The sequence below is a fragment of the Parasphingorhabdus sp. W113 genome, from assembly GCF_055693205.1.
This window is the reverse complement of record NZ_CM146328.1, coordinates 1314157-1544267: the sequence shown is the minus strand read 5'-3', so window position 1 is coordinate 1544267 and position 230111 is coordinate 1314157. Positions and strand designations below refer to the sequence as shown.

212 protein-coding genes, 2 tRNA genes, 1 other RNA gene and 11 pseudogenes (2 of these 226 only partly in view) are annotated in these 230111 nt (G+C 55.7%); 81 read left to right on the top strand and 145 right to left on the bottom strand.

The window, feature by feature from the left end; all coding sequences use genetic code 11:
• The 9 genes and pseudogenes from uvrC to ACZ1GS_RS07315 all read right to left on the bottom strand — a co-directional run.
• On the bottom strand, window positions 1-335 hold the beginning of the coding sequence (gene uvrC, locus ACZ1GS_RS07355) for an excinuclease ABC subunit UvrC (RefSeq protein WP_472697824.1). Its footprint begins 1582 nt before the window's first position; only the first 335 of its 1917 coding nucleotides appear in the window; it begins with the start codon at window positions 333-335; the stop codon falls past the left edge of the window.
• Between the two features lie 64 nt (window positions 336-399).
• Complete coding sequence (locus tag ACZ1GS_RS07350) at window positions 400-1059, bottom strand: F0F1 ATP synthase subunit B family protein (RefSeq protein WP_472697823.1); 660 nt, start codon at window positions 1057-1059, stop codon at window positions 400-402.
• The gene (locus tag ACZ1GS_RS07345; protein ID WP_472697822.1) at window positions 1052-1546 is read right to left on the bottom strand and encodes a F0F1 ATP synthase subunit B family protein; all 495 of its coding nucleotides are present in this window, start codon (window positions 1544-1546) and stop codon (window positions 1052-1054) included. The genes ACZ1GS_RS07350 and ACZ1GS_RS07345 overlap by 8 nt, the downstream gene beginning before the upstream one ends.
• Before the next feature lie 72 nt (window positions 1547-1618).
• Window positions 1619-1846, bottom strand: a complete 228-nt coding sequence (locus ACZ1GS_RS07340; RefSeq protein WP_108809819.1) for a F0F1 ATP synthase subunit C — start codon at window positions 1844-1846, stop codon at window positions 1619-1621.
• 52 nt (window positions 1847-1898) lie between these two features.
• The gene (locus ACZ1GS_RS07335; RefSeq protein WP_472697821.1) at window positions 1899-2681 is read right to left on the bottom strand and encodes a F0F1 ATP synthase subunit A; all 783 of its coding nucleotides are present in this window, start codon (window positions 2679-2681) and stop codon (window positions 1899-1901) included.
• 34 nt (window positions 2682-2715) lie between these two features.
• Window positions 2716-3012: an AtpZ/AtpI family protein gene (locus ACZ1GS_RS07330; protein ID WP_472697820.1), complete on the bottom strand. Its 297-nt coding sequence runs from the start codon at window positions 3010-3012 to the stop codon at window positions 2716-2718.
• Window positions 3013-3269: 257 nt separating this feature from the next.
• Window positions 3270-3665: a YdbL family probable chaperone protein gene (locus tag ACZ1GS_RS07325; RefSeq protein WP_472697819.1), complete on the bottom strand. Its 396-nt coding sequence runs from the start codon at window positions 3663-3665 to the stop codon at window positions 3270-3272.
• Window positions 3665-3862 (bottom strand): YnbE family lipoprotein, encoded by a 198-nt coding sequence (locus ACZ1GS_RS07320; RefSeq protein ID WP_472697818.1) that lies wholly within the window; start codon window positions 3860-3862, stop codon window positions 3665-3667. Before ACZ1GS_RS07320 ends, ACZ1GS_RS07325 begins: the two co-directional genes overlap by 1 nt.
• A 47-nt stretch (window positions 3863-3909) precedes the next feature.
• Window positions 3910-7096: pseudogene (locus tag ACZ1GS_RS07315) on the bottom strand (intermembrane phospholipid transport protein YdbH family protein).
• A gap of 292 nt (window positions 7097-7388) precedes the next feature.
• Here ACZ1GS_RS07315 and ACZ1GS_RS07310 point away from each other — a divergent pair.
• On the top strand, window positions 7389-7982 hold the full coding sequence (locus tag ACZ1GS_RS07310) for a JAB domain-containing protein (RefSeq protein WP_472697817.1): 594 nt from the start codon (window positions 7389-7391) through the stop codon (window positions 7980-7982).
• Window positions 7983-7990: 8 nt separating this feature from the next.
• Here ACZ1GS_RS07310 and ACZ1GS_RS07305 read toward each other — a convergent pair whose 3' ends face one another.
• Together ACZ1GS_RS07305 and ACZ1GS_RS07300 are read right to left on the bottom strand one after the other, a co-directional pair.
• A complete protein-coding gene (locus tag ACZ1GS_RS07305) occupies window positions 7991-10153 on the bottom strand; it encodes an FAD-dependent oxidoreductase (protein WP_472697816.1) in 2163 nt (720 codons plus the stop codon).
• A 51-nt stretch (window positions 10154-10204) separates the two neighbouring features.
• Complete coding sequence (locus tag ACZ1GS_RS07300) at window positions 10205-11305, bottom strand: 6-phosphofructokinase (RefSeq protein WP_472697815.1); 1101 nt, start codon at window positions 11303-11305, stop codon at window positions 10205-10207.
• A gap of 130 nt (window positions 11306-11435) precedes the next feature.
• On the opposite strand from ACZ1GS_RS07300, the gene purB reads away from it, so the two are divergent.
• The 10 genes from purB to ACZ1GS_RS07250 all read left to right on the top strand — a co-directional run bounded on the left by purB (window position 11436) and on the right by ACZ1GS_RS07250 (window position 20684).
• Window positions 11436-12737: an adenylosuccinate lyase gene (purB, locus tag ACZ1GS_RS07295; protein ID WP_472697814.1), complete on the top strand. Its 1302-nt coding sequence runs from the start codon at window positions 11436-11438 to the stop codon at window positions 12735-12737.
• A gap of 88 nt (window positions 12738-12825) precedes the next feature.
• Window positions 12826-13104, top strand: coding sequence for a LapA family protein (locus ACZ1GS_RS07290; RefSeq protein ID WP_472697813.1), 279 nt, complete (start codon window positions 12826-12828; stop codon window positions 13102-13104).
• A gap of 168 nt (window positions 13105-13272) precedes the next feature.
• The gene (pyrF, locus tag ACZ1GS_RS07285; RefSeq protein ID WP_472697812.1) at window positions 13273-13947 is read left to right on the top strand and encodes an orotidine-5'-phosphate decarboxylase; all 675 of its coding nucleotides are present in this window, start codon (window positions 13273-13275) and stop codon (window positions 13945-13947) included.
• 116 nt (window positions 13948-14063) lie between these two features.
• On the top strand, window positions 14064-14831 hold the full coding sequence (locus tag ACZ1GS_RS07280) for a hypothetical protein (protein WP_472697811.1): 768 nt from the start codon (window positions 14064-14066) through the stop codon (window positions 14829-14831).
• A gap of 233 nt (window positions 14832-15064) precedes the next feature.
• A complete protein-coding gene (gene aqpZ, locus ACZ1GS_RS07275) occupies window positions 15065-15796 on the top strand; it encodes an aquaporin Z (protein WP_472697810.1) in 732 nt (243 codons plus the stop codon).
• Complete coding sequence (locus ACZ1GS_RS07270) at window positions 15786-16421, top strand: phosphoribosylanthranilate isomerase (RefSeq protein WP_472697809.1); 636 nt, start codon at window positions 15786-15788, stop codon at window positions 16419-16421. The genes aqpZ and ACZ1GS_RS07270 overlap by 11 nt, the downstream gene beginning before the upstream one ends.
• Window positions 16422-16432: 11 nt before the next feature.
• Window positions 16433-17674: a tryptophan synthase subunit beta gene (gene trpB, locus ACZ1GS_RS07265; RefSeq protein WP_472697808.1), complete on the top strand. Its 1242-nt coding sequence runs from the start codon at window positions 16433-16435 to the stop codon at window positions 17672-17674.
• The gene (trpA, locus tag ACZ1GS_RS07260) at window positions 17671-18462 is read left to right on the top strand and encodes a tryptophan synthase subunit alpha (protein ID WP_472697807.1); all 792 of its coding nucleotides are present in this window, start codon (window positions 17671-17673) and stop codon (window positions 18460-18462) included. Before trpB ends, trpA begins: the two co-directional genes overlap by 4 nt.
• Before the next feature lie 28 nt (window positions 18463-18490).
• Entirely contained in the window at window positions 18491-19345 is an 855-nt protein-coding gene (accD, locus tag ACZ1GS_RS07255) for an acetyl-CoA carboxylase, carboxyltransferase subunit beta (protein ID WP_472697806.1), read from the top strand.
• A 16-nt stretch (window positions 19346-19361) separates the two neighbouring features.
• Window positions 19362-20684 carry a bifunctional folylpolyglutamate synthase/dihydrofolate synthase gene (locus ACZ1GS_RS07250; RefSeq protein ID WP_472697805.1) on the top strand — a complete coding sequence of 441 codons (1323 nt, stop codon included), beginning with the start codon at window positions 19362-19364 and terminating at the stop codon, window positions 20682-20684.
• 3 nt (window positions 20685-20687) lie between these two features.
• Here ACZ1GS_RS07250 and ACZ1GS_RS07245 read toward each other — a convergent pair whose 3' ends face one another.
• From ACZ1GS_RS07245 to ACZ1GS_RS07235, 3 genes and pseudogenes are all read right to left on the bottom strand, one after another.
• Window positions 20688-21428 (bottom strand): tetratricopeptide repeat protein, encoded by a 741-nt coding sequence (locus ACZ1GS_RS07245; protein ID WP_472697804.1) that lies wholly within the window; start codon window positions 21426-21428, stop codon window positions 20688-20690.
• Window positions 21429-21446: 18 nt separating this feature from the next.
• Window positions 21447-22756 (bottom strand): annotated as a pseudogene (locus tag ACZ1GS_RS07240) (AmpG family muropeptide MFS transporter).
• Window positions 22757-22852: 96 nt separating this feature from the next.
• Window positions 22853-23668, bottom strand: coding sequence for a DUF1223 domain-containing protein (locus ACZ1GS_RS07235; RefSeq protein WP_472697803.1), 816 nt, complete (start codon window positions 23666-23668; stop codon window positions 22853-22855).
• Window positions 23669-23765: 97 nt separating this feature from the next.
• On the opposite strand from ACZ1GS_RS07235, the gene ACZ1GS_RS07230 reads away from it, so the two are divergent.
• Window positions 23766-24590, top strand: coding sequence for a pseudouridine synthase (locus ACZ1GS_RS07230; RefSeq protein WP_472697802.1), 825 nt, complete (start codon window positions 23766-23768; stop codon window positions 24588-24590).
• A gap of 49 nt (window positions 24591-24639) precedes the next feature.
• A complete protein-coding gene (rsmD, locus tag ACZ1GS_RS07225) occupies window positions 24640-25194 on the top strand; it encodes a 16S rRNA (guanine(966)-N(2))-methyltransferase RsmD (RefSeq protein ID WP_472697801.1) in 555 nt (184 codons plus the stop codon).
• A 13-nt stretch (window positions 25195-25207) separates the two neighbouring features.
• Here the strand turns inward: rsmD and ACZ1GS_RS07220 are convergent, their stop codons facing one another.
• Complete coding sequence (locus ACZ1GS_RS07220) at window positions 25208-25603, bottom strand: cupredoxin domain-containing protein (protein WP_472697800.1); 396 nt, start codon at window positions 25601-25603, stop codon at window positions 25208-25210.
• A 174-nt stretch (window positions 25604-25777) separates the two neighbouring features.
• Window positions 25778-25903 carry a hypothetical protein gene (locus tag ACZ1GS_RS07215; protein WP_472697799.1) on the bottom strand — a complete coding sequence of 42 codons (126 nt, stop codon included), beginning with the start codon at window positions 25901-25903 and terminating at the stop codon, window positions 25778-25780.
• Window positions 25904-26007: 104 nt separating this feature from the next.
• Here ACZ1GS_RS07215 and ACZ1GS_RS07210 point away from each other — a divergent pair, with 104 nt between their 5' ends.
• From ACZ1GS_RS07210 to ACZ1GS_RS07200, 3 genes are all read left to right on the top strand, one after another.
• Window positions 26008-28326 (top strand): ATP-dependent helicase, encoded by a 2319-nt coding sequence (locus ACZ1GS_RS07210; protein WP_472697798.1) that lies wholly within the window; start codon window positions 26008-26010, stop codon window positions 28324-28326.
• Between the two features lie 87 nt (window positions 28327-28413).
• Complete coding sequence (locus tag ACZ1GS_RS07205) at window positions 28414-29121, top strand: DUF3592 domain-containing protein (RefSeq protein WP_472697797.1); 708 nt, start codon at window positions 28414-28416, stop codon at window positions 29119-29121.
• 377 nt (window positions 29122-29498) lie between these two features.
• Window positions 29499-32429 (top strand): TonB-dependent receptor plug domain-containing protein, encoded by a 2931-nt coding sequence (locus ACZ1GS_RS07200; protein ID WP_472697796.1) that lies wholly within the window; start codon window positions 29499-29501, stop codon window positions 32427-32429.
• Between the two features lie 124 nt (window positions 32430-32553).
• Here ACZ1GS_RS07200 and ACZ1GS_RS07195 read toward each other — a convergent pair whose 3' ends face one another.
• The 5 genes from ACZ1GS_RS07195 to ACZ1GS_RS07175 all read right to left on the bottom strand — a co-directional run bounded on the left by ACZ1GS_RS07195 (window position 32554) and on the right by ACZ1GS_RS07175 (window position 36844).
• Window positions 32554-33861, bottom strand: coding sequence for an HD-GYP domain-containing protein (locus ACZ1GS_RS07195; protein WP_472697795.1), 1308 nt, complete (start codon window positions 33859-33861; stop codon window positions 32554-32556).
• Between the two features lie 101 nt (window positions 33862-33962).
• Window positions 33963-34736, bottom strand: a complete 774-nt coding sequence (locus ACZ1GS_RS07190) for an SDR family oxidoreductase (protein WP_472697794.1) — start codon at window positions 34734-34736, stop codon at window positions 33963-33965.
• Window positions 34737-34831: 95 nt separating this feature from the next.
• Window positions 34832-35197 carry a hypothetical protein gene (locus tag ACZ1GS_RS07185; protein WP_472697793.1) on the bottom strand — a complete coding sequence of 122 codons (366 nt, stop codon included), beginning with the start codon at window positions 35195-35197 and terminating at the stop codon, window positions 34832-34834.
• A gap of 128 nt (window positions 35198-35325) precedes the next feature.
• Complete coding sequence (locus ACZ1GS_RS07180; RefSeq protein WP_472697792.1) at window positions 35326-35994, bottom strand: PEPxxWA-CTERM sorting domain-containing protein; 669 nt, start codon at window positions 35992-35994, stop codon at window positions 35326-35328.
• Window positions 35995-36100: 106 nt separating this feature from the next.
• On the bottom strand, window positions 36101-36844 hold the full coding sequence (locus ACZ1GS_RS07175) for a L,D-transpeptidase family protein (protein ID WP_472697791.1): 744 nt from the start codon (window positions 36842-36844) through the stop codon (window positions 36101-36103).
• Window positions 36845-37146: 302 nt separating this feature from the next.
• Here ACZ1GS_RS07175 and ACZ1GS_RS07170 point away from each other — a divergent pair, with 302 nt between their 5' ends.
• From ACZ1GS_RS07170 to ACZ1GS_RS07160, 3 genes are read left to right on the top strand one after another with little or no spacing between them, the layout of a single operon-like run.
• Window positions 37147-38439, top strand: coding sequence for an MFS transporter (locus tag ACZ1GS_RS07170; protein WP_472697790.1), 1293 nt, complete (start codon window positions 37147-37149; stop codon window positions 38437-38439).
• A gap of 13 nt (window positions 38440-38452) precedes the next feature.
• Window positions 38453-39373: a cysteine synthase A gene (cysK, locus tag ACZ1GS_RS07165; protein ID WP_472697789.1), complete on the top strand. Its 921-nt coding sequence runs from the start codon at window positions 38453-38455 to the stop codon at window positions 39371-39373.
• On the top strand, window positions 39370-40083 hold the full coding sequence (locus tag ACZ1GS_RS07160) for a dienelactone hydrolase family protein (protein ID WP_472697788.1): 714 nt from the start codon (window positions 39370-39372) through the stop codon (window positions 40081-40083). The genes cysK and ACZ1GS_RS07160 overlap by 4 nt, the downstream gene beginning before the upstream one ends.
• Before the next feature lie 48 nt (window positions 40084-40131).
• Here the strand turns inward: ACZ1GS_RS07160 and ACZ1GS_RS07155 are convergent, their stop codons facing one another.
• The 5 genes from ACZ1GS_RS07155 to hisI all read right to left on the bottom strand — a co-directional run bounded on the left by ACZ1GS_RS07155 (window position 40132) and on the right by hisI (window position 43821).
• Entirely contained in the window at window positions 40132-40416 is a 285-nt protein-coding gene (locus tag ACZ1GS_RS07155) for a hypothetical protein (protein WP_472697787.1), read from the bottom strand.
• Between the two features lie 165 nt (window positions 40417-40581).
• Window positions 40582-42384, bottom strand: a complete 1803-nt coding sequence (locus ACZ1GS_RS07150) for an acyl-CoA dehydrogenase C-terminal domain-containing protein (protein WP_472697786.1) — start codon at window positions 42382-42384, stop codon at window positions 40582-40584.
• 54 nt (window positions 42385-42438) lie between these two features.
• A complete protein-coding gene (locus ACZ1GS_RS07145) occupies window positions 42439-42876 on the bottom strand; it encodes a MerR family transcriptional regulator (RefSeq protein ID WP_472697785.1) in 438 nt (145 codons plus the stop codon).
• A 37-nt stretch (window positions 42877-42913) separates the two neighbouring features.
• Entirely contained in the window at window positions 42914-43450 is a 537-nt protein-coding gene (locus tag ACZ1GS_RS07140; protein ID WP_472697784.1) for a hypothetical protein, read from the bottom strand.
• A complete protein-coding gene (gene hisI / locus ACZ1GS_RS07135; RefSeq protein ID WP_472697783.1) occupies window positions 43447-43821 on the bottom strand; it encodes a phosphoribosyl-AMP cyclohydrolase in 375 nt (124 codons plus the stop codon). Before hisI ends, ACZ1GS_RS07140 begins: the two co-directional genes overlap by 4 nt.
• A 196-nt stretch (window positions 43822-44017) precedes the next feature.
• On the opposite strand from hisI, the gene purF reads away from it, so the two are divergent.
• Both purF and ACZ1GS_RS07125 read left to right on the top strand, forming a co-directional pair.
• On the top strand, window positions 44018-45523 hold the full coding sequence (gene purF, locus ACZ1GS_RS07130; protein WP_472697782.1) for an amidophosphoribosyltransferase: 1506 nt from the start codon (window positions 44018-44020) through the stop codon (window positions 45521-45523).
• A 2-nt stretch (window positions 45524-45525) separates the two neighbouring features.
• The gene (locus ACZ1GS_RS07125) at window positions 45526-46227 is read left to right on the top strand and encodes an SDR family NAD(P)-dependent oxidoreductase (protein WP_472697781.1); all 702 of its coding nucleotides are present in this window, start codon (window positions 45526-45528) and stop codon (window positions 46225-46227) included.
• Here ACZ1GS_RS07125 and ACZ1GS_RS07120 read toward each other — a convergent pair.
• The 7 genes from ACZ1GS_RS07120 to ACZ1GS_RS07090 form a co-directional block, all read right to left on the bottom strand.
• The gene (locus ACZ1GS_RS07120; protein WP_472697780.1) at window positions 46224-47444 is read right to left on the bottom strand and encodes a serine hydrolase domain-containing protein; all 1221 of its coding nucleotides are present in this window, start codon (window positions 47442-47444) and stop codon (window positions 46224-46226) included. The genes ACZ1GS_RS07125 and ACZ1GS_RS07120 overlap by 4 nt on opposite strands.
• 26 nt (window positions 47445-47470) lie before the next feature.
• Window positions 47471-48730 (bottom strand): class I SAM-dependent methyltransferase, encoded by a 1260-nt coding sequence (locus ACZ1GS_RS07115; RefSeq protein WP_472697779.1) that lies wholly within the window; start codon window positions 48728-48730, stop codon window positions 47471-47473.
• A gap of 77 nt (window positions 48731-48807) precedes the next feature.
• On the bottom strand, window positions 48808-49590 hold the full coding sequence (locus ACZ1GS_RS07110; RefSeq protein ID WP_472697778.1) for an SDR family NAD(P)-dependent oxidoreductase: 783 nt from the start codon (window positions 49588-49590) through the stop codon (window positions 48808-48810).
• Window positions 49591-49748: 158 nt separating this feature from the next.
• Entirely contained in the window at window positions 49749-51140 is a 1392-nt protein-coding gene (locus ACZ1GS_RS07105) for a cryptochrome/photolyase family protein (protein WP_472697777.1), read from the bottom strand.
• A complete protein-coding gene (locus tag ACZ1GS_RS07100; protein WP_472697776.1) occupies window positions 51137-52153 on the bottom strand; it encodes a metal-dependent hydrolase in 1017 nt (338 codons plus the stop codon). Before ACZ1GS_RS07100 ends, ACZ1GS_RS07105 begins: the two co-directional genes overlap by 4 nt.
• A gap of 230 nt (window positions 52154-52383) precedes the next feature.
• Complete coding sequence (locus ACZ1GS_RS07095) at window positions 52384-53412, bottom strand: 2-oxoacid:ferredoxin oxidoreductase subunit beta (RefSeq protein WP_472697775.1); 1029 nt, start codon at window positions 53410-53412, stop codon at window positions 52384-52386.
• Window positions 53409-55298, bottom strand: coding sequence for a 2-oxoacid:acceptor oxidoreductase subunit alpha (locus ACZ1GS_RS07090; RefSeq protein WP_472697774.1), 1890 nt, complete (start codon window positions 55296-55298; stop codon window positions 53409-53411). The genes ACZ1GS_RS07095 and ACZ1GS_RS07090 overlap by 4 nt, the downstream gene beginning before the upstream one ends.
• 187 nt (window positions 55299-55485) lie before the next feature.
• Here ACZ1GS_RS07090 and ACZ1GS_RS07085 point away from each other — a divergent pair, with 187 nt between their 5' ends.
• From ACZ1GS_RS07085 to ACZ1GS_RS07070, 4 genes are read left to right on the top strand one after another with little or no spacing between them, the layout of a single operon-like run.
• Entirely contained in the window at window positions 55486-56187 is a 702-nt protein-coding gene (locus ACZ1GS_RS07085) for an alpha/beta hydrolase (RefSeq protein ID WP_472697773.1), read from the top strand.
• Window positions 56135-56431, top strand: a complete 297-nt coding sequence (locus ACZ1GS_RS07080; protein ID WP_472697772.1) for an alpha/beta hydrolase — start codon at window positions 56135-56137, stop codon at window positions 56429-56431. Before ACZ1GS_RS07085 ends, ACZ1GS_RS07080 begins: the two co-directional genes overlap by 53 nt.
• A complete protein-coding gene (locus ACZ1GS_RS07075) occupies window positions 56428-56916 on the top strand; it encodes an RNA pyrophosphohydrolase (RefSeq protein WP_472697771.1) in 489 nt (162 codons plus the stop codon). The genes ACZ1GS_RS07080 and ACZ1GS_RS07075 overlap by 4 nt, the downstream gene beginning before the upstream one ends.
• 30 nt (window positions 56917-56946) lie before the next feature.
• The gene (locus tag ACZ1GS_RS07070) at window positions 56947-57897 is read left to right on the top strand and encodes a DUF481 domain-containing protein (protein WP_472697770.1); all 951 of its coding nucleotides are present in this window, start codon (window positions 56947-56949) and stop codon (window positions 57895-57897) included.
• A 14-nt stretch (window positions 57898-57911) separates the two neighbouring features.
• On the opposite strand, the gene ACZ1GS_RS07065 is transcribed toward ACZ1GS_RS07070, so the two are convergent.
• The 5 genes from ACZ1GS_RS07065 to ACZ1GS_RS07045 form a co-directional block, all read right to left on the bottom strand.
• Window positions 57912-58442: a tetratricopeptide repeat protein gene (locus ACZ1GS_RS07065; RefSeq protein WP_472697769.1), complete on the bottom strand. Its 531-nt coding sequence runs from the start codon at window positions 58440-58442 to the stop codon at window positions 57912-57914.
• Window positions 58443-58511: 69 nt separating this feature from the next.
• Window positions 58512-59690: an RsmB/NOP family class I SAM-dependent RNA methyltransferase gene (locus tag ACZ1GS_RS07060; RefSeq protein ID WP_472697768.1), complete on the bottom strand. Its 1179-nt coding sequence runs from the start codon at window positions 59688-59690 to the stop codon at window positions 58512-58514.
• Window positions 59687-59959, bottom strand: coding sequence for a hypothetical protein (locus ACZ1GS_RS07055; RefSeq protein ID WP_472697767.1), 273 nt, complete (start codon window positions 59957-59959; stop codon window positions 59687-59689). Before ACZ1GS_RS07055 ends, ACZ1GS_RS07060 begins: the two co-directional genes overlap by 4 nt.
• 33 nt (window positions 59960-59992) lie before the next feature.
• Entirely contained in the window at window positions 59993-61459 is a 1467-nt protein-coding gene (gene guaB, locus ACZ1GS_RS07050) for an IMP dehydrogenase (RefSeq protein WP_472697766.1), read from the bottom strand.
• Between the two features lie 50 nt (window positions 61460-61509).
• Window positions 61510-63033 carry a M28 family peptidase gene (locus ACZ1GS_RS07045; RefSeq protein WP_472697765.1) on the bottom strand — a complete coding sequence of 508 codons (1524 nt, stop codon included), beginning with the start codon at window positions 63031-63033 and terminating at the stop codon, window positions 61510-61512.
• 102 nt (window positions 63034-63135) lie between these two features.
• On the opposite strand from ACZ1GS_RS07045, the gene ACZ1GS_RS07040 reads away from it, so the two are divergent.
• Together ACZ1GS_RS07040 and ACZ1GS_RS07035 are read left to right on the top strand one after the other, a co-directional pair.
• Entirely contained in the window at window positions 63136-64095 is a 960-nt protein-coding gene (locus tag ACZ1GS_RS07040; protein ID WP_472697764.1) for an SPFH domain-containing protein, read from the top strand.
• Between the two features lie 33 nt (window positions 64096-64128).
• The gene (locus ACZ1GS_RS07035; protein WP_472697763.1) at window positions 64129-64575 is read left to right on the top strand and encodes an NfeD family protein; all 447 of its coding nucleotides are present in this window, start codon (window positions 64129-64131) and stop codon (window positions 64573-64575) included.
• Between the two features lie 30 nt (window positions 64576-64605).
• On the opposite strand, the gene ACZ1GS_RS07030 is transcribed toward ACZ1GS_RS07035, so the two are convergent.
• Together ACZ1GS_RS07030 and ACZ1GS_RS07025 are read right to left on the bottom strand one after the other, a co-directional pair.
• A complete protein-coding gene (locus ACZ1GS_RS07030; RefSeq protein ID WP_472697762.1) occupies window positions 64606-64989 on the bottom strand; it encodes a hypothetical protein in 384 nt (127 codons plus the stop codon).
• A 22-nt stretch (window positions 64990-65011) separates the two neighbouring features.
• Window positions 65012-65593, bottom strand: a complete 582-nt coding sequence (locus tag ACZ1GS_RS07025; RefSeq protein WP_472698085.1) for a DUF937 domain-containing protein — start codon at window positions 65591-65593, stop codon at window positions 65012-65014.
• 233 nt (window positions 65594-65826) lie between these two features.
• Here ACZ1GS_RS07025 and ACZ1GS_RS07020 point away from each other — a divergent pair, with 233 nt between their 5' ends.
• Both ACZ1GS_RS07020 and ACZ1GS_RS07015 read left to right on the top strand, forming a co-directional pair.
• Window positions 65827-66189, top strand: coding sequence for a DUF3597 domain-containing protein (locus ACZ1GS_RS07020; RefSeq protein WP_472697761.1), 363 nt, complete (start codon window positions 65827-65829; stop codon window positions 66187-66189).
• 75 nt (window positions 66190-66264) lie between these two features.
• Window positions 66265-66930 (top strand): uracil-DNA glycosylase, encoded by a 666-nt coding sequence (locus ACZ1GS_RS07015; RefSeq protein ID WP_472697760.1) that lies wholly within the window; start codon window positions 66265-66267, stop codon window positions 66928-66930.
• Here the strand turns inward: ACZ1GS_RS07015 and ACZ1GS_RS07010 are convergent.
• From ACZ1GS_RS07010 to ACZ1GS_RS06985, 6 genes are all read right to left on the bottom strand, one after another.
• Window positions 66887-67522: an LbetaH domain-containing protein gene (locus ACZ1GS_RS07010; protein WP_472697759.1), complete on the bottom strand. Its 636-nt coding sequence runs from the start codon at window positions 67520-67522 to the stop codon at window positions 66887-66889. The genes ACZ1GS_RS07015 and ACZ1GS_RS07010 overlap by 44 nt on opposite strands.
• The gene (gene aguB / locus ACZ1GS_RS07005; RefSeq protein WP_472697758.1) at window positions 67515-68363 is read right to left on the bottom strand and encodes an N-carbamoylputrescine amidase; all 849 of its coding nucleotides are present in this window, start codon (window positions 68361-68363) and stop codon (window positions 67515-67517) included. Before aguB ends, ACZ1GS_RS07010 begins: the two co-directional genes overlap by 8 nt.
• Window positions 68364-68380: 17 nt before the next feature.
• Window positions 68381-69238: a class I SAM-dependent methyltransferase gene (locus ACZ1GS_RS07000; RefSeq protein WP_472697757.1), complete on the bottom strand. Its 858-nt coding sequence runs from the start codon at window positions 69236-69238 to the stop codon at window positions 68381-68383.
• A 77-nt stretch (window positions 69239-69315) separates the two neighbouring features.
• Window positions 69316-70833: an FMN-binding glutamate synthase family protein gene (locus ACZ1GS_RS06995; protein WP_472697756.1), complete on the bottom strand. Its 1518-nt coding sequence runs from the start codon at window positions 70831-70833 to the stop codon at window positions 69316-69318.
• A gap of 113 nt (window positions 70834-70946) precedes the next feature.
• Complete coding sequence (locus ACZ1GS_RS06990) at window positions 70947-71924, bottom strand: agmatine deiminase family protein (protein WP_472697755.1); 978 nt, start codon at window positions 71922-71924, stop codon at window positions 70947-70949.
• A 19-nt stretch (window positions 71925-71943) separates the two neighbouring features.
• Window positions 71944-73623: a M28 family metallopeptidase gene (locus ACZ1GS_RS06985; protein ID WP_472697754.1), complete on the bottom strand. Its 1680-nt coding sequence runs from the start codon at window positions 73621-73623 to the stop codon at window positions 71944-71946.
• A 196-nt stretch (window positions 73624-73819) separates the two neighbouring features.
• Between ACZ1GS_RS06985 and ACZ1GS_RS06980 the strand changes: the two genes are divergently transcribed.
• Complete coding sequence (locus tag ACZ1GS_RS06980; RefSeq protein ID WP_472697753.1) at window positions 73820-75733, top strand: S9 family peptidase; 1914 nt, start codon at window positions 73820-73822, stop codon at window positions 75731-75733.
• Window positions 75734-75805: 72 nt separating this feature from the next.
• Here the strand turns inward: ACZ1GS_RS06980 and rpsD are convergent, their stop codons facing one another.
• Window positions 75806-76420 (bottom strand): 30S ribosomal protein S4, encoded by a 615-nt coding sequence (gene rpsD / locus ACZ1GS_RS06975; protein WP_472697752.1) that lies wholly within the window; start codon window positions 76418-76420, stop codon window positions 75806-75808.
• A 253-nt stretch (window positions 76421-76673) separates the two neighbouring features.
• Here rpsD and ACZ1GS_RS06970 point away from each other — a divergent pair, with 253 nt between their 5' ends.
• Window positions 76674-76949 (top strand): chorismate mutase, encoded by a 276-nt coding sequence (locus ACZ1GS_RS06970; protein WP_472697751.1) that lies wholly within the window; start codon window positions 76674-76676, stop codon window positions 76947-76949.
• Window positions 76950-76961: 12 nt separating this feature from the next.
• Here the strand turns inward: ACZ1GS_RS06970 and ACZ1GS_RS06965 are convergent, their stop codons facing one another.
• The 14 genes from ACZ1GS_RS06965 to ACZ1GS_RS06900 all read right to left on the bottom strand — a co-directional run bounded on the left by ACZ1GS_RS06965 (window position 76962) and on the right by ACZ1GS_RS06900 (window position 88113).
• Window positions 76962-77699 (bottom strand): RNA methyltransferase, encoded by a 738-nt coding sequence (locus ACZ1GS_RS06965; RefSeq protein ID WP_472697750.1) that lies wholly within the window; start codon window positions 77697-77699, stop codon window positions 76962-76964.
• A complete protein-coding gene (gene nrdR, locus ACZ1GS_RS06960) occupies window positions 77696-78172 on the bottom strand; it encodes a transcriptional regulator NrdR (RefSeq protein ID WP_472697749.1) in 477 nt (158 codons plus the stop codon). Before nrdR ends, ACZ1GS_RS06965 begins: the two co-directional genes overlap by 4 nt.
• A 14-nt stretch (window positions 78173-78186) precedes the next feature.
• A complete protein-coding gene (gene glyA / locus ACZ1GS_RS06955) occupies window positions 78187-79494 on the bottom strand; it encodes a serine hydroxymethyltransferase (protein ID WP_472697748.1) in 1308 nt (435 codons plus the stop codon).
• The gene (gene rpiB / locus ACZ1GS_RS06950) at window positions 79491-79955 is read right to left on the bottom strand and encodes a ribose 5-phosphate isomerase B (RefSeq protein ID WP_472697747.1); all 465 of its coding nucleotides are present in this window, start codon (window positions 79953-79955) and stop codon (window positions 79491-79493) included. Before rpiB ends, glyA begins: the two co-directional genes overlap by 4 nt.
• Before the next feature lie 120 nt (window positions 79956-80075).
• Window positions 80076-81995, bottom strand: a complete 1920-nt coding sequence (locus ACZ1GS_RS06945) for a potassium transporter Kup (protein ID WP_472697746.1) — start codon at window positions 81993-81995, stop codon at window positions 80076-80078.
• Window positions 81996-82167: 172 nt separating this feature from the next.
• Complete coding sequence (locus tag ACZ1GS_RS06940) at window positions 82168-82821, bottom strand: tetratricopeptide repeat protein (protein WP_472697745.1); 654 nt, start codon at window positions 82819-82821, stop codon at window positions 82168-82170.
• Window positions 82821-83234, bottom strand: a complete 414-nt coding sequence (locus ACZ1GS_RS06935) for a cytochrome c-type biogenesis protein (RefSeq protein ID WP_472697744.1) — start codon at window positions 83232-83234, stop codon at window positions 82821-82823. The genes ACZ1GS_RS06940 and ACZ1GS_RS06935 overlap by 1 nt, the downstream gene beginning before the upstream one ends.
• On the bottom strand, window positions 83231-83758 hold the full coding sequence (locus ACZ1GS_RS06930; protein ID WP_472697743.1) for a DsbE family thiol:disulfide interchange protein: 528 nt from the start codon (window positions 83756-83758) through the stop codon (window positions 83231-83233). Before ACZ1GS_RS06930 ends, ACZ1GS_RS06935 begins: the two co-directional genes overlap by 4 nt.
• Complete coding sequence (locus ACZ1GS_RS06925; RefSeq protein ID WP_472697742.1) at window positions 83755-85692, bottom strand: heme lyase CcmF/NrfE family subunit; 1938 nt, start codon at window positions 85690-85692, stop codon at window positions 83755-83757. The genes ACZ1GS_RS06930 and ACZ1GS_RS06925 overlap by 4 nt, the downstream gene beginning before the upstream one ends.
• Window positions 85689-86138 (bottom strand): cytochrome c maturation protein CcmE, encoded by a 450-nt coding sequence (gene ccmE, locus ACZ1GS_RS06920; protein ID WP_472697741.1) that lies wholly within the window; start codon window positions 86136-86138, stop codon window positions 85689-85691. Before ccmE ends, ACZ1GS_RS06925 begins: the two co-directional genes overlap by 4 nt.
• A gap of 13 nt (window positions 86139-86151) precedes the next feature.
• Window positions 86152-86286 carry a hypothetical protein gene (locus tag ACZ1GS_RS06915; protein WP_472697740.1) on the bottom strand — a complete coding sequence of 45 codons (135 nt, stop codon included), beginning with the start codon at window positions 86284-86286 and terminating at the stop codon, window positions 86152-86154.
• Window positions 86283-86999, bottom strand: coding sequence for a heme ABC transporter permease CcmC (gene ccmC / locus ACZ1GS_RS06910; protein ID WP_472697739.1), 717 nt, complete (start codon window positions 86997-86999; stop codon window positions 86283-86285). The genes ACZ1GS_RS06915 and ccmC overlap by 4 nt, the downstream gene beginning before the upstream one ends.
• A gap of 165 nt (window positions 87000-87164) precedes the next feature.
• Window positions 87165-87824, bottom strand: coding sequence for a hypothetical protein (locus ACZ1GS_RS06905; protein WP_472697738.1), 660 nt, complete (start codon window positions 87822-87824; stop codon window positions 87165-87167).
• A gap of 7 nt (window positions 87825-87831) precedes the next feature.
• On the bottom strand, window positions 87832-88113 hold the full coding sequence (locus ACZ1GS_RS06900) for a hypothetical protein (RefSeq protein ID WP_472697737.1): 282 nt from the start codon (window positions 88111-88113) through the stop codon (window positions 87832-87834).
• Window positions 88114-88426: 313 nt separating this feature from the next.
• On the opposite strand from ACZ1GS_RS06900, the gene ACZ1GS_RS06895 reads away from it, so the two are divergent.
• Together ACZ1GS_RS06895 and ACZ1GS_RS06890 are read left to right on the top strand one after the other, a co-directional pair.
• Complete coding sequence (locus ACZ1GS_RS06895; RefSeq protein WP_472697736.1) at window positions 88427-89599, top strand: thiolase family protein; 1173 nt, start codon at window positions 88427-88429, stop codon at window positions 89597-89599.
• A 49-nt stretch (window positions 89600-89648) separates the two neighbouring features.
• Window positions 89649-90590 (top strand): acyl-CoA thioesterase, encoded by a 942-nt coding sequence (locus tag ACZ1GS_RS06890; RefSeq protein ID WP_472697735.1) that lies wholly within the window; start codon window positions 89649-89651, stop codon window positions 90588-90590.
• On the opposite strand, the gene ACZ1GS_RS06885 is transcribed toward ACZ1GS_RS06890, so the two are convergent.
• The 6 genes from ACZ1GS_RS06885 to gspJ form a co-directional block, all read right to left on the bottom strand.
• Window positions 90582-92324: a class I adenylate-forming enzyme family protein gene (locus tag ACZ1GS_RS06885; protein WP_472697734.1), complete on the bottom strand. Its 1743-nt coding sequence runs from the start codon at window positions 92322-92324 to the stop codon at window positions 90582-90584. The two genes, ACZ1GS_RS06890 and ACZ1GS_RS06885, sit on opposite strands and share 9 nt — an antisense overlap.
• Window positions 92325-92353: 29 nt before the next feature.
• Window positions 92354-94390 carry a 3-hydroxyacyl-CoA dehydrogenase NAD-binding domain-containing protein gene (locus ACZ1GS_RS06880; RefSeq protein WP_472697733.1) on the bottom strand — a complete coding sequence of 679 codons (2037 nt, stop codon included), beginning with the start codon at window positions 94388-94390 and terminating at the stop codon, window positions 92354-92356.
• Between the two features lie 383 nt (window positions 94391-94773).
• Entirely contained in the window at window positions 94774-95823 is a 1050-nt protein-coding gene (locus tag ACZ1GS_RS06875; protein ID WP_472697732.1) for a Glu/Leu/Phe/Val family dehydrogenase, read from the bottom strand.
• A 132-nt stretch (window positions 95824-95955) separates the two neighbouring features.
• Window positions 95956-96032: transfer RNA gene (locus ACZ1GS_RS06870), tRNA-His, on the bottom strand.
• A gap of 104 nt (window positions 96033-96136) precedes the next feature.
• Window positions 96137-97129: a type II secretion system minor pseudopilin GspK gene (gene gspK, locus ACZ1GS_RS06865; RefSeq protein ID WP_472697731.1), complete on the bottom strand. Its 993-nt coding sequence runs from the start codon at window positions 97127-97129 to the stop codon at window positions 96137-96139.
• Window positions 97126-97749: a type II secretion system minor pseudopilin GspJ gene (gene gspJ / locus ACZ1GS_RS06860; protein ID WP_472697730.1), complete on the bottom strand. Its 624-nt coding sequence runs from the start codon at window positions 97747-97749 to the stop codon at window positions 97126-97128. Before gspJ ends, gspK begins: the two co-directional genes overlap by 4 nt.
• Before the next feature lie 103 nt (window positions 97750-97852).
• Here gspJ and ACZ1GS_RS06855 point away from each other — a divergent pair, with 103 nt between their 5' ends.
• The 5 genes from ACZ1GS_RS06855 to ACZ1GS_RS06835 are packed head-to-tail and all read left to right on the top strand — an operon-like array spanning window position 97853 to window position 102174.
• A complete protein-coding gene (locus ACZ1GS_RS06855; protein WP_472697729.1) occupies window positions 97853-98515 on the top strand; it encodes a prolyl hydroxylase family protein in 663 nt (220 codons plus the stop codon).
• Between the two features lie 14 nt (window positions 98516-98529).
• Entirely contained in the window at window positions 98530-99762 is a 1233-nt protein-coding gene (locus tag ACZ1GS_RS06850; RefSeq protein WP_472697728.1) for an Nramp family divalent metal transporter, read from the top strand.
• Complete coding sequence (gene pxpA / locus ACZ1GS_RS06845) at window positions 99759-100517, top strand: 5-oxoprolinase subunit PxpA (protein WP_472697727.1); 759 nt, start codon at window positions 99759-99761, stop codon at window positions 100515-100517. The genes ACZ1GS_RS06850 and pxpA overlap by 4 nt, the downstream gene beginning before the upstream one ends.
• Window positions 100518-100540: 23 nt before the next feature.
• A complete protein-coding gene (locus ACZ1GS_RS06840) occupies window positions 100541-101185 on the top strand; it encodes a 5-oxoprolinase subunit B family protein (protein ID WP_472697726.1) in 645 nt (214 codons plus the stop codon).
• On the top strand, window positions 101182-102174 hold the full coding sequence (locus tag ACZ1GS_RS06835; RefSeq protein ID WP_472697725.1) for a 5-oxoprolinase subunit C family protein: 993 nt from the start codon (window positions 101182-101184) through the stop codon (window positions 102172-102174). The genes ACZ1GS_RS06840 and ACZ1GS_RS06835 overlap by 4 nt, the downstream gene beginning before the upstream one ends.
• Here ACZ1GS_RS06835 and rpmE read toward each other — a convergent pair.
• The 14 genes and pseudogenes from rpmE to ACZ1GS_RS06765 all read right to left on the bottom strand — a co-directional run bounded on the left by rpmE (window position 102161) and on the right by ACZ1GS_RS06765 (window position 115746).
• On the bottom strand, window positions 102161-102391 hold the full coding sequence (gene rpmE / locus ACZ1GS_RS06830) for a 50S ribosomal protein L31 (protein WP_472697724.1): 231 nt from the start codon (window positions 102389-102391) through the stop codon (window positions 102161-102163). The two genes, ACZ1GS_RS06835 and rpmE, sit on opposite strands and share 14 nt — an antisense overlap.
• Before the next feature lie 110 nt (window positions 102392-102501).
• Window positions 102502-102960, bottom strand: coding sequence for a 3-hydroxyacyl-ACP dehydratase FabZ (gene fabZ / locus ACZ1GS_RS06825; protein ID WP_472697723.1), 459 nt, complete (start codon window positions 102958-102960; stop codon window positions 102502-102504).
• Between the two features lie 8 nt (window positions 102961-102968).
• Complete coding sequence (locus ACZ1GS_RS06820) at window positions 102969-103619, bottom strand: OmpH/Skp family outer membrane protein (protein ID WP_472697722.1); 651 nt, start codon at window positions 103617-103619, stop codon at window positions 102969-102971.
• Window positions 103619-106228, bottom strand: coding sequence for an outer membrane protein assembly factor BamA (bamA, locus tag ACZ1GS_RS06815; RefSeq protein ID WP_472697721.1), 2610 nt, complete (start codon window positions 106226-106228; stop codon window positions 103619-103621). Before bamA ends, ACZ1GS_RS06820 begins: the two co-directional genes overlap by 1 nt.
• Before the next feature lie 141 nt (window positions 106229-106369).
• Entirely contained in the window at window positions 106370-107494 is a 1125-nt protein-coding gene (gene rseP / locus ACZ1GS_RS06810; RefSeq protein WP_472697720.1) for an RIP metalloprotease RseP, read from the bottom strand.
• Window positions 107491-108663: a 1-deoxy-D-xylulose-5-phosphate reductoisomerase gene (locus ACZ1GS_RS06805; protein WP_472697719.1), complete on the bottom strand. Its 1173-nt coding sequence runs from the start codon at window positions 108661-108663 to the stop codon at window positions 107491-107493. Before ACZ1GS_RS06805 ends, rseP begins: the two co-directional genes overlap by 4 nt.
• Entirely contained in the window at window positions 108660-109466 is an 807-nt protein-coding gene (locus ACZ1GS_RS06800; protein ID WP_472697718.1) for a phosphatidate cytidylyltransferase, read from the bottom strand. Before ACZ1GS_RS06800 ends, ACZ1GS_RS06805 begins: the two co-directional genes overlap by 4 nt.
• A 3-nt stretch (window positions 109467-109469) precedes the next feature.
• Window positions 109470-110231 (bottom strand): isoprenyl transferase, encoded by a 762-nt coding sequence (locus ACZ1GS_RS06795; protein ID WP_472698084.1) that lies wholly within the window; start codon window positions 110229-110231, stop codon window positions 109470-109472.
• A gap of 2 nt (window positions 110232-110233) precedes the next feature.
• Window positions 110234-110791 (bottom strand): ribosome recycling factor, encoded by a 558-nt coding sequence (gene frr, locus ACZ1GS_RS06790; RefSeq protein WP_472697717.1) that lies wholly within the window; start codon window positions 110789-110791, stop codon window positions 110234-110236.
• A 25-nt stretch (window positions 110792-110816) separates the two neighbouring features.
• Window positions 110817-111533 (bottom strand): UMP kinase, encoded by a 717-nt coding sequence (pyrH, locus tag ACZ1GS_RS06785; RefSeq protein ID WP_472697716.1) that lies wholly within the window; start codon window positions 111531-111533, stop codon window positions 110817-110819.
• Between the two features lie 123 nt (window positions 111534-111656).
• Entirely contained in the window at window positions 111657-112580 is a 924-nt protein-coding gene (gene tsf / locus ACZ1GS_RS06780; protein WP_472697715.1) for a translation elongation factor Ts, read from the bottom strand.
• Window positions 112581-112993: 413 nt separating this feature from the next.
• Window positions 112994-113740 (bottom strand): annotated as a pseudogene (rpsB, locus tag ACZ1GS_RS06775) (30S ribosomal protein S2); the annotation flags it as partial.
• Window positions 113741-114180: 440 nt separating this feature from the next.
• Window positions 114181-114990, bottom strand: a complete 810-nt coding sequence (locus tag ACZ1GS_RS06770; RefSeq protein WP_472697714.1) for a CDP-alcohol phosphatidyltransferase family protein — start codon at window positions 114988-114990, stop codon at window positions 114181-114183.
• A 21-nt stretch (window positions 114991-115011) separates the two neighbouring features.
• Complete coding sequence (locus tag ACZ1GS_RS06765) at window positions 115012-115746, bottom strand: phosphatidylserine decarboxylase (RefSeq protein ID WP_472697713.1); 735 nt, start codon at window positions 115744-115746, stop codon at window positions 115012-115014.
• Between the two features lie 178 nt (window positions 115747-115924).
• On the opposite strand from ACZ1GS_RS06765, the pseudogene ACZ1GS_RS06760 reads away from it, so the two are divergent.
• Window positions 115925-117143: pseudogene (locus ACZ1GS_RS06760) on the top strand (NADP-dependent isocitrate dehydrogenase).
• 61 nt (window positions 117144-117204) lie between these two features.
• Window positions 117205-119025, top strand: a complete 1821-nt coding sequence (locus tag ACZ1GS_RS06755) for a cation:proton antiporter domain-containing protein (protein WP_472697712.1) — start codon at window positions 117205-117207, stop codon at window positions 119023-119025.
• Here ACZ1GS_RS06755 and alaS read toward each other — a convergent pair.
• The 7 genes and pseudogenes from alaS to dapA form a co-directional block, all read right to left on the bottom strand.
• Window positions 119015-121663: an alanine--tRNA ligase gene (gene alaS / locus ACZ1GS_RS06750; RefSeq protein WP_472697711.1), complete on the bottom strand. Its 2649-nt coding sequence runs from the start codon at window positions 121661-121663 to the stop codon at window positions 119015-119017. The two genes, ACZ1GS_RS06755 and alaS, sit on opposite strands and share 11 nt — an antisense overlap.
• Window positions 121664-121751: 88 nt before the next feature.
• The gene (locus tag ACZ1GS_RS06745; protein ID WP_472697710.1) at window positions 121752-122378 is read right to left on the bottom strand and encodes a glutathione S-transferase family protein; all 627 of its coding nucleotides are present in this window, start codon (window positions 122376-122378) and stop codon (window positions 121752-121754) included.
• A gap of 509 nt (window positions 122379-122887) precedes the next feature.
• Entirely contained in the window at window positions 122888-123979 is a 1092-nt protein-coding gene (recA, locus tag ACZ1GS_RS06740; RefSeq protein ID WP_472697709.1) for a recombinase RecA, read from the bottom strand.
• Between the two features lie 151 nt (window positions 123980-124130).
• Complete coding sequence (locus tag ACZ1GS_RS06735; RefSeq protein ID WP_472698083.1) at window positions 124131-126494, bottom strand: hybrid sensor histidine kinase/response regulator; 2364 nt, start codon at window positions 126492-126494, stop codon at window positions 124131-124133.
• Window positions 126495-126549: 55 nt separating this feature from the next.
• Window positions 126550-127182 (bottom strand): DUF2062 domain-containing protein, encoded by a 633-nt coding sequence (locus tag ACZ1GS_RS06730; RefSeq protein WP_472698082.1) that lies wholly within the window; start codon window positions 127180-127182, stop codon window positions 126550-126552.
• Window positions 127175-127657 (bottom strand): SsrA-binding protein SmpB, encoded by a 483-nt coding sequence (gene smpB, locus ACZ1GS_RS06725; protein WP_472697708.1) that lies wholly within the window; start codon window positions 127655-127657, stop codon window positions 127175-127177. Before smpB ends, ACZ1GS_RS06730 begins: the two co-directional genes overlap by 8 nt.
• Window positions 127657-128533: pseudogene (gene dapA / locus ACZ1GS_RS06720) on the bottom strand (4-hydroxy-tetrahydrodipicolinate synthase). The gene smpB and the pseudogene dapA overlap by 1 nt, the downstream one beginning before the upstream one ends.
• Before the next feature lie 103 nt (window positions 128534-128636).
• Here dapA and ACZ1GS_RS06715 point away from each other — a divergent pair.
• On the top strand, window positions 128637-130586 hold the full coding sequence (locus ACZ1GS_RS06715) for a lytic transglycosylase domain-containing protein (RefSeq protein WP_472697707.1): 1950 nt from the start codon (window positions 128637-128639) through the stop codon (window positions 130584-130586).
• A 65-nt stretch (window positions 130587-130651) separates the two neighbouring features.
• Here the strand turns inward: ACZ1GS_RS06715 and ACZ1GS_RS06710 are convergent, their stop codons facing one another.
• The 4 genes from ACZ1GS_RS06710 to aspS form a co-directional block, all read right to left on the bottom strand.
• The gene (locus tag ACZ1GS_RS06710) at window positions 130652-131443 is read right to left on the bottom strand and encodes a polyphosphate kinase 2 family protein (protein WP_472697706.1); all 792 of its coding nucleotides are present in this window, start codon (window positions 131441-131443) and stop codon (window positions 130652-130654) included.
• A gap of 142 nt (window positions 131444-131585) precedes the next feature.
• Window positions 131586-132563, bottom strand: coding sequence for a tetratricopeptide repeat protein (locus tag ACZ1GS_RS06705; RefSeq protein WP_472697705.1), 978 nt, complete (start codon window positions 132561-132563; stop codon window positions 131586-131588).
• 76 nt (window positions 132564-132639) lie between these two features.
• On the bottom strand, window positions 132640-133524 hold the full coding sequence (locus ACZ1GS_RS06700) for an alpha/beta fold hydrolase (protein WP_472697704.1): 885 nt from the start codon (window positions 133522-133524) through the stop codon (window positions 132640-132642).
• 83 nt (window positions 133525-133607) lie between these two features.
• The gene (gene aspS, locus ACZ1GS_RS06695; protein ID WP_472697703.1) at window positions 133608-135392 is read right to left on the bottom strand and encodes an aspartate--tRNA ligase; all 1785 of its coding nucleotides are present in this window, start codon (window positions 135390-135392) and stop codon (window positions 133608-133610) included.
• A gap of 246 nt (window positions 135393-135638) precedes the next feature.
• On the opposite strand from aspS, the gene rnd reads away from it, so the two are divergent.
• Together rnd and ACZ1GS_RS06685 are read left to right on the top strand one after the other, a co-directional pair.
• Entirely contained in the window at window positions 135639-136829 is a 1191-nt protein-coding gene (rnd, locus tag ACZ1GS_RS06690) for a ribonuclease D (RefSeq protein WP_472697702.1), read from the top strand.
• Window positions 136826-137134: an I78 family peptidase inhibitor gene (locus tag ACZ1GS_RS06685; RefSeq protein ID WP_472697701.1), complete on the top strand. Its 309-nt coding sequence runs from the start codon at window positions 136826-136828 to the stop codon at window positions 137132-137134. Before rnd ends, ACZ1GS_RS06685 begins: the two co-directional genes overlap by 4 nt.
• Before the next feature lie 6 nt (window positions 137135-137140).
• On the opposite strand, the gene ACZ1GS_RS06680 is transcribed toward ACZ1GS_RS06685, so the two are convergent.
• Genes ACZ1GS_RS06680 through ACZ1GS_RS06665 form a run of 4 tightly spaced genes read right to left on the bottom strand, consistent with a single transcriptional unit; the run spans window position 137141 to window position 142808 of the window.
• A complete protein-coding gene (locus ACZ1GS_RS06680) occupies window positions 137141-138631 on the bottom strand; it encodes a Ppx/GppA phosphatase family protein (protein WP_472697700.1) in 1491 nt (496 codons plus the stop codon).
• 25 nt (window positions 138632-138656) lie between these two features.
• Window positions 138657-140843 carry an RNA degradosome polyphosphate kinase gene (locus tag ACZ1GS_RS06675; RefSeq protein WP_472697699.1) on the bottom strand — a complete coding sequence of 729 codons (2187 nt, stop codon included), beginning with the start codon at window positions 140841-140843 and terminating at the stop codon, window positions 138657-138659.
• Window positions 140815-141477, bottom strand: a complete 663-nt coding sequence (locus ACZ1GS_RS06670; protein WP_472697698.1) for a P-loop NTPase family protein — start codon at window positions 141475-141477, stop codon at window positions 140815-140817. The genes ACZ1GS_RS06675 and ACZ1GS_RS06670 overlap by 29 nt, the downstream gene beginning before the upstream one ends.
• Entirely contained in the window at window positions 141474-142808 is a 1335-nt protein-coding gene (locus ACZ1GS_RS06665) for a heavy-metal-associated domain-containing protein (RefSeq protein WP_472697697.1), read from the bottom strand. The genes ACZ1GS_RS06670 and ACZ1GS_RS06665 overlap by 4 nt, the downstream gene beginning before the upstream one ends.
• Window positions 142809-142870: 62 nt before the next feature.
• On the opposite strand from ACZ1GS_RS06665, the gene purM reads away from it, so the two are divergent.
• Together purM and purN are read left to right on the top strand one after the other, a co-directional pair.
• On the top strand, window positions 142871-143989 hold the full coding sequence (gene purM / locus ACZ1GS_RS06660; RefSeq protein ID WP_472697696.1) for a phosphoribosylformylglycinamidine cyclo-ligase: 1119 nt from the start codon (window positions 142871-142873) through the stop codon (window positions 143987-143989).
• Window positions 143990-143995: 6 nt separating this feature from the next.
• The gene (gene purN / locus ACZ1GS_RS06655; RefSeq protein ID WP_472697695.1) at window positions 143996-144961 is read left to right on the top strand and encodes a phosphoribosylglycinamide formyltransferase; all 966 of its coding nucleotides are present in this window, start codon (window positions 143996-143998) and stop codon (window positions 144959-144961) included.
• A gap of 175 nt (window positions 144962-145136) precedes the next feature.
• On the opposite strand, the gene ACZ1GS_RS06650 is transcribed toward purN, so the two are convergent.
• The 3 genes from ACZ1GS_RS06650 to ACZ1GS_RS06640 all read right to left on the bottom strand — a co-directional run bounded on the left by ACZ1GS_RS06650 (window position 145137) and on the right by ACZ1GS_RS06640 (window position 146783).
• Entirely contained in the window at window positions 145137-145790 is a 654-nt protein-coding gene (locus ACZ1GS_RS06650) for a LuxR C-terminal-related transcriptional regulator (RefSeq protein WP_472697694.1), read from the bottom strand.
• 61 nt (window positions 145791-145851) lie between these two features.
• Window positions 145852-145980 carry a DUF2256 domain-containing protein gene (locus tag ACZ1GS_RS06645; RefSeq protein WP_472698081.1) on the bottom strand — a complete coding sequence of 43 codons (129 nt, stop codon included), beginning with the start codon at window positions 145978-145980 and terminating at the stop codon, window positions 145852-145854.
• Window positions 145981-146009: 29 nt separating this feature from the next.
• Window positions 146010-146783 (bottom strand): SDR family oxidoreductase, encoded by a 774-nt coding sequence (locus ACZ1GS_RS06640; protein ID WP_472697693.1) that lies wholly within the window; start codon window positions 146781-146783, stop codon window positions 146010-146012.
• Window positions 146784-146867: 84 nt separating this feature from the next.
• Between ACZ1GS_RS06640 and ACZ1GS_RS06635 the strand changes: the two genes are divergently transcribed.
• Entirely contained in the window at window positions 146868-147338 is a 471-nt protein-coding gene (locus ACZ1GS_RS06635; RefSeq protein ID WP_472697692.1) for a nuclear transport factor 2 family protein, read from the top strand.
• Window positions 147339-147358: 20 nt separating this feature from the next.
• Here ACZ1GS_RS06635 and ACZ1GS_RS06630 read toward each other — a convergent pair whose 3' ends face one another.
• The 5 genes from ACZ1GS_RS06630 to ACZ1GS_RS06610 all read right to left on the bottom strand — a co-directional run bounded on the left by ACZ1GS_RS06630 (window position 147359) and on the right by ACZ1GS_RS06610 (window position 152457).
• Window positions 147359-149254 carry a CshA/CshB family fibrillar adhesin-related protein gene (locus ACZ1GS_RS06630; protein ID WP_472697691.1) on the bottom strand — a complete coding sequence of 632 codons (1896 nt, stop codon included), beginning with the start codon at window positions 149252-149254 and terminating at the stop codon, window positions 147359-147361.
• 162 nt (window positions 149255-149416) lie between these two features.
• Entirely contained in the window at window positions 149417-149839 is a 423-nt protein-coding gene (gene ndk, locus ACZ1GS_RS06625; protein WP_472697690.1) for a nucleoside-diphosphate kinase, read from the bottom strand.
• A 121-nt stretch (window positions 149840-149960) separates the two neighbouring features.
• Window positions 149961-150470 (bottom strand): hypothetical protein, encoded by a 510-nt coding sequence (locus tag ACZ1GS_RS06620; protein ID WP_472697689.1) that lies wholly within the window; start codon window positions 150468-150470, stop codon window positions 149961-149963.
• A 78-nt stretch (window positions 150471-150548) separates the two neighbouring features.
• A complete protein-coding gene (locus ACZ1GS_RS06615; RefSeq protein WP_472697688.1) occupies window positions 150549-150986 on the bottom strand; it encodes a DNA polymerase III subunit chi in 438 nt (145 codons plus the stop codon).
• Between the two features lie 13 nt (window positions 150987-150999).
• Entirely contained in the window at window positions 151000-152457 is a 1458-nt protein-coding gene (locus ACZ1GS_RS06610) for a leucyl aminopeptidase (RefSeq protein ID WP_472697687.1), read from the bottom strand.
• Between the two features lie 270 nt (window positions 152458-152727).
• On the opposite strand from ACZ1GS_RS06610, the gene ACZ1GS_RS06605 reads away from it, so the two are divergent.
• The 4 genes from ACZ1GS_RS06605 (at window position 152728) to rsmA (ending at window position 158298) form a co-directional block, all read left to right on the top strand.
• Window positions 152728-154983 (top strand): LPS-assembly protein LptD, encoded by a 2256-nt coding sequence (locus tag ACZ1GS_RS06605; protein WP_472697686.1) that lies wholly within the window; start codon window positions 152728-152730, stop codon window positions 154981-154983.
• Window positions 154984-155083: 100 nt separating this feature from the next.
• Window positions 155084-156448, top strand: coding sequence for a peptidylprolyl isomerase (locus tag ACZ1GS_RS06600; RefSeq protein ID WP_472697685.1), 1365 nt, complete (start codon window positions 155084-155086; stop codon window positions 156446-156448).
• Window positions 156449-156451: 3 nt separating this feature from the next.
• The gene (pdxA, locus tag ACZ1GS_RS06595; protein ID WP_472697684.1) at window positions 156452-157456 is read left to right on the top strand and encodes a 4-hydroxythreonine-4-phosphate dehydrogenase PdxA; all 1005 of its coding nucleotides are present in this window, start codon (window positions 156452-156454) and stop codon (window positions 157454-157456) included.
• Between the two features lie 5 nt (window positions 157457-157461).
• Window positions 157462-158298, top strand: a complete 837-nt coding sequence (gene rsmA, locus ACZ1GS_RS06590; RefSeq protein ID WP_472698080.1) for a 16S rRNA (adenine(1518)-N(6)/adenine(1519)-N(6))-dimethyltransferase RsmA — start codon at window positions 157462-157464, stop codon at window positions 158296-158298.
• Between the two features lie 13 nt (window positions 158299-158311).
• Here the strand turns inward: rsmA and ACZ1GS_RS06585 are convergent, their stop codons facing one another.
• Entirely contained in the window at window positions 158312-160426 is a 2115-nt protein-coding gene (locus ACZ1GS_RS06585; protein ID WP_472697683.1) for a malate synthase G, read from the bottom strand.
• Between the two features lie 95 nt (window positions 160427-160521).
• Here ACZ1GS_RS06585 and ACZ1GS_RS06580 point away from each other — a divergent pair, with 95 nt between their 5' ends.
• The 5 genes from ACZ1GS_RS06580 to ACZ1GS_RS06560 all read left to right on the top strand — a co-directional run bounded on the left by ACZ1GS_RS06580 (window position 160522) and on the right by ACZ1GS_RS06560 (window position 164927).
• Window positions 160522-161025: a hypothetical protein gene (locus ACZ1GS_RS06580; protein WP_472697682.1), complete on the top strand. Its 504-nt coding sequence runs from the start codon at window positions 160522-160524 to the stop codon at window positions 161023-161025.
• Window positions 161026-161102: 77 nt separating this feature from the next.
• Entirely contained in the window at window positions 161103-162359 is a 1257-nt protein-coding gene (locus ACZ1GS_RS06575; protein WP_472697681.1) for a hydrolase, read from the top strand.
• Window positions 162307-163323, top strand: a complete 1017-nt coding sequence (locus tag ACZ1GS_RS06570; RefSeq protein ID WP_472697680.1) for an arginine N-succinyltransferase — start codon at window positions 162307-162309, stop codon at window positions 163321-163323. The genes ACZ1GS_RS06575 and ACZ1GS_RS06570 overlap by 53 nt, the downstream gene beginning before the upstream one ends.
• Before the next feature lie 6 nt (window positions 163324-163329).
• Window positions 163330-164592 carry an N-succinylarginine dihydrolase gene (locus ACZ1GS_RS06565; RefSeq protein WP_472697679.1) on the top strand — a complete coding sequence of 421 codons (1263 nt, stop codon included), beginning with the start codon at window positions 163330-163332 and terminating at the stop codon, window positions 164590-164592.
• A 104-nt stretch (window positions 164593-164696) separates the two neighbouring features.
• Complete coding sequence (locus tag ACZ1GS_RS06560; protein ID WP_472697678.1) at window positions 164697-164927, top strand: hypothetical protein; 231 nt, start codon at window positions 164697-164699, stop codon at window positions 164925-164927.
• A gap of 53 nt (window positions 164928-164980) precedes the next feature.
• Here ACZ1GS_RS06560 and ssrA read toward each other — a convergent pair.
• Window positions 164981-165334, bottom strand: a transfer-messenger RNA (tmRNA) gene (gene ssrA / locus ACZ1GS_RS06555).
• Between the two features lie 85 nt (window positions 165335-165419).
• The gene (gene mscL / locus ACZ1GS_RS06550) at window positions 165420-165842 is read right to left on the bottom strand and encodes a large conductance mechanosensitive channel protein MscL (protein ID WP_472697677.1); all 423 of its coding nucleotides are present in this window, start codon (window positions 165840-165842) and stop codon (window positions 165420-165422) included.
• A 146-nt stretch (window positions 165843-165988) separates the two neighbouring features.
• Between mscL and ACZ1GS_RS06545 the strand changes: the two genes are divergently transcribed.
• From ACZ1GS_RS06545 to ACZ1GS_RS06530, 4 genes and pseudogenes are all read left to right on the top strand, one after another.
• Window positions 165989-166582, top strand: coding sequence for a LemA family protein (locus ACZ1GS_RS06545; RefSeq protein WP_472697676.1), 594 nt, complete (start codon window positions 165989-165991; stop codon window positions 166580-166582).
• Between the two features lie 6 nt (window positions 166583-166588).
• Window positions 166589-167404, top strand: coding sequence for a TPM domain-containing protein (locus tag ACZ1GS_RS06540; RefSeq protein ID WP_472697675.1), 816 nt, complete (start codon window positions 166589-166591; stop codon window positions 167402-167404).
• Window positions 167404-168087, top strand: coding sequence for a TPM domain-containing protein (locus ACZ1GS_RS06535; protein WP_472697674.1), 684 nt, complete (start codon window positions 167404-167406; stop codon window positions 168085-168087). The genes ACZ1GS_RS06540 and ACZ1GS_RS06535 overlap by 1 nt, the downstream gene beginning before the upstream one ends.
• A gap of 32 nt (window positions 168088-168119) precedes the next feature.
• Window positions 168120-168610, top strand: a pseudogene (locus ACZ1GS_RS06530) (NUDIX hydrolase).
• Between the two features lie 85 nt (window positions 168611-168695).
• On the opposite strand, the gene ACZ1GS_RS06525 reads toward ACZ1GS_RS06530, so the two are convergent.
• Window positions 168696-168974 (bottom strand): NADH dehydrogenase ubiquinone Fe-S protein 4, encoded by a 279-nt coding sequence (locus ACZ1GS_RS06525; RefSeq protein WP_472697673.1) that lies wholly within the window; start codon window positions 168972-168974, stop codon window positions 168696-168698.
• 26 nt (window positions 168975-169000) lie between these two features.
• The gene (locus tag ACZ1GS_RS06520) at window positions 169001-170014 is read right to left on the bottom strand and encodes a polyprenyl synthetase family protein (RefSeq protein WP_472697672.1); all 1014 of its coding nucleotides are present in this window, start codon (window positions 170012-170014) and stop codon (window positions 169001-169003) included.
• Window positions 170015-170155: 141 nt separating this feature from the next.
• Between ACZ1GS_RS06520 and ACZ1GS_RS06515 the strand changes: the two genes are divergently transcribed.
• The gene (locus ACZ1GS_RS06515) at window positions 170156-170440 is read left to right on the top strand and encodes a chorismate mutase (protein ID WP_472697671.1); all 285 of its coding nucleotides are present in this window, start codon (window positions 170156-170158) and stop codon (window positions 170438-170440) included.
• A 98-nt stretch (window positions 170441-170538) separates the two neighbouring features.
• On the opposite strand, the gene ACZ1GS_RS06510 is transcribed toward ACZ1GS_RS06515, so the two are convergent.
• The 3 genes from ACZ1GS_RS06510 to ACZ1GS_RS06500 all read right to left on the bottom strand — a co-directional run bounded on the left by ACZ1GS_RS06510 (window position 170539) and on the right by ACZ1GS_RS06500 (window position 173155).
• Window positions 170539-171858, bottom strand: a complete 1320-nt coding sequence (locus ACZ1GS_RS06510; RefSeq protein WP_472698079.1) for a sensor histidine kinase — start codon at window positions 171856-171858, stop codon at window positions 170539-170541.
• Between the two features lie 95 nt (window positions 171859-171953).
• A complete protein-coding gene (locus ACZ1GS_RS06505; protein ID WP_472697670.1) occupies window positions 171954-172619 on the bottom strand; it encodes a response regulator transcription factor in 666 nt (221 codons plus the stop codon).
• Window positions 172620-172756: 137 nt separating this feature from the next.
• Window positions 172757-173155 (bottom strand): PepSY domain-containing protein, encoded by a 399-nt coding sequence (locus ACZ1GS_RS06500; protein ID WP_472697669.1) that lies wholly within the window; start codon window positions 173153-173155, stop codon window positions 172757-172759.
• Between the two features lie 87 nt (window positions 173156-173242).
• On the opposite strand from ACZ1GS_RS06500, the pseudogene ACZ1GS_RS06495 reads away from it, so the two are divergent.
• Window positions 173243-175052, top strand: a pseudogene (locus tag ACZ1GS_RS06495) (ABC-F family ATP-binding cassette domain-containing protein).
• A 27-nt stretch (window positions 175053-175079) separates the two neighbouring features.
• Here the strand turns inward: ACZ1GS_RS06495 and ACZ1GS_RS06490 are convergent.
• On the bottom strand, window positions 175080-175595 hold the full coding sequence (locus ACZ1GS_RS06490) for a DUF6456 domain-containing protein (RefSeq protein WP_472697668.1): 516 nt from the start codon (window positions 175593-175595) through the stop codon (window positions 175080-175082).
• Between the two features lie 88 nt (window positions 175596-175683).
• Between ACZ1GS_RS06490 and ACZ1GS_RS06485 the strand changes: the two are divergent.
• Both ACZ1GS_RS06485 and ACZ1GS_RS06480 read left to right on the top strand, forming a co-directional pair.
• Window positions 175684-176246 (top strand): annotated as a pseudogene (locus ACZ1GS_RS06485) (helix-turn-helix domain-containing protein).
• Between the two features lie 24 nt (window positions 176247-176270).
• Entirely contained in the window at window positions 176271-177443 is a 1173-nt protein-coding gene (locus ACZ1GS_RS06480; protein ID WP_472697667.1) for a glycosyltransferase, read from the top strand.
• A gap of 3 nt (window positions 177444-177446) precedes the next feature.
• Here ACZ1GS_RS06480 and ACZ1GS_RS06475 read toward each other — a convergent pair whose 3' ends face one another.
• From ACZ1GS_RS06475 to yajC, 4 genes are read right to left on the bottom strand one after another with little or no spacing between them, the layout of a single operon-like run.
• Window positions 177447-177827: an MTH938/NDUFAF3 family protein gene (locus ACZ1GS_RS06475; protein ID WP_472697666.1), complete on the bottom strand. Its 381-nt coding sequence runs from the start codon at window positions 177825-177827 to the stop codon at window positions 177447-177449.
• A 21-nt stretch (window positions 177828-177848) separates the two neighbouring features.
• Window positions 177849-178832, bottom strand: a complete 984-nt coding sequence (gene secF, locus ACZ1GS_RS06470; protein WP_472697665.1) for a protein translocase subunit SecF — start codon at window positions 178830-178832, stop codon at window positions 177849-177851.
• Window positions 178833-178845: 13 nt separating this feature from the next.
• Window positions 178846-180450 carry a protein translocase subunit SecD gene (gene secD, locus ACZ1GS_RS06465; RefSeq protein WP_472697664.1) on the bottom strand — a complete coding sequence of 535 codons (1605 nt, stop codon included), beginning with the start codon at window positions 180448-180450 and terminating at the stop codon, window positions 178846-178848.
• Between the two features lie 47 nt (window positions 180451-180497).
• Window positions 180498-180827: a preprotein translocase subunit YajC gene (gene yajC, locus ACZ1GS_RS06460; protein WP_472697663.1), complete on the bottom strand. Its 330-nt coding sequence runs from the start codon at window positions 180825-180827 to the stop codon at window positions 180498-180500.
• 338 nt (window positions 180828-181165) lie between these two features.
• Between yajC and ACZ1GS_RS06455 the strand changes: the two genes are divergently transcribed.
• Window positions 181166-181242, top strand: a tRNA-Pro gene (locus ACZ1GS_RS06455).
• A 585-nt stretch (window positions 181243-181827) separates the two neighbouring features.
• Here ACZ1GS_RS06455 and ACZ1GS_RS06450 read toward each other — a convergent pair.
• Window positions 181828-182115 (bottom strand): hypothetical protein, encoded by a 288-nt coding sequence (locus tag ACZ1GS_RS06450; RefSeq protein WP_472697662.1) that lies wholly within the window; start codon window positions 182113-182115, stop codon window positions 181828-181830.
• 145 nt (window positions 182116-182260) lie between these two features.
• Between ACZ1GS_RS06450 and ACZ1GS_RS06445 the strand changes: the two genes are divergently transcribed.
• The 6 genes from ACZ1GS_RS06445 to ACZ1GS_RS06420 all read left to right on the top strand — a co-directional run bounded on the left by ACZ1GS_RS06445 (window position 182261) and on the right by ACZ1GS_RS06420 (window position 189371).
• A complete protein-coding gene (locus tag ACZ1GS_RS06445; protein WP_472697661.1) occupies window positions 182261-183253 on the top strand; it encodes a LysR family transcriptional regulator in 993 nt (330 codons plus the stop codon).
• Window positions 183254-183414: 161 nt separating this feature from the next.
• Window positions 183415-185718 carry a TonB-dependent receptor gene (locus tag ACZ1GS_RS06440; protein WP_472697660.1) on the top strand — a complete coding sequence of 768 codons (2304 nt, stop codon included), beginning with the start codon at window positions 183415-183417 and terminating at the stop codon, window positions 185716-185718.
• A 74-nt stretch (window positions 185719-185792) separates the two neighbouring features.
• On the top strand, window positions 185793-186182 hold the full coding sequence (locus tag ACZ1GS_RS06435; protein ID WP_472697659.1) for an alpha/beta fold hydrolase: 390 nt from the start codon (window positions 185793-185795) through the stop codon (window positions 186180-186182).
• 672 nt (window positions 186183-186854) lie between these two features.
• Window positions 186855-188276: an FAD-binding oxidoreductase gene (locus ACZ1GS_RS06430; protein WP_472698078.1), complete on the top strand. Its 1422-nt coding sequence runs from the start codon at window positions 186855-186857 to the stop codon at window positions 188274-188276.
• A 334-nt stretch (window positions 188277-188610) separates the two neighbouring features.
• Window positions 188611-189108 carry a GntR family transcriptional regulator gene (locus ACZ1GS_RS06425; RefSeq protein ID WP_472697658.1) on the top strand — a complete coding sequence of 166 codons (498 nt, stop codon included), beginning with the start codon at window positions 188611-188613 and terminating at the stop codon, window positions 189106-189108.
• Window positions 189003-189371, top strand: a complete 369-nt coding sequence (locus tag ACZ1GS_RS06420) for a UTRA domain-containing protein (protein WP_472697657.1) — start codon at window positions 189003-189005, stop codon at window positions 189369-189371. The genes ACZ1GS_RS06425 and ACZ1GS_RS06420 overlap by 106 nt, the downstream gene beginning before the upstream one ends.
• 1 nt (window position 189372) lies before the next feature.
• Here ACZ1GS_RS06420 and ACZ1GS_RS06415 read toward each other — a convergent pair whose 3' ends face one another.
• The 5 genes from ACZ1GS_RS06415 to ACZ1GS_RS06395 form a co-directional block, all read right to left on the bottom strand.
• Complete coding sequence (locus tag ACZ1GS_RS06415; RefSeq protein WP_472697656.1) at window positions 189373-190800, bottom strand: amidase family protein; 1428 nt, start codon at window positions 190798-190800, stop codon at window positions 189373-189375.
• Window positions 190801-190817: 17 nt separating this feature from the next.
• Complete coding sequence (locus ACZ1GS_RS06410) at window positions 190818-192707, bottom strand: propionate--CoA ligase (RefSeq protein ID WP_472697655.1); 1890 nt, start codon at window positions 192705-192707, stop codon at window positions 190818-190820.
• Window positions 192708-192717: 10 nt separating this feature from the next.
• Window positions 192718-193128 carry a rhodanese-like domain-containing protein gene (locus ACZ1GS_RS06405; protein ID WP_472697654.1) on the bottom strand — a complete coding sequence of 137 codons (411 nt, stop codon included), beginning with the start codon at window positions 193126-193128 and terminating at the stop codon, window positions 192718-192720.
• A 21-nt stretch (window positions 193129-193149) separates the two neighbouring features.
• Window positions 193150-194067 (bottom strand): alpha/beta fold hydrolase, encoded by a 918-nt coding sequence (locus ACZ1GS_RS06400; RefSeq protein WP_472697653.1) that lies wholly within the window; start codon window positions 194065-194067, stop codon window positions 193150-193152.
• A gap of 138 nt (window positions 194068-194205) precedes the next feature.
• Window positions 194206-194970 (bottom strand): helix-turn-helix domain-containing protein, encoded by a 765-nt coding sequence (locus ACZ1GS_RS06395; protein ID WP_472697652.1) that lies wholly within the window; start codon window positions 194968-194970, stop codon window positions 194206-194208.
• 223 nt (window positions 194971-195193) lie between these two features.
• Here ACZ1GS_RS06395 and ACZ1GS_RS06390 point away from each other — a divergent pair, with 223 nt between their 5' ends.
• The gene (locus ACZ1GS_RS06390; RefSeq protein WP_472697651.1) at window positions 195194-195667 is read left to right on the top strand and encodes a VOC family protein; all 474 of its coding nucleotides are present in this window, start codon (window positions 195194-195196) and stop codon (window positions 195665-195667) included.
• Between the two features lie 63 nt (window positions 195668-195730).
• The gene (locus ACZ1GS_RS06385; protein ID WP_472697650.1) at window positions 195731-196195 is read left to right on the top strand and encodes a VOC family protein; all 465 of its coding nucleotides are present in this window, start codon (window positions 195731-195733) and stop codon (window positions 196193-196195) included.
• A 565-nt stretch (window positions 196196-196760) separates the two neighbouring features.
• On the opposite strand, the gene ACZ1GS_RS06380 is transcribed toward ACZ1GS_RS06385, so the two are convergent.
• Together ACZ1GS_RS06380 and ACZ1GS_RS06375 are read right to left on the bottom strand one after the other, a co-directional pair.
• Window positions 196761-197060: a hypothetical protein gene (locus tag ACZ1GS_RS06380; RefSeq protein WP_472697649.1), complete on the bottom strand. Its 300-nt coding sequence runs from the start codon at window positions 197058-197060 to the stop codon at window positions 196761-196763.
• A gap of 207 nt (window positions 197061-197267) precedes the next feature.
• The gene (locus tag ACZ1GS_RS06375; RefSeq protein ID WP_472697648.1) at window positions 197268-199763 is read right to left on the bottom strand and encodes a TonB-dependent receptor; all 2496 of its coding nucleotides are present in this window, start codon (window positions 199761-199763) and stop codon (window positions 197268-197270) included.
• Window positions 199764-200137: 374 nt separating this feature from the next.
• Here ACZ1GS_RS06375 and ACZ1GS_RS06370 point away from each other — a divergent pair, with 374 nt between their 5' ends.
• Complete coding sequence (locus tag ACZ1GS_RS06370; RefSeq protein WP_472697647.1) at window positions 200138-200878, top strand: alpha/beta fold hydrolase; 741 nt, start codon at window positions 200138-200140, stop codon at window positions 200876-200878.
• A 274-nt stretch (window positions 200879-201152) separates the two neighbouring features.
• On the opposite strand, the pseudogene ACZ1GS_RS06365 reads toward ACZ1GS_RS06370, so the two are convergent.
• The 5 genes and pseudogenes from ACZ1GS_RS06365 to megL all read right to left on the bottom strand — a co-directional run.
• Window positions 201153-201263 (bottom strand): annotated as a pseudogene (locus ACZ1GS_RS06365) (hypothetical protein); the annotation flags it as partial.
• 591 nt (window positions 201264-201854) lie between these two features.
• Window positions 201855-205088, bottom strand: a complete 3234-nt coding sequence (locus tag ACZ1GS_RS06360; protein WP_472697646.1) for a TonB-dependent receptor — start codon at window positions 205086-205088, stop codon at window positions 201855-201857.
• 130 nt (window positions 205089-205218) lie between these two features.
• Window positions 205219-206253 (bottom strand): FecR family protein, encoded by a 1035-nt coding sequence (locus ACZ1GS_RS06355; RefSeq protein WP_472697645.1) that lies wholly within the window; start codon window positions 206251-206253, stop codon window positions 205219-205221.
• A gap of 8 nt (window positions 206254-206261) precedes the next feature.
• A complete protein-coding gene (locus ACZ1GS_RS06350; RefSeq protein WP_472697644.1) occupies window positions 206262-206798 on the bottom strand; it encodes an RNA polymerase sigma factor in 537 nt (178 codons plus the stop codon).
• A 364-nt stretch (window positions 206799-207162) separates the two neighbouring features.
• Window positions 207163-208338 (bottom strand): annotated as a pseudogene (megL, locus tag ACZ1GS_RS06345) (methionine gamma-lyase).
• 144 nt (window positions 208339-208482) lie between these two features.
• Between megL and ACZ1GS_RS06340 the strand changes: the two are divergent.
• The 6 genes from ACZ1GS_RS06340 (at window position 208483) to ACZ1GS_RS06315 (ending at window position 212129) form a co-directional block, all read left to right on the top strand.
• Window positions 208483-208722, top strand: a complete 240-nt coding sequence (locus ACZ1GS_RS06340; protein WP_472697643.1) for an Lrp/AsnC family transcriptional regulator — start codon at window positions 208483-208485, stop codon at window positions 208720-208722.
• Entirely contained in the window at window positions 208643-208912 is a 270-nt protein-coding gene (locus ACZ1GS_RS06335; protein ID WP_472697642.1) for an Lrp/AsnC ligand binding domain-containing protein, read from the top strand. Before ACZ1GS_RS06340 ends, ACZ1GS_RS06335 begins: the two co-directional genes overlap by 80 nt.
• A gap of 324 nt (window positions 208913-209236) precedes the next feature.
• Window positions 209237-210529 carry an AMP-binding protein gene (locus ACZ1GS_RS06330; RefSeq protein WP_472697641.1) on the top strand — a complete coding sequence of 431 codons (1293 nt, stop codon included), beginning with the start codon at window positions 209237-209239 and terminating at the stop codon, window positions 210527-210529.
• Window positions 210457-210831, top strand: coding sequence for an AMP-binding enzyme (locus ACZ1GS_RS06325; RefSeq protein ID WP_472697640.1), 375 nt, complete (start codon window positions 210457-210459; stop codon window positions 210829-210831). The genes ACZ1GS_RS06330 and ACZ1GS_RS06325 overlap by 73 nt, the downstream gene beginning before the upstream one ends.
• On the top strand, window positions 210828-211523 hold the full coding sequence (locus ACZ1GS_RS06320; RefSeq protein ID WP_472697639.1) for a glutathione binding-like protein: 696 nt from the start codon (window positions 210828-210830) through the stop codon (window positions 211521-211523). The genes ACZ1GS_RS06325 and ACZ1GS_RS06320 overlap by 4 nt, the downstream gene beginning before the upstream one ends.
• A complete protein-coding gene (locus ACZ1GS_RS06315) occupies window positions 211524-212129 on the top strand; it encodes a DsbA family protein (RefSeq protein ID WP_472697638.1) in 606 nt (201 codons plus the stop codon).
• 212 nt (window positions 212130-212341) lie between these two features.
• On the opposite strand, the gene ACZ1GS_RS06310 is transcribed toward ACZ1GS_RS06315, so the two are convergent.
• The 15 genes and pseudogenes from ACZ1GS_RS06310 to ACZ1GS_RS06240 form a co-directional block, all read right to left on the bottom strand.
• Window positions 212342-213256, bottom strand: coding sequence for a metal-dependent hydrolase (locus ACZ1GS_RS06310; RefSeq protein WP_472697637.1), 915 nt, complete (start codon window positions 213254-213256; stop codon window positions 212342-212344).
• A 105-nt stretch (window positions 213257-213361) separates the two neighbouring features.
• Window positions 213362-216169, bottom strand: a complete 2808-nt coding sequence (locus tag ACZ1GS_RS06305; protein ID WP_472697636.1) for a winged helix-turn-helix domain-containing protein — start codon at window positions 216167-216169, stop codon at window positions 213362-213364.
• Window positions 216170-216171: 2 nt separating this feature from the next.
• On the bottom strand, window positions 216172-216657 hold the full coding sequence (locus tag ACZ1GS_RS06300; RefSeq protein ID WP_472697635.1) for a hypothetical protein: 486 nt from the start codon (window positions 216655-216657) through the stop codon (window positions 216172-216174).
• A gap of 453 nt (window positions 216658-217110) precedes the next feature.
• The gene (locus ACZ1GS_RS06295) at window positions 217111-217806 is read right to left on the bottom strand and encodes an OmpW/AlkL family protein (RefSeq protein ID WP_472697634.1); all 696 of its coding nucleotides are present in this window, start codon (window positions 217804-217806) and stop codon (window positions 217111-217113) included.
• A 508-nt stretch (window positions 217807-218314) separates the two neighbouring features.
• Window positions 218315-218479, bottom strand: coding sequence for a helix-turn-helix transcriptional regulator (locus tag ACZ1GS_RS06290; protein WP_472698077.1), 165 nt, complete (start codon window positions 218477-218479; stop codon window positions 218315-218317).
• Window positions 218480-218576: 97 nt separating this feature from the next.
• Window positions 218577-219224 (bottom strand): CoA transferase subunit B, encoded by a 648-nt coding sequence (locus tag ACZ1GS_RS06285; RefSeq protein ID WP_472697633.1) that lies wholly within the window; start codon window positions 219222-219224, stop codon window positions 218577-218579.
• A complete protein-coding gene (locus ACZ1GS_RS06280; RefSeq protein ID WP_472697632.1) occupies window positions 219221-219925 on the bottom strand; it encodes a CoA transferase subunit A in 705 nt (234 codons plus the stop codon). The genes ACZ1GS_RS06285 and ACZ1GS_RS06280 overlap by 4 nt, the downstream gene beginning before the upstream one ends.
• 1 nt (window position 219926) lies before the next feature.
• A complete protein-coding gene (locus ACZ1GS_RS06275; protein ID WP_472697631.1) occupies window positions 219927-220937 on the bottom strand; it encodes a fumarylacetoacetate hydrolase family protein in 1011 nt (336 codons plus the stop codon).
• 115 nt (window positions 220938-221052) lie between these two features.
• Complete coding sequence (locus ACZ1GS_RS06270; protein WP_472697630.1) at window positions 221053-221613, bottom strand: VOC family protein; 561 nt, start codon at window positions 221611-221613, stop codon at window positions 221053-221055.
• 23 nt (window positions 221614-221636) lie between these two features.
• Window positions 221637-221843 carry a DUF2783 domain-containing protein gene (locus ACZ1GS_RS06265; RefSeq protein WP_472697629.1) on the bottom strand — a complete coding sequence of 69 codons (207 nt, stop codon included), beginning with the start codon at window positions 221841-221843 and terminating at the stop codon, window positions 221637-221639.
• A pseudogene (locus ACZ1GS_RS06260) lies at window positions 221830-223424 on the bottom strand (FAD-dependent oxidoreductase). Before ACZ1GS_RS06260 ends, ACZ1GS_RS06265 begins: the two are co-directional and overlap by 14 nt.
• A gap of 13 nt (window positions 223425-223437) precedes the next feature.
• Window positions 223438-224121, bottom strand: a complete 684-nt coding sequence (locus ACZ1GS_RS06255) for a carboxymuconolactone decarboxylase family protein (protein ID WP_472697628.1) — start codon at window positions 224119-224121, stop codon at window positions 223438-223440.
• On the bottom strand, window positions 224042-225001 hold the full coding sequence (locus tag ACZ1GS_RS06250) for an MBL fold metallo-hydrolase (protein WP_472697627.1): 960 nt from the start codon (window positions 224999-225001) through the stop codon (window positions 224042-224044). The genes ACZ1GS_RS06255 and ACZ1GS_RS06250 overlap by 80 nt, the downstream gene beginning before the upstream one ends.
• A gap of 11 nt (window positions 225002-225012) precedes the next feature.
• The gene (locus tag ACZ1GS_RS06245; RefSeq protein ID WP_472697626.1) at window positions 225013-227385 is read right to left on the bottom strand and encodes a TonB-dependent receptor; all 2373 of its coding nucleotides are present in this window, start codon (window positions 227383-227385) and stop codon (window positions 225013-225015) included.
• A 193-nt stretch (window positions 227386-227578) separates the two neighbouring features.
• Complete coding sequence (locus tag ACZ1GS_RS06240; protein WP_472697625.1) at window positions 227579-228544, bottom strand: AraC-like ligand-binding domain-containing protein; 966 nt, start codon at window positions 228542-228544, stop codon at window positions 227579-227581.
• Window positions 228545-228712: 168 nt separating this feature from the next.
• Between ACZ1GS_RS06240 and ACZ1GS_RS06235 the strand changes: the two genes are divergently transcribed.
• Together ACZ1GS_RS06235 and ACZ1GS_RS06230 are read left to right on the top strand one after the other, a co-directional pair.
• The gene (locus ACZ1GS_RS06235; RefSeq protein ID WP_472697624.1) at window positions 228713-229750 is read left to right on the top strand and encodes a carbon-nitrogen hydrolase family protein; all 1038 of its coding nucleotides are present in this window, start codon (window positions 228713-228715) and stop codon (window positions 229748-229750) included.
• Between the two features lie 32 nt (window positions 229751-229782).
• A protein-coding gene (locus ACZ1GS_RS06230) for a phenylacetaldoxime dehydratase family protein (RefSeq protein ID WP_472697623.1) crosses the window boundary here: on the top strand, window positions 229783-230111 show its 5' portion. Its footprint extends 679 nt past the window's final position; 329 of the gene's 1008 nt are visible here — the first part of the coding sequence; its start codon is at window positions 229783-229785; its stop codon lies beyond the right edge, outside the window.

Here is a 230111-nt window from a genome sequence, read left to right as displayed (position 1 = left end):
ATCAATTGCGCTTCCAGCAACAAGGCTTCTGCCTCGCTGCCAGTCGTCACGATGGTCATCGACCGGGTCTGCGCCACCATCCGCATTAGCCGGTGCGGCAGCCGGTTCATCTGAACATAGGCGCCCACCCGGTTTTTGAGGGAACGCGCCTTGCCGACATAGAGCACGTCGCCGCGACTGTCCTGCATCCGGTAGACCCCGGGCCGAGCCGGCAAGGTGTTCAGCGTTTCACGGATGGCCGCCATCCCGGTTTCGAGATCAGGCGCCTCATTGCCGCGCACGGCATAGGTCGCCTTGTCCTCGTTGAAACGATCAGGAGATTGTGGGCCGGACATGCCCTATATCTAGGCAGGCCCGACGAACAATGCCAGCGCCGATTGGATCAACTCTGGCAGAAAATCAGTTCAGTTTGGAACCGAGATCGCCGATGGTTTTGTCGACCAGATTCTTGTCGGCGGCGGCATCATGCTCGGCCGCAATCAGCGATTGCGCTGCGATCGTGGCAGCGCTTGCCGCTTTGTCCCGCACTTCTGCAAGAGCGGCGCGTTCCGCAGCCGCGATCTTGTCTTCAGCCATTTTCTTGCGCCGCGCGATCAGATCGGTTGTGCTTTGCTTGGCATTGGCAACAACCAGTTCGGCTTCTTTCTCGGCCTGCGCCAGAATTTCCGCTGCCTCGTCATCAGCAGACCGCAAACGCGATTCATATTTGGCGCGCAATTCTTCCGATTCTTCACGAAGCTTTTTGGCTTCATCAAGCTGTTCCCGGATATCGGCGATCTTCTTGTCGAGCGAAGCACCGATCGCAGCAGGAACCTTTTTCCACAGCACCAGCGCGATGACGACCAGCATGGACAAGGACACAAATACCGTTGCATCCAGACCAAAGACGGCCGGTGAGACATGACCATCTTCGGTATGCCCAGTCTCGAGACCCTCGACACCCGTTACAGGCAAGCCTTCATTATCCAGCGGTGAATCGAGACGGTCTTGGACCGCCTGCGATGCAGAATCCAGATTTTCCGGTTCTGCTGCTGTTGTCTGCGTCGTTTCTTCAGCCATGTTTCAGCGCTGCCTTCGTTTCCTTCAAAGCCGCAGCTTTGGTCACTTTCGCTCCCGCGATCTTGGCGACCATATCCTGCGCCAATTCTGCCGATACGCCCTCGATTTCTTTCATCGCTTCACCAGAACGGGCTTTGATGTCTGCTTCTGCCGTTGCCAATTTGGCCGCGATGTCAGCATCGGCCTTGGACTTGCGTTTCTCGCCCGCCGCACTCGCCTTGGCTTTGCTGGCTTCCACCAGGGCCTGCGCTTCGCTGCGGTCGTTTTCCATTTTTATCCGGTAGCTTTCTTCCAGCTCGTCCGCAGTGGCATTGGCTGCCCGTGCGGCCTCTAAATCGTCGGCAATCCGCTTGTCCCGAGCGTCAACCGTCCCCTGGATTTTCGGGAACATGCCCAGTCCAATCCAGAAAAAGGTAATCCCGAAAGTCAGCAACAGCCAAAAAATCTGGGACGCATAAGTTGCGGCTATTTGATCAATTTGAGGCATTGAACCGGAAGCTCCGATAAAGTGAAGCAGCGGAGCAGGCCCGAAAGCCGCCCCGCTGTTTCAGATCAATTATTAGGCAACGAAAATCAGGATCATTGCGACAACAAATGCCAGCAGACCCAAAAGCTCAGCAGCCGCGAAGCCGATGAACAAACGGCCTTGTTGGCCGTCTGCAGCCGAAGGATTGCGCAGAGCGCTTTCCAGGAAGCTGCCAAATACGTTACCCACACCAACAGCGGCGACACCGGCACCAATTGCTGCCAGACCTGCACCCAATAGTTTTGCTGCTTCTGCGTCCATTGTAATTACTCCTGTTCAAAAAATATCGTTTGGAAATTAAGGCGTTTTCAAATCAATGCAGGTTGACTGCATCATTGATGTAGAGCGATGTCAGCAAGGCAAACACATAGGCTTGCACCACTGCCACCAGCAATTCGAGGGCACTGATGCCAATCATCAGAGCGAAACTGGGCAGTCCGACCATCACACCAAAACCGGCTCCGGCATTGGCGCTGTTGATCACGAAGCCCGCAAGCACTTTCAGCAAGATATGACCGGCGGTCATGGCGACGAAGAGCCGCAGCGCCAGGCTGAAGGGGCGGACGAGGAACGACAGAAGCTCGACGATGAAGATAAACGGAATCATCGGAAGCGGTGTGCCGTGCGGAATGAACAGCGAGAAGAAATGCAGCTTATGCTTGGCAAATCCAACGATCAAAACAATCGAGAAACTGATAATCGCGAGCACGCCCGTAACCGTCAAATGGCTGGTTACGGTGAACGGATGCAATCCCAATACACCGACGGGCAACAACCCCAAGACATTGGAAAACAGGATGAACATGAACAGCGAGAAGACATAAGGCGCGTATTTCTTGCCGGCAGGGCCGATATTGGCTTCCATCATATTGTCGATAAAGCCGGTAAAGCCTTCGACCATCATCTGCCAGCGACCCGGAACAAGCTCGCGCTTCATGCCGCCGAGCATGAACGCCCACAAGGCGACCACGGCCAGCAGCATCCACACGGCGCTGTTGGTAAAAGCGATCTGCTGGCCACCCAGCGAGAATCCCTCGATAATCGTCTGCACCTCAAATTGGTACATTGGATCAATTTTGCCTTCTTCAGCCGCCACGCAATGGACCCCTGTAATTCAAACCCAGTCGCAATTACTTGTTCTTCTTTGCGATCTCGTTCGAGAGTTTAATAATATTCCTGAAAGCCACGATGATCCCCAGAAACAGAAACACCAGCAAAAGCCATGGTCCGGTACCGATAAAATGATCCAGCACCCAGCCGACCAATGCACCGCCACCAATACCCGCGATCAAATCCGCCAAAACCCGATTTCCAAGCCGATAATTATCATCGACCCCTTTTTGGGTTTTGCCTGATCTGACGGCTTCTTCTGACTGCGCCTGATCGATGCGCTTTTTGAGCGCCTCTATCTTAGCATCATCGTCCATCAGAATTACCGGTCCCAATCTCTGTCGTGATTCTTTTCAAAACTACCGCAAATCAGCGAAAAAGCCGATAAACCAGGTTCTACCCACGACAGCGAGCAGTCCCGCTAACCGCGCCCGTTTAGAAAAGCGCATGCGCCAAGTCAACAGAGATGCTGCAGCGCAGAAAAAACAGTCATTTTATACGAAAACAGGCGCTTCCGATAACTGGACGCGCCTGCTGTTCAAATCGCTCTGTCAACACAACCGTACTGGCTATTTTACTGGATGCATCGCGAGTCCCGTATCGGGGCCGAGCCGCTACGGGTTTGCCAGCTGCCATCAGGCGCCTGATATTTCTCGCCCGCGGTGGTGCGCTGGATCAGATTGCAACCAGAAGTGAAGGCAAATTGCTCCACTGTTGAATTGGTTTCCTGAGCCTTGCGCGTATAGGCCGCCTTGCGTTTGATGTTCAAATCCTCGACCAGCGCCTTTACTGATGCCGATGGCGGTTTGACAAATCCGAGATAGCCATCGGGCTTTTCACCTATCGCTCCGGAAGCGCGGGCAGCGGCATAGGCCGGGTCGCGCTGAGCAAAGGCCGTCGTTGCAAAGGTCGACAGCAACAGGGCGCCGACAACAGCCGTACCGGCAGTTTTGAGCTTGAAATTGGCCATCAGAAAATCTCCGCTTCATTACTAATCAACTCTTGAGCGTCATCGTTGATACGATACACGACCTCTTGCTTGATATTGATATTCAGGTTGATCACGATGGGTTTGTCGGGCGCAGAAACCTGCACACAGCCTGTCAGAACAACAGATAGCCCCAAAGCGACGCCCGAAATCAGGCCGGATGTCGTTACACTCTTCATGATTGGGCGAGATCGCATTATCCACACGATCCGTCAATCGCCTATTCTTATCGCTCATTGTCGCTTTCCCGTCCCTGAACAGAGGGTTCAGATTTTGATTTCAAGGCTTTTTCCGCCTCTCTGGCGCTTTCCTCCCGCGCCCGCAACAAAGCCGGCAAATTCTGGCCGACCAGCAGTTCCGGTTCGTAAAAGGCTTTGGCGCTGCTCATCAATTGCATGAACGGCGCCTGGATCCGAACATTGAACTCCAAGGGTATTTGCGCCAGCTGCTTGGTGATGAAATTTTTCCCGGCATCGTCCCCCTGCTGCAGACCGGCAAATTTCACCTCGGTTATGATCTCGCCATCAATCGCACCATCCATACCGATGGTGAGCTCCTGATATTTGAGCGACTTCAGCGCATTGAACGCAAAATTGGCAAAGGTCCCCATATCTTCATAAGTCAGTTCTCCGACATAGGCGAGCGAGCCGCCGCCCTTGCGCGCAACCAGATAGCCACCGGCGATGCGCCCGCCATCCTGGTCGAAGACCATCGGCAGCTTGCCGTCAAAAATGCCGGAGGCGGTCAGGTTTTCAAAGTCGAACTGGGTCAGAAACTGGCCGGCATCGACACCGACAACAGTAAACTCCAGACGCCGCTCGGCTTCTTCGCTCAAATCCAATATCGTCGGCTCGAGGTAAAGCATCCCGCCGGCAAATGGCCATTGCCCGCCCTCAATCTCCATCTTGAAATCCGGAAGCAGGCGATAGAAAAGCTGGCCGTTAAACGCCGCTACACCCGGGTTGACCTCGGCCATGCGGACCAATTGGCTCGGCGCGGTCTCGAGCCCCAGCAGATCGGTAAAGGCAATTTCTCCGGAGAGGCCGGTAACCGGTCCAAAAGCCGCAGCGAGATTGATCGAGATCCGTTCGAAACGCGCCGCTGCTTTTAACGCCATCTCCTTCCGCATCCCAGTTAATCTGCCCCGCACCGGAAACCGTGCCATTGACATTCGCAATGACGCCCAAGGTCAATGGCGTAAGCATTTCGGGTTGCAGCTGGTCATCAAATGTCAGATCGGAGACCGTAATGACCGCCTTTCCCGTGCTATTGTCCAGCACATGATCCATCGCAACGGTGGCCACCGGTCGCTGGGTCTCTGGCTCCAGCAGGGTTCCCTCGGCCACAATCGCGCCGTCTGCCAGACGCAAGGTGACATTCTTGCTGACCAGCGGACGGAACCGCTCGACCTGTTGCTCATCGCGCAGTTGCAGCTGCGCGTCCGCCAGAAACGCGCCATCTTCATAGCGCCAGGTTCCTTCCACCTGATCCATTAGCAAGGGCACCCCCGCGATCTGGCCCGAAGCGGCCTCAACCTCCCCTTCGATCGTTGATCCGAAAGCTGCGCTCAGCAAAGCGGCATCAAATGTCGTCATTTCGCCGGCTGTTCCCATCCGCAGCGCGATATCCTGCACTGTCAATCCCCGGGATGGCCGATAACCGACCGCACCGCTGGACAGGGCGAGCGGCGTTCCTCCGAGCGAACCGTTCAAAGACAGCGACGGCGCCCGCGCGGCGATACGAACGCCCTGCCCGCCGCCGGAAATAATTCCGTTTCCGTCCTGTGGGCATAGTCTCGTGCGGGTTGGGCCAGCGACCAAGGTCGCGACTTCCAGACTGGCAAATTGAAGATCAAAACAATCGCGAAAAAAAGCAAAAGATCCGGACGGATTGATGCTGCCCTTGATCGGTAGTTGCAGCCCGGTAATGGTACCGCCAGCCAACGGTCCGGTGAGCATCAGCCGCCCGTCAATCGCGGTCCGCCCGCCACTGACCGGGAAGAAGCGTAGTTCCGGGATCTGCAGCTTTGCAGCATCGGCTTGATAGGCCGCCATTGCCACATTGCCAGAGAAACCACGCGCTAGACTGCCATCGTTCAAGGTAATCGCGGCATCTGGCAAGCCGCCGCCCCGCAAAGCGAGATTGCCATCCGCCAACATTTCAACATCGCCGCCCTTGAAGTTCAACAACAACGGATCGCTCAGTTGCAACAACGCACCCGACCGCGATTCCATATCAAGCGTTTCAAGCGACAAAATCGTTTCCGCGTCATTGGTCCGAAAGCTCAGCTCGCTTGCAAAGTCGATATTGGCGGCCGCACGGGTGAACGCCGCCGCAAGTTTCTGTGCAATCGGTCCGATGGGTGTATCGCCCGTCGCACCAGCCAGACCTGCTATCTGCCGGCGCATGGATGGGGCCAACACAGCCGAACGGATCGCCGGATTGCCTTCAAAGCTGGCAGCAAAAAAACTGCCGCCATAGCCAACCTGAAAAGGACCACTCACCCGGCCGACCGCAGCCTGCCCATAGGGCGTGTCGAGACCCATCGTTGCGAGATCAACCAGACCGCGCGACTGTTTCATGTCGCCGGAAAACTCGATCGTCGATTTCAGCTCTTTCGCCGAATAACCAGCATAGCGCAACGGGCCGCCGCTGACGCCAATCTGTCCCGCCCAACTGCGAAATTCACGGCCAATATCCACCGCCAGCGAGGCTGCCATCGGGCCGCTTGACAGCGCCAATGCCGGGCATTGCAGGCTCGTCAGGCGCAATGGCCCGTCCAGACGCGGTTTGCGGGCATCCATTTCCACCGATCCAAAATAGCTCGGGCGGGCAATATTGCAGTCGCCAAAGGCCAGTTGATCGCTGATCGCCGCGAGTTCGCCTTCAAAACCGCTGTGCAGATTGCCGGACCCGTTCAGCGCAATCCCGACCACGCCAAAATCGCTGTCAATCCGCAATCGGGCCTGTTCGAGCACCAGATCGATATCGGGCAAGGCCAGCGGACTATCATCCTCCGGGTCGGAAAATTTATCCAGCGCGCCGAAGGAAATTTTGCCGTCGGCCAGTTTTCCGAATGCCTGAACACCTTTGGCGCGCACCCAGTTGATACCGGCACCATCCGTATTGAAGGAGTTTCCAATTTCCACCAAATCGGCGGTCAAATCGGGTCTTGCGGGATCTCCAATCACCAAATCGCGAATGACCTGCTTTCGAAAACCAATATCTTCAATGACATAGCTGGCATCTATGTCTCGCTTGTCAAATTCGGAACGGACAAAATTATCGGCAACGGTGATCCGGTTAAACCATAAGATCAGGAAGCCGATCGCCACTATTCCGAGCAATCCGAAGAAAATCCATCGCTTCAGGAAGCGCCGCTCGGCGAGATATGGTTCGGTTTCTTCCTCCATGCGAGCTGAAATGCAGAAGTCTGCCTTAAGTTGCAATGTACAAGTCCGTGTTCGCGAGAATATTTTACCACTTCCAAATTAGACAGATTAGGCCATTTGCCTGTCATCAGGCGGATTTCGCTGCTCTTGCGGAATATCCGGGTTATGCTGCGCCAATGGAACAGGGCCTCCCCCTTTGGTCGGCGCGATATCAAGTGACACCGTATCGGCTTCGAGAAGCGGCGAAGACCCCGCCGCCCTGGTGAACGCAAGGCTTTTACAACCGCAAAATACAGGCATTTCCGATCAGGACATGATCGCCTATCTTCTCGCAACCAAAAACACGCCCTGGTGCGACGCGATACAGATAACGGGCTGTTTGTGGGACAGCTTCGGCAGCCTGCCAGCGATATTGGCCGCTGACAGCGACACATTACGGCAGGTAGCCGGGATGAATGCCGACGGGATCGGGGTGATCAAAGCGATCAATCTCGCCGCCTTGCGGTTGCTGGCCGCCCCATTGAACGATCGGCCGATCCTCAGCAGCTGGCAGGCCTTGCTCGACTATCTGCGGGCCGACATGGCCCATCTGGTGCACGAACGGGTCCGCATTCTTCACCTCAACAGCAAGAACCACCTGATCCGCGATGACCTGATCAGCGAGGGATCGATTGATGAATCCGCCATTTATCCGCGCGAAGTCATCCGCCGTGCGCTCATTCTGGGCTCCGCCGCCCTGATATTGGTGCATAATCATCCGAGCGGCGATGCATCGCCTAGCCGCCAGGATATCAAGATCACCAAAGATATTCGCGATGCCGGGCGACAATTGGGCATTGCAGTCCATGACCATGTCATCATCGGCCAATCCGGTCATGTCTCGATGCGATCACGGGGACTGCTCTAGCCCCGGCCTCAAGCCCCGCTGTCTTTTCCGGTAATCAGCCGTATCCCGAGCTGAAGCGTGAAATAGGACCAGACCCAGTTCACCAGCACCGCTATCCGGTTGCGCATCCCGGAGAGAAAACCGACGTGAACCGCCCCCCATAACCACCAGGCCAGCGCACCATGCAATTGCATGAAGCCAAAATCGGCAACCGCGCTTTTGCGACCAATGGTGGCGAGGCTGCCTTGATGCTTGTACTGAAACGGTGCGGGTAGCGGCTTATCAAGCAGCTGGTTCTCGATATAGCTGGCGACATAAGCCCCGGCCTGTTTGGCTGCGGGTGCCAGACCCGGCACCGGCTTTCCATCCCATGCCTGGCTGCCCGCCGTATCACCAATGGCAAAGACATTCTCCCGGTCGGTCACGCGCAGATAGTCATCGACGGCTACCCTGCCGGCCCGATCGGTATCGGTGCCCAGCCACTGTCCTGCCGGCGATGCAATCACGCCAGCGGCCCATAACACGGTTTCGGTGGCAATCTCGGCATCCTCGCCGATTTTCACGCGGTCTGCAGAGATATCCGTCACCCGCGATTGCAGCCGGATATCGACCCCGAGATCAGTGAGTGATTGCGCGGCATGGGCTGACAGGGCTTCCGGAAAGGCCGGCAATATGCGCGCGCCGGATTGCACCAGGATGATCTCCGCTTCGGCCGGATCTATCCGGCTGAACTCGTCCTTCAATCCAAAATGGGCCAGCTCCGCAATCGCTCCGGCCAGTTCCACGCCGGTCGGACCAGCACCGACGATCACGAAGGTCATCAGGCGCTTGATACGGTCCGGATCGTTGGACGATTCCGCCCGTTCAAAGGCGCGCAGGACATGAGCGCGGACCGATACGCCGTCCTCGATCGTCTTCAGTCCGGGCGCATAGGGGGCCCACTCGTCCTTGCCGAAATAACTATGACTTGCGCCGGTTGCGAGCACCAGATGGTCATAATCCATGCGGTTATCACCATAGAACAAAGTCTTCCCGGCATGATCTATCCCATTCACTTCACCGAGCAATACCCTGACATTCCCGTCGTTGCGAAACAGCCCCCGGATCGGCGTTGCGACATCGGCGGGCGACAAGGCAGCGGTTGCGATTTGATACAGCAAAGGCTGAAACAGATGGTAATTGTGCCGATCGATCAAGGTGATACGCACCGGCAGATTCTTCAGCTTGTTGACACAGGCCAATCCGCCAAAGCCCGCTCCGACTACCACGATATGCGGCCAGTGTGCGGGTATGTCGCTATATTTGCGGTCGAACAGGATATTGGTCTCGAACCAGCGAGAGAGCCCTTGATCCAGCGACAGCAAGCCTGCCCCGAATACCATCATCAGACCGAACAGCATCATCGGATAGAGCGTCAGGTCGGGATGCAGGCCCATCACCGCCAATGTACTTATCGCAATCAACAACCCAAGGGCAGTCAGCGGCAGCATCAGGCCAAGGATCAACGCGCCGGCAAAGACGATCGCAAGCATTGGCGACAGGCCGGCGAAGCTTTTCAGAGGCAGCCAGTTTTCAAGCCCGCCGCCGCTGATCATGCCGGCACCCGCCGCCAGCGTCGCCGCCAACCAGAGCCGGAGCACCAGCAACCATATCGGTGCCAGCCGTTCGGTCATCCAGGCCAGACAAGCGACGACCGGGCGCGCAAAGGGCAGCGCGCTGCCACCCAGCCCGCCGGCGAGAGCCCGGTCAAAGGAGAAACCACCGGCTCCGCGTAGGACATACCAACCCAGTATCGCGATCAGCCACAAATTGAGATCAATCGGAATATATTCGATCTGGCTAACCGCGAGCAATGTGAGAATGGCCAAAGCCGCGCCGCGGGTGAATAACCCAAAGAGCAATAATATCGGGGCAATAATTTCTATCATCACGCCGACAAGGGCCGCGGTTTCTGGTGCCATCCAGGATACCGGATATTCGAACCGGGCGAGATTAAGTGCGGTGTCCCAGTCGGACAATTTGACAATACCCGAGCGGAAAATCGCTTGGGCAACCAGCAGCCGGACCAGCACATCGAAAAATGGGCTGATCAAGCCGACAATCGAACGATAGGTCTTGATCCAGATACGGAGCGTCACCCGCACGAAAAGCGAAAGCCGTTCTTCCTGCAGTTTCAATTCGGTACCAGTCATTCAAAATCCCCTCGCCCTCTGTTCGCCGTCCCGCTGCAAAAGTTACGCGCTTTAGTAAAGAAACATCGGCATGCCTTCGACCTGCACCAGGTTTGCGCGATATTGCCGGGCATCATAGAGGCCGGAAACATTGACCCCCTTGGTGCCATCGAGCAGCGTGCCAATCGGCACAACACCATAATTGCCATCCGTCAGGCACACCATATTGGATGCGCGATCTTCCTCAATCAGCTGAACCGCAAGCGCGCCGAATGCGAAACCGACCATCCGGTCCATGGCATCCGGTTCTCCGGCGCGCATCAGATAGGCGAGTTCCTGGACAATCGTGCGTTCCGGCGAACGCGCTTCAATTTCCCGGGCCAGCTGCGTGCCAATATTCAGGCCCTGGCGGTTCGTGCCCGATTTGTTGATTTCATCTTCAAAGCCCGCAGCCCCTGATAATTTGGCCCCTTCCGACACCAGGCATATCGCATAAGACTCGGGATTATTGGCTTTGTCGTCCAGCAACAGAGGCAACAGCACATCGATGTCCGCCGGGACTTCGGCGATCACCGTGCGATCGGCCTGCGAGAGAAAGCCGGAAAGCAACGCTGTTTCGCCCGATCGTCGGCCGAACAGTTCGATAACAGCAATCCGCTCATGGCTTGCGACGGTTGTTCTCAGGGCATTGATCGCGGCGACCGACCGCGTAACGGCCGTCGAAAAACCAATGCAATAGTCGGTGCCAAAAACATCATTGTCCATCGTTTTGGGAATTGAAATAACATTGCGGCCGAGACTGGCGAGATGCGCTGAAAAACGAAGGGTCCCATCACCGCCCATCGTGATCAGTGCATCGACTTTCAGCGCGTCAAGAATATCGAGCACCTTCTGGGTCTGGTCACCCTCGGGTGTGGTCCGCGGATCACAGCGCGAACTGTGCAATATGGTGCCGCCCTGACGATCAATGCCGCGCACCGCATCCTTGTCGAGAACCATGGCGGCATGTTCCAGCGACCAGGGATCGGTCGGATCCGTATCGAGCACCCCTTCCCAGCCCCGGCGCAAACCGATGACATCCCAGCCGCGTTGCCAGGCGGACATCGCGATCGACCGAATACAGGGATTGAGACCCGGAACATCGCCGCCGCCGGTCAGTACTGCCAGACGCATTTCATTCTCCCCTTCGCTTCCCTACACACCCGCATTGCCGACTCAGAATGGACCTGCTAGCGGAGCGGCGAATATCAGGACTGGCCGCGTTCCGATTAAACCAGCTTTTTCAGTTACAAGGAAAGAAAAAATGATCCCGCGTTATTCCCGCCCCGAAATGGTTGCCCTTTGGGAGCCGGAATCCAAGTTTCAGATCTGGTTCGAAATCGAAGCGCATGCAACCGATGCGCTGGCCGAGCTCGGCGTGGTACCGAAGGAAGCGGCCAAGGCGATCTGGGACAAAGGAGCCTTTGATGTCGCCCGGATTGACGAGATCGAAGCGGAAGTGAAGCATGACGTCATCGCTTTTCTGACCAATGTTGCCGAAAATGTGGGCGAGGAAGCCCGCTTCATGCACCAGGGCATGACATCGAGTGACGTGCTCGACACCTGCCTTGCGGTCCAATTGACTCGTGCGACCGACATCTTGCTGGCCGATATGGACAAGCTGCTCGCGGCGATCAAGAAACGCGCATTGGAGCATAAACTCACACCGACCATCGGCCGCAGCCACGGCATTCATGGCGAACCGGTGACATTCGGATTGAAGCTCGCCCAGGCCTATGCCGAGTTTGAACGCGGCCGGGAGCGGCTGGTGCTGGCACGCAAGGAAATCGCCACCTGCGCGATATCGGGCGCGGTCGGCACATTCGCCAATATTGATCCTCAGGTCGAGGCTCATGTTGCAGAGAAAATGGGGCTCGAAGTCGAACCGGTTTCAACTCAGGTCATCCCGCGCGACCGCCATGCGCAATATTTCGCGACGCTGGCCGTCATTGCCTCATCGGTTGAACGTCTGGCGGTCGAGATCCGGCATCTGCAGCGTACCGAAGTGCTGGAAGCCGAAGAATATTTCTCACCCGGCCAGAAAGGCTCCAGCGCGATGCCGCACAAGCGCAACCCGATCCTCACCGAAAATCTTACCGGCCTGGCGCGGATGGTCCGCAGCTATGCCCTGCCTGCAATGGAGAATGTCGCCCTCTGGCATGAGCGGGATATCTCGCACAGTTCGGTCGAACGGATGATTGGGCCCGACGCCACGATTACCCTGGATTTCGCGCTCGCCCGGTTGACCGGCGTGGTCGAGAAATTGCTGGTCTATCCTGAACGCATGCAGAAAAATCTCGATCGCATGGGCGGCCTGGTCCATTCGCAGCGGGTGCTGCTGGCTTTGACCCAAGCCGGAATCAGCCGCGAAGACAGCTATCGTATCGTCCAGCGCAATGCGATGAAAGTCTGGGAATCGGATGGAGAAATCGCGTTGCTCGATCTGCTCAAGGCGGACCCCGATGTTACCGCCAAATTGTCGGATGCGGAACTGGAGGAGCGGTTCAACCTCGACTATCATTTCAAACATGTTGATACAATTTTCGCGCGCGTATTTGGGGCGTAAGGCGATCCCCGTCGCCGATTTGGCACCCCCTCTGGTCACATCGGAATTTTGGGGGTAGAAAGCGAAACAGGCAAAGCAAAGGGTTCGCATGCAATTTATCAAAACACTGTTCTGGGTGATTTTGGCGGTCATATTGGTGGTCTTCGCTGCCAATAATTGGTCGCCAACATCGGTTTTGATCTGGGAAGATGTACGCATCGACACCAAGCTCCCGGTTCTGGTTATCGGTGCATTTCTGGCCGGTTTTGTGCCCTTGTGGATCATCCACCGGGCGTCCAAATGGCGGCTCAATCGGCGAGATCAAAACGCTCGAAACCGCGGCGCGCCCTGCGCCGGCTCCGGCGCCATCAACCGCTTCCAAGCCTAGCCCCGCAACCACGTCAGCCGTCAAATCGGAACCGGTCGCTGCACCATCATCTGCCGGATCAAAACCGGCCGCGCCTTTGGACCTGAACAAGGATCAAATCGCCAAGACGCCACCCGCTGTTTCGCCAATAGAGGCCGATAAAAACGCCGGAGACAAGGCAGCGGGCGCATGAGCAACCCGGTCTTTGTCGCCCTGGACACACCCGATCTCGACAAAGCCATTGCCCTTGCTCACGCAATAAAGGGCCATGTCGGTGGCCTGAAACTGGGGCTCGAATTTTTCTGTGCCAACGGGCACCATGGTGTCCATGAAATCCAGAAAGTCGGGCTGCCGATTTTCCTTGATCTCAAGCTGCACGACATTCCCAATACGGTTGCCAAGGCGATGCAAGCGATCAATGTCCTCGAACCCGCCATCGTGACCATTCATGCGTCGGGCGGACGGGCGATGATGGAAGACGCCAAGGCGGCGGCGGGCAGCCACACCAAAGTGGTTGGCGTGACCTTGCTGACCTCGCTTGATGAAAGCGATATGGCCGGGATCGGCTATGCCGGCACGCCCCATGATCAGGTGGAACGGCTCGCCAATCTGTCAGCCGAAGCCGGCCTCGATGGTATTGTCTGCTCCGGCAATGAAGTCAAAGCCGCGCACAAGGTCTGGAAAGACGGCTATTTCGTCGTCCCCGGCCTGCGTCCCAAAGGCGGCAATATGGGCGATCAGAAGCGCGCCGTCACCCCGCGCCAGGCCCGCGACAACGGCGCCAGTGTACTTGTCATCGGCCGCCCGATCACGGGTGCCAATGAACCCGGCCAAGCGGCCCGAGCGATCGAGGGGACTTTGTGAGGTTTCTGCTCTTTGTCTGTGTGTTGTTTTCGTCCCAGCCGGCATTTGCAAAAGACAGCGAAACGGAAATCCTGACGCTCGAAGGAACATGTCATCATTCCGACCGGACCGCGTTCTTGTTCACACGACTGATGGGTTTCGACAGTTCCAGGAGCATAAATTGCAAACGCGCTGTCATCGATTGGAATGGCAAGATTTCGTTTTTCAATGATCGCGAAGGCACAAGGCCAATACTCGCATTCGCAGGTGAAACACCGGAAAATGACGGCAAATTCGAAGTATCGATGATCAACCAATATCTACTGGATAGCCAGCCAGCGGAAGGACGCTGCGAGATATTCCGACCAGTCCGCAACGATATCGGTGGTGCCCGAACATTGGCCTGTTTCGTCACGACCAAAAATGGAAGTGGTGGCAGTGAAGCTGTTTTCGTCAACTTTACGATCAAAGATCCGGTATTGCAAAAAGATGAAATCTCCGAATTTGCGGGGTCTTGCCATTTCTCTAAGGGCGCTGAAACCTTCATCCGGGAATCAGTTTACAGCCTGCAAGGCAAGCGGGTCGCGACAGAAGCTTCTCCGCACACACCATGTGACAAGATGGTCATCAAGGGCGGCTCGACTGTTTCCTTTGTCAATAGCGCCGATCAAACCCGAAATGTGCAATTCTCAGGCAAAGCGGAACGTGGTGACCAGGCGCGAATTCTGATTCAAAAGGTGAAGATAGGCAATTCCAAGCCCGTATCCGTTGATGTCGGCACGTGCGCTGGAGTTCGGCAGAATGATGGGACCCTTCAAATGATGTGCGGTGCCGCGGTCACGAAAGAGAATCGCGTCAGCATTATCGCCGTCGAGTTTCCCCGTTCCATTTCATCTTCAGACTAAACTGCCGCGTGACAGGCATGTGTTCCGGCGCTGTATAGCATAGCTGGCCGAAACAAGACTGGACAGCCGTTATCGACCGTCGAAACAAGGCTGCAAACCCCGCATTTCAGGGAAATACTGTTGCTTACAAACCCGCGCCGCTGATTGGGAATACCTGTTTTTACACCCGCTTGTGCCAAACTGCGCTATATGCTTCGGTCACGAAGGATATTTCTAGTGCGGGGAGTGATCATATGACGAACGGTAAAAAGGCGCTGGCGGAGGCGATTGGTACATTCTGGTTGGTCTTTGGCGGTTGTGGCAGCGCGGTTCTTGCGGCGGCCTTTCCGGACGTGGGCATTGGCCTGCTGGGCGTATCCCTGGCGTTCGGTTTGACGGTTGTTACAATGGCCTATGCAATAGGGCATATTTCGGGCTGTCATCTCAACCCCGCGGTCACGGTCGGACTCTGGGCCGGCGGGCGTTTTGAAGCGAAAGATATTCCGGTTTACGTGGTCGCCCAAGTGGTTGGCGCAGTCGTTGCCGCTTATCTGCTCTTTGTGATCGCGAGCGGCAATCCCGACTATGCTCTCGCCACCAACGGTCTGGCGGCCAATGGTTATGGCGAAGGCTCTCCCGGACAATATACGATCATGGCAGCCTTGCTGATCGAAGTGCTTTTGACGGCGTTCTTCCTGTGGATCATCATGGGATCGACAGATGGCCGGGCGCCAGCCGGTTTTGCGCCGATTGCTATTGGTCTGGCACTGACCTTGATCCATCTGATTTCCATTCCGGTTACCAACACTTCGGTAAATCCGGCGCGCAGCACGGGACCGGCCTTTGTCGTCGGCGGCCTCGCGTTGCAGCAACTTTGGCTGTTTTGGCTTGCTCCGCTGGTCGGCGGTGTTCTAGGGGGCGTGCTTTACAAATGGATCGGGTCCGATGCCACAGACAAACCCAATATCGAAGGAAATGTCGCCTAGCGCCATCAAGATATGCGGCCTCTCAACCGAGGCCGCAATCGACGCAGCCGCAGAAGCCGGGGCAGACTATTTCGGTCTGGTTCATTTTGAGAAGAGCCCGCGGCATGTGTCCCTGACACGGGCCGCCGAGCTGCGGGCCCATGCCGGTGATGCCTTGCAGGTCGTGCTGTTGCTGGTCAATGCCGATCCCAAGCAAACCGGTCTGGCGATCGACCGGGTCAAGCCCGACATCGTGCAGTTTCACGGCAGTGAAACGCCCGACTGGATCCGGCTCGTCGGAGACAATACCGGGCTCGAAGTCTGGAAAGCGCTGGGTGTTCGCGACGCCGCGACGCTCGCGAAAAGCAGCCGATATGTCGGCGCTGCCGACCGGTTGTTATTTGACGCCCCAGCCAAAAAGCTGCCTGGCGGAACCGGCACCAGCTTCGACTGGTCGCTGCTTGCCGATCATGACCACCAATTGCCATGGGGCCTTGCCGGGGGTCTGGATCCCGACAATGTTGCTGAAGCGATCCGGACCACCCAGACCGCTTTGGTTGATGTCTCCTCGGGCGTTGAATCGGCGCCGGGTGTCAAAGATGTGGACAAGATCGCCGCCTTTTGCCAAGCGGCGAGAAACCCCTAAAACGAGTCCGCATGACCCAGACAGATAATTTGAGCAATTCGTTCCGCAACCAGCCGGATGACCGCGGTCATTTCGGCGAATTTGGTGGGCGCTATGTCGCTGAGACGCTGATGCCCCTGATCCTTGATCTGGAAAAACATTATCGCGCGGCGCAGCAGGACCCCGCCTTTGCCTCGCAATTTGACGATCTGCTGGAACATTATGTCGGCCGCCCGAGCCCGCTTTATTTTGCCGAACGGTTAACCGACGACGTTCGTGCGCGGTCGCCAGAGGGCAAAGGCGCACAGATCTGGTTCAAGCGGGATGAGCTGAATCACACCGGTGCGCACAAGATCAACAATTGCATCGGCCAGATCCTGCTCGCGATCCGCATGGGCAAAACCCGGATCATTGCCGAAACCGGCGCCGGCCAGCACGGCGTGGCCACCGCAACGGTCTGCGCACGCTTTGGCCTGCCCTGCACGATCTTCATGGGCGCGACCGACATTGAGCGGCAGAAGCCGAATATTTTCCGCATGCGCCTGCTGGGCGCGGAAGTGGTTCCGGTTACCAGCGGGTCCGCGACTCTGAAAGACGCGATGAACGAGGCGCTGCGCGACTGGGTCGCCAATGTCGAAGACACATTCTACATCATCGGCACGGCGGCCGGCCCCCACCCCTATCCCGAGCTGGTGCGCGATTTCCAGAGCGTGATTGGCCGCGAAGCCCGCGCTCAGATGCAGCAACGCACCGGACGCCTGCCCGACCTGCTGGTTGCCGCCATTGGCGGTGGCTCCAATGCCATCGGCCTGTTTCATCCGTTTCTCGACGATCCGGAGGTCAAGATGCTCGGCATCGAGGCCGCTGGGCACGGTCTCGACAAGGACCATGCGGCCAGCCTCGCGGGTGGTGGACCGGGCATATTGCATGGCAATAAAACCTATTTGCTGCAGGACGAGGATGGCCAGATTGACGAAGCCCATTCGATCAGTGCCGGCCTCGATTATCCCGGCATCGGTCCGGAACATAGCTGGTTGAAAGAATCCGGTCGGGTCGAATATGACAGCGCCACCGATCAGGAAGCGCTCGATGCGTTTCAACTGCTGTGCCGCACCGAAGGCATTATTCCGGCGCTGGAACCCTCTCACGCGATCGCGGCGGTCGAACGCGAAGCGATGAAAATGGATCAGGACAAGATTATTTTGGCCAATCTGTGCGGGCGCGGAGACAAGGACATCTTCACCGTGGCCGATGCGCTGGGGACCGAGATGTGACCCGCCTTTCCACAGCCTTTCCCGCCGATCGCGCCGCGCTGGTTGCATTTGTCACCGGCGGTGATCCCACTGCCGCCGACACGCCGGCAATTCTCGATGCGCTGGTGGCCGGCGGCGCGGATATTATCGAACTGGGCATGCCGTTTACCGATCCGATGGCGGATGGTCCCTCGATCCAGGAAGCCAATATTCGCAGCCTCGGTGCTGGCACCCGGACCGCTGATATTCTGGCGATCGCCAAAGGGTTTCGCGAGCGCCACCCGGATACGCCGCTGGTACTGATGGGCTATGCCAATCCGATGACCATCAGAGGCGCGACCTGGTTTGCCGATGCATGCGTCGACGCGGGTGTTGACGGCATTATCTGCGTCGATATCCCGGTTGAGGAAGATGACAGCCTTGGCGATGCGCTGCGGGCCAAGGATATTGCGGTGATCCGGCTGGCGACGCCGACCACCGATGCTGAGCGCCTGCCGGCGATTCTCAACAATGCCTCCGGCTTTCTCTATTATGTGTCTGTCGCGGGCATTACCGGTCTGCAGCAGGCCGCACAGGCCAGTATCGAAGCAGCAGTCTCGCGGCTAAAAGCGGGTACCGATCTGCCGGTTGCGGTTGGTTTCGGCGTTCGAACGCCCGAACAGGCAGCCGATATTGCGCGCGTGGCCGATGGCGTTGTTGTCGGCTCCGCGATTGTCGAGATTGTTGGAAAATACGGCGCCGACGCTGCACCGCATGTGCAGGACTATGTCAAATCGCTTTCTGATGCTATCACCGCAGCACGTCCGTAACCGGACATCCAATTTGGGGAACTGAACCATGTCCTGGCTGAGCAATGTCCGCAACAAGATCGCGTCGATCACGACGAAGGAAACCGCCGACAATCTGTGGCACAAGTGCAAGAAATGTGAAGCCATGGTGTTCCTCAAGGAGTTTGAGGACAATATGCACATCTGCCCGAAATGCGATCACCACGGGCGCATCGGGCCGATGACCCGCTTTGAGCAGATCATGGATGAGAATAGCTGGAAGATCATTCCCTTTTCCGCGGTCAAGGAAGATCCGCTGCGATTCAAGGATCAGAAAAAATATACCGAACGGCTCAAAGCCGCGCGCGCCAAGACCGAAGAACAGGATGCGCTGATCACCGTGACCGGCACGATCGAAGGCGAAGCTTGTGTCGTTGGCGTGCAAGATTTCGCGTTCATGGGCGGCTCGATGGGACTGGCTGTGGGTCAGGCCTTTGTCGACGGCGCCCAGCGTGCGCTGGCCGATCAATGCCCCTATGTCATTTTCACTGCCGCTGGCGGCGCGCGCATGCAGGAGGGCATTTTGTCGCTCATGCAAATGCCGAAGACCACGGTCGCGATATCCATGCTGCGCGAGGCCGGTCTGCCGTTTATCGTCGTATTGACCGATCCAACCACCGGCGGCGTAACGGCCAGCTATGCCATGCTGGGTGACATTCAGATCTCCGAACCCGGCGCGATGATTGGCTTTGCCGGTCAGCGGGTAATCGAGAACACAATCCGCGAAAAGCTGCCGGACGGGTTCCAGACGGCCGAATATCTGCTCGATCATGGCATGGTCGACATGGTTGTCCACCGTAGCGAATTGCGGACCCAATTGGCACAGGTCATGGGCTATCTGATGGCCTGGAAAACAGCAGCCTAAGCGAAAGCTCCACGACATGGCCGATGGCGCCCGCTCCGATCATCCAGCGGTTCAGCAACAGCTCGATCGTCTGTCCCTTCTGTCGCCCGGACGCGATATATTGGGGCTCGACCGGATCACCGCAGTCATGGACCGGATCGGCAATCCGCACCGCAATTTGCCACCCGCCTTTCATGTTGCCGGCACCAATGGCAAAGGATCAACCTGCGCGTTTCTGCGCGCAGCGATCGAAGCCGAAGGGCTCACCACGCATGTCTATTCCAGCCCGCATCTGGTGCGGTTCAACGAACGGATCCGGCTCGCCGGCTCGCTGATTGAAGATCCCTATCTGGCCGATTGCCTGGCACAGGTTCTGGACAAGAGTGGGGATATTAATCCGAGCTTTTTTGAAGCGACCACCGCTGCGGCGTTGCTGGCCTTTTCCGAGACACCGGCTGATGCCTGCATCCTGGAAGTCGGTCTTGGAGGGCGGCTTGATGCCACCAATATTGTCGCCGGCCCTGCGGCCACCGGTATCGCCGCTTTGGGGCTGGACCATGAGAGCTTTTTACTCACGCCGGAAAACGGCGCGCCTGAAGATCCGATGGTCCGGATCGCCTGGGAAAAAGCGGGTATCGCGAAACCCGATGTGCCGCTTCTGACGCAAAAATACCAATCCGACATGCAGCAATGCATCGCCAGCCATGCGACGGAAACCGGCGCACGGCTCATTCCCCGCGGCGACGAATGGGATGCGGCGATATACGATAATCAGCTGCATTATCGGGATGATAGAGGCAAGCTGGCCTTGCCACTGCCCGCCCTGCCCGGCGGCCACCAGGCAGACAATGCCGCGCTCGCCATCGCCATGCTGCGTCATCAGGATCAACTTGCGATTTCAGATGGCGCGTTTCGCGCGGCGATGGGCTGGGCCCAATGGCCGGCGCGATTGCAGCGCCTGAGCACCGGTCCGCTGTCCAATCAAGCACCAGCCGGAACGGACATCTGGCTGGATGGCGGCCATAACCGGAATGCGGGCGACGCCATTGCCGCCCATTTTGCCGATCAGCCCGATCGCTCCATCCATCTGATCATTGGCATGTTGTCCAACAAGCATCCGGACGCGCTACTGGGACCGCTGGCCGGGAAACTGGCGAGCGTCACCGTGGTTCCGGTGGATGGTCATGGCTGTCATGAGGCGACCGCTTTCTGCGCGTGGGATGGCCCGATCGCGGCCGCGCCCGATGTGAAGGCGGCCTTGTCCGGATTATCAGTGGAGCCGCATCAGACGGTTCTGATTGCCGGTTCGCTCTATCTGGCCGGAACGGTATTGCGCTTCAATCAGCAGGCACCGGACTAACTGCTAAAGCTGCTTGAGCGTCTTGGTGGCCCAGTCGTAAACCGCCCGATCTTCATCAAGCTGGGCCAATGACATGCGCTTCGCGTTTTGAACAATTTCTTCCAATTGCTCCTTTGCAAGCGAGTCTTTCTCCATTTTCAGCAACAAGGCAGCAAAATGGCCTCGCGCCTCAATACCGGCAATCTTGTCGACTATCGGTTCAAATAAGGTCCGTGCCTCATCATTGCGATCCAACTCCGCCAATATTCTTGCTTTCAGTAGTTCCCGCTGATGGTTTTCGCTAGCAACCGACACGGGCGCGATCGGCGCGATCAAGTTCAGCGCTTGCCTCGCTTCACCGGTTTCGAAAAGACTGCGCGCATATTTGACCAATATTTTGTCATCATTGCCATGGGGTTCCGCGATAATTTCGTCATATTCCGCGATTGCTTCGGTATGCCAGCCATTGGCCGCTAGCGCGTCAGCCAGCTCTACCCGATTGGCGAGACTATTGGTTAGCACCAGCTGATCTCTGGCTTCTCGGATGCGGCGTTCGGGATCAATTTTCTGGACCGCCTTTTTCTTGGCATAACGCATATGCCGGTTGCCTTGCAGACCAGGCAAAATTTCGAACAGGAAATAGGCGGCACTGCCCGCCAGCGGCAGGAAAATGATCGCGGTCAACCAGAGCTTGTTTCCATTGTTTCGGATCAGATGCACGACGCATAATATCTGGAGCAAGATGCTTAGAGCAAAAAACGGCATGGCCGGTTCTCCGTCGCGTTATTTCTCGTCTGCGGCATGCTCGGTTCCGGCGGTACCCAACGACCGATCGACCAGGCCGGATCGGATCATCAGCCAGAACATGATCACCCCGGGGAAAGCAGCCAAGGTTGTGAGCAGGTAGAAATTCACATAGCCCATAGCCTCGATCAACGATCCGGCGGTCGTCCCGGTGAGGAACCGTCCAAGGATGCTGGCTGCAGCCGAGAGCAAAGCAAATTGGGTTGCCGTAAAACTCAGATTGCACAGCGCCGAAAGATAGGCAACGACGGCGACACCGCCAATGCCGCTGGCAAAATTCTCGAAGCCGATAGCGGCTGCCATTGCCCAATTGTTATGACCACTGGCGGCCAGGCCGGCAAAAGACAGATTGCTGACCGCCATCAAGACCAGGCTCAGCATGACGGCCTTTTTCATCCCTAACCGAGAATAGACAATCCCGCCGACAAAAATACCGATCAGAAAAGCAAAAAACCCAAGACTCACATCATAAAATGCAATCTCGTCATTGGTGAAACCGAGATCTTCGAACAACAGGCGGAACGTGAGATTGGCTAATGTATCGCCAATCTTGTGGACGAGAACGAACAGCAGGACCACTGGCGCACCCGAGCGTTTGAAGAATTCCATCAATGGACTGACATAAGCGATTGCCGCTTCGATCGGCCCCTTCAGCGGTTTTGGTTCCTGACGGCGGCTCGGTTCGCGCATGATCAAACCGGTGAAAACCGCGAACAAAGCAAAAAGCGAGCAGACGTAATAGGCGATCGACCAGTCACTGCGCGCCGCAATGACCAGCGCTGTGGCACCGGCCGATGCCGAACCGATCCGCCAACCATATTGCGACATGCCGGATCCGACCCCCAGCTGTTCGGGCTCCAGCAACTCGATGCGATAGGCATCAATCACGATATCAAATGTGGCTCCGGCGATACCAACCATGATCGCTGCGACTGCAACGGCCACAATATCGGCTTGCGGATCCAGAGACCCCAGATAAATGATCGCGGCCATCGCCAAAGCGGCTGTCAGAATCAGCCAGGATAGTCGTTGGCCGAAACGGCCAATTATGGGCAGCTTCACAACATCGATAATCGGTGCCCAGAGCCATTTGAAATTATAGGCCAGAAACGTCAGCGCAAAGGCTGTGACAGTCGATTTTTCGATGCCCGCCTGCGCCAGTCGTGTAGTCAAGGTGGCTGCAATCATGGTCAGCGGCAAGGCTGATGAAATTCCAAGAAAAAGGCTGCCAGTGGCGCAGCTTCACTATAGGGACGGACGCCTGCTGGTAAAAAACCCCGCCATCCCAATTCGGCTGTCTGCTCACTCACACGATACTCTCCCACGAACCGAGGGAAACACTAGCGGCAAATCGGGCGAAAGCCAGTCAGATTTTTCGGTTGCGCCTAAATATCGAGCAACTGGCCAGCCACAATCGCGCCGCCGCCGGGCCGCTGGACGATGACGGCATATTTGTCTGCACCTGCAACGCGGAGATTCTCCTGCGAAATGGTGACCTCCATCGGTTCGCCGGTCCAGCTGCCGAGATTTCGTTCATCCTTGACGACATTGGTATAGTGGAGCTTGCGTCCGCCATTTTCGCCGCGGCCGATCTGGACGGTTTCCGACGAGCTGAGGGCGAGGAGCGATATGCCCGCCAGATAGCGCGAGCGCCCGTTGATCAGGAGCTTGACTGATCCGTCCGGTTGTTTTTCGGTGGCGATGTTTGGTCCGTTTTGACCTTTGGCCAGGCGCACCAGGGATCGCACATCGGCTTCGCGCGAGCCCACCGCACCACCGCCGCCATTGACCACAATTTGCGGCGTATAGACGCCCGAACCCGTGCGGCCTTTGCTGGCATAGGTGCGTTGCAGGCGGGTATTATCTTCCCGCGCCAATGTATCTTTCCACCCGAGCCGGTCCCAATAGGTAACCGGCCGCGAAATCACCAGCAGGGTGCTATCTTTTGCTAGCCGGGACGCTAGCATATCTGCCGGGGGACAGGATGAGCAACCCTGACTGGTGAAGAGTTCGATGACGACAGGATTGGGGGAAACCTGTGGATCACCAAATTGCGCAAAGCCAAGGGGACTGGACTTATCTGCGTTCGCGGGTGTCGTCGCCTGAACCGGGGCATCAGCAGCGGAATTGGCGATTTGCGCGCCCATAAAACCGGCAAATGCAGTAGCTGCAATGAGAGATGGCAATATGATGTTCCGCATGGCGAACCCTTTTCGTTCAGAGACTATCTGGGCATTCGCCAATCCTATGGGAAAGGTTACAGATTGCGGGAATGTTTTTTTGCGCCATGCGATTGGCATGACCGACGAAAAATCCAGCCCGCCGCCCAAGAAGACCTACAAGGCGAAACCCACCCGCAATGCCGGCCCTGCCCGTACTGAAAAAAGCGCCGCAAAACCAGCCGTCCGCGAAGGCCAACGGATCGCCAAATTGCTGGCGCGCGCTGGTGTGGCATCGCGCCGGGAAATTGAACGGATGATCGGGGAACAGCGGATTGCCTATAATGGGGAAACCGTCGACCACCCTTCCCTGTTGCTCAAGAATCTGACCGGCATAACCGTTGACGGAAAGCCGGTCGCCGAACCCGCGCCGGCCAAATTGTACCGGTTCCACAAACCCAATGGCTGCATTACCGCCGAACGCGACGCTTCGGGCAAGAAAACCATTTATGACGTCCTGCCGGATATGGAACGGGTGATGCCGATTGGCCGGCTGGACATGAACACCGAAGGCCTGTTGCTGATGACCACCGACGGTGAATTCAAACGCGAGATGGAACTGCCGAAAAACGGCATTGAGCGGACCTATCGCGCACGAACTTTCGGCGACATTACGCAAAACCAACTCGAAGAGCTATATCGCGGCATCACCATTGAGGGGATGCATTACGGGCCAATCACCGCCAATCTCGAGCGCCGAACCGGTCGCAATCAGTGGATCGAGATGACGCTGACCGAAGGCAAGAACCGCGAAGTCCGGCGCGTGCTGGAACATTTTGGCCTCGAAGTGTCGCGGCTGATCCGGACCAGCTACGGCCCGTTCCTGCTCGGCGATCTCGACAAGGGAGAAATCGAGCCGGTGCGCCGCCATGATCTGGTCAAGTTCCGGAAATCGTTGAAGTGATCGCTCCCCCACTCCGATTCACGCCGCTTGCGAAAACCGGACTTTTGCCATGAGGATTATTGCCGGCGACTGGCGCGGAAGGAATATCGTGGCACCGAAAGGCGATACCACCCGCCCAACCGCCGACCGCACCCGTGAGCGGCTCTTCTCGATGCTGACCAGTCGGCTGAGCGACTTTGCCGATCTCCAGGTGCTCGATCTGTTCTCTGGATCTGGCGCGCTGGGTCTGGAAGCCTTGTCGCGCGGAGCAGCGCACTGCACTTTCGTCGAACAGGATCGCGAGGCGCTCAAGGCACTGGAAAAGAATATGGCCACTTTGGGGGCAGCGGCTGATGTACGGATCGGATCGGTGCTCGCTCTGGGCCCGGCCCGCAAAGCCTATGATCTAATTCTGATGGATCCGCCCTATGAAACCGGCGCCGGTGCGGTGGCGCTCGACAAGCTTGGCCGCCAGGGCTGGTTTGCACCATCAGCCTGGATCGCGATCGAGACATCACGCAAGGAAGATATTGTCGTCAAAGGCTATGACAGCGACACTATCCGGGACAGCGGCCGCGCTCGCATCCATCTGTTGCGCCCCGCAAGCCAGGGTTCAACCGGCTGAAAATGAGCCCGATCTAGCTGACGACGATCGTGCCCTTCATCCCAAATCCGCTGTGCAGGAAATGGGTGCATTTCAATTTATAGGTTCCCGCAGCGCCAGTGGTCAGACGGATCGTCACGGTCTCTCCCGCGGGCACTTCGATCTTGCCCTTTTTGATCAGTTTCTGATCTTCGGCCGCGATGGTTGCAGATTTGAAAAAGTCTTTCGCACCGAAGCTGTGGCCGCCAGACGAGGTGTTCGACAGTTCCAGAACATAATCTCTGGACGCTTTGAAATTGAGTGTTTCCGGGGTGAAATCAAAACTGGTCAGCGTGACCGTAACGGTTTCCGCATCTGATGCACGGACGGCTGATGGCAGCAGGATTGCCGACAAAAGCAAAGACAGGCTGATAAGAATGGCGCGAAACATGGGGGCTCTCCTGATGGCTGTTGCCGCTGGAATAGCACGAAATACCCTGTTGCCCTATAAGCAGTTTGCCGGGGGCAAAACACCCAATTTTCGGCCCGCTAAGAACTGCTTTCCATCGCTAGCGTTCCAAAGATAGCGCAGACCGGACCGCGATTGCCGCCACAACGGAAATGGCTAGGCGTTATCGCTTTGCAGCGCGGCGACGAACAGCTGGCCATCGTCCTGTAGATCGACATAGGCGGTGGTAGTTGCCATCATGGCTACGGCGAAAAGGGCGCTAAAAATCAGTCTCTTGCTCATGAGAGCCTCCAAAAAAATTGGTTGTCTATTGCGGAGCTTATGCTGCAGTGCAACAGAAAGCGAAACCTGTCCTTTGTGCCACATAGTCCTTGCCGCATCCGGCGATGTTCCCTAACTGTTCACCAGTGACCCAAGCTGTAAACGCCCATTCCGACGCAGATCCGCCTTATGTGCGCGGATTGAATGCACCTCAGCGTGAAGCCGTTCTCACGGTCGAAGGCCCGGTGCTGGTGCTGGCCGGCGCCGGAACGGGCAAAACAGCCGCCCTGACGCGGCGGCTGGCCCATCTTGTCTATGCGCGCAAGGCCTGGCCATCCGAAATCCTGGCGGTGACCTTCACCAACAAGGCGGCGCGGGAAATGAAAGAGCGGATTGGCGCGATTGTCGGCGAGGCCGTGGAAGGCATGCCCTGGCTTGGGACCTTTCACAGCATCGGGGCAAAAATGCTGCGCCGCCATGCCGAACTGGTGGGCCTGCAAAGTAACTTTACGATATTGGATACTGACGACCAGCTGCGGCTGCTGAAACAGCTGATTCAGGCCGAAGAACTGGACGAAAAGCGCTGGCCAGCGCGGATGCTCGCCGGCCTGATCGACCAGTGGAAAAACCGCGGGCTCAATCCGGCCGACCTCGATGCCAACGAGAATGAACGCTATGCCAATGGACGCGGTCAGGATTTTTATGCGGCCTATCAGGAGCGCCTCAAGACCCTAAACGCTTGCGACTTTGGCGATCTGTTGCTGCATATTCTCAATTTGCTAAAAAATGATCGCGAGATTCTGAAGCTCTATCAGGAGCGCTTTAAATATATCCTGGTCGACGAATATCAGGACACCAATTCGAGCCAATATCTGTGGCTCCGGCTGCTCGCGCAGGAGCGCAAGAATATCTGTTGCGTCGGTGATGATGATCAATCGATATATTCATGGCGCGGAGCAGAAGTTGCCAATATCCTGCGGTTTGAAAAGGACTTTCCCGACGCCAAAGTCATCAAGCTCGAACAGAATTACCGCTCGACCCCGCATATATTGGCGGCCGCGTCGGGGCTGATCGCGCATAATGGCGGACGGCTCGGCAAGACCCTGTGGACCGAAGAGCAGGATGGCGACAAGGTCCAGATTACCGGCGTCTGGGATGGCCCGGAAGAAGCGCGCCGGACCGGCGAGGAAATGGAAAACCTGCAGAGCAAGGGGGTTTCGCTGAATGATATGGCGATCCTCGTCCGGGCGCAGTTCCAGACCCGTGAATTCGAGGATCGGTTCATCTCCATCGGCATGCCATACAAGATTATTGGCGGCTTTCGTTTCTATGAGCGCGCGGAAATTCGGGATGCCCTCGCCTATCTGCGCGTCATCGCGCAACCGGCCGATGACCTGGCGTTCGAACGCATTGTCAACACGCCCAAACGCGGGCTTGGGGATAAAACTGTGGAAAAGATCCACCGGCTCGCCCGCGCGCAATCCATACCGCTTGCCGCCGCCGCGTTGACCATATGTGATAGTGATGAACTGCCGGCACGGGCGCGGGGCACCTTGTCCGAATTGATGCGCAGCTTTGCCCGCTGGCGGGAGATGACAAACCCCTCCGAGTCCGAGGGCATCGCCCATGCCGAATTGGCCCGGATCGTGCTCGATGAATGCGGCTATACCACCATGCTTCAGGCCGACCGCACGCCGGAAGCGGCTGGACGACTGGAGAATCTGACCGAATTGACCCGCGCCATGGAAGAGTATGAGACGCTTGGAGACTTTCTCGAACATGTCTCGCTGGTGATGGACAATGATGCGACGGATGACGCCGAAAAAGTCACGATCATGACCATGCACGGTGCCAAAGGTCTCGAATTTGACCATATATTCTGTGCTGGCTGGGAAGAAGGCGTCTTTCCTTCCCAACGGTCGCTCGACGAAGGCGGCATTGCCAGCCTCGAGGAAGAGCGCCGCCTCGCCTATGTTGCGATCACGCGTGCGAAAAAGAAATGCACGATCTTCCACGCGGCCAATCGCCGCATCTACGGCCAATGGACAAGCTCAATTCCGTCCCGCTTCATCGGCGAGTTGCCGGAAGACCATATCGAACAGGAATCAAGCATGTCGGGCGGTGAGAGCCTGTGGCGCGCCAACTGGTCCGAACATAGCGATCCGTTTTCTGATACCGCCCGCAGCACCAACCGCGGTCCCGGCTGGAAGCGCGCGCGCAACACCGGAAGCTTCGACAGCAATCCGCGCCAGATCAAGGAAGCCCGGCGCAGCGCGGTATCTCTAGGCAACAAGGGCCGCGATGACGTGACCGTCGGCATGCGGGTGTTTCACACCAAATTTGGCTATGGCGAGGTGATGGAAAAAGAAGGCAACAAGCTTGAAATCGAGTTTGAAAAAGCAGGCAGCAAACGCGTCCTCGATAGCTTTATCGAACTGGCCTAGGGCGGTTACTACAGCATTTTCATCCCGCCCCGGCCCTGCTAGGACGCATGATGTAACGGGTCGCGACTGTTGCGAGAACGGGCGGGCATGAAAGTTTTCAAACTGGTAGGCGGAATATTTTTTGCAGCGGGCCTGATCATGCTTGCTGTGACCACCTATCTTTATGTTGATCAGAGCAATTTCATCGCCGAAGCCAAAACCGCGCAAGGCGAAGTGATCGATCTTGTCCGCAAGATTAGCACCGACGATGGCAATACCAGCTATACATATGCGGCGGTGGTGCGCTTTGAGGATGATTGGTCGGGCAGCCACGAATTTGTCAATCGCACCAGTTCCAACCCGCCGCGCTATGCGAAAGGTCAGACGGTCACCCTGCTCTATGCACCAGACAATCCATCCGATGCGATTATCGATGATTTCTGGGGCCGCTGGGCTGCTGTGACGATCATCGGCGGCCTCGGAACCGTATTTGCAGCGATTGGCGGCGGCATGCTTTTCTGGCGCCTGCGCAAGGAACATTTGAAGACGTGGCTCCGCGAGAACGGCACCCCCGTGACGGTCGACTTTCAATCGGTGCATGTCGACACCAGCCTGGCGGTCAACGGGCGCCACCCTTATCGCGTCATCGCGCAAGGCAAGAACCCCTTTACCGGCAAGCTCGAAGATTTTGAGAGCGATGCGCTATGGGTGGACCCGACGGAATATCTCGAGGGCAAAACGCTGAAAGTCTATATTGATGCCAACAAGCCGTCCCGTCATTCGCTCGATGTGGAATGGTTGACCGGTAAAGACTAAACGCCGGAATCCGCCGCATCTGAGAATTAAACCATTCACACAATGCGAGCGAAAAGCGACCGATGGTACTGCCATTTTCTTTAACATGAAGCTCTCGCGGTGGGACTATATGTTAGGCTTTCCTTCTGATAATTATAACCTTTTTCCAATTTTTTGACAAACTACGTAACAAACAAACAAAACTGCGGTTTCACAAAATTCTCGCTTCACTGGGCGGCCTTCCCATCGATGATAGCCATGCCCTCACTGTCCTCTCTTATTGGACAGCATGTCTAATAATTTGACTATCTGGAACAAAGCCATATTGTGCGAGTCCTAAAACGAGCATTTGAACCGAGCTTCGGGAAATCAAATGCCGATCTTTGGAGGGAGACAGCATGAAAAAATCCATTTTACGCAACCGGTCCGCCTTTGGTGCAATGACATTTGCTCTTTTGACGACGCCAGCCGTGGCTCAGGCGCAGGATGTGCAAGAGGAAGCCGATGACGAGAATATCATCGTCGTAACCGGGTCTTTCATCCGGGGCACTCCCGAAGACGCAGCGCAGCCCGTTGACACCTTCAGTTCAACAGATCTCGAAAGCGCCGGTGTCTCTTCCCCACTCGAATTTATCAAGGACCTCCCGCAAGTGGGCAGCGTGCTTGGCGATTCCAACCAGTTCTCGCCTGCAGCGCAAGGCAACCAGGGCCTCGGGTCTATCAACCTGCGCGGCCTCGGCTCCCAACGCACATTGGTCCTGTTCAACGGCCGCCGGACGCTGACAGCGCCAGGCGCGGTGAGCGGCGGATTTGGCGACACCAATTCGATTCCGCTTTTTGCCCTCGACCGGATTGAAATTCTGAAAGACGGCGCTGCCGCCACTTATGGTTCCGACGCCATTGCCGGCGTGGCCAATTTCGTCACCAAAAGAGGCTTTACCGGTGTCGAAATAAAAGGTGACTATGATTCAATCAAAGGGTCCGACGGCAATTGGACCACGTCGATCTTGGCCGGAGCCAATTTTGGCGATTTGAATATTACCGCCGGCTTTGGCTGGCAGCATCGCTCTGAGCTGCCGTCAACCGAGCGATCCTATGGTTTTCAGCCTTACGACGTAAACCCATCCGCCTGGTCGGCGCTCGGCACGCCCGGCACCTTCATCGTAACGGGCGCTGGCGGCACGGTTCCGATCGGACCCGGCACGTTCCTCGAACCCGATGTCGGATGTAATGATCTTGGCGGTGTGCCGGATGGCGTGCTTTGCCGGTTCAGCTTCATTCCATTTGATAATCTGGTCGAAGAAGAAGATCGCTATCAGGGCTATATTCAAGCCGATATCAATCTGTCCGATACGCTGAGCTTCCACGGTGAATTCACCTATGCCAAGACCGATCTCGACCGGATCGGCACATCGCCTGGCTATCCGCCATTGCAAGGGCCCGGCGGCGCGCGTCTGGGCGGCGGATTCTCGGTCTCCCCAAACAATCCTGGCGTCGCACCATTTGTGGCACAGAACGGATTGACCGGCACCCCCACCTCCATTGGTGTGTTCCTCTGGCGTCCATTTGGCTGGCTCGGCAATCCAACGGACCCCGGAAGAGGCTCTGGACGACAAACGGCGAATAGCGAAGCGATCCGCTTTTCCGGTGGTTTTGAAAATGAGTTCTCAAACTCCTTGCGGGCCCAGGCTTATGTGACGCTGATGAGCTTTGACCGGCGCGGCAGTTCTCCCGGTGTCGTCGGCAATCGCCTGCAAGCGGCGCTTAACGGCTTTGGTGGTCCGGACTGTTCCGGCACAACCCCGGGCGTGAATGGTTGCCTGTGGTTCAATCCTTTTGCCAATGCAGGACCTGAAAACCCAGCGCTCGGACTGGATAATCCATTCTATGTCCCAGGCGCTGAAAACAGCACCGAGCTCGTCCAATGGCTGCAGGTGCCCAATGGCAATGATCAGTCAGAAGATACGGTGGTCGCCGATCTGATCTTCTCCGGAGAACTGGGTATCGACCTTGGTGGTGGAGCGATTGGCTGGGCAGCTGGTGCGCAATATCGCCGGACGGAGTTTCGTAACAGACCGCTCAGCGCGCTCGACAATCTGGATATCAACCCCTGTCCGGCGCTGGGTGACCAAAGCTGTGTCGGCGGCCCGCTGGATGGTGCCGGATCGTTTATTTTCCTGGGCGGTACCCGCAACGCAGCGCTGAGCCAGGATGTCAAAGCGGTTTTTGCCGAAGTGCAGGTACCGATCAACGATCGCCTCGAAATCTCGGCCGCTGCGCGGTTTGAGGACTATGGCGGATCGATTGGATCCACCTTCAATCCAAAAGGTTCGATTCGTTGGGAACCGGTTGACTGGCTGGTCCTACGCGGATCGGTCGGCACCACCTTCCGCGCGCCACTTGCATCGCAGGTGTCCCGCAACGCCACCACGTCGCTGGCGGCTATCGACGCGGCCAACGGCAATTTCAAAGCGGTCGATATCGCCGGCAATCCGACGGATCTGGGACCGGAAACGGCCTTCACCTATAATATCGGTGCGATCGTCAATTTCAGCGGCTTCACCTTCTCGGTGGATTATTGGAGCTTTGATTTCGAAGATGAAATCACCACCACCGATGCGCAGGCCATTGCCGATAATGTCGTGCCAACGGCCGGCGGCCTCGCCGATTGTTCCAGCCCGTTTGCTGGTCTCATCACTTTCGACGGTGGTGCCTGTGTGCAGGGTACGACGCTTGGTACCAATATTTCACGGATCATGACCCAGTGGGTCAACGGACCGGAAACCAAGACTACCGGCCTCGACTTCGCAGCCACTTATACTACCGAGGTTGGTACGGGCGTGCTGACCCTGGGCGCCAACGCCAGTCACATTCTGACCTATGACGTCGGCGATTTCACGTTGAATGGCACCTTGCTGCGGTCTGGATTTGATGCCGTCGGGCTTGCGAACCTCGATCGCCTCCCGGGCACAATCGCAGCCTGGCGCGGCAATGCCTACGTCAATTTCAACATTAGCGGGCTCAATGCGCGCTATGGCGTGAAATATGTGGATGGTGTTCGTGACGAGCGCTGCGACGGCCAAGAATTCTGCGCCACCACCAGTTTTGGTGGAACCAATTTCGGTCGTAATATCAACAGCTATACGCAGCATGACTTCCATCTGGCCTATGATCTTCCGATCCAGTCCTTCGATGCCCAGCTGCAGTTTGCAATCGAGAATTTCACCAATGCAGATGCCCCTGATGCCCGCGTACCGCTGGGCTATAATCCGTTTACCGGCAATCCGCTGGGCCGGATCTTCAGACTTGGCGCCAAGGTCGGCTTCTAAGCAGACAAAGGCGCTTGAGGCACCGGACTTGGGGAAGTCCGGCTGCCATTCCAATCAGAATCGCTCCCGTTTCTGATTGGAAACGAGGGGGCGGGCAGGATTGCTCGCCCCTTTTTGTCGCCAGCTAGAGATTAGGCGGTTCCCGCAACAGGTCCGCAGACAAAACAGGCCAGTCAAATTGCGTCCAATCCATCGGATCCTCGACCGCGATCACCCTGCGCGCTCGGCTTTTTGCGGTGTTGATGTCCTTGTGCGGCACCGCCTTGCCACTTTGCAGGCAATGAAAAATACGCACGATCGGAGCCGCATAATCCTTTTCGGACTCGCCGATTACGATCGCCAGCTGTTCGCGATCCATGCGCACCAGCGTCCCAACCGGCAAAATACCGAGACTGGCGACGAAATCCCGCAGGATCATTTGATCAAAATGGCCTTTCCAGGACTGCATTTTTGCCAGCGCGGCCGAAGCGGATAGCGGCTCATTATAGGACCGCTGCGAAGTCAACGCATCATAGACGTCACAAATAGTCCCCATGCGAACGAAAACGCTCAAGCTGTCGCCGGACAGCTTGCCGGGATAGCCCGTGCCGTCCATTTTTTCGTGATGCCGCAAACAGACTTCCAGCGCGATATCGCTCATGTCGCTGGCTTCGCTCAATATGGCATGGCCGCGTTCCGGATGATTCCGCACCGTGGCCCACTCGCCATCGTCCAGTTTTCCGGGCTTCATCAGAATATGTTCGGGAATTGCGGTTTTGCCGACATCGTGCAACAGGCCGGCAAGACCGATTTCATGAATCTGATCTTCCGGCAACCGCATCTGCCGCGCGAGATTGATCATCAGGGCGCAAACCGCAACCGAGTGCAAATAGGTATATTCATCCTTTGTCTTAATCCGCGCGATATTCAATATCACCGTCGGATCAAGATTCACCGATCGCGAAATCTGTTCGACCAGCGGCGCCATTTTTTCTGATTTTACGGCGTTACCGAGGCGGGCGTCATCGAACAGGTTGACCACCGCTGTTCGCGACCGTTTGATCACCGCTGAAGCGCGCCGCACTTCCGCTGCGCGGTCGCGCGCTGACAATCTGCGAAAATCCTGTGCCGGCACGGCTGGAATCATGCTGCGCGATATTTCAGCAACCGAATTGGACGCTGGCGAGACTGGCTTGGCTTTCGCGGTCCGTTTTGCGGCAACTGTCCTGCTTTGCACCGGGACTTCAGCTTCACCAGCCGGAGGCGCAATCCCCTTGCCGCGCTGATCGTCAATCGTCACCCAATCAATATCACAGGCCTTGAGACGTTCCAGCTGTTGAGGATTTTTGACCAGAAAACGCGATCGCCAGAAACTATGATCCAGCCATGTGCCATCGAGCGAATGGACAAACATACCCATTTCAACCGCGCTGGCAGCAATCTTGTGAAGCATAAGCCGATACCCAAAACCATCTGGATCAATGGTGTGAATACGGCTGGTTGCGAGATTGTTTTAGCGCTGGCCAGGCCGCTTTGGGCGCCATGATGTCCTGCTCAGAAGCCCTGAACTGCCCCGCCATCGACCTGAATCGCAGTACCGGTGATAAAGCTGGCGGCTTCAGACCCCAGAAAAACCGCGAGATTGGCAACCTCTTCCGGTTCAGCGATCCGTTGTAGCGGAATCTGGGCCGCAATCCCGGCGGCTATCTCATCGGTGGTTTTACCGGTGGCTTCGGATTGGGCCTGCAGGATCTGCGTGACCCGGTCTGTGCGCGTGAAACCAGGACAGACTGTATTGACCAGGATATTGTCACCGGCAACCTGATTGGCCAGCGTCTTGGCCCAGCCGAGTACGGCCATCCGTACGCTGTTGGACAAGGTCAGACCCGGCACGGGCTGTTTGACGCCCGACGATGAAATGGTGATGATCCGCCCCCATTTCTGCGCCCGCATATGCGGTAAAACCAGGCGGGTTGCCCGGATTACCGACATCAAGGTCAGTTGCACAGCCTGGTCCCAATGCTCATCGGCCAGCTCTTCAAACAGGCCCGGAGGCGGACCGCCGGCATTGTTTATCAGAATGTCGATCGCGCCCAGTTCCCGGGTGACGGTATCGACAACCCGCTCGATATCCGCGGCCTTTGAGACATCGCCGATCATCGCGAGACAGCCCGGCATCTGCGTCGCTGCGGCATCGAGATTTTTCTGAGACCGCCCGCAAATCGCCACTTTGGCCCCGCAGCGGTGAAAGCCCAGCGCCGTTGCCAATCCGATACCCTTGCTGCCCGCTGTGACCAGCACCGTCCTGTTTTCAAGTTTATAATCCATGATGCCGGTTCTGACGAAAGCCGGCGGCCCTGTATAGTGTCATTGATGATAGCTGTCGGCGCCTGTCCGGAATAGGGATCAGCAGTCGTAACCGATCACAAACGCCCATCGGCCTGGTAGCGCGCGATACCGGCCGCGATCAGATTACCTAGTTCTTCAAAAAGGGCTGGATCGGTTTTCTTGAAATTGAAACAGGACTTTCCCTGCATCCGCTTTTTCAGATCGGCGCTGATTCCGTCTAGCATATCGGGGTGGATATAGACCGGCATGAGATGGGCCGAGACATAGTTTTTCTTCACCTCAACCCCGCCAAAACCGGTGCGATAGCCGTCTTTTTCGCGCACTTCGTGAGAGCCAAGATAGTAGCGCCTATCGCTATCCTGCGTGACCACACAAAGCGCCGCATATTGGGCGTAAAGTGGGCGGAGAGCCGAAAAAATGTCGGAAAACGCTGTGTTCATGGCAATCCCTTTCAAATCCGCGGACGAAGATATCGATGGGATCTTGGAGTGACAAGACCGATGCCAATAAAACAAAAACCCCGCCGGATTGCGCCAGCGGGGTTTTCGGATAGTCGTTTGATTGACGCTTAGGCGTAGCTGACTTTGACATTCGCCTTGCGGGCCCGACGCCCATTAGATCTCAGGGCGCCGCCAATGGCACCAAATCCGAAGATCATGAACGCCCATGTCGCCGGTTCGGGAACGGGAGCGCTCAAGGCGCCGAAGGTTATGGCGTCAGAAAAATTAACTTCCGGTGCGCGGTCTGGCCAAGGCAATAAAGTCGTTGGTTCGGAGTCGATGCTACCGGCCAATATGGTTACGTCGAGAACATATTGATCATAGATCAGGCCGCTGACGATATCGACGCCATTGGTGCCCAAATGAACGTTCCGGTTGGACACGCTGGTACCCGTGTCGTTGAAGATTGACGTTCCCAAACGATTCAGGTTCAAATCATAATCCACCAGACGCTCGCCACCGCCCGTTACGGCCAGCGCAAAAAACGGGAACAGGTTGGTCGTCGCAATTGTAGTCCAACCCTGTCCGCCGGTTGCGTTCAGCGAGTAGGTGAACGTATCTCCAGCCACCAACGTGGTTGCCAGGGGATCATCGCTGCCGGCAGCCAGCGTCGCGGTGCTGCCGTCATAGTTGACGTCAAAAACAAAGCTAGCGGCCTGCGCAGCGCTAGCAGAAGCGAAGGCCAGGCTGATGGCCGAAACAGCGGCCGCCTTGGCCAGATTTTTGGTGAATTTCATTGTGAATATGCCCCTAAAATAAAAAAGTTAATCCAATATTTTTCCGTTAACAAACTATATACTTATTTGCAATCCAATCCAAAATCAGACGCTGTTCGATCGGTCATCAGGAAGCAATAGCATCGCCGAGATCGAGCATCTTGCCGTCGGTGACAATTACCCGGTCGCCAAGCTTGACCTGCTCGAACAGCAATTTGGCGAAGGGTGTCGGCACCCCAATGCAGCCGCGCGTTCCATAGCCCCATTTGACGTCCGCGCCGTGGATTGCGATGCCGTCATTGGTGAGCCGCATCATATAGGGCATCGGCACATCATAGATATTCGAGATGTGATCCGCATTTTTCTGAGTGATAGGGAACACGCCGGTCGGCGTTGGCTTGAGCGCGTCGCCAAATTTGATCACCGCTGCGCCGATTTCATAGCCGCCGCGAAACACCGAAAGCGATTCCGCCTTGAGATCAACGGTGATGATGATCTCGCCATCGGGAACGCCTTCATCATCCCAAATGTAGAAGCCATGGACGAACGGTTCGTCAATTTGCAGAATCCTTTTGACCACGAAGGCGGATGATTGTGCTGTCTGGGTTGGCAGTAACGGCTTGGCGGTCAGTGGCTCTGCAGGGCTTGCCGCTGTGGTCTCCTCTGCACCCGTCTTTGGCTCGGCTACGGCTGGCACAGGCGATTTCGGCTCGGATTTGGCCACCGCTTTACCCGCCTTTGGCTGCGTGGCCGGCGGCGATGCTGCAGGGGTTAAGCTCCGCGCTAATCCAGCGGTCAGCAAGGCGAGAATTGCCAGCCCGGTCATTACCAGTATCGCTGCACTGACCCGAAAGGCCCATTGTTTTGCCATTGCTCACTCCATGTCCGTTAAGTCTTTATTTACCAAAAACACCCGGAAAACCAGCGCTGCACAGCCGCTGTGCCGGAGCGAGACGCCTGCTTCGGGAAAGCTTAAGGACCGGTGTTAACAACCATCGCTAGGTGCGCCTTGGACGCTGAAACAAATTTTTGCTGTCCTCTCCCCCTAGAGATGCGATAGACGCTCACTTCTTCCTGCATTTTCAGAAACATCAGAGCCATCGAACATATAGCGATAGAATTGGAAAAAGACGGGCGGCCGGGCGCGATCGCAGCCGATAGCAGGCGCGCATCATGACCGAGACCGCGCCGCATCCATTTACGATCCCCAATTACCGCTATTTGTGGTTTTCCCGTCTGTCGTCGATGTTTGCGCTTTATGCGATGATGCTGATCCTCGGCTGGCAGGCCTATAATCTCGCCCGGGAGGATATGGGTATTGCCGCTTCTGCGGGCATTCTGGGTCTGTTGGGCCTGCTGCAATTTGTTCCGCTGTTCATCCTTACGCCGCTGGTCGGCTGGGTTGCTGACAATCTGGACCGGCGCTGGATCGCTCGCGCGGTTCTGGCGGCCCAGGCCGCGATCGCGCTGGTCCTCGGTCTGCTGACGGTCAGCGAACAGATTTCGCTGTGGGCCATCTACATCATCTCGGTTCTGCTAGGCATCTGCCGGGCCTTTCTTGGTCCTGCGGTGACCGCCCTGGCGCCGAATCTGGTGCCCAAGGCATCGCTGCCACGGGCGATTGCGCTGTCGACCATCGCCTGGCAAGTCGGCGTTATTGCGGGGCCCGGCATGGCAGGCCCGCTCTACAAGGTTGCACCCGCCTTGCCCTATTTCGTCTGCGCGGCGCTCTATGGCCTCGCGACTCTGGCAATTTTCATGATCGGCCCGGTTGCCCGCAGCGCCATTGACCGCAGCAAAGGCCCGCTGCGCCAGGTGATGGACGGGATGGGCTATGTCTGGTCCAACAAGCTGGTGCTTGGCGCAATCACGCTGGATTTGCTGGTCATGTTCCTCGCTGGCGCAACCGCCATGATCCCCGTTTTCGCGAAGGACATTCTCGACGCCGGGGAAATTGGCCTGTCGTTACTGGCAGCCTCGCCTGCTGTCGGCGCGGTTATCGTTGCGAGCATATTCTCCTTTGCGCCTTTGTCCCGCAATGTCGGCAACATGATGTTGCTGGCCATGGCGACATTCGGAGTCGGGACCATCGGATTTGGACTCAGCACGTCGCTAACGCTGTCCATGGCTTGCCTGGCCCTGTGCGGCGCGGCGGATATGTTTGGTGTCTATGTGCGCAGCTCGCTGATCCAGCTGCACACGCCGGATGACAAGCGTGGCCGGGTCAATGCCGTGAGCCAGATGACGATTAGCGCCTCCAACGAATTGGGAGATGCCTTGTCAGGTGGACTGGCTGTGCTATTCGGCCCTATCGCCGCCATTGTCGCGGGCGGAGCCGGTGCTATAGTGGTCACCGGAATCTGGTCCCGCCTGTTCCCGGAACTGGGCGCTGCCAAGACATTTGATCCGCCTGCGGATCTCGAAGACACAAAAGACCATGGGACCCAGAACGGTCCGAACAGTTGAGGAGAAAAGGATTATGATCGCCAATACGATTCTCGAAACCATCGGGAACACCGCCCATATTCGTATGCAGCGCCTGTTCGGGGATGCCAAGGTCTGGATCAAGTCCGAGCGGTCCAATCCTGGCGGTTCGATCAAAGACCGGATTGCGCTGGCGATGATCGAGGACGCTGAAAAGTCCGGCGCGCTGGCGGCTGGCGGGACGATTATCGAACCCACCTCGGGCAATACCGGTGTCGGCCTTGCCATGGTCGCCGCGGTCAAGGGCTATAAGCTGGTCCTGGTCATGCCGGAATCGATGTCACTCGAGCGGCGGCGTTTGATGCTGGCCTATGGCGCGAGCTTTGACCTCACGCCCAAGGAAAAAGGCATGAAAGGTGCGATTGAGCGCGCGCAGGAGCTGGTCGATTCCACCCCCAATAGCTGGATGCCGCAACAGTTCGAGAATCCGGCCAATTTTGAAGTGCACAAGCGCACCACCGCGCAGGAAATACTGGCTGATTTCAAGGATGATCCGCTCGATGCGATCATCACCGGTGTCGGCACAGGTGGTCATATCACCGGCGTTGCCGAAGTGCTCAAGGAGCATTGGAGCGGCTTGCAGGTCTTCGCTGTGGAGCCTGTGGGTTCTCCGGTGATCAGCGGCGGGCAACCCGGCCCTCACCCGATTCAGGGCATTGGTGCCGGCTTTATTCCCGGCAATCTGCACACTCAGAGCATTGACGGCGCGATCCAGGTGGATCCCGCCGATGCCAAGGCCATGGCGCTCCAGGCGGCCAAAGCCGAAGGCATGCTGGTCGGCATCAGTTCCGGTGCGACCCTGGCCGCCATCAAGCAGAAATTGCCCGATCTCGGTGAAGGCGCGAAGGTGCTCGGGTTCAACTATGATACCGGCGAGCGCTATTTGTCGGTGCCGGAATTCTTGCCCGAAGAATGAGTTCGATCGAAGTCAATACCTTCACCTATCGACATGGTGACCTGGAACTCGCGGGCTATCTGGCCCAACCGAGCCGTTTTCCGCGCGCCGCGATCCTCATCGTGCCGACCATTGCCGGACCGAACAAGATCATGTTCGATCGCGCCCGGTGGCTTGCCGCCCAAGGCTATGCCGCGATGGTCTGTGATCTTTACGGCCGCGGCGAAATCGAGGACATGCAGACGGCGCGCAATCTCGCGGAAGCGTTGCGCTCGGATGCGCAAAATTATCGCGACCGGTTTCGCTGTGCGCTCGACGAGCTCCGGCAGCGCACCAAGCTGGCCAATGAACGGATTGCGGCCATCGGCTATTGCATGGGCGGCGAGATTGTTCTGGAAATGGCCCGCGGCGGCGAAGATATCGCACTTGTGGTCAGTTTCCACGGGTTACTGGCAACGCCGCTACCCGCCAAACGCGGTTCGATAAAGGCCAGATTGCTGGTCTGTCATGGCCGCGCAGACCCGATGGTCCCGCCGAAACAGGTCCGCGCCTTTCTTGAGGAAATGGACATTGCCGGCGCCGATTGCCACATGCATATCTATGCCGGTGTGGTGCACGGTTTTACCGATCCGGGCAGCGACAAAAAGACTTTTGATGCGGTGGCCTACAACGCCTCAGCGGACCGCCAGAGCAAGGCCGCCATGCTCAGCATGTTTGAGGAAATGTTCTAGAGAAGTGCGGTACCAGCTGGGCTGACACCGCACTTTCTCGAGGCTCATCTAGTCAGGCTCGCCATCGGCATTGTCGTCGAGCAAATCGGGCTTGCCGTCACCATCCGTATCCCAGGCGTCGGGTTTGCCGTCGCCGCTACGGTCCCAGGCATCGGGCGCACCGTCACCATCCGTATCGATAGTGGGGGCCGGAATCTCGGATTCCATCGGCTCTTCCTGAGTATCCTGTGCCGATGCGCTGACGGCACCGGTCGCCATGGAAAAACCGACGCCAACCGTCACGAGATAGGGCGTCATTCTTTTCAGGCGCTGTGGTCTGTTTCTGGAATGCATTGCATCTACTCCTAGTGCAGATCATTCCCCTGTCTTCACCGGCATGCGCCGCCGCTGTCGCCCGGGCAAGGCAGCAGCGGCTAAGCGAGAGAAATTCGCGACTTTCGGGATTTTCCCTTGCCAGTTTCCGCCAGGTTCAAGAGGAAACCGGCGGCCAGCAACCTATCAGGCGACGGCAAACATGTCCGGCTCGAGCGCCATCATCGCGTCGCTTCCGCCTTCGATCTTGCGCCGCAGAGACCCGGCATCGGGGAAGAAGCGCTCGGCAAAATATTGCGCCGTAACCAGTTTCGCTTCATAATATTTGGCATTGTCCGATCCGGATTCCAATGCTGCCGAGGCGGCTTTGGCCATCCGCAACCACATCAAACCAAGCGCAACAATGCCCATGATATGCATGTAATGATACGCACCAGCGCCGGCATTATTCGGGTTGGTCATCGCATTTTGCATGAACCACATGGTCGCTTTCTGGAGTTCGCCATTGGCTTTTTCAAGCGCTTCGGCCAGCGGCTTGATCTTAGCATAGCCCTTGGCTTCCTCGACTTCCTTGGTGATCACCGCAAACAGCGCCTGCACCGCACGACCACCATTCTGACCCAGTTTACGACCGACCAGATCCATCGCCTGGATGCCGTTCGTGCCTTCATAGATCATCGCAATCCGGGCATCGCGCACAAACTGCTCCATGCCCCATTCCGTAATATAGCCATGGCCACCATAGACCTGCTGCGATTCCGTACAAATGTCATAGCCCTTGGCCGTACCATAGCCCTTGATCACCGGCGTCAGCAGGCTGATCAGATCATCGGCGGTCTGGCGCTCTTCTTCGGTTTCCGCCTTGGCGGCCAGATCGACCTGCAATGCGCCCCAGAGGACCAGCGCCCGCATCGATTCGGTAAACGCCTTGCCGTCCATCAGCATCCGGCGCACATCCGGGTGGACGAACAGCGTATCGGCTTTTTCTTGCGGGTCGGCCGCGCCGGTCAGCGCCCGTCCCTGCCGGCGATCACCGGCATAGATCACCGCATTCTGATAGGCGATTTCGGCTTGCGCGAGCCCTTGCAGGCCAACGCCGAGACGCGCCGCGTTCATCATGATGAACATTGCCCGCAAGCCCTTATTCTCTTCGCCAACCATATAGCCGGTCGCGCCATCATAGTTCATCACACAGGTGGCGTTGCCGTGAATGCCCATCTTCTCTTCAATCGAACCACAGCTCACACTGTTGCGCTCACCGAGCGAACCGTCGTCGTTGACCAGATATTTCGGGACAATGAACAGCGAAATGCCCTTGGAGCTATCCGGCGCGTCGGGTGTCTTGGCGAGCACCAGATGAATGATATTCTCCGCCAGATCATGCTCGCCAGCCGAAATGAAAATCTTCTGACCGGTAATCGCATAGCTGCCGCCGGGCTGCGGTTCGGCCTTGGTGCGGATCAATCCAAGATCGGTGCCGCAATGCGCTTCGGTCAGGTTCATCGTGCCGGTCCATTGGCCCGAGACCATGTTCGGCACATATTTCTGCTTCTGCTCTTCGCTGCCTTCGACCAGAATCGACGCGATCGCGCCCTGGGTGAGTCCGGTATACATCTCGAGAGCCTGATTGGCAGAGATCATGAATTCCATGACCGCATTGCCAACAACCCGGGGCAACCCCTGGCCACCCACTTCTTCGGGCGCGGACAAGGTTGTCCAGCCCGCTTCGATGAGCTGGCTATAGGCTTCCTTAAAGCCTTTGGGCGCTGTGACGGAGCCGTCATCATGGCGCGTGCAGCCTTCTTCATCGCCGCTCTGGTTCAGCGGATGCAACACTTCGCTAGAAAACTTGCCGGCTTCGGTCAGGATCGCATCGACCATATCGGGCGTTGCATTTTCAAAGCCGGAAACGTTGGAATATTTGTCGAGGTGAAGGACTTCGTTGAGGATGAAGCGCACTTCACCGACGGGGGCGGTATAACTGGGCATGATATTCTGCTTTCTGTATAGTTTGAAACGGACCTTGAGCTGGCCGGCTATCCTCTATTTCTGTTGTGCTTTGATTTCGGTAACGGCGTTTTGCACAATCTTGATAAATTCGGTGAGCTCCGTGATGGAACTGTCAATGTCATCGCGCTGGTTTTTGAGAAGATCGACTTTCTCCTGGCATTTTTCCAGCGTCACTTCCATCTGCGTCACACGGCCATCTCCCAGATCATAAAGATCGATCATCTCCCGGATCTCGGAAAGGCTGAAGCCGACATTTTTGGCCCGCATGATCCACGCGAGCCGCGCCCGATCCCGCTTGGTGTAGATGCGCGACAGTCCTTTGCGATGGGGAGCGATAAGCCCCTCATCCTCGTAGAAACGCAGCGCGCGCGCCGTGACACCAAATTCCTCCGACAAATCGGAGATCGTGAAGGTTTCCCGATTTTGCAGATCGGGTTTATCAATTTCAGCGTGATTCAGCGATTGTGACATGAAGCTGTTATAACTTACGCTAACGTAAACGTCAATATTACCGACTGGGACAGAGATTGTCTATTTCCCGACCCCGGGTCGATCGCGCCACCGCATCGCCCTCGCCAACCAGAAAGAAGCTCACGCCGGCAAGACTGGCGCGCGGCGTGCAATAGCTGGCACAGGCTTCCGGCAATAAACCGGGAAATTTCAGTTCGACGCCATCAAAACTGGCCAGGAAATCACAGCGTTTTTCGCTATCCAATGTGACTTGCACCTGCTCGCCCTCGCGCGTAGCCACGCCCATGCCCTCGCATTTGCTGTCCGGGCCAAACACGCCCAGCACGCCGATCTGATAGTCTCGCTCATCGCTGCCCACCGCACAAAAGCGATCCACTCCGAGATCACTGCGCCGTTCAAACGCGCCCGACAAGGTAACCTTGCGACTGTCCGGAATGACGCCAGCGGCGATCGCGGCCCGTTCGAGCGACGAGGACGGTTCATCGGCTGTGCGCGTGGTATCGGAAGGATTGTCGGCAGACTGGCCGCAGCCTGACAGCAACAGCAAGCTTGCGCCGAGTAGCGATTTCTTCATTCCACCCGCTCCAGCTTTCCTGCCACAAGCCGGCGGTAAAAACAGCTTCTGGCGCCAGTATGACAAGCGGGGCCCGCAGGCTCCGCCTTCAGCCAGACGGCATCCTGATCACAGTCGACGCGCATTTCGACCACCTGCAGCAGATTGCCTGATGTTTCGCCCTTTTTCCAAAGCGTCTGGCGGCTGCGCGAATAGAAATGCGCCACACCGGTTTGCTGGGTCAAAGCGAGCGCCTCTTCATTCATATGCGCCAGCATTAATATGTCGCCCGTTGCGATGTCTGTCACCACCGCCGTAACCAGCCCGTTGCCATCATATTTTGGCATGAATTGGGTTCCGGTTTCGCGCTCGCTGTCATTCTGATCGGTCATCGGAATGAACTAAGCCAGTGGAGGAAAACGCGCAATGGATTTTCAGAATCGCTGCGCCGGTGAGGTAGCCCAAAAAGAAATGTGATAAATTTATGACCAAGGGGGAGACAAAACAGAGAATCAAATCTATATCCCTGCCAACCCTCGGCCATTGCTTGGACGGCATCGGTTTTTTGGGCGACAAACAAGGTGCGATATGCTGACAACTCACCCGTTTGACGATGACAAATTACGCGAGGAATGCGGCGTTTTCGGCGTTGCAGGAGCAGAAGATGCGGCAGCGATGGTTGCCCTCGGCCTGCACGCTTTACAACATCGTGGACAGGAAGCAGCGGGAATCACCGCACGTGATGGCAAAGAATTTTACAGCCATCGCGCCCTGGGGCCGGTTGCCGGCAATTTTGATAGCGAAGAAGTGATCGAAAAGCTCGCTGGTGATTATGCCTGTGGTCATGTCCGCTATTCCACCACCGGCGGCGGTACGCTGCGCAATGTGCAACCGCTGGAAGCTGACCTGGCATCCGGTGGCTTCGCCATTGCCCATAATGGCAATATTTCCAATGCTCTGAAATTGCGCGATGAATTGGTACGCAGCGGTTCGATTTTTCAGTCGACCAGCGACACCGAAACGATCATCCATCTCGTCGCGACGTCAAAATACCGGACGCTGCTCGACAAGTTTATCGATGCGTTGCGCAAGGTTGAAGGCGCCTATTCGCTGATCTGCATGACCGCCGAAGGCATGATCGCTTGTCGCGATCCGCTTGGCATCCGGCCCCTGGTCATGGGACGGATTGGCGAAGCCTATGTATTTTCTTCGGAAACGGTTGGCCTCGATCTGGTCGGTGCGGAATATGTGCGCAGCGTCGAACCTGGCGAGCTGATTGTCGTTTCCGGCGGGGAATTGCGCTCCCATCGTCCGTTCGGAACCAGCGCGGCGCGGCCCTGCATCTTCGAGCATGTCTATTTCTCGCGGCCGGATTCGATTGTCGACGGATCGTCGGTTTATAGCGTCCGCAAGGAAATCGGCGCGCAGCTGGCGATCGAAAATCCGGTTGATGCCGACTATGTCATTCCGGTTCCCGACAGCGGCACCCCAGCGGCGATAGGCTATGCCGAACGCTCGGGCATCCAGTTCGATCTCGGCATTATTCGATCCCACTATGTTGGCCGGACCTTCATCCAGCCGGGCGATGGCGTGCGCCACCTCGGTGTAAAACTGAAGCACAATGCCAATAAGCCGCTGGTTAATGGCAAGAAAATCGTATTGATCGATGACAGCATTGTCCGCGGCACAACCAGTCTGAAAATCGTCCAGATGATGCGGGAAGCTGGGGCCGCAGAGGTCCATATGCGGATCGCCAGCCCGCCGACAATGCACAGCTGCTTCTATGGCGTGAACACGCCCAAGCGGGAAAAGCTGCTCGCGGCGATCAAGTCGGTCGAGCAAATGCGGGAATATATCCAGGCAGACAGTCTCGCCTTCATCTCGATTGAGGGTCTTTACCGGGCGCTGGGCGAAGAAACCCGGCAGGACATCCAGCCGCAATATTGCGACGCCTGCTTCACCGGTGCCTATCCGACGCCCCTGACCGATCAGGACGGGGAAGAGCAACCGGATCAATTGACCATGCTGAACGAGCGCGTCGGACAAAATGAAGCGCCAGCGGACTCCCCTATCCTCTCCGAGAAAGTCGGGTAATCATGCGTTTTGAAGGTCAGCTTGCTCTCGTGACGGGAGCCAGTCGCGGTATTGGCGCCGCAACCGCTATCGCTCTGGGCAAAAACGGCGCGCACGTAATCCTGACCGCGCGCGACGCCAGCGATCTCGAAAGCGTCGAGGAGATTATTCACGAAGCCGGCGGGAACGCGACGATTGCGCCGCTGGATCTGACTGATGGCGACAGTATCGGACGGTTGGCACAAGCCATTGCCGGGCGCTGGGACGCGCTTGATATCCTGGTGTTGAACGCCGGAATGCTTGGCTCGCTGGGGCCGGTACCGACCATCGACGGCCAGGAATTTAATCGCGTGCTGACGCTCAACCTGATCGCCCAGCAGGCGCTGATTGCCGGTTTTGACCCGATGCTGCGCAAGAGCGACAATGCCCGCGTTCTCGCGGTCACCAGCAGCGTTGGCCGCTCACCGCGCGCATTTTGGGGCGCTTATGGCGCGTCGAAAGCGGCCTTGGAGACGCTGGTGCTGAGCTATGGCGAGGAAATGCGCAATCTCGGCAAGCTGCGGACAGCGATTATCAATCCCGGACGCACCCGCACCGCGATGCGTGCACAGGCTTATCCGGGCGAAGATCCCAATTCAGTCAAGACACCAGAAGTGGTTGCGGACCAGATGATCAAAATTCTGGACAGCCCGTTCGAAACCGGCGAGCGGTTCGATATTGGCTAGGACGCCGGTTTCTCGGCCGTTTCCGTGTCGAGATAGGATTTTACCGCATTGAAAAAGGCGATTCGCTGGTCCTTCTGGGCATCGGGTGTTGCGCTTGGCCAGTTGCCGTTGCTGGCGATCACCAGATTGCGGGACGGATCAATGAAAATCCCTTGCCCGAAAATACCCTGACCTGCAAAGCTGCCGTCATCAAAGGTCCACCATTGATAACCGTAACCGCGACCGGGCACACCGATATCCGCCTGTTTCGTACCGGCTTTCGCAAACCAGCCGTCGGGCACTACTGACTCGCCGTCAATCTTGCCACCGGTCATCGCAAACTGACCGAACAGTGCATAGTCGCGGATCGTCGCCGAAATGCAGCAACCGCCAATTTCCTTGCCGCCTTCGTTGAGCAGCCACTCGCCATCCTGCGCCATGCCATAGGGCGCCCATATTTTCTCCGACAGATATTGGGAGATTGTCTTGCCTGTCGCCTTGGCCACCAGCACACCGATCAGATTGGTTTCACCGGTGTTATACTGCCACCGGGTCCCCGGTTCGGCTTCGTTCTCGAGCGTCTTCATATAGACGATGACCGGATCCATCCCGTCAACCGGCTTGGTGTTGTTGAACAGCGCGACATCGGATTTGGGGTCGCCATAATCCTCGTTCCATCTCACGCCGGAGGTCATCGTGAGCAACTGCTCGACGGTCACCCCGTCATAGCCGCTGCCGGCGAGTTCCGGGATATAGTCGGTCAGCGGATCATCGAGCGACTTGATCGCACCGTCCTTGATCGCAGCGCCAACCATGGTCGACACCAGCGACTTGGCGACAGAAAAGGATGTCCAGCGGTCATCCTGTTCAAAATCCATGCGATATTCCTCAAGCCGGATTTTCCCGTCCTGCAGGATGACCAGACCAGCAGCGCGCTGATCCGCCATATATTGATCAATCGACAGCGTCGCCCCGTCAACTTCAAATTCCGTCGGCAGCGCCTGCCCCTGCTCCAGAGCCTGGGGTGTTGCACCGGCCGCAATGGTGTTGGACGGAACCAGCGTATCCATCATCCGAAACGCCTTGTTGCGCTGTTCATCCGTCCAGAACAGAATATTCTTGTCGGTCGGCAATCCCGCAACGCCTGCAGCCACTTCCTTGACCTGCTCACAACCCGGCAAGGCCAGACACAAACCGATGCCGGTCGCCGCAAGCGCCAATTTTCTGCCCAAAGCCATGTTCCGTTCCCCTGATCCTGTTTCTCTTATGCGTTTTTCTGCAAGGTCACCTGCGCAACGTTAATCCCGCCGCCGGTAAAACCGCCTTCACAATAGGCAAAATAATAGCGCCAGAGCCGGACAAAATGCTCGTCAAAACCAGCAGGCAACTGCCCCTGCTCGACAACGGAATCAAAGCGCGTTCGCCACATCCGCAAGGTCTGCGCATAGTCCTGACCAAAGGCCGTTTGGTCCTTCCATTCAAAACCACGCTCTTCGGCGAGGGCGCGGAAACGACTTTCCGACAACAGCATGCCGCCGGGGAAGATATAGGTCTGGATGAAATCGGCGCTGGCGGCATATTGGTCAAAAATATCATCCGCTATGCTGATATATTGAATGGCCGCCCGTCCGCCTGGCTTCAAGTTGCGATACAGACAATCGAGAAAATCCGGCCAATAGCGTTGCCCGACAGCCTCGACCATTTCGACACTGGCAATCCCGTCATATTGCCCGTCGACATCCCGATAATCCTGGATAAGAAATTCGGCAGCGCCATGATGCTCCCGCGCCCAGGCGGTCTGCTCGTCCGACAGCGATATGCCGGTCACGTCGAGCCCGTAGTCCCGGGCCATCGTGCCAGACAAATAGCCCCAGCCGCACCCGATCTCGAGCATCGTCTGTCCGGCCTGTAAATCGAGTCGCGCGGCAATGGCATGAACCTTTTTGGCCTGCGCTTCTTCCAGGGTTTTGGCCTTGCCCGCTGCGTCTTCGAAGAGCGCGCTGGAATAACTCATCGTCTGGTCCAGCCAGAGCCGATAGAAGTCATTGCCGAGATCATAGTGATACTGAATATTCTCGCGCGCCTGCTGTTTGTCATTGTGCCGGCGCGCATGTCGCAGCTTTGCGATCAGCCGAAAGATTCCACCCGCGCGCCCGGTATCTTTGAGGCCCGCCCGGTTGCGGGTAAACAGGTCAAAGACGGGTACGAGATCCGGGCTTTCCCATTCGCCCAGTTCCCAGGCCCGATACCAGCCAACCGACCCGCTGTTGACCAGACGCAACAGGGCGTTCCAGCTGTGGATCGTGATATGCGCCATCGGACCTTCACCGCGACCACCGACGATACGGGTGGTGCCATCGGGCAACTGCCCTTCAAATGTCCCATGATCCAGGCCCGCGTCGATGCGATCCAGGATACGATGGAATCCCGGCGCCATCAGCCGCGCAAGCAAGCCGCCGCCCGTCCCGAAGCGCTTGCGCGGGTCGAGCAGATGTTTGCCGCGTTTGGGAGCTTCAGCGTTCATGGCGCAAATATGGACCAGCGGTAACTGCTTGGCAATGCGGAACTATCCATAAAGGGTGAAGCTATGCCTATCATTGCTCAGGATCCCGGTGCGGCGGCTGAACCGGCCAATATGCCGCCATCAATGGTCATTTCGGTGCCGGTGATATAGCGGGCCTCATCGGACGCAAGGAGGAGAGCCAGTGATGCAACCTCTTCCACCGTTCCAAAACGCTTGAGCGGTGTATCCTTGACCATCGCCGCCATCGCAGATTCTCGCTGCTCGCCTTCTCCCAGCATCGGTTCCCACATCGGAGTCATGATCGCGGCCGGGTGGAGGGAATTGCAGCGAATATTCCAGCCTTGCTGGGCGCAATAGAGCGCCACGGTCTTGCTGTGGTTGCGGATCGCCGCCTTGGACGAAGCGTAAGCCGCGGCGCCGGGGATACCCACCATGCCGGATCGCGACGAGATATTGATAATCGCGCCCTCGCCTTTCGCTTTCATCGCCCCAATCGCATAGCGACACCCGAGAAACGTCCCATCAAGATTCACCCGATGCACGGCACGCCAGTCCTCCAGCGCGGCATGTTCCGGGTCCTGCGGCGCGGTGCCGGTTTCAAAGCCGGTGATACCGGCATTGTTGACCATCACGTCAATGGCGGGATGAGCATCGGCCAGAGCCAGCCAATCGCTTTCCTGCTCAACATCCAGCGCGAAAACCGGACTGTCCAGCTCTGCGCCGGTCGCTTGCAATGTTTCGGCATCCTTGTCGGTCAGCAGCACAGTAGCGCCCGCGTCGCGATAGGCGGCGGCAATGGCTTTGCCGATACCGCGCGCGGCACCGGTTATGACACAAAATTTTCCTGATAGTTTCTGCATAAAAAATCCTGAATAATAGGGTTCAAATCAACCTCCCAAGGGTGGGATTTCCTGTGGTTTGAAAAGCCAAATGGCGTCCTATTTATTCATCGACCTGCGATCCTTCTTGCAACAATGCTGATCGATATGCCGAATTTCCAGACTTTACAAGCCTGCCATCATTTCACTTCCGCATAAGCCGCCAGCGCCCGTTCCCGGCCGGCCTTGTGGGCGATAATCTTGCGCGGATAGCCGTTCGTGCGCGCACCATGCGCTTCGGGGTCATGAACATAAGGGTCACTGACATCGGCCAGTTCGGGCACCCATTGGCGGATATAGTCCCCGGCGTTGAATTTTTCCGACTGGCTCAACGGAGCCATGATCCGGACGAACATGTTGCTGTCGACGCCCGTACCCGAAACCCACTGCCAGTTGGTGCTGTTCGATCCATAATCCGCATCCAGCAGCGTGTCCCAGAACCACTGCTCCCCTTCCCGCCAGTCGATCAGCAGATGCTTGATCAGGAAGCTCGCGGCAATCATCCGAACCCGGTTGTGCATCCAGCCCGTGGCCCAGAGTTCGCGCATGCCGGCATCAACAATCGGATAGCCGGTCTTGCCCGTGCACCATGCTCTGAAATCCGATTGAACGTCAGGATCATTCATATCCCGCCACGGCAAGGCCCGCATTTTCTCGCGATAGCTCTGGCTGCCATATTGCGGAAACTGCTGAATGACATTCTGCGCATAGTCCCGCCACACCAGTTCCTTGAGATAGGTTTCCACCTGCCGACCCGGACTATCCACCCGATGCCAGACATAGGCCGGACTGACCTCGCCAAAATGCAAATGCGGAGACAGCCGCGAAACCAGTTGTTCGGACGGCAGATTGCGGCCCTCGTCATAGTCGGTGGCCTTGTCGATGAAATCATCGACATTGGCCCGTGCGCCATCTTCACCCGGCGCCCAGGCCTCCGCGAAGCTGCTGGCCCAATTGGGCCGGGTTGGCTGTAACTGCCAGTCGTCGAGCGTGTCGCTGGGCGGCCAGTCATCCGGGGAATCGATTGTTTGCGGGACCGGATTCGCTTCGGCTGGCGGCATGCGTTCGCGCAGCGCTTTCCAGAACGGTGTATAGATTTTATACGGATTGCCGCTGCCAGTGGTCACCGTCCCCGGCGGCAGTAGATAGTTGCCGTCGTGCAAGTGCAATGCAACAGATTCTCCCAGCGCCGCGCGCAGATCTTTTTCGGCGTTGCGCCACCACGGTTCATAATGGTGCAGCGCGTGCACCGCGCTCGCCCCGGCCTTGTGCGCGATATCGGCGAGGATTGTCGCCGCATTGCCACGGCGCAGGATCAGTCGCGATCCCTTGTCACGCAGATGCTGGTCCAGCGCAGCCAGGCTATGGTGCAGCCACCAGCGAGAGGCCCCGCCCATTTTGCGATGCTTGGGGGTTTCGTCATCGAGAATATAGACCGGGATTACCGGACCTTCGGCAGCAGCAGCCATGACGGCGGCCTGATCTGACAAGCGCAGGTCCCTGCGAAACCAAATAATGGTCGGTTTCTTCATTTGCTGCCAAGCCCCTGTTTGCCGTCATCAGTCGCTGCCGCTCCCGGCACAACAAGACGAACCCCGAAACGATCCTGGACCAGCGGATCACGGAAACGCATGTCAGAAATTTTCATCGCCTGCCCCGCGTCTGTCGGCCCATCGCTTTGCAACACCGGCATCCGCGACCAGAACAGAAACGAGCGCGCGTCCGCATTGGTTCGCTTTGCAGTCTCGACCACAGCTGGCGGGATATCATTCTCGATCAATTCCCCTTTCCAGTAAAAAGGTTCCGGATCGAACAGGTCAAACAGGTTTTCGCCATATTGCTTGCCGGTGGGCCCTTGCATTTGCCACAGCATTTCGCGGCGCCAGAACGTCACCGGCACCGGGTTGGCGACCACCAGTTCGGGCTTTTCTCCGCTCCGTTGTTCGACCGCCAACGCGGTGTCGGCCTCCGCCTTGCCAGTGATCAGGCCATTGGCAAAAATATAGGCGCAAATGGCGGTAAAGCTGATCCACGCCGGGCGCTGCCAGTCATTGCGGCCGCTTTTCTCCCGGCGCCGTGAAATCCAAACGCCCGCAATCAGGGCGGCCCAGATCCAGATATCGATGATGAATATGCTATCACCATAATACCATTGCGAGGAAAAGGGTTCGAGCAACCGCACACCATAGCTGTTGAGCCAATCCAGCGCCGGATGGCTGAGCGTGCCGATATAGGCGAGCGCCAATAACCAGCCTTTGTGCACTGGCAGGCGATCTGCGGGTCGCTTGCCGCGCCGCGTTTGCCACTGATCAAACCACAGCATGATCGCAGTGAGGATCAACGGCAGGATCACCATCGCAATTGGTCCGTGAGTCAACCCACGGCGCAAGGCGAGATGCTGCACACCACCAGTCAGAGTGGCAATCGCATCGATGTCGGGAATATTGGCGGCAATGATCAGCGTGGCCATGCCCAGCCCGGTTTTCTTTTTCAATCCCAGCTGGCCGATAACGGCACCGGCCAGACTATGGGTCAGATTATCCATTCAACTTACTCGCACGAAGAAACAAAGCACATAGTCACATGGCCACAGCCGTCTCTAACCGATCGCTAGTCGTTTTGCGCCCTGTTTGAAAGGACACCTGCAGATTCAACCAAAAAACCAGACGATTATGCGATCTGGCGGCCCACGGCCCATTCCGGTCCCGGTGCGCAAACACACGCAATCAGGAAATATCCCAGTTGCCCTGTTAACCCGATGCCCGATCGCTGGACCTACAGCTCCGGCCCGCCTTCGGTCACGGTCCAGGTCTGCCCCTTGTTGAGCAAGGCCTGCAAATCGCTCTTTTTGCCTTTTGACGCTTCTTCGTTCTGGGCAATCACCGTCTCGTCAAAGGTCGGTCGCGGATCGTCATAGAGAACGCCGATTGCCATCGGAAATTCCCCGAACGGCATTTCGATCAGCATATAGGCCACCGCCCGATTGGTGACATCATGGACAATCACTCCGGCGGCTTCCCAGTCGCCATCGACGACATCAACAACTTTGAGCGACAATGTCTCGCGATCCAGCGTGATCCCTTTTTCGCCTTTTTCAAACAGCATCGGTTCGCCGTCGGCCAGCAGCAATTGCGTCGACGCCGCGGTTTTCTTGGCTGCAAATTCCTCGAAAACATCTTTGTTATAGACGATACAGTTCTGAAAAATCTCGATAAAGGAAGCGCCCTTGTGGCGGTGCGCGGCCTTCAGAACATTGGTCAAATCCTTGTGGATATCAATACCACGCGCAATGAACCGCGCGCCGGCCCCCAATGCAAATGCACAAGGACTCGCCGGACGATCGACCGATCCATAAGGCGTTGACGGACTTTGCGTACCGACCCGTGAGGTGGGCGAATATTGCCCTTTGGTCAGGCCGTATATCTCGTTGTTGAACAGCATGATCTGACAATCCAGATTGCGCCGCAGCAAATGCATAGTGTGATTGCCGCCAATCGACAGCGCATCGCCGTCGCCGGTGATGATCCAGACATCGAGATCCGGATTGGCGAGCTTGGCGCCGGTCGCAACCGCCGGAGCGCGGCCGTGAATCGTGTGAAATCCGTATGTTTCCATATAATAGGGAAAACGCGACGAACAGCCAATGCCGCTGATAAACACGGTATCTTCCGGGCGAATGCCAAGTTCCGGCATTGTCCGCTGCACCGCCTTGAGGATCGCGTAATCGCCGCAACCGGGACACCAGCGGACTTCCTGATCGGTTTCCCAGTCTTTCAGGGTCGTGACTTTGGTCATCTCGTTCATGACAAATTCTCCTCAATCGCCGCTTCAATCTCGGCAATGGTAAAGGGCTGGCCGGACACTTTGTTTATCGGCTTGGCATCGACCAGATATTGGTCCCGCAAGACCGTCTTCAACTGACCGGTATTCATTTCAGGCACAATCACCGTGTCATAGCTTTTCAGCAGATCGCCCAGATTTTTCGGCATCGGCCAAATGTGACGCAGATGGATATGGGCGACATCCTTGCCGGCAGCTCTGGCCAGCCCTACCGCTTGATGAATCGGTCCATAGGTCGAACCCCAGCCGATAACAGCCAGCTTGCCGCTGCTGTTGCCGAGCGAGACATGCTGATCCGGGATGCTGTCCGCTACGCCAAGCACCTTGTCGCGACGAATTTCGGTCATCTGCTGGTGATTGGCCGGGCCATAGTCAATATGCCCGGTATCGACACCTTTTTCGATTCCGCCGATGCGGTGCATCAGGTCTGGCGTTCCGGGCTTGATCCAGGGCCGCGCCAGTTTTTCATCCCGGCTATAGGGTTGCAGGCCGCCTTCCGGCATGGTTTCAAGGAATTTATGAGGAAATGGTTCCAGCGACGTGACATCGGGAATTTTCCAGGGCTCTGCCGCATTGGCGATATAGCCATCCGTGAGCAGCATGACCGGAGTCATATAGTGCACCGCAATGCGCACCGCTTCGATAGCGCATTCAAAGGCGTCCGTCGGTGAGCGCGAAGCGATGACTGGCATCGGCGCGTCACCATTGCGGCCATAGACCGCCTGATAGAGATCCGACTGTTCGGTCTTGGTTGGCAGCCCGGTCGATGGCCCGCCGCGCTGTGAATTGACGATCACCAGCGGCAGCTCGGTCATGATCGCCAGACCCATGGCTTCGCCTTTCAACGCAATGCCAGGGCCCGAAGAAGAGGTTATTCCCAGCTTGCCGGCGTAGCTTGCGCCAATAGCGGCGGCGATCGCGGCAATTTCATCTTCCGCCTGGAACGTCGTGACACCAAATTCCTTGAGTCGCGACAGATGATGCAGAATCGCCGATGCCGGCGTGATCGGATAGCCGCCGAAAAACATCGGCAGATCGGCCAGTTGTGCGCCGGCAACCAGCCCCAGTGACAAGGCCTCGGCGCCGGTTACGGTGCGATACTCGCCGGAAGCCGCAGGCGCTGATCCCACTTTACGGGACTTCAGATGACCGCCACCGAGGCCGTCACCCGATAACTCGGCGGTTTCCCCATAGGCATGGCCGGCGTTCAGCGCCGCGATATTGGCGTCCGCAACATCGGGCAGTTTGGCAAATTTGGCCTTCAGCCAGTCGACAATCGGCGCGCGGTCGCGTTCGAACATCCACAGCGCAAGACCCAGAGTCCACATATTCTTGCAGCGCAACGCTTCCTTGTTGCCAAGACCAAAGGGTTTGACCGCTTCGAGCGTCAGCGCCGAAATATCCAGCTTGAGCAATTGCCATTTTGCCAGCGAACCGTCGTCGAGCGGATTTTGCTCATATTTGGCCTTGTCGAGATTGCGCTTTCCGAATTCGCCAGCATCGGCGATGATCAGCCCACCATCACGCAAAGCCTCGACATTGGTCTTGAGTGCGGCCGGGTTCATCGCGATCAGCACGTCCGGACGGTCTCCGGCGGTTTCGATCGCGCGACTGCCAAAGTTGATCTGAAAAGCAGAAACCCCGAACAGCGTCCCTTGCGGTGCGCGGATCTCGGCCGGAAAGTCCGGAAAGGTGGCGAGATCGCTACCCGACAACGCGGTCGACAAGGTAAATTGCCCACCGGTCAGCTGCATCCCGTCGCCGCTGTCGCCAGCGAAGCGGACAACCACGTTCTCGGCGCCTTCCGAATGCATGTTATTGGGGTCGTCTTGTTGAAGCGCGGTAGCCATATAAAATCCATCATTCTTACATACTGAACGTGCGGTAGAGCATGTCCCGGTACCGCTTCAAACCATAAAAACTATTAGGGATAAAGTTTTTGTTTGAAACCGGACCAGAGGAATAGCTCTTGCCTAGTCGCGCACGGCTGATCTAGGCGCTGTTAAAACACGAAAAAACTTCCATGGAGATGCCAGAATGACAAACGCTTTCGTACGCCCGGATACTCAGGCCATGCTGGCCATGCTGGAAACAGCGATGGAAGTTCCGATGGACCAGATGGAGCCAGCGGCGGCCCGCGAAACCTATGTTGCGATGCGTTATCTGGTCGACGCCGAACCCACGGAATTGGCCATTGTGAAGGACTTGACCTGCCCTGGCCCGGCCGGCGAGATCAAATTGCGCTATTATGACAAGCGCGAAGGCCGCGAAACGGGGCCGGCCATTTTCTTCTATCATGGCGGAGGATTCGTCATTGGCAATCTCGATAGCCATCATCCCTATTGCACCGAAATGGCGGCGCAAATGGACCTGCCAATCATCGCCGTCGACTATCGTCTTGCGCCCGAGGCACCCTTTCCTGCCGCGCCGGATGATTGCGAGGCCGCCACGCGATGGATCGTTGACAATGCGCGAGAAGCACTGGGCATAGAGATTGACGGCATTATCCCATGCGGCGACAGCGCGGGTGGCAATCTTGCTATTGTTGTCGCCCAAAGCCTGGCGAAAGACCCGGCCGCAGCGCCGGTGATCGCGCAGGTGCCCATTTATCCCGTGGTCGACAGCACCGCTTCGGAAGGCTCAATGATAGAATTTGGCGAAGGCTTTCTGCTGACCAAGGATCTCGATGGACTATTTTACCAGCCATTATGCCGGAGTCGTTGGCGATCCCCGCTGTGATCCGATTCACGGTGATCTCGCCAGCAGCCCGCCAACAGTCCTGATCACAGCCGGTCTCGATCCGTTGCGCGACCAGGGCCGTGACTATGGCGCGCGGCTCATCAAGGCGGGTGTCCCGGTCACCTTTATCGAAGCCAAAGGCAATATTCACGGCCTGATCTGCCTGCGCAAGGGCATCCCCTCTTCGCAACAGGATGTGGATGCCATTTGCGATGCGCTGAAAACCACGCTGGCGACATTGTGAGCGACTATTCTGCCCTGCCCTATCGGCCTTGCGCCGGCATCATGCTGACCAATACCAGCGGTCAGGTCTTTGTCGGACAGCGGCTGGATGCCAAAGACAGCGCCTATCCCGATGCCTGGCAAATGCCCCAGGGCGGCATTGATGAAGGGGAAGATGCCGAAACCGCTGCGCTCCGGGAACTGGAAGAAGAAACCGGGATCCAGTCCGGTCATGTCCAGATCATAGCCCGGAGCAAGGACGAATATCTCTATGACCTGCCGGACGAATTGCTTGGTAAAATCTGGAAAGGAAAATATCGCGGTCAGCGTCAGTCTTGGTTCCTCATGCGGTTTACAGGGCAAGATAGCCATGTCAATATCGCGACCAACCATGCGGAATTTTCAGATTGGAAATGGACTGAACCAGAGACGCTGCCCGAAATGATCGTCCCATTCAAACGAGACCTCTATCGCGCACTGTTGAAAGAATTTCATGCACTGATCTGATTTTCCCCCGAAATCGAACAGGAATACAACATGTTGCTTAAAATTGCCGGATCGACCAGCTTGGCACTTATCGGCCTGTCGACGCCCGCGCACGCGGCCCTGCCCGACCCCGTCAAAGCGATGATCGAAGCGGCGATCGAATCCGGTAATGATGCGGATATCAAGGCGGTTACCAAGCTCGCCAAGGCGACCAATCCCGATGATGGCGATGAAATTGACACGATGCTGGCCGGTTACAACGCAAAAAAGCAACAGCTGGCGGAAGAAGCGTTACGCGCAAAAACGGACGCGCCGTTTCTCCACAATTGGACCGGCCAGACCGAACTGGGCGCCTTTCGCAACACCGGCAACAGCAGCAATACCGGCTTGAGCGGCGGCATCAAGCTGGCCAAGGACGCGGTTAACTGGCGGGTCAAGGTCCGGGCCCGGGCCGACTATCAACGCAGCAACGGGGTCACCACCCGCGAACAGATTAATGCCGCGTTCGAACCCGAATATAAAATCAACGACCGTTTGTTCTTCTACGGCTTGGCGCAGTTTGAGCGCAATCGTTTTCAAGGCTTTTCATCGCGCTACACCGCCTCTGGCGGCCTCGGCTATACCGTGATCAAGAACGATCATGTCACGCTGAACGTCAAGGCTGGCCCGGCGTGGCGGCTGACAGAATTTGTCGACGGGGAATCAGAAAACAATATTGCCGGACTCGTTGGCCTGGATTTTGGCTGGCAGATTGCGGACAATCTCAAATTGACCCAGGACGCCGGAGCAACGGTTACGTCGGAAACCGATTCCTTCACCACCGCCAATGCGATATTTTCGGCGGGAACCAATACATTTACCGCGACCACGGCGCTTGATACCAAGCTGATCGGGGCGTTATCCGCGCGGTTTTCCTATGCGATCGAGCATGAAACCAATCCGCCGGAAGGGCGCGACAAGACCGATACTATCAGCCGCGCTTCGATCGTCTACGATTTCTAGAGCGAGTCAGCCGATCAAGGCGTTTCAGCTTCTGCCTCTTCGTCACCAACCTTGGGCTTCGGCGTCACCGCCTGCGCTGACAGGACCGGTTTCTTCTCGGCCGTATCGATCACCGCTGCAAGTTGCGCCGTTTGTGCACATCGGGTCCGGCACAGTGTTTCAATCCGTGACAGGTTGATCTTCGCTTTTTCGACCGCACCGCGCTGAACCAGCGCCTGTCCCTGGCCCGACAGGGCATCGAGATTGTTCGGATCAAGGATCAGCGCTTCGCGATAAAAGCGAATGGCTTTACCCGGCAGTTTCTGAGCCCGAGCGACCTGGGCAAGCGCCACAAAGGCGGAGCCGTTCCGCGGATCCACCGCCAGGGCGGTCTCGTAAAAGTCTACGGCCAGCTCAAGATTACCGCTATTCTGCGCTGCTTCTCCCCGCTGCATATAGGCAATCGAGCGTTCCTTGATCTCGATATCAGCGGTTTGGCCAAAACTGGCGCTCGAAACCGTTGCGAGAACCAGAGACATGGCGATGGCGGCAGGCGAAAAACGCATAATCAACTCCAAAAAGGTTTCACGCGCTATAGCAGAATCACCTGCACCGGCGCTTAACATGATTTGCTATCATAATTTTTCGAGGCAGGAAAAATAAAAGCCATCCGTTCCGTCATGATACGGTGAAAGTAATATTCCTTTACGATATGGCCGCCCCAGAGGCAAATCAACCTCTATATCGCGCCAGTCCGGGTGTTTGGCCATAAATGTCGCAATCTGATCGCCCCCTTCCCCATCCAGCAACGAACAGACCGCATAGATCAGCCGCCCGCCTGGCGCGACCATTTCGGCCGCCAGTTGCAGCAGGCGTTGCTGCAGATCGATGGTCTGCTGCAGCCGCTTGGGCGTCATCCGCCAGCGCAGCTCCGGGTTGCGGCGCCAGGTGCCGGTGCCGGTGCATGGGGCATCAACCAGCACAAGATCGCATCGATTCCGGAAAGGGTCGAGGGCCTCCCGCTCCTTATTTGGGGCGAGCAGGACGGTTTCAATATTGCGGGCCGACGAACGCCGCATCCGGGGTGCAATCCGGCTCAACCGGCCGCGATCCGTGTCGGCCGCAATGATCCGCGCGTCGTCCGGCAATTGCGCCGCCAGACCAAGCGTCTTGCCGCCCGCCCCTGCGCACATATCCAGCACCAGCCCCGGCTTGGTGGCCAGGCCTGCCGCGACAATCGCCTGACTGCCGAGGTCCTGAATCTCGATCTGGCCGCTATTGTAAACCGCTTCATTTTCGACATTGGTACCTGTCGGCAAGCGATAGGCATGTGGCAGCACCAGCGTCTCAATCTCCGGCCAGGTCTGAGTGATCGCATCGCTATCGGCGCGCTTCGGGTTGATGCGGATATCCAGCGGCGCGCGATCGAACAAAGCGGCTTGCTCTTGCGCATCCACCAACGCGGCAAACCGGTCTTGCAGCCATTGCGGTACGACCGCGCCCTCCGCTGCTATTTCCGCGTCTGTGAGCCCCTTCGGTCCATAAGGCGAGTCATCGAACAGGGCCCGCAATTCGGGCTGGTCGGACAGCAAACCGACCATCGCGGCCCGGCCATTTTCGGGGCGATCGCCAAAGCGCCGGATCGCGCGATAGACATGCTCTCGCACCGCGCGGCGGTCCTTGGAACCGGCATAGCGTCGGGCTTTGAAGAATTTCTTGGCAATATTGTCGGCCGACGCCCCATTGTCCCGCGCCGCAACGATGATCTCGTCAAGCAGTTCAATCGCTGCCTGGAGACGCGCTGCCGGGGTCAATTCCCGTCCTGCAAGGGACGATATTTCCGAATATTCCGGGTCTGCCGGATGCAGAAAAACTTGCTGGCTTCGGTTTTGATCTGCTCCACCTTGAACCGTTCGAGACGCTCTGCCCGATCGGATTCGATCAGTTTCAGGCGTTCGGCACCGGCCTGCTGACAGACCTCTTCGCTGATATAAAGCTCCTGCGACATTTGCATTGTTGCTGATGGCGACAGGTCATTCCAGCTGAGCAAAACCAGCAAATAGGGGGTAAAAATCTCAATCATGCGAAGGCCGTCCCCGGTTGGAGAAAAGGATGGTTAGCGCGTCGGATAATTGGGCGCTTCCCGCGTGATCGCGACATCATGGACATGGCTTTCCTGCAATCCGGCATTGGTGATGCGAACAAATTCCGCGCGTTCCTTGAGGTCCTTCAACGTGGCAGAACCGGTATAGCCCATTGCTGCCTTAACACCGCCAACAAGCTGGTGCACGACATCGCCCGCCGGCCCCTTGAACGGGACCTGTCCCTCAATCCCTTCGGGCACCAACTTCATCTGGTCGGAAATGTCCTGCTGAAAATAGCGGTCCGCCGATCCCCGCGCCATCGCGCCGACCGAGCCCATGCCACGATAGCTCTTATAGGCCCGCCCCTGATAGAGGAAGGTTTCGCCCGGTGCTTCTTTCGTGCCAGCAAGCAACGACCCCACCATGACCGAGGACGCCCCGGCAGCCAGCGCCTTTGCGACATCGCCCGAGGTTCGCAATCCACCGTCGGCGACAATCGGAATTCCAGCCTTGTCGGCTTCTTCCGCGCAATCCATGATCGCTGTCAATTGCGGCACACCGACGCCCGCGACCACGCGGGTGGTGCAAATCGAGCCGGGCCCGATTCCAACCTTGATGCCGTCTGCGCCCGCATCAATCAACGCCCGGGTTGCAGCAGCCGTGGCGACATTGCCGGCGATGATCTGGGTCTGGTTTGACCGCTTCTTGATCTCTTCCACCGCCTTGGCAACCATGCTGCTATGGCCATGGGCGGTGTCGACGACCACCAAATCGCATTCCGCATCGATCAGCGCTTCGGTCCGTTCCAGGCCGCTGTCGCCGACCGTCGAGGCGGCCGCGACGCGCAAGCGACCCGAGCTGTCCTTGGTCGCGTCGGGATAGGTGACCGCCTTTTCAATGTCCTTGACGGTGATCAGGCCAACACAATGATAGCTGTCATCCACAACGAGCAGTTTTTCGATCCGCCGCTGATGCAGCATGCGGCGGGCTTCTTCCTGGCTCACGCCAATCGGCACCGTCACCAGATCGTCCTTGGTCATCAGTTCCGAAACCGGTTGCTTGGGGTTTTCCGCAAAGCGCACATCACGGTTGGTCAATATACCGACCAGTTTGCCGCCGGCTTCGACAACCGGAATGCCGGAAATCTTGTTCTGCGCCATCGTGGCTTCCGCGTCAGCGAGCGTTGCGTCCGGCGTGATCGTGATCGGATTGACAACCATACCCGATTCAAACCGTTTGACCTGACGCACTGCGGCAATTTGCTGTTCCAGCGTCAGATTCCGGTGGAGCACACCAATACCGCCCAGTTGTGCCATGACAATCGCCATGTCGGCTTCGGTCACGGTATCCATCGCCGACGACAGCACCGGAATATTCAGCGCAATTTCCTTGGTCAGCCAGGTTCTGGTATTGGCCTGACTGGGCACAATATCCGACGCACCGGGTTGCAACAGCACATCATCAAATGTCAGTCCGGTTCGGATTTCACTGCTGCGCATGATGGGCCACTTTCTGATCGTTAAATGTGATTCTGTGGCGGCCCATGTAATCAGTTCTGCAGCGGTTCGCTAGGCCCTTTTCCCGGAACCTGCTCAAGATTGCCGAAATAGCGTCCCAGCGCGACGTGGAAATTGGCATCCGCCGCTGCGCCGCCAAGCACCAGCTGATCATCCAGTTCGTCGGTGACGTCATGATAGCGTCCGGCCAGAAAAGCATCCAGCCGCTTCTGATCGGCAAACGCGCTGGTTATCATGAAAGCCGGGATACCCTTTTCGAGAAAGACATAGCCGTCCTGTCGGCGCAAAAAGGCATTGGCCTTGTCGCTTGTGTCAATGTTTCGGCCCTCTGCTGCCGCGACCGCCTCGATATCGGCATCCAAATCGGTTTCCCCGCGGCCGACAACGGCAATCGTCCCCCCGTCCGGAGACAGCGCCACCGTATCGGCATTGAACACCGCCACGAACCGATTCAAAGGAAACCCGGGTTTGGCGGCAAAGGCGCGGGCTCCCAGCAAGCCGCTTTCTTCTGCCGTTGTCGCAAGAAAATAAATATCCCGGTCGACGGGATCGCGGGCCAGCCGCCGAGCGGTCTCAATCAGCAATGCGATCCCGCTGGCATTGTCGACCGCGCCATTGCAGATCCGATCCGGCGATTCAGGACCGCGGCACACACCCAGATGATCCCAGTGTCCCAGAAACAGCAACGCCCCCTGCTCGGGCCGACGCCCCGCTATTTTCCCGACGACATTGTGCGATTGGTAAGTCCGCACCCTGGTGTCCACGGAAATGTCCGCAAACAGGCCAAGCGCCCGGGGCTCGGCGCCGGATTGCTGCATCTCGGCGGCGAACTGCTTGGCATCAATGTCAATCTTGGCCAGCCATTTGGAAACCTGTTTGCCACTGATCAGGCCTTCGATACCGGCGTGATAGACCGGCCCGTTTGCCAGGTCATCGCGATCAGCCAGGGTCAGGTTGGCGCGGCGGTACCGGCGCACCGCGCGCTCATAGCGGGCTTCATTGTTAATGACGGTCAGAACGCCGGCCGCCCCGGCAGCAATAAAATTGGCGCGGCGGTCCCGGATACTGGGAAAATCCTTGACACCATCCGGTTTCAGGAGGTTGAGCAGAACCAGCTTTCCATCCACCAGCGGCGCCAGCGACGCGATATCGCCGCCGCCATGGCCGGCATGGACCAGCTCCAGATTGAGCGCCTGCTGCGTCGGCATCCGACCGCGCAAAATCAACGCATTGGCGGCGGTCCGCACTTTTCGCGTGCGCTCCCCATCAAAGCGCACGACGGCTATTTTTTGGGTTAACGGCGTCCGTTCGGTCAACGAGACGGGTGCATACCAGGAGCCGGCTTCTCCCGCCGGCCGCAAGCCAGCGGCCTGCCAAGCGGTTGCGATATAATTGACAGTCTTGTTTTCGCCTTCGGTTCCGGGCTTGCGGCCTTCAAAGGCATTGCTCGCCAACACCGTGATATGGCCGCGCAATTCCTCTTCCGAAATATCCTCTGCCGCGACCGGCCCGGAAAACAGCATGATCGGAAGAAAACAGAGCAACCAGAGACGCATGGGATTTGATAACCTTATGTTTGAGCCAAATCTTTGCTTTTTCCTTGGCATTATGGCGCAAATAATCAATGGTAAACGTGAAAATACGGAGAGAGACTAGATATGGAAATTTCGCTGCTTTTGTTCGTCCTGCTGGTCGTCCTGATCTATCTTTTTGCCAGCATCAAGATTGTCCGCCAGGGCTATGAATATACAATCGAGTATTTCGGCCGCTTCACCAGCATCGCCAAGCCCGGTTTCAATTTCTTCCCTGCCTTTCTGTATCGCGTCGGCCGCAAGGTCAACATGATGGAACAGGTCCTGGATATCCCGGGCCAAGAGATCATCACCAAGGACAATGCGATGATTTCCACCGACGGCGTGGTTTTCTTTCAGGTCCTCGAAGCGGCGAAAGCGGCCTATGAGGTCAACGACCTCTATAACGCGATCCTCAACCTCGTCACGACCAACCTGCGCACCGTGATGGGCTCGATGGATCTTGACGAAACGCTGTCCAAACGGGACGAGATTAATGCGCGGCTGCTGACCGTGATTGACGATGCGACAACGCCATGGGGTATCAAGATCACCCGGGTCGAGATCAAGGATATCCGTCCGCCTCAGGATATCGTCAATGCGATGGCCCGGCAGATGAAAGCCGAACGTGAAAAGCGGGCCAATATCCTCGATGCCGAAGGCGCACGCGCCTCCGAAATCCTGCGGTCGGAAGGCGAGAAGCAGGGCCAGATCCTGCAAGCCGAAGGGCGCAAGGAATCGGCTTTCCGGGATGCCGAGGCGCGGGAACGCGAGGCCGAAGCGGAAGCCAAGGCAACCAAGATGGTCTCCGAAGCCATTGCCAATGGCAATGCCCAAGCGATCAACTATTTCGTCGCCCAGGACTATGTCAAAGCGGTCGAGAAATTTGCGACATCACCCAATGCCAAGACCATTTTGTTCCCGGTTGAGGCGACGCAATTAATCGGCACGCTGGGCGGTATCGGGGAATTGGCGAAAGAAGCGCTGGGCGACAGTAGCGAAGACGCAACGCCTGCGCCGAAACGCCGCAAAGGGCCCTTTGAATAGGCCTTGGGAGAGACCGCTTAGATGAACGATCTGATGACAGATGATCCTGAATATATCTGGCTGACTCTGGCCGCCATTCTGGCGCTGGCAGAAATTTTCGTGCCCGGTGTGTTTCTGATCTGGGTCGCTGCGGCCGCCGCGGTGACCGGAATCGCAAGCGCCTTTATTGATATCACCTTTGCCGGTCAGCTGACCCTATTCGGCGTTTCAACCATTGCAGCCGTGCTGCTGGGCCGCCGCTGGTATCTCAGTAATGTCGTTAAAAGCGAAGACCCGTTGCTCAACGACCGCGGCGCGCGAATGGTGGGCATGACAGTCACGGTTGTCAAACCAGTCAGCGCCACAGCCGGGCGGGTCAAGCTCGGCGACAGTGTCTGGTCTGCGCGCGGACCGGCCATGGGCGAAGGCACCACCGCCCGGATTGTCGACGTCGATGGCAGCACGTTGATATTGGAAGAGATTCCCGCCCAGATCACATAAGCGGCGACCGCGGGACCGTCTCTTGGGCCGCTAGTCTTTCTTGAAAAAGCCCTTGGCCATATCGGTCAGGTCGTTCAGCGGATTGCCATCGCCATCACGATCCAGAAATCCGGTCATCTTGCCAAACAGGCCATCTTCACCGCCGAGCTTTTCCATCAGACCGCCTTCGCCATCGAGACCGGCTTTTTCGGCCATGGCCGGCATCAGCCCCTTGAGCTTCTCTGCATCGACGCCCGCTTCAGCCGCCGCTTCCTTGATCGCGGTCGCCTTGTCGACGCTGCCATCCTGCAATTTGGTGAACAGGGCTTCGCCACCCGATTTCAGTTCATCCGCGGTCATGCCCACTTTTTCCGCAAGGCTGTCGAGATTGACATTGTCAGGCAACATGCCCAGCGCGCTATCCAATAGTCCCATAATAGTCTCCTTTGTCAGATGCTTAGCGCATCAATTTCCCAGCCATGCCAATCATGTCATCGAGCGGATTGCCATCACCATCCAGATCGAGCATCGAGGCGATCCCACCGAGGCCGCCTGCCGCCGCGCCGCCCGATTGTCCGCCGCCGCCCAGAATATTGCCAATGAGGCCACCGAGACCACCGGCTTGTCCGCCCGATTGCCCGCCGCCATTTTGCTTGGCCATATAACCCGCAACCATCATCGCGATCATCGGCAGCATTTTCTTGAGCAGATCGCTGCTGATGCCGGTTTGCTGTTCGGCACCGGCCGCAACCGTGCGGCTGACTTCTTTTGAGCCGAAAATCTGGCCGAGGACTTCATTGCCCTGATTGATCGGCGTTGGCTGGTTACCCAGCACACTATCGAGCAATCCGCCGCCGCCCAGCTGGCCGAGCAAGCCGCCGAGTCCGTCGAGACCGGATGGCTGGGCCTGGGTGGTTTTCTTGAACCCGCCCAAAATCGCGGGAAGCAGTGCGGCTGCACCCGCTTGTGCAACGCTTTCGTTGACGCCCAGTTCTTTCGCCATCGAACCGATACCGCCCGATTGTTGCAGAATATCCATAATGTTCACGGCTGCTCTCCTTTACCTTAACCCGAAATTGATTCTGTTTATGATCCCGTCCTAGCATAATTTTCGGCGAAAAACGCGCCGCGACAAAGCTTTACGATTGTTTACAATCAAACAAAGCCGGCTTTGGCAAAAAAGCACATCTCCGATTTGACTCTCAGCGCGCTTGCCGTGAAGACAGACACAAGGGCACAGAAAAAACCCGACTTAAGAAGAAGGAGCAGAACATGAGCATTTTCGGCAAAATCAAGAACGCAATTTTCGGTGGCGAAGCCAAGGCCGCAGAACCGGCTGCAGCGACGCCCGCAGATGCGGCACCCGCAGCCCGCGCGGCGATAACCGAAGTCGACGTCGCATCGCGGCTCGACAGCGTCCCGGGCGCAGACAAGCTGAACTGGCGGACATCAATCGTCGACCTGATGAAACTGGTGCAGATTGATCCGAGCTACGGCAACCGCAAGGAACTCGCCCAGGAGCTCGGCAATACCGACTATAGCGGTTCGGCCGAAGACAATATCTGGCTGCACAAGAAAGTGATGTCAGAAATCGCCGCCAATGGCGGAATCGTTCCGGCAGATCTGAAAGACTAATCGTCTTCCCGGCATCTTGTCTCCGTCATTCTGGCCAGTGCCGGGATGGCGGAGCGGCCTCTCGATAGACACAAGATGCAAATCAATCCCCTTCCCCAGACCGAAGCGCCTCAGGGCTGCCGCCGCTGTCCGCGGCTGGTCAGCTTGCGCAAATCTCTGAAAAAACAACATCCTGACTGGTGGAATGCGCCGGTTCCGGCCTTTGGTGATCCCGCAGCGTGGCTGGCCATAGTGGGCCTCGCGCCCGGCACGGAAGGCGCCAATCGCACCGGCCGCCCGTTTACCGGGGACGCGTCCGGGGATCTGCTCTTTGCAACCCTGGCCAAAACCGGCCTCAGCAACGGTGTGTTCGAATCCCGCGCGGATGACGGCGTTACGCTCAACGGCGCCATAATTCTCAACGCGGTCAAATGTCTACCGCCGGAGAACAAGCCGACCGGCGCAGAAATCACCAATTGTCGCGGCTATCTGAAAAAGAGCCTCAATGCGCTGCCGCGTCTCAAGGTGATGCTGGCACTCGGCAAAATCGCCCATGACAGCCTCATCCGGATGGATGGCGGCAAGCTGGCCGATCACCGCTTTGTGCATGGTGCCGAGCATCGCCTGTCTGACGGGACGATCCTGATCGATAGCTATCATTGCAGCCGCTATAATGTGAACACCCGGCGGCTGACGCCGGAAATGTTCGAAGGCATTTTCACCCAGGCGCTGACGTTCCGGCCGATTGATCGATCAGGCTGAGTCGATCGACCACGGAGTTGCGCGACAGCAAGGCGCCCGGCGCCACAACCGCATTGGCGCCGATCCGGCAGCCATCACCGATCAGGGAACCGAATTTATTGCAGCCGGTGTCGATCATAGTGCCTTCATGCAATATCACGATTTTGGGATCATCCATCTCATTGCGATGATTGGCAATAATCGCTCCCGCCTCGATATTAACATGGCCCCCGACAAGGCTGTCTCCGACAAAATTGAAATGCGCCAGTTTCGATCCGGCAAACACAAAGGATGATTTCAATTCGCAGGCCGGGCCAACAATATTGTCGCGTTCCAACCAGCAGCCGCCGCGGATATAGGCGCCGCTTGCGATAAATGCGCCGGGGCCGATGATAGCCGGACCCTTTATGGTTGCGCCGCTTTCTATCGTCGCGGTTGCAGCAATGGCAATCTCGTCCTCCACCGCATAATCGTCATTCAGATCATCCAACATGCCGCGCACAAGGGAAGCGGATTGTTCCGCTATGTCCCAAGGCATTCTATCGGCACAGGCCGCAAGCGGAGACGCGTCAAAGCCTTTAATCCAGTGGTCATAATCCCACGGATCAGACATCCTCGACCAGGCGCCCGTAAAGCTGTGGACGGCGATCGCGGAAAAAGCCCATGCCCGCCCGATGTTTGCGGGCCTGATCGAGATCGAACTGAGCCACGAGCACACCGCTGTCTTCCGCCCCATATTCGAGCACCAGATCGCCCCATTCATTGGCAATGAAACTGTGGCCGTAAAAACTCTGGCCGTCTTCGGTGCCGATGCGGTTGCTCGCGATGACCGGCATGCAGTTGCTCACCGCATGACCCTGCATCGCCCGACGCCACATGCGGCTGGTGTCGAGCTCCGCATCATAGGGCTCCGAGCCGATTGCGGTCGGAAAGAACAGCAATTCCGCGCCCATCAGCGCCATGGCGCGTGCGGTTTCGGGATACCATTGGTCCCAGCAAATACCGACACCGATGGTGGTGCCGAAAACGTCCCAGGTCTTGAAACCGCTATTGCCGGGTCGGAAATAGAATTTCTCTTCATAGCCCGGACCATCGGGAATATGGCTTTTGCGATAGACGCCCATGATCTCGCCGGCGGGGTCAATCATCGCGATACTGTTGTAAAAATGCGGGCCGTCGCGTTCGAAAAAACTGGCCGGAATCGCCACGCCCAATTGCCGGGCCAGCTTTTGCATCGCCGCCACAGCGAGGCTGTCGTTCAGAGGCTCTGCCAGAGCAAAGAGCGCTTCATCTTCGGTTTTGCAGAAATAGGGGCCGGCAAAAAGTTCGGGCGGCAGAATGATCTGCGCGCCCTGCTCGACCGCCTCCGCCACATGGTCGCTGACGGCAGCTATATTGTCTTTTGCATCGCCGTTCAGCGAAAGTTGCAGGGCCGCAACAGTGATTTGCGTCATTGCAGCCCTGCCCTGTTTCAGGAAAGTTTCTTGAACAGCAAAGTCATCCGGTCGGACTCACCAATCTCGGTATATTTCGCTTTATCGGTATCGCCTTCGGCATAGCGCGGGGGCAAGGTCCAGACGCCTTTTTCATAGTCGGCCGTGTCCTTCGGATTAGCATTGATTTCGGACTGTTTCACCAGTTCGAAACCCTGCGATTCCATGAAGGCAATGACCGTGTCGGTCCGCAAATAGCCCTTATTGCCATCCGCATAGCTGAACGGCGTGCCGTCCTTGGCGCGATGCTGGATGATACCGACCAGACCGCCATCTTTGAGCATCTTGCGCATCGCCCGCATTTCGCTGTCGGCAATATCCCAGCGCATCAAATTGTGCATCATCCGCGGGATGATGACGATATCGGCCGTGCCCTGCACTTCTTCCGGAACGGTATCGGCAGTGTAGCCAGCGAATTTTTCAGCCGGCATGCCGGTCCACTCCGCGACATCATTCGGGAATTTTGCCGGGAAACCACGGATGCGGTCTTTCGTTTCATCACCAAAAGGCGTGGTGTCCGGTGCAAAGGTAAGGCCGATGAATTTCCCTTTTTCCGCCACATAGGGGGCCAGGACCCGCGAGTACCAGCCGCCACCGGGGGCATATTCGACCACAGTATGATGGGGTTCCACGCCGAAAAAATTGATTGTCTGCGTCGGATGGCGATATTTGTCGCGTGCCTTATCTTCGGCGCGGCGCTCATGCATGATGATCGAGCGCAAATTGGTTTCGGAGCCTGCGGTTTCCGCCTTTTCATGATGCTTTGCGACAGCCGGCATGGCGGTGGTTGCAAGCAAGGTCGTGGCGATCGCAGCAGCAAGGAATTTCTGGGTCATGGGGAAGCCTTTCAGTCGGGGTTATCTCTCTCTGAAAGCCTATATAAATGACCGGAGGCGGCAAGCAAAGCGGTTTATCAGTTGATTGTTACATCGGTCGTAAAGGCTTTGCGGATCGCGGGTCGCGGATAGAGCTCGTCGAGCGGAACCGATTTGCCATTATCCTGAACAATCCGGATATGCTTGCGCCCCAGTTGACGCGGTTCATCAACACCGCAGCTATGCGCGAGAACTTCCACTTCGTGAACCAGGCTCTTGCAGTAATTCGCAACCTTGACCTTCTTGTCCGTCGGATCGAGACCCCGCTGCAACCTTGGGTCATGGGTGGTGATTCCGGTTGGGCAGGTATTCTTGTTGCACTTCATCGCCTGAATACAACCCAATGAAAACATGAAGCCGCGGGCGCTGTTGACGAAATCCGCCCCGGCACAAATCGCCCAGGCCACCTCGCTGGGCGTGATCCGTTTGCCGGACGCGATAATCCGGACCCGTTCGCGCAAACCATATTGGTGCAAGATATCGGACAGCATCGGCAGGCTTTCATCGAGCTGCAATCCGACATTGTCCATCAACGGCATCGGCGCCGCCCCGGTTCCGCCATCACCGCCATCCAAGGTGAAAAAGTCCGGCGCGCTTTCAATGCCGCGGCGATGGATTTCCTCGCATAATTCGTTCAGCCAGCCATAAGCGCCGACCACCGCCTTGATGCCGGTCGGCTTGCCGGTGACGGTGCGAACCCGGTCGACAAAGTCCAGCATATCCCCGACGCTGTTGATTTCGGGATGGCGGTTGGGGGAAATCGAGGCCTGACCAGCGGGGATACCGCGCACCTCGGCGATGACATCGGTCACTTTTTCAGCCGGTAAGATACCGCCTTTGCCCGGCTTGGCGCCTTGCGACATCTTGATCTCGAACATCCGCACCTGCTCATGCGCCGCAATGGCGCGCAGCTTGTCGTCATTGAGGCTGCCGTCGTCATTGCGCACACCATATTTGGCGGTACCGATCTGGAAGACAATGTCGCAGCCGCCTTCGAGATGATAGGGCGACAAGCCGCCCTCCCCGGTGTTCATCCAGCAGCCGGCCATTTTCGCCCCGTGGGACAGCGCCCGCACCGCCGGCACCGAGAGCGCGCCGAAGCTCATCGCCGAAATGTTGAACAGGGATTTCGCCTCGAACGGCTGCTCGCAATAGGGCCCCAATATACATGTTGCGGTTTCTGCTGCATCCCGCTCCAGTGTCGGAAACGGGCAATTGACGAAAATCGGCGTGCCGGGCGGATCGAGATTCTTCGTCGATCCGAATGCAATGGTATTGCCACGGCCCCTGGCGGCCCGCCCAACCCATTCGCGTTCCGCGCGGTTAAACGGCATTTCCTCACGATCCATGGCGAAGAAATATTGCCGGAAAAACTCGCCGAGACTGCTGAACAGATGCCGGAACCGGCCGATTACCGGATAGTTGCGCCGCACGGCATCATGTTTCTGGGTGATATCGATAAAGAACAGGACAATCACGGTCGCCAAACCGAGGCCAAGCAAGAATATCAGAATATAAGTCAGCGCGCTCAAAACGCTCAAAATGCCATCAGCCATTGTCTATCCCCAATCCTACATAATCCGGGATTAGCATCTTGCCTCCCTCAGACATAGTTCGTTTGCAATCATCAATGGTTACAGCGATCCGGACAGCCGGGCCATTGGCGGATCTAGACGGCCGGTATTTGCTGCGAAATACAATGAAAGCTGCCGCCCCCGCGCAGCAACGCGCGGCTCGACAAACCCACCGCCTTGCGATCGGGAAACAGACTGCCAATCTGTTCGACTGCGAGGCCGTCATTGGCCGCGCCATATTGCGGCACGGCGACAACACGATTGGCTATGAAGAAATTCATGTAGCTGGCTGGAACGACAGCCTTATCCACCTCATATCGGCCCACAGAAGGCAATCGCAAAACGGTCAACCCTTTAGCCAAGGCCCGATAGGCAGCGCTTTCGTAAATTGTATGATTGGGATCGTCTTGCGAATCCGCTTCCGGAACCACAACGGTGCCTGCGCTCACAAAGCGTGCGAGATTATCGACATGGCCATCGGTATGGTCGCCTTGCAGTCCATCATCGAGCCAGCAAATCGCTTCCGCCTTCAGGGCCATTACAATTTCATTTTCCGCCTTCAGCCGGGTCCAGTCGGCGTTGCGATTGCTGTTGAGGACGCATTGCTGGGTGGTCACGACCCGGCCCTCGCCATCGCCATCAACCGCGCCGCCTTCCAATATCCAGTCATGCGCAATAGACTCTATCGCCGCGCGCCGGGCGAGACGCTGTCCGATATCCTGATCTCCCGGCATCGCAAATTTGCCGCCCCAGCCGTTAAAGCCGAATAGCTGAGCTTGACGCACGCGGCCATCGGTCAGGATGATCGGCCCGGTATCGCGCAACCAGATATCACCAAAAGGTTCGACTATAATCTCGGCATCGGATTGGACCAGGCCCGCAGCGGTCTTCGCATCGGCCGCGTCGCGGCAGATCAGGCAGACACGCTCACCCGATCCGTGGTCGCGAACCGCATCGGCAAACGCCGCAACCTCCTGCTGCGCTTCTGCCAGATGGGTGGGCCATTCGACCGGATTGCCCGGAAACCCGATCCAGACCGCTTCATGCGGCTCCCATTCTGCTGGCCACCGCATAAGCTCGTCAATCCGGGGCTTAGGAGCCGGCGCGGCTCTTGTCGCGGATGTCCCGAAACTCGTCGCCATCAACCCAGTTCGGCCAGTCTTCGGTCATCGCCAGCATCCGGCCGACGGTGTAATAGACCTTCAGATCACCCATGACACCGTCCCAGTTCCAGTTGGGATCATATTCGTCCTTGGGGCCGTGATAGCGGTTTTCGGTATAGTCCTTGCTGATCGCCTCGCCGGCTGCGCGGCCGCCTTCAACCAGATCCTCGCCGCCTTCAAAATAGATCATCGGCACGCCCAGCTTGGCAAAGCTGAAATGGTCCGAGCGATAGTAGAAGCCCTTCTCCGGCGTTGGTTCGGCTTCCGCAACACGGCCATCGGCCAGCAAGGCACCCTCGAGATAGCGGTCAAGTTCCGATTTGCCTTTGCCCACCACAACCACATTCTTGGCCGGGCCGGCCATGCCAAAGGCGTCCATATTGACACCGCCGACGGTCATGTTCAGCGGATAGATCGGATTTTCAGCATAATATTTCGAACCGAGCAGTCCCGATTCCTCAGCCGTCACGGCCAGGAAAATGATGCTGCGATCCGGCGCTCCGGCTTTGACATAAGCTTCGGCGAGAGCGACCAGTGCGGCGGTTCCCGTCGCATTGTCGACCGCACCGTTACAAATGTCATCGCCATCCGGGGCCGGCTTGCAGCGACCGAGATGATCCCAATGCGCGGTATAGAGCACATATTCATCCGGGCGCGTCTTGCCTTTGATCATGCCGATGACATTCTTGCTGTTCATCTTGCTGATATCATTGGCGAACGAGACTGACGCCGTGAGCCCAAGCGGCACCGCCTTGAAGGCCTTGTCCTTCGCGGCCGTCATCATCGCCTCGAGATCCTGACCCGCAGCGGCGAAAATCTTCGCGGCCACATCTTTCTGGATCCAGCCATTGGCCTTGGTCTGATCGGCACCGCCATTGGAAGACTGCGCATAAAATTGCGGGCCGCTCCAGCTCGATTCCACCACGTTCCAGCCATAAGCCGCCGGCGCGGTGTCATGGATAATCAAGGCGGCGGCAGCGCCCTGACGTGCGGCTTCTTCATATTTATAGGTCCAGCGCCCATAATAGGTCATCGCCCGGCCGCCAAATTCGCCTTCCAGACTTTCGGTGCCGAAGTCGGGGTCATTTACCAGAATGACGACGGTTTTGCCTTTGACGTCGATGCCCTCATAGTCGTTCCACTCACGCTCCGGGGCGTTGATGCCATAGCCGACGAAAACCAGTTCGCTGTCGGCAATGGCGATTGCATCCTGTTCCTGATAGGAGGTGACCACCATTTCCGGGCCATAGGCAAAGCTCATCATGCCGTCATCGGCGCCTGAAATGGCGAGCGGCGAGACATTTTTGGCTTCGATCGAAACCAGTGGCACATCCTGATACCAGCTATCGCCATTACCCGGCTCAATGCCGGCTGCTGCGAATTTTTCGGTTAGCAGCGCCAAGGTCTTCTCTTCACCGGCGGTTCCCGGTGCGCGGCCTTCAAACGCGTCAGAGGACAGCTCTTTGGTGATGTCGCGCATCGTGTCGACCGACAATTCGGGCGCTGCAATTTCGGGCAGTGCTGCCTGTTCGTCGGCTTCTTCCACTTTCGTGCAGCCAGCCACCAGCAAGGCGGCCCCGGTTGCGACAGCTACGAGATTCATTTTCATCGGGTCATCCTCTTGATCCTTAAATCGTTCCGGCCTGTTTGGCAGAGGAGTTCAATCGGTGCAATCGCCATTTTTCGGTCGGGTTTTACTTGTATTGCTTACCCCCTGAACATACGATTGCGCTATTATTAGGGGGAATAGTTAAATGCGGTTATTTTCAAATATATTGGCGTCTACTTCCATTATTATGGGAGTGATGGGTTTTTCAACCATTGCCCAGGCCAATGAACAGGCGAAAGTCTTCGGTGCTTTGCCGAGCGTCCTCGATATCAGCCTGTCACCCGATGGAAACAAGGTCGCCTTCATCTCTCCCGGCCCCGGCAAAACAACCGATCTCTACACTATTGATCTGACGGCGGGCGGGTCGCCCAAGCGGGTGACCACGTCATCCGGTGATCCGGAAAGCCTGCATTGGTGCAACTGGGTCTCCAATGCCCGGCTGGCCTGCCAGATCGGCGGGCTCGAAGAATATGCCGGAAGCCTGCTCGGCTTCACCAGTATTTTTGCGGTCAATGCCGATGGCAGCAATCCCAAGCTGCTCACCAAGCGCCAACGCGGCAATACGGTCGGCTTCACGCTTTATGGTGGTCGCATCATCGATTGGCTGCCCGACGAGGAAAATGCCGTTTTGATGACCCGCTACATCCTCGCGCAACGCGGCGCGATGAACAAATTTGGCGGTCAGGAAGGCGGCCTGGCGGTTGAACGTATCGACACGATTACGGGCAAGGCCAAGCGGGTTGAGAAACCCGAATCCGAAGCGGTGGAATATATCACCGATGGCGAAGGCAATGTTCGCATCATGGGGACACGCACCAAATTGGGGCGGACCGAACGCGACAGCGGCGAGATTAAATATTTTTTCAAAAATGGCGGCAGCTGGCAATTGCTCGACGAGCTCAACTATGCTGATCGCACCGGCTTCAATCCCTATGCCGTCGATCCCAAGTCCAACCGGGCTTACGGATTTCAACGGGTTGATGGCCGCAAGGCGCTGGTCGCCAAACCGCTTGATGGGTCCGGTACCGCCGAAGTTATTTTCGCGCATGATGAAGTTGATGTCGATGGTCTCATACGGATCGGACGGAAAAACCGCATCGTCGGCGCATCCTATGTTGTGGACTCGCGTCAGGGCGAATATTTCGATGCTGATCTCAAAAAATTGCGCAACGGTCTTTCAAAGGCGCTGGCTAATAAAGTGGCGATCGGTTTTGTCGATGCGAGCCTTGATGAATCCAAATTGCTGCTGCGCGCAACCTCCGATACCGACCCTGGTCAATATTATCTGTTCGACCGCACCCAGAAGAAACTGGAACCCTTGCTCGGTGTTCGTCCCTATGTTGAAAAACTGACCCTCGCGACCGTCAAACCGGTGAGCTTTCCAGCCGCCGACGGCACCCAGATTCCGGGTTATCTGACGCTTCCCGTGGGTAGCGACGGCAAGGGACTTCCGGCGATCGTGATGCCCCATGGCGGGCCCGAAAGCCGCGATGAATGGGGGTTTGACTGGCTTGCCCAATTTTACGCCAGCCAGGGCTTTGCCGTGATTCAGCCGAATTTTCGCGGGTCCTCCGGCTATGGAGACGCCTGGTATCAAAAAAACGGATTCCAATCGTGGCGCACCTCGGTTGGCGATGTCACCGATGCCGGCAAATGGTTGATCTCCGAAGGCATTGCCAAACCAGACGCCCTTTCGATCGTTGGCTGGTCCTATGGCGGTTATGCGGCGCTGCAATCCGGCGTGCTGGCCCCCGATCTGTTCAAATCGATTGTCGCCATTGCCCCGGTTACCGACCTCAGCACCTTGAAGACCAACGCGAAGAATACCTATGGCAGCGCGGTTGTCCGCGACTATGTCGGCAATGGGCCGCACGTGACCGAGGGATCACCGGCACGCAATGCCGAAGTGATCAAGGCGCCGGTGCTGATGTTCCACGGAACTTATGACCAGAATGTCGATGTCGAGCATGCCCGATTGATGGAAAGGCGGCTGAAATCCGCAGGAAAACAGGTCACCTATTATGAATATGAAAAGCTGGCCCATAGCCTGTGGGACGCAACGGTCCGCGCGGAAATGCTGCAAAAATCAGTGGAATTCCTGCCCAAATAGCCGGCCATAACCAACCCACAAAAAAGGGCGCTCCAACCGGGCGCCCTTTTTCTGTTTCCGCTTGCTGAAAAATCAGCGGGAATAGAATTCGACCACCAGGTTCGGTTCCATGGTCACCGGATAAGGCACTTCGTCGAGCGTCGGGACGCGGACATAAGTGACCTTGTCGGTGCCGTCTGGCGTGACATATTCCGGAATATCGCGCTCTGGCAGGCTCTGTGCTTCGATAACGAGCAGCATTTCCTTGGCCTTATCGCTCAGCGAAATCTCGTCACCAGGCATGACCTTGCGCGATGCGATATTGCACTTCACGCCATTGACGCGAATATGACCGTGGCTGACCAGCCGACGCGCTGCGAAGATGGTCGGGGTGAATTTGGCGCGATAGACAACCATGTCGAGACGCTGCTCGAGCAGGCCGATCAGGTTCTGGCTGGTATCGCCTTTCATCGCAGCGGCTTCTTTATAAGCACGGCGGAATTGTTTCTCGGTGACGTCGCCATAATAGCCCTTGAGCTTCTGCTTTGCGCGGAGCTGGAGACCATAGTCGGACAACTTGCCCTTGCGGCGCTGGCCGTGCTGGCCGGGACCATAGTCACGCCGGTTGACCGGTGACTTGGGGCGACCCCAGATATTCTCGCCCATGCGGCGATCGAGCTTATATTTGGAACTGGTACGTTTTGTCATAAAATGACTCCTAATTTGCTATGTCTTTTTCCCGGAGTGCACCGAAAATCTGCGAAAGATCCTCGCGGCTACCGCTTCACCGGGGTGCGGAGCCAATTGCAAGCCCGGCGCTATGACCATAGAAGCCCCGCTTGTCAACCGTTAGTGCGCGAGAAACAGGGCAATTTTCTGCTATGATCTCTCGACTTGGACCGCGTCTCGGACTAAACGCGCAGGGATGAACGACCCCTCGCCTTTGCCGCCCATGGAAACCATGACCGATGTCCGCCAGCAGGTCGACCGGATTGATGCGGAACTTGTCGCCCTGATCACCCAACGCTTTGGCTGCATGGACGCCGCAGCACGGATTAAGTCCGACCGTGGCGCAGTGCGGGACGAAGGCCGCAAGGCCGCGGTTCTGGCGCATGTCAAAACGCTCGCCGCAGAGGCGGGCATCCCGGTCCCGACGATCGCCGCGATGTGGGAAATGCTGGTCGAAACTTCGATCAGCTACGAGTTTCAGCAATGGGATCAGATCCGCGAGAAATAGGGGCGCTCGGCGTCATTCTTCCGGTTTGCGCCGCGGATTTTCCAGCGCGCTCAATATCCCGCGCCAGGTCTTGACCTCTTCTTCGGTCCAGCCCGGCTTGGTCATCATGTTCCGCAAGGTAACCTTGGTCGCGACGACACGGTCGGGGGGAAAGAAATATCCGGTCGGCTCCAGCGCCCGTTCCAGATGGGCGTGCAACAGGTCGAGTTCCTTTTGCCGGGCCGGTGTCGCCGGATTGGCTTCCTGGGTCGGCTGAACCGTCCCGCTGCCCGCCAGTTTGGATAATTCATAGGCCACCAAAATGACCGCCTGAGCAAGATTTAGCGACCCGAATTCCGGATTGATCGGCACGGTGATGATCGACCGCGCCAGCTCGACATCGCTGATTTCGAGCCCGGATCGTTCCGGCCCAAACAGAATCGCCGCTTTCCCGGTCGCACCACCAATATCCGCGGCGGCTTCGGCCGGCGTGAAGACGGTTTTGGTCATGCCCCGCTTGCGCACGGTGGTGGCATAGACATGCGAACAGTCGGCCACCGCTTCGGCGGTTGTTTCAAAAACCTGCGCCTGATCGAGCACCTGATCGGCGCCCGCGGCTGTCGGACCGGCGGCGGGATTGGGCCAGCCATCGCGTGGATCGACAAGGCGCAACTCGGTAAAACCGAAATTGAGCATCGCCCGCGCAACCTTACCGATATTTTCACCCAGTTGTGGCTTGACCAGGACAATGGCCGGCTTGGTCCCGGTCATCCGCGATCGGCGGTTTGCGCGCCGACATCCTTGACGCTACCGGCAAATTCTTCAAAATCCTTCGCCTCGGTAAAATCCTTGTAGACCGATGCGAAGCGAATATAGGCGACGCTGTCGAGGCCCTTGAGCCCGTCCATCACCATTTCGCCGATACGCTTCGATGGAATCTCGGTTTCTCCGCTGGTCTCCAGCTGGCGCTGGATGCCGGAAACCAGCTGGTCCATCTGCTCTTGCGCGATGCCGCGTTTGCGACAGGCAAGCGAAACGGACAGGTCAATCTTGGACCGATCAAAGGTTTCCCGGCGGTCCTCGCTTTTCACAACCGTGATCTCGCGCAACTGAATGCGCTCAAAGGTCGTGAAACGCGCGCCGCATCCCTCGCATTGGCGCCGCCGACGGATCGTGGTGCCATCCTCGGTCGGGCGACTGTCTTTTACCTGGCTGTCATCATGAGCGCAGAAGGGGCAACGCATAAACTCAAATGTCCTTATTCAGGATAGATCGGAAAGCGAACGCACAGATCCTGCACGCGGTTGCGGACATCCGCCTCAACCGCGGGATCGCCGCCCTCGCCTTTGTCCCGCAAGCCGTCAAGCACATCGGCCACGAGGTCCCCGATCAGCTGAAATTCGGCCGGACCGAAACCACGGGTGGTGCCCGCCGGAGAGCCAACCCTTATGCCGCTGGTTTTCATCGGCGGCTGGGGATCATTGGGGATGCTGTTCTTGTTGCAGGTAATGCCCGCCCGCTCGAGCGCTTCGTCGGCATCCCGGCCGGTAATGCCCAGCGGGGTCAGATCGATCAGCGCAAGATGGGTATCGGTCCCGCCAGCCACGACATCAGCACCGCGTTCTTTCAACCGCGCCGCCAGCACCTTGGCATTCTCGATCACCGCAGCAGAATAGCTTTTAAACTCCGGCTGCAGGGCTTCACCAAAGGCAACCGCCTTGGCGGCGATCACGTGCATCAGCGGACCGCCTTGCAAACCAGGGAAAACCGCCGAATTGATTTTCTTGGCAATGGCTTCATCATTGGTCAGCACCATGCCACCACGCGGACCGCGCAAGGTCTTATGGGTGGTTGTGGTGACCACGTCAGCATGGTCGAGAGGGTTCGGGTGCAGGCCGGCGGCAACCAACCCGGCAAAATGCGCCATATCCACCATGAAGATAGCGCCGACACGGTCGGCAATCGCCCGGAACTTGGCGAAATCAATCTGGCGCGGATAGGCAGAGCCACCGGCGATGATCAGTTTCGGCTTGTGCTCGTCAGCCAGCGCTTCGACTTCGGCATAGTCGATCAGATGATCGTCATCATTCACGCCATATTGGATCGCGTTGAACCATTTGCCGGACTGTGCGGGTTTAGCCCCGTGCGTCAGGTGGCCACCAGCATCGAGCGACATGCCCAATATCGTATCGCCGGGCTTGGTCAGCGCCAGCATGACGGCGCCATTGGCCTGGGCCCCGGAATGCGGCTGGACATTGGCGAACCCGCAATGGAACAATTGCTTGGCGCGTTCGATGGCCAGCGTTTCGACATCATCCGAGGGCGCACAGCCCTGATAATAGCGCCGTCCGGGATAGCCTTCGGCATATTTGTTGGTGAAGACAGAGCCTTGCGCCTGCAAAACCGCGCGGGAGACGATATTCTCCGAAGCGATCAGCTCGATCTGATTCTGCTGCCGCGACATTTCCGCGTTGATCGCGCCGGCCACCGCCGGATCGCCTTCATCCACCGAAAAATCGAAAAAGCCGGTTGGGCGAATATCCTGTATATCGGCAACATTACTCATGAGTGGGCTCCTTCGGCTTGGCGTTCTATTTGGGGTTCGGACAATTTGTTGACGCGGCGCTGATGCCGGTCGCCGCCAAATTCCGTAGTCAGAAATTGATGCAGGCAATCCTTGGCAATCTCGATCCCGACCAGGCGCGCGCCCATGGCGATCACATTGGCATCATTATGTTCGCGTGCCAGTCTGGCGGACAAGCCTTCCGATACCAGTGCGCAGCGGCAGGCCGGATTGCGGTTGACCGCCATGGAAATGCCAATGCCGGATCCGCACAAGGCCACGCCGCGCTCGGCGGCGCCCGAGGCAACCGCATTGGCAAGCTTGTAACCAAAATCGGGATAGTCGACGCTGTCAGTGGTCATCGGGCCAAGGTCAGTTACGGCGTGTCCGGCTTCGTTCAGCCAATCCACCAATGCAGCCTTTAACTCAATGGCGGCATGATCCGACGCGATGGCGACACGCATATGCAAAATCCTTCAAAAGCGGTAAGAATCGATGCCCGGTATCTAGTGTAGCAAACCGCCTTAAGCCACAAAATATTGCGCTTTCGGGACAAATTTCTGATCTGCTTGAGAAAACCGAGCCTAGATCTCCATCTGGCTGCCCAGTTCGACCACGCGGTTGCTTGGAAGCTTGAAAAACTCCATCGCGGTGGCGGCATTGCGCAGCATCCAGGAGAAAATTTTCTCCCGCCAGATCATCATCTGGGGCTTTTCGGACGGCAACAATGTTTGCCGGGACAGGAAGAAGCTGGTTTTCATCATTTCGAAATCCATGCCGCACTCCTTGACCTTTTTCAGCGCCGCCGGAACATCGGTTTCCTGCATGAAGCCAAAATGCAGAATCAGCCGGTAAAAGCCATCGCCCAGATCGGTCACTTCGACCCGGTCCGACAGGGGCACACTGGGCACGTCTTCAATATTCACGGTGAGGATCACCACGCGTTCATGGATCACCTTGTTATGCTTGATATTGTGGAGCAAGGCCGATGGCACACCGACCGAAGCGGAGGCCATGAAAATCGCCGTGCCCGGGACGCGCGTTGCGCTGTTGGCGGCCGATTTGGTAAAAATCTCGATCGGCATGGCCGCTTCCGCCATATTGGCCCGCATGATCTTGCGCCCCTTGGCCCATGTTGTGAGCAACAGGAATGCAAAGGCGCCGACCACCAGCGGGAACCAGCCGCCCTGCGGGACTTTGGTCAGATTGGCCGCGAAATAGGCGCCGTCGACGATGAAGAAAATGGCCAGCAGCGGCGCGGCATACCACCATTTCCATTTCCACAATGTCAGCACCACGATCGCCAGCAAACAAGTGTCGATCACCATCGCACCGGTCACCGCGATACCATAAGCCGAGGCGAGGTTGCTGGACGTCTGGAACGTCAGGACCAGCAATATGACCGCGATCATGATGGTCCAGTTGACCACCGGAATGTAGATCTGCCCGGCTTCGGAGGCACTGGTATGCTTGATCGACAGGCGCGGGATAAAGCCGAGCTGGATCGCCTGATGGGTGACAGAGAAGGCGCCGGAGATCACCGCCTGGCTGGCAATGAATGTCGCCATAGTGGCCAGAATAACCAGCGGCAGCCGCAGAAATTCGGGGGCAAGCAGGAAGAACGGGCTCTTGATCGCCTCGCTGGCCCCCGCGCTGTCCAGCGACAGGATCATCGCCCCCTGCCCGAAATAGTTGCACAGCAAGGCGGGCATGACAAAACCGAACCAAGCGATGCGCATCGGTTTCTTGCCGAAATGCCCCATATCGGCAAATAGCGCGGCCGACCCGGTCACCGCGAGCACCACCGAGCCGAGGGCCAGAAACGCCTTGAAGCCATCGGTGATGAAAAACTGGATGGCATACCAGGGGTTGAGCGCCAGCAATATCTGCGGATGCGCGACGATCTGGATCAGGCCGAGCACCGCAATCACGCTGAAATAGACCATCATGATCGGCGCAAATAGCGCCCCGATCTTGGCCGTCCCACGCGATTGGATCATGAACAGGAACACCAGCAATCCTACCGAAATCGGGAGAACCAATGGCGCCAGCCCGGCCTCCACGACGATCAGCCCTTCCACCGCGGAAAGGACCGAAATCGCCGGTGTGATCATGCTGTCGCCATAGAAAAGCGATGTTGCAAACACGCCCAACAGAATCGCAACCCAGCCGAATTTCGACTTTTTCAGCGCCCCCATCAGCAACGCCACCAGCGCGAGACTGCCGCCCTGCCCCTTGTTATCGGCGCGCATCAGGATCGTGACATATTGTATGGCCACCACCAGGGTCATCGACCAGAAGATCAGGCTGACAACCCCGAGAACGTGAATCTGGTCGAGCGCCAGCGGATGCGCACCGACAAAGGTTTCGCGAAATGCATAAAGCGGACTGGTACCGATATCGCCAAAGACAATACCAATCGCCCCGGCCGCCAGTTTCGCAACCGCACTGCCTTCCTGGCGCGACCCATGGGGTTGGATAACGCGGTTGCGTTTCCGCTTCATTGGCGTTTGCGATTCCGACATTGGATTGTCGCTGTTGCGATCCCCTTATTGGTTGCAGTCAACCTATGCGCTTTGCTGCACCGCTCGACAAGCGCGGGCGCTTAGCATGGGGCTTGGTGGGGCGCAACATAGCGGCCCGACCCTCATAGCAACCATATGAAAAAGCGCGCTTTTACTGCTCCGCCGGACTTGCTGCCGCGGCCGGTAATGCGGGCTGCATCTTTTCCATCGCCGCCAATCGCGACTCGAGATCGGCGCGCCAGGGCGCATCTTCCGCGCTGCGTTCCAGCAGTTCCGTCCAGATCGCCCGCGCCTGATCGATTTTGCCGGATTGGGCATAAGCCATGCCGAGAAAAAATGGCGGTCCGGGATGTTCCGGAGAAATATCGGCCGCACGCTGGAAAGCAAATTGCGCCGCCGGTGTGATGACGCCATCCGCATGGACGACCAGCGCATTGCCCAGACCGACCCACAGATCGGGATCTTCGGGATGCTCCTTGACCCCGTTGCGGAGATAATTGGCCGCCGCGCCATGCTTGCCATTGCGGTTGAGCGAGTCCGAGAAGACCAGCCACTCGCGAGCGGTTCCGAACCGTTCGCTGAGATCACCGCGCGACTTGATCGTGCTATCATCAAAGCTGTTCGGTTTTTCAGCCGGTTCCACCGATACGCCCGCCATGCCGGGATGGCCTTGCCAGGCATAGCCCGCGACACCGAGCAACAACGCCGCGCCGGTCAGCTCATAAGCGCTGCGCGGCAATTTGCCGAACCACATCAGGCCGCCAAACAGCACGAGCAGAAATGCCAGAAGAATCAACCAACCCATTAGCTATCGTCCTTTTTCCGGCGAAACCGCCCGCGCGCCAGCCACAGCGCAACGATGAACAGAAAAATCGGCGCCAGCCACAAGGGCCAGGTCACCGCCGTAACCGGCGGGTCATAGGTCACCCAGTTGCCATAGCGTTCGACAAGCCAGTTGCGCACCTGATCAGGGGTTTCCCCCGCCGCGATCCGTTCCCGCACCTGGCTGCGCATATCCCCGGCCATCGGCGCGTTGCTGTCGGCGATCGACTGGCTCTGACATTTCAGACAGCGCAATTCTTCCATCAGATCGCGGGCCGCGGCTTCTTTCTTGGGATCGGCCAGTTGCTGATCGGCATAGGGCGCCGGCGGCAATCCGGTTTGGGCCATCAATGGTGCGGCAACGAACAGGGACAGGAAGGCGATCAGCAATCTCATCCGGCATCTCGCAAAATCTGGAGCAGCTCGGGAACATTTTCCTCGCGGATATCACCAATATGCTGATGTACGATAATCCCCTTGCCATCGATCACGAAGGTTTCCGGCACGCCCGATGATCCCAGCTCCAGCTGCACCGCGCTGGTCGTGTCCGACCCGATGCGGCTATAGGGATTGCCCCAGCGGTTGAGAAAATTCGCAATATCTTCCGGCCGATCGCGGCTGGCAATCGCGTGGATTTCCACCCCCGCCTCCTGTAGCGCCAGCAATTGCGGTGCTTCGGCGATACATGGCAGGCACCAGCTGGCAAAAATATTGAGCAATTTCGGTTTACCATCAACCAGATCGGCTGTCGCCAGACCAGGGCGTTGTTCGATCGCCGCGGGCAAGCTGAATTGCGGCATCGGTTTGCCAACCATTTTCGATTCAATCACATTGTCCTTGGGCATCATCAGGCCAATGGCCACCGCGCCGAAAAACAGCGCGAACAGCGCCAATGGCAACCAGAGCAGCCAGCGATTCATATTGCCAGCTCCGCATATTCCCGCTGGCGCCGCTGCAAGATCCGCCGGCGCAGACGGCCGATAACCGCCAACAGCCCGCCCAGCGCCACCAATATGCCGCCATACCAGATCAGCGTGACAAAGGGTTTCCACCAGGTCCGGATCTGCCAGCGCCCATCCGCATCGCCATCGCCAAGCACCACATAAAGCTGACCATTCCAGCGAGTCAGCAGCGCCGCTTCGCTGGTCTGGGTCTGGGCCGATGCAAACATCCGGTTTTGCGGCGCAATCTCGGTGACCGTGCCGTCGGCATAGCGCGCGGTGATACGGGCTTCCAGCGCGGTCCAATTGGGGCCTGCCAGCGGTTCAATCGCCTCGAATTTCAACGTCCAGTCATCGACGAAAATTTCGTCGCCGGGCGTGGCCGCGACCAGTTTTTCCTGCGTGAAGCTGCTTTCCGACGCCATGCCGACGAGCGCCACAGCAATGCCAAAATGGGCGAGGACCATGCCATAGGTGTGAAGCGGGGTTCGGCGCAAATTGCGTTTCCACAGCGGCGCGAAACTGGCGACAGCGATTCCGGCTGCCAGCGCCATGCCGAGCAAGGACAGGATCGACATTGTCGTCGTCAGCAGCACCAGCAGGAACAGCGCGCCAGCGGAAATCATGATCGGAACCGCCATCCGGTTGAGCAGGGTTCCGGCATTGTCCTTGCGCCAGCGCAGCAGCGGACCGGCCGCCATCACCGCGACCAGAAGCAGCGCCAGCGGACCGGACGCAAGGTTGAAATAGGGTGGGCCGACGGACAGCTTCTCATCGGTAATCGCTTCGACCACCAGCGGATAAAGCGTGCCGACAAAAACAATGCCGAGAATCGCCGACAGCAGCAGATTATTGGCCACCAGAGCGCCTTCGCGGCTGACCAGCTCGAAGCGGGATCCTTCTTTTACAGTGCCGACGCGCAAGGCAAACAGCGCCATGGCGCCGCCAATATAGATGGCGAGCAACGCCAGGATGAAGCTGCCGCGCTCCGGATCGACGGCAAAGGCATGGACGCTTGTCAATATGCCGGATCGCACCAGGAACGTCCCGATCATCGACATCGAGAAGGCGACCACAGCAAGCATCAGGGTCCAGGCGCGCAAGCCGTCACGGGTCGCCAGAACCGTGACCGAATGGAGCAAAGCGGTGGCCGCCAGCCAGGGCATCAGCGACGCATTTTCAACCGGATCCCAGAACCACCAGCCGCCCCAGCCCAGTTCATAATAGGCCCAGTAGCTGCCGGCGGTGATGCCGAGCGTCAGGAAAATCCACGCGCCCAGTACCCACGGTCGCATCGCGCGCGCAAAGGCCGGGCTGACATCGCGGGTGATCATCGCGCCAACCGCAAAGGAAAAGGCAACCGACAGACCGACATAGCCGAAATAAAGCGTCGGCGGATGAAAGGCGAGCCCGGGATCCTGGAGCAAGGGGTTAAGCCCTTGCCCGTCCGGCGGTACCGGATTGGACCGCGCGAAGGGATTGGAAGAAACCAGCAAGAAGGCATAGAAGCCTAGGCTGATAAAGGCTTGTGCGGCCAGCGTGGTGACCAGCGTCGTCACTTTCAGGCTCCGCTCGAACAGCGCGATACACGCGCCCGCGAGACCCATCACGGTCACCCAGAGCAGCATCGAGCCTTCATGATTGCCCCAGGTGCCGGCAAATTTGTAGAGAAGCGGCTTTACCGAAGCGCTGTTCTTGACGACCAGATCGACCGACATGTCCGACCGCAGGAACAGCCAGATCAGTAGCAGAAACGAGATCGTCACCAGCAGGCCCTGGGCCATCGCCACCGGACGAATGGCGGCATAAAATTCCTCGCGTCCGGCGCGCACGCCGATCACGCCGAGCGCAAATTGCAACAGTGCCAGCCCTGCGGCCAGCCAAAGCGCGATCAAACCGGCTTCTGCAATCATTCGACCAGAGTCTCCGCCATGGGCTTCGCAGCGGTCATATCAATGCCTTCCAGTTCTCGCGGGACGTAATTTTCATCATGTTTGGCGAGCAGGGTTTCGGCAACAAAGGTCCCGTCTGCCAGCATCTTGCCATCCGCTACAACGCCCGAACCTTCGACAAAAAGGTCTGGTGTGATTCCGGTATAGGATACCGCCTGTCTTGCCGTGCCATCCTGGACGATGAAATTGACCGTGATCCCGTCTGCGGTGCGCTGAATGGACCCTTCCTCGACCATGCCGCCAAGACGAATGGCGGTTCCGGCGGCGGGTTTTTTCTCGACAATATCCGACGGTGTATAAAAATAGCTCGCCTGATCCTGCAGCGCGAACGCGGCCAGCAGGCCGGCGCCGACTAGCGCAACCAGCGCCAGTACCGCCAAGGTCAGTCGTTGATGCTTCGCTTTCATCGGCCTGTCTTTCTCACTTTCTGGCGCGCTTCAGATGATCCGCGCGCGCCTCGGACTTGCGCATCGCGACATAGCTGCCGACAATAACAGCCGCTGTGCCCAGCAGCACTATGACATAAGAGGCAATGACGAAAGGCCAGTGATTCATTCTGCTGCCATCCTCTTCAATCGCGCTTCCACTTTTGTCTCCGCCAAGATACCGCGCATCCGCATCAGCACGATTGCGCCAAATATCAGGCTAAATCCAATAACATTTACCGACAAAGGCCATAGAAACGCACCATCAATCGAAGACCCGCCAACCGTGATACTGGCTTTCTGGTGGAGACTGTTCCACCAGACCACCGAGCGGTTGATGATCGGAATATTGATCGCACCGACAATCCCGAAAATTGCGGTCACCCGCGACACGCCGCCTTTTTCACCGCTCGCATTGGCAAGCGCGATATAGGCGAGATAGAGAAAGAAAAGCACCAGCACCGAGGTCACCCGGCCGTCCCATACCCACCAGGTGCCCCAGGTGGGTCGCGCCCAGATTGATCCGGTGATTAACCCCAGCGCGGTAAACAAAGCCCCCGGCACTGCCACCGCACGCGCCGCGACCGCAGCCAGCGGGTGGCGCCAGGCAATCTGCACGATGCTGGCAATCGCAATGGCTGTCCAGCCACCCATGGCCAGCCAGACGGTCGGCACGTGAATATAGAGAATCCGCACGCTGTCGCCCATTAGCCGATCCGCCGGTGCGTAAAACAGGCCATAAAGCGACCCGCCGGCGATCAGCAACAGACCGGTGATCAGAAACCAGTGCGTCAATGGGCGGGCGAGCGCCAGAAAGCGTGTGGGATTAGCGTAAGCGTGCATTTAAAAAACGGTCATTGCCTCGGGCTACTGTGCGACCAGCATCAATCGCGATTTTGATGGCAGAAGTCCAGCGACCCGACAAGTGTTTTTCGGACTTTTCCTGATTGTGCGGCAATGGAACAGGGTCATTGATCAATCAGCCGCGCGCATCCGCGCGAAACACCCTCATTCTTCGGGTCGGGACCGTAATTCCTCTTCGACCCGGTGCGCCATGGCCGCGCTTTGCATCGCGGCAGAAACATCTGCCGGGCTGTTATAGAGCGAACTGAGCAACAACAAATCCATCTCGCTCACTGCAGCGGGCGCCTTGCCATCATCCTGCTGTGGATCAAACAAAGACAGAATCGAATAAACCGGCGGTGCGGACGACGCTCTATTGGGCGTATCAATATAGGAGCGCATCGCAGCATAGTCCGCAATTTGCACGGTGGTCAGATCCACCAGCGCATCTTTTTCCAGCAACAGAAACGCATGGGTCATGGCTTCTTCCGTGCTCCGCTTGATCCGCGATTTGACCTGTGAAACCATTGTCGGCGCTTGGGTTTTGTCAACGTCATCGCTGGGAAGAATGGTGGCATCATCCGAATTATGACCGTAGCCGGTTTCCGCCGAACTGGTCTGAATCCGTTTCCAGGCATAAGCCGGTCCACCGCTCGCGGCCAATTGTTCGCGCTGGTAGAGCGGAACGGTTCCAAAAATGCGGGACCGTTTCTTGCGCAACATCTTGATCGCGGCGTCGCCGTCCGCCACCACCATAACGAAAACATTCGGTTTGCAGCCTGCCGCTGCGACCCGCATATCGGCCGCGAGCGCCACACCGCGCATGCGCTGCTCAATCTGCTGTCGATTCTCCGTCTGACAGGCCGATAACCGACGGGCAGACCGCCCGCGTAAACCGCGCATATTGCCCGTCATGCCGTCCGCCTTTGGGGGTGGCCATTGTCGCCTTGATAAAGCTGGCTATCTCGGCCTTGGTGGTTTTCGTGCCGGTCACCACAATATCCTCATCCGCGGTCCGCGGATCGATCAAAGTGGCGGTCGCGGCCCATGGCAAAAGCGCGATTCCAACCAGGGTGCCGCTTAAGAGGGTCAGGATATTTTTGCGCTTTATCATTGGCTTTCCCCTTTTGATTTGAATCTTGCACATTATCGACAGCGAGTAAAGCAAGCCGCTCGGATGCGCCAAGCCCGGCGCCACGCGCATTTCTTGCACCGCGCCGGATCAATACAAGCGTCCGAGTTATGGCGTGTAAGGGAACGCCAATGGGGCTTGCAGATTGAACCAAACTCGATTCCCCGGCCCGCGACCATCGCAAATCAGACATTGTCATCATTCCACCTATTGTTCTAAGCTAATGCCATTATTCGATAGTTTTTTTCGAAATCCCGTCACGCGTCCTGCTGTGACCATCAATGGAGATATTATTATGCGCGAGGCTGTCATCGTTTCCTATGCTCGTACAGGGCTCGCCAAAGCCGGACGCGGCGGTTTTAACATCACCCCGCCGATGACCATGGCGGCGCATGCCATCAAACATGCCGTGGTCAAGTCCGGGGTCGACAGTGACTTTGTCGATGACAGCCTGATGGGCAATGTCGCGCATGGCGCGCCCAATATCGGGCGCAACGCCGCGCTGCTTGCCGGTCTCCCGAAGACCACGGCAGGCGCGACGATCAACCGGTTCTGTTCGTCAGGGATGCAGGCCATTGCGATGGCGGCCAATCATATCCGCGGCGATGGCGCCGATTGTGTTGTCGCCGGCGGAGTCGAGAGCATCTCGATGCAGGGGCCCCGGGCGCCGGAAGGCAGTATCGACGAAGAGATTTTGAAAATTGCTCCTGCCATTTTCATGCCGATGATTGACACCGCCGATATTGTCGCCGAGCGTTACAATGTCAGCCGCGACTATCAGGACGAATATGCGCTGCAATCGCAACAGCGCATGGCCAAGGCGCAGGAAGCCGGGCTGTTCGCCGACGAAATCGCGCCGATGCAGACCAAGATGAAAGTCGTCGACAAGGAAACCAAGGAAGAGAGCATCGTCGATTACACAGTTGATCGGGACGAGTGCAATCGGCCGACCACGACCCTGGAAGGGCTCGCCAAATTGCAACCGGTCATGGGCGAAGGCAAATATATCACCGCCGGCAATGCCAGCCAGTTGTCCGATGGCGCCGCTGCGCTGCTGTTGATGGAAGCGAAGGAAGCGGAACGGCGCGGGCTGGAACCGCTCGGCCGGTTTGTATCCTGGGCGGTGGCCGGCTGCGAGCCCGACGAAATGGGTATCGGACCGGTGTTTGCCGTGCCCAAGCTGCTCGAGCGCCAGGGCCTCACGGTTGATGATATCGACATCTGGGAACTGAACGAAGCCTTTGCCAGCCAGTGTCTCTATAGCCGTGACCGGCTCGGCATTGATCCGGACAAATATAACGTCAATGGCGGCTCGATCGCGATTGGCCATCCGTTCGGTATGACCGGCGCGCGCTGTGCCGGACATCTGTTGCAGGAAGGCCGGCGGCGCGGGGCCAAATGGGGCGTTGTCACAATGTGCATCGGCGGCGGCCAGGGCGGTGCGGGACTGTTCGAGATCTATTCCTGAACCGTTCGGACATTCGAAACATCACGCATAGCGAAGGATAGAGACTGTTTTGGACCCGCTTTCGGACGACCATATCGCGCGCCGCCTGTCAGAGGCTTTGGCCCATCGCTCTTCGGTTTCGGCGGAAAAGCTGATCGGCGGGTTGCTCCGCACGTTCAAGCTCACCGCCGATTCTGACGACGAGTTTCTCTATCCGGCGCTGACCAAAACCGCGCGCGAACGGATTTTCGGCGGACAGGTGATAGCCCAGGCGATTGTCGCAGCGGATCACACGGTGGATGACGAGAAAAGCATCCATTCGCTGCATTCCTATTTTCTCCGCGCTGGCGATGAGACCAAACCGCTCCATTTTCGGGTGCACCGCGATTTTGACGGCCGCAGTATTTCCAATCGCCGGGTTGTGGTGCGACAGAATGACAAGGTCATATTCAACCTGACGGCCTCCTTCCAGAAGCCCGCAGAGGGCCTGCATCATCAGGTGCCGATGCCGGATGTTCTGCCCCCCGACCAATGCCCGAGCGCGATGGAACTGATTGCCCGTAACCCGCAAATAGCGGACAAGCATATCGAGCGGATGAGCATGCCGCGGCCGTTTGATGTGCGCAGCTTTCGTCCGCAGGGCAAAAGTGAGCCAGCCCGTCAATATCAATGGTTCAAGACCGTGGCCCCGCTGCCCGACGATCCGCTGATCCACCGTGCCACCCTCGCCTTTGCATCGGATATGGGGCTGCTCTCGACGTCGATGATCCCGCACGGCCTGCACTGGACCACACCGGGACTATTCTCGACCAGCCTTGATCACGCCATGTGGTTCCATGACGATTTCAGAATGGATCAATGGATCTGCTATGTGATGGACAGCGACTGGACCGGCGGCACGCGCGGCCTCAATCGCGGTTCGCTCTACACTGCGGATGGCACATTGGTGGCATCCGCAGTGCAGGAAGGCCTGATCCGTTTGACGCCGAAAGCCGACAAAGCGTCAGAATAAAGCCTTCAGTTCGCGTTTGAGAATCTTGCCATTGGCGTTGCGCGGCAGGCTATCGGTGCTGAACAGCACTTTCACCGGCACCTTGAAATTGGCCAGCCGGGCGCGCACCCATTCCTGCAGCTCTGCCTCGCTGGCGGATTGCCCCTGGACCAGATGCACCACGGCTGCCGGTTCTTCCCCCAATGTCTTGTGATCAATGCCGATGAGCGCAGCATCCATCACCGCCGGATGGTTATAGAGGACGTTCTCTACCTCCGATGAATAGATATTCTCTCCGCCGCGGATGATCATGTCTTTCGCCCGGTCGACAATATGACAGAAACCCTCGTCATCCAGCCGCGCCAGATCGCCGGTCCGCACCCAGCCGTCGACAAAAGTTTCCGCGGTTGCCTCGGGCCGGTTCCAATAGCCTTTGACCACCATCGGCCCGCGCGCCCATAATTCACCGACCTCTCCGGTTGGCATTTCCGCGCTGGCATCTTCGCTCATGACTTTCAGATCCGCAGCAGCCACGGGTGGGCCGCAGCTGGTCGGGCGATTAAGATAATCCTCGGCGCTATGCGACGTCACCGTGGCCATGGTTTCGGTCATGCCCCAGCCATTGCCAGGCAAGGCACCGAAAACATCGTAGATTTTCCGCGCCAACTCCGGCGCCGATGGCGCCCCGCCATAGCTGATCGCATCAATCGAGCTCAGGTCATATTTGTCGCGATCCGGATGCTCGATCAGCTGCCAGGCAATGAACGGCACGCCGCCCGTGGCATTGACCTTTTCGCGCTCGATAATTTCCATCGCCTGAACCGTGTCCCACTTGTGCAGGAAGACCATTTTATGCCCGCCATGCACGGTCGGCATCATGATCGCGGAACAGGCCGTGCAGTGGAACATCGGCACCACCGTCAAGCTCACTCTGGTGGTGGGTTCCGGCACTATGTCGCCCCGCCGCAAGGCCGCTGCAGCGCCGGAATAGCCGACTGAAACCGCATTGGTCGTCAGATTACGGTGCGACCCAAGCGCGCCCTTGGGCTGACCGGTTGTGCCGCTGGTATAGAAGATCGTCGCCGGGTCATCGGGTGCGAGATCCACAGCCGGCAAGTCCTGATCCGGCAGCGCGCCATAATCATTGGGTCGCCCGATAATGTCTTCGAGAGCCCGGGCCGGTTCGGCCAAGGCACCCTGACCGCGAGCGACCAGGACATGGTTCAGATCCGGCAGTTCCGTCTGATGGGGCGCAATCCGGTCCCATCGCTCGGCATCGCAAAGCAACACGCTGGTCCCGGAATTGGCGAGGCCGAAGACCAGTTCCTGATCGGTCCACCAGGCGTTGAGCGGAACCACAATCGCGCCGATCGAAGCCGCCGCAAAGAAGATGACCGGCCATTCCGGCAAGTTGCGCATCGCCAGCGCCACCCGGTCGCCCTTGGACAGGCCGATATTCTGAAGCTCCACCGCAAGCGCCGCCACCGCGCGATACCATTGCGCATAGGTCACGCGTTCATCCTGAAATATCAGAAATTCGCTGTCGCCATGGCCGCGCGCATGCTCCGCCATCGCTGCGAGCGTCGGATGGGCATTTTTCCAGACACGGGTCGGGACGCCATCAATATCGACCATTTCCATTTCAAAAGGCTGGCCCGGCGCGCAGAGCAAGTCATTGACCGCTTTGCGTGATCGGACGGGCCATCCAGCGGGCGGTGTCCACTGTTCCAGTGGATCTTTGGCTTCAGCTGACAAATATTCTCTCCTGATCGATAGACGCGACCCTATCCGTTAAACGTCCCACCTTCAGCGGCTTTTTTGGCCAGCAGATCGGCGACCGGCAGGCCATGTTTTTCTAAGCCGGCAACGACCTTGTCGAGCCCGACCGTGTCGGCCCAGAACATCGGGCCACCGGTGTAAAGCGGCCAGCCATAGCCGTTGATCCAGACCACATCGATGTCACTCGCGCGCTGCGCCATCCCCTCTTCCAGGATTTTCGCGCCTTCATTGACCATTGGATAAAGCAGCCGCTCGCGAATTTCGTCTTTCGAAATTGCGCGCTGTTCCTTGCCCGCTTTGGCCGCGAACTCGGCAATAATCTGTTTGACCTCGTCCGCCGGTGTGCGTTGCCGGGCCTCGTTATAATCGTAAAAGCCCTTGCCGACTTTCTGGCCCCAGCGACCAGCGGCGCACAGCGCGTCGCGCAAGGTTTCGATGCGCTCGGGATCGCGATGCCAGCCGATATCGACTCCGGCGAGATCCGACATCTGAAACGGCCCCATCGGGAAACCGAAGTCGAGCAGGACGTCGTCGACATCCCAGTAATTGGCGCCTTCCATGATCATGATATTCGCCTGTTCCTGCCGCGGGCTGAGCATCCGGTTGCCGATAAAGCCGGGGCAAACGCCGGATACGGCCGCTACCTTGCCGATCTTTTTCGACAGTTTCATGGCGGTCATCAGGACATCGTCAGCGGTCTTTTCTCCGCGGACGATCTCAAGCAATTTCATGATATTCGCTGGCGAGAAAAAATGCAGGCCGAGGACATGTTCCGGCCGCTTGGTCACCGCCGCTATCTCATCAATGTTGAGATAGCTGGTATTGCTGGCGAGGATCGCGCCCTGCTTCACAATGCCGTCCAGCTTGGTGAAAACCTCCTTTTTGACAGCCATATTCTCGAACACCGCCTCGATAACCAGATCACAATCGGCGAGATCATCGTAAGACAGGCTGGGTGTCAGCAGTTTCATCGCCGCGTCCACCTGCGCGTCGGTCATCCGTCCGCGTTTTGCCGTGTTCTCGTAATTTTTGCGGATCACCCCGACACCGCGATCCAGCGCCTCTTCCTTGAGTTCAACGATGGTGACGGGAATACCGGCCGACAGAAAATTCATGCCAATACCGCCGCCCATCGTGCCCGCGCCCAATATGCCGACTTTCTGGATCGGAATGAGGTCGATCTTGGGATCAATGCCATCAATCTTGTTGGCCGCCCGTTCGGCGAAGAAATAGTGGCGCATCGCAGCGGATTGCGTGCCCATCATCAGCTTCGTAAACAGCTCGCGTTCTTGCTGGACACCGTCGGCATAGGACAGCTCGCCGGCCGCCTTCACCGCTTGAATGCCCGCTTCCGGGGCGTTGAAACCGCGGATCTTGCGGCCGTTTTTCTGGCGGAATTCACCAAATAGCGCCGGGTTCCGGATACCATCTTCATTGGCGGTGCCTTCCGAGGACCGTGGCACTGGCTTGCCAATCTGTGCGCGTGCAAAGGCGATCGCATCCGCGGCGAGACTGTCTTCCCCGACAATCTTGTCGACCAGACCGATCGCCTGTGCCTTTTTCGTCGAGATTGGATTGCCGATCACCACCATGGGCAGCGCCGCCTCTGCGCCGACCACACGCGGCAAACGCTGGGTTCCGGCCGCACCGGGGATCAGGCCCAGTTTCACTTCGGGCAAACCCATTTTGGCCGATGGCACGGCGACCCGATAGTGACAAGCCAGAGCCACTTCACAGCCCCCGCCCAGCGCCGTGCCATGGATCGCCGCGACCACCGGTTTGTTGCTGGCTTCAAGCTGGTCGATTGCCTGCCCGAGATTGGGTTCCTGCATCGGCTTGCCAAATTCGGTAATGTCCGCCCCGGCGAAAAAAGTGCGCCCGTCACAGCGGATCACCACCGCCTCGATCGCGTCGTCGGACAAGGCCGCTGCTATGCCGTCGGCCAATCCTTTGCGAACCGCAGCGCCGAGCGCGTTGACCGGCGGATTGTTCGAAACGATCACCAATATATTGTCATGTTTTTCAGTGGTTACGACGGACATTTCACTCTCCTGCAGAATCATCGAAAATAGCAAAAGAACAGCCTAGCGCACAAAATCCATGCGCGATAGGCGAGCGGTCAAATGACAGCCGATAGGAGCCGCCCGGCCGCTTCAGGCCAGCGCGCCGACAAACGGTCTTTCCTACACCCACGGGACGCGGCTAAGTTCGGGCTGGCTCTTTGACAATCTAAATATCGGATAGGCTGAATATCGGGCAAATGATCACGCGCGATTTTCCGACAATCGCGAAAGGTCACACTCGCTTACGCCATTTTGCCGCTTACCCATTGATAAATCAGTCTTATTTTGTGAATATCACGCAATTCAGCAATAGCTATATTGTGGCCTTTCAAGCTAACGGTCATCCGCATTCACATCCGGTGCTAGCGGCCGATCAGCGCCCGGGCCATATTGTCCGCGACCACCGCAGACGGCAATTGGCGCGCGCCGCTCTGGTCCCAGATTTCGGTCAGGCGTTCGGGAATCTGGGCCACCCGGTGATTGACCTCGTCGACATCGCTGTCGCCGAGATATTCCAGGCCGACGCTGATAATGCCGCCGGAATTGATCACATAATCGGGCGCAAACAGGATATTGCGGTCGAAAATGCGCTGACCATCTTCCGGCGTGGCAAGCTGGTTATTCGCGCCGCCCGCGACGATCGGAACATTGAGATGCGCAATCGAAACCTTGTCCAATATCGCTCCCAAAGCATTGGGGCTGAACACATCGGCTTCGAGACGCATGATTTCATCCAGGCCGACAACCGAGGCGCCGATCTCGGTTGCGAGCGCGGCGGCATGATCCTTGTTGATATCGGCAATGCTCAGCTTCGCGCCATCTTTGGCCAGCAGGCGCGCAAGGCCGCCGCCGACGCTGCCAACGCCCTGAATGGCGACATGTACGCCGTCCATGTCGGTCTTGCCGAGCTTGTGCGCCACCGCCGCCTTGACGCCGAGATAGACGCCCATCGCTGTAAACGGCCCCGGATCACCGCCGGCATTGCTGTGATCGCTGACTGGCAGACCGGAAACATAAGGGGTTTGCTGCGCGACCGCGACCATGTCTGCCGTGCTGATGCCGACATCTTCAGCGGTGACATAACGGCCGCCGAGCGAATCGATCATTCGCCCGAAAGCGGCCAGCATATCATCGGTTTTGGTGCGGTTGTGATCCGCAAGGATGACCGCTTTGCCGCCACCTAGCGGCAGACCCGCCATCGCGTTTTTGAAGCTCATCCCGCGGGACAGCCGCAACGCGTCGGTTACGGCGGTTTCGCGGTTTTCATAATGCCAGAAGCGCGTGCCGCCGGCGCCGGGCCCGAGATGAGTCGAGTGGAGCGCGATGATCGCGCTCAGACCGGTTTCCACATCGTGAAAAAAATGAACCGCTTCATGGCCATCAAAATCCGGCAGATCCCACATCACTGACATTGGTTTCACCCCTCCCTGCTGGGCAATATAATTTGGTTAGGGCGTAATAATATTACAAAACTCGTTTGTCACCCCAAGATCGTGAGAGATCTAACAGGCTATTGAGAATAGGACAAAAAGTGATTTTCCAAATGGGGCGACCGAGGGGTCTCGAACCCCCGACCTCCGGTACCACAAACCGGCGCTCTAACCAACTGAGCTACGATCGCCACAGAGCCACAATCCCAATCGACTGCCGCTGCGCCCGGCTGCATAGGGATGCCGGGGGGCAGCCGTCAAGTATTTAGCACATCTTCTCGACAGGAAAAATGCGTTACAGCGCATCGCCCCTTTGCCGGTGGACAAGGCGCGAGGGCTGACGCGCGGCATCGACCAGCGCCCGTTCTTCGACCAGCGCGCTTTGCATCTCGACGGACAGGTCGAGGCGAAACCAGCGGGTGGTCAGCTTGACCTGTTGCTGCACCGCTTCCGGAGCGGCCAGACGCGCTGGATAAGGCTGTGCCCAGAAGTCGTTGAGACTGGCATAACCGAGCTCCGGGCGGCGACCGAGAAACTGCCTTGCGCTGCCAATATCCGGGTTGTCCGATGCAAGCATCGCCAGCAGCACCGCCTGTTCCGGGCGCAGGGTGTTGATGTTGATCGGTGACAGATCGGTGGTCGGCAGCGCACAGAGCCAGGGTGCCAGGCGGCTGTAAAAGCCGTCATTCACGCCCTTGATCGCCCGCAATTCGCTGATGTCGACGAGCGTTGCATTCGCCGTGCGATACGGGCGTTCCAGTTGCGCATAATAGATATCTTCAGCGCCCTGCGGTGCCGGAACCGAATCGCTGTCGATCCAGTCGGTCACCGCCGCCGCGATCTCAAAGGCATTGCCATCCGGAATGTCGAGCGCCTGCATCAATCGGGTGAATTGGGCCACGCCTTCCGGGCGCGCCGTCAGCTGCGCATCCTGCTGGGTCACCAGGCTGTTGATGTTGAAACAGTTGCCGCCGTCCGTCAGCGTCGCGGCTATGGTGCCACCGGGCACCGGGAACTGGCGCTCCCGGCCATTCCAGCCCCCCAGATTAAGCGTCCGTCCCGGAGAGATGCTGACAATTTGTTCGGCAGATTGCATGCCGATTGACTCAGCGGCGATCAGATAAGCCTTGGCCTGGCTCAACTCGCGCGCATTGGACGCCAGCTTGGTGGCGCCGGCCAGACGGTCAATGCCATGGGCTGCGAGCACCGCGATGACGGCGACCAGCAGCAGCACCGTCAACAGAGCCGCACCGCGCTCGCTTTGCCGGACAGGCTTTACTTCGCTCATAAATAGCCCGTGCCAACCAGAAAGACATGGCGATAGGCCCGATCATTCTGGGTGAAGACAATCTCCACCGCGCGCGGCAAGTCGCTTAGTCTTTCGGTCTGCCAGGCGCTGAGCCACTGCCCGCGTTTGTCGCGAAAGCGGACGTCGAGCTCGGTCACGTTTTCGAGCAGGACTGCAGGATCACTGACCGCCCCGCCATCGGTCATCTCGTGATAGCTGCGTTCGAGTCGGCCTTCTTCGAGCGCGTAAGAGACCCGCTGCAAATTTGACCGCGCCTTATTGTTGATATTGCTTTGCCCGCCTCGGGTAAAGGACAGAAAGATATTGGCATTGCCTTCAACATCCTCTCTGAAAGCGGCAACCCGATCGCCGGCTTCATTGCGGTGTGGCCGCGGCAAAGCCTGGTTCAGATCGGCCTCAACCAGCGAGATCAGACGCTGCATCTTCGCCATGTCGCTGAGCTTGGCATCGGTCACATCGTTACTGGTGACCGCCCCCCGCAGCAGCACGACACCAGCGACCGACAGCAAGGCGAAGACGAACAGGGCGACCATCATCTCAACCAGAGTGAAGCCCCGGTTCTGTGGGCGGGCGGACAGGAAGGAGGAACGAACGGTCACGGTGATTGCTATATCCGCTTTCCGGTCCACCGCAAAGAGCGGTTGCGGCTCCGGTGAATTTATTTAAGCTGGTATCCGGGGAGTAAAGGTAAGGAATGGCAGCGTGACCAGTCGAAACGGAACGAGTGCAGACTATCTTGTCGCCTTGGGACAGGTGCAGCGGTTTCCGAGCAAGGCAATCGAACTGTGCATGGTCAAGAATTTCCTTTCCCCGGATGACTGCACGCAACTGATCGAGCGGATCGATGTCAAACGCCGCCCCTCGACCATTGCCGACCCCAATGGCGACGACTATTTCAGAACGAGCGAAACCTGCGATCTTGATCATCGCGACCCGTTTGTCGCCGAGATTGATGCCCGGATCTGTGATTTCGCGGATATTGACCCCCAATTTGGGGAACCCCTGCAAGGGCAACGCTATGCCGAGGGTCAGGAATTCAAGGCGCATACCGATTTCTTCGATCCCGCCGGACAGGATTTTGAGAAATTCTGCACGATGTCCGGGCAACGCACCTGGACTTTCATGATTTATCTGAATGCGCCCGAAGCCGGTGGTGCGACGCGGTTCGTCAAACTCAACAAGAAATTCCTGCCGACCACCGGCAGTCTGTTGTGCTGGAACAACCAGCATCCGGATGGTAGCGTCAACAATTCGACCCTTCATCATGGCATGAAAGTGCGCAAAGGAACCAAATATGTCATCACCAAATGGTTCCGCGAACGCCCCTGGGCCTGGGCGTCCAAAGATGGCGGTCACTCCGACTAAGTGCAGGACAGTCCATGAATATTCTTAAATATCGCCCCGGACCGGGCATGATGGTCTCGGCAGCTTTTGTCGGACCGGGAACGGTGACCGCCTGCACATTGGCCGGTGCCAATTTTGGTTTTGCCCTGATCTGGGCGCTGGTCTTTGCAACGCTGACAACGATCTTGCTGCAATCCTTTGCGGTTCGGGTCGCCCTGGTTTCGCGACTAGGGTTGGCCGAAGCAATGATGCGGTCGATCGCTTCGCCATGGCTCAAATCCGTCGCAGCGCTGTTGCTCATCGCCGCCCTGGCCATTGGCAACGCCGCCTATGAGGCCGGCAATATATCGGGCGCCTTGCTGGGCTTGCAGGCGATTAGCCCGGACATGACCGGGTCCAGGCCGCTTTTGGTTTGCGCCATTGCGCTGCTGGCTGGCGCGCTGATCCTGCTGTCCAAGCCGCGTCTGGTCGAGCGCATATTGATCGCGATGGTGCTGTTCATGAGTCTGGCCTTCCTGATCACCGCGATAGTCATTCGGCCCGATGTCGGTTCGCTCGCCCGCGGCCTGATTCCAACGATACCGGATGCCGGTCTGTTGACCGCGATCGCGTTGATCGGCACCACCATTGTCCCGTATAACCTGTTCCTCCATGCCGCGAGTGTTCGCGAGCGGTGGAGCGCACCGAGCGACCTTGAGGCCGCGCAGATGGACGGCGCTGTATCGATTGGACTGGGCGGCCTGGTCTCGATCGCGGTGCTGGCAACCGCCGCCGGCAGCCTGTTCGGACAGGATGCAGAGATCGCCAATGCCATGGATATGGCCCGACAGCTTGATCCGCTATTTGGCGCTTTTGCCAGCACCACGCTGGGAGCCGGCCTGTTTGCCGCCGGTCTGACCTCCGCGATCACCGCCCCACTGGCAACCGGCTATATTCTGCAGGAAATCTTTGGAAAGCCTGCAAATTCTGATGCAGACAAGCCATCCCGACTGCCCTTCACCATCGGGGTTCTGGTCGTGATCCTGTCGGGAACCTTCGGCGCGCTGCTGAACTATAAACCGATCGAGATCATCTTCGTAGCCCAGATCGCCAATGGCCTGTTGCTGCCGATCATCGCTTTCTTCCTGATCAAGCTGGCCAATGACCGGTCTATTCTGGGGGACCAGGTCACCGGCCTGAAGGGCAATATCGCGGGATTTCTGGTCCTGGCCATCACCAGCTTGCTGGGTATCCGGCTGATCGCCCGGGCCCTGGGCTATTGGCCATGACCCGCGCGATTGATCTCAACGCCGATCTCGGCGAAACCGAAACCGATTCCGGCATGGCCCATGACATCGCGCTGATGGATCTGGTTTCCAGCTGCAATATTGCTTGCGGCGGTCACGCTGGCACCCCGGATGTCATGCGCAGGATGCTCAGCGCAGCGGGTGACCGGAATGTCGCTACCGGAGCGCATCCCTCCTATCCTGATCGTCCGAATTTCGGTCGGGTCAGCATGGATATCGACCTTGGATCGCTGCGCTCCAGTATCACCGAACAGCTTGACCAGATTGTCATAATTGCAGGCGAAACGGGCGTTGCTTTGCGCCATTTGAAGCCACATGGAGCCCTCTACAACGACGCTCAGGATGACCCAGAATTGGCGGCTCTGCTGGTGGATTTGGCCCAGGCCTATGGGCTGGCAATTGTCGGCATGGCCGACAGTGCCGTGGATCATGCCGCCCAGGACCAAGGGCTCCGGTTCCTGGCCGAAGCCTTCATCGATCGGCGCTACAATCCCGCTGGGCGACTGGTTCCCCGCGCGGTTGCTGGCGCGGTTCTGACTGAGGATACAGAACGCGTCGCGCAAGCCCTGCGGCTCGCCCGGCGACAACCGGTTGCGACCAGTGGCGATGAAGCGCTGGTGATCACGGCAGATACACTCTGCCTGCATTCGGATAGTCCGGGAGCACTGGAGACCGCCAAAATCCTGCGCAATCAACTGGAACGCGAAGGATTTGCCATCGCTGCGCCACTGCCATGACGGTCCGGGAAACGGCATGGACCGTGTGTGACGATTGGATCAGCGGTCCGTTGCCGGGCAGCGTAACCGGTGCTGGCTTGCGGGAGCATCTGGCAGCAGAGGATTGCTGGCTCGAGATTGTGGCCGGGTTGAGCACGATAGCGGTCCAGTTCGATCCAGACCGGTTTACGCCGGATGAAGCCATCAAACGGTTGCGAAACCATATCGCTGACGCCCGTGCCGGTTCTGCTGCCACCCCGCCACCGATCACCATTCCTGTTTGCTACGACGCACCGCATGCCAGAGACACTGCCTATATTGCCGAGAAAGTCGGCATCCCGGTGGCGGATATCGCCACGTGGCATTCCAGCCTCCGCTTTCATGTCGCGCTGCTCGGGTTCATGCCCGGCTTTGCCTATCTGGGCTGCGACGGCACGGTTGCTGATATTGGCCGGCTGGCGACCCCACGCCAGCATGTGGCTGCAGGCTCGATCGGGATTATCGGCGATCAAAGCAGCATTTATTCCTTCGATAGCCCCGGAGGGTGGCCGATTATCGGACGCACGCCGCTGACCCTGTTCGATCCCGAGGCGCAGCCCCCGGCCTTGCTTAGGCCTGGGCAGCATCTTAGGTTCCAGCCGATCTCTGCTGCTGAATTTGACGCCCGAATGCAGCGCCAGAATCCATGACTATCGCGGTTGAAAAAGCAGGATTGCAAACAACAATTCAGGGCGCGCCGTTCACCGGCTATCGCCATTTCGGTATGCCATCCGCCGGTGCGGCGGATTGCCTGTCGCTTGCGCTTGCCAATATATTGGTCGGAAAAGCCCCGGACGCGGCGGCGCTGGAAATCACCCTGGATGATGCCCGGTTTCGGGTGAACGCGCGATGTGCAATTGCCTTGACTGGCGCCGCCAGCGCGCTGCTGGTCAATGGCGAGAATCGACCGTTGCACCGGACAGCCTTGGTCAATGCCGGTGACGAAATAACCGTTCTTCCGGCGTCAAAAGGGTGTCGGTCCTATCTCGCATGCAGCCAGGATTGGGCGGTCCCGCTGCTCTGGAACAGCCAATCCACTTATATCAATGCCGGGCTTGGCGGCTTTGAAGGACGGTCGCTACAGACTGGTGATCTGATTCCGTTGGCCGGAGACGGGGGGACAATGCGGGTTGAGAAAGAAACACCCGAGCCAATACGCCCAAGGATGGCCCAATCCGTCATCTTGCGGGTCACGCAGGGTCCCGAATTCTCCTGGCTGACAAAGGCATCACAGCGGGCATTCACGCGTCTCTCCTATCGGATCAGCCCGCGCACCAGCCGCATGGGATCGCGCCTGACCGGAGAGTCACTAGAGCTGGCCCCGGATCAAGCGATGGTGAGCGCACCGGTATTCCCGGGCACGATACAGCTCCCCGGCGATGGCCAGCCGATCTTACTGGGCCCGGATGCCCAGACCACTGGCGGTTATCCGCGAGATCGGACAAGTCATTCGCGCGGACCGCCATCTGATCGGACAAATCCGTCCGCAAACCGTCATTCAGTTTGTATTGATCAGCGCCGATCAGGCCAACAGCATCTACCGTCAGAAGTGCGCGCTTCTGCGGGATTGGGTTGGAGACGTGAGATTATGGTGACACCGGACCGCAGTCCGTGCCCCACAATGATCAGCTTTTCTTGAGCGACAGTCCGCCAAAACGCTTGTTGAAGCGAGCAACCTGGCCACCGGCATCCAGCAGACGCTGGTTACCACCGGTCCATGCCGGGTGCGACGTCGGGTCAATGTCCAATTGCAGCGTATCGCCTTCTTTGCCCCAGGTAGACCGGGTTTCGAAAACAGTGCCATCGGTCATCTGGACCTTGATCATGTGATAGTCGGGATGAATGTCATTTTTCATTTTCTGCTCCAAAGCGGGCTGGTTTCCGACCAGATCCCTAAGCGCGTAAATATTCGAGAAGCGGCGCATTAACCGCCGTGCCTCAAAAGTGCAAGTCTATTCTGCCGGAATTAGCTGGCTGGCGGGTCCGCAATCATCGCCGTAAATCCGGCTTCGGCGGCGAGCTTGTCGCCAATCATCGCCTGACCGGAGAATTTGCAAACCCGGGGCCTTTTTTGCTCAAACTTGACGTTGAGCGACAGCAAGCATCCTGGCTCGACCGGTGCCCGGAATTTTGCTCCGTCAATCGCCATGAAGTAAACCAGCTTGCCGGAACCGACCAGTCCAAAGCTTTCCATTGCCAGCACACCGGCCGCCTGGGCCAATGCTTCGACAATCATCACGCCCGGCATGATCGGACGTCCGGGGAAATGGCCCTGGAAAAACCCTTCGTTCATCGTCACGGCCTTGACCGCGCGAATGGATTCGTCCTTGACCAGTTCCTCGACGCGATCGACGAGCAGCATCGGATAGCGATGCGGCAACACCGCCATCACCTTGGTGACATCATAGTCGAGCGGTTCTGACATCCCTGAAATTACCGGCCCTGTGGTTGTGCTGCAGCGGGCTGTTGTGCCTGCTGTTGCGCTTGACCGGGTTTCCAGCCAGCGGGCGGCGTGATTGATGCCGATGGTACGAGCTTGTTGAGCTCGAGGACCACGGCTTCGGTCAGATCCACATAAGGCTCGCGTGCCACAACAGCTTGCGGCTGCAGCACCAGATCGACATTTTTGGCCTTCATCGTGGTGCGGATCGCTTCGTTGAGCTTGAGACCGACCTGTTCTTCCACATAGGCGGTTGCCAGGGTCACACGCTGTTGCAGACGCGCCAGCTCCTGCTGACCGGACTGGCGTTTCTGTTGCAGGGCCTGGGCCTGCGGCTGAACCGTAGCGGCGGTTGCGCCTGGCTGCTGAACAGCGGCGTTATAGGCTTCCACCAGCGGGGTGATTTCCGTCTGCAACGCAGCGGCCCGCGCGTTGGTTGCATCGATATCGGCCTTATAGGTCGTTTTCATCTGCTCAACAGCCGTCCGATAGGCCTGCGATCGCACAACTGAGGCTTCATAATTGACGACGGCAATGCTGGTCCGCGATTGCGCGGCCGCCGGAGCGGCGATCATCGTCGGCACGGAAAGAGTAGCCATTGCCAAGGCGGCGGATTTCAAAATTGTCTTGGTAGTAAAGGTCATTAGAATTGTGTTCCTACATTGAAAGTGAATAGCTTGGTATCATCACCAGGCTCTTTTAAGAGAGCACGCGCTACATCAATCCTGAACGGACCGAATGGTGAGTTCCAGTTGACACCGATGCCAACGGAGAGTCGAGGACTGGCGCTGTCGCCAAAAAACTGTTCGGTGAAGCTGCCAGCATTCAGCGCCGGTGCGTTGGCCACGCCGCTCGCGTCCACGGCGTCAGTCGTCGGCGTGATTGTTCCATCCGCGCCAACGGTCAGGAACAGCAGATCGCCGTCAGCATTGGTCTGTTGTATCTGGTTGGTCACCAGTGACGGCTGGGTGACTTTGAACACCGCACCGGCATCGACAAAGATCGACGGCCGCAAGCCCAATTCGCGCGCGCCGCTGCCCAACGGAATTTCGAGCTCGGCCCGACCCAGATAATAAGCGCGGCCACCAATGGCATCATCCGAAACACCATTTCGGTTGGTGCTGAAATCGATGATATTGTTGACCACACGGCCGTCAACAATTTCCGGAACGAAGCCGGACCGAATGACACGGGGTCCGACACCGCGAATATCGAAGCCGCGAATTTGTGGTTCACCGAGGAAGAAACGATCGGTCAGGCGTACGTCATCAATGCCGTCTGCCGCGGAACCGCGGTCTTCAAGCGGATGAATATATCCACCCTCGCCGCTGACGGAGAAAATGAAATTGCCCAAGACCCGCCAATGCTTCGATGCGTTCAAACGGCCGCGCAGATATTTCACGCTGCCGCCCAGACCGGCAAAGTCGAGGCTGCCGACAATGGTCTGGCCCCGGGTCGGTCGCACGCGATTGTCGCGATCATCGTAAATCAAAGACGCGCCGAGCGACGAGGTTGTGCGTTTGCCGAGAGCATCACAGAGGAAGCGGCCAGCCCGCAACGGATCGCAGGTCTGAACCCCGGTTACCGGGTCGGGCGTGAAGAACAGATCTTCATCGAGTGTCACATCATCGAAGCTCAAACCATAGCGCAGGGATGCGGAGAGATATTCAGTGATCGGCACACCGGCCCGAATCTGGAAGCCCGTGGTCAGCTGTTCAAAAGTCGTCCGCCGGTCGCCGGTATTGCCAAATCCGAAACTGTTGAGGTCGCGGCGGAAAATATCAGCGCCGATGGCGATGTTGCGGTCGAACAGATAGGGTTCGGTAAAACCGAATTCGATCGCTTGCGAAAAGCTGGAATAGCTGACGCTGGCCCGCAATTCCTGACCCTTGCCGCGGAAGTTGCGCTGCCGGACCGAGGCCTGCAAGATGAAATTCTCGACGCTCGAGAAACCAGCAGACAATTGCAGTTCGCCCGTCGCCCGTTCCTCGACATTGGCTTCAAGAACAATCCGGTCTGCGGCACTGCCCTGCTTTTGCTCGATTTCCAGTTCTTCCTGGAAAAAGCCGAGTGACTTGATCCGGTTGGCCGACCGTTTGACCTGAAAGCTATTAAACGCGTCGCCCTCGTTCAGCCGGAACTCGCGGCGAACCACCTTGTCCTGGGTCAGCGTGTTGCCGTTAATGTCGATCCGCTCGACATAGACACGATCGCTTTCCGCAACCTTGAAGGTAATCCCCATCGTGAGGGTTTCCTTGTCACGCTCAAATTGCGGCCGGACGTCGGCAAATGCATAGCCGAACAGCCCTGCTGTCTCGGACAGGCTCTCGACCGTGTCCTCAACCTGTTTCGCGTCGTAGAAATCGCCTTCCTTCATCGGCAACAGCGGCGTCAGCGTCTCGGCGGTAAAGTCGCGAATGTCGCTTTCGACGGTCACGTCGCCAAATTTGTAGCGCTCGCCTTCCTCCACAACATAGGTGATGATGAAATCACGCTTGTCCGGGGTCAGTTCCGCAACGGCGGATATCACGCGGAAATCGGCATAGCCTTCGGTGAGATAAAATTGCCGCAATTTCTGCTGGTCAAAGGCCAGACGATCCGGGTCATAGGTGTCCCCGGAACTGAAGAAGCGATAGAAGCGCGCTTGCTTCGTGGCCATTTCGCCGCGCAGCTTGCCGTCGGAGAACACATCATTGCCAATAATGTTGATCTGCTGAACCTTCGACTTTGGCCCTTCGTTGATTTCAAACACAATATCGACGCGATTCTGGTCGAGCTGCACCATTTTCGGTTCAACACTGGCTGCGAACCGGCCCTTGCGTTTGTAGAGTTCGACAATTCGGGCCACATCGGCACGGACTTTCGATCGGGTGAAAATCTGTCGCGGTGCCAGACGAATTTCAGGCTGGATCTTGTCTTCCTTGATCCGCTTGTTGCCTTCCAGCAAGATGCGGTTGATGACCGGGTTTTCGACCACTTCGATCACCACGGCGCCGGCATTGTTGCGGATGCTGACATCCTTGAACAATTCCGTTTCAAAAAGGTCCTTCAGCGCCTGGTCGGCATTTTCCTGGGTATAGGTCTGGCCCACCCGCAGTTGCATGTAGGATAGCACCGTGCCCGGTTCGAGCCGCTGTGCACCGTTGACGACGATCGATCGGATCGTGTTGTCGGTCGGGGCAACGACCGGTGCGACGGGGGTTTCCTGAGCAAAGGCGGGCATCGCGATGCCGGTCAATATTGTGCCGCTCATTAAAATGGGCAGGAGCCGTTTTTTATGCTTCACAGACAAACTCGCTTTCACGCCTAAAACTCAAAAATAACTACAATCGCACATCGCATATTTCACTTTGCGCAACCCCTGCCCCAACATGCCGCCGCAATCAATGGTCAATCAACTGCCAAACGCCCGGAACAGTCCAAAAGACGACAAATCATTGAACGTCACAACCAACATGAACATCACCACCAAAGCAAATCCAGATCGAAACGCCCATTCCTGCACCATAGGATTCGCCGGCTTTCGTCTCACCGCCTCTATCGCATAGAACATCAAATGTCCTCCATCGAGCATCGGAATTGGCAGGAGGTTGATGAACCCTAAGTTAATTGAGATCAGAGCGACAAAGAATATGAATTGGTTCAGCCCGGCAACAAATTGTTCGCCGGAAACCTGAGCAATTTTCAGCGGGCCACCCAGTTCCTTGACCGACCGTCGGCCGCTCAGGACCTGCCCTAGGGTGGTCACGATGAGATCCACAATTTCACCGGTCTGGCGGGTTGCGACAATCGGCGCTTCCCAAAGCGAAACGTCACGCCGCTCCAGCTTTCCGGGCGCAATGCCCAACAGTCCAATCCGATATTCGTTGCCAAACCGGTCTTTTTCCAGACGCACACCAATTTTGGCATCTTTGGTCAAGATGTCGCCATCCCGTTCAAACCGGATCGCCACAGTTTCATCAGGAATAATCGAAATTTCTCGGGACAAGTCGGTGAAACGAACGATTTTGTCGCCTCCGACTTCGAGTATCTTGTCCCCTTTCTGGAGACCAATATCGGCCGCTGTCGAGCCTTCGGACACAGCGCCGACCACCGGGGGTGTCACGCGCTCGCCATAGGCCACCGCAAAGCCGGCCAAAATGAGAATTGCGAACAGGAAATTGATCGCGGGCCCTGCAAAAACAATCGCAGCGCGCTGCCACAGGGATTTGGACTGGAAGGTTTTGCTGCGTTCTTCCGCAGGCAGGGCCAGCCATTCGTCTCCCGGCGTACTGGCCGGATCCATGTCACCGGCGAACTGCACATAGCCGCCCAAGGGCAAGGCACAGACTTTCCAGCGCGTGCCCCTTTTGTCATCCCAGCCGAATAATTCTTTGCCAAAGCCGATCGAGAATATATCCGCCTTCACACCGCACCAGCGTCCGACGAGATAGTGTCCCATCTCGTGAACGAATACCAGGACTCCGATAGTGATCAGAAAAGCGAATATAGTCAGCAAGATACCAGGATTTTCTGTCAAACCATAATTTCCTCAATCATGCGGGAAGTGCGTCGGCGCGCGTCTTCGTCAATCGCGAAAATATCCTCAAGATTACGCGGTGCAGGCGGGCTATAGCCCTCTACTATCTTGGATACAATCTTGCTGATTTCCAGAAACTGAATGGTACCGCCAAGAAAGGCGGCCACCGCCACTTCATTGGCCGCATTGAGCGTCGCGGGCGCCGCGCCACCAGCAGTAATCGCAGCGCGGGCAAGCGGTATCGCCGGAAAACGGTCGCCATCGGGCGCTTCAAAATCGAGTCGGCCAATCGTCGCCAGATCGAGCGGCATACAGTCGGTGGCCATGCGCTCGGGCCAGGCCAGAGCATTGGCGATGGGAATGCGCATGTCCGGGGAACCAAGCTGCGCCAGGGTTGAGCAGTCCTTATATTCGACCATCGAATGAATCACCGACTGGGGATGCACCAATATATCGATATTATCCAATCCAACCGGAAAAAGATGATAGGCTTCAATCAGTTCCAGGCCCTTGTTCATCATGGTTGCACTGTCGACCGAAATTTTTGCGCCCATATCCCAATTGGGATGCGCTACGGCCTGTTCCGGTGTGACTTCGGCCATCTCCGCTCGCGACCAGGTGCGAAACGGGCCGCCGCTAGCAGTCAGGGTAATTTTGCGGACCTGGTCGATCCGTCCGCCCTGTAGGCTTTGGAATATCGCGTTATGTTCGGAATCGACCGGCAACAGCGTCGCGCCGGCGGCTTTGGCTTCGCTCATCATCAAGGCGCCTGCCGAAACCAGTGATTCCTTATTCGCCAGCGCCACCGTCTTCCCATGGCGCAAAGCGGCAAGCGTCGGAATCAAGCCCGCGCACCCGACAATCGCGGCCATTGTCCAGTCCGCATCGAGATCAGCCGCCGCGATCAGTTGCTCCCGGCCCGCTGCCGCCCGTATTGTGGTACCGGACAGCAGATCCCGCAATTCGGCATATTTTCCATCATCGGCAATGACCGCCAACTCTGCGTCAAACTCGATCGCGAGCGCCGCCAGCGCTTTGACATCGCTATGCGCGGTCAAGGCCAATATGCGGTATTTTTCCCGTTCCAGTCTGATCAGGTCCATGGTTGAACTGCCAACCGAACCGGTGGCGCCGAAGATCGAGACCGTGCGGGAACCGGCGTTGCTCATGACGCCCCCAGCAACAGGATGATCGCCACGGCCGGTGCGACCGGGATCAGACCGTCAAGACGATCCATCACGCCGCCATGTCCGGGGAATATCGTGCCGCTGTCCTTGACGCCAGCCAGACGTTTCATCTGGCTTTCGAACAGGTCGCCCGCCTGTGCGAGCACTGCCAGCGGCATGCTGAGCAACACCAGACGGAAGGGCAATTGAAAATAGGCGTGCAGTGCAAAGCTAAACAGCCCCGTCACCACGACACCGCCGATTAACCCCGCCCAGGTCTTGTTTGGACTGAAACGCGGGGCCAGTTTCGGGCCACCAATGGCACGGCCGGAGAAATAGGCGCCGATATCCGTGGCCCAGACCAGAGAAAGCGTCCAGAACAGAATCAGCAATCCATTGTCGATCCCGCGCAGGTAAAGAACCGCGAGCGCCGGCAATCCGGCATAGAGAACGCCCGCTGCAAGCTTGAGGGATCGATCAAAAGCGGCGACAAAAACCGCGGCTCCGAGGAACAGGCCGAGCGCGAGAAAAGATGGCCCGGCAGCAAAGGGCGACATGATCGATAGCGGCACAAACACCGCGTAAAGCGCCATGCGCTTGTTCTCTGTGCGCCCGGTCAAGGCTGCCCATTCGGACAAGATGCCGAGGCTCATCAGCGCCACCAGAAGCCACAATCCGTGCTGGCCGATAGGGTGATCACCGATCAACAGCATCAGCACCGTCACCCCGACAAGCGCGACGCCGACCAATATCCGCGTGCCCAGCTCGCTTGGCTGTTTCTGTTGTGGCTGTGCGGGGTCGGTCATGATTTAGCGGCCACCAAAACGGCGCTCGCGATCACCAAAGGATTTGAGCGCTTTCTGGAGTTCCCGTCGGTCGAAGTCCGGCCAGAGAACATCGGTAAAATAAAGCTCTGCATAGGCGACTTGCCACAGCAGAAAATTCGACAGCCGCAATTCGCCCGATGTCCGGATCAGCAGATCCAGCGGCAATAGACCGGCTGTATCGAGCGCCTGTGATATGTCTTCTGCGGTCACCTGAGCGGGATCGATATCCCCGGCCTTGCTGGCTGCTGCTATGGTTTGCACCGCGCGCACCATTTCGTCCTGCGCGCCATAATTCAGCGCTATCGCGAGGGTCATCTGGTCGTTTTGCGCTGTGCGCTCAAGCGCGTCGTCGATCATCTCAACGATATCGGAATCCAGCGCCTTGTAGTTGCCAATGACTTTGAGCCGAATTCCATTCTCGTCAAATTCGTCGATATCCGCCTTGATATATTGCCGCAGCAGACCCATCAAATCGGTGATTTCATCGGCCGGGCGATTCCAGTTTTCCGACGAGAACGCATAAAGCGTGAGCACTTCGATCCCTATCTCACCAGCGACCCGAACGATATTGCGAACCGATTCTACGCCCTTTTTGTGCCCCAACGCCCGCGGCAAGAGCTTTTTCTTGGCCCAGCGTCCATTGCCATCCATGATGATCGCAACATGCCGCGCGCCATGGGCGGGGTCGGCCAGCGTGGTGGCCGCTTCCTCTGGCCGCACGGACCGGTGTTTGGAACGCGCCAAACTCACTGCGTGAGAATTTCCTGTTCCTTGGCGGTCGAAAGGCTGTCTGCTTCCGCGATCATGTCATCGGTCAGCTTTTGCACTTCGCCTTCGAGCCGCTTCTTGTCATCTTCGCCAATTTCCTTGGCGCTTTCATCGGCCTTGATATCATCCATGCCGTCACGCCGTACGTTGCGGATGGCAATCCGCGCCTTCTCGGCAAACTGACCCGTCAGTTTCGCCAGTTCCTTGCGGCGCTCCTCGGTGAGATCAGGGATTGGCAAGCGAATATTGGGGCCATCGACAATGGGATTCAGGCCCAGTCCGGCGGAGCGCACCGATTTCTCAACCGGCTGGATATTGGATTTGTCCCAAACCTGAATCGACAACATGCGGGGCTCGGGCACCGACACCGTCGCGACCTGATTCAACGGCATTTTTGCGCCATAGACTTCAACAGTAACGGAATCGAGCAGCGCGGTGTTGGCCCGGCCGGTGCGCAGACCACTCAGGTCATGTTTCAATGCCTCGATCGTCGCCTTCATCCGTTTGGCCAGTTCGGCCTTGTCATATTTCGCCATGGTTCACTTCTCCGAATTTCTGCTGTTACTGACCGACAATGGTTGCCGTACCGCCGCCACCCAACACGGTGGCAAGATTGCCTTTTTCGCGAATCGTGAAGACCACGATCGGAATGTTATTTTCACGGCAAAGCGCCACGGCACTGGCGTCCATAACCTTGAGATTATCTGACAGGACCTGGTCAAAGCTGAGGCTTTCATAGCGCACGGCATCGGGGTTGGTCTTTGGATCCGCATCATAGACACCATCGACGCTGGTGCCTTTGAACAGAGCTTCGCACCCCATTTCCGCGGCGCGCAACGCTGCTGCGGTGTCGGTGGTAAAATAGGGATTGCCGGTTCCCGCGGCGAAAATCACGATGCGGCCTTTTTCAAGGTGGCGCACAGCTTTGCGGCGGATATAGGGTTCGCAAACGCTGGCCATCGGGATTGCCGACAGCACGCGGGTATCACAGCCCATTTGTTCGAGCGCATTTTGCACCGCCAGCGCATTCATCACGGTCGCGAGCATGCCCATATAGTCGGCGCTGGTGCGGTCAAACCCTTTCGCCGCCGCCGCCAACCCGCGAAATATATTTCCGCCGCCAACGACGAGACAGAGCTCGAATCCGGCTTCTTTCGCCGACTTCACTTCCGCTGCGATGCGATTCACGGTCTCGGGGTCGATGCCGAACTCGCCAGTTCCCATCAAAGCTTCGCCTGAAAGCTTCAGTAAAATGCGCTTAAACGCGGGTCTTTTCATGCAATTTCCATCCTGCCAGCACAGGCTGGCCGTCCCCACCTATGACAATGGCGCCGACCATAGATAGTCAGCGCCATTGTGCCAAGCATTACAATCGGGTTTTATCCCAATCGTGATAAGTTGTTAGCTTCCGAGCGTTGCCGCCACTTCGGCCGCAAAGTCTTCTTCTTTCTTTTCGATGCCTTCACCGAGCTGATAGCGAACATATTCGGTCAGCTTGATTTCAGCACCAGCCTCTTTGCCTGCCTGTTCAACAACCTGCGCGATCGGCGTTTTGTTGTCCATCACGAAAATCTGGCTCAAAAGCGCGTTTTCCTTGGCAAATTTTGCCATTGCGCCATCAACCATCTTCTCGACAATATTCTCTGGCTTGCCGGATTCAGCAGCCTTTTCCGTGGCAATCGCGCGCTCACGCTCGAGCATGTCCTGGTCGAGACCATCGGCGTTCAGCGCCAACGGGAAAGCCGCCGCAATATGCATGGCAATCTGCTTGCCCAGCGGCTCAAGCACATCGCTGCCGGCGGTGCTTTCCAGCGCCACGAGAACGCCGATCTTGCCCATTGATGGGGTCACCGCATTATGAATATAGGAAATCACGGAACCGCTGCTCACGGACACCGACTTCATCCGGCGCAGCGCCTGGTTTTCACCAATTGTGGCGATGTTGTTGGTCAGGGCATCCTGAACCGTACCGCCGCCAGCATAGTCCGCAGCAGCCAGAGCTTCAATATCGTCGCTGTCCAACCCCAGAGCGGCCTGGGTCACATTGGTGACGAAGGACTGAAACTGCTCGTTCTTGGCAACGAAATCGGTCTCGCTGTTAATCTCTACTGCGACGCCCTTGGTGCCATCGACAGCCACGCCAACCAGGCCTTCGGCCGCCGTACGGCTGGATTTTTTCTGTGCCGCAGCCAGACCTTTGGTGCGAAGCAAATCAACCGCTGCTTCGACATCACCATTGGTTTCGCTGAGCGCTTTTTTGCAATCCATCATGCCAGCGCCGGTGCGTTCGCGCAGTTCTTTCACTGCTGCTGCTGTAATAGCCATGTTCTGGGTTCCTCAATATGTCATGGGTGAAGAATATAATTGGTCGGGTTTTATAAGGAAGGGGCAGCAAATATGCCGCCCCCGCCAAACATTATGCGTTCAATATATGACTGAACGAAGACGCTTCAAGTTTATGCCTTTTCAGCGGCATCCTTGTCAGCAGCCTTTTTGGCCGGCGCCTTTTTAGCAGCGGCTTTTTTGGCCGGTGCTTTCTTGGCTGGTGCCTTTTTGGCTGCTGGTTTCTTGGCCGGAGCCTTTTCTTCCGCTGCCGGTTCAGCCGGAGCGGCCTCGGCGGGCGCTTCTGCGGCTTCGGCTGGTGCAGCTGGTGCTTCCGCTACTGCCGGTTCCGCTACGATTTCAGCAACAGCTGTCGCTTCTTCGCTCGCCATTGCACTGGCATTGGCTTCGCTGGAAACAATCTCTTCCACCGGAGGGGCTGCCCGCGCGCCGAGATCTTCGCCCGATGCAATGGCTGCATCCTGGCCGCCCTTGGTCGCCGCGGCGGAGACAGACTCGCAATATAGACGAATGGCCCGTGCGGCATCGTCATTGCCGGGAACCGGAAAGGCGATATTGCTCGGATCAACGTTGGAATCCAGAATGGCCACAACCGGGATACCCAAAACATTGGCTTCCTTGATCGCCAGCTCTTCCTTGTTGGCATCGATCACGAACATGACATCGGGAATACCGCCCATGTCCCGAATGCCGCCGAGGGACAGCTCGAGCTTGTCGCGTTCGCGAGTCATCTGCAGGGCTTCTTTCTTGGTGAAGCCGGTCATGTCTCCGGACAGCTGCTCTTCGAGCGTCTTCATCCGGCGAATCGAGTTGGAAATGGTTTTCCAGTTGGTGAGCATGCCGCCCAACCAGCGATGGTTGACGAAATGCTGGCCACTGGCACGGGCTGCTTCTGCGATTGGCTCTTGCGCCTGGCGCTTCGTACCAACGAACAGGACCTTGCCGCCGGACGACACTGCATTGGCAATGAAATCGAGCGCCCGGGCGAACAACGGAACGCTCTGCGAAAGATCAAGAATGTGAACACCATTACGGGCACCGAAGATATATGGTTTCATCTTCGGGTTCCAACGGTGGGTTTGGTGGCCGAAATGCGATCCGGCTTCAATCAATTGCTGTAGGGTGACGACAGGGGCCGCCATAATAGTTCTCCTTATCCGGTTATGCCTCTGGAAAGCTGAGAACCGCAAACGACCTGAAAGGCCGGTATTGGCACCGGTATGAGTGCTTTCCATGTGGAATGAGCGGTCCGTTAAAGCGGAGTCGCCGGAATTGCAACCCCCTTAGCACGCCAGATGTAACCTTTATACTGATACGCACGTACACAGCGCAGAGAATTTAGATATTGACAATGAGAACATTAATAGAACATAGTGGGTTCATAGAAAGAACATATAGGAATTACCGATGCTAACTATTGCCATCAGCACCTTTTTTACCCTCGCCTTTTTCGGCGCTTCCATGACCATCGTCATGATGTTCCATGGCTATAGTCACAAAATCAAGGCGGTTCTCGATGCGGAATTCCAGAGCATGGAACCTGTTGCCCAATCCCCGATGCCAACCGTCCGGGTCAGCAGCGTTAGAGCGTTTCCTGTTCGCCATCCTTCGCCATCGCCGTCGCTTGCTCCATTGCGCGCTGCCGCTTGACTTTCGCATAGCTTCTAATGCTGAACGGTATGGTCAGGATATAGCCCACGCTGATCACGCTCAAGGTGATCCAGGGATTGTTGATCAAAGCCACGCCGAGCAATGCGATCAACGCAATGGCTTCAAGGCGAATATTCTTGCGCAGACGCAAAGACGACCAGCTGTAGGTCGCGGTATTCGAGATCATCAGAAACGCGACCAGCACAATCCACGGTCCCACAACCGTATAGTGCCGCATGATGTCCAAGTCGGTGACCAGCCACAGATATAAAGGCAACATTGCCAGTCCGGCGCCCACCGGTGCCGGGATACCGGTCAGGAAACCAGCCGATTTGTGAGGCTGTTCCTCTTCATCAATGCGGGCGTTGAACCGCGCAAGGCGCAAGGCGCAACCGACCGCCAATGTCAAAGACAGCACCCATCCGAATTTGGGCATATATTGCAGTGCCCAGAAATAGATAATCAACGTGGGTGCGACACCAAAAGCAATCGAGTCCGACAGTGAATCCAGTTCGGCACCAAAGCGGCTTTCGCCCTGCACCAAGCGCGCAATCCGGCCATCAAGGCCATCCAATATGCCTGCTAGCACAATGGCGCCGGCCGCCAGCGTCCAGTTTTCCATCGAAGCAAAGCGTACACCGCTAAGCCCGACGCTCAACGCCAGCGCCGTCACCGCATTCGGTGCTATCTGCCGCAGAGAAATACCCCGTTCTGGTCGCTTGATCTTTTTCCGCTCGGTCATCCGATCAGGCGCCCCGGACGATCATTGTCCGACGCCTTCAATCTCTTTGACTTTTCCGACTTCCGCCAGCACGGTTTCACCGGCAATCGTCCGCTGACCCAATACCACATTGGGCGTCGTCCCCTTTGGCAGGTAGACATCGACCCGGCTACCGAACCGAATCAATCCGACCCGCTGTCCGGCGGCGACAAAATCGCCTTCCTTGACGAAGGCCATGATCCGGCGCGCCACGAGACCTGCAATCTGGGTAAATCCAATCTGCAAGCCGTCATTGCGCTCAACCATGAAATGCTGCCGTTCATTTTCTTCGCTGGCCTTGTCGAGATCCGCATTGAGGAATTTGCCCGAAATATAAGCCTGGCGTTTCACCGTGCCTTCAATCGGCGAGCGGTTGATATGGACATCAAATACACTCATGAAAATCGAGACACGGATCAGCTCTTCATCACCAAGACCACCCTCACCTTGCAACTCCACCGGGGGCACGACCGGCATGATGAGATTGACCAGCCCGTCTGCAGGCGCGACAATGTAACTGTCATCAAGCGGCGTCACTCGTTTCGGGTCGCGAAAGAAAGCCAATACCCAGATTGTGACGCCAGCCATTGGCCAAGCCAGGGTTTCCCAAGCAAAAAAGGCGAATACCGCTGTGATTGCGGCCGCAATGACCGCAAATTTGCGGCCCTCTGGATGCACCGGGGGAAAGGACCATTTGGCTTCGCCAAGGCCTTTGTTCGAATATTTTTCTATCGCCATCGCCTCTACTTAGGGGGACTGTTCTAATCTGACAATACATCTCGATCAGTTTAGAGCTTCTATGGGATGAGAATCGAACAGATGGTTGAACATATTACGAACTTTGCTAAGAGATCGGCACGAGATTCCTCCCGTCCAGCGCTTTGGCGCAAATCGCTTCCAGGAAAGAGCATAATTTATGTCTAAAATTAAGGTCAAAAACCCCGTTGTCGAACTTGATGGCGATGAAATGACTCAGAATCATCTGGCAATGGATTCGCGAGCGGCTGATCGAACCTTATCTGGATGTTGACCTGCATTATTACGATCTCGCGATCGAAGTGCGGGACGATACAAATGACAAAATCACGGTTGATGCGGCCAACGCCATCAACAAGCACGGCGTTGGGGTAAAATGCGCCACCATCACGCCGGACGAAGCCCGGGTGGAAGAATTTGGCCTGAAGCGGATGTGGAAATCACCCAATGGCACGATTCGCAACATTCTTGGCGGCGTCGTCTTTCGCGAGCCGATTGTCATCGACAATGTGCCGCGGCTGGTTCCCGGCTGGACCGATCCGATTGTTGTCGGTCGGCACGCCTTTGGCGACCAATATCGCGCGACCGATTTCAAGGTCCCCGGCCCCGGCAAGTTGCGGCTGGTGTTTGATGGCGACGATGGCACCAAGATTGACGAGGAAGTCTTTCAATTCCCGTCCCCCGGCGTTGCCATGGCGATGTATAATCTGGACGATTCGATCCGCGACTTTGCGCGCGCTTCGATGAATTATGGCCTAAACCGCGAATGGCCGGTTTATCTCTCGACGAAGAACACGATCATGAAAGCCTATGACGGCCGGTTCAAGGATCTGTTCGAAGAAGTGTTCGAAACCGAATTCAAGGACAAGTTTGAAAAAGCGGGCATCCTTTACGAGCATCGCCTGATCGATGATATGGTCGCCTCCGCGATGAAGTGGAGCGGCAAGTTCGTCTGGGCCTGTAAAAATTATGACGGCGATGTCCAATCCGACACTGTGGCGCAAGGCTTTGGTTCCCTGGGCCTGATGACTTCCGTCCTGATGACGCCAACCGGCAACACGGTCGAAGCCGAAGCCGCCCATGGCACGGTTACGCGCCACTATCGCCAGCATCAGCAAGGCAAGGCCACATCGACCAATCCGATTGCTTCGATCTTCGCCTGGACGCGCGGCTTGATTTATCGCGGCAAATTTGATGAAACGCCGGAAGTAACGCGGTTTGCCGAAACGCTTGAGCGGGTCTGCATTCAAACCGTTGAAAATGGCGACATGACCAAGGATCTCGCGATTCTGATCGGGCCGGACCAGAGCTGGATGACGACCGAGCAGTTTTTTGAAGCGGTCCGTTCCAATCTCGAGACCGAAATGAACAACTGGTAGAAACACCCGTTTCGGTTCGGTAATGCTGACAAGCAGGATGTTTCGCGTATAGAGGGTTCCCATGAGCACACCTCTCGACAATCCCGCCTTTGTAGATGCCATCGTCATTCTGGGGGCTGCGGGTATTGTTATCCCGGCCTTCGCACGGTTTCGCATAACGCCGATTATCGGCTTCATTCTTGTCGGTGTGTTGCTGGGCCCATCGGGCCTGGGATCGCTGTCAGGCCAATATGACTGGCTGCAATTCGTTACCATAAATGATCGAGAGGCGATCGAACCCTTTGCCGAATTCGGTATAATATTGCTGCTTTTCTCCATCGGCCTCGAGCTCTCCTTCAAGCGCCTCTGGTCCTTGCGAAGGCTTGTCTTTGGTGTCGGTGCAGCAGAATTGCTGGTTTCCGGACTGATCATCGCATCCGTTCTCTATCTCATCGGACAGAGTGCGCCCGGCGCACTGGGACTGGGACTGGCGCTCGCCCTCTCCTCAACCGCGCTGGTTCTGCCGATGTCGGGCACCAAAAGCCCGGTTGGCAAGGCCGCCCTCGCCATGCTGCTGTTCGAAGATGTTGCGATTGTTCCGATCATCTTCCTGCTCGGCGCGCTTTCACCGGCCATGACCAGTGAATCGGGCTGGGATGCGCTTGGCCAGACCTTGTTAATCGGTGGCGCGGTCATCTTGGGCATGCTGGTTCTTGGCCGCATATTGCTGCCGCGCATTTTTGCGCAGGCCGCGCGGACCAAAAGCCCTGAACTGTTCCTCGCGGTCAGCTTGCTGGTCATCATATTGGCGAGCCTTGCCACGGCGGCGACCGGCTTGTCGCCGATTGTCGGCGCGCTCCTCGCCGGTTTGCTCATTGCGGAAACCGAATATCATGGCGAAGTGGAAGTCATCACAGCGCCGTTCAAGGGCCTGGCTCTCGGCGTGTTCCTGATCACCGTCGGCATGCAAATCGACATCCGGGTCATCCTCGAGAACTGGGCCAGCCTGCTGACCGCGGTTGTTGGTGTGGTCCTGGTGAAAGCCGTGGTGACCGGCGGTCTGTTGAAATTCGCGGGCGCGCGCACCGGAACCGCAACCGAAGCCGGTGTCCTCATGGCGAGCCCTTCGGAGACGACATTGATCGTTCTGGCCGCGGCGGCACAGGCGCAACTGATTCAGCCTCAGACCGCTGCGTTCTGGCAAATCGTCACCGCGATCGGTCTGACCATCACCCCGCTTCTGGCGCGCTTCGGTCATGACATGGCCCGCCGGATCGAGTTGCGCGGCGAGAATATCGATGCGACCGATGACCAGGTTATCGACGCGCAAAAGACCGTGATCATCGGTTTTGGTCGGGTCGGACGGCTGATCGCTGACATGATGAAGGTCCATGATCAACCCTATCTGGCGGTCGAATCGAATATCGACGTGGTCGCCAGCGCGCGGCGGGATGGCTATCCGATCATCTTCGGCAATGTTGCCCGCAATGAAATGCTCGACCGGCTGCGACTGGGGCATGCCAAGGCGCTGGTTCTGACGATGGACGAGCCGGTATTGTCGGTTCAGATCGTCAAGCGTGTCCGTGCCTGGGTGCCCGACCTGCCGATCATCGTGAGAGCCCGGGATACCGATCATGCCGCCGAACTCTATCAGGCCGGCGCCACCAACGCGGTCCCCGAAGCCTTGGAAGGATCACTGCAGCTGTCGGAAGCGGTGCTGGTCGAAAATGGCGTCGCCATGGGTCCGGTCATCGCATCGATCCACGAAGTCCGCGACCAGATGCGGCACCGCATTCAGAAGGATGGCGATCTCGATCATGAGCCCAAGCTGAAATCGCTGAGTCTCGAGGCCGAACCGCCTCAGGCCGTTGATCCCGGCAAACCGGATCCCGCTATATCATAGCCTTGATTGCTGCGATGGCATCCGGCGCTTTGCCCCCATCGGGACCGCCGCCTTGGGCCATGTCGGGTCGTCCACCGCCACCCTTGCCGCCAACCGCCGTCACGCCCGACTGAACCAGTTCGACCGCATTATACCGATCTTTGAGATCATCGGTCACGCCGACCGCGACGGTCGCGCGGCCATCATTGACCGCAATCAGCGCGGCAATTCCGCTCGACAGGGTTTTCTTGGCTTCATCAATCAGCCCGCGCAGGTCTTTCGGATTGAGGCCCTCGATGACCTGACCCTGAAACGCAATATCACCTATTTTTTCAGGCCCTTGCGCCGCTTCCTTGTCACCGGATCCGCTACCGGCAAGCGCCAGTGCCTTTTTGGCGGCGGCAAGTTCGCGGTCGAGCTTCTTGCGCTCTTCCACCAGCGACAGGACCCGGTCCGCGGCTTCATCAGGGGAGGCCTTCAGCGTCGCCGCAATGGTTTTCAGCTTGTCCTCTTGCGCGCCCAGCCACAGCCGTGCTGCTTCGCCAGTCAGCGCTTCAATCCGGCGGACACCGCTCGAGACCGCTGATTCCGATATGATCGCCATCAATCCGATATCACCCAGCGCGTGGACATGGGTGCCGCCGCACAGTTCCACCGAATAATCCTGCTGGTCATCGCGGCCCATGGACAGCACGCGCACTTCATCGCCATATTTCTCACCGAACAGCGCCAGGGCTCCAGCAGCGACAGCGTCATCCGGACTCATCAGCCGTGTCGTCACCGCGCTATTGCCTCTGATCTGCGCGTTGACATCGGCCTCGACAGCCTTGATTTCGGCATCAGACAGCGCCGACACGTGGGAGAAGTCAAAGCGTAAGCGATCTGGAGCAACCAAGCTGCCCTTCTGGGTCACATGGTCACCCAGATGGTCGCGCAGCGCCTTGTGGAGCAAATGGGTCGCGCTGTGATTGGCGCGCAACTGGCTGCGGCGCTCGCTATCGACCGTCAGGTGAACCGTATCCCCAACTTTGATGCTGCCTTCCTCGATCCGTGCATGATGCGCATGCAACCGGCCCAATGGTTTGGCCGTATCGGTAATTGTTGCGACCAGGCCGTTGGTGCCGGACACTGAACCGCTATCGCCCATTTGACCGCCGCTTTCGCCATAAAAGGGCGTCTGGTTGGTCAGCAAGACAATATTGTCGCCGGCCTCGGCCACCGCAACCTCTTCGCCATCCTTGACCAGTGCGACAACCATCCCGTCACCCGATTCCGCAGTATAACCGGTAAATTCCGTGCTGCCTTCGCGTTCGGCAATATCAAACCAGACCGTTTCTGAAGCCTGTTCTCCAGAGCCTTTCCACGCTGCCCTGGCGGCCGCTTTCTGTTCGTCCATGGCCGAATCGAAACCCGCGCGATCCACTTTGAGAGACTGCGCGCGGAGCGCGTCTTCGGTCAGATCATAGGGGAACCCGTAGGTGTCATAAAGCTTGAACGCGGTCGCGCCTGGCAAGGTGTCCCCCGCGTCCATGTCCGCAATTTCGGCGTCGAGCAATTTGAGGCCATTGGCCAGCGTGCGCCGGAAATTGGTTTCCTCGCGCAGCAATGTTTCCTCGATCAGCGGCTTGGCCCGGATCAGTTCGGGAAAGGCGTTGCCCATTTCACCGGTCAGCGATCCGACCAGCTGATGCATCAACGGATCCTTGGCACCGAGCAGATGGGCATGACGCATCGCGCGGCGCATGATCCGGCGCAGAACATAGCCACGCCCTTCATTGGCAGGCAGCACACCGTCGGCCACGAGAAAGGACGAGGCCCGCAAGTGATCAGCGATCACCCGATGGCTGGCCTGATTGTCGCCAGTGGTTTCAGTGCCGGTCAAATGGCCGGATTGGGCAATCAGCGCCTTGAACAGGTCAATGTCATAATTGTCATGAGTGCCCTGCATCACCGCCGCAATGCGCTCCAGCCCCATGCCGGTATCGATTGACGGTCGTGGCAGATCAAGACGATCGCCGCCAGCCTGCTGCTCATATTGCATGAACACCAGGTTCCAGATTTCGACAAAGCGATCGCCATCCTCGTCAGGGCTGCCCGGCGGGCCGCCCGCGATATGGTCGCCATGATCATAGAATATTTCGCTGCACGGCCCGCAGGGTCCGGTATCGCCCATCGACCAGAAATTGTCATTGGTGGCGATACGAATGATGCGTTCTTCCGGCAATCCGGCAATTTTGCGCCACAGATCAAAGGCTTCGTCATCGGTGTGATAGACAGTGACGGTCAAGCGATCGGGGTTGATCTCCCAGACCTTGGTGATCAATTCCCAGGCATGGGCGACCGCCTGTTCCTTGAAATAATCGCCGAACGAGAAGTTTCCGAGCATCTCGAAAAACGTGTGATGGCGCGCGGTATAGCCGACATTGTCGAGGTCATTATGCTTGCCGCCGGCCCGCACGCATTTCTGGCTTGAGGTCGCGGTCGCAAAGGCGCTCTTTTCAGCGCCGGTGAAGATATTCTTGAACGGCACCATGCCGGCATTGATAAACATCAAGGTCGGATCATTATGCGGGATCAGCGGCGACGACGGGACAATCTCGTGCCCCTGGCCACCAAAATAGTCGATAAAAGACCGTCGGATATCATTGGTAGTATTCATGAAATCGACTTAGGCGAGGCTCTGCCGGTTTACAATCCCGACAATCGTCCAAAGCGCAGATTCGGAACTGGCGACACCCGCCATTTGATCACGCATAAGCATAGGGTCCACCCTTCTCTAGCGCAGTCCTATAGTGCGGGCGATCATGCACTCGCTTGAGCCAGGCCTGAAGATTGGGAAAACGATGATCCAGTCCCGCGCGATTCTGCGATGCTTCGAGCGGGAAGCTCATCATCACATCGGCTGCGGTCAAGGCATCGCCGGCAAAATAGTCGCGCGATTCCAGCTCGGTTTCGAGCCAGACGAGCAGATCCTCGACCATTTTTTTGACCGGCTTGCGTGCCGGCCAGCCGAGAAAGCCCAGACGGTTGACGATCAGTACGCCATAGAGCGGCGGCATCATCGAGCCTTCGGCAAAGTGGAGATACCGGACATAGCGGCGGGCATTGGCGGCATCTGCGGGCGCGCCCAGTATGCCACCAGCCTTGGCGACGCAATATTCGACAATCGCCGCGGTTTCGATAATCACCTCGCCATCATCCTCGATCATCGGTGACTTGCCGAGCGGATGTATAGCCTTCAGACTGTCCGGTGCCCGTTGGGTCTTGGGATGGCGTTCGTAGCGCTTGATCTCATAGGGTAAACCAAGCTCTTCCAGCAGCCACAAGATGCGCTGCGAACGGCTGTTTTCGAGATGGTGTACAATGATGGTCATATGAGGCCCCTGTCTGTTTTGTTCCCGATCGCGTTCGGGCGGTTGTGATGCTTTGGCCGACGGCATGGCTCCGTCTTTTACGCCTTCGCTGACGCTGCCAGTTGTGCACCGCGCGCGCAAGTCACACGATCCCGATTCCGGTATTCCGTCTGTTCTCACCTGACTCGACCAGTCCAAAGTTCACACAAATCACAGCCTGTCGGTTGCAGCGATCCAAATGGCTCATAACGTCCAATCTATTGGCCATTGCCATGCCAAAGTTCACACAGATCACAGCCTATTTCCGGATTGTGACAGGACATCTCCAGAGCACAGACAAAAAGGGGCCGTCCTAACTATCGGGGGACAGAAGGACGGCCCGGATGCCGGATCATCTCGGGGGAAATGATCGGCATATTCAGTGATTTCTTACATGACTGTCGCCGCGCCACCTTCTTTGGTCATCACCCGGGAGATGTCCCGGATGCTTGCCATGTCGGACCAGGTGCTGCGGCCGCTATGCTTGCGGATCATTCATCCGCATCGGCATCTTCCTGCTCTTGCCCCACAGGTCCGGTCATCATTTCCTCGGCAATTTCTTCCTCATTCCCGCGAATCTGGTTTTCCAGCTTGGCCATCATTTCCGGATTCTCGAGCAGAAAGCGTTTCGAATTTTCACGCCCCTGTCCGATCCGCACCGAGTCATAGGAGAACCAGGCGCCCGATTTCTCGACCACACCGGCCTTGACGCCGAGATCAATAATCTCGCCGACCTTGGAGATGCCCTGCCCGTACATGATGTCAAACTCGACTTGTTTGAACGGCGGCGCGACCTTGTTCTTGACCACCTTCACCCGGGTCGAGTTGCCGACAATCTCGTCGCGCTCCTTGATCTGGCCGGTCCGGCGAATATCGAGGCGCACAGAGGCATAGAATTTCAGTGCATTACCGCCTGACGTGGTTTCCGGATTGCCGTACATTACGCCAATTTTCATCCGCACCTGGTTGATGAAGATCACCATACATTTGGACCGGCTGATCGAACCGGTCAGCTTGCGCAGCGCCTGACTCATCAGACGGGCCTGCAGACCGACATGGGTATCGCCCATTTCGCCTTCGATCTCCGCCCGCGGCACCAGCGCCGCAACCGAATCGACCACCAAAATGTCAATCGCATTGGACCGGACCAAAGTATCGGTGATTTCCAGCGCCTGCTCACCGGTATCGGGCTGCGAAATAACCAGCTCGTCAATATCCACGCCCAGTGCATTGGCATAGACCGGATCCAGAGCATGTTCTGCATCGACAAATGCTGCGGTACCGCCAGCTTTCTGCGCCTCGGCAATCGCGTGGAGCGCCAAGGTGGTCTTGCCTGAACTTTCCGGGCCGTAAATTTCAATCACCCGACCTTTTGGCAATCCCCCGATGCCCAGCGCGATATCAAGACCGAGCGAGCCGGTTGAAATCGCTTCCACTTCCATCGCCTTGCGCGAACCCAGCTTCATGGCTGAGCCCTTGCCGAAAGCGCGGTCGATTTGTGCCAGCGCTGCGTCGAGCGCCTTTTGTCTGTCTGATGAATTCAATTGATTGTCCGTTTCTACAACTTTTAAATTACTGGCCATTTGCCTGTCCCCTTCGCTAAATGCTCATCATCTATCAATCAATGATGGATATGATGTACCGCATTTGTTCTCATAGAACAAGGGGGGAACAAAATTTTTCTAATTCAATTAATAATCATTAATATCAGTTATTTGACTATATAGATTCACGTCAATTAGCATGTTCGGCCAAAACTTCTCCGACGGCTTCGGCAATTTGTGCGACCGAAAAGGGTTTGGGCAGAAAGGCGACATTGTCGAGATCGATTGATTTGCGCAATTGTTCTTCGGCATAGCCCGACATGAACAGGATCGGCATGTCGGGATAATCCTCGCGCACCTGCTTTGCCATCGCCGGACCATCCATGTTCGGCATCACAACATCGGACACAATCATGTCGAATATATCCTCGCCCTTGCTCTGCTGGTCGGCGAGATGCTGCAGTCCTTCCTCGCCATCGCTTGCGGTGACAACGGTATAGCCCTGCCGGGTCAGTGCGCGTTCGGCAACCGCGCGGACCATGTCCTCGTCTTCGACCAGCAGGATATGACCACTGCCCCACAATTCCTTTTTGGCAACCGCCTTGAGCGGTTCCATCGCCTTGCTGATCTCCTGCTCGGAGACGGTATGCACCGGGAAGTAGATCGAAAAACTTGCCCCCTCGCCCGGCTTGGAGTCGGCGAAAATATAACCACCCGACTGTTTGACGATACCATAGACCGTCGACAGACCGAGGCCGGTGCCCTTGCCAACTTCCTTGGTGGTGAAAAACGGTTCGAAGATCTTGCCGATCAACTCGGGAGGAATGCCCTTGCCGGTATCGGATACAATCAGCGCGGTATAATCGCCCACTGGCAGGATATCACTTTTTAGCGCGCGCACATCGGCCGCCGTGACCATTTTGGTGGTGATCGAAATCTTGCCGCCACCGGGCATCGCATCGCGTGCATTGACGCCGAGGTTGATGATCACCTGCTCCAGCTGTCCCGGATCGGCGCGCACCAGCCCGAGATTGCGGCCATGCTTCACTTCGAGCTGGAAACTGTCATCGAGCAGACGCTTGAGCAGGTTGGAGACGTCAGCGACCACATCGGGCAATTGCAGGACTTGCGGCCGCAATGTCTGTTGCCGCGAGAAGGCGAGCAATTGCCGGGTCAGCCCTGCGGCGCGGTTGCTGTTATTCTTGACCTGCTGGATATCATCATAATCGCTATCGCCGGGCGCATGGCGCAGCAACATCAGGTCGCAATGGCCGATAATCGCGGTCAGGATATTGTTGAAATCATGGGCGACACCACCCGCTAATTGACCAACAGCTTGCATCTTGGTCGCCTGCGCAACCTGGCTCTTGAGCTTGGTTTCCTCGCTGCTGTCCTTGATCGACAACAGGACCGCAGCATCGCCAAGGCCGCGAATGCCGGCAATCCCCAGCGCCACCGGATCATCTCCGCCCGAGCGCAAGCGCACCGCCAGATCACCGGACAGCGAAGGCCCGCTGGCGTAGCGGCGCACGGCATCCGCCACCGCCGACTTGTCATCACGGATCATCAGATCACCGGGATAGAGCGGTTGCTCCCCCTTTTTGACACCGGCAACCTTGGCAAAGGCGTTATTGAGAAACAGGAAGCGCCCGTCACGATCGGTCAGCGCGAGTCCGAGCGGCAAGAGCGACAGCATCGATTCGACCTGCTCCAGCGCTTTTCCACGCTCAACCATGCCGCCATCATCATCGATCAGCAATATCAGCGCAGGGCCTTTTTCCTGGTCCTTCTCGAGCGGGACATGAAACAGCCGCACGGGCGTGCCGTGGCGACCGTCGCGCTCAAAGAAGATCGTTCCTTTTTCGTCCGACCGCAGAAAATTGATAAAATTGCGCCCGCTGATATTGGCATCGCTCCGTCCGGTTGCACGCAGGGCAAAGGCCTTGTTCGACGCCCGGATCCGGCCTTCGCCGCCGATCACCGCGACCAGCACACCGGCTTCGGACAGGGCCTGGCCGACCGGACCGCCGGCCATGCGGGTCGTATCGTCGAGCACATCGGCGCGCAGTTGCGGTTTGAATTGCCACAATAGATATTCATCGCCCTGCCCGGCGCGGACGACCTTGGCATTATACTCACCGACTCCGCGCTTCAGGCCTTCGGCATAACCGCGACCATCCCGCCAGGCATCGCGGCCGGCCGTAGCGAGCAACTCGTTGCCACCGGCCTGCAGCGGCAATTCCGGTGGGATCGCCGGACCGTTGAACCATTTGGTGAACAATTCATTGGCGCAGACCAGCCGACCGGCGCGGTCCGTGATTGCCAGTCCGATATCCGATTGGTCGGCGACCAGACGGGTGACGGCCCAATCGGCGACCGAGGCGGCCTCATCGTCACTGCTGGCGCTTTGCGGCCGCAGAAAATAAACCACCGCCGCGACGGTCGCGGTCAATGCGCCAAAGGCCAGCAAAAGCGCGACACTAGGAACCTGCCAATAGAGCAGCCCGAGCGACGCCATGACGGCAACCACCAAAATCACGCCGCGCAGGCGCATGTCATTGGTGGTCTTTCGGGTGCTGTGATTCAGCAACCCGATATCGTCCCGCGCCTCACTCGCCATAGGTCTTGTCCTGCTCTACCGCAGCCTTGTGCGCCGCCCGCAATTCATCCAGCCGCTTGCGCCGCTTGCGCCCGATCCACCAGCGCCAACCGAGCGAGCTGAGCAGATAGCCAACCGATCCGAAAACGACGCCGAGCAGCACAAAGCCAAAGAAGGTCACGCCGACCTCCTTGGTGATCCAGGCCAGCCATTCGCCCAGACCATCGCGCTGACCACCAGCCGCACCGCTGGTAATCCCGTCCATGCGCAAGACGAAGCGCCCGAACTGGTTCGCAATGGCAAGCCAGAACGGATAGGTGAACGGGTTGGTGATGAACGTCGTGATGGCCGCAATCGGGACATTGGCGCGGATCGGCAGCGCCAGGAAAAGCGCCACAAACGTCTGACCACCAAGCGGCACAATGAAACCCGTGAGCATGCCCAATGCCACACCACGCGGCACCGACCGGCGATTGAAGCGCCACAGATCGGACCGCAGGAAGCGATGGGCGATCGGCTTGAGATATTTGTTATTCGCCATTCCCGCACGGGTTGGCATTTTCTCTTCGAGCCAGCGGGTGACGCGCATGATCGTGCGCGCGCCCCAGTCCTTGCTCTGTGTATCGGGATCGCGCTCAGCCATGGTCACGCAACAATCGGCCCTGCTGCCGTTTCCAGTCGCGATCCTTTTCGGTCGCGCGTTTGTCCGGCGCTTTCTTGCCCTTGGCCAGTGCCAGTTCGATTTTCGCCCGGCCCTTGCCGTTGAAATAAATGGCGATCGGGACAATCGTCATGCCCTTGCGCATCACAGCTCCGTACAGCTTGTTGATCTCCCGCCGGCTCAGCAGCAATTTGCGCGGGCGGGTGGGCGTATGATTATGCCGATTGCCATGGCTCCATTCCGGAATATTGGCGTTGACCAGCCAGACTTCATCATCCTTGACCTCGGCATAGCTCTCGGCAATCGCCCCCGATCCGAAGCGCAAGGACTTGACCTCGGTCCCGGTCAGCATGATGCCCGCTTCGAACTTGTCCTCGAGATGATAATCATAGCGCGCCCGCCGGTTCTCGGCGACGACCTTCTGCTTATCAAATTCCAAAGGACGGGGTTTGGCCATCAGAGCAGTCCGGCGCCTTCCAATGCTGCGTCAACCGCCTTGCAACTCGCCTCTGACGGTGGTGTCATCGGCAAACGCAAGTCGGTTGGGAAGTTTTCGACCACACGGGACAGGGCATATTTGATCGGTCCTGGAGACGCATCGGTAAACAAGGCCTTGTGCAACGGATACAGCTTGTCGTTCAGCGTCCGTGCGGCTTCATAGTCCCCGGCGGCACAGGCCGCCTGAAATTCAGCGCACAGCTTTGGCGCGACATTGGCGGTCACCGAAATACAGCCGGCGCCACCCGAGGCGTTAAAAGCGAGAGACAATTCATCCACGCCCGACAAAAGACAGAAATCCTTAGCACAAGCCAGCCGATGATCGGTGACCCGGTCGATTTCGCCGCTGGCATCCTTGATCGCCACAACGCTGGGCAGTTTCGAGAGCGCGGCCACGGTTTCGGGCAGGATATCGGTTACGGTTCGGGCAGGCACATTATAGAGAACGAGCGGCAGGCTGTTCCCCTTAGTCAATGTTTCGAAATGCGCGTAAATGCCCTGCTGATTCGGCCGGTTATAATAAGGCGCGACAACGAGGCCGGCGGCGGCTCCGCATTTTTTCGAAAAATTCAAATGCAACAATGCATTGGTCGTGTCATTGGACCCGCAGCCCGCGATGATCGGGACCCGGCCAGCAGCCTGTTCGACACAGACTTCGATCACCCGGTGATGCTCTGCATTGGACAAAGTCGAGGATCTCGCCAGTGGTTCCGCAAGGCACCAGCGCGCTGCTCCCTTGCTCGATTTGCCAGTCGACCAGGGCACGAAATTCCGCCTCCGCAAACGAACCGTCGCGAAAGGGAGTCACCAGAGCCGGAATTGAGCCGGTAAACATGGAAATACTCCTTTATATTTGGCTAAGAAATTGCCAAAGCTTATCCAAGCTTAACAACCATATAATACGCCGTTCAGCGCCTGATAAGGAGCCTACCCCCAAAATGTCCAGTATGGTATCAAGAATTATTCTCTCCGCTCTGCTTTTGACCCCCGCGACGTGCATGGCGGCTGAACAATCCAGCTGGCAAACCGGCGGCGGGGCAGCGCTGTCAGACCCGACCGGCGGCAACCCGGTCCTGGGCTTGCAACGCTGGCGCGTGCTGACCCAATCCGACAATTATTCCTTTCGGGATTATGCCGGCTTTCTGGTCACTTATCCCGGCTGGCCGGAAGATAGCCGGATGCGCCGCAATGCCGAGCAGGCGATCAATATTGACAGCATTGCACCCGCCCCGGTACTCGCATTCTTCGATCAATTTCCTCCCACCACCAATGCCGGCGCCGCCAAATATGCGGTAGCCTTGCTGGCGACCGGCCAGCGGGACAAGGCCAATGCGATGGCCAAACAGGCCTGGCGCGGCGGGACGCTGACCGATCAGGACGAGGCGGCTTTGCTCAGCCGGTTCAGCGGCGCGCTGACGGTGGATGATCATGACGCCCGGATGGACGCGCTGCTATGGGCGCGGGCCACCCGCGATGCGGCGCAGCAGCTCAGCTTTGCCTCTGCCGCCCGCCGGCCGGTCTTTGCCGCGCGACTGGCGCAGCTAACCGAGGCACCGGATGCCAATCTGAAAGCGGAAATCGTCGCTGCACAGGCCCGCGATGATGCTGGCTTTCTCGCCGATCGCGCGCGCTATTTGCGCAGCAAGGGCCAAAGCTATGCGGCACGGCAATTGCTCGCCAACCGGCCCACGCTGCGAGTCAAGCCAAGCAAGGTCGACACCTGGTATGAATCCAATCTGATCCACGCCAAGGCCGCGGCCAATGACCGGCAATGGTCCACCGCCTATGCGATCGCTTCGAAAGTCGACGATGCCTATGACGGCCCCACCAATATCGCCGAGCAAGGCAGCCGGGTCCGCGACAAATATTCCGATCTGACCTGGATTGGCGGCACCGCTGCCCTGTTCGGCCAGCGCCAACCAGCCAAGGCGGTGGCGCTGTTCGATCGTTATGCGCGATCCTATAATTCCCCGAATATCCGGTCCAAGGGCTTTTACTGGGCCGGCCGTGCCGCAGCCGAAGCGGGCCAGACTGCTGAGGCCACCGCCTATTTCGAGAAGGCCGCCGCCTTCCCCGCCTATTTCTATGGCCAATTGGCCCATGAACGGCTCGGCCGCGCATTGCCGGCCTTTGATCGCAAACCCGATGTCGAAATCACCGCAGAAGAGCGCAAGGCCTATGCCAGCGAGCCGCTGGTTGCCGCGACCACCGCTTCGACCCGATCCGGCCCGTGGAAAGAGCAGATCCGCTTCCATCGCGCATTGGCTTACAACGCCAAGACCGAAAAAGACTATCTGCTGCTCAGCGATCTGTCCGTTCGCATTGGCGCGCGGGACCTCGGCGTTATCAAGGGAATCAGCGCGCTGGGTTCGGGCGTCGGTCCGATCGATGAAACCGCCTTCCCGACCATGCCGGTGCCAGCCGGCAAGGAACGCAGCTGGACGATGATCCATGCTATTACCCGCCAGGAAAGCCAGTTCGCGCAAGGCGCGATCAGCCACGCGGGCGCCCGCGGGCTGATGCAGCTCATGCCGGGTACGGCCCGCGAACAGTCGGGCAAGATCGGCCTGTCCTACAATCTGTCATCGCTGACCGCCGATCCCCAATATAATATCAAGCTGGGCAGCGCCTATTTTGAGCGCATGCTGCGCTATTATGGCGGCTCTCATCCTTTGGCCGTAGCGGCTTATAATGCCGGCCCGGGCAATGTGAACAAATGGCTCCGCCGCAACGGCGACCCGCGCATGGGCGGCATTGACTGGCTCAAATGGATTGAGGATATTCCGATTTCCGAAACCCGCAACTATGTGAAGCGGGTGCTGGAAAATGCGGTGGTCTATGACACCAAGAACCCCGCGGTCCGGACATTAAAAGCGACATGCCGCTAACCCGCTATATCGGCAAGAACTACAAGGGCTGAACCAGAAAGCTAGCGGTAAACGCCGACGCGCGATCAGCCCTCGACTTCGTAGCCAAAGGCATCTTGCGCCATTTGAACCAGTTCCGGATCGGCATCCGGCAGATCCTTGGGCAGGACCGCTTCCAGCCTATCCGCGATATAAGTCAGCGCGGCAATGCGGGCGGCTTTCTTGTTGTTGCCGTCGATAATTTTCCAGGGCGCCCAGCGCGTGTCGGTATGCTGGAACATATCCTCGATCGCTTCGAGATAGTCATCGCGCTTCGCCCGGTTGCGAAAATCTTCAGCGGTGATCTTCCAGCGCTTTACCGGTGTGTTCAGCCGATCCGTGAACCGACGATCCTGTTCTTTCTGGGTGGTGTGAAAAAATAATTTGATCAGATGGGTGCCGCCATCAATTTGCTGCGCCTCAAATTCATTGATTTCGTCATAGCCCCGTTTCCAGTCTGCCTTGCTGCAAAAGCCTTCGACGCGTTCGACCAGCACACGGCCGTACCAGCTGCGATCGAAAACACCGATTTCCCGGCTGCCGGGCAAGCGCTTCCAGAATCGCCAGAGGAAATGCCGGTCTTTTTCCTCGCGGGTTGGCGCGCCAATCGGGTGGACTTCAAAATAGCGCGGATCCCATTCCGCCGTCATCCGCCTTATGGATCCGCCCTTGCCGGCCGCGTCCCAGCCCTCGAAAACCAATATCGTTCGGCAGCCGTGAATAATATGCTTGAAATGGACATGGGCCAGCCGCTCCTGGACAGCCTCCAGTGCATCGGAATAATCGCCATCAAATTCCTTGCCCGATTCATAATCCGACAGCTTTGTCTTTTTGCCCATTACCAGTCCCGCCTTTTTTGCATGGGGTCCAAGGCAAACAGCTGGCCAGCTTTGCCGTCCGTTCGCTTCCGTCCCCGCCAATCTGATAGGGAGAAGGTAACGGATGTCCGCTGCAAGCGCCAACCGATTAACCCTGTTTGCATCAGTTAGTGGCGGCAGAACCCCCGTGTGATTCACCCGCCAACAGCTGTTTGCGACGATCCAGATCCGCCCTCGCCTGCAGCCGTCCGCGCACCCGTTCGATCGCGCGCCGGATTTCCGCCTTGCCAATCTTGGATTGCTGCGCCTCGGCATAGAGCGCCAAAGCTTCGTCCAGCGCACCGGCCTTTTCCGCGCACAGCCCGCGGTTGAATGTCACGGACACATGCGCCGGGCTGTTGATCGCAGCGCCATCCCACATCCGGCACGCTTTCGCTTCATCGGTTTTGGTCATCTTGACGGCGGCTTTGAAATACTGGCCACTCGCCTTATCCATACCCTTGCGACTCTCGAGCACCCGGATTGACTGGCGTCTTTCGATCGGCGCGAGATCAAGCCGCACGGCATAGGCAATATTGTCAATCATCCCGCGAATGATCTTTTCGCTGCTGGTGAAATTTTCCTTCTTGCGGCAGATCGTCTGTTCATCCCCGCGCTCTTTGGTTTCGGCGTAGATCGTCTGGCCGTCGGCAAAGCGGGCGACGCGGATCTGGGCCTGAAAATCAATCACCCGTTTCAGGCAAGACATTTTAACACTCTTGTGTTCGATACATTTGCCCTTGTCGTTGCGCTCCACGCATTTTTCCCGATATTCCTTGACCCGAAATTCCGAAATGTCCGCCGTAGCGGTGCCGGATAATATCGTATCCGGAACGACCGCCGAACGGGTCGCGAGAACCGTAAAATAGGGTGTGCCGGCAATCGACACGTCGCTCAGCTTGTCTTCGATCGCGAAGCCGAGCGCCGGACCATCGCTGCCCCCGAAGCGATCCATTTCGACGGTTGCGATCGATTCCAGGCCACTCACCCGAGCGGGATCGACCCCCTCGATCTGCAACACCTCGGCCTGAGCGGTCGGAGCCAACAGAGTTGCTGAACATAACAGCAAGGCCGAAAGCGTCGTTTGTCGTGAAATTTTCATGGTTTCCCCCGAAAGTTGCATATTTTGTTCAGGCTTATACCGCCTTTTATGAACAATTGATGACGCAAACGGAGAGTTATCGCTCTCTGCTGGGACTATATACGATATGATGGGCGACCTGTTCAGGCGCCTGCATGGGCATGAAATGGTTCAACTCCGGCAGATAATATTCGGTCGCGGTCGGCAAGGTCGCGGCGAGATTTTCCCAGGTGGGAGACTTGGTAAAATCAATCGGCCCGTCACGCACCAGGGGCGGGGCGCGCAGCAAGGTGATCGGCATGCCCAGCTCGGCGAGGAACGGATAAGGATCGCTGCATTGCGATCCCATATAGACCGAAGCTTCCAGGAGCGGTGGACAAGCCAGTTCAAAACCCGCGCCGTCGGCACGAGGCAATAATCCATATTCGCAATAATCCTGCAATATTTCCGGTTTCCACGAGCCATAGGAGGGATGCCCCTTCATCCGGTTGAACATATGCTCGGCCGAATCCCATTGGGCCCGGCGCCGGGCAATAGGATGATCCGATGCGTCAATCGTGCCGAGATTGACCGTGCTGTCATAATAATCCGGGGCCATGATCACCGGATCGACCAGCGTCAGGCGCTGAAACCTGTCCGGCAAGGCAGCGGCCGTGCGGACCAGACAATAGCCGCCCATTGAATGCCCGACACCAATCAGATTGTGCAGATCAAGCCCGATCACGAGTTCGATCAGCGGTGCTGCCGTGGCCGCCCAATCGGCCAGGCTATCCGGCTTCACACTGCGGCCATGGCCCGGCAGATCTACCGCGATGACATGATGGTCCGGCGGCAGCGCTGCGATCACCCCATCCCAGCATCGCGCATGAAAGCCGGTGGCGTGAAACAGCAAAATCGTCTGGTCGGACGGATCGCCCCATTCAAAATAGCAAAGGTCGCCAATCTTGCTGGCGAACTGCTTTTCTATCGGATCAGAAATCATGATCGCAGCCGTACCGGTCCTGTCGCGATAGCACGACTAGTCAAAACACCATGTTTCGCGGACCAGCCGATGCCGAATAGCGCTCACCCTTCTTTTGGCGGCTCAACCACGCGGATATGCAATTCCCGCAGCTGTTTCGGTGACACGGCGCTCGGCGCTTCCATCATCAGGTCTTCGGCCTTCTGGTTCATCGGGAACAGCACAACTTCGCGGATATTCGGTTCGTTTGCCAGCAGCATCACGATCCGGTCGACGCCCGGCGCAGAGCCGCCATGCGGCGGCGCACCATATTTCAGCGCGTTGATCATCCCCGAAAACTCGGTGTCGACCGACGCCTTGTCATAGCCGGCAATCTCAAAGGCCTTGTACATGATGTCAGGGCGATGGTTCCGGATCGCACCGGAGGACAATTCAATGCCGTTGCAGACAATATCATATTGCCAGGCGAGAATATCGAGCGGATCCTTGGTTTCCAGCGCTTCGAGTTCGCCCTGCGGCATCGAGAACGGGTTATGCGAGAAATCGATTTTCTTCGCTTCTTCGTCATATTCGAACATCGGGAAATCGACGATCCAGCAAAACTTGAATTCGTCGTCCTTGATCAGCCCCAGTTTTTCTGCCGTGCGCGTCCGTGCCGCGCCCGCGAGCTTGGCTGCATCTGCTTCTTTGCCAGCGGCAAAAAACACCCCGTCATCGGGACCACATCCGAGATCCGCCAGCAGTTTCGCCGTGCCTTCCTCGCCGTGATTCTTCGCGATCGGACCGCCCGCTGCGCCCTCTTTCATGTTGATATAGCCGAGTCCCGCAAAGCCTTCGCTGCGCGCCCAGTCGTTCATCTCGTCGAAAAACTTACGGCTGTTCTTGCCTGCTTCAGGCGCCACAAAGGCTCGCACCGTGCCGCCAGAGCCGGTGATTTTGTCGAACAGGCCAAAGCCCGATCCCTTGAAGTGATCGCTCACGTCCTGAATGATGATCGGGTTGCGCAGATCAGGCTTGTCGGAGCCATATTTCAGCATCGCTTCCTTGTATGGAATCCGCGGAAATTCACCCGCTGGTGTCACGCTCTTGCCATCGGCAAATTCTTCGAACAAGCCAGCGAGCACCGGTTCCAGCGCTGCAAAAACATCATCCTGGGTTACAAAGCTCATCTCGAGATCGAGCTGATAAAATTCACCCGGCGAACGGTCCGCCCGCGCGTCTTCATCCCGGAAGCAGGGCGCAATCTGGAAATAGCGATCAAAGCCGGCAACCATCAGCATCTGCTTGAACATTTGCGGCGCCTGCGGCAGCGCGTAAAACTTGCCCGGGTGCACCCGGCTGGGCACGAGATAATCGCGCGCGCCTTCCGGAGAGGAGGCCGTCAAAATAGGCGTCTGAAATTCGGTAAATCCCTGCTCGACCATGCGGTTGCGGATGCTGCTGATCACTTTCGAACGCAGCATCATATTGGCATGGACTTTTTCCCGCCGCAGATCGAGAAAGCGATAGCGCAGGCGAATATCCTCGGGATATTCCTGATCTCCGAAGACCGGCATCGGCAGCTCCTCAGCCGGCCCCTGCATGGTCACGCTGTCCGCCACCAGCTCGATATCACCGGTCGGCAAATTGCTGTTCACCGTTTCGGCATCGCGCGCAACCACCTTGCCGGACACGGTGACAACCGATTCGACCCTCGCGGCATCGAGAATCTTGAAAGCATCGCTACCGGTTTCGCTGACGATCTGGGTCAGGCCAAAATGGTCCCGCAAATCTACAAACAGCAAATTGCCATGATCCCGCTTGCGATGAATCCAGCCGGACAGCCGAACCTCCGTATCAACATCCGTGATCCGCAGTTCGGAGCAGTTATGAGAGCGATATGCGTGCATGATAAGCCTTTAATATGGTGAAAACTTCGGATTCCGATAGCTATGAGGGCGTAACACAGGCCAGCGGGACTTTTGTCAAGGATGAAGGTGAAAGGAAATCGCCCATCAACCTTTTTCCGGCTCCGCCAAACAGCAACCCAGTCGCTATTTCCCTCCCCTATCCTGTTTTCGCAGCCAGATAATGAACAATAGACAATCTCTATCGGAAATGTTTGCGAGCCTTTGCACAGCCTGTATAGAAGCGAGATGAAAATTCATCCTTTATTGACGGACAATCAAGACATTGCCGATATCTGCCACCGCTTCTCGACCGCCGACTTTGTCGCAGTCGATACCGAATTCATGCGGGAGAACACCTATTGGCCGATTCTCTGCCTGATCCAGATTTCAGACGGCAAGGAAGCGGCAGCGATTGATCCGCTGGCGAAGGATGTTGACCTGCAGCCGTTGCTCGATTTGCTGGTCGACAATGAAGACGTGCTCAAGATTTTTCACGCCGGTGGTCAGGATGTCGAGATCATCCACAATATGACCGGCAAGACGCCACACCCCATTTTCGACACCCAGGTTGCCGCCATGGCCCTGGGGCCCAGTGAACAAATCGGCTATGCCAATCTGGTCGATAGCTGGCTCGGCGTGACCCTCGACAAGGGCGCGCGCTTTACCGACTGGTCGCGACGCCCGCTCAACGCGCGCCAGATCGAATATGCGATTGGTGATGTCACCCATTTGTCGACCATCTTTCCGATGATGCTCGAACGGTTGATGGAAACCGGCCGCGGCCGGTGGATCAACACCGAGATGGAGAAACTGGCTGATCCGGACAATTATGTAAATGATCCGGACAATTCCTGGCGACGGGTCAAATTTCCCGGGCGCAATCTCGAATCGCTTGGTCGCCTGAAAGCGCTCGCCGCATGGCGCGAGAAAGAGGCGCAGTCCAAGGACATGCCCCGTGGCCGCATCATGCGCGACGAGACGCTCGCCGATATTGCCAGCCATCCGCCCAAGGACCAGCACAAGCTGGCGCAGGTGCGGGGGCTGTCGTCCGGCTGGAAAAATAACGATATTGGCGAACGGTTGATGGACGCGCTTGCGGAAGCCGAGCCTCTCGACAAGAGCGAATTGCCGGAACGCAATGGACGGCGACCAAAATTCAGTAAGGAAAACGCACTGGTTGCGGATCTGCTTAAATTGCTGCTGAAAATTCGCTCAGCCGAGATGAATGTCGCCTCCAAATTGCTCGCCCGCGCCGATGATCTCGAACGGATTGTCGGCGGCGAACGCGAAGGTGTCGCACTGCTCGAAGGCTGGCGCTATGAGGAATTCGGCCGCGACGCGATTGACCTGATCGAGGGGCGCATGAGCTTCACAGTCAAGGATGGCAAATTGCAAATGACCCATCAGCCCGAGAACGCGGAGCACCCCCAGGAATGACCCGGATGTGGGCCGGACTTGTCCTGGTATCAACGATGCTGTCCGCCTGCTCGACCCCGGCCACTGAACCGCCCATTGCCGAACGCGGTGTCACACCCGGCTATAGCTGCCAGAACACGGGGATAGAGCCGTTTATCGGCAAGGCCATCTCCCAGGATATGGGTCAGACAATCCGCGATCGATCAGGCGCAAAAACGGTGCGCTGGATCACGCCGGGAAGCGCGGTGACCATGGATTACCGGGAAGACCGGGTGAATATTGCCTATGATGACGACCGCAAGATTGTCCGGATATATTGCGGATAACGGCCGTTAATCGGTGACCAGAACCGGCTCCAGGTCCATCATTTGCGCCAGTTGATTGTGGCGCTTGGCGACCGCATCGCCATAGAGCGCACGCAGGTCCGCAGCCATCACAATTTCCAGACGGCCATCTTTTTTCCGCAATTGTGTCTGCTCAAGCGGGTTGCGGGTTCCGCCGCTCAGCCGCTGTCCCAGCCGCATCGCCAGACCCCAGCAGATCGCGCGATGGGTGGCGTCTTCTTCGGCCAGCTTGCCGCCGCCCGGGAACACATTGCTGCCGCCGCCAAAGCTGGTGAACAAGGTTTGTCCGAGCAATTCCCGTTCCCGGCCGGTAATTCCGACCCAGTTGCCATGCAGTCCCATGACCAAACCGCGTTCGGCCCGAAAATTGGGATTGGCGCGCCACGCGACATCACCGAGATTGCAAGCCGCCTGCCGCATGCGCTGCAATTCAGGCGGGTCTTCGGCAAATATCGGCGCGATCCACTTGCCCAGCAATTTGCTGTTGGCCGGAAAACGCGCTTGCGCCGCGCCCGACTCTTCCGTCGCGACCAATAACGGATCGCGCTTGCTTTCCGCTTTGCCAACATTTTGAAACAACAGCCCTTCGCGCACCCCATAAGCCGAAACGATCAGCTTGCTGCTGCCCAAGTAGCGGACAATGAAGGACAGCAGCCAGGCCGCGTCATCGAGCGTCGGTATGCGCGAGGTCGACAGGCCGGGCACCGCTTTCAGCTTGACCTTGTTCATCCGTGCAAGCTGGCTGACCAGCCGGCGGGCGCGCTGTGGCTGCATTTCATAGTGATGGATCACGGGCAACGGATAGCCGCTGTCAAACATGTCCAGTCGTGCCAGCGACCGCCACGATCCGCCCACCAGATAAAACGGCAAGTCCTGCGCATTCTGATCCCAGCCGGTTTTCTTGAGCATCTTGCGGACCTGGCGTTTCAGCTTGTCCTTGCCCTTGGCCCGCAAATCAGCAACGCGCAATACGCCCAGCGGAAAAGAGTGGCGTTCGAGCACATTGCCTTTGTCGATCATCGCGAGCTCGAGACTGCCGCCGCCAAGATCGCCAACAATCCCCTTGGCTTCCGGTATCGCCGACAGCACTCCCAAACCGGCCAGTTCCGCTTCTTCCTCACCTTCGAGCACCTGGGTATCAAATCCGATCTGGGACGCTGCCGCGAGCAGATCCTTGCCATTACTGGCATCGCGCACGGCGGCTGTCGCAAAACTCTTGATCGTGTCGACATTCATCTGGGTACACAGGCGATAAAAACGTTCGAGGCCCTGGACCGCCAGCGCCATCGAATCTTCACCGATCGCCCCGGTTGTCGACAGGTCCCGACCGAGGCCAGCCATCACCTTTTCATTGAACAGGATCGCGGGAACACGCGCCGGCCCCTGATAGACAACCAGCCGGATCGAGTTGGATCCGATATCAACGATCGCAGTTCGGCGGTTGATCCGCGGAACCTTCTTCTTTCTGGTTATCTGCAACCCCCCGACCTGCATAGCTGGACGCTTACCCTGCCTTTTTCTTGCGTCGTCGTAGCGACAGGCGCGGCACGGCGTTGCTTTTCTTGAGCGCTTTTCCGCGGCCCGACAGCGACGGGTTGGTCATGAAATAGCGATGGAGATTAAAGGGCTTCTCGGAGGGCGTGCTGCGGGTGTAGCTGCCATCCGCGTTGAGCTCCCAGCTTTGTTCGTCATCAATCAGGTTCGCCACCATCACCTGGTCCAATATCTGGTCGTGGACGGTCTTGTTCGTTATCGGGATCATATATTCGACGCGGCGATCCAGATTGCGTGGCATCCAGTCTGCGGAACTGATGTAAAGCGCAGCGCCATCATTCGGCAATTCCTGTCCATTGCCGAAGGCCCAGATGCGGCTATGCTCGAGAAACCGGCCGATGACCGACTTGACCCGGATATGATCCGACAGGCCGGGCACGCCCGGACGCAGACAGCAGATGCCGCGAATGACCAGATCAATTTCCACGCCGGCATTGCTCGCCGCATAGAGTTTTTCAATCAATGCCGGGTCAACCAGCGAGTTCATTTTCGCCCACACCATCCCGGGCTTTCCGGCCCGAGCATTGTCAATCTCGCGGTCGATCAGTGCCATCAGGTCGCGCCGCAAATAGCGCGGCGACATCGAGATCAGTTCGAGTTTTTCCGGTTCGACATAGCCGGTAATATAATTGAACAGTTGCGCCGCATCCCGGCCCGCCTTGGGATCGGCGGTGAAGAAGCTCAGATCGGTATAAATCTTGGCCGTGACGGGGTGATAATTGCCGGTACCGAAATGGCAATAGGACCGATAGCCTTCCTGTTCCTTGCGTACGATCATGGATATCTTGGCGTGGGTTTTCCACTCGATAAAGCCATAGACCACCTGAACCCCTGCCCGCTCCAGCGCGCTTGCCCAGAGCAGGTTCTGCTCCTCGTCAAACCGCGCTTTCAATTCGACCACCGCAGTTACTGATTTGCCGGCTTCGGCCGCATCGATCAGCGCCCGGATCACCGCCGATTGCTTGCCCGCCCGATATAGCGTCTGCTTGATCGCCACGACATCTGGGTCGGCCGCCGCCTGCCGCAGAAACTCGATCACCACTTCGAATGATTCATAAGGGTGATGAACCAGAATATCCTTGTCCCTGATCGCCGCGAAACAATCGCCACCATGTTCCCGAATCCGTTCCGGAAAGCGCGGGCTATAGGGCGGGAATTTGAGATCGGGGCGATCCTCGTCAAACAGCAGATCAAGATCCCCGATACCCACCAGTCCCTCGACCCGACTTTCGGTCGCGCCTTCGGTGAGCAAATTTTCCCGCAACATCGCCACCACGGAGTCGGACAGGCCGGGACCCATTTCCAGCCGGATAACATCGCCCCGGCGCCGGCGCTTGATCGCGCTGCGAAAATAGCGGACCAGATCTTCAGCTTCTTCCTCAACCTCGATATCGCTATCCCGAATGATCCGGAACATCCCGCTATTGGCAACGTCATAGCCGGGGAACAGCTGTTTGGAATGGTATTGGATGACTGATTCGACCGACACATAAATGGCCTTATCACCCGGAATACGGATAAATCGCTGCAGTCCGGAGGGAATCATCACCAGTTCCCGGATGCGCTGCTGGTCCGATTGCCGGACCAGATCAAAAACCAGACTGAGCCCCTTGTTCGGAATGAACGGAAAAGGATGCGCGGGATCAAGCGCCTGGGGAGTCAGCACCGGAAAAATCTGATCGACGAAATGATCGTGCAGCCAGCGCTGATTATCCGCGCCCAGTGCGTGCGCTGGCAAAACCGAGATTTCCTCATCACCGAGCGCCTTGCACAGATCGCTCCACACGTGCTGCTGTTTCAACATCAGCTTGTCCGACAGGGTGGCGATCGCGAGCAATTGCTGGCTAGCGGTCAGGCCATCGGCGGAGCGTTCTTCAATATTCTGCCGAAATTGGCCGACCAGGCCGGCAAAGCGAACCATGAAAAACTCATCGAGATTATTCCCCGATATCGACAGAAAGCGTAGGCGTTCAAAAAGCGGATGCGATGTGTTTTCGGCTTCCTCAATCACCCGTTCGTTGAAACCAAGCCAGCTCAACTCCCGATTGAAATAGCGTTCCGATCCTGTCTCTTCGCTGTGCGGAAGAACAAGATCATCCTCTTCGGATTCAGGGGCATGGGGGATAATGCTGTCCATTTAACTTTCCTGTTGCTCCTCGGTCTGGCCGGATTCCGACCGCCCCCCGATTCTTGCAGCGCACCAATTGCAATGGCGCGCGTAATCGGCTTTTTCTCTCTATAGCAAGTTTGTCCATTGTGCGCGCCAAAAGCTGAATATTCTCATAGGTCCGCTCCATCCGCTTACTCAGATACGCAACGGCTTCCGGGGAAATCGACAAGCCCCGTGCGGCAAAATATTTGTGCAACAATCCATCAATCATGGCGTCATCGGGATCGCCAATTGTCACCAGCTGGGCAGCCGACAGGCGAGATTGCAAATCCGGCAGCACGATGTTCCAGGCACTGACCGGATACCGGGAAACCAGCAACAGAGGTCGCGTTTCCAACTGACAGCGGTTCCAGAGATGGAACAGCATATCGTCAAAAGACTTTGCCGCATCATCGACCACTTTACCACCACAATCGCTCGCGAACTGGCGCGCCATAGCCGACTTTCCGGATGCCGGGGGGCCGATCAATATGGCGGTCAAATTGGGCCAGTTCTGGACATTCTGGATATGGTCGTGCGCGGTGCGATTGGCGTCCGTCACGACATAACCGTCATCCTCGGCAACCGCCAAACTGTCGAAAGGCAACCCGATCTGGCTCACTGTTCCTGCTCGTCACTCCCGGTCGAGCCGCCTGTTGGCGCTGGGCTTGCCGTGCGGCTGATCCGCAGGGCACCGGCGCCTTGCTGCACCTGCCAGCCGCGCGATCGCAGCGCCGATGCGAGACTGGAAAGATCACCAGCATAAGTCACTCGCATCACCGAAACCCCGCCAAGCGCCAGACTGGATGTCGATGCCGACGACACGCCAGGCACGCCGCGCAAAGCCGATTCACCGCGGCCAACCGCGCCGACATCTGGCGTATCAAACTGAATCGTCACCGTGGTTGTTGCAGCCGTTGTGACGGCCGCCGCCGCTTCGCTGCTTTCCGCATTGGCGGCAGCGGTTTCCGCACTGCCGCTCGATCCGCTGTCGATGCTGCTGACCCCGTCGGCGGCCAGTTCGGCTTCAATCTCTTGTTCCAGCGCCTCGAGATCAATCGGATCCTCGATGATCAGCGATTTGTCGGTGCGCAATATGCCGCGCGACAAGGCGTTGGTATAGAGATTGTCGAACCGCTTGATCGCCTGGTCCATCATCGCCGGAATACCAGCGCTGGATCCGGTTTTCAGCGTGAAGCTGTCGATAAATTTGCTGTCGGGTCCGTAGCGAGCGCTGAACCGTGCGGTGACCGGACCGCCTGGATATTCATGATGCAATCGAACAATGGGAACGATGACATCAGCGGCACCAAACTGGTCCAATATCGTCCGCCACCAGCGGCGATCCCGCCGCTCCGCCTGCCCGGCGGTCAGCACCAGTGATTCGCTGTCGGATCCGTAAGGACGGACATAGTCGATCGCGCTGTCACCCGCCCGAAAACGCGCCCAGGCCTTTTGCCACTCGGTCTGGTTCTCGAACACTTGCGGGGACCCGCCACTCCACATGATCGGGAGGACCAGCAAAGGCGGTGATCGCAGACGCCGGCCGCCGACACCCAATATCTGCCCGGCCCGGGCACGGTCGAACATGACCCCCAGCTTGGCAATATAGCGTTTCGGGCCAATATTCTCTTCTTCGACCACAATGGCCGACACGATATTGTTGAGCGCGCTGTCGGACAACCCGGCGGTTTTGCCGCCTTGTGTGCGGGCATAGATCATTTTCCATGCCTTGCGCTGGGCCTCTTCCCAACCCTTTTTCCGCGCATCAAAGGCATTCTTGCCCCGCACATCGACTTCCACACCCATGACTTCAAAGTCGCCGCTGCTGGCCAGCGGCGCAACGCCGCGCGCGCCGCCTTCGAGCTGCGCATAGACCAGTCCGCCGGTGATCAGAGCCAAGAGCCCAAAAAGAGCTGCAATCTGGTGTTTAAATGTGGCCAAAAATTTCATTTCCGCTCTTTTGACGATTATGACGTGGAAATCCACCCACGACTTGTCTAATCGCCTATTTCATGAGTGACAAACAAAACATGGATCAGGACCAGCCCGAATCTTACACCTATGCGAAGGCCGGTGTGTCGATTGCGGCGGGTAACGCGCTGGTCAAGGCAATCGCTCCTCTGGCGAAAGCCACAGCTCGCCCCGGCGCCAATGCCGAACTCGGCGGATTTGGCGGATTTTTTGATCTGAAAGCAGCGGGTTACGACGATCCTCTATTGGTTGCGGCCAATGACGGCGTTGGAACCAAGCTCAAATTGGCGATCGACTATGATCGCCATGACAGCGTCGGCATTGACCTGGTCGCCATGTGCGTCAACGATCTCATCGTCCAGGGCGCTGAACCACTGTTTTTCCTCGACTATTTCGCCACTGGCAAGCTGGAAAACGGCGTGGCAGAGCGTGTTGTTGCGGGCATTGCCGAGGGTTGCAAAATGGCCGGCTGTGCACTGATTGGCGGCGAAACCGCGGAAATGCCCGGCATGTACGCGGATGGCGACTATGACCTGGCGGGTTTTTGTGTCGGCGCGGTGGAGCGATCCAAGGCGGTGACTGGCGCGCAACTCGCCGAAGGCGATGTCCTGCTGGCGCTGGCTTCTTCCGGTGTCCACTCCAATGGCTATTCGCTGGTGCGCCGACTCGCGGAAGACAAGGGCTGGAAACTGGATCGCCCTGCCCTGTTTGATCCGGATCGGCTGCTGATCGAGGCGTTGATCGCACCGACCCGTATTTATGTAAAATCGGTACTCCCGGTGATGCAATCCGGTCGGATCAAGGCGCTCGCGCACATAACCGGTGGCGGATTGCTCGAGAATATTCCCCGGGTCTTGCCCGAAGGCATGCATGCTGAAGTCGACGCCGATGCCTGGGATCAGCCGCGGCTGATGGCGTTCCTGCAGGCGCAAGGCAATATCGAACCGGAAGAAATGGCGCGGACCTTCAATTGCGGTGTCGGCATGGTCCTTGGTGTATCGCCCGAGGATGCCGCCGCGGTTGCGAGCGAATTGGAACAGGCCGGAGAGACGGTTTACACGGTTGGACGTATCCGGGCCGGAACAACCGGCTGTACGGTTGCCGGCAGCGCTGGCACATGGTCGGCGCGGCAGAACTGGACAGCAACGCATAATGGCTGAACGGAAATGACAGATCGAGCCAAAATCGCGATTCTGATTTCCGGGCGCGGCTCGAACATGGCGGCTCTGCTCTACGCGGCAAAAGAGAAAAACTGCCCTTATGAAATTGCTCTGGTGGCTTCGAATAATCCCGACGCCAGCGGGCTGACATTGGCGGCGGCCGAAGGCATTGCCACCTTTTCCCATTCGCACAAAGGCATGGGCCGTGCCGACCATGACAATATCATGCAGGAGGCGATCGCCCAATCCGGCGCCGACTATGTCGCGCTTGCTGGCTATATGCGGATATTGAGCGACGAATTTGTCGATCGCTGGCAAGACCGGATGCTCAATATCCATCCGAGTTTGCTTCCGAAATATAAGGGATTGGACACCTACAAACGGGCACTGGACGCCGGCGACAGCCATGCCGGTTGCAGCGTCCATCTGGTCACGCCGGAGCTGGATGACGGCGAGGTTCTGGGGCAGACTGCGGTTGCCATCCTGCCGCAGGATGATGCGGATTCCCTTGCCGAGCGCATCTTGATGGCTGAGCATCAACTCTATCCGGCGACGCTGGCGCGCTATGTAACCCGCGAGCAGGACCCTGACTGGATATTGGATCAGGTGCGCCGTCACGCGCTGGCGCTGGAAGAAACCCATGAACGCCCCAGCTTCGGGACACCTGGCTGGCGCGTGGGCAGCGAAAAGACCGGCAAATATTTTGCCTATTTCTCGCAACGGCATTTCGGAGAATCCGGCACAGCCGTGTTCGTCAAAACCAGCGGCCTCGATGAACAGGCGGCTCTGCTGGATGCCGATCCGGAGCTTTACTATGCGCCCAAATTTTACGGCAAATCGGGATGGATCGCGATTCGGCTTGATACCGGGCGCACGGATTGGGATCATATCGCCCAGCGCCTGCGCACGAGCTGGCAGCTGGTCGCACCAAAACGGCTGACCAAACTTATTGCGATCGCAGAAGAATTTTAGAGAAATAGCGTATCGCGAACTGAAACAAAATCTGGAGCGACAAGGAGGAGGGAGGATTTGCCGCCCAAAATCTTTAGATCTGGGATGACTGTTCCAGTCGCGATACCAGACGTGTTTAGCTTAATTGGTAAAACGCGCCGATACGGCAATAGGGCCGTAGCGACGCCGACCAAGGCTACATGCCGGCTTCCACGGCGAGCCGCACCATATCGGCAGCGCTCGGTGCTTCGAGGCGCTTCATCAAAATCGCGCGATGCATTTTGATCGTCCGCTCGCTCAGCTCCAGCTCATGCGCGATCTGTTTGTTCAACATGCCCTGCGCGATAAATTTCAGCACTTCCCGCTGCCGTTTTGACAGATCCTTGACGGTTTCCACCGCCTTCATGCGCCGCGCCTTTGCCAGACTGGGACCATCGCCATCAATTTCGACCTGGGAACCCAGAAAATATTCGAGTTCGCCGTCATCATCAAATAACGGCGCGACCAGAACCGCGTTTTGAAACGGCGTGCCGTCTTTTTTGTAATTCAGGATTTCAACCAATACGGGCTTGCGCTCGCGCACGCCGCGGCGAATTTCCTCGGTCAGCCAGGGTTCGGTGGCCGGGCCAGCCAGAAAGCGGCAGTTGCGACCCAATATGAACTCGGACTCATAGCCGGTCAGTTCACAAAAGGCTTCATTGACGGAAACAATGGGATTGTCAGTCAGACGAGGATTGCTGATGACAGACGCAATCGGGCTCTTCTCGATCAGCGCTTGAACTGACTTTTTTGGCGGTTTGACCGGGGGTACCGAATCGTGACCGTTGTTGTTCCCATCCTCAGAATTCATATGAATGACCTAATCCAACCATCCTCATGATGGCAAGTGGAATGCCATAAGGACTTTTAGTTCAGCGGCCGCTGCGACAGCGTTTGGAGCAATAGCGGACCTCATCCCAGACATCTTCCCACTTTTTCCGCCAGGAAAACGGGCGGCCGCAGGTGAGACAGGTTTTCTGCGGGAAATTCTGCTTTTCGATGCGTTTGCCTGTGCCCTTACCCCGCTTCGCTATGGCACCACTCCTTCAACCACAGACTTGGCATTATCGACGCGGATCGCGGCGCCATTGATGAATTTGGATTCATCCGATGCTAGAAACAGGACGGTATGCGCGATGTCATCCGGCTCGCCCAAGGCGCTCGGCGCTGGCCCTTCACTGGCTGGGCGCAGATCGCCGCGATCCATCAATTTTGTTCCGATATCCTCGACCATCGGAGTCAAGATACCGGCCGGATGCACGCTGTTGCAACGAATATTATACTGGTTGTTGGCGCAATGCACCGCCACGCTCCGGGTCAAGCTCTCCACCGCGCCCTTGGCCGCGGCATAGGCAACCACAATCGGCTCCCCCTGCACCGAGGCGATAGACGCCATGTTGACAATCGACCCGCCACCGGAGGCGCGCATCGCCGGCACGGCATATTTGCAGCCGAAAAAAGTCCCGTCCGCGCTGACCGCCATGACGAAACGATATTCATCAGCGGTTTGGGTTTCGATTGTCCCCGGCTCCACAACGCCCGCATTGTTGACCAGAATATCGAGCTTGCCATGCCGCGATACCACATCGGCAATCAGATCTTCCCAGCCCGCCTCATCGCGGACATCCTGGACATGAAATTCGGCTTTCTCGCCGATTTCAGCAGCCACGCGATCGCCATTGGCCTTGTCCATATCGGTGAGAATCACGGTCGCCCCTTCCCGCGCGAACATCCGGGCATCCGCTTCGCCCAACCCCTTTGCAGCGCCGGTGATAATCGCAACCTTGCCTTCAAGCCTACCCATGTTCATCCCTCTCTTTTTTGCCAACTATCCAGAGATTAGCAGCACATGCTAATCCCTTTGCCTAGCATTATGGAGGAGAGTGTAGTGGATCGTCTGGAAGAACTGAGCGCCCGGGAAGATATTCGTGATCTGCTGCACCGCTATTGCAAAGGCATTGATCGCAAAGACTGGGCTCTGGTCCGCAGTTGCTTCGCTGATGATCATGTCCACAAACATGGCGAGTTCGAAGGCCCTCCGGAATTGTTCGTGACCTTCGCCAGCGAAATTCTCGAACGCGTTCCGGCCACCCACCACTCGATCAGCAATGTCCATATTGCCTTTGACGAGGGTGGCAAGACGGCCTCGACCGAAGCCAATTTCGTCGCCTATCACTACATCGAAGAAGGGGTCCCCGAATTTGGGCCGATCCCGACCAATGGCAAGGCGACCGATTGGATCGTCGCCGGCCGCTATTGCGACACGATGGAGAAACGCGACGGTCAGTGGATCATCGTCCGGCGCGAAGCCTTTCATGACTGGGAACGCTATGACGAGGCCAACCCGCGGCCGGACTGATTGTCCGCGGGATCGACCCGTTAGTTGATCTGTGCCTCGAACATGATGGTGAAGCTCGGCAGATCGGTGCCGTTGGATGCGCTCATGACGCCCGACGGATTGACCTGCAGTCCCGTGACATTGGCATCAACACCCGATGTGCTCGGCGCATAGCCATAAGGTGCACCCCCGGACGGTTGATCGGAATAGTCCACCATTGTCGCCGCATCGAAGGCATCGAGACCGCTCGCGGTGCTGCCTTCCGTGAACATGACCGGTGTGGCGCCATTATAGACAAGATCATCCGGTAAAATGTCGCTAATCGCGATCGAGCTGCTGTCAACCGGAGCATCACCGCGGTTGATCACCTGGATCTGATAGCGGACTATGGCCCCGGGAATCGCTTTGGGATTGGTTGTTCCGTTGACCGGATCCGACACCACAAAGGACAGTTTGCTGACTTCAAGCAATGCGTTGGCAGGATCCCGGCTATTCAGGATCGTACAACTAATGACATCGCCTTGTTGCGGGGTAAAATCTGTCGCCAGTGATGTTGGCAAAACCGTGGCCGATCCGGCGAACGCATTGGTGCAAGACAGACTCGCCGTGTAGCGGCCAAGATCTGTCGTCCCTCTCGCAAGCTCATCGAGCCGATAAGCGCTTCCCGCAATCGCCTGAGTCATGCCGATTGGCGCGCTACTGATGACGGCCCCGGTCCCGGTGGTTGTGCTTGCGGCCAGGGTGCTGCTCGTGCCCTGGCGGATACGGATACGAAACTGATCCGTATCAAATATGCGCCCGGCCGCGCTCAGCTCTTTCTCAAGCGCTATGTGCGGAAAGGCGCTGTTGTCGAACGTGCAAGTCACAGCATCTCCAAAGGCCAGCGAACCAAAGCTGTAATTGGTGGTTTCCTGACTCGTCGGCATCACGGTTGGCGAGCCGGGATTGTCATTGGTGCAGGTGAGCTGGGCGCGATACTGGCTGAGCGCACTGCTGCTGCCAGCCTCAGCGACTTCGCTCAAACTGATCGGAATGCCCGAAGCGGTGGAAATGACCGCAGCAGGAAACGGTCCGTTCCCGGTCCCAGAAGTGGTCCCCGAAGCCAACACATCACCGGAGGAGGTCGACGTGATCTGAAAGGTAAATTGATCGCTCGGATCGATCCGCGCGCCGGTAATCGTCTTGCTCAGTGTGATCGAGGCAAAGCGAACGGCGAACATCATGCCTTGGAGCCCCTGCCCCTGCATTGTTGCGGTCACATTGGTCGGTGTGTTGGTACCCGCAATATATCCGCCCACCCGGCCGGTCTGGCCGCCGCCCGAGGCCCGGAATGTCGGCGTCCCGACCCCGGTCAGCACCGGAAACTGGCTGCCTGAAATCGGAGGGACCGCATCCAGAATTTCCCAGTTGGAGCCGTTGGTACCAAATTCAAGATATTCGCTATTGTCGGTCGACTCGGCATCGGCAGCCACGAAGGCAAAGCTGGTAATCGATGCAACGCCGGGCGGCGGGATGATGGTGATATTCGAAAAGACGAAATTTACCAGCGCGCCGCTATTGACCATGTACAATATCGGCCGACCGGGAATGTTGAGAAACGACGAATTGCCAACCGCTGCCCCGCTCCAGCTGGGCGCCGGCCGGTCATCGGCGGCAGAGGCCGTGCTGCTGGTGGCGCGCAGAGTGAATGTCAGGGTTGAACCATCGGACAAGTCGAATGAAAAATTCTGACCAGCCGCCGATCGTGCCGTCACGTCATTATAGGATGAAAAATCAAGCCAGCAGTAGGTTTGCCAGGCAGCGGGCGCAGCGCCTTGGGCGCCAGCAGGCGAGCAGGTCGCAGCTTGTGCGGCGGGCGCCCACAGGGCCGCCCAGGCCGCAAAAATGCACAGCACGCGCAGGGCCCAAGACCCGATATCCCGTCCAGCCGGTCTCACGCCCCACATTCTCCCACCAACGGGGCCTGCTACTGGTCAGCAGGTTGTCCGCGTTGCGGGAAAATGCCTAGCGCAATATGCTTAAAAACGGGTAAAACCATCTATAAAGACGGGATTTTCTTATCACGGCTCAAGCAGATAGCGACCGCGTTAGCCGTCCGTTTAGCCGACAATTTCATCGTCGTTGAAGAAATAGGCAATTTCGATCGCCGCATTTTCATCGCTGTCCGATCCGTGGACCGTGTTGGCCTCAATGCTCTCGGCGAGTTCACCGCGGATCGTGCCTGGCGCGGCGTCGGCCGGATTGGTGGCACCCATGATGTCGCGGTTGCGCTGCATGGCATTATCGCCTTCCAGAACCTGTACGACAACCGGACCACTGATCATGAAGTCGACCAGCTCGCCGAAAAAGGGACGCTCTTTGTGCACGGCATAAAAGCCCTCGGCTTGCGCCTTGGTCATGTGGATGCGCTTGGATGCAACGACGCGGAGGCCGGCTTCTTCGAGCATTTTGGTGACCGCACCGGTCAGATTGCGACGGGTTGCGTCAGGTTTGATAATCGAGAATGTCCGGTTGCCGGCCATGATATTTGCTCCGTATTCGTGTTGCTATTGGGGCTTGGAAAGATATTTGCGCCGCCCCTAGCCGGACTTGTGGAGCAAGGCAAGGCTTCTCAAGCCACAGCCAAGGCTTTCATGGCGCGGGCTAGCCGCCGATCATCAGCGTCGCAGTGACGCCTCCTTCATCTTGATCGGTGACGGATATATTGAGTCCACTGTCGTCCGGGCCTTGTCCGGTGAGCATCTGCATGTCACCGGTTTTGACCTCTCCGACAACCTCGATACCGTTGGATTCCATCTGGTCGCGATAGAATTCAATGACCTCATCCTGGCCATCCTTGCTCACGAAAACGACCATCATGCCCTGTTTCCCGTCGGCATTGGTCGACACGCTGGTTTCGACTTCCGCGTTTGGATAGAGGTCAACACCCAAAGGCAAATCGACTTTGGCCTTTGAACCGGTGTTGATCCGCACCTCGCCGTCCTGCGATTTGAACACCGACTCGCTGTCGCCATCTTTTCCACTGATCGAATAGCTCGCTTCGCCGCCCTCGCCGTCATCAAAGGTTCCGGAGGCGATTTCATCGCTGCTTCCGCAGGATGCAGTGAGGAGAAGTGCCGGTAGCAGAGTCGCGGCCAAAACAGGGTTTTTCATGATATCCGTCCATCAAAATTGGGCGCGACCCCAGAACGTGATAAACCCAATCGCCCAAATGCGCAATTCGCGAGAGGATCAGGGGCCTTCAACCCAGCGGCCGCCATCCTGTTTCCAGTAGCGGGGCGTGACGTCATCACGCCCGGACAGATCCCGCCAGGCGCCGCGCGCGCCGTCAATTTCCTCCGGCGTAAACAGATAGAAGGCGCGTTTGAACGCCGCCGCCTCGTCTCGCCATTTGCCATCCGTCAGCGCAACAAACTCAGCCCCGTTGGCGGCGGCACACTGGTCGGACAGCAGGATCGGTTGCAGGGCCTGGTTGGGCGATCCGACCAGATCATGGGCCAGAAAGCTGCTCGGCCCCGCCTGCCACAAGGCAGTGCTGAGCTTTTCCAGCTGACTGACAAAACCCGAAACAACAAGCATTTTCTGGCCCGCATCCAGCGTTTTCTGCGCCAGAACGGGGACCAGTTTCTCGGCCGGATCCCGCGTCAGATGATAAAAGTCGACCTGCAAGATTTACCGCGCCTTATTGCTCGAAGTTATCGGCCACATATTGATCCAGCAGGCGCACACCGAAGCCGGTTGCCCCCTTGTCCCAGACCGGACCGGGTTTGTCCGCCCAGACCATTCCAGCAATATCAAGATGGGCCCATTTCACGCCATCCTTGATGAAACGCTTGAGAAATTGGGCGGCGGTGATTGAACCCGCGCCCTTGCCGCCGACATTCTTCATATCAGCGATCGGGGAATTGATCTGCTTGTCATAAGCGCTGGTCAGCGGAAAACGCCACAGCGGATCGCCGGCGGTCTTGCCTGCCGACAGCAGGTCATCCGACAGACCGTCATCATTGCTGAAACAACCGGCATGTTCATTGCCCAGAGATACGATGATCGCACCGGTCAGGGTGGCGAGATTGACGACGACCTCCGGTTCAAAGGTTTCCTGCGTCCAGTGGAGCGCATCGCACAGCACCAGACGGCCTTCGGCATCGGTGTTGATCACTTCAATGGTCTGGCCGCTCATGCTGGTAACCACGTCCCCGGGCCGCTGGGCATTGCCGTCGGGCATATTCTCCACCAGTCCGCAAATGCCAACGACATGGGCCTTGGCCTTGCGTCCGGCCAAGGCTTTCATCGTCCCCGCCACGGCGCCTGCACCGCCCATATCCCATTTCATGTCTTCCATGCCTGGAGGCGGTTTCAGCGAAATGCCGCCCGTATCGAAGGTCACCCCTTTACCGACCAGAGCGAGCGGCTTTTTCTGAGCGCCGCCGGTTCCGTCCCAGCGCATGGCGAGCATCCGCGGCGGCCGGACCGATCCCTGCGAGACGCCCAACAGCGCGCCCATGCCGAGCTTTTCCATTTCTTCCTGACCCAGCACAGTAAACTCAACGCCGAGGTCCTTGAGCTCTTCGCAGCGTGCCACGAAACTCTCCGGGTAAATGACATTTGCCGGCTCTGACACGAGTTCGCGGGTCAGTGCAACGCCATCGGCCACAGCCGACAAATCCTTCCACAGCACAGACCCTTCTATGGCGGTGTCGAGCACAGTGATCGTCGACAAGGTCGGCTTGCTGGTTTCCGGCATGGTGGTGCGATATTTGTCGATCCGCCAGCTGCGCAATTTGGCACCGAATAGCAGCCGGGCCAGCTGATCCTCGGCCAGACCTTCAGCGCTGATCGCAAGGTCCTTGACGCCGGACGTGATCAGCTTTGCAACCACGGCACCGCCCGCGGCTTCGAGATTGTTACGACTGCCCTTGCCAACCCCGACCAGAATGATCTGCAGTACCGCGCCAGCTTCGGACACAAAAGTCTGGAACACTTGCCCTGCCTTGCCTTCGAACCGGCTGGCCTGAGCGGCTGCGCGCACGGTGTCGGCTTGTTCAAGCGCGAGAGTCGCGCCGCCCAGTCCATCCTTGGGAATGGCGATGGCCAAAGCATCAGAAGAAGCAGGGAGGCTGGCGGAGTAAGCGAATTTCATGGGTATAACGTCCTTATCAATGGATCAAACGCATTTGGATTTATTATAGTTTACGGTCTGTTCAGGGTCGATCAATGAAAGATTGGGTCAGGCAATGCAATGATCATTTCCATCCGGGCGATGATCCGTTCTGTCTGCCGGGAGTATTGGAAAATTTCTGACAGAGAAAATTTGCAGCACGCGCATTCTGATGCAATAGGGCGGTGGCCGGATGGGAGGCAAGTCGACCCTGTCCTTGTTGCACAGAATTGTGATGGAGCTAAAGCCAAGTTGTTCTCGTCAGTCAAAGCCCCTGCGATTGCACTAGCCCTGACGCTGCCCTTCGCCTCCGCGGAAGTCGCGATCGCGCAAGAGCAGACCGCAAAACCTACGTCCGAGGCGACGCCGCTCGCCGCCCAGCCAGCCGCAAACAAAGCATCAGACGAGATCGCGTTCAGCGCTGATTCCATCGATTATGATTTCGAGAATGACGTTGTCACCGCGACTGGCGATGTGATCCTCAACCGGGATGGCTACAAACTGCGCTCTGACTCGGTTGTCTGGAATCGCAAAACCGGTATTGTCGAAGCGCAAGGCAATATTCGCTCCGTCAGCCCTGAAGGCGATACCGCTTATGGAGACAAGATCACGCTGACCGATAGCTTGCGCGACGGCGTGATCGAAAACCTGCTTCTGGTTCTGGAAGATGGCAGCCGTCTCGCGGCACGCAAGGGAGAGCGGTTTAGCGACGGCTCGCTGACCCTGGACAATGCCGCCTATACCGCTTGTGCCGTGACCACGGACGAAGGCTGCCCAAAAAATCCCAGCTGGCAGATCAAGGCGGTCAAGGTGCGCTATGATCCGATCAAGAAGCGGGTCAGCTATGACGGTGCACGGATAGAATTATTCGGGTTGCCGGTGGTTCCCCTGCCCGGCCTGTCCCATCCGATCAGCAATGAAAATCGCAGCGGGTTGCTGGTGCCAAATCTGCGCTTTGATTCGACCAATGGCGTGGCGGTGTCGGTGCCTTATTATTTCAATCTTGCGCCCAATCAGGATGCGACCATCACCACTCAGGTCTTTACCGAAGTCGCGCCGCTGATCAGCGGAACCTTTCGCAATCTCGATGAAAAGGGCGCCTTTCAATTCACCGGTTATGCGACCTACAGTTCGCGCATTCCCACGAGTGGCGTTGGCCCCGTGGTCAATTCGGAACGCGATTTTCGCGGCTATTTCGCGACCAGCGGCCGTTTCATTCTCGATGAGAACTGGACGCTTTCCCATTCGGCGCGGATCGCATCTGACCGCACGTTCCTGCGCCGCTATGACATTAGCGACGACGACAGCCTGCGCTCGACGATTAATCTCGAACGGATTGACGACAGCAGCTATTTCTCTCTCGCCGGATGGGCGTTTCAGACCCTGCGCGCGGGCGACCCCCAAAACCAGGTGCCGGTTGCACTGCCGGTGGTCGATTATAGAAAACGCTTCACCCAGTCTCTGCTTGGCGGAACAACCCAGATACAGCTGAACAGCCTGGCCATTGCGCGCAGCGAAGGGCAGGATACCCAACGCGCCTTTGCTTCGGCCCGCTGGGATTTGCGAAAACTGACGACCCTTGGTCAGGAAATCACATTTACCGGCCTCGTGCGCGGGGATGTCTATAACAGCGACGACAATGAACTGAACGGCACGCCGATCTATCGCGGCGAAAGCGGATGGCAGGCGCGCGGCATTGCGTCGGCCGCCGTCGATATAAAATGGCCGTTTATCGGCACCGCCTTTGGCGGCACCCAGACGCTGACACCGCGCCTGCAAGTGGTCGCCTCGCCCGCCATTGCCAATCTGATCGTGCCGAATGAGGATTCGCGGGCGGTTGATCTGGAAGACACCAATTTGTTCGCGCTCAACCGCTTTCCCGGCTATGATCGCTTTGAAGACAATGTTCGGGCAACCTACGGCCTGGAATGGAATCTCGACCGGCCCAATCTGGCGGTGGATGTGATTGTCGGCCAAAGCTACCGGCTGGCCAATAACAGCAATATCGTGCCGGAAGGCACCGGCCTGTCCGATCGCTTCTCCGACATTGCGGGACGGACGAATGTACGGTTCAAGGACATTGTCAAATTCACCCACCGCTATCGGCTAGACAAGGATAATCTCGCGATCCGCCGGAACGAGATTGATGCCACAGTCGGGTCCAATGACACTTATGTGCAGGTTGGCTATTTGCGGCTCAATCGTAATATCGGCGAAAACCTGGAGGATCTGAGGGACCGCGAAGAAGTCCGGATTGGCGGCCGGTATCAGATCGACAAATATTGGTCGGTTTTCGGTTCCGCCATTGTCGACTTGACCGATGCCCGGGAAGATCCGACTTCATCGGCGGACGGTTTCGAACCGGTTCGCCACCGCATTGGCGTCGCTTATGATGACGGATGCTTGTCACTCGGGGTGACCTGGCGCTATGATTATGAGGACACCGGAGACGCGGAGCGCGGCAGCACCTTCCTGTTCCGGCTGGCCTTGCGCAACCTGGGTGTGTAAGGCGTGCGCTAGACAAGACCAACTGCTCATATTAGGTTCAGCCCTTCTTTGCTAAAGGCCAATCTAGTATTTTTGCTTACTGTTTGAGAAGAAACGAAAAATGATTGTAATGCGTACCAAAATATCATCACTGGGCACGAAATTCATGATGGTGGCCGGCTTGGCCCTTGCCGCCGCGACCCCCTCTTCATCGCAGACTGTTGCGGACAATGTGGTTCCTGAAACCGGTCTCAACATTCCCGAACAGCTGACAATTTTTGGCGAAGATGATCCCAACGTGCGCCGCGCCACCGCGCTGGTCAACGGCGACATCATCACCGGGACCGATGTCAGCCATCGCCTGGCTCTGATCGTTGCCGCCAATGGCGGCGAAGTTTCTGACGAGGAACGCCAGCGGCTGCGGTTACAAGTCTTGCGCAATCTGATTGACGAGACGCTGCAGATCCAGGAAGCGGAAGCCAATGAGATTTTGATTTCATCGGATGAAATCGAGGCCACGTTCAATCAGGTCGCCCAGCAGAATTTCAAACAGGATATCAATGCGTTTGACAGTTATCTGCGTTCAAAAGGCTCTTCCACCAATACCTTGAAACAGCAGATTAAAGGCGAACTGGCCTGGAGCCGTCTGCTGCGCCGGAACATTCAGCCATTTATCAATGTCGGTGATGATGAGGTAAACTCGATCATCGAGCGGCTGAATGCATCCAAGGGCCGTACCGAATATCGTATCGGTGAAATTTACATGTCCGCGAGCCAGGAAGCAGCGGAGCAAGTCGCGGCAAATATGCGCAACATTTTGACACAAATCCGCCAGGGTGGCTCTTTCGTTGCCTATGCCCGGCAATTTTCCGAGGCTTCGACTGCTGCGACCGGCGGCGATCTGGGCTGGGTGCGGCCGGAGCAATTGCCACAATCTCTCGCCGAGGCCGCGGTTCAGATGCAAGTGGGTCAGGTCGTTGGCCCGGTTCCGGTACCCGGTGGCTTTTCGATCCTCTATCTGATCGATCAACGGCAGATCCTGACCGCCGATCCGCGCAACGCCATATTGAGCCTGAAGCAGCTCGCAATCAGCTTTCCACAGGGAACAACCCAGGAAGGCGCTACCGAACGCGCGGCGCAATTTGCCGAAGCCACCCGCAATATCAAAGGCTGCGGCGCAGCCAATGAAGTGGCAGCCCAGATCGGCGCCGATGTCGTGGACAATGATCGCGTCCGGCTGAAAGACTTGCCTGGTCCATTGCAGACCGCGATCGCACAATTGCCGATCGGCCAGGCCAGCCAGCCATTCGGCTCGGTGGTTGACGGCGTCCGGGTTCTGATCCTGTGTGGCCGAGACGATCCGCAAACAGCGGCAGCACCGTCGTTCGACCAGATCATGACCCAACTGGAAGACGAGCGGATCAACAAGCGCGCGCAAATCTATCTGCGCGACCTTCGCCGTGACGCCATTATCGAATATAATTAGTGCGTGGCCGGGTCGAACAAACCCTTCGCGATTTCGTGCGGTGATCCGGCTGGAATCGGCCCTGAGATCATTTGCAAATCCTGGATTGACCGTGAGAAATATGGGTTTCCTGCGTTTTTCGTCGCAGGCAATGTGGCTGACTTTGAACGACAGGGCCAAACCCCAGTCGTAAAAATCAGCGATCCGGCGGAAGCGGCCAATGTTTTCCCCCATGCGCTGCCCTTGATGCATATTCACAATGGTGAAGACACAAAGCCGGGCCAACCGACATTGGATGGGGCGCAATGTGCGTTGCATGCGCTGGAAATTGCTTGCGGCCTCGCGCGTTCTGGCGACGCCAGTGCGGTGATTACGGCGCCGGTATCCAAATCCCAGCTCTACAAGGTTGGATTTCGCTATCCGGGCCAAACCGAATTTGTGTCCGAACGCTGCGGCATTGCTCGCGAGAATGCGGTCATGATGCTCGCCGGCCCGTCCTTGCGGGTCATACCGATGACCACCCATATCGCGTTAAAAGACGTACCAGGCCAGATCAGTCATGCCCTGATCATCGCCCGTGCCAAAGCCGCCCAAAAGGCGATGGTGCGCAATTTTGGCATTACCGAGCCGCGATTGGCCGTGGCCGGATTGAATCCGCATGCCGGTGAAAATGGAACATTGGGCGAAGAGGAAAAGCGCGTGATGGAACCGGCCATTGCGGAATTGCGCGCCGAAGGCATGGATATTACCGGCCCCCTGCCCGCGGATACGATGTTTCACGAAGAGGCCCGCGCGCGCTTTGATGTCGCGCTGTGCCCCTATCACGACCAGGCGCTGGTGCCCCTGAAAACCCTGCACTTTTTTGACGGGGTGAACATGACCCTCGGACTGCCAATCGTGCGGACATCACCCGATCACGGGACCGCTTTTGGCATTGCCGGTCAGGGCATTGCGGATCCCCGTTCGATGATTGCCGCCATTCAGATGGCAACCACCGCCGTCGAAAACCGAAAAATCTACGATCGTTGACCGATTTGCCGGACAATCCATCGCTCCCGCCGCTGCGCGAAGTCATCAAGAAACATGGTCTGACGGCCAACAAGGCTTTGGGCCAGAATTTCCTGTTCGACACCCAGTTGCTGACCAAAATCGCCGCGATTCCGGGTGATATCCGGGGCTGCCCAGTGTTTGAAGTGGGACCCGGTCCCGGCGGCCTGACTCAGGCGCTGCTGCAGGCGGGTGCAAAGGTTACCGCCGTCGAACGGGATCCGCGCTGTTTGCCGGCCCTGGAAGAACTGGCTGGCTATTTCCCTGGCCAGCTAATTGTCAGTCAGGACGATGCGCTGGCGATTGATACCGACACATTGTTCGACAGCCCGTTCCACATCGTATCGAACCTTCCCTATAATGTGGGCTCTGCCCTGTTCGTCAAATGGCTTTCCGGTGCGACCTGGCGACCACAATGGCGGTCCTTGACCCTGATGTTTCAGCGCGAAGTGGCGGATCGGATCGTCGCCGCTCCGGGCAGCAGTGCCTACGGGCGATTGTCGATCCTCGCCCAGTGGCGCAGCCAGGCCAAGCTGGCAATGACGGTCCACCGGTCAGCCTTCACACCGCCGCCGAAAGTGATGTCTGCGATCGTGCATGTCACGCCAACGGATCAGCCCGAAGGTGTCGACCCGAAAATACTCGAGAAGCTGACTCAGGTCGCCTTTAGTCAAAGACGCAAGATGCTGCGGCAAAGCCTGAAAGGCCTGCCTGGCGGACTGGATGCCCTGGCCGCCGCTGCGGTTGACAGCAGCCGCCGCCCCGAAACCGTCAGTGTTGCAGAATTTGTTGCGATCGCACGCCATCTCACGATGATATCTTAGCGCTCTGGCCGCCTTATGCGGACGCTTTCAGCTTTCGCCTGTAGGCATGCAATAGCGGCTCGGTATAGCCACTGGGTTGCTCGACGCCCTTGAACACCAGATCCCGCGCCGCCTGAAACGCCAGACTGGCATCGGGATCACTGGCCATTGGCCGGTAGAGCGGATCATCAGCATTTTGACCATCAACCTTGGCGGCCATGCGTAGCAGAGCGGCATCAACCTGTTCCGCCGTGCAAACACCGTGGAGCAGCCAGTTGGCCATGTGCTGCGAGGAAATCCGCAAGGTCGCACGATCCTCCATCAGACCGACATCATTGATATCTGGTACTTTCGAACAACCAATGCCCTGATCGATCCAGCGCACCACATAGCCCAATATGCCCTGGGCATTATTGTCCAGTTCTCGCTCAATCTCTTCGGCCGACCAATTATGCCCCTCCGCGAGGGGAATCGTAAGCAATTTGTCGAGCGCCGGAATACCGTTGCCAGCCACCTCTTTCTGCCGCGCGAAGACGTCGAGACGGTGATAGTGAATGGCGTGCAAGGTCGCCGCGGTCGGGCTTGGCACCCAAGCGGTATTGGCGCCGGTCATCGGGTGGCTGATTTTCTGTTCCATCATGTCCGCCATGCGGTCGGGCGCGGCCCACATGCCCTTGCCGATCTGCGCCTTGCCGGACATGCCGCAAGCCAAGCCAATCGCGACATTGCGATCTTCATAGGACTGAATCCAGTCGCTCGCCTTCATGTCCGCCTTGGCGACCATGGCGCCGCCATGCATGCTGGTGTGAATTTCGTCCCCGGTCCGATCCAGAAAACCGGTATTGATAAAGACGATCCGGTCTTTCACCGCGTGGATACAGGCCGCTAGATTGGCCGAGGTTCGGCGCTCCTCGTCCATGACACCCACCTTGATCGTGTTGCGATCCAGACCGAGCAGGTCCTCGACCGCATCGAACAGATCATTGGTGAACGCGCATTCCTCTGGTCCGTGCATTTTCGGCTTCACGATATAGATCGAACCGGCCTTGCTGTTGCGCAACTCGCCGAGACCTTTGAGATCGTGCATCGCGATCAGGCTGGTGAACACACCATCCAGCAAGCCTTCTGGCGCTTCGGATCCATCGGCCAGCAATACCGCCGGATTGGTCATCAAATGACCGACATTGCGGACGAACATCAGGCTGCGTCCGGGCAAGCTGAACGCCGCGCCATCAGGATCGACATAATCGCGGTCGGGATTGGCGCGCCGCTCCGCTTCCTTGCCGCCTTTCATGAATTTCGCGGCCAGATCCCCGCGCATCAATCCAAGCCAATTGCTATAGGCGAGCACCTTGTCCTCGGCATCCACCGCAGCGACGGAATCCTCCATGTCGATAATCGTGGTTAGCGCGGATTCCAGATAAACGTCCGCAATATTGGCCGGATCATCCTTTCCAATCGGATGGTCCGCATCAAAAATCACCTCAATATGCAGGCCATTATGGACAAACAACGCCCCCTTGTCGCTCTTTCCGACATATTGGGCCGGATTTTGCAGTAGAATGCCGTTTTCTTTGACATCGGTTAAATCGGCCCAATTGCCACTGGCGAGTGGCAAGGCCTCGTCCAGAAACGCTTTCGCCGCCTTGATGACGGCCGCACCGCGCACCGGATCATAACCTCCGGGCTGCGCCGGTGCTGCATCCAGGGTATCAGTGCCGTAAAATGCGTCATAGAGGCTGCCCCAGCGCGCATTGGCGGCGTTCAGGACGAACCGGTCATTGAGGGACGGCACGACCAGCTGCGGCCCGGCCATGGTCGCGATTTCCGGATCGACATTTTCGGTGGTGATCGAAAAAGGGGCCGGCTCGTCGACCAGATAGCCAATCTCTCTCAGAAAGGCCTGATACGTGGCTTGATCGATCGGCTTGCCCTTGTTTGCAACATGCCAGTCATCAATCTGCGATTGCAGCTTTTCCCGCTTGGCCAGAAGCGCGGCGTTGCGCGCTGCGAACCGTCCCAGCAGCGCGGCAAAACCAGCCCAGAACTGCTCTAGATCCACGCCAGTTTCGGGCAAGGCGCGCTCATTGATGAAATCAAACAACAGCGCAGAAATCTGGATATCATTCTGACGGACATATTCGGACATGGGCAGTTCCTCAAATAGACAAAAACACATCACGGCCCCGACAATATTGCCTGAGCGCAAAAGCAGATAATCCGGGGAGGAATCGGTCGCATCCTATGGCTGGTGACGCCGATTTTGTAAATGCCGCGAATCATATCCTTGCCGATGATCGAGAGATGCGCCACAAAATGCCGCTTATGGATGTGGATCAGAAACTGGCGCTGCTCGAAACCGGTCTGGAGCGGGCGGCCGAGCAATTGGGCGATATTACCGAACCGGTGATGCAGCGCTATTATGCCCTGCATCCTAAGGCGCGCGCTTCCTTTGATGAACATGGTCTTGGCAACCGTGTGAAGCTGGAAGCCGAAATGGTTGAAAGCGTCGTCTATTGCCTTATGAACTGGCTCGAGCGGCCGCAAGAAATCCGGGTCATGTTCGGCAGCACTGTGCCGCATCATGAAGAGACATTGCGGATCGATAACAGCTGGTTTGGCGGTCTGGTCGACGCGGCGGTCGATATCATCACCGCAACCATTCCGTCCGCTGCTGATGACGAACGCCAATTATGGCGGGAAATTCATGGGGGAATCCTGGCTCTGATCGAAGATGCAAGGGTCTGACATAAGACCGAAAATCAAATTGCCTTCAATCATGGAAACAGGTGACAGCAATTGGTTACAAATGCTATCGGTTGCGGATGACAATCCCATCCCTGCCGGAAACCCCGATCCTTGAACAAGCGAATGGCTTGCCGCTGCTCCAGCGCACTGAAGACTGGTCGAGAATCAATAGCGGAACCACCAATCTGGCCGGCCTGAAATCCGTGGCCGGGCTTCTCGCCGACGCCTTTTCGGTCTTGCCTGGCGAGGTCAATCTGATTGCCCCCGATCCGGTAGAAGCCGTACGGCCGGACGGAAGCGTCGATCAGGTTGAACGCGGCGAGCATCTGCACGCGGTCGTGCGCCCTGATGCGCCGGTTCGTATCTTGCTCACCGGTCATATGGATACTGTTTTTCCCGCAGATCACGCCTTTCAATCACTCACATGGCTTGAGGACGGCGTGCTGGGTGGCCCCGGCGTCGCGGACATGAAAGGCGGCCTTTCGGTCATGCTCGGCGCCCTTCAATTGCTCGAGGCCAGTGAACAGGCCGATCGCATCGGTTATGATATCATGATCAACAGCGACGAAGAAGTCGGCTCCGCATCCTCCGCCCAATTGATCGCACGCTGCGCCCAAGGCAAAGCGGCCGCGCTCACCTATGAGCCTGCCCTGCCGGATGGCACGCTAGCGGGCGAACGCGGCGGCAGCGGAAATTTCTCGATCATATTTACCGGCCAGAGCGCGCATGCCGGCCGCAACCCCGATGAAGGCCGCAACGCGCTAGTCGCTGCGGCGGACATGGCCTTGCAGTTAAAGGCGCTGCACAGGGAAGGGTTGAGCGTCAATCCGGCCAAAATCGAAGGCGGCGGCCCCAATAATGCGGTTCCGGATCATGCAATCTTGCGGGTAAACTTCCGCCCAAAGACGCTGGCCGATCAAGCGGAAGCCCAGACTGTTCTCGATCAATTGGTCCGGCAACTGGCCCGGGATCATGACCTGAGCATTCATTGCCATGGCGGCTTTGGTCGGCCACCCAAGCCGATTGATCCACAGGCAGAAAAATTGTTCCATCTGGTCAAAAGCTGCGGCGCTGATCTTGGCCTGGATATCAACTGGCGCGGCACGGGCGGTGTCTGTGACGGCAATAATATCGCTGCTTGCGGGATTCCGGTTGTCGATACAATGGGCGTCCGCGGCGGCGCGATTCACAGTTCCAACGAGTTTCTGATCACCGGAAGCCTTGTCGAACGCACACAATTATCGGCGCTGACCATCTTGCGCATCGCCGATCAGGGGGATTATGAGTTTCAGAATACGCGCCGCGCGGATCGACGATCTGCAGCATCTGTATGAAATGGCAAAGCTGACCGGCGGTGGGTTTACCAATCTCCCGCCAGATAAAAATTCGCTGACGGAAAAACTCGAACGCTCGACAGCAGCCTTTGATCAGGCCAGCGAGAATCATGGCAATGACCTCTTTGTCATGGTGCTTGAAAATGTCGAAACCGGCGTTGTTCGCGGGACATCGCAACTGTTTACCAAAGTCGGTCAAAGCTGGCCGTTCTATTCCTATCGCATGAGCACGCTGTCTCAGACCAGCAAAGAGCTCGATCGCACCTTTCGCGCGGAAATGCTGACTCTGGTGACTGACCTTGAAGGGGCCAGCGAAGTCGGCGGGCTTTTTCTGCATCCCGGCGAGCGCGCTGGCGGATTGGGCATGTTGCTCGCGCGCAGCCGCTATCTGTTTATCAAGGAACACCGGGCCCGGTTCGGGGATCGGCTGTTCGCCGAATTGCGCGGAGTGATTGACGAAGCCGGCGGGTCGCCATTCTGGGACGGACTGGCCGGCCGGTTTTTCGGCATGGGCTTTCAGGAAGCAGACTATTTCAACGCGATCCACGGCAATCAGTTCATTGCCGATCTGATGCCGAAACATCCGATTTACACCGCCATGCTGAGCGAAACCGCGCGCGCCGCGATCGGCATCCCGCATCCCAATGGCCGCGCCGCCATGCGGATGCTGGAAAACGAGAATTTCTCTTATGACGGCTATGTCGACATTTTTGACGGTGGCCCAACGATGATTGCAAAGACCGATCAGGTCACCAGCGTCCGCGACGCCCAATCGGCGGTGATCAGCGATATTTCTGACGATGAAGATGGTTTGAAATCGATCATCTCCTGCGGCCGGCTGCATGATTTCCAGGCCAGCTATGGCTTTATCAAACCGACCGATAACGGCATCGCGATCGACGCGCAGGGCGCTGCCAATCTGAATCTCTCGGTTGGCGACACCATCTGGCATATTCCAAGGTAAAAAAACATGCACGCAGTTCAGGAAATCAACTTTGACGGGATCATCGGCCCCAGTCACAATTATGCCGGATTAAGCCTCGGCAATATCGCCTCCTCGTCCAACGCCGGAGACCGTTCCTATCCGCGCCAGGCGGCGCTGCAGGGCGTCGAAAAAATGCGGCACAACCTCGATCTGGGCCTGACGCAGGGGTTTTTCATGCCACTGGATCGTCCCAATCTGACCTGGCTGGATGGTCTGGCTACATCCGTCGCAGAAGCAGAGCCGCATTTGCGGGCGGCCGCTTTTTCTGCCTCTTCCATGTGGGCTGCCAATGCGGCAACCGTATCACCGGCACCAGATAGCGCAGATGGCCGTTGCCATCTGACGGTCGCGAATCTGCTGACCATGCCGCATCGCAGTCACGAATGGCCGGGCACGCTGCAACAATTGCAGCTCGCGTTTGCCGACAGCAGCCAATTCGCCGTGCATCCGCCCGTACCGGCACCCTTTGGCGACGAAGGAGCCGCCAATCATATGCGTCTGTGTGCCAAGCATGGTAGCGAAGCGGTTGAAATTTTTGTCTTTGGCAAAAGCGGTGGTCCGTTCCCAGCGCGCCAGCATGTCGAATCCAGCAAGGCGGTTGCCCGGCGCCATGGACTGGATCCGCACCGCGCTATTTTTGCGCAGCAGTCTGAAGCGGCGATCGCCGCCGGTGCCTTTCACAATGATGTGGTTGCGGTGGCCAACGAGCGCGTCCTGTTTGCGCATGAACAGGCTTTTGAAAATCGCGATGAATTTTATGCGGAAGTCCATCAGAAACTTCCGGAAGCCGAGATTGTCACCGTGCCGGCCAGCGCGGTCAGCCTCGCTGATGCCATCCAGTCCTATCTGTTCAATGCACAACTGGTGACCCTGCCCAAGGACGGCGGCATGGCGCTTATTCTGCCAACGGAAGCCCAGGCAAATGAAGCGGTGTGGAGCTATCTCGAGGGGCTCGTTGCCGGAAACGGCCCGATTCGGAGACTTTGTCCTGTCGACGTGCGGCAATCCATGGCCAATGGTGGCGGCCCTGCCTGCTTGCGCCTGCGGGTGGTCGCTGCGCCTGACGCAGTGGATCAGCGGTTCATCGCGACGCCCGAAAAACTCGATCAGATCGCCGACGTGATCAACCGCCATTGGCCCGAATTCATCACGCCCGATCAACTGACCAGCCCAGACTTGCCGGACATTGTTCAGTCAGCCCGGCTCGCGCTGCTGACGGCTTGCGATCTTGAAGAACTTGCTGGCTAGCCGCATGCGTATCAATTTGTCGGATTAACTTACAGTTTACCATATTCCCTTCGAGAAATCCCAGCATTTCCGCGCTTGGCACAGCCTTTGCTACTTGAATTACCATGTGGAGAAAATTCAAACGCCTGTTCATCATCAAGACGAAGTTCGAGGCGTTTCTGATTACCTATGCTCTCGCCACCGGAGCCGTGGCACGCGGCCAGGACTATCTCGTTCAATATCCCGGATTTGGCGGAAAATTACTGTTCCTTGCCTGCACTGGCGCTGTTTTCATGGCGGGTGCCAAGATGATCGAGGCGATCGAATATCACCGAGCCTATGGCAGTGATTACTAGTAGGTAACGGCATGAAAAGTGGGGGTTTCTGTTGCTCGGCACCCCCAAGCCGCCGGTATCCCTTCTGTTGCCCGGTGGGTCCAACCGCGCTTTAACTTCTTAAGTTACAACCGTGAGGTCGTTGGCTTAAGCCGCTACTGCGAGTGCTTCATTATCGTTTGCACTTATAGTTTTTGAGCAATCACGGCGTACTCAGGCCGGGTAAAAATAATGCTTTTGAACACACGTCGATCCTGGTTCGGCCCCGTCAATACAAGCGCCCTGCGCAACCGCAAACCGCCTGAAATGGTGGAGCCGCCGGGTACTGCCCCCGGGTCCGTTGTGTCTATTACACACCACAATTTATCACCATAGTCGGCCGAAACCGACCCACGCTATATAGGGCCTTAATTCTGAATGAAAAGAGAATGCGGACCCGCAGATACGAAAAAAGGGTGTGAATCCCCAGATCCACACCCTCTTCTTGTCGCTTATAAGCTTCTGATTACAGGCTTATTTCTTCAGATTGTCACGAATTTCCGTCAACAGGTCAATTTCCGTGGGACCCGCTGGTGGTGCTTCTTCTTCCTGCTTGGCCATGACCTTATTGGCATAGCGTACAATCAGGAAAATGATGAAGGCCAGAATGATGAAATTGATCACAACGGTGAGAAACTGCCCCCAACCAAGCATCGGCACACCGGCTTCTTTCAAGGCCGCATAGTCCATCGACCCGGCCAGTTCCGCTGGCGGCGTGCCCAGCAATATGAACATTTTCGAAAAGTCCGGCGTGCCCAAGATCGCACTGACCAATGGCATGATGACATCTTCGGTCAAGGATGTGGTGATCGTGGCAAAAGCCGCGCCGATAATCACCGCAACCGCCAGATCGAGCACATTGCCCTTCAAAATAAACGCTTTAAATTCTGCTAACATGGTAAAACTCCTCTTCCCCGTGAGTGATGGACTAAATGCCGAATATCGATGGATTTGTCGAGTGAAGTCATTGCATTTCGGCGATTTCATTCCTATTTTTACATTGGACGACGCGAAGATGATCGCGATGTGATGAGGGAGAATATATGATGCGTGGCAAGTTTTCCAAATTTCTGGCTGTTCCTGCCTTGGCCTTGATGCTGAGCGCGTGCGGCATTAATAGCGTGCCGACGGCTGAAGAACAGGCCAAAGCCAAATGGGCGGATGTCGAAAGCACCTATCAACGCCGCGCCGATCTCATCGAGAATCTCGTGAACACCGTCAAAGGCGCTGCCGCCAGCGAGCAGGAAATATTGACCGGCGTGGTCGAAGCCCGCGCAAAAGCGACGTCTATCCAGGTCAATGCCAGTGATCTCGGCGACGCCTCCAAAATTCAGGAATATGCAGCCGCACAAGGCGCGCTGTCACAAAATCTCGGCCGCTTGCTCGCAACCGTCGAAGCGTATCCGAATATCCAATCGAACCAGAATTTCCTCGCGCTGCAGAGCCAGATTGAAGGCACGGAAAACCGGATCAACGTTGCGCGCCGGGACTATAATGAAGCGGTTCGGCAATATAATACGACGATCCGGACCTTCCCGGATATTATCGGCGCAAAAATCATCCACGGCGCCGAACCAATGGAACCTTTTGCAGCGACCAGTGATGGCGCTGAAGAAGCTCCGACCGTCAGCTTCTAAATCCTTATGCAAGTCTTGCCCCGTCCCCTGCCCTACGCCCTCTTTGCGGCGCTGCTCGTGGCTTTGCTGATACCCTTGGCTTCGGTCTCGGCCCAGACCTTCCCGGCGCTGTCCGGCCGGGTGGTCGATCAGGCGGATTTGCTTGATCCGGCACAGGAAGCCGCGCTGACCAGCACACTCGAGCAGCTCGAAGCGGCGTCCGGACGGCAATTGGTTGTGGCAACCATTGCCGACCTCGAAGGCTATGACATTGAAACCTACGGCTATCAGCTTGGCCGTGAATGGGGCCTGGGGGATGCCGAACGCAATGACGGCGCGTTGCTGATCGTGGCACCCAATGATCGCAAGGTTCGGGTGGAAGTGGGCTATGGTCTTGAAGGTATTCTCACCGATGCGCTTTCGAGCCTGATCATCCAGAATAATATCCTGCCGCGCTTTCGCGATGGCGATATGGCCGGCGGCATTGTTGCCGGCGTCGATCAGATTTCGTTGCAACTGGCGCTTCCCGAAGAGGAAGCGCGTGCGCGCGCAGCCGCGCCCATTGTGGTCCAAAACCATCGCCGCAGTGACGGTGATGGTGAGGCCGGACTGGTGATTTTCTGGCTGGTCGTGCTTGGCATCATCTTCGTGATGTCGATAAGCCGCGGCAAAGGCGGCAAACGCTATCGTGGTGGCGCCGGTCCGGTGATCATCTGGGGCGGCGGTTCCAGCGGATTTGGCGGTGGCGGCAGCAGCTGGGGCGGCGGCGGTGGCGGTTTCGGCGGCGGCTTTAGCGGCGGTGGCGGCAGTTTTGGCGGCGGCGGCGCGTCAGGCGGGTGGTAATGCAGAAAGTCAACCAACTGTCAGAAGCCGACCACAAACTGGTGACAACGGCGGTCAGTGAGGCCGAAAAAGGCACGGACGGCGAGATCGTTACGATCATCACTGACCTTTCTGACAAATATCATGATGCTGGGCTCCAATGGGCGATTGGTCTGACCTTCTTGTTCTTGTCCACGCTCGCCATTGTGCCGGGTTTCTATCAGTCGGTGCTGACCGGCTTCTTTGGCGGTTGGGACCACAGTTTCACCGCCGCTGAACAGATGACCCTGGTCTTCATGGCCACTGTCGCCCTGTTTCTGATCCTGCGCTATCTGTTCGCCTGGATGCCGCTGCGGCTCGCGGTGACTCCCAAGAAGACGAAGCAACGCCGCGTGCAACGACGCGCAATCGATTTCTTCAAGGTTGGCGCTGAGCGGCGCACCGTCGGATTGACTGGTATTCTGATTTACGTATCGCTCAAGGAACACCGCGCCGAGATTGTCGCTGACGAGGCCATTGCCAGCAAGGTTTCCCCCGAGGTTTGGGGCGAAGCGATGGTCGCTTTGATCGATGAAATCCGGCAAGGGCGGCCCGGTGAAGGCATGGCCGCTGCGGTTGAGAAGGTCGGAACGGTTCTGAAGGAACATTTTCCGAAAACCGCCAATAACCCCAATGAATTGCCCGATCGGCTTATTGAGCTTTGAGCACGATCGACAGCGATGCTCCGGTGGAGATTATGTGGCAGGGCCGGTTTGTCACGGCCAAGCGCCAGGGGCGCTGGGAATATGTCTCGCGCAGCCGCGAATCAGGGCCGCAGTCATTCTGGCGATTGACGATGGTCATGTGCTGCTGGTCGAACAATATCGCGTCCCGCTCGGTCGCAATTGCATCGAATTGCCCGCTGGCCTGGTCGGCGATCATGATGACAATAGCGACGAGGATGCGGGTCTGGCCGCTAATCGCGAGCTCGAAGAAGAAACCGGCTATCGCGCCGAACAAATGGAAGATTGTGGTCAATATTATTCTTCGCCTGGGATGGTATCGGAGAGCTTTTCGTTGTTTAAGGCATCCGGCCTAACCAAAGTTGGCGACGGCGGCGGAGTCGATGGCGAGAATATCATCGTCCACCGCGTCGCCCTGGATCAACTCGATAATTTTATTGCTCAAAAACGCGCTGACGGCACCGGCATCGATGTCCGATTGCTGCTGTTGCTTAACCTCTTGTAATAACCAGACTGCGACCGACAAAAGATTGTCGGAGCTGACCGCCAGATATTGTCGTTTTTAGTGACGCAGCACGGCGTCGGGGTTTTTACCGAAAATTGTCCGCATAGGCCTGAATTTTCAGGGTCTTGCTCGGCGTTGGGACCAGCGCATAAGCAATTCCATATTTGTCTGCATAGGCCTTGGCGGCATCGGCGTTCGGGAAGCTCAGCTTCACTTGCCGCTGCGTATCGCCCGACCCTGCCCAGCCGGTCAAGGCATCCGCCTTGCGCGCTTCAGCGGGTTCGAATTCCAAAATCCATTTGTCGGTCTGCGCCTTTCCGGACTGCATCGCATTCATGGGGTTCTGGTAAATCCGCGCGGTCATCGCTTGTTCCTTCCGTGACTGCGCGATCAATAGGCGCGTGAAATGGCAAATTCAACCGCTTCTGTCATCGCTTCCTTGGCTTTGCTGGCCGGAAAAATGCCCAACGCATCGATCGCCCGCTGACCATAGTGGCGCGCCCGGGAAATTGTATCTTCAATCGCACCTGTCTTGACCAGCAGCGCAGTGGCATAGGCGAGATCGTCGTCGGAGCACTTGTGGCCGATAATCGCATCTTTCCAGAATTTTCGCTCGGCTTCATCACCGCGCGCATAGGCCAGGATGACGGGAAGTGTCACCTTGCCTTCGCGGAAATCATCGCCAATATCCTTGCCCATCGTGGCGCTGTCTGACGAATAGTCGATCGCATCGTCGACCAGTTGGAACGCGATCCCCAGGTTCCGGCCGTAGGAATCCAAAGCCAGTTCGGTTTCTTCATCACGCTCTGCAACAACCGCAGATATCCGGCTGGCAGCGGCAAATAGGGCAGCGGTTTTTGATCCGATAATATCGAGATAGCGGTCTTCGCTAGTGTCAATCTTTCGCTGGGCGGTCAGTTGATTGACTTCGCCTTCCGCAATCACGGCAGATGCGTGCGACAAGATCTTCAGCACTTTCAGCGAGCCGTCTTCCACCATCAACTCAAAGGACCGGCTGAACAGAAAGTCACCCACCAGAACGGTGGCGGGATTGCCAAACACCAGGTTTGCCGTTGTCTTGCCGCGGCGCAAATCCGAGCCGTCAACAACATCGTCGTGCAACAATGTCGCAGTATGAATAAACTCCACCGCTGCCGACAGCTTGAAATGACGGTCGCCGCCATAGCCAATCAGCTTGGCTGCCGCGAGCGTCAGCATCGGCCGCATTCTTTTCCCGCCGCCAGCGATCAGATGGCCCGCAAGCTCGGGAATCAGCGGGATTTCGGATTGCATGCGGTCCAGAATAACACTGTTGACCTGATTCATGTCGCTGGCGACCAGCGTCATCAGCGGTTCGAGAGAGGGAGCAGAATCGCGCCCAAGATGGTGCACAGTTGCGGTCATGTACTGGAGGATGTGGCAAGGGAACGGGAATATGGCAAGTGAAAACAAAGCCCAAGCAGATGAACTTTGCAAAACTTGCGACCACAGCTATGACTGGATCCCACCCGTACAAAAAGGCGCAAGGAATTCAGGTCGATACCCATGGATAAAAAGCTCAAGCAATATCGCGAAAGCATCAACAATATCGACGCGGCGCTGGTTTTCATACTCGCCGAGCGATTCAAGGTCACGCAAGCGGTTGGCGAGTATAAAGCCGAAAACAACCTGCCCCCGGCCGATCCCGGGCGCGAACAGGAACAGATCACGCGCTTGCGCCAATTGGCCAATGACGCGAATCTTGACCCGGAATTTTCGGAAAAGTTCCTGCGTTTCATCATCGACGAAGTCATCCGCCACCATGAGAAGATACGCGAAGGATCAAGCTGAACCCAGCTGTTATTCTGCTGTGATTCTGCTGTGATATCGCTGATCGCCAACCGCTGAACAGGTTTTGTGGTAAGGCCAGGACCGACAATTTGGGCGGGTTACGAGCCGGTTACTGCCGATCGCGGCAGACACAATCGAACCATCAGCCCACCGAGATCCTCACTTTCTTCAAGCGACACCGTGCCCTGATAGATTTCAGCCACATCGCGAACGATAGCCAGTCCCAAGCCGGTGCCCGGTTTGCCGGTATCAAGTCGCGCGCCCCGATCAAAGATCCGCTGTCGCTCCTCCTCTGGAATGCCCATGCCGTCATCTTCGATCAACAATTCGATAAATTCGTCACCGGTCTCGACCGTCACAAAGACGCTGCCACCGCCATATTTGGCGGCATTCTCCACCAGATTGCCGATCATTTCATCAAGGTCCTGCCGCTCGACCGACACCACCGCATCCTGGTCCCCATCAATGTCGATCCGCACATGTTTATAAAGTCTGCCGACGGCGCGTTCGACTGCCTGAAGGCTCGGCCAAACCCGCGATCGGCTATGTGCATTGCCGCGCCGGCCCACTGCCCGCGCCCGCGCGAGATGATGATCCACCTGACGCCGCATGACACCGGATTCCCGGATCACCGTGTCAGCCAGATCATCAGCCTTGGCGGTGGCGCTGTTCATGATCACGGTCAGCGGGGTTTTCAGCGCATGGGCCAGGTTGCCGGCATGGCGCCGGGCTTCCTCTGCCTGTTTCTCATTATGGTCGAGCAGCTCGTTCAGTTCGTCGACCATCGGAGTCACTTCATTCGGCATCGGTTCGGTGACGCGGCGCTGCTGGCCGGTTCGCATCTCACCGATCGCCTTGCGGATCTTGCGCAACGGCCAGAGTCCATAAAGTGTTTGCAGCGCGGCCATGCCAATCAGGCCCAGCGCGAGCAATAGGAAGCTATTGACCAGAATCGACCGAATTTCACTGATCTGACGCTCGAGACTGCCCGTCGCCTCGGCGACCTGGAACGACCATTTGGTTTCGGAATCCGGCAGGATTATCGTCCGCTCCAATATACGCAGCGGCTCATCCGGAAACTGATCGCTTTCGTAACGGTGCACTTCCGTATCATTATGCGCGTAACCGGGCTCCAACCGACGGTCCCACAGCGATCGGGAATAGAAATCCGGTTGGCCCTTGCCACTAATTTGCCAATAGGCGCCGCTATTCGGTTCAAGAAACCGCTGATCACCGAGCGGCCGGTTGAAAAACACTTCGCCGAACGGATCAATCTCTGCCGATGCGATCATCGCGGTGAGAACATATTCCAGCTGATTGTCAAAATTCCGGGTCACCGCATTGACGAGCACCCGGTCCAGAGCGATGCCGCCGCCGAGCAGCAGGATCAAAATCCACGCGGCCGCGATGCCGATCATCCGCCGGCTCAGCGAGCCGGTCGCTTGTGCACCCAGAAAAGCGCTGGTGTCCGGGCCCGCCTGACCGGCGGGCAAATCTATTTTGCTATTTTCATTCAGCTGTCAGGATCCTCAAGACTATAGCCCAGCCCCCTGATGGTCGAAATAACATCGGCACCCAGTTTCTTGCGAATACGGGTCACGAAAACCTCGATCGTGTTTGAATCCCGGTCAAAATCCTGATCGTAAATATGCTCGATCAATTCCGTCCGGGACACCACTTTGCCCTTGTGATGCATGAGATAGGACAGCAATTTATATTCCTGAGCCGTCAATTTTACCGGACCGCCATCAAGCGTCACCTTGCCCGACCGTGTATCGAGACGCACATCGCCCGCCGTCAGTTCCGACGATGCATTGCCCGAAGCGCGGCGGATCAGCGCCCGCAAACGCGCGATCAGTTCTTCTGTCTGAAACGGCTTGGCAAGATAGTCATCGGCCCCGGCATCGAGCCCGGCGACCTTGTCAGACCAGCTATCACGGGCGGTCAACACGAGTACCGGAAAGTTGCGCTCTTCCTTGCGCCACCGGTCCAGCACGGTCAGGCCGTCAATTTCAGGCAGTCCAAGATCGAGAATGACAGCATCATAGTCTTCGGTCGATCCCATGAAATGACCGTCTTCGCCATCGGTTGACAAATCAATCGCATAACCGTTGCTTTCCAGCGTCGATTTCAGCTGTTGGCCCAAAGTGGGTTCATCTTCGACGATCAAGACGCGCATTGAGTTACTCCAGCAATTCGTTTTTTATGATGCAGGGGATATATCACCATCGCGCAATCTCTCAATGATAAAGAAAATCGAGTGAAAAATCGGAATAGCGGGAAGGAACGAGAAATGCGGTCGGCAATGGCAGGTGCTTAACGCCGCTGCCGCAAGATGGCGCCGGTTCTTCCATCCACATCGACCACGATAACGCGCCCTTCACGGATGAATTTCAATCGATAAATCTGAGCCGAAGGATCATATTCCGGGCCGAGATATTGACTGCCCGACATTTTGGGGAGCACCCGGTTCTCAATCGCCCGCAATGACTTCACCTTGCCGGCCATCATCTGCTGACGCGCGCCATTTTGCTCGTCGCCGCGCTGCATGGCATCTGCGGGCAAAGCCGTCACAGCAAAGGCTGTAAATCCAGCAAGTGCAAGAAAGGCGGTTTTTTTCAACATGGTCAAATCTCTAGTCTCCACGCTTTGAACATGACGTGAACAAGGAATTGCATGCTGCCTTTTATACAATAGTGGCGGTTTTCCTAGCAAATTATCGCGCCTGTGACCGTTCCGGATGCATTTTTTCTAAAAACGCCGCTTGAGCATGGCTGCGCATAGCCCTAACGCCCAGAGACCATGTCACAGCCACCGATTTTCTCTTATGAACAGCTGTCCCTTCATCAGGGTGAAGGATGGCTGTTTCGTGACCTTGACTTGCATATTGGTCCGCGGGATCGGCTGGCGCTGATCGGTCGCAATGGCGCCGGAAAAACCACTTTGCTGCGGTTGATCGCTGATCAGATCGAAGCCGACAAGGGTCAGCGAATGATTCAGCCCGGCACGAACATCGTCATGCTGGAACAGGAACCCGATTTCACACCGTTTGAAACCCTCCTCGATTTCGCCATTTCCGGGAGTCCCGGACCAGCCGTGCACGAAGTGCAATCGATCGCCGATCAACTTAATACCGATCTTTCAATCCCCGCGAAAAACGCCAGCGGCGGCGAGAAACGCCGCGCCGCGATTTGCCGCGCGCTGGCATCGGATCCCGATTTGCTGCTGCTTGACGAACCAACCAACCATCTCGATCTGAGTGCAATCGACTGGCTCGAGGACTGGTTGAACCGGTATAAAGGCGCGTTCATCACCATCTCGCATGACCGAACCTTCCTAACCCGGCTGACCAGACAGACCGTGTGGCTGGATCGCGGTGCGCTCCGGCGTCAGGAAGTAGGCTTTGGCGGCTATGAGGCCTGGATGGAGAAAATCCATGCCGATGAAGCACAGGCTGCCCAGAAAATTGATGCGAAGCTGAAACTCGAAGCCCGCTGGCTGGAGCGCGGGGTTACCGCGCGGCGCAAGCGCAACCAGGGGCGACTGGAAAAACTCTATGCGATGCGCGCGCAACGGGCAGCGATGATCGGCCCGGCCGGGACCGCCAATCTCAAGGCCGCCAGCGATGACATCCGGACAAAGTCCGTCATCAATGCAGAGAATATCGCCAAGTCCTTTGACAAGGATGGCGAACCGCGCACGATCATCCGCAATTTCTCGCTGCGTATTCAGCGCGGCGACCGGATCGGTATCGTCGGTGCCAATGGCGCGGGCAAGACCACCTTGCTCAAAATGCTGACCGGTGAACTCCCCTGACAGCGGCAGCGTCACTTTGGCCAAAACGTTGAATGGCGTGTTTATCGATCAGCAACGCAGCCTGCTGGAAGGCAATAAATCGGTACGGGACGTGCTGGCGGATGGCAGCGACTGGGTCGATGTCCGCGGGGTGAAGAAACATGTGCAAGGCTATCTCAAGGAATTTCTGTTCGCGCCCAATCTGATCGATGCCAAGGTGGGAACGCTGTCAGGCGGTGAACAGTCGCGCCTGCTGCTGGCGCGCGAATTTGCCCGCATGTCTAATCTTCTGGTGCTCGACGAACCGACCAATGATCTTGATCTCGAAACGCTCGATCTGTTGCAGGAGGTGATCGCCGATTATGACGGAACCGTCTTGCTGGTCAGCCATGACCGTGACTTTCTTGACCGCACCGTCACCGTGACGCTGGGTTTGGATGGCAGCGGACAAGTTGACATCATTGCCGGTGGCTATGCGGAATGGGAAGCGGAACGCAAAGCTGACGCCCCTAAAGCAAAACGGTCAAGTCCGGCCAAGCCTGCTGCGGAAAAACCGAAGACCAGGTCCGTCTCGTCCAGCAAGAAGTTAAGTTACAAGGATCAGCGCGACTATGATCTGTTGCCCGATCGGATCACGGAGATCGAAGCGCGGATAGGCGAGATTGCTAAAGCGCTGTCGGACCCGGATCTGTACACGCGCGACTTTGATCGGTTTGAACAGCTGACGGCCGAAAATACCAAATTGCTGGAGGAAAAGGATATGGCGGAAATGCGCTGGCTCGATCTGGCCGAACAGGTGGAGGCGCTCAACGGATAGCCTGACTAAGCGATCGTGGTGCTATGGTCAGGGCAAGCGGTAGAAATCTGCGAGCCGGTCCAGCGCGATTTTAAGCACCAGCTTCCCCGATCGCACCGGCCACCCGAGATTTTTCTCAGCCACCGGCACCCCCTCACCTGCACAAATGATCCGCCAGGCAATATCGGACAAATCAGAGCCGAGATGGATCATCGCCGCGTCGAAACGCTGTTTGGCCGCCAATTGCCGTTCGGTGGGATCCAGCACTTGCGGAGCACGTCCGCTTTTGCGGGCCATCGGCACCCGATCCCATTGCATCGTGACTGATGGCGCGAGATTGGCGCGTTCCCAGTCGCATCGCAATTTCTCGCCGCCATCCAGTTGGCGGTCGGACAAATAGCCGCGCGCATGGAGCCAGCACAGCGGCGATTCCGAAAGACTGACCGTGACGCTGCGCGCCAGTGCCCGGCCCTTGCCCTTCCTCCTCTCGCGTCCGTCCCTGGGCACGGGCCGCTCGGTTAGCAGGCGGGGATCATATTCGGACTTTCTCTCTCGTTTCGGCATGGCGCAAACCTCTCCTTCAGAAAGCTTTGCTCTTGCCATTTAGGCAAATATGTAGGAAAGAAAAAACCATATAGGTTGGAGAATGCCAATGATTAACCGGATCAGAGACGTCAGGAAAAAAAGGGAATGACCCTGGATGACGTCGCAAAACGCTGTCATCCGAAAACCACAGCTCAGACCATCGGCCGGCTGGAAACTGGCGCGCGCACGCTGTCGCTCGACTGGTTGAACCGGATTGCCGCGGCCCTGAATGTCGACAGCGCGGCCTTGCTCGCCCTCCCCGATCAGGAGACCCTGCCGGTTGCTGCCGTGCTGGATCACAAGGGCGCCCACGCGCTGGCAAAAGTCACGGAGATTTCGCAACCGACAATTGAAACCGGGATGGTTGCGCTACAGGTGAATAGCAGCGTCGGAGATTACCGGGCCGGAGACGACATCTGGCTATCCCGGCGCACCCCGGACCAATATGCGAGTTTGCTCAACCGGGATGTCCTGGTTCCACGTCCGGCCGGGCGCTTTCTCTTTGGCCGGCTGATTGGACGGGATCAGGGCAAACTTCAGCTACTCCCCCTGGGCGCCGGAACACGACAGCAGATCGTTGCCGACCCCGAGTGGATCGGTGTTGCGGTCCGGCTCGTGCGTAGCCTTTAGGTTGCCCGGCAAAGTCTTCCGACAATGACCCACCCACTCCATATTTTGACCCTGTCGACATTGTTTCCCAATGCGGCAGCGCCCAATTTCGGGATATTTGTCGAGCGCCAGACGGCAGAGCTGGCGTCGCGGCCCGACATGCGGGTGACGGTTGTTAATCCGATCGGTTTGCCGCCCTGGCCGCTCAGCGCCCTTGCCCAGTACCAGCCGTTGACGGCCTTGCCCGATCAAGAAAACTGGCGCGGCCTTGATGTTCATCGTCCGCGCTTCACATTGATTCCCAAATTTGGCGGTGCCCGCAATCCTGCCCGGATCGTGAAAGCGATCCTGCCGCTGGTGCGTGCGCTGCATGCCAAGCATCCGTTTGATCTGATTGACGCCGAATTTTTCTATCCCGATGGCCCAGCTGCCATGCACCTGGCCAAAGCATTGAATATCCCGTTCACGATCAAGGCGCGCGGCGCCGACATTCACCATTGGGGACAACAACCCGGCTGTTCGGACCAGATCCTGGCGGCCGCCGACAATGCCGCTGCTTTGCTAGCCGTATCCGAAGCGCTTAAACAGGACATGATCGATCTGGGCATCAGGGAAGAGAAGATTCAAGTCCATTATACCGGTCTGGACTCGAGCAAATTTCGCCCCGTCGATCGCGCGAAGGTCAAACAGGATCTCGATATTGGCGGACCGCTGTTCATCAGCACCGGCGCGCTGATCGCGCGCAAAAACCAGGCGTTGACCATTGCGGCCATGTCGCAATTTCCCGATGCCACATTGTTGCTTGCCGGCAGCGGGGAAGAAGAACAAGCCTATCGCCGCCTGGCCGAATCCCTGGACGTCGCGGATCGGGTTCGGTTCCTCGGCACGGTCGCGCATGACGACTTGCCCCGCTTTGTCGGCGCCGCTGATATTGCCATTCTGGTCTCTCGGTCGGAGGGCCTGGCCAATGCCTGGGTCGAGGCGCTGGCCTGCGGGACACCCATAATCATCAGCGAAGCGGGTGGCGCTCGCGAACTGGTCAAAGCGGAAAGCAGCGGCCGGATTGTCGATCAGAATAGCGATGCGATTGCCGACGCCATCCGCGAAATAATGGCCGGCCCGGCCGACCCGGAAACCGTGCGTGCGGCCGTGGCCGCATTCAGCTGGCAGAATAATGGCGATCAACTGGTCATGCTGTTCCGCAAGCTGGCGAGCTGATGATCAGCTGAGCGGCAACAAGGCCGCGATTATCCAGCGCTCTTCCGCCCGCAAGACGCCCCAGGCGCGGGCCGCAGCTCGGCTGTCCATGACTTCCAGTCCGAGCTGGGCTGCATCCGCAAGCCGGCGAAAGGCCGCTGGTGGTTGCCGCATCGTCGGACCACTGCCAAACAACAAAAACTCTGGCGCAGGAGACAGATTCAGCTGTGTCAGGATCCCATCGAGATCGAGATCGTCATCGGTCATTGCTGACCAATCCAGCGCCTGTTCTGGCGACAGTAACAGACCTCCGTCAAAACGCCGCGGACCGACCTTGAAGCCAACCGCGGTAAATCCGGTGACCACCGGGCCTTCAAATTCGACATCACGGCGCAATTCAACCATGGGTGCTCCCGTCAGAGGCGTTTAGCCAACCCGTTCCGGCCCGGAAATTTTCTCGGCTTTTTCGTCGGAAGAATCCGCTGGGACAAAGCTGTCGGGACCAACTTTCAGCCAGATCAGAATCGGCGCGGCCATGTAGACCGAGGAATAGGTACCGATCAGCACGCCCAGGAACATCGCGGCGGAGAAACCGAAAATCACGTCAGGCCCCCAAACCATCAGGGCGACCAAAGCGACAAGCATCGTCAAGCTGGTCATCACGGTTCGGGCCAGGGTTTCGTTCACGGACAGATCGAGCAAGGCGATGATGTCCATCTTGCGATATTTCTTCAGGTTTTCCCGGATACGGTCATAGACGACAATCGTATCGTTCAGCGAATAACCGATGATCGTCAACAAGGCGGCCACGATATTGAGGTTGAATTCCAGCTGCGTCAGCGCAAAAAATCCGAATGTCAGCGCGACATCGTGGAACAGCGCGAACAACGCCCCTGCACCGAATTGCCACTCGAACCGGATCCAGATGTACAAGGTAATCGCCAACATCGCACCGACCAGGGACCAGACCCCTTTGGACAGCAGCTCTTCGGAAACTTTGCCCGATACGGAGTCGACCCCGTCGATGCGGACATCAGGATAATCCGCCTTCAGCATGCCGGTGATCTCATCCGCCATGGTATTGGCCAGTTCCGGATCCTGGTCGGATCCGGTGGGCAATTTCATCCGGATGGAAACCTCGTTCGGCTCGCCAAAACGCTGGATCGTCGGATCGCCATAGCCAAGCGCCCCTACTTTTTCGCGCAATTCCGAAATTGGTGCATCGGTGGCTTGGGTGAACGTGGTGCGGATCATCTGGCCACCGACAAAGTCGACGCCGAAATTAAGGCCGCGCTGGGCCACCAGCGCCATCGATCCGATGATCATCAAAATGCTGATGGCCACGGCAATATTCCGCCATTTGAGAAAACTGATATTGGTGTCATCAGGAACGAGTTTGAGCAATTTCACGATTCAAGCCCTCCTATATAACCAGCTCTTGGGGACGCGCACGACGCAACCACAAGGCAACCAGCATCCGGGTCACAACAACCGCGGTAAATACCGATGTGACGATGCCGATGATCAGCACGACGGCAAAGCCGCGGACCGGACCGGAACCAAAAATGAACAACAGCAGACCGGCAATCACATTGGTGATATTGGCATCAAAAATCGCTCGGGACGCCTCCTTGTAGCCAACTTCGACCGCCTGTATGACCCGGCGCCCCCTTCGTCGTTCCTCCCTTATGCGTTCATTGATCAGCACGTTCGCATCGACCGCAGAACCGACCGTGAGAATGAACCCTGCTATGCCCGGCAAGGTCAGCGTGGCATTGAATATCGCCATCACACCGAGGATCAGGAAGAGGTTTAACGCCAAGGCGAAATTCGCATAGAAACCGAACCGGCCATAGGTGATCACCATGAAGGTCAGCACCGCCGCGGTCCCGATAATGGCTGCGATCATGCCTTTGCGGATCGAATCCGCGCCGAGATCAGGACCAACCGTGCGCTCTTCGACCACCTGCAGTTCCACCGGCAACGCACCGGATCGCAACGCGATCGACAGCTGGTTGGCACTGTCGACGGTAAAGTTTCCGGAAATCTGAGCAGACCCGCCCAAAATCGGCTCATTGATATTGGGTGCGGACAGCACCTCGCCATCGAGAATGATCGCAAAGGGCCGCCCGACATTATTCTGGGTCAGCCGTGCAAATTTGGCACCGCCTTCGGTATCGAACGTAATGTTGACAACCGGTGCATTGGTTTCCGGGTTAAAGCCTTGCCGTGCATCGGTCAGCTTGTCGCCCGAGATGCCGCCGAGCCGCTTCACCACAATATTGGGCAAGCCGGTCGGATTGTCCGGATAGGGGAAAATCTGACTGCCCACCGGCGGACGGCCCGATGCCACCGCGTTGGGATCTGCTTCGAAATCGACCAGTTTGAATTCGAGTTTCGCGGTCTGTCCGAGCAGCTCCTTGAGTGCTTCCGGATCTTCGAGACCCGGAACCTGGACCACGATGCGATTGTCGCCTTGCCGGATGATCGTCGGCTCGCGCGTACCCATTTCATCGATCCGGCGGCGAATAACATCGGTGGCCGTGTCCATTGCATTGTCGACCGCGTTTTCGAGACCAGCGGATGTCGGTGTGATGACAAAGCGAGTATCGTCGCGCACTTCGATATCCCAATCGCGCTGACCGGTGAGCCCTGCACCGGTGGTCAGCGGCAGCAACGCCTCGCGGGCGGCATCGACCTGAGTGGAGTCGCGCACCATGAAGGACAAAACGCCGTCCTTGCGGGAAATATCGCCAATATTGATCCGCGGACTGGCCCGCCGCATTTCGGCGCGCACCGACTCTTCCATCGTTTCCAGTCGGGTCTCGCCGACTTCAGCAGGATCGGCTTCCAGCAAAATATGGCTGCCACCCGACAGATCGAGGCCCAGATTGATGGTTTCGTCGGGCAGGAATGTCGGCCAGTATTTATGACTTTCGCCAAAGAAAAGGCTCGGCAGCGACATCAGCACGCCAAAAGCCAGCAGCAAGGAGATGGAAATCACTTTCCAGCGCGGAAAATCTAACATGGCAAAATATCAATCCCCAAAAATCTGGCGGTCATCATCAGATGAGATTAGTCGTTGGCTGGCTTACCGCTACCGCGTGGCACGACATCCGACAACGTAGCCTTAACCGCCTTGACGCGAATGCCTTTGGCAATCTCGACTTCGACATAGTCATCGTCGACTTTCATGGCTTTCCCGACCAGTCCGCCGCCGGTCACGACCTCGTCATTTTTTTGTACCGCATCAATTTTCGCCTGATGCTGTTTCATTTTCTTTTGCTGCGGACGGATTAACAGGAAATAGAAAACCGCAAAAATCAGCACCAACGGCATGATCGAGACGAGAAAGCCACCGGCGCCGCCCGATGCGGCCTGTGCGGTAATTAGAAGTGAAGTCATTCGTTATCCCCAAAAATCTGGACCGGATCGCAAATTTTGCATCCCAAAATATCGCCCGGCCACTGGTGTCCACCAAAGCCTGACCATTTAGCTGCGCGCGCCTATCACGCACCCCCGGTGAAAGCAATCCAATTGCGCCATTCCAGCGGCCCGCCTGCCCTGGCGGTGACCAAGGCATTTGCACGTTCCCCTGTCAGATGGGAGGCCGTCCGCCCCAGATCAAGAGATTGGTAACGATCCTGTATCGGACCAAAGAAACCCAACCCAAAGCGCTTGCCAAGCGAACCGGTCCACCATATATGCGGCGGCTCGGTCGGCCTTGTGCCGCACCAAAAGGTCGGGACGTAGCGCAGCCTGGTAGCGCATCACACTGGGGGTGTGGGGGTCGGAGGTTCGAATCCTCTCGTCCCGACCAGTTTTCAGCCATTTTTCAAAATGCTGAATTCTTATATCACTGCTGTAAGTGCAATGTAAGTGCAGATTTTCTGTTTTTGTTCTTTTACTTGTCACGACAGCTCATTCTTTGAACTCCGGTCGGATATCAGCAACAACCAGATAGGTTCCTCTTAAACATCGTAGTGTGAATTGAGATATCGCTTAGCAATTCCATTTCGACTTCCCGTTGCAGCCATCTAACTTTGATCGGTGGGCTTCTGATTCAAACCCTGCGTCAGGCACCACAACCCATATTGATAGGGAATTATCCCTTTAGCATAGGTAATTGACGAAATCGGCCAATGGCCGTCCGCGCGCGCCCTCTCCGTAAGCCTCCTGGTGCGAAAAAGTAGAGTTTAGATCCCCACACAGGCTACTCGTTGGAGATACAATTTTCCTGGATTGCAATCCGGTTAACCGGAAATGCGCCATTCGCCGCACAAGGTACGCTTGAATAACTTACCGTCTTTGAACCAATGCCATGTCCGAGCGCGGTGATTGCCATCGTCCCCCATGCAGATGATTTCATAGAAATTGCCGCCAGGGTCGTCCTTACGGTTGAGGTTCAGAAGGACCAAGCCCAAATCGGTCTCCCAGCCACAGCTCCCAAACTTGTCATTGTCCCACCAAACTTTTTATCACGCAAAGCGCCGTTCAACGTTGACCGATATTCACGGCCATCCGCCCAGATAAATAGGTTTTTCTGAATGTGGGCATAGAGGCCATCTGTGGGGAAAATACACTCAATCCGAGCATCGTGAATATCGTCCTCCACATTGGTTTCATCAATGTGACGGCAAACGCCTTCCCAGACGCCGATATGCCGGACCATCTGCGGCATGATATCGGCCAAAATTGGTTTTCTTTGTCTGTTCAAGGTTTCGGTTTACACGCTGAGGCATTTTTTTGCCCCTAAATCAGTTGATTTAATTGGAGTAACTACCAATACGGATGATTAAACAACCTTTGCTTGTAAAGAATTCCGTACGGAGAGTTTTATGACGAAAAAGCCTGGCCTAAGCCAGCGACTGATCAAGCCTTCGATGGACCCCCAGAAACTGCAGCATTTTTTATCCGTATATGACACAGGCAGTTTCTCGAGAGCTGCGGAGAATAGCGGTGTGAGTCAGCAGGCGGTTTCAAAAAGCGTAGCCAAACTGGAAGACGTATTGGCGGTGAAACTTTTTGAACGCGGCGCCTTTGGAGCAGAACCCACCAACTTCGGTCATGCACTCGCTCGGCGCGCCAAGGTGATCACAGCAGAGACGCGCCTTGCTGCGGCGGAGATTAGCGCTCTGCGGGGCGCAGATCGGGGCTATGTCCGTGTCGGCCTCGGATGGTCTTTCCTCACCCGGATTGCGCCGGTGATGATTACCCGCTTCAGCAAAAGTCAGCCAGGAATTACGCTGAGTATTGAGTCGGGCGACTCTAAATCGTTGCATCAGAAATTGTTGCAAGGTGACGTGGAGTTTGTTGCCAGCGCACCTCCAATTGATATGCAGATTGATGGTGCGATTGAAACGCAGGAACTGTTCGAGGATGAGGATGTTATCATGATGCGGCGTGGACATCCTTTAGCGGCGAAAAATGATGTGACGCTGGAGGATCTTGCTTCGCAAACTTGGCTGTTGTCCCTGCAACTCCAGGAGCAGTGGGAACGCATTTGCAGTATTTTTCTGGCTGCCGGCATGGCCCCACCAAAGAAATATGTCGATATCAACTCTGTAATCCTAGCGAAATCCACACTTTTGCAAAGCGATTGTATCATGCTCCTGGCGCGGGAACTCGCAGCTTCGCAGACCGAGCGAGACCAATATCATTTTGTCGAAGGCACACAATTTCCAATAAGACGGATGGCCATTTTGGCAAATCGCCGCAACTCGTCGCTACAACCAGTTGCACAGAGCCTCAAAAACGAACTTTTGGCAGCTTGCCGTTCAGTAGTTGGGATGAAGCGACTGCGCGGTATTACTGTTACCGAAAAAGCATAACTCAGCCCAAAGTCAATATGGCTGTAGAACACATCCAATTGGTTGTTAGCTTTCCCCGATAGCCTCCTTTCTAGCTGTCTATCGTACGCGAAGTTGCGCAAACCGCTTTGCGCTTAACGGAAGCAGCACCTTCGGTCGCAAGGCACTACGGGGAGATAAAAATGAAACTCTGCAAAAAAGCGCTATCGAGTGGCTCAATATTGGGCCTTTCCATGGTAGGACTAACAATTGTTCCAGCACATGCGCAGGAAGTTGATTTTGCAGATGAAGCAAAGGCGAGTGGAAATGTGATTATCGTCACTGCACAGAGGCGGGAGCAAAGCATTCAAGATGTTCCAATCGCCATTTCTGCATTCGCGCCCAAAACTCTGCAAACACTTGCTGTTAAAAAGACATTAGATCTAGTTGATACAATTCCAAACCTTGTCGGAAGCAATAATACTACCTTGGGTAGCGCGAACGTCTATTTTCTTCGCGGTCAGGGGCAAGATGAAAGTTTCCCAACATTTGATCCTGCGGTAGGCACGTATGTAGATGAGATTTTTTATTCCCGGCAGAATGGTAACAATATTAGCCTTTTTGATGTGGAACGCACCGAGGTACTTCGTGGTCCGCAAGGAACATTGTTCGGAAAGAACACGACTGGCGGCGCGATTAATATTATTTTGCGTAAACCGGGCGAGGAATTGGGCGGTTTTGTAGAAGCGAGTTATGGACGATTTGATGAGGTAATGATCCGCGGAACGCTTGACCTCCCCTTGTCAGATGATGCACGTTTCATGGTCAGCGGATTTGGGATTGACGATAACGGCTGGCTGCAAAACTCAAGGTTGGGCATCAATCAAAATGATCGCAATGCATGGGGTGCTCGTGTTGCAGCAGACATAGACTTTTCAGATGCGATTAACTGGTATGCTGCGGTTGACTATATTGATGACAGCGGAACAAACATAACTGGTCGTGATACCAATATCGATACCAGCGCTGCCACAGGGATACCAAGGACATCTGGAAACTATGGGGACGTTGACCTTGTTACGACTTCTCTTTTGCCGCTTGGGCTAGATGCCGTTTATCCTGGAGCGGTTTCCAAAGCGCGGCCTGGTAGCGTCACCCAATCGTTTAATGTTTCTTCTAATCTTTCAGTACAGACAGGTGATACCGGTCAGGTCAACCTCATTCTTGGGTATCGCAATGTTGAAAACGACTTTCTCACCAATTTCCCACTGCCGCAATTTGACGCATTTATGGCTTTTCCTTCACCGGCGAATCCAAGTCCGGATGACGTGTTCATTATCGATAACGTCGGTGATTTTAAACAGTATTCAGCCGAACTCAAATACAATGCATCACTCTTCAATGAATTCCTCAATCTGACGGCTGGGCTTTTCTATCTAAAAGAAGACAACCGCTCGGACTTTGCAGCTTATTTTGCTGGTCCGACACCTTCGCGTGACCGCATCATTACTAACGAGACCGAGAATATTGCTGGTTACATACAAGGTGATTTCGCGCTTACCGATAGCATTACAGCAACCGCTGGCGTTCGCTATACCGATGAGAAAAAGAATTTTCGGATTTCAGATAACCGCCCGATTGGCAATATCACCGATTTAACCACAGCGAACATGATTGCCTTGGGTATTCCTACCGAGCAGCGAGAGAAGGTATGGACGCCGCGATTTGCATTGCAATTTGAAGCATCCGATGACTGGATGTTTTATGCATCGGCCACCAGAGGGTTTCGATCTGGCGGCTGGAATGCACGCGTAAACAATGCATCTGGTTTGCTTCCATTTTCTTCAGAAAAAGTTTGGTCCTATGAAGCCGGCTCTCGGCTTACTGTCGGAAACGTCTTCAGCGTGGCTGCAACCGCATTCCACTTAGAAGCAAAGGACTTGCAAGTGAATACGGCCATATCTCAAGGCGTTTTTGCCGTAGGTAACGCGGGTCGTTTGCTGAATAGCGGCTTGGAGATTGAGGCATTCATCAACCCGACTCCCGAATTTAACATTTACGCTTCACTTGGGGTTATGAATGCGAGGTACCGTCCCGACCAAGCAGAAATTACTGCCTGTGCGCCACCGAACTTTTCCTTCTCGGTTTTTGACATCAACTGCAACGTTGTGGGTCCCAAAAGAAGTCCAGATGTTCAGGCAACCTTGGGTGCTTCATACGATATAATTATGAGTGATGTAACCATAACGCCGCGCGGTAGTGTCCGATTGACATCGGATCAAGAAGTCGCGACACGTGGACTGGGACCAGCAGATGGCTACGTGCTTGTGAACGCCGGAATTGATTTGAAGCCAGCCGGAAAGGCACTGACCCTGTCAGTCGAATGTCAAAACTGCTTTGACAAACGCTATCTCGTTGCAACATTCGGCAATCAGGACACTTATTTCAATAATCCCGGTCGCTGGACGATTCGAGCAACGTATAAATTTGGCGGTCGTGCCAACTAGAAGTACTGACAAACGGCGCGACGCTTCGTCTCTTCCTAGTCGTCGCGCTTTTTTTCGGTCTCGGAGTAGCCGGGTTGACAGCGTCCTTGCAGGGATGTCCTGCAACTGAACATGAGCCGCCAGAGGAACAGATGACTTTCCTGTTGGTACATGGTGCCTGGCATGGAGGTTGGTGCTGGAAATTCGTGAAGGAAGGTCTGGAAAAAATCGGCCATCGGGTGTTGACCCCCACGCTTTCCGGACTGGGTGAACGAGCGTTTGAGTTAAGTCCTGAAATCAATCCGAAAACACATATCGATGGCGTCCTTAACGTTATTCGGAAACATGACTTACACGATTTTACTTTAGTTGGGCATAGTTATGGCGGGATGATAATTACGGGCGTCGTTTCGACGCGGTGGATGACGTTATCAACAAAATTGTTTATCTCGATGCTGCCTTACCGAAGAATGGCCAATCAATGATAAGCTATGGAACGCCCAAAACTGGGTCAGAAATAGAGAGGCTGGAAATTCGGTTGAACGAGCTGGCGCCCGATGGAATTGCCATACCTCCATTCCCGCCTGATATCTTTGGTATACCAAAGAGGCATCCGCACTATGATTGGGTCAGATCGAAGCTAACAGCTCACCCAATAAAAACGTGGACTGATCCGATCAAACTTTTAAACAATGGCACGCAGGAGCTAAAGTCCTCTTACATACATTGCGTTGACCCTGCACTCCCAGAAACCGAATTTCCGACAATCGCGCAACAGGTGAAAAATGATCCGGAATGGTCATATCATGAACTGAAAACGGGCCATGATGCGATGGTCACTGTACCTGTTGAATTAATAAGATTACTCACATTGCGGTGATGCAGGCCAATTTAAGTTCCTTGCTCGAACAGCAAATGGCTTTGTCTTATCGAAAGATTTGGGTGTTTTTGAACGTTCTCGTTAAAAGGCGCAAATTTCGTAGAGGCACCAAGCCGCTGATTGCCGTGCTTCCTAGCGTTGCTCTTTATGCCTCGCCGATCCCCTATAACTCCATTGGACTGGTCGTGGGTCCGATCACTTGGGAATGTAGCCGGACAGCACAACGCTCGATTTTTATGCGCATGATATCTATTCCCGTGGTGCTGACTTGCTGGCGGTGGTTCGTCCGAAAAACAAGGAACAGCTCTCCGCCGCAGTTTCTGTCGCAACGACCCACAACTTGATGGTCATCCCGCGTGGAGGTGGAATGAGTTATACGGGCGGTTATACATCAGGCGAACCCGGCGCGGTCCTGATTGACTTGGCCCAGATGAATCATATTCTGGATATCAATGAACATAACATGACGGTCACAGTCGAAGCAGGCTGTACTTGGGCCGAACTGCATAAAACGCTATCCCCCAAAAACCTGCGAACACCATTCTGGAGAACGCTATCCGGCCTCAAGGCAACGGTTGGCGGCGGCATGAGCCAGAACGGAATATTTTGGGGAACCTGCCGATACGGTACCGCTGTTCAAAGCTGCGTATCTTTGGAAGTTGTTCTGGCTGACGGCGCCATCATACAAACCGGCAGCAAATTCACGCGCCCCTATGGGCCGGATTTGACAGGACTTTTCCTAGCCGACACCGGCGCCATGGGCATAAAGGCAACGGTGACTTTGAGGATGATACCCGAAGCAAACGCGCACGATTATGCAAGTTTCACCTTCGACTCGCATGAAGCGATACTGAATGCATCTGCCGAAATCGAACGGGCCGGAATTGCCACAGAATGCTTCGGATTTGATCCCAAACTTAATGCAATTCGCATGAAACGGGACAGCCTGGCCAGTGATGCGAAGCAGTTGGTCGGTATGATGAAAAAACAGGGTTCAATCATGAAAGCGATAAAGGAGGGCACCAAAGTTGTGACGGCTGGACGCAGTTTCATCGAGAAATCGGCCTATTCTCTCCACGTTTTGACCGAAGCGCGCATGCAGGCAGCTACGGATGCAGATATCAAACAGGCGCGCCAGATCGTCCAGAAACATGGTGGTAAGGAAACGGAAAACACAATCCCGAAGATCATCCGCGCCAATCCTTTCGGTCCCCTAAACGGTATATTGGGACCGGACCGCGAGCGTTGGGTGCCGGTCCACGGCTTGTTGCCACACAGCCGCGCCCTCGATTGCTATGAGGCCATTTCTGCGCTTTTCGAAAAGCACCGGACGGAAATGGATTCGCTTGGCATGCATGAAGGTACTTTGATTGCGGCCGTTGGTGGTGCCGGTATGATAATCGAACCCTGCATCTATTGGCCTGACGCCCGCCATCCGGTAATCGAAGCGACAATGGAAAAAGACCATCTGGCAAAACTACCATTGCATCCCGAAAACGAGGCTAGCTGGCAACTGGCACAGCGCCTCAAGCAGGCACTAGTAAGCGTGTTCTATTACCACGATGCTGCACATTTTCAGATTGGTCGTACTTATCGGTACACGGACAGCCTTGATTATCGGGCGAAAGATTTACTTCAGGCTGTCAAGGACAATCTGGATCCCAATCGCCAGATCAACCAAGGATCGCTAGGGTTGTAAAATTCAGTATACCCGTGTGGTATCAAAGTAGTACCGAGCAGCTGTTGCTATTATTGCAATAGGATCGGCCGGTGCAGCTATCCTCACCAATATTCTGCAATAGCGAATCATGCGGTTGGTTGGCTTCGTTCTTGCGCAACCTTAGATGACCATATCTAACGGTATACTACAATCGTTCGCGATCGTACTTAGAAGACTAAAGATCAATACGACACCTACAAGCCGTGGCTGATTGCGATCAATCTAAAAATTATCACCCTACATCTCTGCCCGCTCTTCGGGCTGACGGTATTTTCGGCTAAGGTTAAAGTATCTTCCTTTTACAACATGGATCATGGGCGATCATGTCATACCAGAAAATACCAAGCTACCCATTTACCTGAGGTTAGCGGACGATCTTCGATCGCAAATCCTTGATGGCAAGCTAGCTCAGTCAGATCGATTGCCAGCAGAAAACCAACTCAGCGAAAAATATGGCGTCAGTCGAGGAACGTTACGAGAAGCTCTGCGTATTTTGATTGACGAAGGCTTGATTACCCGGAGGCAAGGTTCTGGAACAGTCGTCCAGCATGCAAGCAAACGAAGAGGTGCGCGGCATCAACCACTCAGCAACATCGAAGAAATTCTGCAATATGCCAGTGACACATCAATGGCGTTGCTGAAGCGAGGTGTTGCAAAGCTGACGCCGAGCTTAGCTTATCAACTTAAGATCGAGAGAACCACAAATTGGACCGTTTTTTATTGCTTGAGGCAAGCTTCAGGCGAAAAAAACCGCTCGCATTCACAGAAGTATGGATCAATCCCGCATTCTCCGAAGCGGCGGCACTCGTGAACGGGGCAAGCCAAACAATTTTTAGTCAGCTGACAGAAATCGAAGGAAACAAACTTTCACGTGTAACGCAGGATATTAGTGCGATTACTGCATCTCGAACAATCGGCCGATATCTTGAGATTGATCAAGGCGCTCCGGTTTTACGCGTTTTGCGATGCTATTTTGATAATAATGACCAGCTATTCGAAATTTCCGACAACTATCATCCCGGGGATCGTTTCACATACATGATGCATATTGAGGTCAGCGACTTCGCTGAGTGAATCAATCCATATCGGGCGGCGGCATTTGTGGCAAAACCTGCTCGACGAAACGGGCGACATTCAACAATTCGGTATCCTTCCCGGGAATGCCGTCTAATGATAGGCTTACAGGCAGGCCCACTGCGGTGATTCCAATGGGAATGCTGATGCTCGGACGTCGACCGAAACTAGCGAATGATGTATGTTTGAAATAGAACCAGGACGATAAAACTTTCTGACCTATCAAGATATTATCGTCTTCATGAACTGGCATCGCTACCTCCGGGGCGGTAGGAAAAACGATGGCATCCAGTTCATGCTTCTCCATCAAGAGGTCCCATTCGGTCTCCAATCGCTGTCGATGAAACGTTATAGAGGAGTGGTAAACTTGCAGAGTAGGCGACAATGCCAAGCGGTTTTTGATAAACTCACGAACTGCTGGCGAAGCAATTCCATTTACCAGTTCTGAAAGGCCAAGTCCGTCTCCATACTCGGCGAGATAGTTCTTCATTGCACCCGCAAATTCGGTGTCAATTACTGCCTCACTCGCGGCGCGGTGTAATTCACGCAGAGGTTCCAAAGCCATCGGAACGAAGTCGATATCAGCATGTGAAAGCTGCTGCAGAGCACTATCAGTGGCATTTTTGACGGCCGTACTCGAATGTTCGATCAGGTCATAAGCAATACCCAATCGAACATCGGAACTTTTTGGAAGTTTTGGTTGCATCTCACCACCGGACAGAACAGCGTCCAGAATTTGGACATCCTGAACAGATCTGGTGATTGACCCCGGCGTGTCAAATGATGTGGAAAGCGGCACAATTCCATCCGCCGGATATCGACCAACAGTCGGCCTGAAACCGACAACACCGCAAAGCGCCGCTGGTACGCGCACGGAACCGGCGGTATCAGTTCCAATTCCAACGGGAACAAGATCAGCCGCGACAGCCGCAGCGACCCCGCCAGACGAACCGCCTGGAATCCTTGTCCGGTCATAGGGATTGCAAACCGGCCCAAAGACATGATTGGCGCTGGTACCGCCGGAGGACAACTCATGCATATTGGCCTTGCCAGCAATCAGGGCACCCGCTGCACGTAAACGGTTAACAAGTGGCGCGTTTGTAGATGTTTGGTTCCCAACTAACACCGGTGTACCCCCAGATGTCGGCAGATCAACTGTGTTGATATTATCCTTCAATATTACAGGAATACCGTGAAGCGGGCCTCGCAAGTGGCCAGCCACCTGATCCGCATCAGCCTGTCTGGCTTCGGAGAGCAATCGGTTCTCATCCCAGCTCGTCAGCAAATTCAGGGAGAACAAATCTTCCGCTTTGGCGCAAAATTCTATCGCCAGATCCGTCGCTGAACAGTCACCTTCCGCAACTTTTTTACTCTTCTGATGCAAGGTGAATCGGGTCAATTTAGCTCCAATGCCATCGGAGCAGATCATAGGTCGGTTCGAGCCGATCAGGAACCAGATGCTGCAATGGCTTGCCTGATTTCTTCAATGATGCTGGCATCCTCAATTGTCGGTAACTCGCCCGGGTCTTCACCGGTCGCAAGAGCCTGCAGCGCACGGCGCAGCACTTTGCCGGAGCGAGTCTTTGGCAAGCCCTGAAGATAAATGATGCGTGATGGCCTAGCGATTCCGCCCAGTTGCTTGCCAACGACTGCGGTCAGTTCTGCAGAAAGATCTGCCATTTCTGCGCTGCTGCCCTTAAGGACAACAAAGGCCACCGGCGTTTGCCCTTTCACCTTGTTCGCTATGCCGACAACCGCTGCTTCGGCAATCTTTTGATGGGTGCAGATTGCAGCCTCTATCTCATGCGTACCGAGGCGATGGCCAGCTACGTTGATCACATCATCCGAGCGGCCAAGCACAAACAGATATCCATCTTCATCGCGTATGGCAAAGTCGAAGGTCAGATAATAGTGTATGCCGGAAAACTGACGGAAATAGGCGCTCTTAAACCGTTCGTCATCGTTCCAGATTGTCGTCATTGAACCTGGTGGCAGCGGCCATTTGATCGCTAGCATCCCTTTTTTGCCATGGGGTTCGGGTTCACCTGTTCTTTCGTCGATTATCTGCAAATCATATCCATAAACCGCAAAGCTGGGAGAACCCCATTTCAAGGGATGCTTTTCAAGGCCCGGCAGCGCGCTGATAATCGGCCATCCGGTTTCCGTCTGCCAGCAATGATCGTAAACATCGCGCTTCAGGATTTGCGAAGTCCATTTCGCTGTCGCCTCGTCAAGTGGCTCCCCTGCCAGGAAAAAATTGCGCAGTCCGCTGGTATCGTGATCAGTAATAAATTTTCGGTCGTATTTTTTCAAGAGCCGCATAGCTGTCGGGGAGGAAAACATAACGTAAGGGCGGTATTTTTCCACCAGACGCCACCATATGCCGGGATCCGGATGGGTCGGAGTGCCTTCATATAATATGGTCGCCATACCAGTTAACAAAGGCCCATAAACAATGTAGCTATGTCCGACCACCCATCCAATATCAGAAGTTGCGAACATCGTTTCTCCTGCTTTACCACCGTACACGTGACGCATGGATGCGGTAAGCGCGACAGCATGACCGCCAGTATCACGCTGGACACCCTTTGGCTTTCCGGTAGTACCCGAAGTGTAGAGTATGTATGAGGGCTCACTTGATTCCAGCCATTCAATTGGCACGTTGTCCTCTTCCAGACTTGCCAGCGCGCGATGATAGTCAATGTCGCGCCCATCCCGCCAAGGCATGTTTTCCAGCTTCTTTCGATTGACAATAAGTGTCTTTGCAACCGAATGGGCGCTGACCTTCAGCGCTTCATCCAGCAGGCTTTTATAGTCAATCACTTTACCACCGCGCAGACCGGCATCGGCGCCGATAACCAAAGAGGGCTGTAAATCATCAATCCGGTCCGCCAGCGCCTGAGACGCGAAACCGCCAAAAACAACGCAGTGCACTGCGCCGATACGGACACTTGCGAGCATCGCAAAGACCGCCTCCGGAATCATCGGCAGATAAATCAATACCCGGTCACCACGGGAAACACCGAGAGATTTCATCAGCGCGGCGCAGCGTCCAACTGCAGTCTGCAATTCCCCGAAACTATAAGTCCGTTCTTCCTCCGTCTCGCCTGAGACATAGATAAGCGCTGGGGCAGCGGGGCGCTCTTTTGCATGCCGGTCCACGGCATTGTAGCAAAGGTTTGTCTTACCGCCGACATAATAGCGGCTGAAAGGCGGATTACTGCCGTCAAAAACCTGTTTGAACGGCCTGTGCCAATGGATAAGCGCTGCCTGCTCTCGCCAGAATGCATTCGGCTCTTCCATTGAATATTTCCAGAATTCTTGGACGGTTGGCACAGTTTCTACCCTATGCTCTCTTTTTTGCTTCTTTCGTTTCTATAGGTCCGCCAACTTCTTTCCAGGCAGTAAATCCGCCTGCAATATGAGCAACTGGCGACAAACCCAGAATTTGTATGTCGCGTGCCGCCAGGGCGGAACGCCAACCGGAACCACAATAGAAAACGAATTTCCTGGGCTCGGCGAATATCGGTTTGTGATAAGGACTATCCGGGTGGACCCAGAATTCGAGCATTCCCCGCGGGCAATGAAAAGCACCGCGAATCATCCCCTCGCGCTGCAATTCGCGGATGTCTCGTAAGTCGACTATAACCACGCTATCGTCATCAGGTAGATCCAGTGCATTTGTGATGGAGATAGTTTCGACCTCTGCATCGGCTGCGGCCACCATATCTTTGAATCCAATTTTAATGTCGGTCATACCAGCGCTCCTGTATTGCGACTAGTCTGTTTGCCCATCAAGGAATTTCCTTGCGGCGGCTTCAATTCTATCCAGATGAATGGCAAAAAGGCCGTGTTTTACGTCTGGCATGGTGACTAACGTCCCGTTTTTCGCTAGCTTGAAAGCAGCCTTGGTTTCAGCTGTTAGACTCCCTCCAGTTGCGATAAAAAGTGCCGGTTGATCTACCTTCGGGAACTTTTTGTCTGACACATAGGTAAATACCCCGTGATATGCCCACCAGTCATTGGGGAAGGACTGCATCATATCGTTAAAATTAATCTGAGCCTGTTCAAGCGACAACCCTTCATCGACAGCAAGTGAAGCAAAATTCCATTTTTTTATCAGATGGTTACCATCCTTCATGATGGTTGCAGGTTTGGCATATAATTTGTGCGCTTCTTCGCGTTCCTCACCCACAAAGAATGGGACGCCGGGGAGAACGAGGCGCCGGACATTGCCGCCCTCTTGCAAGGCAGTTTCCACCGCGATCAGGCCGCCCGTGTGGTAACCCAACACATCATAGGGGATTTCAGAAAAACCAAGCTTGTTCAGTCCGACGACAATTGCAGCCGCATAATTCTCCATGGATTGCGGTTCGGACGGAGAGTCCGAGTTTCCATATCCGGGGGTATCGATGGCAATGACCAGACGGTCGGCAGCCATTCTTCTCATGAACGGTTCAAAAAACGCACCGGAAAACGGCGTAGGGTGCAATAATATAAGCGGTGGGTGTTTGATTCCCGCCATTGCCGGCTGCATTCTGCGAACATGAATCTGGCCAAAGGTACCGGCAACGTAGAACTTTTCGATTTCCGCTACTTTTACCGGTTGCTCTGCTGAAGATCCTGAGGAGAATCCCACAACGAGAAAGATTGCCAAGATGAAGGTCAGTGATCGAGAAAACATCGTCTTTTGCACTACTCCGATTTGAACGTGGTTTCGAAATCCTTTAGTTTCCCTGACAATAGACAAAGATTGGGAACGGCTTTTATTCAAAATTTCTCAAGCCCGACATTCGGGCTTTTGCATCCCAAAGTGTCAAAATGGCCACTGACTTTAGACGCTCAACTTTTCTATTTGGCGCTCAATATCTGTTGCCACTGCCCTCAGAGGACCGAGGGTTTCCTCAAGTATCTTTTCCGGCTTTTTGGCTTTTGCAATATACCGCATGGACAAAGCAGAATGTAGTTTCCCCTGAACAAAAACCGGAATAGCATAGGCATGTTCTCCAGAAAAATGGACTGGAGAAAAGGCATAGGATTGGATGCGAATCTGGTCTAGCTGATATTTCAGCTGGTTTTGCGATGGAGGACTATAATTTGCTTCTTCGTTCGAATAGATATGTTTCAAAAGTACGCGCCGAAGCGGGTCATCACAATAAGCCAGCCAGATCAGTCCGGGCGACGATCGAGTCAGTGACATCAAATAACCCCTGCGATAATGATCGAGCGAGAAGGGACTAATTGCATCGGTGGTTACCCTTGTCATCATCTGGACGCCGTGAAGTGTGGACAGAGCAACACACCATAAATGTTCGTTCGTAAACGCGTTGAGCCTGGGCTTAACCAAGTCGGTGACCCAGCTTTCCCAATCATCCGGCTTACCCAGGAATTGAGCTTCTCGGGTCAGTCTGAAGCGATTGTCCGAGGTGGTGAGCGTTGCATAACCCTCAGATTCAAGCGTTTTCAAAAGCCGGTGACACGTCGCTCTTGGCAATTTCAAAGCACGCGCTACCTCGTTGCATGAACGGCCATCAATCGTGCTTAGCAATCGAAGCACTCTCAGCCCACGTAAGAAAGATCGGTTTTGATTTTTGTCCATCTAAGAGGACAATAGCCTGTTCCATGGATGACGCAAAGCGCGTGGAGGGGTTTTTATGCAGAAGATCCGGACCAGATCCTGCCTAAAGAAGAATCTGGAAGTTGGCAGTCTAGCCCGTTCATCGGGCTTCAGCTTGTTTGCTAATGCTTACAAGACGTAGATTCTTTAATCATAATGCATATTGCGAAACCATTTTATTACAAATTCGAGGTTCCGAAAAAGAATGGCAGATACAATCAAGAGAACAACATTAGTGTCAAGGGACGCGGAAAAATCCGCCCAATGGTATGAAACCGTATTTGGCATGAAGCGTTGGTTTGACAAGCCTTTCACGCTATCTGGGAAGGGTATCGCCCTCGGCAAGAAAGGCGACAAGACGAGACTAATCATATTGAAGGCGAATGATCCGGTAATTGGCATGATCGGTGTGTTGGAATGGATCGATCCAAAGATGGAGGCCCCTCCGGTTCCCGAAACATTGGAATTTGGCGCCCCCATATTTGTCGTGTCCACAGAAGATGCGAGAGAAGTGTACGAAAGAGCAAAGGCTCAGGGATCAAAAATCCACAGCGAACCGCGGGAATGGACGGTCGTTGGCGCTGAAAATGAAACCAAACACATGATCGGTACTTCGCTTTTCGATCGCGATGGATATTTTTACGAGGTTAATCAGACAGTCAGTATAGAAAGGCCCTGATTTTGATATTCAAACTAATACTTCATCGTACTAATACTTCATCCTAAATTATAAGGCCAAAACATGACTGATACTGTCGCTCCATCCGTCCGATTACAACGGGCCAATTTTGTTGTCTCGGACCTTGATCGCGCATTGACTCTTTACCGTGATATCTTTGGATTCACCGTGGAATTTGTAAAAGACTCGGAACCCACCTCCTATTCGTATACCGTCTTTGAAATCCCTCGAGATGCCAAGATTCGCTTTGCTGTTCTATCAACACCGGATGCCCCACGTTGCATGGCGCTAACCGAGGTTACGGGTACCACTTTGCTCGAAACTCAATTGCCTCGCCGCAGTGCAATAGTCGTCGATATTCCAGATGTAGATAGCATGATCGAACAAGTCGGTGCGCTTGGATTGCAGCTTTATCCCGAGCAAGTCCTGGTGACCAAAGATGGCCGCAAAGGCCGTGAAATTGGCGTTATTGATTTTGATGGAAATCTGGTGCTTGGCTACACCATAACCGGACGCGCCGAAGATTAAAGAGGCTTACCAATGCCCGTCTGTTAAAGTTCTTGTGCGCTATTGGCTTGTGGTGCTTGGCGCTTTTGTGGTCGGTGTATTACCATACACTGCTCCTGCATGAGGACTGGGTTGAACGGCAACTGAGCGCAATGTGGGGATTATTGGCAGGCTTCTGCTAGGGCGATTTGACAACGTCCATCAAGGCTATGTTGACGAGCGACTGAACAAACCGGAAGTCATGCGACACCTGCGATTACATAGCGTCATAACGCCAGTATAGGCCGGTGATACCAGCGAGCCAGTCTTTTCGAGACCGAATATTCTGAATCGGCCAACGAGCAATTGCCGATCTCGGTCTGCTATTCTCTCGAGCCTGATAGCAAAGCCCGCACGATGCGGATGAAACTTTGCTCGCCAGACCAAACAACGATAGTCCAGAATTCGGCTGCCTTGAAGGCTGCTACATTCTCTGGCGCGAGGAGGCAGACCCATCCATCACACCAACAAAACGTCTCGCGCTGCATACCGCTCGACCAATTAACTCGCATAATCGGCGTCATCTCCCAGCCAACAAGATGCGTGATCAAAAAAAGGCGCCGCCTCGATCATGAATTTTGACATGATGGCGGGTCACCACAGAATAGTCACTGGGCTTTTTGGGAAACTCCATCATGCATGCGAAACGCCGGCCCTGTTCTATTTGGTTTGAATCAGACATGTCTGACGTTTCTTCGCCCTGCCCCTCCTCATTTCTCGACCAGAACTGATTCGGGAAAATACGCAACTGACGGCCCCGATCAGCAGCACAACTGTCTGATTCGATATCGCCATATTCGCCTGGCCGTATCTGCATCAGATGATCTAGCTCGCGGTCCACCAACATCTAGCTACGTTTTTTTGCGACCGCGTGACTGGTCATGCAGACCGCGAATGCAAAAAAAACGGCGATCAGGGTTTTGCGAAACCTATTCATTTAACGCTGCTGACGCCGCTCAATTTAAGACAGCCTAGCAGAACGCTAGGCACCGATGTAGGAAAATAAAAACGAAATGGCGTTTCTTCCCCCAAAGAAACGCCATTTCTACTGGTACTATTTGAACGTATATTTCAACTTGATACCAAACTGGCGTTTGTCCCGCAGGCCAACGCGGTCACCTTCACGACCGAAGTTGAAAAAGCCACCGGGCAGTAACCGCGTACCAAAGCTTGTGTCTGCAAAATTAAATGCTGTTGTCGGAGCATCTTCGTTGAAGAGGTTTGTCACGAACAATTCGATACCGGCGTTTTCACCTCTCAGCCCCAGACGGAGGTTAACGTCAGTCGCTTCTTCAACCTTTGCTACGTTGGCGTTGCTATCATAGTAATTGCCGGTGAAATAGAGGTCGCTGCGCAAGTACCAACTTTCGAACATGTCGCCGAAGCCCTTAAAATCATCTTCATAGGTGGCCCCGAGTGAAATCGTAATGGGCGGGAAGCGTGGCGCTTTCTGGCCGGTAACATCAGCTCCCGGACCGAAAATATCACCAAAGTCTCCCGTTCCGCCATTTGCTGGGAAGGAGGCGATGGTTGAATCAATATAAGCGAAACTACTCTGCATTGAGAGATTCTCGCTAATCTGAAATACCGCATCAAGCTCGATGCCATAAATATCGGTCGTTGCACCGTTTGACGTAAAGTTAACGGTCCGAAGCGGGTTAGGCGCTCCCGGTGAGGTATCTGTGACCGTCTCAATGGTCGTAAAAATCTCATTGCCTCGTTTCATGTAAAAGGCAGCAAGGTTAAACCCGAAAATACCGTCTGGGTGCTGTTGCTTCCAGCCAAATTCGTAATTGGTCAATTGTTCTTCACCAAAGAGAATGTTTGCTTCAGGAGCCAAGGCGATCAATTCGGCAAGCTGTGTGGCGTCCAATTCAGCGATTTGCTGGTTGAACCCGCCGGGCAAGTTGCCTTCACTGTAAGTTGCATAAAGGGTTGTGAGGCTCGATGGTTGATATCGCAAAGTAAAACGTGGCAGGAAGCTGGATATTTTTCCGGGCGAGATCGGCATTGCCAAGCCAACATTAACTTCCGGATTACTAAACTCATCTTCCTGGTAACGCCCTTCCAGCGTAACCGATAGCTGGTCGGTAAACTCGAAATCTATCGATCCGAAAATGCCAATTGTTTCAGCACCTGATATAAAGGGATCTGAGCGGAAAAGGTCGCCAAAGAAAATGGGGTTCCCCAAGAAGCTTGCTGTTCCGCCAAGCTCTTCAATATCGACTTTAACATAACTTGCCCCGGCCGAGATATTCAATCTTTCATCTAAGAATGATCCTGACAGACGACCTTCTACGGTAACATCTTCCGTTTCACGCGCTGTGAAGCTCATGAAACTATTGTCTGGGGTTGAATCGAAGTCAGAGTAAAAACCGAAGTTCTCTTTGTTATATCCGGCCAAAAAGCTGAATTCGATGATGTCGGTCAGATCAACAGAGCCCTGCGCGCTCAACCGAAGAGAGTCGAGGTTCAGGCCAAAATCATTTACGTTGATTGGATTGTATTTGAAACCGAATATCGCGTCGGAAGGATCAGATCGACCGTCGTTCTGGAAAGCCAGATAAGCCTGTATCTCGGCAGCCGATGTGTTCAATCCGATCCGATTGGCCGGAGGTTGCGTAATCCTTCCGGCAAAAACAGATTCGCCGCGACCACCGCCGGGCGAGGGCACCACCGAATCTGTCAGGTCTGCGATGCCGTTGACGAATTGAAAACCACCAAAATTATGTTGAGGAGTACCGAAGTACAAAACCGATGCAGATGGACCGTCGTCAATTTCCTGATAAGAACCGCGAAGTTTTAAACGGAAGCCATCACTGGGCGCGACCAACAAAGTGCCTGCCACCGACCATTGGGATTCATCTCCAAGCCGTTGGCCGGGAGTGGCCACATTATCGAAATGGCCATCCTTAGTGTCATAGTTCCCGCTTAGCCGGAAAGAAAAACCGTCGGTAATCGGTCCTTCAATACCTGCAGCAAAATTATATTCATTACGCGTTGCGCCAGTAACGCTCAAATCGACTTGAAACTCATCACTCGGATCTTTGGTGACATAGTTAATCGCACCGGCAAATGTATTACGACCGAACAGTGCTGATTGAGGGCCTTTGATAATTTCAACTCGTTGCAACTCATTTATGCCGATTGTCTGCGCGCCACCGCTCAGAAAAACTCCATCAAGAAATACTGTTGCCGTCTGTTGCAATCGGTTTCCGCTGACGACGGTGATGCCACGGAAGCGAGGAGTGGAATTGATCCTCGCAGAACCATTAGTATTGTCGCCAAATGGCTCAACAAAAGCACCTGGAGCAGCTTTAGTGATTTCCGTGATGTCACTAAAACCGGCACCGTCCAGTTCTTGTTCACCAATAACTGAAACTGCCAACGGTGCGTCTAGCAGAGTCTCTTCTTTTTTACGGGCCGTGACGATGATGACGTTGGAACCATCCCTCGCCCCTTCCTGCTCGTTACTAGTAATTTGCGCAAATGCCGATCCGGGCAATGATCCGATCGTTGCCATTAACAAATATTTGGTGGAAAGTTTCATCTGTAATCTCCCTGTATCCGGCAGTGCCGACGCTGCTCCTTTATCTGATCGCATCACACCCAGACCTTTTGTTGTCCAGACAGATTTGGCATCAGCCCGACTAACGGGCTAGGTGCTGAGATGATGTCGCAATGGTCATTTCGGCGCGCTACTATGTTGTTTTTGAGAGACAATGACTTGGCACGGCTTGTAACTTCTTTGCATCCATGCCGTGCAACTTTTTCTTGTATCGTCCCACGCTCGTTGACGAATCTTCAAAACAGGTCGGACAATCACACTGAATTTGGGTCAGAACTAACTGGAGATGTTGAAACATGAGAAAGGGCTACACAGACGGACCTTTTGGCCAAATACATTGGAGGCTACTTGCACCTGTGAACGTATCAAAACCAGATCTATATTGTTTCCACCCTGCGCCGTTTAGTGGACTTGCTTTCACAGGAATTATGTCGAATCTCGCAAAGAACCGTCGAGTAATTTCTCCAGATTACCCCGGATATGGCGGATCTGATGCGTTCAAGGCAGAACCATCGATCGAGGAATATGCTGAAGCTATGCTCGCAGTTATCAAGCATTTATCAGATTGCAATTCGGTCGATCTTCTAGGTTTCCATACTGGTAATCTGGTGGCCACCGAGATCGCGGTTGCTGTTCCTGCTCGGGTACGTCGTCTGGCGTTAATCGACGTACCTGCATTTGACAGTAAAACGCGCGGTAAATATCGCGATATGACAGCCAAACCTTTGGAGATAAATGAGGATATCAATTGTCTGGCGAAACCTTGGGAATTGGGTATGACGAAAAGGCTCGACAGCCAGGGCCCAGACCGCAGTTTCGAAATGTTTGTTGAGCAATTACGTCATGGCAAAAATATGAACGCAGCATTCCATGCTGGATTTAGCTATGATGTTAATAACAAGCTACCACAAATAACTCAACCAGTATCAGTTTTGGCATCTAAATCTGGACTTCTAGAGGCAACTCGCCACGCAGCAAGGCTCATTCCAACGGCAAATATAACGGAACGATTAGATATCACACGAGCAGTGTTAGATGAAGCTGCCCAGACGATCGCATTAGAACTATTGCAGTTCTTAGATGACACGAGATTATAAATACGAAACAAAGTCGCTCAGAGCCTGTCCCGTTTGTTGTTACAAAAATTACATACGAGCATGCTATTGGTGTGCTCGTCAACAATGGTGTCGCCGTTGTTGTCTGGAATTCTTTACCGTGTCCAAGTCCACGCCTGATTTAGCACGCACGCGAATGACAAATTCCCCTGCTATTTCGGAGCTATTATTATAGGCTGACACCCCCGGCACAAGCTAGTCATCGTCGACAATCACTTGATAAAGCGCAATGTTTTCGATCCACCAATGATCTGCCCTATAACGTCCAAAGCGATTTCAACCGCGGTACATTCTCACTGCCACAAAAGGCCATATGTTCGAAGAAATGGACAAAACCAGTCCCACTCAACTCTTCTGGGTTGTTGCCCGCATGGACAACGGTCTGTTAGTGCAACAATGGGATAGGATTTATCAACATGCAACACGACCTCCAAGCCATTCTCTAGTGTGAATTTTTCATATTCTAATGTAAAGGCCTGCTTAGAAGTGTCCGGTGCAGCTACTGCGGGAGCGTCGCCTGCTATCAGACCGGCGCAGGCAGAGAGTAGAAGCAGGTGTCCGACAGCCATAAAGGACCCTTCGTTCACAATGTGACGGATCATTCACGGCTGGCTGATTATCACCAGTGCTATCCGTTGTCAGTTAATTTTGGACAGATGAGACAGTCAAACTTTTACTAGTTTAGCACCATCTTGTTGATTGATACTGAGCCGCTTGCCTTTGATGTGCAGCTTTTAGAAACGTGGTAAATTTGCAATTCTGGTAGGGAACAAGGCAAACTCTCTCGCCTCTCACCCGCATTGCTGTTTCGGCGTTCCCACCACATCGGCTTGGAAAGCATCTGGAGTATAATTACCAAAAGTTCCCATTTTCCCCCGAATGCCGATGTGGTGGCCTACAAACTCAAAGCCATATCATTGCTAAAAACCAATAATCCGGTTTTGATGAAATAAATCCATCAGAATCTCGCCCTGGCTCCCACGAAAAACTCACGCCCTTCAATGTCGTTGAGCGAGTTGACAATGTTTCGGCTGTTTCCAAGTGTCAGACCAGTTGGCTGAATTGGACCAATTCTATCGAAGATATTGCTAACACCGCCGAAGATCGAGAATCTGTCATTATCACCAAATTTGTACCGTACGAAGAGGTTATGAAGCATCTCTGACTCTACGCGGAAGAAACTTGGATCCTCAGGAGGGACGAACTCATCAAGCCCTCCACTTCTGAAAAGCGTGGTCCAAGTCAACGTGATGCCCTCATACCCCCAGCTTGCGCGTGCGCGAAATTCGTCCTGTGACTGTGTAGTCCGGCCCAAGACGCTTTCTGTGGTAGGTCCTTCTATCGCTGGGAACGTGAATTCATCCGTGAAATAGTGAGAATAACGCACATCAAAATTAAAAATGCCAGGAATTATCGGCGGGTCAATCTTATACAGAACAGAAACATCCAGTCCCGAAGTATCCAAACTGTTTAGGTTTTCCGACCGATTGAGAATTTGCGTTACGTCACCCGTTGTCGCATCACGGGAAATGACATCGCAGAAACGATTGTTAGGGAAGCTGGCATCTGAAAAGCAAAGATCGGCGGTCAACTGAGAAGAGATACTGCCAACCGCGTCGCTAATGGAAATATCATAATAATCTACCGCCACGATCAGATTGGGAATGAACGATGGAGTGAAGACGCCACCGACGGTGTAAGTGGTTCCTGTTTCTTCCCGTAAGTTTTGATTGCCAATATTTGGGCCAGCAACTTGGGATGAGCCATTAAATGCTATCCCCGCATTATCAGGATTGGCAAAAAAGGCCACAATGCCAGGTTCCGCCAAACAATTGGCAGCAATGTTCTCGGCTGGTGTAGTGCTTCCCGGGGCTGGCATGATGCCAGATCCATCAGGCATCAAGCCATTACAGGGATCTCGCAAGCTATCAAAATCTGGCCTTGACGGGGCGAAAAATTCGGTCAGGGTAGGCGCCCGTTGGGACCGGGAATATTGCGCACGAAAACGAATATCATCGATCGGTTGCCATGTGCCTCCAACGTTATAACTGTAGACCGTGCCTACGGTTGAATAGTTGGCGACTCGCCCAGCTAGCTGCAATGACAGTTGGTCTTCGAGAATCGGGATATCCAGTTCCGCAAAACCTTCAATCACATCGAAAGAAGCGCGAAAGTCTGGCGTGGTCGTAAGTGTAGTGAGTTCTAGGTCCTGATCAGGGTCACCCGTCGTGTCCTGTAGTTCATGGCGGTAGTCGAATCCAACAGCAAGCTTCACATCGCCTGCAGGCAAGGTAAGAATCGAGCCATCAATCGCACCAGAGACAGTGGCCTGTTCGCGATATTGCAGCAGAAGTCCATTGTAACGGATGAAATCAGCAGCAGCATCCGAAATTGAGCCTTCACCGAAAATATTTAGAGGAGCGCATCCTTGTGCCCGCGCCGCTTCATCGGCACACTGCAAGCCATCCGGAGTAACATTGAGCGCAGTGCGCACATTCAATTGACTTATCTGATTTAGAGAATCCTGACGTTGATTGAACCGGCCAAAGGTAGCGCCCAAATTCCATTTTAAGTCGCCTGAGATCGCTCCTTTTAGTCCGAATTGGCCGCGAATGATCTCGCGTTCATTGATGGTAACTGCCCGGCCAACCTCAGAAAACCGTCTTGCAAAAGATACCGTGCCTACCCGCGTCTCTTCAACCTCAGGCGGAATGAACGGGTTGTCAGCGGCGATAGGGCCAACATCGCCCAATGCGTTGAATGGCCCAATATCTGTGCCGCTGGAAACATTCAAAGCAGAGCCCGTCGATACGACGGTAAAATTGGTATAGTATAGATTGAAAAAGACTTCCGTAACTGGTGTAATTTCGAAGGCCGCTCGGACCGCCCCGTTGTAAATTTGAAATGATGGAAAAATTGACTGACCTGGCCGAAAATTAAAGCCATCTACATCTGTTTCAAAACCAAAGCGAGGATCGCGGTCATCGGGAAGGTTGCCAGCACGATCATTGAAGAACACACCCCCGATGTTGAAAGCATCATCACCTTCAAAAATACCGCCCGGCAAACCAGAGCTGCCCGAAGGATTGATGCAAAAGCGACCCGAGTTATCGCAATCACCAAACGTGGTTTCATCTCGAAAAGCGTTAGGATTGTTGGGGTCAAGCGGGTTGGTTAGAGGTCGATTAAATTCGACATTGGCGATCGACTGTGGACGTGATTCGTCTGCGAAAATTGCACTGTGATCATCATAGCTAAACGCGGCGAGGAAATAACCGCGATCGTCAGCAAATCGTTTGCCGAAGGTTGCATCAAACGAAAACTCCTCGCCGCCAGATGCTTCAGGTGTACGATAGTGAGTGGCCAGTTCCAAGCCCTCAAAGTCATCTTCCAGGATGACGTTTACAACACCGCCAATGGCATCCGAGCCGTAAATGGCAGACGCACCGCCAGTGGTGATCTCCAACCTCTTTACAAACCCGCTTGGTATCGTGTTGAGGCTAACGCTTTCATTGCTGCCCGAGTTTGAAACAACTCGCAGTCCGTCTATCAGCGTCAGCGTTCTGTTTGCGCCCAATCGGCGCAAGCTGATTGTACTCAACCCACTATTTTGAACACTTGTTGCCGTAGTTTCTGGTGCGAAACCCTGATCCACACCGGGAAGATCTTTTAATATCTCACTAACATCGCGAGAACCGGTTTGCGCAATGTCATCAGCATCTAAAACCTGAAGCGGAATATTTGATGTTTCGTTCGAAATCACGGTACGCGCAATACGGGAGCCGGTAACAACAATCAAAGCTTCTTCGGACTCCGCCTGCTTGCTATTCAGCGACGCTTGCTGATCGGAGGCAGAAGTACCGTTTGCCGCCTGAACCAGAAAGGCGTTATGGCTCGTGACATTGAAGCTCAAACCCGTACCGCGTAACAAATGCCCGAGCGCCACTTCGGGTTCATAGCGACCTTCGACATCGTTTGAACGCTTGCCATTGGTAACAACACTAGAGAACAGAATTTCTCGACCACTTTCCTGAGCGAACTCGTTTAGCGCATCACCAAGAGGTTGGGGATCGATGTCAAAACTGACCGGCTTTGCCATCACTGGGCAGGAGACCGCCAATGCAATAGAGGCAATTCCTGCCCTTAGTAGACTTCGTTTCATAGTGCCATTGCTAACCAGGCTGCGCTTCATAAGTAATCCCCCAATTCTATTTGTTTGCCGCGGTTTTTCCGCTGTCGATGGGGAAGAGCGATAGCGTTAAGAAAACCCGCCACTATTTTTTAAATTTTTTGACGCAGCCGGTGCTTTGGCATCTCCAGCTTCATTTGACCGCTGGTTCGAGCAGGATTTCCGTATCGCTGACACGTCTAGCTTGCACATTGAAATAAACCTCCAACGCTTCGACAAAGCTGTCCTGCCTGCCGGTGATGAACATGCCGTTGATCTTGGTACTGGCCAGACCGGGATCGGTGATAGTCAGTTTCACTAGACTGTATCGGTTCATTTCCTGTGCAGCTAGTCCTAGCGGCATATCGTCGAAAATCGCATTACCCTTACGCCAAGATGTAATTTTGGCAATATCTGCCTTCTGTCGGAAAGCACGACCAGTTGGACGCGCGGTGAACTGCTGCCCGGCAATCAACATCGCTCCTGGCCCGACATTTTCAGTACCATCAGGATTCAGCCGTATAACTTCTACCTTCCCTTCAGTAACCGTTACATCGACCGTATCGCCAACCGCTTTTACGTCAAAAGCCGTGCCCACTGCAGTTATTTTGTACTCGCCGGCATAGACGGCGAAGGGCCTGTCTGGGTTATGCGCGACGTCGAAATGCGCCTCGCCTTTCACGAGATGAACTGCGCGCTCGTCCGAGTCATATCGTACGTCAATCTCGCTATCGGTGTTAAGCGTTGCGGCCGTGCCATCGGTAAGCGGCACACTAATTCGTTCGCCAACTGCAGTTGCAAAGACTGGAGTTGGACCCTCCTCAGCCAACCCTTCATCTTCAGGTACCGTACTCAATTGCAAAACAAGCAGCGTGGAGACAACCAAAACCATAAGACAAGCGGCCATGGTACCCCTGATATTCAACCAGCTGGTATGCCTGGGTTTTGCCGCAACATCGTCATCATTGCGGCTCAACGCCGCTGCACGCATAGATTGAATTTCCGGCATTGAAGCAATCGATGACAGTTCAACAATCATCTTCTGCAAATCTTCAAAAGCTCGAGCGTTATCAGGGCTCGCGCTTTTCCATTTATCGTGAGCTGCACGGTCAGCATCAGTACAGTCGGGAGCACGCAAGCGTGCATCCCAAAAACCTGCCGCCTCTTCTGCGTCCATATCAGCGTTCATCAATCGACTCATCTATAACACCTGAGACGTTTCAACAGGAATGTATTCGCTTTTGAAAGGTGACGTTCCACCGTTCTGATACCGATGTTCAGATCTTGTGCAATCTGCATCTGCTTTAACCCTTCAAAGTGATAGAGGACGAATATGTCACGCGTCTTTTCCGGTAAATCATAAAGCGCCGAAACAAGCTGCTTTACAGCCTCTTTGTCTGCTAAGACGGTTTCAATCGAGATTCCCGCCACGAAATGTTCGTCTTCATCGAACGTATCCTGCAAGTCTGTTCGGCTACTGGCACGTTTCCGGTAATATTCCGAGATCGATGCCCGTGCGGTCTGGAAAACATAACCTTCCACGGTTTGGATCGTGCCCAGGTCGGCGCGACGCGCGAGGCGAACAAAGACATCCTGAACCAAATCGTCAGCTTCTCCAGGCGAAGATACTCTTTTTCTGAAATAGCTTTTGAGAGCCGGACCGAATTCACGTGACCATGCGTCGAGCAGCGAACGATCACTGTTGTCGAGTGGGTTTATGTTTTTCTGTGACATTGTTTATGAACGTTCCGAAAGCTTATAAATGTTATTTGGGAAATGCGATATTAGCAACCATAATACTCTCTGGCCCGATTTTCTAAGTTATCCAGCTGAAACTGGGACTGAGGATGGAATCGAGCACCGGCAAGCCGAGCCAAGTGATGTTTCGTCATCCCGCGCAAAAAAGTTGTGAGCGCGGGAAGAGTTTTAAGCGGTTGATTCAAGCATGACAATGCGTCGATTTGAGGAATAAAGTAGGAGACGGACGACTACGGATGAGGTAATATCGATCTTTGTTTATGAACAGCGAGTTCAGTGCGACAGTTGTGAAGCTGGTGATTGCTGCACATGTACCGATTATGGCGGCGATCATTTCCGATTAGTACATTTTGGCAAGCGAGTGATCGATATCTTCAAGCAGGTCTTGCACTTCTTCCAGACCAACAGAAAGCCGGACGAGGCCATCGGTGATGCCATGCGCCTCAAGTTCTTCAGGTGAATAGGTTGAGTGGGTCATGCTTGCTGGGTGCTGGATCAAGGTTTCTGAATCTCCCAGCGAAACGGCGCGTTGCACAAGATCCAACCGGTGCATCATCCCAATTCCGCTCCGGATTCCCCCTTTCAGTTCAAAGGCAATCATGCCACCAAAATAGTCCATTTGTTCCTTGGCCAATTCGTGTTGCCCGAATGAAGCAAGACCGGGATAGTGTACCTCCGCTATTGCATCATGATCTGCCAGATAAGACGCAATCTTCGTTGCCGATTTTACGTGACGCTTCATCCTCAATTGTAGCGTTTTCAAACCCCGCAAAATCAGCATTGCGTTAAAGGAAGATATTACCGCACCGGTCAAATCCTTCATACCCACAAGCCTGATCTCAGTCATATTTTCAATATCTCCAACAATCGGTCCGGCAATCAAATCTCCGTGGCCACCCAGATATTTGGTCGCTGAATGCACGACAATATCTACGCCTAAGTCTAAAGGCCGGGTTATTACCGGCGTCGCATATGTATTGTCGACAATGGTTCGAGTCCCAAGTGACCTCGCGATTTCTGAAATGGCTGCAATGTTTACCAAGCGCATGTTGGGATTGGCTGGTGTTTCAAAATACACAATCTTCGTTTTGGGAGAAATTGCCTTTTCTAGTTCCGCAGGATTAGTCATATCGACATGGAGCACTGAAATACCAAATTTGGCGAGGCCATGATGCATAAAGGAGAAAGTGCAACCATATAGTGTCTTGTCTGTAATCACTTCATCTCCAGGTTTCGGAAATGTCCAGAAGACAGACGCGATAGCTGCCATGCCAGATGTCGTCGCAACTGCAGCTTCTCAGTTTTCAAGCGCCGCAACACGCTTTTCCAAAAGATCATTGGTGGGATTGGAAACCCGTGAGTAAAAATGCCCTTGCTCGTCGCCAGCGAAAATAGCAGCCCCTTGCTCTGCCGTTTCAAATGCAAAAGTCGAAGTGAGGTGCAACGGCGATGTAAGGGCTCGTTCTGCCTCTTTCGGTGTGTAACCGTGATGAATTGCGCGAGTGGCAAACCCCATTTTTTGCGACGGGTGAGCAGCGCTCTGTTTCATGTTGAAAGCTCCTAGAAATCAACAGGTCGAATATGCCAAATCGAGCGCTATATCCTGTCGGTATTTTCCTTTTTTATTATATATTGGCATTATCAACCTCATAAAGCCGATATGGACGCAAAAGATCGCCAGATATTGCGAGAGCTCCAGAGAAATGCTCGATTGACCAACGTCGAATTGGCAGAGCGCGTCAACTTGTCAGCTTCACCCTGTCTACGACGGCTTCGGCAGCTAGAAAAATCGGGTATTATTAGAGGATACAGTGCTCAAGTTGATCAAAAAAGCTTATGGCGTGTCTCTCGCAGTCTTTGTCAACGTTTCGCTCAAGAACCACTCTCAGGACATTGTTAGAGCATTCGAGCAAAGAATTGCAGATGTTGATGCCATTATGGAGTGTTTCCTGATTACTGGAGATGCTGGCTATATGCTCCGCGTCGTTGTGGCTGATTTCGAACTCTATGAGTTATTTGTGAGAGAGGAGTTACAAGCTATCTCCGGCATCGGGTCCATCGACACGCGTTTCGCCTACGGGGTTGTATAGAACAGTACGGTCTTTCCGTCTTAAGTTCTTCTGACTAACAAATTTGGACTGTTCCGCAGATAAGCTGAAGAGCTAAACGGGTGACAGATCATGGCTTTTCCAAAGATTGATTAAATCCAACCGCGTTACTAAGATTGAACGGGACCAATTTACCGAAGACCGTGAGTTGATGGCCCGGACAACTTTCGGCATGTAGTCACTGGCGTGATAATCTTCGATTCTATTACAAGGTTCGTGCAAATAAGCCTTTGTAATATAACTTGCTTCAATTCTTCGCACGAGCGATTGAGCATTCTTAAACAATCGCTATTTTGGATTTATATAATGAGTGACAAGAGACCCGAAAACCTTGCCGAACTAGTTGCTTTCAAGGCAAAATTGGCGCCGAAATTTAACGTACTGACTTTTGTCGATATCAACAATAGTGGTTGCTTTGTGGACGAAATTCGCGACTTTGCAACTCTTTACAGCAATGCGCAAAAACTTGCTGCTTGGTTGCGATCGCAAGGGCTGAAGCAGGGGGAATGCGTAGCAATCATGCTGCAAAACCATCCCGAGTTTGTCGAAATGATGATAGCGGCATCTTTACTAGGGGCGATATTTGTCCCCCTTGACCCACGTAGCCAAGGTGAAAAACTTGCATATATGCTCAATGTTATCGAGTGCCGTTTCATTGTGGCAGGCAGCTATGCATTGAATGCTCTAGACGAAGTTGCTCCAATGCTTGATCGGCGACAATACTTATTGATTGTCGGCTCAAATTACCCGTTGCCATCGCCCAGAAAATTCGATTCAGTAACGTTTGAAAAAATACTGTCGTACACACAAAGCGCACTGGAACCGGCAGCAGTTGATCCACAATCGACAATGTTCATGATGTTCACATCTGGAACAACGGGCATTCCCAAAGCCGTCGAGCGTAGCCATGCGTCCTATATGCGCGGCGTAAAAGGACTGGTCCCACTTGGAGTGGAGACCAGGCACAATATCTACACAGGATTGCCTTTGTGCCATATCAACGCTCAGTCCACTCTCGCCATGGCCTTGAGCGGACACCAAAAAGGGATTTTTAGCCGGCGGTTCACAAAGAGCAGGATATGGGATATTTGCCGCGCCTATGATTGCAATGTATTCACCCTGCTGGGCGGAATGATTCCAGAAATCTACTCTGTCCGCCCGATGGACAGCGATCCGGACAATCCGGTAGAGATCATCATTACTTCGGGAATGCCAGTCGAGATATGGGACAAATTCCGCGATCGTTTCAAAGTTGAGATTAGTGAAGTTTATGGCAGCACGGAAGCTGGCGGCGTGCTCTACAATGCGGCAGGCCATGGTCCGGTTGGATCAATGGGAAAACCACCCCCAGGCCTCGTCGCCGCCATCCTCGACGAAAACGACAATGAATGCCCCCTGGAGCTGCCGGAGAAATTTGTTTCAGGCCAGAACAGGTCGCACCGGAAAAAGTCAAGTATTTCCGCAATGAACAGGCAAGTGCCGAAAAAGTTCACGGTGGATGGTACCGGAGCGGTGACATTGGCCATATGGATGCTAACGGCTGGTTCTATTTCCACTATCGTGCCGGTGGCGGGATTCGTCGCAACGGTGATTTTATAAGCCCAGCAACGATTGAAGGTGTTTTGGTACAAAATCCAAACGTTGCTGACGCTTTTGTATATGGTGTGCGAACTTCTGATACGGTTGCCGGAGAGAAAGTCGTTGTAGCAGCATTGGTACTGAACGATGAGACCTGCATTGATGAGGTAAAGAATTGGTGCATCGCCAAACTTCAAAGAAATGAAGTGCCGGAAGTCTGGCAGTTATTGGACTCAATTCCAAAGACCATTTCTCAAAAACCGATTGAACGCGAATGCATCCGCTTGCTTCAAAACCAGCATCGGGGATTGGATATTACATGATAGACCTCTATTTTGCTCCAACACCGAATGGTTGGAAAATCTCCATAATGTTGGAGGAATGTAATTTACCCTATACCGTTCATGGTGTGCATATCGGCAAAGGTGAGCAGTTTGCGCTGGAGTTTCTAGAGATCAGTCCGAACAACAAGATTCCGGCAATTATCGATCAGGCCCCGGCAGAAAAAGGTAAGCCGGTTTCCGTATTCGAAACCGGCGCGATTTTACTCTATCTGGCGGAAAAAACAGGTAGGTTCTTGCCAGAAGATTGTATCGGTAGAAAAAACGCAATGGAATGGCTGTTCTGGCAAGTGGGTGGCCTTGGTCCAATGATGGGACAGCATGGCCATTTCAAACTCTACGCGCCTCGTCCGATCGACTACGCAATCGATCGTTACTACCGCGAGGTAAAACGCCTATTCGGTGTGCTTGACAAAAGACTCAAGCAGGAACCGCACCTTTCAGGTGCGGAATATTCTATAGCAGATATGGCCTGCTTCCCTTGGGTGCAGACATATAAGGCACAGGGGATTGACCTAGCCAGTTTTGGAAATGTGTCGCGTTGGTACGAGACACTGAAGCAACGACCGGGACTGCGCAAGGGCATGGCCTTGGGCCGCAACAACATCAATCGCCGGCCGCAGGAAGATCCAAAAGCGAATAAAATTTTGTTCGGCAACGAAAGTCAGAAATAGATGGCAAAGATTGAATTCTTCTTCGACCTATCCTCCCCCTGGACAAGAATTGCGTTTCACAATATTCAACCGATCATTGAGGAGACCGGTGCGGTTATTTTCTGGCGTCCTTTTCTGGTTGGCGGCGTGTTCAATGCAGTCAACGAAAGTGTCTATAAAGGTCGCAATAATCCGAATGACCCAAAAGTTCGACATGTTTACAAATGGCTGAAGCAATGGGCACAACTGGCCGAGTTGCCGATGAACTTTCCATCGGCACATCACCCGCTTAACGCGGTTCTGCCAATGCGAGTTTGTTGTGTGCTTGAAAATCAGCAAGCAGATCTTCTCCGCTTCGCTGAGGCCGCGTTTGATGCCTACTACCGTAATCAGCTCAATATTAGCGATGCTGGGACATTGATGAAGATTGCAAACAAATGCTGTCTCGACGGCGCTACTTTAGTTGAACAAGCTTCCAAACAAATGATCAAAGACCAGCTTCATGCCAATACTGATGAAGCTATAGCACGCGGTGCATACGGTTCCCCGACAATGTTTGTCGATACGGACAAACTATATTTTGGAAATGACCAGTTGCCTTTAGTCAGGTACGCGCTGTCAGCCTGAAGCATATATAAACTCCGATATCGGTAATGGTGTTATCATAGAAACAGACTGCGTTTGTATGTTGATAGATACAGTGCGGATCTGGGGTTGATTGGACTAACCTTTGGCCAATCCCTGATCTTCGTTAAGCAGCACGCGGCGAGCCTAACAACGTATGACGGCTCTGGAATAATCCGTCTTCTGCGAGCAGAAAGATTTATTCATTTGAAACTTTAAGAAAATCCAACAATTTTTTCCATTTTTGCTCGATCGATTTTCAAAGGATCGCCCCCAGCCTTCGTAAACCTGCGCCAAGCCATCGCTATTTTATTTTGCTTGGTGGTTGCTAGAGGGTGTTCTCTTGGATGATATCTTGCGGAAAAAGTGGGAAGGCAATACCAGACCATCTTGGAAAAGGACGAGCCAATAAAGTACAGGGATTTGAAAGCAGTATCCGGTTTACGAAAATAGCCTTCCTCTTTGCACATATGCAGGTACGCTTTCAAAACTTCGCTAGCAATATGCATTAACGCTCTAGCGATCATCGATTTGCGATACCACTCATCTCTACCGTAAAGATATTTATACACTTCAAATGCAACGGCACCATGCTCAACCTCTTCTACTTGATGCCAGACCCACATGGCCTTCATGGTAGGCTCTGAATCACCCATCCAGCTTTCATAGTTTGCAAGTACTATCATACCGGCCAAAAAGGTAAATGTCTCATATCCAGCTGTGAATCCCACCAAAGTTTTTAAGTCATCTTCTTTTGCCCATTTGGCAAAATCCCGTTTGTTACGCGCCTCCATCTCTCCAATTTTTGGATATCGACTGGCCATAACCTTGTTAAATTCAATAAAATTGCGCGCATGGTGTGCTTCTTGACCAATGATGGCATCGACGTCCCTTATCAGCCCCTCATCCTCAATCTTTTTTCGGGCCTTCAACATCGAACGAACAAGGTATTTTTCAAAATAGGGAACATGAACGCTAAAAGCATTCAGGAATATGGCGGCATAAGGAGAAGATTCACTCCACAAAACCGCTTCTTGCTCCAGCTTTTCAGATTCAAAATCGAGAGCGCGTACGGGAATGTTGTCCATTGGATGCTCGAAAGCGGTGGCTATGTCGGATTCATGGTACATATCTACAAATCTCCATTCTTATGCCGGTTATGACATACTCTGATTTGCCTGTCCCCAACCTTTAGTATGGCAACAAAAAACACAGCCATTCGACAGACAGTAAATTTAGGAGATAATATTCAAACGTCTTGCACAAGCAATTGCAGCAGTGCGGTTATTGACACCCAATTTTTCGTAAACATTGTGGAGATGCCATTTCACCGTAGGGACAGAAATAAGGAGTGTTTCCGCCAATTGATCATTGGACAAGCCTACTGCCAGCAGGTCCAGGATCTCCATTTCTCTTTTTGTAAGCTTGTCCAAAATTATGCCATTTTCATGCGGAAGGATATCCTGCCCTTCGATATGAATGTCGACATTAAGCAATGTCAGGAGTTGACATTCAAATTCAAATGTTTCGACTAGATAACCTAGCTGGACTCCCGAGCGTTGCTTTACAATAATCGTAAGCATCTGCGCGGTAACTTTAGGACACTCAAGGAACGGAGCAGCAAACTGCTCTGGGGCGGCGAGTTCCGTAGCAGTTGCCAATGCACGAAGTGCCTCATTTTCCCTTTCTAACATCCACAATGTAGTCGCCTTTAGAACGGTCATTTCGATTATTAACCGACCACGCTTTTGTATCTTGGCCCGGGCTATCAAATCACTCAATATAGATAGAGCTTTGCCATATTTTTGTTGTCCGATAAGCAACCTTGCCCTTATTTGTTTCTGCAATGTCTGAGAAACTTCACGGTCAAAGCTGGCCTCCATGGGATTCTTGTCACCGACAAACCCCCATCGCTGACTTACGGCCAGTGCATCGTCCACATCGCCATCATTCAACAGGAGTTTGATTTCTTCAGCTGCCAGAAAAAGCGAGATGCGAGGAGTTTCAGATTTCAGGCCATATTCCTGTCCAGATCGCAATGCTTTTATCGCCTTCTCTCTTTCTCCGAGCGCGGACAATATCCGTGCTTCTGTCCTATGCAGAATTAATCGTGGTTCCATCGAACCAATGGTAGAAACAAACGCCGGACACTCACCGAGACTGGCCTTGGCCGCATCTATCTCTCCTCGATCACACAAGACTTCAGCAAATAAAATGGATATCAAACTGTTCGCATGGGATTGGCTGCCCATGAATCTTGAAGCACGTACTTTGCCAAGCTCGAGATGTTCCTCAGCCTTTCTGAGACAGCCCATTTTAACACAAATGATGGCACTGATCCAATCCGACCAAACAATCGCATAGTCGGCATCAGCTTGCAGACCAAAACGTCTGGCTTTTTCAGCAGCCTCTAACCCTTTCGTAAAATCTAGATTGGCGATGCAACTATAGGCCAGCGAATTGAACAGTGCTGCAATTTGAAAGTCGCTGGCACTGGTCCACTTTGCCAGAGCTGCTTGGGTAAATTCCGAGGCCTTTTCAGACATATCTGCGCTTGCATAGGAAATCGATTCAATTACATCGGTCAAACACAAAGCACTGACCAGCTCATCTTCAGTAAGCTTCCAATTTCGATTGGAATTTGAATGCAACTGGGCTCTGATCCGTTGCGCAATTTCTTTCGCCTCTCCCCCTGGCCGGGTAAACATTAGCGACCATGCATAATTTAGTTCGATCAATGGATGATGATCACGATAAGCATTCGGCAATCGTCGAATCCAATCCAAAATAGTTCTGTGATCACCGTAATGTTGCGCTACCTGCAGTCCCTTCACCGCAATAAGGTCTGCGGCTTCTGGATATCGCCGCGCGGAAAGTAGATACTGCACTGCCTCGGTGTTTAATCCCTGAGATTGAAACCAGTCGCTAGCCTGGCCACATATTGCCTGATATCGATCGTGACCTTCCCGGTTAAGTTGAGCAATCAAAAATTCCGAGAATAAGTGATGGTATCGAAACCAGTTTCCAGCGGCATCTAACGGAATCAAAAACAAGTTGTTATTTTGCAAATATTCAAGTGTTTCACCAGCATTTGATTGGCCACTTAGAACCTCGCAGACGGACCTATTCATGCGTGCAAGAGGAGCTGTTTTCAGTAGAAACACCTTTACTTCTTCGGGTTGCTTCCGAAACACACTTTCCATCAAAAAACTTGTCAGATTTTGATCTGTTCCGGAAAAATCGCTGACCAGTTCGGAAGTTCCCTTCGGCTCTCGATTGAGAGCCAAAGCAGCAAGTTGCAATCCAGCTGCCCAACCCTCGGTTGTCAACGTTAGCGATTGGATTTCTTCACGGTCCAGCTCCAGCTTGTTGATCTCACTCAACATTGAAGCAGACTCCTCAAAAGTGAAATTTAAGCTGGATTGATCAATTTCTATCAGGGTACCAGTGATCTTACGTTTGCTGAGCGACAACGGAACGTGAGATCGGCTTGAGATGATCAGATTGACGGTGTCTGGAAGAGCGGCAATAAATTTATCCATCCCTTCGAGAATTGATGTGTTCGAAATATTCTGAAAGTCATCCAGAAAAATATAGGCGGGGCAAGCTAGGTTACTTATATCTTCCGAAATCGTCCGAAAAATTTTGTCTGGCCTTTCAACATATTCGGTGTCGATCATGTGGAATGCCCGCTCTCCCAAGTTAGTAGCCAATGCAGACAGACCGGCAGTAAAATATGAGAGATATGCCGAAAGATCGTCATCCTCTTTGTCAAGACTGATCCAACAAGATGGAATGTTTGCTAAGGATATTTTTTGATATAGTTGCCCCATCAATATCGATTTTCCGGATCCGGCTGATCCGGTTATCGTGACAACATTTGCCGAATTTTCTAAATTCAGGATTTTTTTAGTCAAACGATGCCTATCGACACTATTTAATCCAGGACTAAACGGCGTCAACTTCGTCTTTATTAGGCCAAAACTACGCTTGTTAGCGTCAAGCATTTGCACAGATTGGGTCAACGATTCTCCTTTTTCCAATTTTACCCCTCGCTGTGAACTTTCGGCAGCCCCCTAAACATCACGATAACAATAGCGATGAGCAACAAGGCGCCAACAAAAGCAGGAGTAAAGGCCAGTATGCCAGCCCAGTTTGCTTCACCCAAACTATTGTCTCCAAGAGACAATCCTCGATTTGGCGCAAAGACCCCAAATATGTAGAACGATGCGTTACCCCAAATAGTGACCACGGTTCCAACAGCGACAAACTTTCTGGCACTGTTTGAAAGTTCCAATTTTGGGAGCAGAAAAGCAAACAATATCGCCATCAATCCGTTCATAATATTTCCAACATGAACAGCCTTCCAAGCTGCAGGTGTACCGGGTATTTTATAGTCCAAATTTAAAGGTATCGGAGACAGTGAGATAACTCCCAAAATACTGAAGATCAGCAAGAAGCCGCCGATCAAACCAATCAAGCAGACAATCAATCCATGTTGAAGCATTAGCCTTTGATAATAGTCTATCATTTACATTCTCCGGATATTTTCCATTTTTTCCCACTGTTGATAGCAACGGACGGTGTATTGCTGGACATCTAAAACAAATTGCCTCGTCTTATATCTATGGCATCTTTGATCGGTGGTACACAAAGCTATTTCGCAAGCGCGAGATTGGCAATCAACTCAGGAAATGGGAAGCAACCTTCTTTCCCAATTTCCTCCAAAATCCAAGATACCTTGCTCCGGCCTTCAATTTGGCGCAGCAATGATAACTATATTGCCGTCACAATCTCACGATAGTTACCGAATGCGATCTTTAACGGGTTTTGTGACATCAATGCCCAGCCTTTTTTCGAGCCCTCAATATAATTGCCAACGATGACATCAACGTCACAATGTTAACTCGGCAAAACATCGCACTCTGCTTTGGCGACAGTGAGCGCTTTTGCCACTACACCGGAACTTATCGGTCAGATACAGTCAAAATTTACGACCAATGGTAAGTGCGAAAATAAAGGGATTGATTTTCACATTGTTGATATCAACGTTCCCAATATTCGAGGTTCCCACAACAACATCCGTTTTTGCATCAACGTACCAGACAGCTGCGTTTAAGAGCCATTTATCGTTGATCATCACATCTGCACCTGCCTGAAAAGCGACGCCTATTGAATCATCGACATCCAATGTAGAAGGTCCTGCCGCACTGTTATTTAGTGCATCACTTGCCTCACCGTCAAAAAATAGCGTGTAGTTAAGCCCCACACCAACATAAGGTTGAAATTTCGAAGCAGGATCGAGAGGGTAATATTGCAATGAAATGACTTCAGGAAGATATTTAGAAGATCCGATGCTTGGGCTTCCGGTGACAAGTGGCACACCGCCCGACAGCTCGGCGTCGACTGTAAACGGCAGAGCCAATGTTCCCTCGATCCCAAAATGATCGGCAATCATAAATGTTACCGTTGCTGCGGGTTGAATATCACTTGATAACTTGCTGACCCTTGAATCAGGAAGTGGCGGCGCAGCGATAGTGATGGCGTCACTGGTTTCTTTGCTCGGCACTACTGCCGCACCTCCCAGCCGAACAATAACGTCTCCCGCTTCATGCGCACTAGCTACATCAGTCATCATGAACAAAAGTGCCAACACACCAATAGTCTTTTTGATGATCATTATGTTCCTTTCCCTCCCTATCGGCTTTGATTGCCGCAATTCCCGCGATCGGATTGTTGACGATAAAAATAAGCATCTTTGCTAAGCAATCCCCAATCTAAAGGATGGGTTTTGGGATTTTCTTGTGCATTAACTGGATACAAGCTGTCGAGAAGTGACTTTTTTATCCTGTTGATAATATTAATCGTCCTGTTGGCACGATCGAACCAGAACGGATCCACATCTCAGTGTCCAGCTCCAGATCATTTGGCTTAAAGAGCGTGGTATAGCATTGCATCTTCAAAGTGCTCTGCATTGAAAAATCCAGATACAGCAATCGATCTTTATAAAGGTAGATTGAGCGCAATGGATTTGCATTGGCTAAAATAGTCCTGACTATTAAGACACGGCGGTTCGGCTCGCTGGCGGAGAGACGACAAAAGAAATATGCTCGAAACTATTGGTGTTAAAGCAAGGTTTTTGTCACGGACAGCGCGAGAACGAGCTCGAAAACTGCGTTGCCAATTCTCTAAGATCCGTCGTCTTTGGAAATATTCAAATTGGATGATATCCATTTGTCCAAATCACTTTCGAGCCATCTAACCGAATTATTCCCTATCGAATGCGGTCTTGGAAACATCCCTTCATCCATCCAGCGATAGATCGTAGAACGCCCCAGCCCAACCCGGTGCATGACTTCTTTCAAACGGATCAACCGCTGGACGGGGTGATCCTCTCTTTCCATTATGTCAGACTCAGGCATGTCCAAAGCGGATATCAGAAGTCTTTCATCAAGAGCGTGTTTCTATTACATAAGCTGCCGTAGTCTTCACGGCGACTTCTTCGGCTGTCACACCGGGTGCCAATTCGATCAGATTGAAAGGGTTGTCATGGTCCTTGCGGTGAAACACACACAGGTCGGTGATGATCATATCAACCACATTGGTGCCGGTCAGTGGCAGGGTGCACTCGGGTATGAATTTCGGAGAACCATCTTTGGCGCAGTGATCCATTGCGACGATGATCTTCTTTACGCCCGCGACGAGATCCATCGCTCCACCCATGCCCTTGATCATCTTTCCGGGTATCATCCAGTTGGCGATATCGCCATTTTCAGCCACTTCCATGGCCCCCAGGACGGTTAGGTCGATATGCCCTCCGCGGATCATCGCAAAGCTGTCTGCACTGCCAAAATAGCTGGAGCTATCTAGCTCGCTAATCGTCTGTTTGCCCGCGTTGATCAAGTCAGCATCGATTTCATCCTCATAGGGAAAGGGTCCGATACCCAGCATGCCGTTTTCGGACTGCAGCGTAACTTCGACACCATCCGGAATATGATTGGCAACCAATGTAGGAATGCCAATACCCAGATTGACATAATATCCGTCTTCCAGTTCCATCGCCGCACGCGACGCCATTTGATTGCGGGTCCAGCTCATGCGGCTTTCTCCCGCGTCATCCGGAATTCGATTTTCTTGTCATAGAGTGATCCGTCGATTAGGCGTTTCACATATATGCTCGGTAGATGGATGGCATCGGGATCAAGCTCGCCAACCTCGACAATCTCTTCCACTTCAGCAACGCAGATTTTCCCTGCCGTTGCCATCGGCGCGTTGAAATTGCGAGCGGTCTTGCGGAATATGAGGTTGCCGGCCTTGTCCGCTTTCCAACCCTTGATCAGACACAGATCGGCATAAATGCCGCGCTCGAGGATATAGTCTTCTCCATCGAACTGTTTGACCTCTTTGCCCTCGGCCACCTGTGTGCCGACGCCTGTCTTGGTATAGAATCCAGGAATGCCGGCACCGCCAGCGCGGCATCTTTCGGCCAGCGTGCCTTGTGGACAGAATTCCACTTCCAGCTCGCCTGACAGGAACTGCCTTTCAAATTCCCTATTCTCTCCGACATAGGAGGAGATCATTTTCTTCACCTGTTTGGAGCGAAGCAGCTTGCCCAGGCCTTCGTTGTCGATGCCTGCATTGTTGGAGGCAATGGTCAGGTCCTTGACGCCGCTATCCTGCAGCGCATCGATCAACCGTTCGGGAATGCCGCACAGGCCAAAGCCGCCCACGCACAAATGCATGCCGTCGAACAGGAAACCTTCCAGCGCGCTGCTGGCATCGGGATAAATTTTCTTCATGCTAAACCGCAACCACTTCCTGCTTGATCGCACCAAAGATCGAATGGCCGTCTACATCCAGCATCTGGATTTTTACTGTATCGCCCGCTGACATGAACGGTGTTTTCGGCTCGCCATGGTTGATCGTCTCGATCATCTGGATTTCGGCAATGCAGCTGTAGCCTAGCCCGCCTTCGCTGCAGGGCTTGCCGGGGCCGCCGTCTGCGTCCTGATTGGACACGGTACCTGATCCGATGATCGAGCCAGCGCAAAGTGGGCGGGTTTTAGCTGCATGGGAAACGAGCTTTGCCAGAGAGAACGTCGCATCGACACCGGCATTGGCGCGGCCAAAGGGTTCGCGATTATAGTCCACCATCAATGACAAGTGGATGACATTGTCTTTCCACGCATCGCCCAATTCATCCGGTGTTACGCATACCGGAGAGAAAGCAGATGGCGGTTTGGACTGGAAGAAGCCAAAGCCCTTGGCGAGTTCTCCTGGAATCAGGCCGCGTAGCGACACATCGTTCACCAGCATGATCAGTTTGATATGATCGGCAGCCTCTTCTTCGCTGATACCCATCGGAACATCGCCTGTGATGACCGCAACTTCACCTTCCATATCACAACCCCATTTGGGATCGCCGAGCGGGATATCATCGCGGGGGCCGAGGAAAGCATCGCTGCCGCCCTGATACATCAAAGGGTCGCTGTAAAAACTCTCCGGCACTTCTGCTCCGCGCGCTTTGCGGACAAGTTCGACATGATTGATATAAGCGCTGCCATCGGCCCATTGATAGGCGCGGGGAAGCGGGGAGTGGGCGTCATTTTCATGGAACCGTTCACAGGGAACAGCCTGATGCTCAACATCGTGGTAAAGTGCCTCCAGCTTTAGCGCGCAATTGTCCCAATCGTCGAGAGCTGCCTGCAAAGTCGGCGCGATGTTTTCAGCACCGCAACAACGGGTTAAGTCTTTGGAAACAACGACCAGACGGCCATCGCGGGTGTCATTTTTCAGGGTGGCGAGTTTCATTTGTGATCTTTCATTCTTTCGTGTTCCTGCAAAAGCAGGAACCCATCTCGGGTCCTATCGTCAGGACGCGATGACGGGAGATGGCCCCCTGCCTTCGTAGGGGAACAGCAAAATATCAATTTCCATGTTCTTGACGCGCAATTTCATGCAGCCAGTCGGCATGGCGCGGTGCCTTCTTGGTCTGGCTCCATTCCTCCAGCATTGGTTCAGCAACGCGCTTGAGTTCGGCATATTGCTCGTCCGTACCAATATCGGCAGCCAGTTCCAGCCGGTGGCCGCTGGGATCAAAGAAATAGATTGATTTGAAGATGCCATGGTGCGTCGGGCCCAGCACCTCAATACCTTCACCCTCAATATGCACCTTGGCGGCGAGCAACTCTTCCTCACTAGCAACGCGCAGCGCCATATGCTGCACCCATTCCGGTGTGTTGGGGTCTTTGCCCATCTCAGGCTGTTCGGGAAGCTCGAAAAAGGCGATCACGTTGCCATTCCCGGCATCCAGAAAGATATGCATATAGGGTTCATATTCGCCGGTCGAAGGCACATGATCCTCGGCAAAGGCGGTCGTATAGTCCATGCCCAATACCCGGCGATACCATTCCACCGTCTCCTTCGCATCCCGACAGCGATAGGCAGCGTGATGAATGCCGGAGAGATTGGGGGCCTGGATGATCATAAAGGGTCTCCTGTACTGCCTGTTCAGACAGCTTGTTTTGCGCCATTTGCGGCGATGGTGATAGCTTGCTGAATGATGTCCGGATCGCCAATGTGATTGGCGAGCAACAGGATCAGCTTGGCATTGACTTTCATGCCTTCCACATCGTCCAGGCCGTCATGCATATCGATAAACTGTTGATACATGTCGTCGGGGATGGCGACATTGGGTGCAGTGTTAAGCATCGTCATGATCTGCAATTCCTTTCGCACGTTTTATGGAGTCCAAAATGCCCTTTTTGCCTGGATTGTGCCAACGCGCTGCAACATACTGATCAGGGCGGAAAAGATAGGCGCTGCCGAGCGGCATCGCATAGCGATTGGCTGCGCTGCCATCATCGCCGATGCTTTGCAGGTCTATCTGCTTAACGCCATCAACTGCGATATCGAGGCCATTGGTCATCAGCACAAATTTGTCGCCCAGATGATCAAGCAACCAACCCCCTCCCATGCTGGCATCAAGCGCCGGATATCCTGGCGCCACGCCGCCTTGCCAATCGTCACAATCCTGTGTGTTCAAAATACTATCGGGATAACCCACCGCGGTTGACAGACGCCCGCTATTCACAAAGGGGCGCGCAAAGTCATGATCGGCGGCCAGTTCCAGTACCGCATCGCGAAAGGCAATACTCATGTTGCTTTTCGGAGTCATGAAATCGGTCGAGCGCGTTGAATTCAGGATATTCTCGTCCGCAGTTTCAATCGCTTCATAATTATAGCTGTCGATCAGTGCCAAGGAAGCGTCACCGCTGAGTACGGTATCCAGCTTCCAGCCGAGATTGTCGATATCGGCCACCCCGCCATTGCAACCGCGCGCTCCAAAGGGGAAACCAGATGCGCGCTGTCCCCAGCAAATATTACGCGGTCATGCACAAAATGACGCATCCGGCGGCACTGGAATGTATAGACACTATACCATTCCTCCTCGAACTCAACGTCGTCGCCGAGCATATCTCGCACAAAGGGTTCGACATTTTCTGGCTTGGTACAGGCCTCGCGATCAATATCCCAACCAAGCTGGAAATCCAACCGCCACACATCATCGGGTTGCTTGTGAAGCAGAGCCGACTGGCCACGATTAAACGGTGGATCGAACCAAAACCAGCGCTCCGAAGGCCGCTGCTCCTTGAACTTCACATCGGCAATCAGGAAGTTGTCTTCAAAAACGCGACCTTCAAAATCAAGGCCAAGCATATTCCGGATCGGCGATTTGTTGCCATCACAGGCGATCACCCACTTGGCGTCAATCTTGTAGTCACCATCGATCGTTTCCACCTCAATCCGCGCACCATCGTCGTGCTGCTCCAGTGCGCTGGCTTTGTGTCCCCAACGAATGTCAACATTGTCATATTGCTGCAGTGCTTCGAACAGAATCTCTTCAACATGATATTGCTGCAGATTGATGAAACCGGGGTTTTTCTGGCCTTTTACCGGCAGCATATCAAATTGATAAAGCGGATCTTTGCTGTCACCGCAAAACACTTTGCCAACGTTCCAGATCACACCCTTGTCGATCATTTGGTCTGCAACACCCAGTCGGCTCCAGATATCAAGCGTGCGCTTGGCAAAACAGATAGCCTTGGACCCACCGGAAATGAAATCCAGCTGGTTGATCAGCGTCACCTTGCGCCCGCGTCGACCCAGGTCCAGCGCGAGAGTTAGGCCAACCGGACCACCGCCAACGATCAGAACTTCTGCCTGTTCGTTCCGGTTCGATGGCAGGGCTGATGCACCGATGTCTCGCCAGACTGGAATGGTGGATTGAATTGCCATTGCAGGTTCCGTGCTATGTCGCAGCATGTTTTCCGGCTGACCAGTCATATTCCGCCAGAATCCGCTCGGTTCGTTCTGCCGGAAGATGCTCCAAGCCGGTCGCCATCGTGTCATTCCACCGGTTTAGGAAACCGAACAGCGAAATTGATGCCACGATTTCGACAATTTCGCTTTCACTAAAATGTTCAGCAAGCCGGTCAAAATCTTCCTGGATTGCTTGATTGGGAACCTGTGCTGCCTTGAAAGCCAGGTTCAGTGCAGCTTTTTCCGCATCGCTGAAATGAGCTGACGTTTCAAATTCCAAAATGTCAGCGATCTTTTCATCCGGCGCATTGTAGATATGCGACAGGTTGGTCATATGCGACTGGCAGTACAGGCATCCAGAGGCAAAGGATGTCGCGAGGCTGATCATCATCTTGAGTTGCTCGGAAACCGTACCTTCATACAGCACAGCCTGATTCAGTTGCATAAACGCTTTTACAATATCAGGCCGCCGCGCCATGGTACGAATTGAATTGGGCGTAAACCCGCGCGTTTCCGCATAATGGGCAAAACGTTCAATGATGAACCGATCATCAATTTCATTATCTTCCAAGGGTCGTAAATATGCCATAGCGCTAATCCTGCAACTGGTCCCAGACCTCGCGGTCGCGTTCCATGGTCCAGATGCGCGGCCAGTCGGTACCTTCCAACTCATCCCAAAGACGCTGAACGTTAAAGGGAAGGCAATGTTCAAAGATCGGCCAATGCCCGAATTTGGGCGCCAGCGCCTCATGTGTCGCCAGGAAGGCATCTTTCAATGTACCACCCGATTTATGGGCTGCGCCGACATTTTCGATCATGCCGTTTAGAAATTCTCGAGTCTGTTCCACCGCTGCGTCACAGGCTTCATGGCCCAGTGCGACTGCGCCCCGGCCGCCAACGAGCTTCTCTGCGCGAAATGCTTTGATCGCGTCCAAGGTGTTGCTCGCCCAGTCCATATGGAAGGCGTCACCGGTATAGAGTGCTGCCTGCGCCTCGACCAAATCACCGGCAAACAAAGTCTTTGATTTATCATGCCAGACCGCGATGTCGCCAGCGGTATGACCGCGGCCACAGAATTGTAAATCTAGATGACCGCGGCCCCCTCCAAGCTCGATGGTCATATGGTCGTTGAAGGTAAGATTGGGTCGCGTAAGTCCGGGAATCTCATCAGGATCTTTAAACAGGCGCGGCATCCGCCCATATTCGCTATCCCAATCTTCTTTTCCGCGTTCTTCGATTAGTTTCAATGTTGTATCAGAAGTAATTATTGTCTCCGCCTCAAAGGCACTCGCACCCAACACCCGAACCGCATGATAATGCGTGAGCACCAGATGTTTCACAGGCTTATCCGTGTGCTCACGAAGTTTGACCAGCCAGTCACGTGCAGCCGCCGGGGTGGCGCGCGCTTCTATGCATACCAGGAAGTCCTCTCCCTCAATCGCGCCGACATTGGGATCACCCTCTGCGGTCAGGGCATAGACGCCGTCGTCCAGAACCTCGAGCGTTTCGGTTTTTTCATCAAGGTCTGCAGAAGATGCAAAAGGTTTTGCCATGTCGGTTGCCTTTAATATTTGAAGCGGAGCGATACACCCCACTCGCGCGGTTCATTGAAATTGGCTTCATGGAAACCAATGCCAAAGTTGGAATCGCCGCTGACAATGTAGCGCCGGTTGGTGAGGTTTTTGACAAACACCGTTGTCGAGAGCCCGCTGTCCTCATCATGCAGGCCAATTGATCCGTTGATCAGATGTACACTGGGTTGCCGCAGGAAGATCGAGTTCACGGCATCGTTTTCGATAGTGCTGGTGTAAGACCAGTCTGCACGGGTCCGAATCTCGGCGGAATCGGTGACTGGAATGGTGAGCTGGGCATAGGCACTCAGCGACCATTCGGGCGTATTCGGCAGCGCACTGGACAATTGCACTTGGTTATCGACAGCGACTAGAGGGTTGAGCGGCGTGACCGTCTGATATTCCGCATCCGTATAGCCTGCGGAAAACCCGAGCTCCAGTTCGTCGATTGGCAGTGCTGTTGCTTCCAGTTCAAAACCCCAGATATCAGCAGTACCGGCGTTGCGGGTCAGGGGCGCGCCGCTATCGTAAACGACCAGCTGGATATTGTCATAATCCGACATGTACACCGCTCCGTTGAGGCGCAGGCGCCGGTCAAGGCCTTCCCATTTGACGCCCGCCTCATAAGTCGTCAATTCTTCCGGTGCGAAAGATTGTACTGCAGGAACAGGGATCAGGTAGCGGGTGTTGAAACCGCCACTTTTGAAGCCTTCCGAATAGCTTACATAAAATAGCGTGCCGTCGTAAAGCTTGTAGTCGATCACACCTTTGAAGGATACGTTGTCAAATTTCTGACTGACGGTTCCGGCTGGAAAAAATGGTGTGAAGGTACCCGCAGGTCCAAAAACGGCTGCCGGCCCATTTTGAATAGCACCACCGTTGACCGGAACAGTATAGCTTTTTTCGTCTTCCGTATAACGTACCCCGCCAGTCACCGAGAGCCGATCGGTGACGCTGAACGTACCCTGCGCATAGGCTGCATAGCTCTTGTTGCTGACTGAGGCGAAATTGTTCACATTGCCAAAAAGGAAAGGCAAGGTAACAGTCAGATTATCATTGCCATTCTCATCAAAATAATAGGCTCCGAGGGCAAATTTCAGCCGATCATCGATCACTGAGCCAGTAAGTTGTAATTCCTGGCTGAACTGGTCTTGTGAATAGTCAAAATTGTTCGTGTGCGTCAGCGCAACAGGAGAATTGTCGGCATCACGCGCGAAGGAACCACTGGTTTCGCGATAGGCTGTAATCGATTTCAGTTCACCAAATCCGACATCAAGTGCCAAAGTCAAAGCGACACCCCAGATATCCAGTTCTGTCCCATTGGGGCCGGTTGCCAAGGTTGAATCCAGATCAGGAAGGATGAACCTCTGATCAAACACGCCCGTCGGCCCTACATTTTGCAGAAAGGTCAGCGTAGGCGGGCCTGGCGGAATAGCAGTATTGGTTGTTATGACCCCTCCGGTTGCCCGATCAAACCGGAAATCGGTTCGTGTTGGCGATCCCGGTGCAGCAATAGAAATACCGACCAGTTTGCTGGCCGCGTTTTGTTCGTCGACATGGGTATAGTCTGCCGACACAGTGGCGAGCAGATTTGGTCCCAGATCGGCTTCGATTGTGCCGCGGATCGAGAAACGATCCGTATCACCCAATTGCCGGCCATCGATCAGGCCATCAACATAACCATCCTGTGTCTTGTAGGAGCCAACAAACTTGGTTCTGACGCTATCAGAAAGAGGAGCATCCAGCGCCAGAAATCCGCCAAACCCGCTTCGACTGGTTATGGTTGCTTCGGCTTTGACCTCTAAAACATCAGATGGCCGTTTGGAAATCAGGCTGATGGCACCGCCGATCGTGTTGCGTCCGAACAATGTTCCCTGCGGACCTCGAAGCACCTCAACTCTCTCGAGATCAAGAACGTCTAGCACACCGCCAACGGAGCGGGAGATATAAACCCCGTCGACATATGTTCCGACGCCTGGATCCGTAGTCAGTTGAAAATCAGTTTGGCCAACGCCGCGAATGAAAACGATAGCGCCAGATGACACACCAGATACTGGTGCGGTCGTATCAAACACCAGATTGGGTGTGATTTGTTGCAAGTTGGAGATGTTTTCAGCACCCTGCGCTTCAAGAGACTCGCCCGACACTGCGGTAATGGCAATTGGTGTATCCTGGAGGCCTTCTGCGCGTTTCTGCGCGGTCACAACGATTACATCAAGACCGCCTTGGTCGTTCTGGGCGGTTCCATCTTGCGCGAATGCCGGGTTGATTGTTAGCGCGAGGGCTGTCGCCGCTACGCCCGCACGCAAAGCAGCATTCTTGAATGAAACGCCTTTCTTCAACGGATAGTTTTTATGGTGTGTCAATACAGCCTCCCTGGTGATCACTGCGGTCTAAGCAGTCTCTTCAGCGTCAGTCTGTAGGGGATGATTTTGAAGCATTATTGCATGCAGAGGCACCAGTGTTTGTCTGATCCGGTATGAGTGGAATTTATCGGAACGGAATGCATCAATTGCACTCCAAGAAGAAATGCACCGTCAAATTCATCTGCAGATTATATCAGTGTCGTGAAGTTGAGATGCGCGTTTCCCGCGGTGTTTGCTCAAAGCGCTTCTTGAATGCGCGGCTGAAATGAGCCGTGTCCTTGAAGCCCCAGTCATAGGCAATCGAAGTTATGGAACGGTGCCCGAGCAGCGGGTCCTGAAGATCCTGCCGGGCCTGCTCCAGCCGGCGCTGCCAGATCCATTCCGAAACGCCATGCCCTTTGTTCTGAAACAATTTCCGTAGGTAACGCTCGGAAATGCCATTGGCTTCCGCAACCTTTTCACAGGTCAAAGAGGGATCGCTGAGCGAATCTTCAATATATTGCAAGATGCGCCGAATGGTTAGTTCCTGGCTTTCTGAAACCAATTCGCTGCGAATGCCCTTTTGACTGGCCAATGCATTGGCCATCAGGTCCAACGTGCTGGCTTGTGCCTGACCAAGGCTTTCCTGATCGAGATGGCCAAGCTGGCTCGCGGTCTGGGTGATCAGCATGGAGGCCAGCCGCCCAACACCCACTTTCCCGGAAACACCCACGGCGGTCAAATTATCCACATCAAAGAGTCGGGCAGCAATCTGGTCGCGCGGAACCTGCATTACTAATTGTTCAAACTCGTCATCAAAGATCAATTCATAGGGACGCGTCACATCATATAGGGCAAAATCCCCGGGATCGAGCATCGCTTCGCGGCCATCCTGAATCAACATGCCCCGGCCCCTGACCTGGAGACTCAGCAGATAATTCTCTTCATTGGATCGTGCAATCCTCGCTCGATCGCGTACTACATGGTGGGATGTTGAGCGGACATGGGAGTATTTGGTATCATTGACCAACTGGCTTTCGATCTGTCCGAAAAAATCTTGCTTTTTGGTAGTTTCGCAAGCCAGTTCAACAAAAGTCTCGCAGACCAGATCACGCCAATAGGGAACCCGATGCGTCGACGGCACCGAATCCGTGTTTATGACGGTTAAACCCTGCTCCATTCCTCAAAACTGGAGCAGAACCGGCTGATTGTCACCAAAAAAATGGGTCCATGCCGTCTGAGGCAATTTGTGATGCCCATCAGGGCAAAGCCATTTTCGTGAGGCTGGTAACAGGAAAGATAGAGATTTCTGGAGCAAATTTCCCATAGGGGATCAAGGAGAGAGCACATGTCCACCACCGCCTATAAAGTAGCCTGCGTGCAAGCTGCACCGGAATATTTTGATATGGAGGCCGGTGTTGCCAAGACGGTAAAGCTCATTGAGGAAGCGGCTCAGACCGGTGCCAAGCTAATCGCCTTTCCAGAATGCTGGATTCCGGGATACCCATGGTGGGCATGGCTCGATGCGGCAGCAGTGGGCATGCAATTTGTCCCGCGCCATTTCAACAATTGCATGACTGCCGACAGTCCCGAAGTGCAGCGAATTGCCAAAGCTGCATTGGACAATGCGATATATGTTGTGCTTGGATACAGCGAAAAAAAGGATGGCAGTCTCTATATTGCGCAACTGCACATTGATCCGTGGACACAAACGATTACACCGCGCCGCAAATTGAAGGCAACGCATACCGAGCGGACCATTTTCGGCGAAGGCGATGGCAGTGACTATTTTGTTCGGGATACCGAATTGGGCCGTGTCGGCTCGCTATGCTGCTGGGAACATATTAACCCGCTCAACAAATTTGCCATGTATTCACAAAATGAACAGGTGCATATTGGTGCCTGGCCTGGATTTTCACTTTATGCTGGCAAAGCCTATGCGCTGGGAGCAGAATTGAATACCGCCGTTAGCCAGGTTTATGCCGCTGAAGGGCAATGTTTCGTGCTGGCAGCAACCGCCGTTGTAACACCGGAAATTCAGGAAATGATTTGCAATAATGATTTCAAAAAGGAGCTTTTGCCACTGGGCGGAGGAACCTCACGGATTTTTGGCCCGGACGGGAGCTCTATCGCAGAGCCTCTGGCTGCGAACGAGGAGGGAATCATTTATGCAGATATTGACCTCGATATGATCAGCCTTGCCAAAGCGGCGGCAGATCCTTCCGGTCACTATTCTCGCCCCGATGTCTTCCGTCTTGTCGCCAATAAGGAGCGCCGCTCCAGTGTCGAACAGTTGGGTTCGCTGGAAAATAGCGAGCCTCGTGTAATATCGTTTGACGAGTTCATAGATAGCGAAAAAGAGATGAACATCGAAGCTGCTGAATGAACTGGCCCGATAGATCATAAAGGGAGAGCAAAGTGCCAAAACAAATGCCCGAAAATTGGGAGCCACCAGTAGACGCTTGGCAAAGCGCCTTTGATGAAGGCATCAAGGAAGTGGTTTTTGCTTATGTCGGAACGCAGCGATCAACAGGCACTCCCGCTTGTGATTTCGAAGATGAGTTTCACGCAGCCGTTGCAGGCACATCGGCGCCATCCTTTGTGACGCGCGCGCGATATGTCGATGCTTCTGGCTATCAAAACGATATCTTCATCGCCTATTGGCCCGGACAAGATGCATTTGATTCCTGGTGGCAGGCCTCGGGCTTTAAAACCTGGTGGGATGACGATCAACGCGAAAGCGGAGC

Bases quoted from the DNA above. Each gene is read 5' to 3' on its own strand.
- ACZ1GS_RS06745 (WP_472697710.1), bottom strand. From the start codon at position 122,378: ATGACCATCATTGTACACCATCTCGAAAACAGCCGTTCGCAGCGCATC.
- tsf (WP_472697715.1), bottom strand. From the start codon at position 112,580: ATGGCTATTACAGCAGCAGCAGTGAAAGAACTGCGCGAACGCACCGGC.
- ACZ1GS_RS06390 (WP_472697651.1), top strand. From the start codon at position 195,194: ATGGCAGATACAATCAAGAGAACAACATTAGTGTCAAGGGACGCGGAA.
- ACZ1GS_RS07070 (WP_472697770.1), top strand. From the start codon at position 56,947: ATGTTGCTTAAAATTGCCGGATCGACCAGCTTGGCACTTATCGGCCTG.
- ACZ1GS_RS07270 (WP_472697809.1), top strand. From the start codon at position 15,786: ATGTCGCCTAGCGCCATCAAGATATGCGGCCTCTCAACCGAGGCCGCA.
- ACZ1GS_RS06360 (WP_472697646.1), bottom strand. From the start codon at position 205,088: ATGAAGCGCAGCCTGGTTAGCAATGGCACTATGAAACGAAGTCTACTA.
- hisI (WP_472697783.1), bottom strand. From the start codon at position 43,821: ATGACCGATCAGAATGACAGCGAGCGCGAAACCGGAACCCAATTCATG.
- ACZ1GS_RS06535 (WP_472697674.1), top strand. From the start codon at position 167,404: ATGCAGAAAGTCAACCAACTGTCAGAAGCCGACCACAAACTGGTGACA.
- ACZ1GS_RS06310 (WP_472697637.1), bottom strand. From the start codon at position 213,256: ATGTACCATGAATCCGACATAGCCACCGCTTTCGAGCATCCAATGGAC.
- ACZ1GS_RS06585 (WP_472697683.1), bottom strand. From the start codon at position 160,426: ATGTCCGAATATGTCCGTCAGAATGATATCCAGATTTCTGCGCTGTTG.
- ACZ1GS_RS07040 (WP_472697764.1), top strand. From the start codon at position 63,136: ATGGAAATTTCGCTGCTTTTGTTCGTCCTGCTGGTCGTCCTGATCTAT.
- ACZ1GS_RS06300 (WP_472697635.1), bottom strand. From the start codon at position 216,657: ATGATAGACTATTATCAAAGGCTAATGCTTCAACATGGATTGATTGTC.
- purB (WP_472697814.1), top strand. From the start codon at position 11,436: ATGATCCCGCGTTATTCCCGCCCCGAAATGGTTGCCCTTTGGGAGCCG.
- ACZ1GS_RS07140 (WP_472697784.1), bottom strand. From the start codon at position 43,450: ATGAAGAAATCGCTACTCGGCGCAAGCTTGCTGTTGCTGTCAGGCTGC.
- ACZ1GS_RS07010 (WP_472697759.1), bottom strand. From the start codon at position 67,522: ATGTCTGATCCGTGGGATTATGACCACTGGATTAAAGGCTTTGACGCG.
- ACZ1GS_RS06965 (WP_472697750.1), bottom strand. From the start codon at position 77,699: ATGACCGGGACCAAGCCGGCCATTGTCCTGGTCAAGCCACAACTGGGT.
- ACZ1GS_RS06945 (WP_472697746.1), bottom strand. From the start codon at position 81,995: ATGAAGCGGAAACGCAACCGCGTTATCCAACCCCATGGGTCGCGCCAG.
- pyrH (WP_472697716.1), bottom strand. From the start codon at position 111,533: ATGAAAAGACCCGCGTTTAAGCGCATTTTACTGAAGCTTTCAGGCGAA.
- ACZ1GS_RS06415 (WP_472697656.1), bottom strand. From the start codon at position 190,800: ATGATCTGCTCCGATGGCATTGGAGCTAAATTGACCCGATTCACCTTG.
- rpsD (WP_472697752.1), bottom strand. From the start codon at position 76,420: ATGACAAAACGTACCAGTTCCAAATATAAGCTCGATCGCCGCATGGGC.
- ACZ1GS_RS06265 (WP_472697629.1), bottom strand. From the start codon at position 221,843: ATGACGATGCTTAACACTGCACCCAATGTCGCCATCCCCGACGACATG.
- ACZ1GS_RS06290 (WP_472698077.1), bottom strand. From the start codon at position 218,479: ATGCACCGGGTTGGGCTGGGGCGTTCTACGATCTATCGCTGGATGGAT.
- ACZ1GS_RS07025 (WP_472698085.1), bottom strand. From the start codon at position 65,593: ATGGATATTCTGCAACAATCGGGCGGTATCGGTTCGATGGCGAAAGAA.
- ACZ1GS_RS07290 (WP_472697813.1), top strand. From the start codon at position 12,826: ATGCAATTTATCAAAACACTGTTCTGGGTGATTTTGGCGGTCATATTG.
- ACZ1GS_RS06340 (WP_472697643.1), top strand. From the start codon at position 208,483: ATGGACGCAAAAGATCGCCAGATATTGCGAGAGCTCCAGAGAAATGCT.
- ACZ1GS_RS06525 (WP_472697673.1), bottom strand. From the start codon at position 168,974: ATGACCGCGCGGATTTACCAGAACCCCATGAATGCGATGCAGTCCGGA.
- ACZ1GS_RS06880 (WP_472697733.1), bottom strand. From the start codon at position 94,390: ATGTCCGTCGTAACCACTGAAAAACATGACAATATATTGGTGATCGTT.
- ACZ1GS_RS07180 (WP_472697792.1), bottom strand. From the start codon at position 35,994: ATGAAATTCACCAAAAATCTGGCCAAGGCGGCCGCTGTTTCGGCCATC.
- ACZ1GS_RS06545 (WP_472697676.1), top strand. From the start codon at position 165,989: ATGATGCGTGGCAAGTTTTCCAAATTTCTGGCTGTTCCTGCCTTGGCC.
- nrdR (WP_472697749.1), bottom strand. From the start codon at position 78,172: ATGCGTTGCCCCTTCTGCGCTCATGATGACAGCCAGGTAAAAGACAGT.
- ACZ1GS_RS06620 (WP_472697689.1), bottom strand. From the start codon at position 150,470: ATGAAAAACCCTGTTTTGGCCGCGACTCTGCTACCGGCACTTCTCCTC.
- ACZ1GS_RS06395 (WP_472697652.1), bottom strand. From the start codon at position 194,970: ATGGACAAAAATCAAAACCGATCTTTCTTACGTGGGCTGAGAGTGCTT.
- ACZ1GS_RS06330 (WP_472697641.1), top strand. From the start codon at position 209,237: ATGAGTGACAAGAGACCCGAAAACCTTGCCGAACTAGTTGCTTTCAAG.
- ACZ1GS_RS06580 (WP_472697682.1), top strand. From the start codon at position 160,522: ATGGCTGGTGACGCCGATTTTGTAAATGCCGCGAATCATATCCTTGCC.
- ACZ1GS_RS07170 (WP_472697790.1), top strand. From the start codon at position 37,147: ATGACCGAGACCGCGCCGCATCCATTTACGATCCCCAATTACCGCTAT.
- ACZ1GS_RS06445 (WP_472697661.1), top strand. From the start codon at position 182,261: ATGACGAAAAAGCCTGGCCTAAGCCAGCGACTGATCAAGCCTTCGATG.
- ACZ1GS_RS06520 (WP_472697672.1), bottom strand. From the start codon at position 170,014: ATGACCGCAACTGTGCACCATCTTGGGCGCGATTCTGCTCCCTCTCTC.
- ACZ1GS_RS06770 (WP_472697714.1), bottom strand. From the start codon at position 114,990: ATGACCGAGCGGAAAAAGATCAAGCGACCAGAACGGGGTATTTCTCTG.
- ACZ1GS_RS06995 (WP_472697756.1), bottom strand. From the start codon at position 70,833: ATGGCTGATGGCATTTTGAGCGTTTTGAGCGCGCTGACTTATATTCTG.
- pyrF (WP_472697812.1), top strand. From the start codon at position 13,273: ATGAGCAACCCGGTCTTTGTCGCCCTGGACACACCCGATCTCGACAAA.
- ACZ1GS_RS06940 (WP_472697745.1), bottom strand. From the start codon at position 82,821: ATGGGTTGGTTGATTCTTCTGGCATTTCTGCTCGTGCTGTTTGGCGGC.
- ACZ1GS_RS07305 (WP_472697816.1), bottom strand. From the start codon at position 10,153: ATGACTGGTACCGAATTGAAACTGCAGGAAGAACGGCTTTCGCTTTTC.
- ACZ1GS_RS07250 (WP_472697805.1), top strand. From the start codon at position 19,362: ATGGCCGATGGCGCCCGCTCCGATCATCCAGCGGTTCAGCAACAGCTC.
- ACZ1GS_RS06970 (WP_472697751.1), top strand. From the start codon at position 76,674: ATGACCGATGTCCGCCAGCAGGTCGACCGGATTGATGCGGAACTTGTC.
- rpmE (WP_472697724.1), bottom strand. From the start codon at position 102,391: ATGAAAAATGACATTCATCCCGACTATCACATGATCAAGGTCCAGATG.
- ACZ1GS_RS07320 (WP_472697818.1), bottom strand. From the start codon at position 3,862: ATGAAGAGTGTAACGACATCCGGCCTGATTTCGGGCGTCGCTTTGGGG.
- ACZ1GS_RS06325 (WP_472697640.1), top strand. From the start codon at position 210,457: ATGGATGCTAACGGCTGGTTCTATTTCCACTATCGTGCCGGTGGCGGG.
- ACZ1GS_RS06640 (WP_472697693.1), bottom strand. From the start codon at position 146,783: ATGGGTAGGCTTGAAGGCAAGGTTGCGATTATCACCGGCGCTGCAAAG.
- purN (WP_472697695.1), top strand. From the start codon at position 143,996: ATGACAGATCGAGCCAAAATCGCGATTCTGATTTCCGGGCGCGGCTCG.
- aguB (WP_472697758.1), bottom strand. From the start codon at position 68,363: ATGACGCAAATCACTGTTGCGGCCCTGCAACTTTCGCTGAACGGCGAT.
- ACZ1GS_RS07110 (WP_472697778.1), bottom strand. From the start codon at position 49,590: ATGCAGAAACTATCAGGAAAATTTTGTGTCATAACCGGTGCCGCGCGC.
- ACZ1GS_RS06700 (WP_472697704.1), bottom strand. From the start codon at position 133,524: ATGATTTCTGATCCGATAGAAAAGCAGTTCGCCAGCAAGATTGGCGAC.
- ACZ1GS_RS06560 (WP_472697678.1), top strand. From the start codon at position 164,697: ATGTGGAGAAAATTCAAACGCCTGTTCATCATCAAGACGAAGTTCGAG.
- ACZ1GS_RS06240 (WP_472697625.1), bottom strand. From the start codon at position 228,544: ATGGAGCAGGGTTTAACCGTCATAAACACGGATTCGGTGCCGTCGACG.
- ACZ1GS_RS06515 (WP_472697671.1), top strand. From the start codon at position 170,156: ATGGATAAAAAGCTCAAGCAATATCGCGAAAGCATCAACAATATCGAC.
- rpiB (WP_472697747.1), bottom strand. From the start codon at position 79,955: ATGCGTGTCGCCATCGCGTCGGATCATGCCGCCATTGAGTTAAAGGCT.
- ACZ1GS_RS06490 (WP_472697668.1), bottom strand. From the start codon at position 175,595: ATGCCGAAACGAGAGAGAAAGTCCGAATATGATCCCCGCCTGCTAACC.
- ACZ1GS_RS07195 (WP_472697795.1), bottom strand. From the start codon at position 33,861: ATGCTTCACAAGATTGCTGCCAGCGCGGTTGAAATGGGTATGTTTGTC.
- ACZ1GS_RS07150 (WP_472697786.1), bottom strand. From the start codon at position 42,384: ATGCCCAGTTATACCGCCCCCGTCGGTGAAGTGCGCTTCATCCTCAAC.
- ACZ1GS_RS06705 (WP_472697705.1), bottom strand. From the start codon at position 132,563: ATGAAAATTTCACGACAAACGACGCTTTCGGCCTTGCTGTTATGTTCA.
- ACZ1GS_RS06235 (WP_472697624.1), top strand. From the start codon at position 228,713: ATGTCCACCACCGCCTATAAAGTAGCCTGCGTGCAAGCTGCACCGGAA.
- ACZ1GS_RS06540 (WP_472697675.1), top strand. From the start codon at position 166,589: ATGCAAGTCTTGCCCCGTCCCCTGCCCTACGCCCTCTTTGCGGCGCTG.
- ACZ1GS_RS07080 (WP_472697772.1), top strand. From the start codon at position 56,135: ATGGACTATTTTACCAGCCATTATGCCGGAGTCGTTGGCGATCCCCGC.
- ACZ1GS_RS06980 (WP_472697753.1), top strand. From the start codon at position 73,820: ATGGGTTTTTCAACCATTGCCCAGGCCAATGAACAGGCGAAAGTCTTC.
- ACZ1GS_RS07100 (WP_472697776.1), bottom strand. From the start codon at position 52,153: ATGGATAATCTGACCCATAGTCTGGCCGGTGCCGTTATCGGCCAGCTG.
- secD (WP_472697664.1), bottom strand. From the start codon at position 180,450: ATGTTAGATTTTCCGCGCTGGAAAGTGATTTCCATCTCCTTGCTGCTG.
- ACZ1GS_RS06425 (WP_472697658.1), top strand. From the start codon at position 188,611: ATGGGCGATCATGTCATACCAGAAAATACCAAGCTACCCATTTACCTG.
- ACZ1GS_RS07345 (WP_472697822.1), bottom strand. From the start codon at position 1,546: ATGCCTCAAATTGATCAAATAGCCGCAACTTATGCGTCCCAGATTTTT.
- cysK (WP_472697789.1), top strand. From the start codon at position 38,453: ATGATCGCCAATACGATTCTCGAAACCATCGGGAACACCGCCCATATT.
- purM (WP_472697696.1), top strand. From the start codon at position 142,871: ATGAGTGACAAACAAAACATGGATCAGGACCAGCCCGAATCTTACACC.
- ACZ1GS_RS06820 (WP_472697722.1), bottom strand. From the start codon at position 103,619: ATGACCTTTACTACCAAGACAATTTTGAAATCCGCCGCCTTGGCAATG.
- ACZ1GS_RS06835 (WP_472697725.1), top strand. From the start codon at position 101,182: ATGACTATCGCGGTTGAAAAAGCAGGATTGCAAACAACAATTCAGGGC.
- ACZ1GS_RS06250 (WP_472697627.1), bottom strand. From the start codon at position 225,001: ATGGCAAAACCTTTTGCATCTTCTGCAGACCTTGATGAAAAAACCGAA.
- ACZ1GS_RS06930 (WP_472697743.1), bottom strand. From the start codon at position 83,758: ATGAATCGCTGGCTGCTCTGGTTGCCATTGGCGCTGTTCGCGCTGTTT.
- ccmE (WP_472697741.1), bottom strand. From the start codon at position 86,138: ATGAAAGCGAAGCATCAACGACTGACCTTGGCGGTACTGGCGCTGGTT.
- alaS (WP_472697711.1), bottom strand. From the start codon at position 121,663: ATGAATACTACCAATGATATCCGACGGTCTTTTATCGACTATTTTGGT.
- ACZ1GS_RS06675 (WP_472697699.1), bottom strand. From the start codon at position 140,843: ATGGACAGCATTATCCCCCATGCCCCTGAATCCGAAGAGGATGATCTT.
- ACZ1GS_RS07330 (WP_472697820.1), bottom strand. From the start codon at position 3,012: ATGGACGATGATGCTAAGATAGAGGCGCTCAAAAAGCGCATCGATCAG.
- fabZ (WP_472697723.1), bottom strand. From the start codon at position 102,960: ATGTCAGAACCGCTCGACTATGATGTCACCAAGGTGATGGCGGTGTTG.
- ACZ1GS_RS06735 (WP_472698083.1), bottom strand. From the start codon at position 126,494: ATGCGCCTGCGCGGCGTGATTTTGGTGGTTGCCGTCATGGCGTCGCTC.
- ACZ1GS_RS06985 (WP_472697754.1), bottom strand. From the start codon at position 73,623: ATGAAAATGAATCTCGTAGCTGTCGCAACCGGGGCCGCCTTGCTGGTG.
- ACZ1GS_RS07065 (WP_472697769.1), bottom strand. From the start codon at position 58,442: ATGCGTTTTTCGCCTGCCGCCATCGCCATGTCTCTGGTTCTCGCAACG.
- bamA (WP_472697721.1), bottom strand. From the start codon at position 106,228: ATGAGCGGCACAATATTGACCGGCATCGCGATGCCCGCCTTTGCTCAG.
- recA (WP_472697709.1), bottom strand. From the start codon at position 123,979: ATGGCCAGTAATTTAAAAGTTGTAGAAACGGACAATCAATTGAATTCA.
- ACZ1GS_RS06685 (WP_472697701.1), top strand. From the start codon at position 136,826: ATGACCCGGATGTGGGCCGGACTTGTCCTGGTATCAACGATGCTGTCC.
- ACZ1GS_RS07230 (WP_472697802.1), top strand. From the start codon at position 23,766: ATGACCGACGAAAAATCCAGCCCGCCGCCCAAGAAGACCTACAAGGCG.
- gspK (WP_472697731.1), bottom strand. From the start codon at position 97,129: ATGAGCGAAGTAAAGCCTGTCCGGCAAAGCGAGCGCGGTGCGGCTCTG.
- ACZ1GS_RS07105 (WP_472697777.1), bottom strand. From the start codon at position 51,140: ATGAAGAAACCGACCATTATTTGGTTTCGCAGGGACCTGCGCTTGTCA.
- ACZ1GS_RS07190 (WP_472697794.1), bottom strand. From the start codon at position 34,736: ATGGATTATAAACTTGAAAACAGGACGGTGCTGGTCACAGCGGGCAGC.
- purF (WP_472697782.1), top strand. From the start codon at position 44,018: ATGCTGACAACTCACCCGTTTGACGATGACAAATTACGCGAGGAATGC.
- ACZ1GS_RS06510 (WP_472698079.1), bottom strand. From the start codon at position 171,858: ATGATCGGCATCGCGGCCGCGTGGATTTTGATCCTGCTGCTCGGCGGC.
- ACZ1GS_RS06285 (WP_472697633.1), bottom strand. From the start codon at position 219,224: ATGAGCTGGACCCGCAATCAAATGGCGTCGCGTGCGGCGATGGAACTG.
- ACZ1GS_RS06665 (WP_472697697.1), bottom strand. From the start codon at position 142,808: ATGAAATTTTTGGCCACATTTAAACACCAGATTGCAGCTCTTTTTGGG.
- trpB (WP_472697808.1), top strand. From the start codon at position 16,433: ATGACCCAGACAGATAATTTGAGCAATTCGTTCCGCAACCAGCCGGAT.
- ccmC (WP_472697739.1), bottom strand. From the start codon at position 86,999: ATGCACGCTTACGCTAATCCCACACGCTTTCTGGCGCTCGCCCGCCCA.
- ACZ1GS_RS07185 (WP_472697793.1), bottom strand. From the start codon at position 35,197: ATGAACACAGCGTTTTCCGACATTTTTTCGGCTCTCCGCCCACTTTAC.
- ACZ1GS_RS06990 (WP_472697755.1), bottom strand. From the start codon at position 71,924: ATGCGGTGGCCAGCAGAATGGGAGCCGCATGAAGCGGTCTGGATCGGG.
- ACZ1GS_RS06440 (WP_472697660.1), top strand. From the start codon at position 183,415: ATGAAACTCTGCAAAAAAGCGCTATCGAGTGGCTCAATATTGGGCCTT.
- ACZ1GS_RS06895 (WP_472697736.1), top strand. From the start codon at position 88,427: ATGCGCGAGGCTGTCATCGTTTCCTATGCTCGTACAGGGCTCGCCAAA.
- ACZ1GS_RS07210 (WP_472697798.1), top strand. From the start codon at position 26,008: ATGTTCCCTAACTGTTCACCAGTGACCCAAGCTGTAAACGCCCATTCC.
- ACZ1GS_RS06380 (WP_472697649.1), bottom strand. From the start codon at position 197,060: ATGTTGGTGGACCGCGAGCTAGATCATCTGATGCAGATACGGCCAGGC.
- ACZ1GS_RS06295 (WP_472697634.1), bottom strand. From the start codon at position 217,806: ATGATCATCAAAAAGACTATTGGTGTGTTGGCACTTTTGTTCATGATG.
- ACZ1GS_RS06850 (WP_472697728.1), top strand. From the start codon at position 98,530: ATGAATATTCTTAAATATCGCCCCGGACCGGGCATGATGGTCTCGGCA.
- ACZ1GS_RS07300 (WP_472697815.1), bottom strand. From the start codon at position 11,305: ATGCGTCTGGCAGTACTGACCGGCGGCGGCGATGTTCCGGGTCTCAAT.
- ACZ1GS_RS06710 (WP_472697706.1), bottom strand. From the start codon at position 131,443: ATGGGCAAAAAGACAAAGCTGTCGGATTATGAATCGGGCAAGGAATTT.
- ACZ1GS_RS07155 (WP_472697787.1), bottom strand. From the start codon at position 40,416: ATGCATTCCAGAAACAGACCACAGCGCCTGAAAAGAATGACGCCCTAT.
- ACZ1GS_RS06575 (WP_472697681.1), top strand. From the start codon at position 161,103: ATGACAATCCCATCCCTGCCGGAAACCCCGATCCTTGAACAAGCGAAT.
- ACZ1GS_RS06270 (WP_472697630.1), bottom strand. From the start codon at position 221,613: ATGATCATCCAGGCCCCCAATCTCTCCGGCATTCATCACGCTGCCTAT.
- ACZ1GS_RS06935 (WP_472697744.1), bottom strand. From the start codon at position 83,234: ATGAGATTGCTGATCGCCTTCCTGTCCCTGTTCGTTGCCGCACCATTG.
- ACZ1GS_RS06385 (WP_472697650.1), top strand. From the start codon at position 195,731: ATGACTGATACTGTCGCTCCATCCGTCCGATTACAACGGGCCAATTTT.
- mscL (WP_472697677.1), bottom strand. From the start codon at position 165,842: ATGTTAGCAGAATTTAAAGCGTTTATTTTGAAGGGCAATGTGCTCGAT.
- ACZ1GS_RS07030 (WP_472697762.1), bottom strand. From the start codon at position 64,989: ATGGGACTATTGGATAGCGCGCTGGGCATGTTGCCTGACAATGTCAAT.
- ACZ1GS_RS07125 (WP_472697781.1), top strand. From the start codon at position 45,526: ATGCGTTTTGAAGGTCAGCTTGCTCTCGTGACGGGAGCCAGTCGCGGT.
- ndk (WP_472697690.1), bottom strand. From the start codon at position 149,839: ATGGCCGGCAACCGGACATTCTCGATTATCAAACCTGACGCAACCCGT.
- ACZ1GS_RS06355 (WP_472697645.1), bottom strand. From the start codon at position 206,253: ATGAACGCTGATATGGACGCAGAAGAGGCGGCAGGTTTTTGGGATGCA.
- ACZ1GS_RS07350 (WP_472697823.1), bottom strand. From the start codon at position 1,059: ATGGCTGAAGAAACGACGCAGACAACAGCAGCAGAACCGGAAAATCTG.
- ACZ1GS_RS07000 (WP_472697757.1), bottom strand. From the start codon at position 69,238: ATGACCCAGAAATTCCTTGCTGCTGCGATCGCCACGACCTTGCTTGCA.
- ACZ1GS_RS07145 (WP_472697785.1), bottom strand. From the start codon at position 42,876: ATGTCACAATCGCTGAATCACGCTGAAATTGATAAACCCGATCTGCAA.
- ACZ1GS_RS07085 (WP_472697773.1), top strand. From the start codon at position 55,486: ATGACAAACGCTTTCGTACGCCCGGATACTCAGGCCATGCTGGCCATG.
- ACZ1GS_RS07055 (WP_472697767.1), bottom strand. From the start codon at position 59,959: ATGATTGAGATTTTTACCCCCTATTTGCTGGTTTTGCTCAGCTGGAAT.
- ACZ1GS_RS06275 (WP_472697631.1), bottom strand. From the start codon at position 220,937: ATGAAACTCGCCACCCTGAAAAATGACACCCGCGATGGCCGTCTGGTC.
- ACZ1GS_RS07015 (WP_472697760.1), top strand. From the start codon at position 66,265: ATGCAAATCAATCCCCTTCCCCAGACCGAAGCGCCTCAGGGCTGCCGC.
- ACZ1GS_RS07045 (WP_472697765.1), bottom strand. From the start codon at position 63,033: ATGCGTCTCTGGTTGCTCTGTTTTCTTCCGATCATGCTGTTTTCCGGG.
- ACZ1GS_RS06650 (WP_472697694.1), bottom strand. From the start codon at position 145,790: ATGAATTCTGAGGATGGGAACAACAACGGTCACGATTCGGTACCCCCG.
- ACZ1GS_RS07020 (WP_472697761.1), top strand. From the start codon at position 65,827: ATGAGCATTTTCGGCAAAATCAAGAACGCAATTTTCGGTGGCGAAGCC.
- ACZ1GS_RS07220 (WP_472697800.1), bottom strand. From the start codon at position 25,603: ATGTTTCGCGCCATTCTTATCAGCCTGTCTTTGCTTTTGTCGGCAATC.
- rsmD (WP_472697801.1), top strand. From the start codon at position 24,640: ATGAGGATTATTGCCGGCGACTGGCGCGGAAGGAATATCGTGGCACCG.
- ACZ1GS_RS06565 (WP_472697679.1), top strand. From the start codon at position 163,330: ATGCACGCAGTTCAGGAAATCAACTTTGACGGGATCATCGGCCCCAGT.
- ACZ1GS_RS06280 (WP_472697632.1), bottom strand. From the start codon at position 219,925: ATGAAGAAAATTTATCCCGATGCCAGCAGCGCGCTGGAAGGTTTCCTG.
- ACZ1GS_RS06900 (WP_472697737.1), bottom strand. From the start codon at position 88,113: ATGATAAAGCGCAAAAATATCCTGACCCTCTTAAGCGGCACCCTGGTT.
- ACZ1GS_RS06875 (WP_472697732.1), bottom strand. From the start codon at position 95,823: ATGTCAGTGATGTGGGATCTGCCGGATTTTGATGGCCATGAAGCGGTT.
- ACZ1GS_RS06255 (WP_472697628.1), bottom strand. From the start codon at position 224,121: ATGAGTTGGAAGGTACCGACTGGCCGCGCATCTGGACCATGGAACGCG.
- ACZ1GS_RS06570 (WP_472697680.1), top strand. From the start codon at position 162,307: ATGAGTTTCAGAATACGCGCCGCGCGGATCGACGATCTGCAGCATCTG.
- ACZ1GS_RS07120 (WP_472697780.1), bottom strand. From the start codon at position 47,444: ATGGCTTTGGGCAGAAAATTGGCGCTTGCGGCGACCGGCATCGGTTTG.
- ACZ1GS_RS06765 (WP_472697713.1), bottom strand. From the start codon at position 115,746: ATGGCGATAGAAAAATATTCGAACAAAGGCCTTGGCGAAGCCAAATGG.
- ACZ1GS_RS06755 (WP_472697712.1), top strand. From the start codon at position 117,205: ATGAGCACACCTCTCGACAATCCCGCCTTTGTAGATGCCATCGTCATT.
- yajC (WP_472697663.1), bottom strand. From the start codon at position 180,827: ATGACTTCACTTCTAATTACCGCACAGGCCGCATCGGGCGGCGCCGGT.
- ACZ1GS_RS07095 (WP_472697775.1), bottom strand. From the start codon at position 53,412: ATGAACGAGATGACCAAAGTCACGACCCTGAAAGACTGGGAAACCGAT.
- ACZ1GS_RS06405 (WP_472697654.1), bottom strand. From the start codon at position 193,128: ATGACCGACATTAAAATTGGATTCAAAGATATGGTGGCCGCAGCCGAT.
- ACZ1GS_RS06905 (WP_472697738.1), bottom strand. From the start codon at position 87,824: ATGCGCGGTGTGGCGCTCGCGGCCGATATGCGGGTCGCAGCGGCAGGC.
- guaB (WP_472697766.1), bottom strand. From the start codon at position 61,459: ATGCGCAGCAGTGAAATCCGAACCGGACTGACATTTGATGATGTGCTG.
- glyA (WP_472697748.1), bottom strand. From the start codon at position 79,494: ATGAGTAATGTTGCCGATATACAGGATATTCGCCCAACCGGCTTTTTC.
- ACZ1GS_RS06475 (WP_472697666.1), bottom strand. From the start codon at position 177,827: ATGGTTGAATTGCGCCGTGATGTCGAATTTGAAGGCCCGGTGGTCACC.
- ACZ1GS_RS07215 (WP_472697799.1), bottom strand. From the start codon at position 25,903: ATGAGCAAGAGACTGATTTTTAGCGCCCTTTTCGCCGTAGCCATGATG.
- frr (WP_472697717.1), bottom strand. From the start codon at position 110,791: ATGGCGAAATATGACAAGGCCGAACTGGCCAAACGGATGAAGGCGACG.
- ACZ1GS_RS07325 (WP_472697819.1), bottom strand. From the start codon at position 3,665: ATGGCCAATTTCAAGCTCAAAACTGCCGGTACGGCTGTTGTCGGCGCC.
- pxpA (WP_472697727.1), top strand. From the start codon at position 99,759: ATGACCCGCGCGATTGATCTCAACGCCGATCTCGGCGAAACCGAAACC.
- ACZ1GS_RS07205 (WP_472697797.1), top strand. From the start codon at position 28,414: ATGAAAGTTTTCAAACTGGTAGGCGGAATATTTTTTGCAGCGGGCCTG.
- ACZ1GS_RS06480 (WP_472697667.1), top strand. From the start codon at position 176,271: ATGACCCACCCACTCCATATTTTGACCCTGTCGACATTGTTTCCCAAT.
- ACZ1GS_RS06350 (WP_472697644.1), bottom strand. From the start codon at position 206,798: ATGTCACAGAAAAACATAAACCCACTCGACAACAGTGATCGTTCGCTG.
- ACZ1GS_RS07115 (WP_472697779.1), bottom strand. From the start codon at position 48,730: ATGAACGCTGAAGCTCCCAAACGCGGCAAACATCTGCTCGACCCGCGC.
- ACZ1GS_RS06610 (WP_472697687.1), bottom strand. From the start codon at position 152,457: ATGAAATTCGCTTACTCCGCCAGCCTCCCTGCTTCTTCTGATGCTTTG.
- smpB (WP_472697708.1), bottom strand. From the start codon at position 127,657: ATGGCCAAACCCCGTCCTTTGGAATTTGATAAGCAGAAGGTCGTCGCC.
- aqpZ (WP_472697810.1), top strand. From the start codon at position 15,065: ATGACGAACGGTAAAAAGGCGCTGGCGGAGGCGATTGGTACATTCTGG.
- ACZ1GS_RS07175 (WP_472697791.1), bottom strand. From the start codon at position 36,844: ATGGCAAAACAATGGGCCTTTCGGGTCAGTGCAGCGATACTGGTAATG.
- rnd (WP_472697702.1), top strand. From the start codon at position 135,639: ATGAAAATTCATCCTTTATTGACGGACAATCAAGACATTGCCGATATC.
- ACZ1GS_RS06800 (WP_472697718.1), bottom strand. From the start codon at position 109,466: ATGACCGACCCCGCACAGCCACAACAGAAACAGCCAAGCGAGCTGGGC.
- ACZ1GS_RS06915 (WP_472697740.1), bottom strand. From the start codon at position 86,286: ATGAATCACTGGCCTTTCGTCATTGCCTCTTATGTCATAGTGCTGCTG.
- ACZ1GS_RS07245 (WP_472697804.1), bottom strand. From the start codon at position 21,428: ATGCCGTTTTTTGCTCTAAGCATCTTGCTCCAGATATTATGCGTCGTG.
- ACZ1GS_RS07035 (WP_472697763.1), top strand. From the start codon at position 64,129: ATGACAGATGATCCTGAATATATCTGGCTGACTCTGGCCGCCATTCTG.
- ACZ1GS_RS06320 (WP_472697639.1), top strand. From the start codon at position 210,828: ATGATAGACCTCTATTTTGCTCCAACACCGAATGGTTGGAAAATCTCC.
- aspS (WP_472697703.1), bottom strand. From the start codon at position 135,392: ATGCACGCATATCGCTCTCATAACTGCTCCGAACTGCGGATCACGGAT.
- ACZ1GS_RS07200 (WP_472697796.1), top strand. From the start codon at position 29,499: ATGAAAAAATCCATTTTACGCAACCGGTCCGCCTTTGGTGCAATGACA.
- ACZ1GS_RS06715 (WP_472697707.1), top strand. From the start codon at position 128,637: ATGTCCAGTATGGTATCAAGAATTATTCTCTCCGCTCTGCTTTTGACC.
- ACZ1GS_RS07160 (WP_472697788.1), top strand. From the start codon at position 39,370: ATGAGTTCGATCGAAGTCAATACCTTCACCTATCGACATGGTGACCTG.
- accD (WP_472697806.1), top strand. From the start codon at position 18,491: ATGTCCTGGCTGAGCAATGTCCGCAACAAGATCGCGTCGATCACGACG.
- ACZ1GS_RS07235 (WP_472697803.1), bottom strand. From the start codon at position 23,668: ATGCGGAACATCATATTGCCATCTCTCATTGCAGCTACTGCATTTGCC.
- ACZ1GS_RS06730 (WP_472698082.1), bottom strand. From the start codon at position 127,182: ATGGCTGAGCGCGATCCCGATACACAGAGCAAGGACTGGGGCGCGCGC.
- ACZ1GS_RS07340 (WP_108809819.1), bottom strand. From the start codon at position 1,846: ATGGACGCAGAAGCAGCAAAACTATTGGGTGCAGGTCTGGCAGCAATT.
- ACZ1GS_RS06505 (WP_472697670.1), bottom strand. From the start codon at position 172,619: ATGCGCGTCTTGATCGTCGAAGATGAACCCACTTTGGGCCAACAGCTG.
- ACZ1GS_RS06600 (WP_472697685.1), top strand. From the start codon at position 155,084: ATGATTGTAATGCGTACCAAAATATCATCACTGGGCACGAAATTCATG.
- ACZ1GS_RS06925 (WP_472697742.1), bottom strand. From the start codon at position 85,692: ATGATTGCAGAAGCCGGTTTGATCGCGCTTTGGCTGGCCGCAGGGCTG.
- ACZ1GS_RS06375 (WP_472697648.1), bottom strand. From the start codon at position 199,763: ATGAAACTTTCCACCAAATATTTGTTAATGGCAACGATCGGATCATTG.
- ACZ1GS_RS07310 (WP_472697817.1), top strand. From the start codon at position 7,389: ATGATCGCCTATCTTCTCGCAACCAAAAACACGCCCTGGTGCGACGCG.
- ACZ1GS_RS06315 (WP_472697638.1), top strand. From the start codon at position 211,524: ATGGCAAAGATTGAATTCTTCTTCGACCTATCCTCCCCCTGGACAAGA.
- ACZ1GS_RS07090 (WP_472697774.1), bottom strand. From the start codon at position 55,298: ATGGCTACCGCGCTTCAACAAGACGACCCCAATAACATGCATTCGGAA.
- ACZ1GS_RS06805 (WP_472697719.1), bottom strand. From the start codon at position 108,663: ATGAGCAACGCCGGTTCCCGCACGGTCTCGATCTTCGGCGCCACCGGT.